Source organism: Edwardsiella piscicida (assembly GCF_001896205.1).
GTDB classification, from domain to species: Bacteria; Pseudomonadota; Gammaproteobacteria; order Enterobacterales; family Enterobacteriaceae; genus Edwardsiella; species Edwardsiella piscicida.
This window is the reverse complement of sequence record NZ_MPNU01000001.1, coordinates 2,930,857-3,133,117: the sequence shown is the minus strand read 5'-3', so window position 1 is coordinate 3,133,117 and position 202,261 is coordinate 2,930,857. Positions and strand designations below refer to the sequence as shown.

The 202,261-nt window shown below is 60.4% G+C and carries 185 protein-coding genes, 8 tRNA genes, 1 other RNA gene and 2 pseudogenes (1 of these 196 cut by a window edge); 90 read left to right on the top strand and 106 right to left on the bottom strand.

Going from position 1 to position 202,261, the window contains the following annotated elements; genetic code table 11:
• Positions 1-335: 335 nt before the first annotated feature.
• Together BRD58_RS17990 and BRD58_RS14480 are read right to left on the bottom strand one after the other, a co-directional pair.
• A complete protein-coding gene (locus BRD58_RS17990) occupies positions 336-1,346 on the bottom strand; it encodes a hypothetical protein (protein ID WP_133176319.1) in 1,011 nt (336 codons plus the stop codon).
• 279 nt (positions 1,347-1,625) lie between these two features.
• Entirely contained in the window at positions 1,626-2,273 is a 648-nt protein-coding gene (locus BRD58_RS14480) for a hypothetical protein (protein ID WP_069579674.1), read from the bottom strand.
• 302 nt (positions 2,274-2,575) lie between these two features.
• On the opposite strand from BRD58_RS14480, the gene BRD58_RS14475 reads away from it, so the two are divergent.
• Both BRD58_RS14475 and BRD58_RS14470 read left to right on the top strand, forming a co-directional pair.
• The gene (locus tag BRD58_RS14475; protein ID WP_004853132.1) at positions 2,576-2,809 is read left to right on the top strand and encodes a type II toxin-antitoxin system Phd/YefM family antitoxin; all 234 of its coding nucleotides are present in this window, start codon (positions 2,576-2,578) and stop codon (positions 2,807-2,809) included.
• Between the two features lie 30 nt (positions 2,810-2,839).
• Positions 2,840-3,172, top strand: coding sequence for a type II toxin-antitoxin system RelE/ParE family toxin (locus tag BRD58_RS14470; RefSeq protein ID WP_069579231.1), 333 nt, complete (start codon positions 2,840-2,842; stop codon positions 3,170-3,172).
• Between the two features lie 786 nt (positions 3,173-3,958).
• Here the strand turns inward: BRD58_RS14470 and BRD58_RS14465 are convergent.
• Positions 3,959-4,750 (bottom strand): AraC family transcriptional regulator, encoded by a 792-nt coding sequence (locus BRD58_RS14465; protein ID WP_069579230.1) that lies wholly within the window; start codon positions 4,748-4,750, stop codon positions 3,959-3,961.
• Positions 4,751-4,849: 99 nt separating this feature from the next.
• Between BRD58_RS14465 and BRD58_RS14460 the strand changes: the two genes are divergently transcribed.
• Complete coding sequence (locus tag BRD58_RS14460) at positions 4,850-6,040, top strand: CynX/NimT family MFS transporter (protein ID WP_069579228.1); 1,191 nt, start codon at positions 4,850-4,852, stop codon at positions 6,038-6,040.
• Positions 6,041-6,186: 146 nt separating this feature from the next.
• The gene (locus tag BRD58_RS14455; protein ID WP_015462200.1) at positions 6,187-6,891 is read left to right on the top strand and encodes a GNAT family N-acetyltransferase; all 705 of its coding nucleotides are present in this window, start codon (positions 6,187-6,189) and stop codon (positions 6,889-6,891) included.
• Between the two features lie 97 nt (positions 6,892-6,988).
• Here the strand turns inward: BRD58_RS14455 and BRD58_RS14450 are convergent, their stop codons facing one another.
• The 4 genes from BRD58_RS14450 to hemL all read right to left on the bottom strand — a co-directional run bounded on the left by BRD58_RS14450 (position 6,989) and on the right by hemL (position 11,669).
• A complete protein-coding gene (locus tag BRD58_RS14450) occupies positions 6,989-7,921 on the bottom strand; it encodes a LysR family transcriptional regulator (protein ID WP_051065056.1) in 933 nt (310 codons plus the stop codon).
• Positions 7,922-7,944: 23 nt separating this feature from the next.
• Entirely contained in the window at positions 7,945-9,153 is a 1,209-nt protein-coding gene (tsgA, locus tag BRD58_RS14445; RefSeq protein WP_073383457.1) for an MFS transporter TsgA, read from the bottom strand.
• A 45-nt stretch (positions 9,154-9,198) separates the two neighbouring features.
• Positions 9,199-10,032, bottom strand: coding sequence for a xanthosine phosphorylase (gene xapA, locus BRD58_RS14440; RefSeq protein WP_012849604.1), 834 nt, complete (start codon positions 10,030-10,032; stop codon positions 9,199-9,201).
• Between the two features lie 353 nt (positions 10,033-10,385).
• The gene (gene hemL / locus BRD58_RS14435; RefSeq protein WP_012849603.1) at positions 10,386-11,669 is read right to left on the bottom strand and encodes a glutamate-1-semialdehyde 2,1-aminomutase; all 1,284 of its coding nucleotides are present in this window, start codon (positions 11,667-11,669) and stop codon (positions 10,386-10,388) included.
• Positions 11,670-11,897: 228 nt separating this feature from the next.
• On the opposite strand from hemL, the gene clcA reads away from it, so the two are divergent.
• The gene (gene clcA, locus BRD58_RS14430; protein ID WP_015462196.1) at positions 11,898-13,337 is read left to right on the top strand and encodes a H(+)/Cl(-) exchange transporter ClcA; all 1,440 of its coding nucleotides are present in this window, start codon (positions 11,898-11,900) and stop codon (positions 13,335-13,337) included.
• Positions 13,338-13,428: 91 nt separating this feature from the next.
• On the top strand, positions 13,429-13,773 hold the full coding sequence (gene erpA, locus BRD58_RS14425) for an iron-sulfur cluster insertion protein ErpA (protein WP_012849601.1): 345 nt from the start codon (positions 13,429-13,431) through the stop codon (positions 13,771-13,773).
• Between the two features lie 77 nt (positions 13,774-13,850).
• Here erpA and BRD58_RS14420 read toward each other — a convergent pair whose 3' ends face one another.
• From BRD58_RS14420 to mtnN, 3 genes are all read right to left on the bottom strand, one after another.
• Positions 13,851-14,462 carry a TRIC cation channel family protein gene (locus BRD58_RS14420; protein ID WP_012849600.1) on the bottom strand — a complete coding sequence of 204 codons (612 nt, stop codon included), beginning with the start codon at positions 14,460-14,462 and terminating at the stop codon, positions 13,851-13,853.
• A 277-nt stretch (positions 14,463-14,739) separates the two neighbouring features.
• The gene (btuF, locus tag BRD58_RS14415) at positions 14,740-15,603 is read right to left on the bottom strand and encodes a vitamin B12 ABC transporter substrate-binding protein BtuF (protein WP_015462195.1); all 864 of its coding nucleotides are present in this window, start codon (positions 15,601-15,603) and stop codon (positions 14,740-14,742) included.
• Between the two features lie 3 nt (positions 15,604-15,606).
• Positions 15,607-16,305, bottom strand: a complete 699-nt coding sequence (mtnN, locus tag BRD58_RS14410) for a 5'-methylthioadenosine/S-adenosylhomocysteine nucleosidase (RefSeq protein ID WP_012849598.1) — start codon at positions 16,303-16,305, stop codon at positions 15,607-15,609.
• A gap of 158 nt (positions 16,306-16,463) precedes the next feature.
• Between mtnN and dgt the strand changes: the two genes are divergently transcribed.
• The gene (dgt, locus tag BRD58_RS14405) at positions 16,464-17,987 is read left to right on the top strand and encodes a dGTPase (RefSeq protein ID WP_073383452.1); all 1,524 of its coding nucleotides are present in this window, start codon (positions 16,464-16,466) and stop codon (positions 17,985-17,987) included.
• Between the two features lie 222 nt (positions 17,988-18,209).
• A complete protein-coding gene (degP, locus tag BRD58_RS14400; protein ID WP_034165522.1) occupies positions 18,210-19,625 on the top strand; it encodes a serine endoprotease DegP in 1,416 nt (471 codons plus the stop codon).
• Positions 19,626-19,741: 116 nt separating this feature from the next.
• On the opposite strand, the gene BRD58_RS14395 is transcribed toward degP, so the two are convergent.
• The 9 genes from BRD58_RS14395 to BRD58_RS14355 form a co-directional block, all read right to left on the bottom strand.
• Positions 19,742-20,425, bottom strand: a complete 684-nt coding sequence (locus BRD58_RS14395; RefSeq protein WP_015462191.1) for an ABC transporter ATP-binding protein — start codon at positions 20,423-20,425, stop codon at positions 19,742-19,744.
• The gene (locus BRD58_RS14390) at positions 20,422-22,083 is read right to left on the bottom strand and encodes an ABC transporter permease (RefSeq protein WP_012849594.1); all 1,662 of its coding nucleotides are present in this window, start codon (positions 22,081-22,083) and stop codon (positions 20,422-20,424) included. The genes BRD58_RS14395 and BRD58_RS14390 overlap by 4 nt, the downstream gene beginning before the upstream one ends.
• 13 nt (positions 22,084-22,096) lie before the next feature.
• Positions 22,097-23,152 (bottom strand): extracellular solute-binding protein, encoded by a 1,056-nt coding sequence (locus tag BRD58_RS14385; RefSeq protein ID WP_078057755.1) that lies wholly within the window; start codon positions 23,150-23,152, stop codon positions 22,097-22,099.
• Positions 23,153-23,355: 203 nt separating this feature from the next.
• A complete protein-coding gene (emrB, locus tag BRD58_RS14380) occupies positions 23,356-24,891 on the bottom strand; it encodes a multidrug efflux MFS transporter permease subunit EmrB (RefSeq protein WP_073383957.1) in 1,536 nt (511 codons plus the stop codon).
• A gap of 17 nt (positions 24,892-24,908) precedes the next feature.
• Positions 24,909-26,084 carry a multidrug efflux MFS transporter periplasmic adaptor subunit EmrA gene (gene emrA, locus BRD58_RS14375; RefSeq protein ID WP_012849591.1) on the bottom strand — a complete coding sequence of 392 codons (1,176 nt, stop codon included), beginning with the start codon at positions 26,082-26,084 and terminating at the stop codon, positions 24,909-24,911.
• 345 nt (positions 26,085-26,429) lie between these two features.
• A complete protein-coding gene (gene mprA, locus BRD58_RS14370; protein ID WP_012849590.1) occupies positions 26,430-26,948 on the bottom strand; it encodes a transcriptional repressor MprA in 519 nt (172 codons plus the stop codon).
• A gap of 611 nt (positions 26,949-27,559) precedes the next feature.
• Entirely contained in the window at positions 27,560-28,045 is a 486-nt protein-coding gene (locus tag BRD58_RS14365) for a DUF1198 family protein (protein ID WP_012849588.1), read from the bottom strand.
• A 152-nt stretch (positions 28,046-28,197) separates the two neighbouring features.
• Positions 28,198-28,722, bottom strand: a complete 525-nt coding sequence (locus BRD58_RS14360) for a Dps family protein (protein ID WP_012849587.1) — start codon at positions 28,720-28,722, stop codon at positions 28,198-28,200.
• Positions 28,723-28,876: 154 nt separating this feature from the next.
• Positions 28,877-29,755, bottom strand: coding sequence for a LysR substrate-binding domain-containing protein (locus BRD58_RS14355; RefSeq protein ID WP_015462188.1), 879 nt, complete (start codon positions 29,753-29,755; stop codon positions 28,877-28,879).
• A gap of 107 nt (positions 29,756-29,862) precedes the next feature.
• On the opposite strand from BRD58_RS14355, the gene BRD58_RS14350 reads away from it, so the two are divergent.
• Positions 29,863-30,855, top strand: a complete 993-nt coding sequence (locus BRD58_RS14350; protein WP_012849585.1) for a TDT family transporter — start codon at positions 29,863-29,865, stop codon at positions 30,853-30,855.
• Between the two features lie 244 nt (positions 30,856-31,099).
• Positions 31,100-32,569: a sensor domain-containing diguanylate cyclase gene (locus BRD58_RS14345; protein ID WP_012849584.1), complete on the top strand. Its 1,470-nt coding sequence runs from the start codon at positions 31,100-31,102 to the stop codon at positions 32,567-32,569.
• 408 nt (positions 32,570-32,977) lie between these two features.
• Here BRD58_RS14345 and BRD58_RS14340 read toward each other — a convergent pair whose 3' ends face one another.
• The gene (locus BRD58_RS14340; RefSeq protein ID WP_069579224.1) at positions 32,978-33,703 is read right to left on the bottom strand and encodes a ribonuclease T2 family protein; all 726 of its coding nucleotides are present in this window, start codon (positions 33,701-33,703) and stop codon (positions 32,978-32,980) included.
• Positions 33,704-34,140: 437 nt separating this feature from the next.
• On the opposite strand from BRD58_RS14340, the gene uilS reads away from it, so the two are divergent.
• From uilS to BRD58_RS14315, 5 genes are all read left to right on the top strand, one after another.
• On the top strand, positions 34,141-35,001 hold the full coding sequence (uilS, locus tag BRD58_RS14335) for a UilS family quorum-quenching N-acyl-homoserine lactonase (RefSeq protein ID WP_015462185.1): 861 nt from the start codon (positions 34,141-34,143) through the stop codon (positions 34,999-35,001).
• Between the two features lie 527 nt (positions 35,002-35,528).
• Positions 35,529-36,812, top strand: a complete 1,284-nt coding sequence (locus BRD58_RS14330) for an L-cysteine desulfidase family protein (RefSeq protein ID WP_069579222.1) — start codon at positions 35,529-35,531, stop codon at positions 36,810-36,812.
• A gap of 33 nt (positions 36,813-36,845) precedes the next feature.
• Entirely contained in the window at positions 36,846-37,613 is a 768-nt protein-coding gene (locus tag BRD58_RS14325) for an AzlC family ABC transporter permease (RefSeq protein ID WP_069579220.1), read from the top strand.
• The gene (locus BRD58_RS14320) at positions 37,606-37,932 is read left to right on the top strand and encodes an AzlD domain-containing protein (RefSeq protein WP_012849578.1); all 327 of its coding nucleotides are present in this window, start codon (positions 37,606-37,608) and stop codon (positions 37,930-37,932) included. The genes BRD58_RS14325 and BRD58_RS14320 overlap by 8 nt, the downstream gene beginning before the upstream one ends.
• Positions 37,933-37,968: 36 nt before the next feature.
• The gene (locus tag BRD58_RS14315) at positions 37,969-38,355 is read left to right on the top strand and encodes a RidA family protein (RefSeq protein ID WP_015462182.1); all 387 of its coding nucleotides are present in this window, start codon (positions 37,969-37,971) and stop codon (positions 38,353-38,355) included.
• A 116-nt stretch (positions 38,356-38,471) separates the two neighbouring features.
• Here the strand turns inward: BRD58_RS14315 and BRD58_RS14310 are convergent, their stop codons facing one another.
• Complete coding sequence (locus BRD58_RS14310) at positions 38,472-38,768, bottom strand: YciI family protein (protein WP_012849576.1); 297 nt, start codon at positions 38,766-38,768, stop codon at positions 38,472-38,474.
• 189 nt (positions 38,769-38,957) lie between these two features.
• Between BRD58_RS14310 and BRD58_RS14305 the strand changes: the two genes are divergently transcribed.
• The 6 genes from BRD58_RS14305 (at position 38,958) to BRD58_RS14275 (ending at position 42,231) form a co-directional block, all read left to right on the top strand.
• The gene (locus BRD58_RS14305) at positions 38,958-39,161 is read left to right on the top strand and encodes a hypothetical protein (protein WP_069579218.1); all 204 of its coding nucleotides are present in this window, start codon (positions 38,958-38,960) and stop codon (positions 39,159-39,161) included.
• Positions 39,158-39,400 carry an ogr/Delta-like zinc finger family protein gene (locus tag BRD58_RS14300; protein ID WP_071881907.1) on the top strand — a complete coding sequence of 81 codons (243 nt, stop codon included), beginning with the start codon at positions 39,158-39,160 and terminating at the stop codon, positions 39,398-39,400. Before BRD58_RS14305 ends, BRD58_RS14300 begins: the two co-directional genes overlap by 4 nt.
• Before the next feature lie 14 nt (positions 39,401-39,414).
• A complete protein-coding gene (locus BRD58_RS14295) occupies positions 39,415-39,990 on the top strand; it encodes a phage polarity suppression protein (RefSeq protein WP_073383447.1) in 576 nt (191 codons plus the stop codon).
• A gap of 492 nt (positions 39,991-40,482) precedes the next feature.
• Positions 40,483-41,310 (top strand): pentapeptide repeat-containing protein, encoded by an 828-nt coding sequence (locus BRD58_RS14285; RefSeq protein ID WP_158024516.1) that lies wholly within the window; start codon positions 40,483-40,485, stop codon positions 41,308-41,310.
• Position 41,311: 1 nt separating this feature from the next.
• The gene (locus tag BRD58_RS14280) at positions 41,312-41,929 is read left to right on the top strand and encodes a nucleotidyltransferase domain-containing protein (protein ID WP_071890343.1); all 618 of its coding nucleotides are present in this window, start codon (positions 41,312-41,314) and stop codon (positions 41,927-41,929) included.
• The gene (locus tag BRD58_RS14275; RefSeq protein ID WP_069579214.1) at positions 41,929-42,231 is read left to right on the top strand and encodes a hypothetical protein; all 303 of its coding nucleotides are present in this window, start codon (positions 41,929-41,931) and stop codon (positions 42,229-42,231) included. The genes BRD58_RS14280 and BRD58_RS14275 overlap by 1 nt, the downstream gene beginning before the upstream one ends.
• A 32-nt stretch (positions 42,232-42,263) precedes the next feature.
• On the opposite strand, the pseudogene BRD58_RS14270 reads toward BRD58_RS14275, so the two are convergent.
• From BRD58_RS14270 to smpB, 3 genes and pseudogenes are all read right to left on the bottom strand, one after another.
• Positions 42,264-43,467: pseudogene (locus tag BRD58_RS14270) on the bottom strand (integrase domain-containing protein).
• Positions 43,468-43,650: 183 nt separating this feature from the next.
• Positions 43,651-44,014, bottom strand: a transfer-messenger RNA (tmRNA) gene (gene ssrA / locus BRD58_RS14265).
• 48 nt (positions 44,015-44,062) lie between these two features.
• Complete coding sequence (smpB, locus tag BRD58_RS14260; RefSeq protein WP_012849568.1) at positions 44,063-44,545, bottom strand: SsrA-binding protein SmpB; 483 nt, start codon at positions 44,543-44,545, stop codon at positions 44,063-44,065.
• A 153-nt stretch (positions 44,546-44,698) separates the two neighbouring features.
• Between smpB and BRD58_RS14255 the strand changes: the two genes are divergently transcribed.
• Together BRD58_RS14255 and BRD58_RS14250 are read left to right on the top strand one after the other, a co-directional pair.
• Entirely contained in the window at positions 44,699-45,133 is a 435-nt protein-coding gene (locus BRD58_RS14255) for a type II toxin-antitoxin system RatA family toxin (protein WP_012849567.1), read from the top strand.
• On the top strand, positions 45,126-45,410 hold the full coding sequence (locus BRD58_RS14250) for an RnfH family protein (protein WP_015462179.1): 285 nt from the start codon (positions 45,126-45,128) through the stop codon (positions 45,408-45,410). The genes BRD58_RS14255 and BRD58_RS14250 overlap by 8 nt, the downstream gene beginning before the upstream one ends.
• A 40-nt stretch (positions 45,411-45,450) precedes the next feature.
• On the opposite strand, the gene bamE is transcribed toward BRD58_RS14250, so the two are convergent.
• The 3 genes from bamE to nadK all read right to left on the bottom strand — a co-directional run bounded on the left by bamE (position 45,451) and on the right by nadK (position 48,620).
• A complete protein-coding gene (gene bamE / locus BRD58_RS14245) occupies positions 45,451-45,801 on the bottom strand; it encodes an outer membrane protein assembly factor BamE (RefSeq protein ID WP_012849565.1) in 351 nt (116 codons plus the stop codon).
• Between the two features lie 167 nt (positions 45,802-45,968).
• Positions 45,969-47,630 carry a DNA repair protein RecN gene (gene recN, locus BRD58_RS14240; RefSeq protein WP_015462178.1) on the bottom strand — a complete coding sequence of 554 codons (1,662 nt, stop codon included), beginning with the start codon at positions 47,628-47,630 and terminating at the stop codon, positions 45,969-45,971.
• Positions 47,631-47,741: 111 nt separating this feature from the next.
• Positions 47,742-48,620, bottom strand: a complete 879-nt coding sequence (gene nadK / locus BRD58_RS14235) for an NAD(+) kinase (RefSeq protein ID WP_012849563.1) — start codon at positions 48,618-48,620, stop codon at positions 47,742-47,744.
• Between the two features lie 181 nt (positions 48,621-48,801).
• Here nadK and grpE point away from each other — a divergent pair, with 181 nt between their 5' ends.
• Positions 48,802-49,380: a nucleotide exchange factor GrpE gene (grpE, locus tag BRD58_RS14230; protein ID WP_015462176.1), complete on the top strand. Its 579-nt coding sequence runs from the start codon at positions 48,802-48,804 to the stop codon at positions 49,378-49,380.
• A gap of 45 nt (positions 49,381-49,425) precedes the next feature.
• On the opposite strand, the gene ung is transcribed toward grpE, so the two are convergent.
• Entirely contained in the window at positions 49,426-50,121 is a 696-nt protein-coding gene (gene ung / locus BRD58_RS14225; RefSeq protein WP_012849561.1) for a uracil-DNA glycosylase, read from the bottom strand.
• A 409-nt stretch (positions 50,122-50,530) separates the two neighbouring features.
• On the opposite strand from ung, the gene grcA reads away from it, so the two are divergent.
• Complete coding sequence (grcA, locus tag BRD58_RS14220; protein WP_012849559.1) at positions 50,531-50,914, top strand: autonomous glycyl radical cofactor GrcA; 384 nt, start codon at positions 50,531-50,533, stop codon at positions 50,912-50,914.
• A 102-nt stretch (positions 50,915-51,016) separates the two neighbouring features.
• Here grcA and srmB read toward each other — a convergent pair whose 3' ends face one another.
• Positions 51,017-52,363 carry an ATP-dependent RNA helicase SrmB gene (gene srmB, locus BRD58_RS14215; protein ID WP_015462175.1) on the bottom strand — a complete coding sequence of 449 codons (1,347 nt, stop codon included), beginning with the start codon at positions 52,361-52,363 and terminating at the stop codon, positions 51,017-51,019.
• 226 nt (positions 52,364-52,589) lie between these two features.
• On the opposite strand from srmB, the gene BRD58_RS14210 reads away from it, so the two are divergent.
• The 13 genes from BRD58_RS14210 (at position 52,590) to acpS (ending at position 64,816) form a co-directional block, all read left to right on the top strand.
• Positions 52,590-53,333: a tRNA1(Val) (adenine(37)-N6)-methyltransferase gene (locus BRD58_RS14210; RefSeq protein ID WP_069579208.1), complete on the top strand. Its 744-nt coding sequence runs from the start codon at positions 52,590-52,592 to the stop codon at positions 53,331-53,333.
• A 240-nt stretch (positions 53,334-53,573) separates the two neighbouring features.
• Positions 53,574-54,941 carry a branched-chain amino acid transport system II carrier protein gene (gene brnQ, locus BRD58_RS14205; RefSeq protein ID WP_012849556.1) on the top strand — a complete coding sequence of 456 codons (1,368 nt, stop codon included), beginning with the start codon at positions 53,574-53,576 and terminating at the stop codon, positions 54,939-54,941.
• A 439-nt stretch (positions 54,942-55,380) separates the two neighbouring features.
• Positions 55,381-55,956: an RNA polymerase sigma factor RpoE gene (rpoE, locus tag BRD58_RS14200; RefSeq protein WP_012849555.1), complete on the top strand. Its 576-nt coding sequence runs from the start codon at positions 55,381-55,383 to the stop codon at positions 55,954-55,956.
• A 29-nt stretch (positions 55,957-55,985) separates the two neighbouring features.
• Positions 55,986-56,624 (top strand): anti-sigma-E factor RseA, encoded by a 639-nt coding sequence (rseA, locus tag BRD58_RS14195; protein WP_012849554.1) that lies wholly within the window; start codon positions 55,986-55,988, stop codon positions 56,622-56,624.
• Complete coding sequence (gene rseB, locus BRD58_RS14190) at positions 56,624-57,577, top strand: sigma-E factor regulatory protein RseB (RefSeq protein ID WP_012849553.1); 954 nt, start codon at positions 56,624-56,626, stop codon at positions 57,575-57,577. Before rseA ends, rseB begins: the two co-directional genes overlap by 1 nt.
• Before the next feature lie 7 nt (positions 57,578-57,584).
• Complete coding sequence (gene rseC / locus BRD58_RS14185; RefSeq protein WP_069579206.1) at positions 57,585-58,061, top strand: SoxR-reducing system protein RseC; 477 nt, start codon at positions 57,585-57,587, stop codon at positions 58,059-58,061.
• 139 nt (positions 58,062-58,200) lie between these two features.
• Positions 58,201-59,994: a translation elongation factor 4 gene (gene lepA, locus BRD58_RS14180; RefSeq protein ID WP_012849551.1), complete on the top strand. Its 1,794-nt coding sequence runs from the start codon at positions 58,201-58,203 to the stop codon at positions 59,992-59,994.
• A 73-nt stretch (positions 59,995-60,067) separates the two neighbouring features.
• Positions 60,068-61,042, top strand: a complete 975-nt coding sequence (lepB, locus tag BRD58_RS14175) for a signal peptidase I (RefSeq protein ID WP_069579204.1) — start codon at positions 60,068-60,070, stop codon at positions 61,040-61,042.
• A 177-nt stretch (positions 61,043-61,219) separates the two neighbouring features.
• Entirely contained in the window at positions 61,220-61,900 is a 681-nt protein-coding gene (gene rnc / locus BRD58_RS14170) for a ribonuclease III (RefSeq protein WP_012849549.1), read from the top strand.
• Positions 61,897-62,802 (top strand): GTPase Era, encoded by a 906-nt coding sequence (gene era, locus BRD58_RS14165; protein WP_012849548.1) that lies wholly within the window; start codon positions 61,897-61,899, stop codon positions 62,800-62,802. Before rnc ends, era begins: the two co-directional genes overlap by 4 nt.
• Before the next feature lie 8 nt (positions 62,803-62,810).
• Positions 62,811-63,539, top strand: a complete 729-nt coding sequence (gene recO / locus BRD58_RS14160) for a DNA repair protein RecO (RefSeq protein WP_012849547.1) — start codon at positions 62,811-62,813, stop codon at positions 63,537-63,539.
• 165 nt (positions 63,540-63,704) lie between these two features.
• A complete protein-coding gene (gene pdxJ / locus BRD58_RS14155; RefSeq protein ID WP_012849546.1) occupies positions 63,705-64,436 on the top strand; it encodes a pyridoxine 5'-phosphate synthase in 732 nt (243 codons plus the stop codon).
• The gene (gene acpS / locus BRD58_RS14150; protein WP_012849545.1) at positions 64,436-64,816 is read left to right on the top strand and encodes a holo-ACP synthase; all 381 of its coding nucleotides are present in this window, start codon (positions 64,436-64,438) and stop codon (positions 64,814-64,816) included. Before pdxJ ends, acpS begins: the two co-directional genes overlap by 1 nt.
• A gap of 175 nt (positions 64,817-64,991) precedes the next feature.
• Here acpS and barA read toward each other — a convergent pair whose 3' ends face one another.
• Complete coding sequence (gene barA, locus BRD58_RS14145; protein ID WP_012849544.1) at positions 64,992-67,751, bottom strand: two-component sensor histidine kinase BarA; 2,760 nt, start codon at positions 67,749-67,751, stop codon at positions 64,992-64,994.
• A gap of 83 nt (positions 67,752-67,834) precedes the next feature.
• On the opposite strand from barA, the gene rlmD reads away from it, so the two are divergent.
• The 5 genes from rlmD (at position 67,835) to eno (ending at position 75,596) form a co-directional block, all read left to right on the top strand.
• The gene (gene rlmD / locus BRD58_RS14140) at positions 67,835-69,151 is read left to right on the top strand and encodes a 23S rRNA (uracil(1939)-C(5))-methyltransferase RlmD (RefSeq protein ID WP_069579202.1); all 1,317 of its coding nucleotides are present in this window, start codon (positions 67,835-67,837) and stop codon (positions 69,149-69,151) included.
• Between the two features lie 35 nt (positions 69,152-69,186).
• Positions 69,187-71,433, top strand: coding sequence for a GTP diphosphokinase (gene relA, locus BRD58_RS14135; protein WP_012849541.1), 2,247 nt, complete (start codon positions 69,187-69,189; stop codon positions 71,431-71,433).
• Between the two features lie 88 nt (positions 71,434-71,521).
• On the top strand, positions 71,522-72,316 hold the full coding sequence (gene mazG / locus BRD58_RS14130) for a nucleoside triphosphate pyrophosphohydrolase (RefSeq protein ID WP_069579200.1): 795 nt from the start codon (positions 71,522-71,524) through the stop codon (positions 72,314-72,316).
• 260 nt (positions 72,317-72,576) lie between these two features.
• On the top strand, positions 72,577-74,214 hold the full coding sequence (gene pyrG, locus BRD58_RS14125) for a glutamine hydrolyzing CTP synthase (protein WP_012849539.1): 1,638 nt from the start codon (positions 72,577-72,579) through the stop codon (positions 74,212-74,214).
• 80 nt (positions 74,215-74,294) lie between these two features.
• Complete coding sequence (eno, locus tag BRD58_RS14120; RefSeq protein ID WP_069579198.1) at positions 74,295-75,596, top strand: phosphopyruvate hydratase; 1,302 nt, start codon at positions 74,295-74,297, stop codon at positions 75,594-75,596.
• 64 nt (positions 75,597-75,660) lie between these two features.
• On the opposite strand, the gene BRD58_RS14115 is transcribed toward eno, so the two are convergent.
• From BRD58_RS14115 to tesA, 7 genes are all read right to left on the bottom strand, one after another.
• Positions 75,661-75,882, bottom strand: a complete 222-nt coding sequence (locus BRD58_RS14115) for a YdcH family protein (RefSeq protein WP_015462166.1) — start codon at positions 75,880-75,882, stop codon at positions 75,661-75,663.
• Between the two features lie 164 nt (positions 75,883-76,046).
• A complete protein-coding gene (locus tag BRD58_RS14110) occupies positions 76,047-77,162 on the bottom strand; it encodes a M20 family metallopeptidase (protein ID WP_012849536.1) in 1,116 nt (371 codons plus the stop codon).
• A gap of 16 nt (positions 77,163-77,178) precedes the next feature.
• The gene (locus tag BRD58_RS14105; protein WP_015462165.1) at positions 77,179-77,655 is read right to left on the bottom strand and encodes a YjiG family protein; all 477 of its coding nucleotides are present in this window, start codon (positions 77,653-77,655) and stop codon (positions 77,179-77,181) included.
• Positions 77,655-78,395 carry a nucleoside recognition domain-containing protein gene (locus BRD58_RS14100; protein ID WP_012849534.1) on the bottom strand — a complete coding sequence of 247 codons (741 nt, stop codon included), beginning with the start codon at positions 78,393-78,395 and terminating at the stop codon, positions 77,655-77,657. Before BRD58_RS14100 ends, BRD58_RS14105 begins: the two co-directional genes overlap by 1 nt.
• A 278-nt stretch (positions 78,396-78,673) precedes the next feature.
• On the bottom strand, positions 78,674-79,528 hold the full coding sequence (locus tag BRD58_RS14095) for a co-chaperone YbbN (RefSeq protein WP_015462164.1): 855 nt from the start codon (positions 79,526-79,528) through the stop codon (positions 78,674-78,676).
• A 66-nt stretch (positions 79,529-79,594) separates the two neighbouring features.
• A complete protein-coding gene (locus tag BRD58_RS14090) occupies positions 79,595-80,380 on the bottom strand; it encodes an SDR family oxidoreductase (protein WP_069579195.1) in 786 nt (261 codons plus the stop codon).
• A 42-nt stretch (positions 80,381-80,422) separates the two neighbouring features.
• Entirely contained in the window at positions 80,423-81,085 is a 663-nt protein-coding gene (tesA, locus tag BRD58_RS14085; protein ID WP_073383442.1) for a multifunctional acyl-CoA thioesterase I/protease I/lysophospholipase L1, read from the bottom strand.
• Here tesA and ybbA point away from each other — a divergent pair.
• Positions 81,053-81,739: a putative ABC transporter ATP-binding protein YbbA gene (ybbA, locus tag BRD58_RS14080; RefSeq protein WP_012849530.1), complete on the top strand. Its 687-nt coding sequence runs from the start codon at positions 81,053-81,055 to the stop codon at positions 81,737-81,739. The two genes, tesA and ybbA, sit on opposite strands and share 33 nt — an antisense overlap.
• Entirely contained in the window at positions 81,736-84,138 is a 2,403-nt protein-coding gene (gene ybbP / locus BRD58_RS14075) for a putative ABC transporter permease subunit YbbP (protein ID WP_073383438.1), read from the top strand. Before ybbA ends, ybbP begins: the two co-directional genes overlap by 4 nt.
• A 3-nt stretch (positions 84,139-84,141) precedes the next feature.
• Here ybbP and purK read toward each other — a convergent pair whose 3' ends face one another.
• Positions 84,142-85,212 (bottom strand): 5-(carboxyamino)imidazole ribonucleotide synthase, encoded by a 1,071-nt coding sequence (gene purK / locus BRD58_RS14070; RefSeq protein ID WP_015462162.1) that lies wholly within the window; start codon positions 85,210-85,212, stop codon positions 84,142-84,144.
• Complete coding sequence (gene purE / locus BRD58_RS14065; protein WP_012849527.1) at positions 85,209-85,718, bottom strand: 5-(carboxyamino)imidazole ribonucleotide mutase; 510 nt, start codon at positions 85,716-85,718, stop codon at positions 85,209-85,211. The genes purK and purE overlap by 4 nt, the downstream gene beginning before the upstream one ends.
• 273 nt (positions 85,719-85,991) lie before the next feature.
• Between purE and BRD58_RS14060 the strand changes: the two genes are divergently transcribed.
• Entirely contained in the window at positions 85,992-87,362 is a 1,371-nt protein-coding gene (locus tag BRD58_RS14060) for a sensor domain-containing diguanylate cyclase (protein ID WP_073383433.1), read from the top strand.
• Here BRD58_RS14060 and lpxH read toward each other — a convergent pair.
• Together lpxH and ppiB are read right to left on the bottom strand one after the other, a co-directional pair.
• Positions 87,305-88,084 (bottom strand): UDP-2,3-diacylglucosamine diphosphatase, encoded by a 780-nt coding sequence (gene lpxH / locus BRD58_RS14055; protein ID WP_015462160.1) that lies wholly within the window; start codon positions 88,082-88,084, stop codon positions 87,305-87,307. The two genes, BRD58_RS14060 and lpxH, sit on opposite strands and share 58 nt — an antisense overlap.
• A gap of 8 nt (positions 88,085-88,092) precedes the next feature.
• Positions 88,093-88,587, bottom strand: a complete 495-nt coding sequence (gene ppiB, locus BRD58_RS14050; RefSeq protein WP_073383429.1) for a peptidylprolyl isomerase B — start codon at positions 88,585-88,587, stop codon at positions 88,093-88,095.
• A gap of 188 nt (positions 88,588-88,775) precedes the next feature.
• Here ppiB and cysS point away from each other — a divergent pair, with 188 nt between their 5' ends.
• Complete coding sequence (gene cysS, locus BRD58_RS14045) at positions 88,776-90,161, top strand: cysteine--tRNA ligase (protein ID WP_012849524.1); 1,386 nt, start codon at positions 88,776-88,778, stop codon at positions 90,159-90,161.
• Positions 90,162-90,224: 63 nt separating this feature from the next.
• Here the strand turns inward: cysS and ybcJ are convergent, their stop codons facing one another.
• Entirely contained in the window at positions 90,225-90,437 is a 213-nt protein-coding gene (ybcJ, locus tag BRD58_RS14040) for a ribosome-associated protein YbcJ (RefSeq protein ID WP_012849523.1), read from the bottom strand.
• A 120-nt stretch (positions 90,438-90,557) separates the two neighbouring features.
• A complete protein-coding gene (gene folD / locus BRD58_RS14035; protein ID WP_069579670.1) occupies positions 90,558-91,415 on the bottom strand; it encodes a bifunctional methylenetetrahydrofolate dehydrogenase/methenyltetrahydrofolate cyclohydrolase FolD in 858 nt (285 codons plus the stop codon).
• 198 nt (positions 91,416-91,613) lie between these two features.
• On the opposite strand from folD, the gene BRD58_RS14030 reads away from it, so the two are divergent.
• Positions 91,614-91,690: transfer RNA gene (locus BRD58_RS14030), tRNA-Arg, on the top strand.
• Between the two features lie 451 nt (positions 91,691-92,141).
• Here BRD58_RS14030 and BRD58_RS14025 read toward each other — a convergent pair.
• On the bottom strand, positions 92,142-92,435 hold the full coding sequence (locus tag BRD58_RS14025; protein WP_012849521.1) for a hypothetical protein: 294 nt from the start codon (positions 92,433-92,435) through the stop codon (positions 92,142-92,144).
• A 463-nt stretch (positions 92,436-92,898) separates the two neighbouring features.
• Here BRD58_RS14025 and BRD58_RS14020 point away from each other — a divergent pair, with 463 nt between their 5' ends.
• The gene (locus BRD58_RS14020) at positions 92,899-94,098 is read left to right on the top strand and encodes a chloride channel protein (RefSeq protein ID WP_309379566.1); all 1,200 of its coding nucleotides are present in this window, start codon (positions 92,899-92,901) and stop codon (positions 94,096-94,098) included.
• 356 nt (positions 94,099-94,454) lie between these two features.
• On the top strand, positions 94,455-94,787 hold the full coding sequence (locus tag BRD58_RS14015; RefSeq protein ID WP_012849518.1) for an HdeA/HdeB family chaperone: 333 nt from the start codon (positions 94,455-94,457) through the stop codon (positions 94,785-94,787).
• Between the two features lie 212 nt (positions 94,788-94,999).
• On the opposite strand, the gene gss is transcribed toward BRD58_RS14015, so the two are convergent.
• On the bottom strand, positions 95,000-96,874 hold the full coding sequence (gss, locus tag BRD58_RS14010; RefSeq protein WP_073383425.1) for a bifunctional glutathionylspermidine amidase/synthase: 1,875 nt from the start codon (positions 96,872-96,874) through the stop codon (positions 95,000-95,002).
• Between the two features lie 522 nt (positions 96,875-97,396).
• Here gss and pagP point away from each other — a divergent pair.
• The 5 genes from pagP (at position 97,397) to BRD58_RS13985 (ending at position 102,690) form a co-directional block, all read left to right on the top strand.
• On the top strand, positions 97,397-97,915 hold the full coding sequence (gene pagP / locus BRD58_RS14005) for a lipid IV(A) palmitoyltransferase PagP (RefSeq protein ID WP_225857756.1): 519 nt from the start codon (positions 97,397-97,399) through the stop codon (positions 97,913-97,915).
• A 159-nt stretch (positions 97,916-98,074) separates the two neighbouring features.
• Positions 98,075-99,340, top strand: a complete 1,266-nt coding sequence (locus BRD58_RS14000; protein ID WP_012849513.1) for a PP2C family protein-serine/threonine phosphatase — start codon at positions 98,075-98,077, stop codon at positions 99,338-99,340.
• On the top strand, positions 99,337-99,675 hold the full coding sequence (locus tag BRD58_RS13995) for an STAS domain-containing protein (protein WP_012849512.1): 339 nt from the start codon (positions 99,337-99,339) through the stop codon (positions 99,673-99,675). Before BRD58_RS14000 ends, BRD58_RS13995 begins: the two co-directional genes overlap by 4 nt.
• A gap of 11 nt (positions 99,676-99,686) precedes the next feature.
• A complete protein-coding gene (locus tag BRD58_RS13990; RefSeq protein ID WP_012849511.1) occupies positions 99,687-100,127 on the top strand; it encodes an ATP-binding protein in 441 nt (146 codons plus the stop codon).
• A 124-nt stretch (positions 100,128-100,251) separates the two neighbouring features.
• Positions 100,252-102,690 (top strand): glycogen/starch/alpha-glucan phosphorylase, encoded by a 2,439-nt coding sequence (locus BRD58_RS13985; RefSeq protein ID WP_069579151.1) that lies wholly within the window; start codon positions 100,252-100,254, stop codon positions 102,688-102,690.
• Positions 102,691-102,751: 61 nt separating this feature from the next.
• Here BRD58_RS13985 and BRD58_RS13980 read toward each other — a convergent pair whose 3' ends face one another.
• Positions 102,752-104,632 (bottom strand): potassium transporter Kup, encoded by a 1,881-nt coding sequence (locus BRD58_RS13980; RefSeq protein ID WP_012849508.1) that lies wholly within the window; start codon positions 104,630-104,632, stop codon positions 102,752-102,754.
• A gap of 348 nt (positions 104,633-104,980) precedes the next feature.
• On the opposite strand from BRD58_RS13980, the gene BRD58_RS13975 reads away from it, so the two are divergent.
• Complete coding sequence (locus BRD58_RS13975) at positions 104,981-106,192, top strand: phosphoadenosine phosphosulfate reductase (RefSeq protein ID WP_012849506.1); 1,212 nt, start codon at positions 104,981-104,983, stop codon at positions 106,190-106,192.
• Between the two features lies 1 nt (position 106,193).
• A complete protein-coding gene (locus BRD58_RS13970) occupies positions 106,194-106,823 on the top strand; it encodes a ParB N-terminal domain-containing protein (protein WP_069579148.1) in 630 nt (209 codons plus the stop codon).
• A gap of 20 nt (positions 106,824-106,843) precedes the next feature.
• On the opposite strand, the gene BRD58_RS13965 is transcribed toward BRD58_RS13970, so the two are convergent.
• The gene (locus BRD58_RS13965) at positions 106,844-107,290 is read right to left on the bottom strand and encodes a hypothetical protein (protein WP_069579145.1); all 447 of its coding nucleotides are present in this window, start codon (positions 107,288-107,290) and stop codon (positions 106,844-106,846) included.
• A 403-nt stretch (positions 107,291-107,693) separates the two neighbouring features.
• On the opposite strand from BRD58_RS13965, the gene BRD58_RS13960 reads away from it, so the two are divergent.
• Positions 107,694-108,266 (top strand): Ail/Lom family outer membrane beta-barrel protein, encoded by a 573-nt coding sequence (locus BRD58_RS13960; protein WP_012849502.1) that lies wholly within the window; start codon positions 107,694-107,696, stop codon positions 108,264-108,266.
• 35 nt (positions 108,267-108,301) lie between these two features.
• Here the strand turns inward: BRD58_RS13960 and modD are convergent.
• The 3 genes and pseudogenes from modD to caiF form a co-directional block, all read right to left on the bottom strand.
• A pseudogene (modD, locus tag BRD58_RS13955) lies at positions 108,302-109,149 on the bottom strand (ModD protein).
• Positions 109,146-109,967, bottom strand: coding sequence for a class I SAM-dependent methyltransferase (locus BRD58_RS13950; RefSeq protein ID WP_012849500.1), 822 nt, complete (start codon positions 109,965-109,967; stop codon positions 109,146-109,148). Before BRD58_RS13950 ends, modD begins: the two are co-directional and overlap by 4 nt.
• 532 nt (positions 109,968-110,499) lie before the next feature.
• Positions 110,500-110,931, bottom strand: a complete 432-nt coding sequence (gene caiF, locus BRD58_RS13945; RefSeq protein ID WP_034167980.1) for a carnitine metabolism transcriptional regulator CaiF — start codon at positions 110,929-110,931, stop codon at positions 110,500-110,502.
• 480 nt (positions 110,932-111,411) lie between these two features.
• Here caiF and aes point away from each other — a divergent pair, with 480 nt between their 5' ends.
• Positions 111,412-112,383, top strand: coding sequence for an acetyl esterase (gene aes / locus BRD58_RS13940; RefSeq protein WP_069579141.1), 972 nt, complete (start codon positions 111,412-111,414; stop codon positions 112,381-112,383).
• Positions 112,384-112,454: 71 nt separating this feature from the next.
• Here aes and BRD58_RS13935 read toward each other — a convergent pair whose 3' ends face one another.
• The 5 genes from BRD58_RS13935 to BRD58_RS13915 form a co-directional block, all read right to left on the bottom strand.
• The gene (locus BRD58_RS13935; RefSeq protein ID WP_012849497.1) at positions 112,455-113,771 is read right to left on the bottom strand and encodes an MFS transporter; all 1,317 of its coding nucleotides are present in this window, start codon (positions 113,769-113,771) and stop codon (positions 112,455-112,457) included.
• Positions 113,772-113,881: 110 nt separating this feature from the next.
• Positions 113,882-114,169 (bottom strand): 4Fe-4S dicluster domain-containing protein, encoded by a 288-nt coding sequence (locus BRD58_RS13930; protein WP_015462126.1) that lies wholly within the window; start codon positions 114,167-114,169, stop codon positions 113,882-113,884.
• On the bottom strand, positions 114,166-115,458 hold the full coding sequence (gene fixC, locus BRD58_RS13925; RefSeq protein WP_069579138.1) for an FAD-dependent oxidoreductase FixC: 1,293 nt from the start codon (positions 115,456-115,458) through the stop codon (positions 114,166-114,168). Before fixC ends, BRD58_RS13930 begins: the two co-directional genes overlap by 4 nt.
• A gap of 58 nt (positions 115,459-115,516) precedes the next feature.
• Entirely contained in the window at positions 115,517-116,458 is a 942-nt protein-coding gene (locus BRD58_RS13920; protein WP_015462124.1) for an FAD-binding protein, read from the bottom strand.
• 11 nt (positions 116,459-116,469) lie between these two features.
• Positions 116,470-117,243 carry an electron transfer flavoprotein FixA gene (locus BRD58_RS13915; RefSeq protein ID WP_012849493.1) on the bottom strand — a complete coding sequence of 258 codons (774 nt, stop codon included), beginning with the start codon at positions 117,241-117,243 and terminating at the stop codon, positions 116,470-116,472.
• 667 nt (positions 117,244-117,910) lie between these two features.
• On the opposite strand from BRD58_RS13915, the gene caiT reads away from it, so the two are divergent.
• The 7 genes from caiT (at position 117,911) to BRD58_RS13880 (ending at position 126,952) form a co-directional block, all read left to right on the top strand.
• The gene (caiT, locus tag BRD58_RS13910) at positions 117,911-119,434 is read left to right on the top strand and encodes an L-carnitine/gamma-butyrobetaine antiporter (RefSeq protein ID WP_012849491.1); all 1,524 of its coding nucleotides are present in this window, start codon (positions 117,911-117,913) and stop codon (positions 119,432-119,434) included.
• Between the two features lie 32 nt (positions 119,435-119,466).
• Positions 119,467-120,609 (top strand): crotonobetainyl-CoA dehydrogenase, encoded by a 1,143-nt coding sequence (caiA, locus tag BRD58_RS13905; protein WP_012849490.1) that lies wholly within the window; start codon positions 119,467-119,469, stop codon positions 120,607-120,609.
• 105 nt (positions 120,610-120,714) lie between these two features.
• Positions 120,715-121,935, top strand: coding sequence for an L-carnitine CoA-transferase (gene caiB, locus BRD58_RS13900; protein WP_015462121.1), 1,221 nt, complete (start codon positions 120,715-120,717; stop codon positions 121,933-121,935).
• Between the two features lie 63 nt (positions 121,936-121,998).
• The gene (gene caiC / locus BRD58_RS13895; protein WP_015462120.1) at positions 121,999-123,561 is read left to right on the top strand and encodes a crotonobetaine/carnitine-CoA ligase; all 1,563 of its coding nucleotides are present in this window, start codon (positions 121,999-122,001) and stop codon (positions 123,559-123,561) included.
• An 85-nt stretch (positions 123,562-123,646) separates the two neighbouring features.
• Positions 123,647-124,432, top strand: a complete 786-nt coding sequence (gene caiD / locus BRD58_RS13890) for a crotonobetainyl-CoA hydratase (protein ID WP_015462119.1) — start codon at positions 123,647-123,649, stop codon at positions 124,430-124,432.
• A gap of 713 nt (positions 124,433-125,145) precedes the next feature.
• Positions 125,146-126,711 carry a crotonobetaine/carnitine-CoA ligase gene (caiC, locus tag BRD58_RS13885; protein WP_015462118.1) on the top strand — a complete coding sequence of 522 codons (1,566 nt, stop codon included), beginning with the start codon at positions 125,146-125,148 and terminating at the stop codon, positions 126,709-126,711.
• A 25-nt stretch (positions 126,712-126,736) separates the two neighbouring features.
• Positions 126,737-126,952 (top strand): hypothetical protein, encoded by a 216-nt coding sequence (locus BRD58_RS13880; protein WP_012849484.1) that lies wholly within the window; start codon positions 126,737-126,739, stop codon positions 126,950-126,952.
• Positions 126,953-126,957: 5 nt separating this feature from the next.
• Here BRD58_RS13880 and BRD58_RS13875 read toward each other — a convergent pair whose 3' ends face one another.
• Both BRD58_RS13875 and BRD58_RS13870 read right to left on the bottom strand, forming a co-directional pair.
• Positions 126,958-127,569: a transglycosylase SLT domain-containing protein gene (locus BRD58_RS13875; protein WP_015462116.1), complete on the bottom strand. Its 612-nt coding sequence runs from the start codon at positions 127,567-127,569 to the stop codon at positions 126,958-126,960.
• A gap of 257 nt (positions 127,570-127,826) precedes the next feature.
• Positions 127,827-128,855, bottom strand: a complete 1,029-nt coding sequence (locus BRD58_RS13870) for a HoxN/HupN/NixA family nickel/cobalt transporter (protein ID WP_012849481.1) — start codon at positions 128,853-128,855, stop codon at positions 127,827-127,829.
• A gap of 268 nt (positions 128,856-129,123) precedes the next feature.
• On the opposite strand from BRD58_RS13870, the gene BRD58_RS13865 reads away from it, so the two are divergent.
• From BRD58_RS13865 to tatE, 3 genes are all read left to right on the top strand, one after another.
• Complete coding sequence (locus tag BRD58_RS13865) at positions 129,124-130,041, top strand: aldo/keto reductase (protein WP_015462115.1); 918 nt, start codon at positions 129,124-129,126, stop codon at positions 130,039-130,041.
• A gap of 242 nt (positions 130,042-130,283) precedes the next feature.
• Complete coding sequence (locus BRD58_RS13860) at positions 130,284-130,613, top strand: hypothetical protein (RefSeq protein WP_015462114.1); 330 nt, start codon at positions 130,284-130,286, stop codon at positions 130,611-130,613.
• 225 nt (positions 130,614-130,838) lie between these two features.
• Positions 130,839-131,039, top strand: a complete 201-nt coding sequence (gene tatE / locus BRD58_RS13855; protein WP_012849478.1) for a twin-arginine translocase subunit TatE — start codon at positions 130,839-130,841, stop codon at positions 131,037-131,039.
• Positions 131,040-131,178: 139 nt separating this feature from the next.
• Here the strand turns inward: tatE and lipA are convergent, their stop codons facing one another.
• From lipA to leuS, 13 genes are all read right to left on the bottom strand, one after another.
• Positions 131,179-132,144 (bottom strand): lipoyl synthase, encoded by a 966-nt coding sequence (gene lipA / locus BRD58_RS13850; RefSeq protein WP_015462113.1) that lies wholly within the window; start codon positions 132,142-132,144, stop codon positions 131,179-131,181.
• Positions 132,137-132,805, bottom strand: a complete 669-nt coding sequence (gene lipB / locus BRD58_RS13845) for a lipoyl(octanoyl) transferase LipB (RefSeq protein ID WP_071818530.1) — start codon at positions 132,803-132,805, stop codon at positions 132,137-132,139. Before lipB ends, lipA begins: the two co-directional genes overlap by 8 nt.
• A 144-nt stretch (positions 132,806-132,949) precedes the next feature.
• Positions 132,950-133,213: a DUF493 family protein YbeD gene (gene ybeD / locus BRD58_RS13840; RefSeq protein WP_012849475.1), complete on the bottom strand. Its 264-nt coding sequence runs from the start codon at positions 133,211-133,213 to the stop codon at positions 132,950-132,952.
• Between the two features lie 112 nt (positions 133,214-133,325).
• On the bottom strand, positions 133,326-134,537 hold the full coding sequence (dacA, locus tag BRD58_RS13835) for a D-alanyl-D-alanine carboxypeptidase DacA (RefSeq protein WP_012849474.1): 1,212 nt from the start codon (positions 134,535-134,537) through the stop codon (positions 133,326-133,328).
• A gap of 155 nt (positions 134,538-134,692) precedes the next feature.
• Positions 134,693-135,814: an endolytic peptidoglycan transglycosylase RlpA gene (gene rlpA, locus BRD58_RS13830; protein ID WP_041692793.1), complete on the bottom strand. Its 1,122-nt coding sequence runs from the start codon at positions 135,812-135,814 to the stop codon at positions 134,693-134,695.
• A gap of 8 nt (positions 135,815-135,822) precedes the next feature.
• The gene (gene mrdB, locus BRD58_RS13825) at positions 135,823-136,935 is read right to left on the bottom strand and encodes a peptidoglycan glycosyltransferase MrdB (RefSeq protein WP_012849472.1); all 1,113 of its coding nucleotides are present in this window, start codon (positions 136,933-136,935) and stop codon (positions 135,823-135,825) included.
• An 18-nt stretch (positions 136,936-136,953) separates the two neighbouring features.
• Positions 136,954-138,849, bottom strand: coding sequence for a peptidoglycan DD-transpeptidase MrdA (gene mrdA, locus BRD58_RS13820; protein WP_015462110.1), 1,896 nt, complete (start codon positions 138,847-138,849; stop codon positions 136,954-136,956).
• A 65-nt stretch (positions 138,850-138,914) separates the two neighbouring features.
• On the bottom strand, positions 138,915-139,385 hold the full coding sequence (gene rlmH, locus BRD58_RS13815) for a 23S rRNA (pseudouridine(1915)-N(3))-methyltransferase RlmH (protein WP_012849470.1): 471 nt from the start codon (positions 139,383-139,385) through the stop codon (positions 138,915-138,917).
• A 4-nt stretch (positions 139,386-139,389) separates the two neighbouring features.
• Positions 139,390-139,707, bottom strand: coding sequence for a ribosome silencing factor (gene rsfS / locus BRD58_RS13810; RefSeq protein ID WP_012849469.1), 318 nt, complete (start codon positions 139,705-139,707; stop codon positions 139,390-139,392).
• A gap of 179 nt (positions 139,708-139,886) precedes the next feature.
• Positions 139,887-140,552, bottom strand: a complete 666-nt coding sequence (gene nadD / locus BRD58_RS13805; RefSeq protein ID WP_012849468.1) for a nicotinate-nucleotide adenylyltransferase — start codon at positions 140,550-140,552, stop codon at positions 139,887-139,889.
• A complete protein-coding gene (gene holA / locus BRD58_RS13800) occupies positions 140,542-141,576 on the bottom strand; it encodes a DNA polymerase III subunit delta (RefSeq protein ID WP_069579126.1) in 1,035 nt (344 codons plus the stop codon). The genes nadD and holA overlap by 11 nt, the downstream gene beginning before the upstream one ends.
• The gene (lptE, locus tag BRD58_RS13795; RefSeq protein WP_012849466.1) at positions 141,573-142,241 is read right to left on the bottom strand and encodes an LPS assembly lipoprotein LptE; all 669 of its coding nucleotides are present in this window, start codon (positions 142,239-142,241) and stop codon (positions 141,573-141,575) included. The genes holA and lptE overlap by 4 nt, the downstream gene beginning before the upstream one ends.
• Positions 142,242-142,255: 14 nt before the next feature.
• Positions 142,256-144,838: a leucine--tRNA ligase gene (gene leuS, locus BRD58_RS13790; RefSeq protein ID WP_012849465.1), complete on the bottom strand. Its 2,583-nt coding sequence runs from the start codon at positions 144,836-144,838 to the stop codon at positions 142,256-142,258.
• Positions 144,839-145,187: 349 nt separating this feature from the next.
• Between leuS and BRD58_RS13785 the strand changes: the two genes are divergently transcribed.
• Positions 145,188-145,670, top strand: a complete 483-nt coding sequence (locus tag BRD58_RS13785) for a zinc ribbon-containing protein (protein ID WP_012849464.1) — start codon at positions 145,188-145,190, stop codon at positions 145,668-145,670.
• 49 nt (positions 145,671-145,719) lie between these two features.
• Here BRD58_RS13785 and rihA read toward each other — a convergent pair whose 3' ends face one another.
• From rihA to BRD58_RS13740, 9 genes are all read right to left on the bottom strand, one after another.
• Entirely contained in the window at positions 145,720-146,685 is a 966-nt protein-coding gene (gene rihA, locus BRD58_RS13780; RefSeq protein ID WP_012849463.1) for a pyrimidine-specific ribonucleoside hydrolase RihA, read from the bottom strand.
• A gap of 126 nt (positions 146,686-146,811) precedes the next feature.
• Positions 146,812-147,537, bottom strand: coding sequence for an amino acid ABC transporter ATP-binding protein (locus tag BRD58_RS13775; RefSeq protein ID WP_012849462.1), 726 nt, complete (start codon positions 147,535-147,537; stop codon positions 146,812-146,814).
• Positions 147,534-148,211, bottom strand: coding sequence for a glutamate/aspartate ABC transporter permease GltK (gltK, locus tag BRD58_RS13770; protein ID WP_069579123.1), 678 nt, complete (start codon positions 148,209-148,211; stop codon positions 147,534-147,536). Before gltK ends, BRD58_RS13775 begins: the two co-directional genes overlap by 4 nt.
• Positions 148,211-148,951, bottom strand: a complete 741-nt coding sequence (locus BRD58_RS13765; protein ID WP_015462105.1) for an amino acid ABC transporter permease — start codon at positions 148,949-148,951, stop codon at positions 148,211-148,213. The genes gltK and BRD58_RS13765 overlap by 1 nt, the downstream gene beginning before the upstream one ends.
• Positions 148,952-149,036: 85 nt before the next feature.
• The gene (locus BRD58_RS13760; protein WP_015462104.1) at positions 149,037-149,939 is read right to left on the bottom strand and encodes a glutamate/aspartate ABC transporter substrate-binding protein; all 903 of its coding nucleotides are present in this window, start codon (positions 149,937-149,939) and stop codon (positions 149,037-149,039) included.
• Between the two features lie 347 nt (positions 149,940-150,286).
• Complete coding sequence (lnt, locus tag BRD58_RS13755; protein ID WP_012849458.1) at positions 150,287-151,816, bottom strand: apolipoprotein N-acyltransferase; 1,530 nt, start codon at positions 151,814-151,816, stop codon at positions 150,287-150,289.
• 7 nt (positions 151,817-151,823) lie between these two features.
• Entirely contained in the window at positions 151,824-152,711 is an 888-nt protein-coding gene (gene corC / locus BRD58_RS13750) for a CNNM family magnesium/cobalt transport protein CorC (protein ID WP_012849457.1), read from the bottom strand.
• Between the two features lie 86 nt (positions 152,712-152,797).
• Positions 152,798-153,271 carry an rRNA maturation RNase YbeY gene (gene ybeY, locus BRD58_RS13745; protein ID WP_012849456.1) on the bottom strand — a complete coding sequence of 158 codons (474 nt, stop codon included), beginning with the start codon at positions 153,269-153,271 and terminating at the stop codon, positions 152,798-152,800.
• A 2-nt stretch (positions 153,272-153,273) separates the two neighbouring features.
• Positions 153,274-154,323: a PhoH family protein gene (locus tag BRD58_RS13740; RefSeq protein ID WP_012849454.1), complete on the bottom strand. Its 1,050-nt coding sequence runs from the start codon at positions 154,321-154,323 to the stop codon at positions 153,274-153,276.
• Between the two features lie 329 nt (positions 154,324-154,652).
• On the opposite strand from BRD58_RS13740, the gene BRD58_RS13735 reads away from it, so the two are divergent.
• On the top strand, positions 154,653-156,215 hold the full coding sequence (locus BRD58_RS13735) for an AbgT family transporter (protein ID WP_073383420.1): 1,563 nt from the start codon (positions 154,653-154,655) through the stop codon (positions 156,213-156,215).
• A 62-nt stretch (positions 156,216-156,277) separates the two neighbouring features.
• Here BRD58_RS13735 and miaB read toward each other — a convergent pair whose 3' ends face one another.
• A complete protein-coding gene (gene miaB, locus BRD58_RS13730; protein ID WP_015462101.1) occupies positions 156,278-157,702 on the bottom strand; it encodes a tRNA (N6-isopentenyl adenosine(37)-C2)-methylthiotransferase MiaB in 1,425 nt (474 codons plus the stop codon).
• Between the two features lie 197 nt (positions 157,703-157,899).
• Here miaB and ubiF point away from each other — a divergent pair, with 197 nt between their 5' ends.
• Positions 157,900-159,075, top strand: a complete 1,176-nt coding sequence (gene ubiF, locus BRD58_RS13725) for a 3-demethoxyubiquinol 3-hydroxylase (RefSeq protein ID WP_073383415.1) — start codon at positions 157,900-157,902, stop codon at positions 159,073-159,075.
• A gap of 101 nt (positions 159,076-159,176) precedes the next feature.
• On the opposite strand, the gene BRD58_RS13720 is transcribed toward ubiF, so the two are convergent.
• The 9 genes from BRD58_RS13720 to BRD58_RS13680 form a co-directional block, all read right to left on the bottom strand.
• Positions 159,177-159,251 (bottom strand) — tRNA-Gln (locus tag BRD58_RS13720).
• Positions 159,252-159,305: 54 nt separating this feature from the next.
• A tRNA-Gln gene (locus BRD58_RS13715) sits at positions 159,306-159,380 on the bottom strand.
• Positions 159,381-159,384: 4 nt separating this feature from the next.
• Positions 159,385-159,461, bottom strand: a tRNA-Met gene (locus tag BRD58_RS13710).
• 56 nt (positions 159,462-159,517) lie between these two features.
• Positions 159,518-159,592, bottom strand: a tRNA-Gln gene (locus BRD58_RS13705).
• A gap of 38 nt (positions 159,593-159,630) precedes the next feature.
• A tRNA-Gln gene (locus BRD58_RS13700) sits at positions 159,631-159,705 on the bottom strand.
• Positions 159,706-159,727: 22 nt separating this feature from the next.
• A tRNA-Leu gene (locus BRD58_RS13695) sits at positions 159,728-159,812 on the bottom strand.
• A gap of 19 nt (positions 159,813-159,831) precedes the next feature.
• Positions 159,832-159,908 (bottom strand) — tRNA-Met (locus BRD58_RS13690).
• A 228-nt stretch (positions 159,909-160,136) separates the two neighbouring features.
• Positions 160,137-161,798: an asparagine synthase B gene (gene asnB / locus BRD58_RS13685; RefSeq protein WP_073383411.1), complete on the bottom strand. Its 1,662-nt coding sequence runs from the start codon at positions 161,796-161,798 to the stop codon at positions 160,137-160,139.
• Positions 161,799-162,017: 219 nt separating this feature from the next.
• Complete coding sequence (locus BRD58_RS13680; protein WP_012849448.1) at positions 162,018-162,770, bottom strand: HAD-IIA family hydrolase; 753 nt, start codon at positions 162,768-162,770, stop codon at positions 162,018-162,020.
• 187 nt (positions 162,771-162,957) lie between these two features.
• Between BRD58_RS13680 and BRD58_RS13675 the strand changes: the two genes are divergently transcribed.
• Positions 162,958-163,725, top strand: coding sequence for an alanyl-tRNA editing protein (locus BRD58_RS13675; protein WP_012849447.1), 768 nt, complete (start codon positions 162,958-162,960; stop codon positions 163,723-163,725).
• A gap of 19 nt (positions 163,726-163,744) precedes the next feature.
• Here BRD58_RS13675 and nagC read toward each other — a convergent pair whose 3' ends face one another.
• From nagC to nagB, 3 genes are read right to left on the bottom strand one after another with little or no spacing between them, the layout of a single operon-like run.
• Positions 163,745-164,971: a DNA-binding transcriptional regulator NagC gene (gene nagC / locus BRD58_RS13670; RefSeq protein WP_012849446.1), complete on the bottom strand. Its 1,227-nt coding sequence runs from the start codon at positions 164,969-164,971 to the stop codon at positions 163,745-163,747.
• A gap of 25 nt (positions 164,972-164,996) precedes the next feature.
• Positions 164,997-166,151 (bottom strand): N-acetylglucosamine-6-phosphate deacetylase, encoded by a 1,155-nt coding sequence (nagA, locus tag BRD58_RS13665; protein ID WP_012849445.1) that lies wholly within the window; start codon positions 166,149-166,151, stop codon positions 164,997-164,999.
• Positions 166,152-166,173: 22 nt separating this feature from the next.
• Positions 166,174-166,974 (bottom strand): glucosamine-6-phosphate deaminase, encoded by an 801-nt coding sequence (nagB, locus tag BRD58_RS13660; protein ID WP_015462098.1) that lies wholly within the window; start codon positions 166,972-166,974, stop codon positions 166,174-166,176.
• Positions 166,975-167,299: 325 nt separating this feature from the next.
• On the opposite strand from nagB, the gene nagE reads away from it, so the two are divergent.
• From nagE to BRD58_RS13635, 5 genes are all read left to right on the top strand, one after another.
• Positions 167,300-169,324 carry an N-acetylglucosamine-specific PTS transporter subunit IIBC gene (gene nagE / locus BRD58_RS13655; RefSeq protein WP_015462097.1) on the top strand — a complete coding sequence of 675 codons (2,025 nt, stop codon included), beginning with the start codon at positions 167,300-167,302 and terminating at the stop codon, positions 169,322-169,324.
• 218 nt (positions 169,325-169,542) lie between these two features.
• Entirely contained in the window at positions 169,543-171,210 is a 1,668-nt protein-coding gene (gene glnS, locus BRD58_RS13650; RefSeq protein WP_012849442.1) for a glutamine--tRNA ligase, read from the top strand.
• Positions 171,211-171,773: 563 nt separating this feature from the next.
• Positions 171,774-173,171 carry a chitoporin ChiP gene (gene chiP / locus BRD58_RS13645; protein WP_015462095.1) on the top strand — a complete coding sequence of 466 codons (1,398 nt, stop codon included), beginning with the start codon at positions 171,774-171,776 and terminating at the stop codon, positions 173,169-173,171.
• 57 nt (positions 173,172-173,228) lie between these two features.
• Positions 173,229-173,561, top strand: a complete 333-nt coding sequence (chiQ, locus tag BRD58_RS13640; protein WP_012849439.1) for a ChiQ/YbfN family lipoprotein — start codon at positions 173,229-173,231, stop codon at positions 173,559-173,561.
• Between the two features lie 18 nt (positions 173,562-173,579).
• Positions 173,580-176,246, top strand: a complete 2,667-nt coding sequence (locus tag BRD58_RS13635) for a beta-N-acetylhexosaminidase (RefSeq protein WP_015462094.1) — start codon at positions 173,580-173,582, stop codon at positions 176,244-176,246.
• A gap of 213 nt (positions 176,247-176,459) precedes the next feature.
• On the opposite strand, the gene fur is transcribed toward BRD58_RS13635, so the two are convergent.
• The 4 genes from fur to BRD58_RS13615 all read right to left on the bottom strand — a co-directional run bounded on the left by fur (position 176,460) and on the right by BRD58_RS13615 (position 179,176).
• Positions 176,460-176,909: a ferric iron uptake transcriptional regulator gene (fur, locus tag BRD58_RS13630; protein WP_073383406.1), complete on the bottom strand. Its 450-nt coding sequence runs from the start codon at positions 176,907-176,909 to the stop codon at positions 176,460-176,462.
• A gap of 275 nt (positions 176,910-177,184) precedes the next feature.
• The gene (fldA, locus tag BRD58_RS13625) at positions 177,185-177,712 is read right to left on the bottom strand and encodes a flavodoxin FldA (protein ID WP_012849436.1); all 528 of its coding nucleotides are present in this window, start codon (positions 177,710-177,712) and stop codon (positions 177,185-177,187) included.
• 183 nt (positions 177,713-177,895) lie between these two features.
• On the bottom strand, positions 177,896-178,174 hold the full coding sequence (ybfE, locus tag BRD58_RS13620; protein ID WP_015462092.1) for a LexA regulated protein: 279 nt from the start codon (positions 178,172-178,174) through the stop codon (positions 177,896-177,898).
• 213 nt (positions 178,175-178,387) lie between these two features.
• Positions 178,388-179,176: an alpha/beta fold hydrolase gene (locus BRD58_RS13615; RefSeq protein ID WP_015462091.1), complete on the bottom strand. Its 789-nt coding sequence runs from the start codon at positions 179,174-179,176 to the stop codon at positions 178,388-178,390.
• 273 nt (positions 179,177-179,449) lie between these two features.
• On the opposite strand from BRD58_RS13615, the gene seqA reads away from it, so the two are divergent.
• Positions 179,450-179,989, top strand: coding sequence for a replication initiation negative regulator SeqA (gene seqA / locus BRD58_RS13610; RefSeq protein WP_012849433.1), 540 nt, complete (start codon positions 179,450-179,452; stop codon positions 179,987-179,989).
• A 29-nt stretch (positions 179,990-180,018) separates the two neighbouring features.
• Positions 180,019-181,659 (top strand): phosphoglucomutase (alpha-D-glucose-1,6-bisphosphate-dependent), encoded by a 1,641-nt coding sequence (pgm, locus tag BRD58_RS13605; RefSeq protein ID WP_015462090.1) that lies wholly within the window; start codon positions 180,019-180,021, stop codon positions 181,657-181,659.
• A gap of 80 nt (positions 181,660-181,739) precedes the next feature.
• Here the strand turns inward: pgm and kdpE are convergent, their stop codons facing one another.
• The 6 genes from kdpE to BRD58_RS13575 are packed head-to-tail and all read right to left on the bottom strand — an operon-like array spanning position 181,740 to position 189,657.
• Positions 181,740-182,429 carry a two-component system response regulator KdpE gene (gene kdpE / locus BRD58_RS13600; protein WP_012849431.1) on the bottom strand — a complete coding sequence of 230 codons (690 nt, stop codon included), beginning with the start codon at positions 182,427-182,429 and terminating at the stop codon, positions 181,740-181,742.
• Positions 182,426-185,134: a two-component system sensor histidine kinase KdpD gene (gene kdpD / locus BRD58_RS13595; protein ID WP_073383402.1), complete on the bottom strand. Its 2,709-nt coding sequence runs from the start codon at positions 185,132-185,134 to the stop codon at positions 182,426-182,428. Before kdpD ends, kdpE begins: the two co-directional genes overlap by 4 nt.
• Before the next feature lie 9 nt (positions 185,135-185,143).
• A complete protein-coding gene (gene kdpC / locus BRD58_RS13590) occupies positions 185,144-185,764 on the bottom strand; it encodes a potassium-transporting ATPase subunit KdpC (protein WP_069579116.1) in 621 nt (206 codons plus the stop codon).
• A 22-nt stretch (positions 185,765-185,786) separates the two neighbouring features.
• Positions 185,787-187,853 (bottom strand): potassium-transporting ATPase subunit KdpB, encoded by a 2,067-nt coding sequence (kdpB, locus tag BRD58_RS13585; protein ID WP_073383398.1) that lies wholly within the window; start codon positions 187,851-187,853, stop codon positions 185,787-185,789.
• 17 nt (positions 187,854-187,870) lie between these two features.
• A complete protein-coding gene (kdpA, locus tag BRD58_RS13580) occupies positions 187,871-189,568 on the bottom strand; it encodes a potassium-transporting ATPase subunit KdpA (RefSeq protein ID WP_015462086.1) in 1,698 nt (565 codons plus the stop codon).
• Entirely contained in the window at positions 189,568-189,657 is a 90-nt protein-coding gene (locus BRD58_RS13575; RefSeq protein WP_034164201.1) for an ATPase, read from the bottom strand. Before BRD58_RS13575 ends, kdpA begins: the two co-directional genes overlap by 1 nt.
• Before the next feature lie 399 nt (positions 189,658-190,056).
• On the opposite strand from BRD58_RS13575, the gene BRD58_RS13570 reads away from it, so the two are divergent.
• The 6 genes from BRD58_RS13570 (at position 190,057) to BRD58_RS13545 (ending at position 195,882) form a co-directional block, all read left to right on the top strand.
• Positions 190,057-190,257 carry a YbfA family protein gene (locus BRD58_RS13570; protein WP_012849426.1) on the top strand — a complete coding sequence of 67 codons (201 nt, stop codon included), beginning with the start codon at positions 190,057-190,059 and terminating at the stop codon, positions 190,255-190,257.
• A gap of 100 nt (positions 190,258-190,357) precedes the next feature.
• Positions 190,358-191,311 (top strand): YbgA family protein, encoded by a 954-nt coding sequence (locus BRD58_RS13565; protein ID WP_073383394.1) that lies wholly within the window; start codon positions 190,358-190,360, stop codon positions 191,309-191,311.
• A gap of 8 nt (positions 191,312-191,319) precedes the next feature.
• Complete coding sequence (gene phrB / locus BRD58_RS13560) at positions 191,320-192,750, top strand: deoxyribodipyrimidine photo-lyase (protein ID WP_073383389.1); 1,431 nt, start codon at positions 191,320-191,322, stop codon at positions 192,748-192,750.
• Between the two features lie 43 nt (positions 192,751-192,793).
• Positions 192,794-193,810, top strand: a complete 1,017-nt coding sequence (locus tag BRD58_RS13555) for an MBL fold metallo-hydrolase (protein WP_226079101.1) — start codon at positions 192,794-192,796, stop codon at positions 193,808-193,810.
• A 56-nt stretch (positions 193,811-193,866) separates the two neighbouring features.
• Positions 193,867-194,610 (top strand): type 2 GTP cyclohydrolase I, encoded by a 744-nt coding sequence (locus BRD58_RS13550; protein WP_012849422.1) that lies wholly within the window; start codon positions 193,867-193,869, stop codon positions 194,608-194,610.
• A gap of 609 nt (positions 194,611-195,219) precedes the next feature.
• A complete protein-coding gene (locus BRD58_RS13545; RefSeq protein WP_069579107.1) occupies positions 195,220-195,882 on the top strand; it encodes an acyl-homoserine-lactone synthase in 663 nt (220 codons plus the stop codon).
• On the opposite strand, the gene BRD58_RS13540 is transcribed toward BRD58_RS13545, so the two are convergent.
• From BRD58_RS13540 to BRD58_RS13530, 3 genes are all read right to left on the bottom strand, one after another.
• Positions 195,863-196,582, bottom strand: coding sequence for a LuxR family transcriptional regulator (locus BRD58_RS13540; RefSeq protein ID WP_012849420.1), 720 nt, complete (start codon positions 196,580-196,582; stop codon positions 195,863-195,865). The genes BRD58_RS13545 and BRD58_RS13540 overlap by 20 nt on opposite strands.
• Positions 196,583-197,345: 763 nt before the next feature.
• The gene (locus BRD58_RS13535; RefSeq protein ID WP_012849419.1) at positions 197,346-197,684 is read right to left on the bottom strand and encodes a zinc ribbon domain-containing protein YjdM; all 339 of its coding nucleotides are present in this window, start codon (positions 197,682-197,684) and stop codon (positions 197,346-197,348) included.
• 290 nt (positions 197,685-197,974) lie between these two features.
• Positions 197,975-198,511, bottom strand: coding sequence for a GNAT family N-acetyltransferase (locus tag BRD58_RS13530; RefSeq protein WP_012849418.1), 537 nt, complete (start codon positions 198,509-198,511; stop codon positions 197,975-197,977).
• 242 nt (positions 198,512-198,753) lie between these two features.
• Here BRD58_RS13530 and nei point away from each other — a divergent pair, with 242 nt between their 5' ends.
• Positions 198,754-199,596 (top strand): endonuclease VIII, encoded by an 843-nt coding sequence (gene nei, locus BRD58_RS13525; protein WP_012849417.1) that lies wholly within the window; start codon positions 198,754-198,756, stop codon positions 199,594-199,596.
• Here nei and BRD58_RS13520 read toward each other — a convergent pair.
• A complete protein-coding gene (locus tag BRD58_RS13520; protein WP_012849416.1) occupies positions 199,593-200,876 on the bottom strand; it encodes a citrate synthase in 1,284 nt (427 codons plus the stop codon). The genes nei and BRD58_RS13520 overlap by 4 nt on opposite strands.
• Before the next feature lie 631 nt (positions 200,877-201,507).
• Between BRD58_RS13520 and sdhC the strand changes: the two genes are divergently transcribed.
• The 3 genes in view from sdhC to sdhA are tightly spaced (each overlapping or abutting the next) and all read left to right on the top strand, a layout consistent with a single transcriptional unit that may run on beyond the window.
• The gene (gene sdhC / locus BRD58_RS13515; protein WP_012849415.1) at positions 201,508-201,897 is read left to right on the top strand and encodes a succinate dehydrogenase cytochrome b556 subunit; all 390 of its coding nucleotides are present in this window, start codon (positions 201,508-201,510) and stop codon (positions 201,895-201,897) included.
• Positions 201,891-202,238 (top strand): succinate dehydrogenase membrane anchor subunit, encoded by a 348-nt coding sequence (gene sdhD / locus BRD58_RS13510; protein WP_012849414.1) that lies wholly within the window; start codon positions 201,891-201,893, stop codon positions 202,236-202,238. Before sdhC ends, sdhD begins: the two co-directional genes overlap by 7 nt.
• On the top strand, positions 202,239-202,261 hold the 5' portion of the coding sequence (gene sdhA, locus BRD58_RS13505; protein WP_012849413.1) for a succinate dehydrogenase flavoprotein subunit. Its footprint extends 1,744 nt past the window's final position; the window shows 23 of its 1,767 coding nt (coding positions 1-23); the start codon lies at positions 202,239-202,241; its stop codon lies beyond the right edge, outside the window.

Here is a 202,261-nt window from a genome sequence, read left to right as displayed (position 1 = left end):
TGGCACAACTACTGAACTAACTATAATAATTTTATTTAGAACCCATAAAACTAGTTACGTTTCAGATACCGAAGAGACCTGCTTTCATTAATTGAAATAAATGAAAGCAGGGTCCGCTTCTGGCACTGAGTGAACCAGACATGGTGTTCAAGAAGCTTGCTGTGAACGATGAGCGCACATGTTTTCTCGGGTGGGACCTGGAATATATCCAAAAGGGGGGCTTTTCTATCAAGATATTTTTTTTGTTTTGGAGTGACATGTTTATATTGAAGCGCAACTGCTGGGTGGGATATTTTATTATGATATCCCTTCAATATTTAAATAGGTAAGAATAACTAATTCTGATTTTTAAACACATTAACTGAACTATCCCAGTTAACTCCTGAATAATTGTTTATAATATTTCCTTGACTAAATGAAGGGAATAGCTTAAACCCTTGAAATGTGTATTTTTTCATATTAAATAAAGGATGTTTCCCTGAAAGATTGACAGCGCTGAATAAAGATTCTGAGAGGGTTATATATTTTCTCAGCCACATTTTTAACTCTTCTTCTGTGCTTATGCAAATCTGAAAGTTGTTATCTTTACCTTTTATATAAAAATAAGGAACTTGACAGGTAGGGACTGATAATAAATCTAATGTTCTACATAATGCTCTGACTATTACAAACAAACGAGATAGTTCATCATCAATACCCATACTATCTTTTTTTTCAATGCATTCATAATGGAGTCTTAGATTTTCTTCTATAGTTGAAAACTCTACAAGAAAGCTACCATTGACGAAACCAGTTAACTCATATGTAATATCACCATTATTAGGAGTTGTATTGTATATCTTATGAAATAAAACATGTGGCGCAGAAATGCTAAACTTAAAAGTACTAACAGTATCTTTGAGTTTAATGTCGATATCTCCAACCTGTTTTTCAATATAGACACATTTGTCGACAAAATTTTTCTCTCTTGAAAATAATTCATCTAAGGAGTTTTTCTTTTTTATTAATTCAATTTGAGTATTGGTAGATGATATTTGTGTGGCTGTTTGAATTGATCTATGTAAACTCGTTATAATGGCAACGAATGGTATTGATAATGACAGTAACCCCAAAGGAAGTTTGCTTATCATAATAAAAGTATTTAATCCTTCCGATGACATATCAACCGAATGACCTTTCCACGCAAAAAAGCCAAAATATAGAAATGATAAAAATGGAACGAAAATAGCTCCCCAAAACAACCCTTGAGATGTTAGAGAATTATAAGTTAATTTATACCAACCCATGAAATAATAAATTAGTGCAATTGAAAAAATTGATATCCCGTATACAATAAGCCAAATCATCCCCACATCACCTTATGAAATATTTATAAATCCATCCTTTGAGATTTTATTTAAGATAAAATCTCATTGCTTAAATTACACTTAACTATAGGGAATAGTTATTCTTAAAATTTTAATCGATTATACAGTTTGATGCTGCGTGAAACCAAGTATTTTGGTAAAGATTACTTGATGTAGCGGAGTCTCCTAGACTCTCATGTTTACTTCTGGAATCAAGTCGACTATACACTTGGAAGCTTCAGAGCTCAATCGGTTCGCTACATAGGAGCCAGGCAACAACTACTTACGCTCCCCTTTTCTTCCCATCTTCAGCACTTCATAAAAGGTTCCTCGCCCAAGCCCATCCAACGGCAACTCCTGTTCCTGAGCCAGAGACTTCAGCTTCCGAAGTATTCGATCCGAAGCCGGTTTATCAGACGTCCCATAACGCCCGTCAGTCTCCTCAACCAGAAGTTGAACCAGTAACCAGCAGAGCCTGGCAGTATTCTCCCGAGCCTTGTCGCGTTTATGCATCCCACGCTGGGAAGGTTGTGTGGAAGCAGTGAGATCCGGCAGCGCGTCGTCGCCGAGTGTTTTCAGCCATTTGCGGCCACGGCTGTTACGCGACAGCCTCATAACCGCCTTAAGGCTCCGGCCTTTCACTTCTGGCGGTGTCAGCTCGTCATCAATAAGCCGCCAGGCCAGGGCGAACATCTCATCGGCATAGAACATGCGTTTGTTCGCCGGGGCGCTGACCATGCCCGTTGCTTTGATGGTGCGGCTGATGGCGTCGTGCAGAATACGATAATTCTCCTGATGTTCATCAGGCAGGGTGTTTGCTGGTTGGGAAGCGTCGAGGCCGAGAAGCAGAAGGGCGAGTTGCCGCGCTTCCAGCAGCGGCATATCACATTCCCGTTCAAACAGATTCTGACGAATGGGGCTGGTCACATTATTCTCCTCCCTCAATGGTTCTATTCCCTCTTTCACACCGATTCTGGCGGATAGGGTTTTACTCTGTCGTTGCTCATTAAATAAACAAAAAGAAGATTATCACCAGAGCGTTGGTAATTTTGTTCTGGCATGTAGGATCTGTGGAGTGCATAAAGGAAATCAGCTTCCGGCAGGAACAAACTGATCTCTGTACTTAATCTGGACCTATTTCTCAGAAGAGCAGGGGGGCATGAGACCTTGTTGGTGGTCTAAATATAGTCTATATTAAAACCGAGACATGACCATTAGGCGGACCAATCATGAAAGTAGAGACAATCAGCTACGTCAAAAAGAACGCAGCAACGCTTGATCTGTCAGAACCCATCCTGGTCACACAAAATGGTGTGCCTGCTTATGTTATAGAGTCCTATGACCAGCAGCAGGAACGGGAGAACGCCATTGCTTTGCTGAAGCTGCTTACCCTGTCAGAGAAAGATAAAGCGGAAGGGCGCGTGTTCTCGAAAGACCAGTTGCTGGATGGCCTTGCGGATTAAACGCAGCACGCTCAACGTTAAGGGATTTCCATGGAACAGCAGGTGACCTTTGAGTACACGCTTACGGTGAAGCACTGCATCGACACAATAGCCGGTTTCCTGAAGCGCGTTGATGTTGAGCCGCGTCCGGTTATCGCAGATATTCTCACACAGTTCGAGAGTACCGTAGGCCAGTTCCCGCTGGGATGCCAGATTTGCCCTGAATTGCTGAAAATTGGCTGCGCCAAATACCGGGAGTTTAACCACGCTGAAGGCTACCGGGTTTTGTATTCCGTAGACGGAACCTTAGTGACCGCGCATGCGATCCTGGCACATCGGCAGGACATGCAGCAGCTGCTGTTTAAACGTCTGATCATGGCCTGATAGCCCTAATGCGTTTTGTACGGTAATAATACGAATTTAAAGAGCGTGTTTGTAAACTATCATAACAACATGATTAATATCACAAATTTCATCATTTTGACGGTATTTATTACAGTATCGTCTGGAAGTGGTTGTCATAAAACTCCGTGATAACAAGATGTTGGATGGTTCCTAAACCATTGAGTGGGAATAAGCCGATAGCCCTTCCTGTGTTTTTATGCGCGGGTAAGTTTGAAATCAACCCTCTGTGTTTACAGAGGGTTTTTCTTTATGTACCGAGGATTTTCTCGCTTGTCGCTCGGCGCCAGCAGGGATGTCTGGGGGCCGTATGGGAGAAAATCAGTATGTTGGGCGATCTCTAACAGGAATGGGGGCGTTTTAGAACGGGACTGAGACCTATCCAGCATTAGCGTAAATCATATGGGATAATCGGTGCTAACGCGTTGATGTGATCCCATGCCATTTCATCTACGTCGGTAGTGATTTTTGTTATTGGATAAACCATTTCATCAAAGTGATGGATGACGAGTTGATCTGTGAGCGGATCATCAGCGCTCAATAACAGGGTATCGCCTGGCTTCCCTTATCGCCTGGCTTCCCTTATCGCCTGGCTTCCCTTATCGCCTGGTCTCCCTTGCTTACCGGCCTCAAGGTATTTACCCCGCGCATTGACCCCGGCGGATAGATTATCCCGAGTGCTGTTCACTCGGGCTTCTCCCTATTTGCATCTGATGATGCCACGTTCGTATAAAAATATCGTGTTCACATATGCGTCGGTAGCCGCACTTACGGGGTATTGGCTGCCAGTGTGCTGAGGTAGCGCCCGGGTGTTTGCCCTAATCCCTTGCGAAACATCGTGATAAAAGCGGTGGTGGATTCATAGCCCAGCGCATGGGCTACCTGGTTAACGGCTTGGCCGCAGACGAGCATTTGTAGCGCCAGTATCAGCTGCAGTTGATGCCGCCAGTGGCGAAAGCTGAGCCCAGTCTCTTTTGTAATCAGACGCGCTAAATTGCGCTCACTCATGGCAAAGCGTGTCGCCCACTGCTTTAACGTCTGCCACTGCGCAGGCTCAGCGGCCATCGTATCGACCATCAGGCGGATCTTAGGGTGGTTAGACACGGGCAGGTGTAGCTGTTCCTGCGGCTGCTGTGGTAACTCATCGAAGAGCACATGAATGAGGCGTTGCGTCGCAGGGTGCTCCCGCGCCACACGATCACGCTGCGCCAGCGTTAAAATGAGCTCCTGCACCAGGGGAGAGATTTTGAGCGTACAGCAGTGAGTGGGCATCGCCGCCGCGCTCGGTTCAATAAACAAAAAGCACAGGGTGGCATTGGGGGTGGCGTGGTTACTGTGTCGCGTCTGCCCAGGAACCCATACCGCATACTGCGGTGGCACCATCCACATGGCATCCTCTACCTCGCAGGTAATCGCGCCGTGCAGCGCCAAAATCAGCTGCCCCTTACGGTGTTGGTGCTCAGGCGTAAACTGCTCATCAGCGGTGACCTGGATACGGAACGCCACCGCGGCGTCATGGTGAAGGTCGGGTTCGTAGCCATCAAGCCCAAGGCCTATCATGTTTTGTCCGATATTAGCGATAAATTGTCATTTTAGCTTGATTGAAACAGGTATGAAAAACGTTATTGTGGCGGCCTCCCCTGATGACCAGAGAAGATCATGTTAAAAACCCCCCCGTTATATCAGCGCAATATTCTCCTGATCATCGGCATTATGCTCATCGCGTCCACTCTGCGCGTGACGTTTACCGGCGCTGCGCCGTTGTTGGATGTTATCCGCACGGGCTACGATTTGACGACGTCCGAGGTAGGGCTGTTGACGACGCTGCCATTGCTGGCCTTTGGTCTGATCTCCCCCTTGGCGGCCGGTATTGCGCGACGTTTCAGCATTGAGCGCAGCCTGTTTGCCGCACTGATCTTAATTTGCCTGGGGATTGTTCTACGCGCCCTCCCTTCGCCTGCTTGGCTGTTTATCGGTACAGCCGTTATTGGTAGCGGCATTGCGCTCGGTAATGTTCTGCTACCGGGGCTGATTAAGCGTGACTTCTCTGATCATGTTGCCAAGATGACCGGAGCCTATTCCGTGGCCATGGGCGGGGCTGCCGCGCTCGGCTCCGCGCTGGTTGTGCCATTGGCGCTGTATGGTTTGGGGTGGCGAGGCGCGTTGCTGGCGCTGATGCTATTTCCGCTGTTGGCGCTGATCGTGTGGTTACCACAGTGGCGTAATCAGCACCCAACGCAGATGACCGGGGCACGGAGTTTGCATGATAAAGCCATCTGGCGCTCAGCCTTAGCCTGGCAGGTGACGCTCTTTCTTGGGCTTAATTCGTTGGTTTATTATGTGATTATCGGCTGGCTTCCCGCCATTCTGATCAGCCTTGGCTATAGCGATGCACAGGCAGGATCGCTGCATGGCATGTTACAGCTGGCTACCGCGCTACCGGGCCTTTTGATTCCCCTCATTTTGCATACGTTAAGAGATCAGCGCGGTATCGCTATTCTGGTGGCGCTGCTGTGTGGTCTCAGTGCGATCGGTTATTGGCTGCTGCCCGCGCTGGCGGTGCTGTGGACGCTGATGTTCGGTTTTGGCTCTGGGGCGACGATGATCCTCGGTCTCACCTTTATCGGGCTACGGGCCGGCTCGGCGCATCAGGCCGCGGCACTCTCGGGGATGGCGCAGTCGGTAGGCTATCTCCTGGCCGCTTGTGGGCCACCGTTGATAGGTAAAATTCATGATATCAGCGGTAATTGGCATATTCCCCTGGCGGCTCTCGCCGTTATTTCGCTGCTGATGGCTATCTTCGGTGGCCTTGCCGGACGGGCTCGGGAGATAACGCATCGTGCTATGTGATGGCCCTCTGTTCAGGATGACATAGTCTATTGCCCCCCGGTCCCGGTCACCGCCGCGGTGAATACGCTACTTTCTGCGGGAGTGCCAAGATCTTGGGGGCCAAGGGGGGATATACTCGGCGGATAACAAGAGCGAGGGGATGCCATATGAATGAGATCAATGAATATGGGCAACGTGTTGGAGAGGCGCTTCCTGACTGGGTAGGGGCCGGCGTTTTGGCGGGGAGCGCGCTTAGCGGACGCACCTGCCGGCTGGTTCCCATGGATGCCCGCCGCGATGCCGCCGATCTGTTCGCCGCCTTTGCCGAGGCCGAGGGCGATCGCGACTGGACATGGCTGAGCAGCGTGCGTCCTTCATCGGTGGTCGCGATGCAGACGTGGATGCAGAAAAAGGTGGATGACGCGTCGCTGATCCCCTTCGTGGTGGTCGATTTGCACACCGGGCAGGCGGTTGGCGTGGTGTGCCTGATGGCGATCGATGCGGCGAATGGCTCGCTAGAGATCGGCCACGTTAGTTGGTCGCCGCGTATGCAGCGCACGACGCTGAGCACGGAGGCCATCTGGCTGCTGCTGCGCGAGGCGTTTAGCGCTGGCTACCGTCGCGTGGAGTGGAAGTGTGATGCGCTGAATACGGCGTCGCGTCGGGCGGCGGAGCGTATTGGCTTTACGTTTGAGGGGCGTTTCCGTCAGCATATGGTACGCAAGGGGCGCAGCCGTGACACCGATTGGCTCTCGGTTATTGATAGGGAGTGGCCCGAGGTGGATGCGGCGCTGCAGGCGTGGCTGGCGGAGGACAATTTTGATGCGATGGGGCGGCAGCGACGTACGCTGACGCAGTGTCGTGAACGATGAGTCGGCGCCCTCGACGGGCCTGCCCCGGGCGGGATGCGCCGCGCTGCGGGTTCACGGCAGCAGGGCGCCGCGGATCGGCACGGCGCTCACCCACGCTCTAGCCACGTAGCGCGCTCAGCAGCTGGTTGAGTATCTCCGGCTGCGGTTCGTCATTCCACAGGGCGTAGAGGTCGGCGGGGATCGTCTCCTCCAGCGCGACGAAGGCGACGCCTGGCCAGTCGATCATCGCGCAGGTCTCCGGCAGCAGCGCGACGCCGTTGCCGGCGCTCACCAGCGCCAGCACGGTTTGTGGCTCGGACGCCTGCTGGACGATCAGCGGGTGAAAGCCGTGCTCTACGCAGGCGTCATGCACCTGGCGCGCAAAATCCCCCTGATTAAACGACAGCGAGATAAACGGCCGCGCGACCAGTTCGTGGAGCGAAACCCGGCGGCGGCGCGCCAGCGGGTCATCCTCATGAACCGCGAGGCGTATCGTCTCGCGGGCGATGAGCTGGCAGCGAATATTCGCCTCCGCGCAGGGGATGACATTGCGGTTGATCGCGACATCGATCGTTCGGGCGCGTAGGGCGGCGATTTGCTGCTGCTGGGCGAGTTCGCTAAGGATCCAGTCGACGTCTGGGTGGTGCTCCCGAAACGTTTTGAGCCGGGTGAGCAAGACCCCCCAGATCGCGCTGCCGATGATACCGATATTGAGATGCTGCTTTTCGCGTCGGCCGATTTGACGCACGTAGCTCAGCGATTGCTCTGCTGCGCTGAACAGGCGATCGACCTCGGTTTTCAGCACCTTTCCGGCGTGCGTTAATGCGACGCGTCGGCTGGATCGCTCAAAGAGCTCGACCTCCAGGATCGTCTCAAGCTCCTTGATCTGCATACTGAGCGGCGGCTGGGAGATATTGAGCCGGGCGGCGGCCCGACCAAAGTGAAGCTCGTCGGCGAGCACTTGGAAGTAGCGCAGCATGCGCAGGCGGATACGGCTGAGGAGCGCGGGCTCGGTCATGAGAGTCGTCACGTAGGGAGAGGGAGCGCCCATTCTTGCCCTCCCTCTCACGCCTGTCAAACGGCGGGGGCGCTCGCCTGCAGGCGTTCGGCCTTACTGAAAAACGCGGCGCTCAGCAGCGTCAGCAGCAGCAGACCGTAGGCAACGGTGGCGCTATTGAGCGCGCCGTGCAGACCGAAGCGGCTATTGATCAGCGAGGAGACGCTGGCGAACAGCAGGGTGCCGACGGTACCGCAGGTGAGCAGCGCAGAGATCAGCGTCGGTGAGCTGCGGCGGACCTGCAGCGAGCCGTAGCTCATCAGCCCCGAGAATAGGCCGGAGTTAAAGAACCCGAAGGTGCCACAGGCGATCAGGATCAGGCTGGCGCTGGCGCCGTTGCTAATCAGCGCGATCGACCCCATGCCGATAACGGTACAGATCAGCAGAAAGGTGCGTAGTCTCATCCATTTGACGGTGAACTGATTCAGGAAGAGGCCGATAGCCTTACTCACCCAGTATACGGTGGTGTAGAGCGCGGCCTGCTCGGGCTGCATGGCAAAGCGTAGCTGCAGGTATCCCGGAGTCCACAGGGTAAAAATCGGCTCCGCCAGCAGGAATAGAAACAGCGCCAGGCAGATAAGCCATACCGATATGCCCCATGGCTCTGCGGCGACCGCGGCGGGGGCCTCTGCCTGCGGCTGCGCCGCTGTCTCCTCGCCAGGAAAGCGAGTGCGCAGGACGAAGAGCAGCATCAGCACGCCAAGCGCGCCCATGATGGCATACATTGCGATCCAGCTAGCGCCGAGTGTAAACATCCACGCCAGAAGGAAGGAGAGCGTTGCGCCGGCGAGGCTAAAGAAAAAGTCAGTGAAAATCAGGCTCGAGGAGCGACTTTTTTCATCGGGATTGATGCGGACGACCAGGTAGCTTCCTATCGTCATAAAGATACCGCCGCAGGCGCCGATTACCGCGACCGCCACGCTGAACAGCGTGAGCGTGGGAGTCGTGAACAGGACGATGCTGATGATGATAGTGAATAGCGCCGCCGCCGCCAGCGGCTTTTGTAGCCCCCACTTTTTGATCAGTAGGCCGCCGAACATAATCGGTATAAACATGCCGATATTCATTAAGGTAAAGATCTGACCGATAAAGCTCGGATCTTTCTGGAAGGCGACGCACAGAGGGCCGAGGACAATGCCCAGGGTCGAAACCAGCGCACCGACAAAATAGTAGCTCAGGTAGGAAATGGCATTCAGTCTGCCGCGGGAGTGGTCATGATGTTGCATCTGCGGTTCTCCTGGCAGGCGAACGGCCTGCCGGTGGCAGGGGGATCAGCGAGAGTTCTTTACGAACTGGCTTATTAAACGGATAAAGTCGTCGGTGACCATCGCCGCGCATTTCAGCGTCTGCTCATGGGAGAGCTCAACGTCACCCAGCCCCTCTGCCATATTGGTAATGGCGGAGACGGCCAGCACCTTTAGCCCGCAGTGGCGGGCGGCGATGACCTCGGGCACGACCGACATTCCCACAACGTCACCGCCCATGCGCTGCATCATGCGGATCTCTGCGGCGGTTTCGAAGTTGGGGCCCGGATAGGACACATAGATGCCCTCGTGCAGCGTCAGGCTGAGATCGCGGGCCGAGGCGTGCAGTCGCTGGCGCAGCGCGGCGTCGTAGGCATTGGCCAGGCTGAAGAAGCGTGGGCCGAATCGCTCGTCGTTCGCTCCCACCAGCGGCGTTGACGGCATGGTGTTGATGTGATCGCTCAGCGCGACCAGTGAACCGGCCGGAATGGCCGGATTGAGTGAGCCGGCGGCGTTGGTACAGAGCATCAGCTCGCAGCCAAGCAGCTTAACGGTGCGTACCGCCTGGGTCATGATCCCCATGCCGGCGCCCTCATAGAAGTGGCCGCGGCCTTTCATGCACAGCAGAGGAATGCCGTGCAGCGTACCCATGACCACCTCACCGGCGTGCCCGCTGACGCTGCTGACGGGAAAGCCCGGCAGAGCGTTATAGGCGACGCAGGTTTTGTCGTCCAGGTGGTCGGCCAAGGGACCCAGGCCGGAGCCGAGGATCATCGCAATGCGCGGCGTGAAATCCGGCTTTGCCGCGCGCAGGATCTCGGCGGCGTGATAGGGGGAATCGTTGAAAATATCGCGGGACATAAATCACTCCTGAATTGAATCATATTATTGGCTCCATTCTCAAAGTGATTTGATTTGCTTTCCAATATGATTAACGCGCGTATTGATTCAATTTTTAGTATTGATTGGCTAGAGATATACAAAGTTTCAATGGGATAGCGCGGAAGGGGCGCGGAATAGAATGCGAAAACGCGAGGGGAAGTGTGATGGCGATCATAAGGGGGCGTCAGGCTGAGGCGCAGGCGCGATGGACAGAATCTCCTTCCTCGCGCCATCATGCCTCAGCCTCGCACGCCCTGTGCGAGGCTGACCACGCGCTTGACGGGGCGCGTGGTCAGCCCCATCAACGCCCCCCGCAGGGGGCGAGACGGGGGTTACTTCAGCTTGGCGAAGCTGCGACGGGCGGCGTCGATGGTTTTCTGGATGTCCTCCTGGCTGTGGGCCAGGGACATAAAGCCTGCCTCGAACGCGGACGGCGCTAGGTAGATGCCCTGTTCCAGCATCAGGTGGAAGAAGCGCTTGAAGCGTTCGGCGTCGCAGCGCAGCACGTCCTGATAGCCGGTGACAGCGGATTGGTCGGTGAAGAAGATACCGAACATGCCGCCGACGTGGTTCACCACCAGCGGGATCCCCTCTTCACGTGCGGCCGCCAGCAGTCCCTTGGCCAGGTTATCGGTCAGCTCCGCCAGCTGTGGGTAGATCCCCGGCTGGTTGATCTCATTCAGGCAGGCGTAGCCGGCGGCCATGGCGACCGGGTTACCGGACAGCGTCCCGGCCTGGTAGACCGGCCCGGTCGGCGCCAGCGCCTCCATCACCTCACGGCGACCGCCGAAGGCGCCCACCGGCATGCCGCCGCCGATGATCTTGCCCAGGCAGGTCAGATCCGGGGTGACGTCGTAATACTCTTGGGCGCCGCCCAGGGCGACGCGGAAGCCGGTCATCACCTCGTCGATGATCAGCAGGGCGCCGTACTGATCGCACAGTTCACGCAGCCCCTGCAGGAAGCCCGGCTGGGGCGGAATGCAGTTCATGTTGCCCGCCACCGGTTCGACGATGATGCAGGCGATCTCCTGCGGATAGCGGGCGAAGGCGGCGCGCACCGAGTCCAGATCGTTGTAGCTGCAGGTCAGGGTATGTTTGGCGAAGTCGGCCGGTACCCCCGGGGAGTTGGGCTGACCCAGGGTGAGGGCGCCGGAGCCCGCCTTGACCAGCAGGTGGTCGGCGTGGCCGTGGTAGCAGCCCTCGAATTTGATGATCTTGTCGCGGCCGGTAAAGCCGCGCGCCAGACGGATGGCGCTCATGGTGGCTTCGGTACCGGAGTTCACCATGCGTACCATGTCCATGCTGTCGATAAGCGAGGTGACCAGCTCGGCCATGCGCACTTCCATCTCGGTCGGCGCGCCGAAGCTCAGCCCGCGCTCGACGGCGGCGATCACCGCATCGCGGATCGCCGGGTGGTTATGACCCAGGATCATGGGCCCCCAGGAGCCTACGTAGTCGATGTAGGCCTTGCCATCGGCATCATACAGGTAGGCGCCGTCGGCCCGCTCGATAAACAGCGGCGTACCGCCAACGCCGGTAAAGGCGCGCACCGGGGAGTTAACGCCGCCGGGGATCAGCGTTTTGGCCTGCTCGTACAGTCGTTCGGACTTGTTCATTATCGGCTCCAGACGTGTAGAAAATAAGGTAATAAGCCTGTGCTATTCTAGAGAAGTCTGGCGCCAGATGAAATGCGTCGTGGTGCGCCGCGCGTTAGCGTCGATTTTTGCCCTCTAGAGACATTGCCTAACACTTTACAAAGACGGCGTCCGTCAGAGAGAGTAAAATGCCGACTCTATTTGTACTATTTATCCATTCTTTGACCAACTTCACTGACTGAACTGACTATGACTACGCAACAAGACCCGATCTCTCCGCCGTTGACGCCCCGTCTGCGGCACAGCGACGTTCTTCGGCGGGTAATTCGCCGGGATAAGACTCCGCTTGCCACGCTGATCCTGGCGGCGATCGTGGGTACCCTGGCCGGATTTATCGGGGTCGCCTTTGAGCGCTGTGTGGACTGGGTGCAGCAGCAGCGCCTGGCCGGTCTGGCGGAGGTCGCTAACTACTGGTTTATCGTCTGGCCTGCGGCGATCCTGGGGTCAGCGCTGCTGGCCATGTGCGGCTACTATCTGGTGCGTCGCTTTGCGCCAGAGGCCGGTGGCTCCGGTATCCCGGAGATCGAGGGGGCGCTGGAGGATCTGCGCCCTGCCCGCTGGTGGCGAGTGATCCCGGTGAAATTCATCGGCGGTCTGGGCACCCTGGGGGCCGGCATGGTACTGGGACGTGAGGGGCCAACGGTGCAGATGGGCGGCAACCTGGGGCAGATGGTGTATGACCTGTTCCGCTTGCCCAAGCGCGACAATGAGACGCGTCATACCCTACTGGCCACCGGTGCGGCGGCGGGCCTGACGGCGGCGTTCAACGCGCCGCTGGCCGGGATCCTGTTTATCATTGAAGAGATGCGCCCGCAGTTTCACTACAGCCTGGTCTCCATCAAGGCGGTGTTCATCGGGGTGATCATGTCCTGCGTGGTGTTCCGCGTCTTTAACGGCGAACACTCGGTGATTGAGGTTGGGCGTCTGGGCGTTGCGGAGCTCAATACTCTGTGGCTCTATCTGGTGCTGGGGATGGTGTTTGGTATCGTCGGCGTGCTGTTTAACATGGGGGTTTTTCGCACCCAGGACATGTTCCAACGCATGCACGGCGGCAATTGGCGTAAGCTGATGCTGATCGGCGCGGCGCTCGGCGGCCTGTGCGGCGCGCTGGGACTGATTCAGCAGGAGGCGGCGGGCGGCGGCTTTGCTCTGATCCCCATCGCCGCCGAAGGCAACTACACCGTCGGCATGCTGCTGTTTATCTTCATCGCCCGCGTGGTGACGACGCTGCTGTGCTTTGGCTCCGGCGCGCCGGGCGGGATCTTTGCCCCGATGCTGGCGCTCGGCACCCTGCTGGGGACGGCGTTTGGCATGGCGGCCGCCTATCTGTTTCCGCACTATGGCATCGATCCGGGAACCTTCGCTATCGCCGGAATGGGGGCGCTGTTTGCCGCCACGGTGCGCGCGCCGCTGACCGGTATTGTGCTGGTGCTGGAGATGACCGATAACTATCAGCTTATTTTGCCCATGATCATTACCTGCCTTGGCGCTACACTACTGGCGCAGTTCCTGGGTGGCAAACCGCTGTACTCTCGCATTCTGGAGCGTACGCTGCATCGCCAGATGCAGGAGCAGGAGGCCGCGCAGAAACGGGCGGAGCAGAGTGGGCAGCAAACCACCAATACTTGAATGGATTACTCGGGTATTAGATAATCGCCCGATGAGTCAGTATGCCCTGGGCCAAGCGGCATTCTGATATGTACACTGGCTGGAGCAATCAATGAGTGATGAAATGGCAGTGCCGCTGCAGTTTACCGATGCGGCGGCAAACAAGGTGAAATCCCTGATCGCAGACGAAGATAACCCGAACCTGAAGCTGCGCGTGTACATTACCGGCGGCGGCTGCAGCGGTTTTCAGTATGGCTTTACCTTCGATGATAAAGTCAACGACGGCGATATGACGATTGAGAACCAGGGCGCTGCGCTGGTGGTGGATGCGATGAGCCTGCAGTATCTGGTCGGCGGTGCGGTGGACTATACCGAAGGGCTGGAAGGGTCGCGCTTTATCGTCAATAACCCCAACGCGAAGACGACCTGCGGCTGCGGATCGTCGTTCAGTATCTAAGCGTAAGCCGGAGCGCGGGATCTCTCGTGGCGCCTTCCTGTGGAAGGCGCCATTTTTGTATCGGCGGCGCTTAAGGGTCAGTCCAGCGTGAAGGTCGGTAGCTTGAGATGCCAGCGGATAGCCGCCAGACGAATGCCCAGCGTGATCGCCATGCCCAGCATCATGGCATGCTGTAGCGCCATGCCAAAGGTGACATAGGCGGTGACGTGAACGATGCCCCCGATGATGCAGGCGGTGGCGTAAATTTCGGTGCGCAGGATCATCGGGATCTCCCGCGCCAGCACATCGCGAATAATGCCGCCGCCCACGCCGGTGATCACCCCCATACAGACGGCGATCATGGGACCGGCGCCGGCGGCGAAAGCCTTATTGACCCCGATACCGACGAAGACGGCCAGACCCACGGCGTCCAGCACCGGCAGCACCCAGCCGGGCAGGCGGCGCGGCTGACGCACCAGGACAATGGTCAGCAGGCAGGTCACCATCGCCACCACCAGATCGGTGGGATCGCGCACCCAAAAGGCCGGGCCGTTGTCCAGCGCCATATCGCGGATAGTGCCGCCGCCGACGGCGGTGACGACCCCCAGTACCAGGACGCCAAAGGGGTCCATGCGCAGCTTGCCCGCCAGCAGCACGCCAGAGATGGCAAAGACCGCCGTCCCCAAAATATCTAACCAGTAAACCAGCATAACCCTTACCTCTTCAACGCCACCGGACTCCGGTAGGATTAGTTGTAATGACAATTATTTGTGATCTTATTGTTTTAATTGGGAATCACCTTCCAGCGGCGGCGCATAAGATAGCGTGAAAACGGGGATTACGCCACGCTGTCGGGCGGGGAAAGGTTCGGCTTTTGGCTATTCTGTGCGTCGGCTCGCGCCAACGGCGGATCCCACCGAATCCAGCGGCGTTTTGTCTGACAAGCGCGGGGGAGGAAAAGCGGGCACAGAGCGCGCCCGCCGGGGTTCAGCGGGGCGTCGCCGCGGTGCTCAGCGTATGCAGCTGTGCGCAGAGGGACTCGGCGGCCAGCAGAATGCGCGGCCCACTGCGGTTGAGCCAGTCCTGATTGACGGCGATCACCGGCACCCTGAGCTGGGGGCGCCAATAGTCGGTGACGATGGCCGCCTGCGCGGCGTCGCCGCCGATGACGATCGCCTGCGGACGACGCACAATCACCTGTTCGCGGCTGACCTGCGGCCAGGGCACCGGGCTGTCGGCAAAGATATTCTGTGCGCCGCACAGCGCCAGCAGATCGCTCTGCAGCGTTTTAGCGGAGGTCGAAAACAGCGGTTGGTTGCCAAACTGCATCATCACCCGCAGCGGTGCGCCCTGGGCGTAGCGCTGGCGCAGCTGCTGCAGGCGCTGGCGAAACTGGGCGGCGGCGCGGTGCGCCTGCTCGGGATGAGGGCTATAGGCCGCCAGCCTGTCGAGATCGTCGGCCACCTGACTCACGCGCTGGGGATCGGAGTAGAAGAGGGGGATCCCCAGCGCGCTCAGCTGATCGAGCACGCGGCGGGGGTTGCCGCCGTGCCAGGCGAGGATCAGATCGGGCTTAAGGGCCAGGATGCGCTCCAGGTTGATCCCGTTCCAGGAGGCTACCTTTTCTAGCGTTGCCGCCTGCGGCGGGTAGTCGGAGTAGGCGCTGGCGGCGACCAGGCTATCGCCGAGGCCGGCGGCGTAGGCCAGCTCGGTAGTGTGCGGCGACAGGCTGATGACGCGCAGCGCCGCCGCCTGCAGCGAGGTCAGGCTCAGGCCGAGGCCCAGCAGCAGCGCAGCCAGCGACAGCCGGCCGCCCGATCCGCGGCGACGTTTGGCGCGTCGTAGGGTCATGGATTACTGGGCAGCCAGGGCGCGCAGCATCGCTTCCACCATCAGGGTGGACTGCTCGGCGGCGACCTTGAGGAACTCATCAAAGCTGATGTGAGATTCCTGATCGGCGACGTCGGAGATGGCGCGCACCACCACGAACGGGGTCTGGAAGGCGTGGCAAACGTGGCCGATAGCCGCCGCTTCCATCTCTACCGCGGCGACCTGCGGGAAGGTGCGGCGAATGCGAGCCAACGGCTCGGCGCCGTTGATGAAGGCGTCGCCGCTGCAGATCAGGCCGCGCACGGCGTTCAGCTGCAGCGCAGAGATGCAGCGTTCGGCCAGGGCGATCAGCGCCGCGTCGGCGCTAAAGGCCGCCGGACAACCGGCCATCTGTCCCGGCTGATAGCCAAAGGCGGTGACGTCGGCGTCGTGGTAGCGCACCTCGTCGGAGATAACGATGTCACCGACCCGCAGGGTGCTGGCCAGGCCGCCGGCGGAGCCGGTATTGATCACCACGTCCGGGCGGCAGTGATCCAGCAGCAGGGTGGTTCCCATCGCCGCAGAGACTTTGCCGATGCCGGACTTCAGCAGCGCAACCTCAACGCCGTGCAGGCGGCCAGTATAGATTTCACAGCCGGCCAGGCTGAGGGTCTGACGATTTTCGATGCGGTCGCGCAGCAGGGTAACCTCCTGCTCCATGGCGCCAATGATGCCTACTTTCATATCAATACCTGTAATTGGGAGTAATAACGGGAATCCGGTTGTGCAGTTTACCATAGCTCCGTCCCGGACCGCTGCGCGGGGCGGCAATGGTAGAAATTATCTGGTAGGCTGTGGAGATCGGGCGTGTCCGCGACGCCCTCCACGGTGGGAGATTCGCTATGAGCATCGATTTTGCGTCCAAACTCAGTTACCAGCGTCCCCTACGCTCGGCGGAGGAGGCGCTGTTCCTGAACGGCGCTTACGAGATCGGGCGCCAGTTTGAGAGCGATCGTGGACGTATCATCAATTCGGCGGCCATCCGCCGTCTGCAGCAGAAGACCCAGGTATTTCCGCTGGAGCGCAACGCGGCGGTGCGCTCGCGTTTGACGCACTCCATGGAGGTTCAGCAGGTGGGGCGGCATATCGCCCGGGAGATCCTGCACTGCCTCTCTAGCAAGGGGCGCATCGCGGCGCTGGGCCTTGCGGACTACACCGACGCCTTTGAAAGCTGCGTCGAGATGGCCTGCCTGATGCATGACATGGGCAATCCACCCTTCGGCCACTTTGGCGAGGCGGCTATTAAGGCCTGGTTCAGCCGCGAGCTGGGGGTCAGCGCCGATGGCCATAACCGGTTGGACGACGCGGCCTGTCAGGTGGCGTTCCTGCGCCGCGATGGGCGGGATGCCGAACTGGATACCCTGCGCGCCCGCCTGCGTATCGACCTGAGCAACTTTGAGGGGAACGCCCAGTCTATCCGTCTGATCCATACCCTGCTCAAGCTGAATTTGACCTATGCCCAGACCGCCTGCGTCTTAAAGTACACTCGCCCGGCCTACTGGCAGGGGCCGCTGCCGGCGGGCTTTGACTACCTGATGAAAAAGCCCGGCTACTACTGGGCAGAAGAGGCCTTTGTCGAGCAGCTGCGCCAGCAGGTCGATCTGCTGCCGCATCATCGCTTTCCGCTGACCTATATCATGGAGGCGGCGGATGATATTTCGTATTGCGTGGCCGATCTTGAGGATACGGTCGAAAAGCACCTGCTCAGCGTGGAGCAGCTGTACGCCCTGCTGAAGGACGAATGGGGGGCGGTGACCAGCGGCGATCTGTTCAGCGTCACCGTACAGGATGCCTTCGATCGCTGTAATAAAAAATACGGTCATCGCAGCGCTGACGATATCTTTTTTATGTATTTGCGGGTGAACGTGGTGAAACGTCTGGTTCCCTACGCCGCCGACTGTTTTTTAAATAACCTGCAACACATTTTTATTGGCGCATTTAATGAGCCGCTGCTGTCCGCCGGGGCCGAAGAGTATCGGTTGCTGAATATATTTAAACAGGTCGCGCTGAAGCACGTATTCAATCATTTCGAGGTCGAACAGCTGGAGCTGCAGGGGTATCGGGTGATTAAGGGGCTACTGGATATTTATAGCCCGCTGTTGGCCATGCCGCAGTCGGACTTTCTGCGCCTGCTGCGCGATGATCGCCACCCCGACTACCTGATCGAGACGCGGCTGTTTCACAAGCTCTCCGTGAAGCACCGCCTGGCCTACCGGGAGGCGGTGGATGGTCTGGCGGCGTTTGACGGTGCCGAGCTGCAGGCGCGGGAGTATTATTATCGGGCGCGACTGATACAGGACTATATCAGTGGAATGACGGATTTATATGCCTATGATGAGTATCGTCGGCTGATGGCGGCGGAATAATCATCTGCTGGATATATCGTGTTCACGCGTAGGCTTTGTAAAGTCGGGCGCATAAATATTTACGCTTCCTTGACTTTATTGCGGTGAACTTCATTTCAGTTTACTACTCTTAGTAAACATAATATCACCGTCACGGTGATAGCGGCGCCGTCTGGCGCAACGCCGTTCAGCGCCGCTGAATGAATCCGTTTTATCGTTGCTATTACGAGAGAAAATCGTGCTATGAAAAAAACCACTTTAGTATTGAGTGCCGTTGCATTGAGTCTGGGTATGGCGTTGAGTCCGATGTCGGCCAGCGCGGCAGAGACCTCTTCCGCCACCACAGCCCAGGCGCTGCCGAGCCTGGCACCAATGCTGGAGAAAGTGATGCCGTCCGTGGTCAGCATCAACGTCGAGGGCAGCGCGACCGTCAATAACAGCCGCGTGCCGCCGCAGTTCCAGCAGTTTTTTGGCGAAGACTCCCCGCTGTGCCAGCCGGGTTCGCCGTTCGGCGGTTCGCCGATGTGCCAGGGCGGCGGCAATGCGCCGTCCAAAGAGCGCTTTAAGGCGCTGGGCTCCGGGGTCATTATCGACGCGGGTAAAGGCTATGTCGTGACCAACAACCACGTGGTGGCCAACGCCGACAGCATTAAAGTGCAGCTGAGCGACGGTCGCCGCTTCGACGCCAAGGTGATCGGCACCGATCCGCGTACCGATATCGCGCTGATCCAGCTGAAGGATGCCAAGAACCTGACCGCCATTAAAATGGCGGACTCTGACAATTTGCGCGTGGGCGACTATGCGGTGGCGATCGGCAACCCCTACGGGCTGGGTGAGACCGTCACCTCCGGGATCGTTTCCGCGCTGGGCCGCAGCGGCCTGAACGTGGAAAACTACGAAAACTTTATTCAGACTGACGCGGCGATTAACCGCGGTAACTCCGGCGGTGCGCTGGTGAACCTGAACGGCGATCTCATCGGGATCAACACCGCCATTCTGGCGCCGGACGGCGGCAACATCGGCATCGGCTTCGCCATTCCGAGCAACATGGTGAAAAACTTGACCGGTCAGATGGTGGAGTACGGCCAGGTGAAACGCGGTGAGCTGGGGATCATGGGGACCGAGCTGAACTCCGAGCTGGCGAAGGCGATGAAGATCGACGCCCAGCGCGGCGCCTTTATCAGCCAGGTGCTGCCGAAGTCAGCCGCCGCGAAGGCCGGGCTGAAAGCCGGTGATGTCATCGTCTCCCTGAACGGGAAGAACATCTCCAGCTTCGCCTCCTTCCGCGCTGAAATCGGCACCATGCCGGTCGGCAGCAAGCTGGCGCTGGGGATCATCCGCGACGGTAAGCCGATGAACGTGGAGGTAACCCTGGAGCAGAGCGCGCAGAGCCAGGTGGCCTCTGACAACATCTTCAGCGGTATCGAAGGGGCCGAGCTGAGCAATGCCGCCGGTGGCAAGGGCGTGAAGGTGGACAACGTGAAGAAAGGCTCCACCGCCGCGCGTATCGGTCTGCAGAAGGGCGACGTGATCCTGGGCGTGAACCAGCAGGCGATCGCTAACATCGGTGAGCTGCGTAAAATTCTGGATGCCAAGCCGCCGGTGCTGGCGCTGAACATCCAGCGTGGCGACAACACCCTGTATCTGCTGATGCAGTAATCCCTCCGCGCGTCGCCTGGATATCGGGTGACGCCCCCGGAAAGACGAATACCCCGTGAGCGTATTGCCCACGGGGTATTTTTTTATCCGCATCTCACCGCGGTGGCGCGTACGGGTTAGGCCGCGTCGGCGCAGCTCAGCGCCTGACCGTGGGCGATATGCAGGATCGGGCCGCCCATCGTGCGCGCCTCCTGGGCGCTGTGGGTTACCAGCAGCGCGGTCTGCCCGGCGGCGGCGAGGATCGCCCGCACCTCTTGGCCTAAACGTTCGCGGGTGCCTTCATCCAGGCTGGAGAAGGGCTCATCCAGCAGCAGGATATCCGGCTGGGGGGCCAGGGCTCGCGCCAGGGCGACGCGCTGCTGCTGGCCGCCGGAGAGGGCGTGCGGGTAGCGTTCGCCGATCCCCGACAGCTCGATCAGCTGCAGCAGATCGGCGACGCGCGCCCGCTGGACGGCGCGCGGCTGGCGGCGCAGACCAAAGGCGATGTTCTGCGCCACGGTCAGGTGAGGGAACAGCGCATAGTCCTGAAACACCATGCCGACGCGGCGCAGCTCCGGCGCCAGATGCTGCTGCGGCGATGCTACGCAGCGCCCGGCGATGCGGATGCTGCCGCGGTCGAGGCGTTCAAACCCGGCGATCGCGCGCAGCACGGTGGTCTTACCGCTGCCGGAGGCGCCGAGCAGGCAGGCCAGCGTCCCCTGACGCAGGGACAGGGAGAAACCGTTCAGCACCGGCTGGGCGCTGGCGCCCGCGCCATAGCTGACGTGCAGATTATCCAGGCATAAGGCCATTTCGTTCATCGCGACTCTCCCGCGTGTTTTAACTGGTTGCGAACCAACAGCGTCATGGGCAGGGTACCGGCCAGTACGATCAGCAGCGCCGCGATGGCGCCATCTTCATAGGTGCCGCGTGCGGCCTCGGCGTACAGCAGGGTCGCCAGCGTCTCCACGTTGACCGGGCGCAGCAGCAGGGTAATGGGCAGCTCTTTCATGACGTCGGCGAAGACCAGCAGCGCGCTGCCGATCAGCGCCGGACGCAGCAGCGGCAGGTGTACGCGCCAAAAGGTCGCCCCCTCACGCTCACCCAGCGAACGGGCCGCCTGCTCTAGCGATGGGGCGATACGCGCCAGCCCGGCGTCCAGCGCGCCGAGGGTAATGGTCTGAAAGCGCAGGGTGCAGCACAGGATCAGCAGCAGGCCGCAGGAGAACAGCGGCAGACCGCGTATCTCCAGCGCCGTCGCCAGCCAAGCATCGGCGCGCAGCGCCGGCGGCATAAAGCCAATGGCCAGAATGGTGCCCGGTACGGCATAGCCCAGCGAGGCGAGGCGCAGGGTGATCCGGCGCAGCGGCGGCGTGGGCGGCGCCAGCGCCCGAATGCGGGCATACCAGCTGAGCGCCAGGCTGATCGCCACCGCCAGCAGCGTGACCCCCAGCGACAGCAGCAGGGTATTGCGCAGCGCCGCCAGCAGCTCGGCGGAGAGCAGGGTCTGGCTGTCCAGTCGCTTCAGGCTCTGCCAGATCAGGTGCAGCAGCGGAATGATAAAGCCGAGCAGCAGCGGCAGCGCCGTCGCGGCGCTGAGCAGCCAGGCGCGCAGGCCGCGCAGAGGCTGCGGTTGCAGGGTACGCAGACCGCGCCCCGCGTAGCGTTGGCGCCGGCGTCCGTATAGCTCCAGCGTCAGCAGCAGGAAGATAAATCCCAGCATCATGCAGGCGATCTGGGCGGCGGCGGCGATGTCTGAGCGGGTGATCCAGGTGGTATAGACGGCGACGGTCAGGGTCTGCACCCCCAGGAACTCCGAGGCGCCGAGATCGTTCAGGGTCTCCAGCAGCGCTAGGCTGATACCGACCGCCAGCGCCGGTCTGGCCATGGGCAGCACAACGCGCAGAAAGGTGCCGCGCCCGTTTTCGCCGAGGGTGCGTGCCGCCTCGAGCAGGTGTGCGGGCTGGCTGATGAACATCGCCCGCATCGTCAGATAGATATAGGGGTAGAGCACCAGGCTAAACAGCACGATAGCCCCGGCGACGCCGCGAATATCCGGCAGGCGGAACTGGCGCGGGCTGTCATAGCCGAGCAGCAGGCGCAGCGCACTCTGTAGCGGGCCAATCGGGTGCAGCAGATCCAGCCAAGAGAAGGCGACGATGTAGGTTGGCATCGCCAGTGGCAGCAGCAGTCCCCAGCTCAGCAGACGCCGCCCGGGGAACTGAAAGGCGCTCACCGCCCAGGCGCAGCCGACGCCGATGGCGCCGGCCAGCAGCGCCACCCCGACCAGCAGCAGCAGGGTATTCAGCGCGGCCTGCGGTAGGACATAGCGCCACAGATCGCGCCAGTGCTGAACCCCGCCGTCGGCGGCTAGCCACAGCAGCGAGAGCAGCGGGGTAATTGCCAGCAGGGCGACGGCCATCGCGCCCAGCGCCAGCGGCGTCGGGTGCGGCAGGGCGCCGCGTATCCGGCGGCTCATCGGGGGGAATCGCTTACTGATCGAAGCCAACTTTATCCACCAGCAGGCTGGCCTGTTTACGGTGTTTGACGATCTCGGTCAGCGGCAGCGGATCCGGGGTAATGGTGCCAATGGCGTCGGCGATGGTTGGATCCAGCGCTACGCCCTGGCGTACCGGGTATTCATAGTTGGCGCGTGCATAGCGCTGCTGGGCCTCAGGGGAGACCAGATACTCCATCAGCTGTACCGCGGCCTGACGGTTGGGCGCATGGCGGGCCACGGCGGCGCCGCTGATGTTGACGTGGGTGCCGCCGCTGGCGAAGGTCGGTCTGATCACCTCGATCGCCTCGCCCCACTGGCGGGCATCACTGCCCGGCTTGGCGTTTTTCAGGTGTCCGACATAGTAGGAGTTGGCGATACCGATATCGCAGATGCCGCCCAGAATATCGCGCGCCACGTCGCGATCGCCGCCGGTCGGCTTACGCGCCAGATTGGCCTTCAGCGCGCGCAGCCACTGCTCGGTCTTGGCTTCGCCCTGATGGGCGATCATCGCCGCCACCAGCGCGGTGTTGTAGGGGTGCTGGCCTGAGCGCATGCAGATGCGGTTGTGCCACTCCGGCTTGGCCAGATCCTGATACTGCAGCGTGCGCGTGCGGTCGGGTAGATCCTTGGCGATGTAGAGTACGCGGGCGCGCATCGATAGCGCGAACCACTGGTTGTCGGCGCCGCGCAGGTTGGCGGGGATGGCCTGGGTCAGCGTCGCGGAGTCGACGGGCTGGGTGACGCCCGCCTCGACCAGATCCAGCAGGTTACCGGCGTCGACGGTCATCAGCAGATCGGCCGGTGAGTTGGCGCCTTCGGCCTTCAGTCGCTCCAGCATCCCGTCTTTGATATAGACGGTGTTGACCTGCACACCGCTCTGCTGTGTCCATCCCTCCAGCAGCGGTTTGATCAGCCCCGGTTCCCGGGTGGTGTACAGCGTCAGGGCGCCGTCGTCGGCGGCGGCGGGCAGAGCGCTAAGGCCAAACAGCAGGCCAGCGGCACCGAGCCGCAGCCAGGCGGTAACGGCGGTGGATAAGCTACGCATCATCGATTTTTCTCCTGGTCAGCGGGCCTGCGCACGACGTCCGGCGCCGCCCTGGGGGATGAAATAGTAAATGATAATTACTTTTAATTTCAATTTAATTCTGTTTATCGTTATGGGAGGCCTCTGGGCGGGGTGACGGCGGGGAAAAAACGGTGAAAAAAAAACCGCCCGGGATGGGCGGTTGAGCGCGTGCGCGGCGCGAGGGATCAGTGGGCGCCGCCGCTGTCGCCTGCGCTGGAGAAGGGGGGCTTGGCGAACCAAATCAGTATCAGCAGCACCAGGAAGACGCCGGCCGAGGCCCAGAAGATCTCGTTTGCCGAGATGATCAGGCCCTGGGCGGTGATGTCCTGGGCTATCAGGGCGGAGGCCTGGTGGCTGCTCAGCCCCAGCTTTTCCATCTCGCCATAGGCCTGCTGGGCGATGGGGTTATACGGGGTGATCGACTCGGCCAGGTGGGTATGGTGCAGCGCTTCGCGCCGCGTCCACAGCGTGGTGGTGATCGAGACCCCGATCGAGCCGGCCAGGGTACGGCAGAAGTTGCTCAGGCTGGAGGCCGCGGCGATACGCTCCGGCGGCAGACCGGACAGGCTGATGGTGGTCAGCGGCATAAAGAAGCAGGCCACGGCAAACCCTTGGACAAACTGCGGCCAGGCCGAGGCGCCAAAGTCCATACCCGGTTCAAAGCTGTAGGCACGCCAATAGAAGCAGACGGCATACATGATGAAGCTGAAGGTGACCAGTCGTCGCATGTCGAGTCGGGCGCCGAAGCGGCCGATGATCGGGGAGAGCAGCACCGGAATTAACCCTACCGGCGCCGAGGCCAGTCCGGCCCAGGTGGCGGTATAGCCATACACTTCCTGCAGCAGCTGTGGCAGCAGTACGATGGCGCCAAAGTAGAGCATATAGGCCAGGCTGATGCACAGGACGCCGATGGTAAAGTTGCGGATCTTAAACAGCGAAAGGTCCACCACCGGGTGATCGTCCGTCAGCTCCCAGATCAGCAGGAAGATCAGCGACACGACGGCGACCACCGTCAGCAGGATGATCTCCGACGAGTTAAACCAGTCCAGCTCCTTGCCTTTGTCCAGCATCACCTGCAGGCAGCCGACCCCCAGCGCCAGCAGGATCAGGCCGACGGTATCGATAGGCTTATGCTCGATGCGCGTCTCTCGCCTTTTCAGGGTCGACATACTCACCAGCACCACGCCGATCCCCAGCGGCACGTTGATAAAGAAGATCCAGCCCCAGTGGTAGTTATCGCTGATATAGCCGCCGAGTATTGGCCCACAGATCGGGGCGACGATCACCGTCATCGACCAGAGGGCCAGCGCCATATTGCGTTTGGCGGGGGGATAGTTCCCGAGCAGCAGGCTCTGGGAGAGCGGGATCAGCGGCCCGGCGACCAGCCCCTGCAGCACGCGGAACAGGATCAGCATCTCCAGGCTTTGGGAGATCCCGCACAGCCAAGAGGTCAGGGCGAAGAGCCCGGTTGACCACAGAAACAGCCGCACCTCGCCAAAGCGCTTGGCCAGCCATCCGGTGATGGGGATCGAGATGGCGTTGGCCACCCCAAACGAGGTGATCACCCAGGTTCCTTGGGAGTTGGAGGCGCCCAGGTTCCCGGAGATCGTCGGGATGGCCACGTTGGCGATCGTGGAGTCCAGCACCTGCATGAAGGTGGCCATCGACAGCGCGATGGTCATCCAGGCAAGCTTGGCTCCCTCAAGCGGTTTTTGTTGCACAGTCACCTCGGCGCAGATTAAGCGGCATTGGCCTGGATGATCCCGGCGATCTCGCGATTCACCGGCGCCAGATCCAGCGTCAGCACATTGCTCTGGTAGGCCGGCGTCTTACGTACCTGCTGGGCCAGCACCTCGCCGCGGGTATTGGCGGTGTCGACGGTGACCAGCGTGGAGAGCCCGATGCGCAGCGGATGCTGCGCCAGCTGCTGAGGATCCAGCTCAATGCGTACCGGCAGGCGCTGCACGACCTTGATCCAGTTGCCGGTGGCGTTCTGCGCCGGCAGCAGAGAGAAGGCGCTGCCGGTGCCCATATCCAAACCGGCCACTTTCCCTTTAAACACCACGTCGTCGCCGTACATATCGCTGACGACGGTAGCCGGCTGGCCGATACGCATATTGGCCAGCTGAGTCTCTTTAAAGTTGGCGTCTATCCACATCTGGCTGGCCGGAACAATGGCCATCAGCGGCGTGTTGGGGCTGATTTGAGCGCCAACCTGTACGCTGCGCTGGGAGACATAGCCGGTCACCGGGCTGCGGATCTGGGTGCGCTCCAGCGCCAGCCAGGCGTCGCGCACCTGGGCGGCGGCCTGCAGTACCGCCGGCTGTTTTTCCAGCGGGGTATTCAGGATCAGCGCCTGATTAGCGTTGTACTGCTGGATAGCGACGTCCAGCGCGGCGCGGGCGCTCTCCATGGCGTCCTGCGCATGCTGCAGCTCTTCGCGGCCAATGGCGCCGGAGCGGCTCAGCGCCAGACGACGCTGGTAGTCGCTGCTGGCCTTGCTCAGCGCCACCTGATTCATGGCGATGTTGGCCTGATACTGTTTGGCGTTGACCATCAGCTGGTGGGTTTGGCGTACGCTGTTGGCCAGCGCGGTTTTCGCCCGCTCATAGGCCTGCTGGGCATCGGTTTTATCCAGCGTGACCAAGATGTCGCCCGCCTTCACCAGATCGGTGCCCTCAAAGTTCACCCGGGTCACGCTGCCGGAGACCTGAGCATTGATCTGTACCAGGTTGCCGGTGACATAGGCATCGTCGGTCTCCTGGTGGTGACGCAGAACGATAAACCAATAGACCAGGTAGGCAGCGGCGATCAGGATGAACACGCCGGTCATCCCTAGCATCCAGGTTTTACGCTGTTTCTTTTTATTGGGTGCAGGCTGCTGGGTTGCCTGTGTCGCCAGGTTTTCACTCATGGTGTTTCTCCGCATTTCCTCTTGGAACCATAGTCATATGATGGGTATTGCATGTCGTCTTTTCCCCCGCAGCCGCACGCTGGCAATCACCGTCGCCGTGCCGCCGGCGTTGGGCAGCATAGGAGAGTGGGCGGAGGAATGAAAAGAGATATCGTCTTAGCCGCGCATTGAAACAGACACTGATACACATCGTCTGGTGGATACGTGCGCTGTACGGTCAGAGAAAGAGCGGTTGTACGTTCTGGATGGCGGGTCAGACCGCGCGTCGTTTGGCGCTGCCCTGGGGCTGGCGATACAAACGCGCGATCTTCTACGTAACGGTAAGCATAATTTCAGGTGAATGGCTTACTGTGGCAATCCGGACTGTTCCATCTCTTCAATGCGCGATAACAGCTTACGTGTCAACACTTCCAGCTGCTGCTGCTCCTCCTGAGTCAGCGTTGACCATAAGAAGTGTAGACACTTATGCTGTGGCGGAATAATCTCGGCCAGAAATGCCTTGCCAGCCTCCGTCAGGTGCAGATGCAGGCAGCGGCGATCGTTGTCACTTTCGCGGCGCTCGATCCAGCCGCGCTTCTCCAGCTCATCGGCGATACGGGTCGCGTTGGTACGCGATGATCCCAGCGCCGCGCTCAGCTCGGAGGGTTGAATACTATAGTCTTCCTGCGCATCCAGCGTAATCAGCGCCATGAACAGCGTTTCATTAATCCCTTGTTCTTTCAGCATCTTGTTGCGATTTTCCAGCAACTTATTCTGCATATGCATGCACAGGCGGGTCAGCAGGATCTCCTGATAGGGAAAATCCAGCTGCCGCTTAGCGCGCTGCTTTAGCATCTCTTCGATTTGAGCGATAGAACGTGGCATTGGATCATGACCTCATTAGTTTCATTGGGTATAGTAACTTTGGTTATCAGTCTTGTAAACGATGTTTCTGAGAAAAAAGTTAAGCCGCGTGCTAATAAATTTAATGACGAAATCATAACGGAATTAATGAATTTTTTTAATGCTCTCTTACGCAAAGGCGCACGGAGATTGCCGTGGGCGCGGGAGCGCTGCGGATACCACAGCGCAGCCAGGCGACGGTCGTCTGCCGAGCGGAGTGGGAGGTGTGCGAGTGAGCTATACATTTTTTCACTGTTATTGAGTTAGGCCAGTAACTCTTTATTTTTATAAAAAATGTCCTTACTGAGGGCGCCGGGGGCGATCGACCGGCACAGGCATCCGCCGTGGACGCCTGGGTACTGCACCGTCGTCATGGCCATGACAACGGTGTCGGTTCAGGGAGCCATGCCAACGGGAAGCGGGTGCGCCGCAGTATGACGCGACTGCCCCGTCCGAGGGAGAAAACGCACGGATTGAACCATATCGTTAATTAGTTAGTGTGAAAATGGAAAGTTCATGCTTTTAATATGCAACAGATTGCATGTCAGATTTGTGACATGTGCCGCAAGAAACGTTAACGGCCCTTATTATAGTCAACGGAAATGGTCAAGGATGTAGACATTATCACCATTTTCTTCTGCTTCTTGGACCTGCGGTGCAAAAAATTGCTGATAGTGCAGGCGGAATGCCAACATTTCATCTGTATCTGGCTCCAGATCGCGTAAAAAATCGAGCGCCAGACGCACCTGATGCGGGTTGATATCGGCGTTAAAACCGGCTTTGCGCAGCAGTGAGCGCCAGTACCGCAGGTTGTCGTCGTCACCGTTAACGATAAAGGTTTGATAGATGAGTAACACAATCGCGCCATTATTGAGGTGCGACTCACCGCCGCACTGCAGATAGCGAACAAACGCCTCCCCCTGCGTCTTCCCCATTTGGCTGAGCAGCGACTCGACGTGCACGGGCTCGATATTCAGGCGCTGGGTCAGGCGCTGACAGGCGCGTCGGGTGGGGGTATTGAGTACGCGGAAGCCGGCGATAAACACCAGTGCCAGCGTGGCGAGCATTAACCAAATCATGCCGGTCTCCGGGAGTGACAGTCGCTCCATCATACGGATAAAGGCGCGGTTCAGCCAGCGCAGGGGGGAGTCGGGGCACGCAGCGCCCTACGAAAGCGCTACGCAGAAAAACGGCGCCGCAGAGGGCGCCGTGACAGCGACAATAAACGATCTTAGGCGCGGCGGCAGGCTTCAAACAGGAACCAGACGCGGCGTTCAGTTTCGTCGATCCAGTTTTCGATCAGGCTGGCGCTGGAGATGTCGTGATACTCATCGCAGACCGCATGGGCGGCGCGCAGCTCAGCGGCGACCTGTTTGTTGTCTTCACACAGCTCAGCCAGCATGTCGATGGGATCGACGTACTCGGCATCGTTGTCTTTAATCCGCTGCATCCGGGAGATTTCGCCGATGGAGTGCAGGGTATTGCCGCCAACTTTACGTACGCGTTCAGCAATATCATCGGTCATGGCAAACAGCTGTGCGCTTTGCTCGTCCAGCAGCAGATGGTAGTCGCGGAAATGCGGGCCACTCATATGCCAGTGGAAATTCTTGGTTTTCAGGTAAAGGGCAAAAATGTCGGCCAGCAGTGCATTCATTGCTGCGCTGATTGCTTTGGTTGCCTCATGGCCCAGATCGGTTGGCGTGGCCAGGGGAAGACGTTGGCGTGCTTGGACGTCGCTTTTTTTAACCGTGCTCATCTTGATCTCCTTAGAATTAGATAATCAAAGCAGCAGTAGTGCTCAGTACCCAAGCAGTATAGATCATTCAACGTCAGTGTGGATTTATTTGTAATACAAAGAGTTTCAAGTAGATGCGGCCAGTAATCGTTACACGGATGTACGAGGCGCCCGCCTACGCTGACCAATGGCGACAAAATTCTAGCCATAGATTCAGGGTGGGGGAGATATACTTGCTGCGCTGCAGGCACAGGGAGAAACGGCGGCTAAAGCGCAGTTCGCAGGGGAGGATACAGAACTGTCCGGCGTACAGCGGCTGCTCCAGCATGCGGCGGGAAATAAAGGTAATGCCCAGATTGTTTTTGACGCAGGCGAGGATCGCGTCAAAGGCATCCAGCGACAGCACCACCTGCGGATTGTCCAGGCGGGGTGCCAGCTGGTGGTCAAAGAAGGCCCGGCTGGCTGACCCCGCCTCGCGCAGTAGCCAGCGCTCCCGGCTGAGCTGCGCATAGCTCAGCGGGCCCCGTCCGGCCAGCGGGTGTTCAAGGCTTGCGACCACCACCATCTCATCCTCCAGCCACGGCTGGCAGATTAGCGCCGGGTCGGTGACCGGTCCCTCCAGCAGCGCCACATCCAGCTCAAATCCGGCCACCATGCCGGCAATGCCCTGGGTATTGGCGATGATCGGCAGGGGGAGCCAGCCGTAGCGCAGCTGGAATGCGCTGAGCAGCTCCGGCAGTAGATAGCTGCCGATGGTCTTGGTGCAGCCGACCATCAGCCGGGTATCGCCGTTGCCGTTGTTGAACAGGCTCTCCACCCCCTGCATCCGGGTCAGCAGCTCGTCGGCCACCGGCAATAGGCGCTGTCCCTCATGGTTCAGCAGTAGGCGGGCGTGCTGACGCTCAAACAGTCGCACTCCAAGCTGGTTTTCCAGTTCGCTTAGGGTTTGCGACAGGGCTCCCTTGGTCATAAACAGCTGTGATGCCGCCTGGGTCAGGGTGCCGCTGCGGGCAATGGCGACAAAGACGCGCAGCTGTTTGAAGGTGATATTCATTGTTTAGTTTTCCTAAACCAATGGTAAGAAATTTATTGATTTTTTAAATAATATCCTGTGGCTATAGTATGCGCCATAGAAACAATGAAAAACGTAGAGGTGTTCAGGTGTTAAGATTAATTCATCGCAAGGTTCGCAGCATGCCGACGCCGGCGGCTGGATTGGCTCTGGGTATTGCCAGCATTGGCTGGGGGCTGGAAAATGCGCTGCCGCTGCACGGGATCGGACAGAATATCGGCGCGCTGATCGCCGCCGCGATCCTGCTGGCGTTGACCGTTCGCTTTATTTTTCACCCCGACACCCTGATGCAGGATATTAAGCATCCGGTGGTGGGCAGTATCGTGCCGACCTTCGCCATGGCGACGATGGTGGTATCCGTGGCCGTAGGCCACTATTTTCCCCGCGTAGGGCAGGGGCTGTGGCTGGCTGCGGTCGCGGTACACCTGATTGCGCTGGCGCTGTTTTTCTTCCACCGCGCCCGTGAGCCGCGTATGCACCATATGGTGCCGAGCTGGTTCGTGCCGCCGGTCGGTATCATCGTTGCCGATGTTTGCTGTCCTGGCGCCGCCTTTATTCCGTTCGCACAGATTCTGCTGGTGATCGGGATGGTCAGCTACCTGATCATGCTGCCGCTGATGATTTACCGCTTCATGTTCTGCAATGAGGTGCCGGATGCCGCGAAGCCGACGATCGCCATCATGGCTGCTCCGGCAAGCCTCTCTCTGGCTGGCTATCTGACCGTGGTTCAGAATCCGTCATTGCTGCTTTGCGCCATTCTGCTGGGGATCGCCCTGCTGATGACGGTCGTGATTTACTGCTCCTTCTTCCGTCTGCTGCAGCTGCCGTTCAGCCCGGGTTATGCGGCCTTTACCTTCCCGATGGCCATCGGTGCCACCGCGCTGTACAAGATGTCCCATCTGGTTGCTCAGTATCCGGGAGCAGCGGACTACGCGGCGCAGCTTCACCTGATGGCGACGGTAGAGGTCGCGGTGGCCACGGTGATCATCGCCTATGTCGCGCTGCGCTATGCCCACAACTACTGGCTGCCGGGTCTGCGTCTGGCGGGCAAGAACGATACAACGTTTAACAACGTGGCGTAAGGTGAGGGATATCGCATGAAGAGCAACTGCATTAACGTCGTCCCCTTAATGGCTATCGTCCTCTTTATCAGCTGTACAGCTTGGGCTCTGTTTCTTTAAAACTGTGATGACTCTGTAAGTGTTCTGTCATATTCCCCGGCCTATTGCGCCGGGGTTTTTTTTATCTCCCTCCCGTCCACTGCGCCGCCCCGGCTGTTCTATAGTAATAAAGCGATATCCCCCGATGTTCTGAAGGAGAGAGGCCGTGAACGACAGCGATCCGCAGCTGGCGCGTTACTACCCCGAGCTGGTATCCCTTACCACGCTGCCGCATGACGCGGGCGATGAGGTGTACCACCATATCCTGGGGCTGGGGCTGAAGATCCTTAACATGCAGGTCGGGGTGATCAGCCGGGTGAACCATCGGATCGCCAGCGTCGTCTTTCAGTATCCCGCGCTCGCGGGGCTGCAGGCGGGACACCACCTCGCGCTCGCAGCGGACTTCAGCGCCAGCGTGGTGGCCCAGGGAGCGCTGGTGGTACAGACCACGGTTTCCGATGCGCAGCGTCAGCGCCTGCCGCCGCCCTACCGCGCGCTGCCCGTCGCCAGCTATATCGGGATTCCGCTGACGGTGGGCGGTGAGTTTTATGGCCTGCTGGAGCTGCTGTCGCGCAATGGGCGTAACCGCCCCTTCAGCAGCGGACAGATTGCCTGCGTGCGCTTTATGGCCAGCAGCATCGGCCATATGCTGTATCAGTCGACGCTGCTCCAGCGTAACGCGCAGCTGCTGCGGGAAAACCAGCGCATCAATGAGATCATCGATAAGGCGTTTAAATACGCGGCGATTGGGATGGCGCTGACCTCACCGGAGGGCTACTACCGACGAGCCAACCGTACCTTTTGTAAGATGCTGGGATACAGCGAGGCGGAGATGCTGAATACCAGCTTTCAGTCGATAACTCATCCCGACGATCTGGCGCTGGATCTGCAATACCTGCAGGATCTGGCGCAGCGTCGCATTGAGTTTTACTCGGTGGAGAAGCGCTACCTGAAGCGAGATGGCGCCTACCTGTGGGTACGTTTGAGCGTATCGGCCATTTTTGAGCAGGATGCGGTGCTGCTTTATATTTCACAGATCCAGGATATTGGCGCAGATAAAGTCGTGCTGCAGGCGCTGGCCGCCCAGCGTGAGCAGCTGGAGCAGCTGAATCAGGCGCTGACCCTGCAGGCCAGCATCGACTATCTGACCGGGATCCGTAACCGGCGCAGCTTTGTTCAGCATTTTGCGCCGCTGCTGCAGCATGCCAGGTCGCTGGTAGCGCTAGCGCTGTTCGATCTGGACTACTTTAAGCATTACAACGATACCTATGGTCATCAGGCTGGAGATGAAGCGCTGATCTACTTTTCCAATGAAATGCGTCGTCATTTTAAGGAGCCGGATAGTCTGATCGGCCGCTTCGGCGGCGAGGAGTTTATTGCGCTGTGCAGCGCTGACGGTCAGTGCAATATTTTAGAACGGCTGGATAAGCTGCGTGAGTCTCTGGATTACGGTAGCGATGAGGCCTTACCGGGCCATCTCACGGTCAGCATCGGCTGCGTGCTGGTGCCGCGGGAGTGCGTAACCCCCCAGTCATTCGATGCGCTGGTGCGCTATGCCGATGAAATGCTGTATCAGGCCAAAAATACCGGACGTAATCGGCTGAAGTACCGCGAGCTAGCGTCGCTTAAAATATAGAGCGCGGCGATATAGGGCGTGTATTACCTCAGTGCCGATGTGGCTATATATGGCGATGTGGATAGCGAATGGCCCGTCTTGCTGTATCCGATTATCTGTATAGACCCGTCGGCGCGTTTTGACGCGGGATGATTATTTTGCCGTTCTGCGTTGCTCCAGCTTTCGTCTTTATCTCCGGCTCGCGGCCCCGGCTGGCCTGAGCGTCGCCGCGGGGGGCATGGCGTATTTTGGGCGACCGAACGGTCATCGCGTGAAGATACGCGACTGATCTGCGTTCGTTAATCGTCGGCTATGGATAATGTTTATTATCCCTGATTTATCGCGTCAGCGCTGTTTTACCGCGTGGAGGGGGAGGGCGCCGGGATACGCAGCGATGGCGCTCCGGCGCGGTGTTATGGGATTTACGGATTAGCGTGCATCGAGCGACGGCGGCGCGGGGATCCAGATAGCTTCTAACGGGCAGGGTTCACCTATCTGCAGCTTGGCGTCGCGGCCATCGGGGGCGCCCTGCCGGTCTATCAGGTAAAACGCTTCAAAGAAATAGTGCTTGCCGCCGTGGGTTGCACAGCGAAAGCGAACGTTATCGGGGAACCAGGCGCGCAGGGTGTCGAGAGAGACGGACTGCCCCATATGCTTTTTGAATTCATCGTCATATTTCACCGCCGATTTCAGCTGCGTAAAGCGAGTAAAATATCCCCGCTGATCGCTGCCGAGGCAGGTACCGTGCTTACTCCATTCGTGCTTCATCAGCCCTTCGGGCTGGGCGCTGACGATTTTTCGAAACGCCGTATCTTTCAGCAGGGCGTCGATCACGCCCGGTAACAGCGCGCAGCTGCTGCCCGCGGGGCAGCCGGGTGACTGGATACAGTTGGAGGGATGGCGGTTGGCGCTCTGCTCGGTAGAGAGAAAGTAGGGCCAGATCCCATGGGTATAAAAGTCGGCGCGATAGGCTTTACACCCCGGAGCAGCCGGATTCAGCAGACAAAACGTAGGCTGCCAGGTGACGGCGTAAACCAGGTAGTCGTAGGCGCCGCTGGGCAGGCCGGGCAGATCCTGCTCATCTTTATCCAGGGCATACAGGGGGCCGGAAACGCAAAGCAGGAGCAGTAACAGAAAATATTTAATTCGTAGCACGGTCGTCTCTCTCAGTCAGGTTGCCGTATAGCTTATTTCGGGTTCAGAGAAGCTCGGGTCATCACGCGATCGTATCCTCCGCGCATCGATGAATATCGAGGTACAGACTAACACTAAAAATAAAACCCAGTCTCAACGGAGGGGGCAAGAATTGGGATGAATTTGGCGTATTGTGTAAAAATGAAAAGTTGCTGCGGCAATACTAAAGTGCCGCGCACCTATGAATAAACCACCTAGCGCATCGCTACCTAAAAATAAGTATATCGGGATGGCGCCATCGCCGTGATTCTGGTCGCATTCAGATGTTATCTTACTGTTTTAATGTGATTGTCAACGAGAGCTAAACGGTGTCCTAGCGCTGATTTGATTTTTCTTGAATGCCTATCGTATTTTGGCTGATAGTAACGATCCTAATAAAAAATGGATCGTTCCTGATAATGCAAATATCAACTCATACCTTGCCTAACGGTATTGCGCTGACCTGGTATCACCCCGCAGAGATTAGCGCTTCTCCGGCGATTATTTTATGTCATGGATTTTGTGGTATTCAGCAGGCGCTATTACCTGCCTTTGCGGAAGCCTTCGCGCAGGCGGGATTCTCTGCGTTGACCTTTGATTATCGCGGATTTGGCGCCAGCGCGGGAGAGCGCGGTCGCCTGGTTCCCGCTATGCAGACGGCGGATATTACCAGCGTGATTGATTGGGCTGCGGCCCAGCCGGCTATCGATGCCGAGCGCATTGGCCTGTGGGGTACCTCATTTGGCGGCTGCCATGTCTTTGCCGCTGCCGCTGGCGACGCCCGGGTGAGGTGTATTGTGAGTCAGCTGGCCTTTGCCGACGGCGAGGCCATGGTCACCGGACAGATGACGGAAGAGGAGAAGAACGCCTTTATTGCCTCGCTGCTGCGGATGGAGGAGAAAAAGAACGCCAGCGGTAAAGAGATGATGGTGGCCGTTACGCGGGTGCTGAGTGACGAGGAGTCCAAGGCCTTCTTTGCCGACTATCGGCTGCGTTATCCCGCGATGGATATCAAAATCCCTTTTCTGACGGTGCTGGAAACCGTTCGCTATCAGCCGGCGCGCTTTGCGGCGCAGGTACAGTGTCCCACGCTGGTGGTGGTGGCGGAACAGGATACGGTCAATCCTCCGCAGCAGGGGATCGCTCTGTTTGCCGCCGCGGGTGCCGCGACCAAGCGGCTGTATGTCGAGGAGGGAGCGCACCACTACGATATGTATGACGGCGAGCACTTCTGCCGCTCTCTCGCCGAGCAGTTGGCGTGGTTTAACGCGCACCTGTAATCGGTCCCGCGCCTTATCGCCGTGTCCGGCGGTAAGGCGTTCGCATCGCTGACATTATCGACACGCCTACCTCTGGCCATATTATTGGCAACCTCTTTCCACCTCGCCTTTTTATTATCGCCGCAGACTGACTTTGCTTTTTAAAATAATATTCCATATTTTTATAAATATATTTGAATTGTGATATTTACAGAAACAATTAGAAATGAGTTTCTAGGGTTTCTTGCTGCAAGATAGCCTATTGATGAAATTTTTTTGCTGAGTTTTAAGTGGAATAAGAAAATTATTCTCTTTGCAAAGTGTGATGCAATGCACTAAAAATTGCCTTTTGATAATTGATATCATTATTAATCCAATGGAAATCAATCAATTAACATTGTTGTAATTTATTTTTTTCCTATTTTTAAAAATAGAGTGTTTTTTCTTTTTGTCGCCAATAAGACGAGTGATTATAGAAAGTTATTTCCTGCGGATTCCCATAGAGTATTTATCAGAGCATTTGTTTTTTAATCTTGAGGAAAATAACAATGACTACGCCAATTACCGCGACACCGTTATTCGTGCAATGGCTGAAAAAAGAGGTCGCGCCGGCGCTGGGCTGCACTGAGCCGGTCGCCATCGCCTATGCGGCGGCCTATGCCCAGCGATGCCTAGGGGAGCCGGTTGAGACCATTAGCGGCGCCATCTCTGAAAATCTGTATAAAAATGCCATGGGGGTAACCATCCCCGGCACCGCCTGCTGCGGCGTTAATCTGGCGGCGGCCATCGGCGCCCTCGGGGGGGATGCCAGCCGCGGCCTGGAAACCTTAAAAGGGATCGGCGATGCGTGCGTTGAACAGGCAAAAACGATGGTTGCCTGCGGTAGAGTGAATATCGGCGCTGCCGATACCGAGGACTTTATCCATCTGGATCTGACCCTGCGCAGTCAGCACAGCGAATGCCGTATCGTGGTGAACGGCAGCCATACTAACGTGACTGAACTGTACCTGAACGGTGAGGCCGTCGCCGTGGCGCAACCGCGTGGTCAGGAGGATGCGGCGGGTGAGCTTCCGCCGTTTACGCTGCGCGAGGCTTTTGATTATGTGAATCAGGCGCCGTTTGATGAGCTGGCGTTTATCCTGCAGGCCGCCGAGATTAACGGCACCCTATCGACGGTCGGTAAGGCTCAGCCCTATGGCCTGAATATTAACCAGACCCTCTCCGCCGCCATTGATGAGGGGATGATGAGCGATTCGCTGATGACCCGGGTGCTGATCGACACGGTGGCCGCCTCTGATGCCCGCATGGGCGGCGCGCCGGTTCCAGCCATGTCTAACTTTGGCTCAGGTAATCAAGGGATTGCCGCAACGCTGCCGGTCGTTGCGGTGGCTCGTCACCTCAAGGTTAACGATGACCAGCTGGCCCGTGCGCTAGCACTCTCCCATCTGGTGGCGATCTCGATCCATGCGCGCTATACCCGCCTGTCCGCGATGTGCGCCGCCTCGACGGCCGCCATGGGCTCGGCCGCCGGCATGGCCTGGCTGTTTACCCACAGCTTCCAGGCGATCGGCCAGGCGATTACCAACATGATCAGCGACGTCAGCGGCATCATCTGCGACGGCGCCTCCAACAGCTGCGCGATGAAAGTCTCCACGACCACCATGAGCGCCTTTAAATCGGTGCTGATGGCGCGCCAAAACCACTGCGCCGGTGAAAATGACGGTATCGTGGCCCATGACGTGGAAGACTCGATTCAGAATCTGTGCCGTCTGGTGATCAAACCGATGCGCTTCACCGATAAAGAAATTATTAGCATCATGACTCAAAAATAATTGAAAGATTAGCGCCGCAGGATGGAGGCTAATATGAAAAGAAAACAAGCAATACTCAGCGGAATGAAGATGATTTTTCCGCTGTGCGTCGGGGACTTTCCCTTCTCATTTATCGTCGGTGCGCTGAGCGTCGGAGCGGGCATGAGCATATGGCAGAGCACCGCCTGGTCCTGCATTGTTATCGCCGGATCGGCGCAGATGCTGGCGCTGAATATGATAAAAACTGGCGCCTCGATAGGGGTTGTCGTATTAACTACGCTGATCATTAACCTGCGCCATGTACTGTATAGCGCATCGATGTCGGATAAAATGCGCCACTACGCACTCTGGAAAAAATGCCTGATGGCATATGGACTGACGGACGAGGTGTATGCGGTCACGGTTAAACCGATGCAGGAAAATAAGCATGAGAAAGTCTATTTCTATATGTCCGCGATGCTGACCTTCTGGTTTATTTGGGTGGTGGCCGACTTTCTCGGCGCATTGCTGGGGGCGGCGTTTCCTAACATTGAAAAATACGGGCTGGATTTCGCGATGATCGCCGCCTTTATCGCCATCGTGATCCCGCAGGTGAAAAGCCGCGCCTGTATCATTGCCGCGGTGGTGGCCAGCGTCTCCGGCGTGCTGCTGGTGATCCTACCTTATTCCCTGGGGATCGTCGTGGCCTCGGTGCTGGGCGTTGCCGCCGGTCTGGCGGTCGATCTGGCGGATGAAAGAGAGAAGGCCCTGCGTGAAACCGAAGAGTCGCATAAGATATTTAACGAACTTAATACGATGCGCGAGGTGAGCGTCAATGACTAATGCTTTTTTTGCCATGCTTACGCTCGGCATGGCGGCGGTCACCTTTGCGATCCGCTTCTCCCTGATCGGGCTGGGCAGCCGCATCAACATGTCGCCCCGGGTAAAAAAGACGCTGCGCTTTGTGCCGGTCACCGTACTGCCGGCCATCATTGCGATCCAGATCCTCAGCGTTGACTCCCACATGGAGTTTGATCTGCGCAACCCGAAGGTGATCGCAGCGGTGATCTGTACTCTGGTCAGCCTGCGCTTTGGTCTGATCTGGGTGGTTATCAGCGGCGTGGTCTCGCTGATCCTGCTGAACCAGTTTGTCTTTGTGTAATCCCCGCCCGCGCTGAAAGCGCATTTAGGAGTCATTATGTCTAACGTTATCAACACACCGCACGCCCCGGCCGCCATTGGCCCCTATGTTCAGGGCATCGATTTGGGCAACATGGTGCTGACCTCCGGCCAGCTTCCGCTGGATCCCGTCAGCGGCACCATGCCGCAGGGCGTCGCGGAGCAGACCCGCCAGTCGCTGGAGAATGTCAAGGCTATCGTCGACGCCGCCGGGCTCAGCGTGGCCTCCATCGTGAAAACGACGGTATTTGTTAAGGATCTCAATGCGTTCACCGCCGTCAACGCCGCCTATGAAGCGTTCTTTAGCGCGCACGGAGCCCCGTTCCCGGCGCGCTCCTGCGTTGAGGTCGCTCGTCTGCCGAAGGATGCCCTGATCGAGATCGAGGCCATCGCCGTGCGGCGCTAATCTGCTGGAGATCAACTCGCGGGGTATATCTCCGTGTCGCTAAAACGCCACCTGTCGGTGGCGTTGTCTATGGACACCCAGAAGCTGTCCCGTTAGTACTGCCGATGGCGGTCGCCTTACGCCAACAGCCCTTGGATCGTATCGGCGCAGCGGCTGGCCTCAAAGGGGATGATCTCGGTAGCGACCAGCCCATGCTGCTGAAACGGATCGCGCTGCAGTCTGGCCTGCAGGGCCTCCAGCGTGTCGCTGCGCGCCAGGATCACTCCGCCGCTGCGCGGAATACGCCGCCCAGAGGTCAGGAAAACCCCCTCGTCATAGCCCTGATTAAGCCACTCAATATGCGCCGCCATCTGCGCATCGATTTCAGACAGGGGTTTACTATAGGTCAACACCACAACGTAAATGACGCTCATCGGATTATCCCGTTTAACAAAGAGTGCGTATCGCTCGGCCCGCGACGGTGTGTGTGTCTACCGCCACGGCCGCGCCTATCCGGCGATGCTGCGCCGTAAGCGAAAACGTTATCATGTCATGGTGCGGGGAGCGAACGTGGATTGTGTTTTCCGAGACAGTATGGCTTTAGAGACGAGCGGCGCGGTTATATGGGGTACTTACAGAAAGCACAAGTAGACCAATATGAGATCCGTTTAAACGATGAGCCGGTACTGTACAAAATAGGGTTATCGCCCAGCCCGCTCCCCCATATGGACTATGAGCTCGCCGCAACACCGGCACAGAGCATGCGTTTTTACGAAGAAATGCAGCAGCGTAAAGCCCAGCTTCAGGCGCGGGGGCTGATCGCATGATGCATTGTCCTTTTTGCGGTAAATCCGCCCATACCCGCAGCAGCCGATACTTATCGGATAACGTCAAGCAACGCTATCACCAGTGCACCAATGTTCACTGCTCGGCGACGTTCCGCACACTGGAATCCATCGATGAAATTATCCATCAACCAGCCAAGCCGGTAACAGCAGAACGGCCAGCGCCACAGGCGGAGCCGCGCCGGGTATCCGGTTGCTATCGCTCTCCCTTTTCACATTAACCGAGAACACCAACATGACGACAACCCCATTACAAAAAGCGGCAATGGCGTGCCAAGCGGCCAAAACACGTTGGCAGGATAGCCGTCAGGCATGGACCAAGGCGACGCTAGAGATAGCTAGCCTACAGGCCGATAGCAGCGGCAAGTCTGGCGATCGCCTGGCCTATCTGCGTGAATTGATCGCCGTGAAACAGTGGGAGATGAATCAACACGCCGATCGATACCTACATGCTCATGATGAACTGTTGCGTGTCAGTGTGCGTACGGAGCTGCGCAGCTTCATGCAACGTCACGGCACCGAGCTGCTCAGTGCGCTGGCACCGGAGTTAATGGGGCTGAATCATCAGCCGGAACTGTTACGCACACGGGCCGCCGATCGGGCACTGGAATACCTGCGGGAAGCGCTGGCCGTCAGTATGACCATCAGCCCGGCCATTGAGTACGCCGAGGCCAGTCGGGATATTTTAAACAGTGCGGGACTACGGCCAGAAACAGCGGCCCGGCAGGATGCCATCAGCCGCACGACGCCTGCCGAAAACCTGAAATTTATGCACCGAAAAATTGCACTGGAACAGCAGCGCCCGGCATAAAAAAATCGCCATAAATCCCCGCATTTTTCTCTAAAAAGCCATGCATGCATAGCGTGCATGGTTTTGCATGCGCCTTACGATATTTTCTAGCCCTCGTCGCGCCAGTCCTGGCGCGCTCTGCGCCCTCTCATGCACCTGCATTAAAAGCGCCCCATGAAGCGGGCAGGCGAGGCGGGGATAGCATTGCGCGCCAGCGGGAAAGTGTTTATTTAATTTCGCGACCTGTGAGCGTCGCAGAGATGTAAGGGGGCGCGGATGTGCAAACGATGTTTGGGGGGGAGGTGAGCCTCTGACGCGGTCAGGTCGGGCGAGGATAGAATGGTATGTCAGTAATTTTTGATTCGTTATTGAGTATTTGATTGATACATGCAAAATGTACGAATGGTTGGAGGCTTGTAATCGGATAAACTTGCGGCAGACAAAAACATAAAAAGTGAAGTATATAATGTGAATGATTGTCGTTGACAAATATTACATTTGAAAGGTATGAGCATGGGAATGGAAGAGAAGTTATTTGCATCAAATGGGCGAACTAAAGAGGAAGATGTTTCATTTTGTCGAAACATGAGTTATGAGCAAGTTGATAATAGAGTTTTCATAAGAGGAGTCGCAAAAGGGAAAAAATTTGAACACGTAAATTTTAATTATTGTATTTTTGATGTTTGTTATTTTAGGAATTGTGTTTTTTCATACTGTGAATTCGTTGGCTGTCGATTTACAGGCACTTCATTTAATGGTTCGAAATTTATTTGTTGTGACTTAAGATATGCAGTTTTTGAACGAACTCAAGTTGATATAAATTCGTTGACTGAAAGTGCTCCAAATGAGGAAAATTTGAGGGCGAAGTTTTTCAGAAACCTTCGTGTTAACTATCAACAGCAGGGGGATACTGAGTCGGTAAATTTTGCTATTAGACAAGAATTAATAGCAACTAGGAGTCATTTATCAAAGGCATGGCGTTCTGAAGAAGACTACTATAGAAACAAATACCAATCTTTGAGTCGCGTTGGAAAGTTTTTTGAATGGTTGTTATTTGTTATTTTAGATTGGATATGGGGAAATGGAGAAAGCTTAAAGAGACTACTCTTAACAGTTTTTATTATCTTTGCGTGTATATTGTGTTACCTGACCTTAAATGTATCAGGGGATGTGACCCTGAAAGTATTTGGTGAAAAAGCGAAAGAAACTCCGTTGATTTTTTTCGGCATACAAAAAATCACAGGTGATAATGATGGTATTTCAGCCTTGATATATTTTATTAGATTGGTTGTTTTTGGATTGTTCATGTCATTATTAGTAAAAAAAATTAGCAGGAGGTAAGATGCACATATATGCTTTTGGATCTCTGTGTAGAGGTGAGGTATCTAAAGATTCAGATATCGATTTGTTGGCAATAGTGAATGATAAAGATGAACGATTTAATATTGATGAATATTCAATTTATTCTTATGTACGAATAAGAGAGTTATGGAGTGAAGGGAATCCTTTTGCATGGCATTTGTATTTAGAATCCAGATTAATTTTTTCTGATGATAATGTTGATTTTTTGAGAGCTATGGGGTGCCCTAGTGTATACAAGAAATATAATGATGATTTTTTTAAGTTCAGCTCGTTATTAAATACATCACTAGATGAATTACTAAATGAAACTGACTCATATGTATTTGAAATGTCTAATATTTTTCTTTCTATTAGAAATATAGCTATTTGTTTTTCCTTAGCTTTCATGGATAAGCCTGTGTTCTCGCGAGATGCTGCTCTGATGATTGGGGATAAGAGCATACTTTTACCATTAGATGTCTATTCCACCCTGAATAGAGCGAGAATTATGAGTACAAGAGGCATCGGTGAATATATTTCAAGATCTGAAGTTTTAAAAATAAAAAAACATGCTACGGCAATAAAAAAATGGGTTGAGTTTATGAGGGAGGGAAAGTAATGAGTGATTTTCTGAATAGAATGCAAGCTCAGCGAGTAATATTGAAAATAGTTAATGGTTGTAAGTTTCAAGTTGAATCATTAAATAGCTTAACGAAAAAAAGCATTGAGCGTTGGGCGTTAAGAAACGAGCTAAAAAAAGAAGATGGCTTGGTAATGCTTTTGTTTAAAGTAGCGGATAAAGTATTTTTTCTAGCAAATAAAAGCCAGGAGCAAATTACGGATAGCTATAAAAAACTTTCACATGAAGTTGAGTTTTTGACTAGTGAAATAAAAAAAGAGGTTGATAAGAGGAAAGCCTAAATTATGAGTCTCCAATTTGGAGACTCAAATATTTATGCTTGACGTACATTTTTTATAGCGTATGACCCCCACCAATTCATAAGTTCTATGCGTTGTTCAAGATATATTGAGCGATTGTAAGCCCTCCTTATTTCATTTTTATCGGAGTGTGCTAAGGCTGCCTCAATTGCATCTGCGTTGAAATTTGCCTCATTCAGAGCTGTACTTGCTATAGATCTTAATCCATGAGCGACCAGCTTCCCCCCATAACCAATTCTTTTTAACGCGGCATTAGCCGTCTGGCTGTTCATCGGTTGTGTAGGATTATTTCTACTAGGGAATACATATTCGCGATAAGCACTAATAGGCCTCATCACCTCTAAAATCTCTAATGCTTGAGGGGATAAAGGAACAATATGTTCCCGCTTGGCTTTCATCCGTTCGGCTGGAATTGTCCAGAGCTTAGCGTCGAGGTCGATCTCTTCCCATCGAGTGCCTGAGGCCTCAGAAGGGCGCACAAGGGTCAGGAGTTGCCACTCAATTAGACATCGAGTCGAAACAGAGAGGTTCGACATCATCAAAGAACGCATGAGTTTTGGTAGTTCTTCTGGTCGTAGTGTCGGCATGCTTTGCTTTTTTGGTTTTTCAAAAGCCATTCTTACGCCGGATGATGGGTTAGCATCAATTAGCCCAGTGTTGACCGCATAGATCATTATTTCATTGATACGCTGCACTGAAGCGCCTAACAGTTTCCAGAGCTCCACGTGCTTTGATTGGCTCAAGTGCTTCAATAATCGTTCTGGCTTTTATCTCCTGAACAGGTATCGCCCCAATGGCAGGGAACACATCTTTATCTAAAGAACGCCAGATATCCTTCGCATAATCCCCTGTAACGCTTTTACTTTTAATCTGAAACCAGTTAGCGGCTACTGTTGAGAAAATGCTATCTAACTCAATCTGGCGTTGTTCTGACGCTTGCTCCTGCTGTTGTTGAGGATCTATGCCTTGTGCGAGGGTTGTTAAATGCTGGTCGCGTATCTGGCGAGCTGCTGCGAGCGTAAGGGCTGGGTATGAGCCGAGGCTTAAGTTTGTTCGGCTTCCACTTATTGGACGTTGGTAACGGAAACGCCACAGTTTTTTACCAGAGGTTTTGACGAGTAAGAACAATCCATCGCCATCATGCAGGGTAAAGTCTTTCTCGCGGGGTTTAGCTTTGAGTATCTCGTTGTTAGTGAGGGGGCGAGTGATGCGCGCCATGTCTGGATCCCATCCATAATTGGTACACGTTTAATGGACCACAGTATAGCGTGTACCTAAACGTGTACCAATTTTCTCTGGATTGAGCCGGATGTACTCGGACAACGACAGACGCAAAAAAGCCCGCAGGGCTTGTGCCATGCGGGCTTTCTAGACTTTCCCGGACGTCTCCGGAAGCGTATGTGGTGGACCTGGCGGGAGTTGAACCCGCGTCCGAAATTACTACGCTGTCGGTACTACATGCTTAGTCTGGTCTTTACATTCGCTTGCCAGCTGCGGACAGACACGCCACTAACAAACTAGCCTGATTGGATTTAACGCTTCACCCCCAGGCAGGAGCTCCACGCGATCTCTTTTGGGTTTGACCTCTCTTGATCCCCGTCCTAAGAGCGGAGGCTAGGGAGAGAGGGCTCTGCGCAGGTTATTAAGCTGCGAGTGCGTAGTTTTCGTCGTTTGCGACTATTTTTTTGCGGCTTTTTACGAGGCAAACCGCCCCTCGGCATGCACCTTGAGTTTCGCAAATCCCGTCGAATCCAGAATCAGGCCCAAGTGTGTAATCGGCAGTATACCAGAGTTTACCGCCGCTGCGCTAGCGTTAGCGGCCGGCGTTTTTCATAATTCGCGCTTTATCCTGCTGCCATTCACGCGCCTTGATATCATCGCGTTTATCGTGTTCTTTCTTGCCCTTAGCCACGCCGATCTTCAGCTTAGCCCAGGCGTTCTTCCAGTACAGCGACAGCGGGACGATGGTGTAACCGTCGCGGTTGGCGCTGCCGAACAGGGTCGCCAGCTCGCGCTCCTTGAGCAGCAGCTTACGGGTGCGCGTCGGATCGCACACCACGTGGCTAGAGGCCACGCTCAGCGGAGTAAAGGTGGCGCCAAACAGAAACGCCTCGCCGTTTTGCAGCAGAATATAGCTTTCGCTGATGTTGGCCTTGCCGGCCCGCAGGGACTTTACTTCCCAGCCTTGCAGCGACAGCCCGGCCTCGAACTCATCCTCGATGAAGTATTCGTGGCGCGCGCGCTTGTTCATGGCAATGGTTGCCGAACCCGGTTTATGTGCTTTTTTCTTTGTCATAGTAGCGTCATTATACTGTTACGACCGGCGCATGAATACCTTTTGCCGGGGCTGGCCGCGGATTTATGGTCGGCATTCAGTGTGCGTAAGCCAATTCTCTCTGTCTAGCAATAAATGGTATTATGCCTCGGTTTATGTTGTCCGGGAATTGATATGCCGCAGATTAGCCGTTCCGCGCTGGTGCCGTTTAGCGCGCAGCAGATGTACCAGTTGGTCAATGACGTTGACGCCTATCCGGCCTTTTTGCCGGGCTGTGTCGGCAGTCGGGTGCTGGAGAGTTCACCGCAGAGCATGACCGCCTCGGTCGATGTCTGTAAGGCGGGGATCAGTAAAACCTTTACCACTCGCAATACGCTGTCGGACAACCGTAATATTAAGATGCAGCTGATCGAGGGGCCGTTTCGCCGCCTGATGGGGGATTGGCGCTTTACTCCCTTGGGTGAAGACGCCTGTAAGGTAGAGCTGCATTTGGATTTTGAGTTTACCAATAAGCTGGTTGAGCTGGCCTTTGGCAAGGTGTTTAAGGAGTTGGCCGGCAGCATGGTGCAGGCATTTACCCTGCGGGCCAAAGAGGTTTACCGTGTCTGAGATGAGCATTGAGGTCGTGTACGCACTGCCGGAAAAACAGTATCTGCGTCGTTTGACTCTGCCGCAGGGCAGCAGCGTGGGGCAGGCTATTGAGCACTCCGGGCTGCTGGCGCAGCGCAGCGAGATCGATCTGGGTAAGAATAAGGTGGGCATTTTCAGTCGCCCGGTGCGCCTGGACGATCCGCTGCACGACGGTGATCGGGTGGAGATCTATCGCCCGCTGATCGCCGATCCGCGTGAGCTGCGGCGCCAGCGCGCCGAGCGAGCCAAAAAATAAGGCGCCGTGGGCGCCTTATTTTTTAACTGCCGGAGAACGCCTATGCGTCGCTGTCGTTCGGCAGCTTTTTGGTATTTTCAACGTTGGTCAGCACGCCGCTAGCGTTAAAGGTCAGGGTCAGGGTCTGCTGGGTAATGCCCTCGTGGCTCGGCTCCTGGCGGAATACGTAGTACCACGTGCTGCTGCCGAAGGGATCCTGCAGCAGCGGGGTGCCCAGGGTATAGGCGACCTGCTGCTGCGTCATGCCACGGTGGATTTTGGCGACGTCGGCCGCCGTCAGATAGTTGCCCTGGTTGATGTCAGGGCGGTAAACCACTTTTTCCACGGTGGCGCAGCCTGCGGTCAGCATAACCAGGACCACGGCGGCGGCAGTCAGCATTTTACAACGCATAGTTAATTCATTCCTTTTGGACACAAAGCCAGGATAGCTGCGGCGCGACTCTGCATCTTGGTGCAGGATCTACTGGGCGTCGAGATTACCACGTCGACGGGAGTATAGGCAACGGCGCGGGGAATTGGTTCCCCGATTATGCGCTTTTCCCACGCCGTCGGCGGATCTCAGGCGGCCAGCAGTTCGCGGGCGTTGGCCAGGGTGTTGCGGGTGACCTCGCTGCCGCCCAGCAGACGCGCCAGCTCCTGTAGCCGCGCCTTTTTATTCAGCGCCCGCATGCGGGTTTCGGTCTCTTCGCCATCGGTCTCTTTGCTGACGTAGTAGTGCTGGTGTCCACAGCCGGCCACCTGCGGCAGATGGGTCACGCACATTACCTGGGTCGATTCACCCAGCTGGCGCAGCAGGCGCCCGACGATGGCGGCGGTCGGTCCGCTGATGCCGACGTCCACTTCATCAAAGATCAGCGCCGGGGTATCCATCTTCTGGGCAGTGATCACCTGGATGGCCAGCGCGATGCGCGACAGTTCGCCGCCGGAGGCTACTTTACCCAGCGGCTGCAGCGGCTGGCCGGGGTTGGTGGTGACGCGGAATTCGATACGATCGGCGCCGTCGGCGGTCAGCGCATCGGGGGTAAAGGTCACATCGATGGCAAAGCGGCCGTGGGGCATGGCCAGCTCCTGCATGCGGGCGCTGATCTGGCCGCACAGCTCTGCCGCACAGGCGCTGCGCTGCTGGTGCAGGCGCTGTGCCAGGCTGAGCGCCTGCTGATGGTGTTGGCGCACGGTGTCCGCCAGCTGGGCTTCATCATCCTGCTGGCGATCCAGCGCGTGCAGCTCTTCCAGCAGCTGCTGGTAGAGCTGCGGCAGCTGCTCCGGCGCCACCTGGTGCTTGCGCGCCAGCGCGATCTGGCGCGACAGGCGCTGCTCCAGCTGCTGCAGGCGAGCGGGATCCATTTCAATGCTATCGCCGTAGTGGCGCAGCTCGTTGCCGGCTTCGTCGATTTGGATCGCCGCCTCCTCCAGCATCTCCAGCAGCGGGGCAAAGCGCGCGTCGTAGCTGATAAGCTCGCTCAGGCTGTGGCGCGCGCTGTGTACCAGACTCAGGGCGTTGCCGTCGTCGCCGTCGCAGAGCGCCGCCAGGATCTGCTGGCTCAGACTGAGCAGCTGGCCGCTGTTGGCCTGGCGCTTGTACTCCTCGTCGATCTGTTCGTACTCGCCGGGCTGCGGCGCAAACTCATTCAGCTCTTTGAGCTGGTACTGCAGCAGCTCGCGGCGCGCCTCGCGATCGCTGATCTGGCGGCGGTGGTCGGCCAGCAGGCGCACGCTGTGGTGCCATTGACGGTAGGCGGCCTGCATTTCGCCCCGCAGGGCGTGCTGCTGCCCGTAGGCGTCCAGCAGGTGGCGCTGGTGCTCTGGCTTCAGCAGCAGCTGGTGCGCGTGTTGACCGTGGATTTGGATCAGCAGCTGCCCCAGATCGCGCAGCTGAGACAGGGGAACCGCGGTGCCGTTGATAAAGCCGCGCGAGCGCCCGTCGGCGCTGATCACCCGGCGCAGCAGGCATTCGTTGCTGTCGTCCAGCTGGTTGGACTCGAGCCAGGCGCGGGCAGATGGGGTATCGGCCAGCGAGAAGCGGGCGCAGATATCGGCGCGCGGCATATTCATGCGCACCATGGCGGCCTCGCTGCGCCCCCCCAGACACAGGGTCAGGGCGTCGATGGCGATGGATTTACCGGCGCCGGTTTCGCCGGTAATGGCGGTCATTCCGCGTTGGAAGTCGACTTCCAGTTCACGGACGATGGCAAAGTTGGAGACGGTCAGCTGCGTCAGCATGGGTATTCCCCTGTACGGAATCACACTACTGTATTTAATGCCAGTATAAACTGGTTTTTTATACAGTAAAGTGCCCGGCGCAAATATTTGCGCGCCGCGTTGTATGCGCGACTAAAACAGTTTCTTTGACCAGCCCAGCTTGCTGCTGAGTGTATTGAAGTAGCTGTAATCTTTAGGGTGGATCAGACTCAGATAAAACGGGCTGCGCTGCACGATGACCTCTTCGCCCTGCTGAATAGGCAGCGCAATTTGGCTGTCGCAGCTGATCTCCAGCTCATTGCTGAAGTGGGAGAAGCGCAGGTGAATTTTGCTATTGCTGTCGATCACCAGCGGGCGCGCCGAGAGGGTGTGGGGGAACATCGGCACCAGGGCGATGGCGTCCAGGGTCGGTGCCAGGATAGGGCCGCCGGCGGAGAGCGAATAGGCGGTAGAGCCGGTTGGCGTGGAGATGATCAGTCCGTCGGAGCGTTGGGAAAAGGCGAAGGTGTCGTTGATGTACACCTCAAACTCGATCATGTGCGCCACTTTGCCCGGGTGCAGCACTACTTCGTTGATGGCGGTACTGCGTCGGTGCATCTGCCCGTCGCGGCAGACCTTGACCTCCAGCAGAAAGCGGCGTTCGCGGCTATATTCCCCCTCTAGCACGCAGGAGAGCTGCTGCTTGGCGTTATCCGGGTCGAGATCGGTCAAAAAGCCCAGGTTGCCCCGGTTGACGCCGATGACGTCGATGTCATAGCGCGCCAAAATGCGCGCCGCCCCCAGCATATTGCCGTCGCCGCCGACCACCACCGCCAGATCGGCCTTTTGGCCGATGTCGGCCAGGGTGCCGGTCTGCGCATGCTGTAGCTTTAAATCGTGGGCGATCTGCCGCTCCACGATCACCGGATAGCCTTTCCCCGTCAGCCAGTGAAACAGCATTTCGTGGGTCGCCAGCGCGGCGGGGTGGCGCGGGTGACCGACCAACCCAATGGATTCAAAGCGTTTGTTCATGTTCCGGTTTTCCTTGGCGGCGCGTCGTCGCCCGGGCCGCGTCGGCGCCCCCGCAGGCGGATCTCAGCCTGATGCGGGCGACAGAATGACACCCATTATGCCCGGCTCTCTTGAATCGCCGGCTTTCATCCCCATAATAAGCCAAGTAGCGAGATAAATGCCAAAAACCGCGGAGAATTCCATGAGCAGTGAACAACAAAACATGACGCAAGAGCCGGCTAACGTAGAACAGGTTGAAAACGAAGCGCTTCAGGCTGAGACTCAGGGCGCCGGTGCGGAGCCGGACGCGCGTGATGCCCGCATTGCAGAGCTGGAGGCCCAGCTGAAGGCCATGGGGGACCAGGAGCGTGAAATTATGCTGCGCGCCCGTGCCGAGGTGGACAACATCCGTCGTCGCGCAGAGCAGGATGTCGAAAAGGCGCATAAGTTCGCGCTGGAGAAGTTTTCCGGGGAGCTGCTGCCGGTGATCGACAACCTGGAGCGCGCGCTGGAGCTTGCTGACAAGTCCAATACCGAGCTGGTGTCGATGATCGAAGGGGTGGAGCTGACCCTGAAATCCCTGCTGGACGTCGTGCGTAAGTTCGGCGTGGAGCAGGTGGCGGAGGTGAACGTACCGTTCAACCCCGAAGTCCACCAGGCGATGACCATGATGGCGTCACCGGACCATGCGCCGAACCAAGTGATGATGGTGATGCAGAAGGGCTATACCTTGAACGGTCGCCTGATCCGCCCGGCGATGGTCGCCGTCTCTAAAGGCTAATTCGGCCCAGAATAGGCGTAGAAACCAGCCCGCGGGCTGGTTTTTTTATGCCTGCGCGTCATCCTGCGGCAGGCGCGGCTGCCAGTCGATGGGCGCGATTCCCTGCTCCTGCAGCAGCTGGTTGGTCATGGAGAAGTGCCTGCAGCCCAAAAAGCCGCGGTGAGCCGACAGCGGGGAGGGGTGCGGTGCCTTCAGCACGCGGTGGCGCTGGGTATCGATGATGCGCCCCTTCTTCTGGGCATGGGCGCCCCACAGCAGAAAGACAATGCCGCTGCGCTGGCTGTTCAGCGCCTCAACCACCCGATCGGTAAACTGCTCCCAACCTAGCTGGGCATGGGAGTGCGCTTGGCCGCGCTCGACGGTCAGTACGGTGTTGAGCAGCAGCACCCCCTGATCGGCCCAGCTTTTCAGATAGCCATGGCTGGGGATCTCAAAGCCGGGAATGTCGCTCTTCAGCTCTTTGTACATATTCTGCAGGGAGGGCGGGGTCGGCACCCCGGGCAGTACCGAAAAGGAGAGGCCGTGCGCCTGATTCGGGCCGTGATAGGGATCCTGTCCCAGGATCACCACCTTCACGTCGTTGAACTCGGTAAAGCGGAACGCGTTGAACACATCCTGCTGTGGAGGATAAATGGTCTTACCATTACTGCGCTCTGTGGCAACAAAGGTCAGTGTGTCGCGGAAATAGGGCTGATCTTTCTCGGCACCGATTACGTCATGCCAGGTGAGTGACGTGGTCATCTGCACTTCCTTTGTCTTTATTTGTTGATTCTCATGTGGTTGCAGCGCCGATATGCGCCGGGTTTCCGGTGCGTCGCGGCGGTGGACTGCGCTAAGGGTAGCTTACCCTGTCCCCGGTAGCAGGGGAACCATCCCACCGCGCATTTCACGCCGCCCCCGCGCGTGGCCTGAGAAAAATCGCCCTTTCTTGTTCTTCAGCTATTTTTGTCAAAATTGATGTAAAACATAAATTTGCTGTTGTGGTAAAAATGCCATGCCAAATAAAATTGACTTAGATCAAAGAATGCGGGGTGTTTAACTGGTATATAACACATCAAGACAACATTGGTTTTACCAAATGGCCCGCCGACGGGGCTGGCACCATGACCGAATTGGCCGATTTTTGCTCTATCTCAATTGGAGGCAACAAATGATTAAAGGTATTCAGATCACCAAGGCTGACAACGCTGACCTGCTGAACTCTTTCTGGCTGCTGGACACAGAGAAAGGCGCCGCGCGCTGCCTGTGCGCCAAGGGCGGCTACGCTGAAGATCAGATGGTATCGCTGGACGAGCTGGGCGCATTCGAATCCCGTGACGTCGAGCTGGACGTCGCGCCGAGCGTGCGCGTGGAAGGCGGTCAGCACCTGAACGTTAACGTGCTGCGTCGTGAGACGCTGGAAGACGCCGTGAAGCATCCGGAAAAGTACCCGCAGCTGACCATCCGTGTGTCCGGCTACGCGGTGCGCTTTAACTCCCTGACCCCGGAGCAGCAGCGCGACGTGATCACCCGTACCTTCACCCAGAGCCTGTAAGGGGCGGCGGCGCGAGCCGCACGGTGGCGTCAATCAAATAAAAAGGAGCCGAAAGGCTCCTTTTTTTATCGTCCGCCTAGTGCGGGCGGCGGTGTGCGGGGCTTATTCGCCGCTATCCTCAGTGCCTGCGCTGGCGGGAGTGCTCTGAGCGTTGGGCTGACGGCGTTTACCGACGTTTTTACTGTCGCGGTGGCGCACTTTGGTCTTGACCTTTTTCTTCTGCTCGTCGGCTTTTTTCTGCGCTCGCTTGGCCTGTACCTTCTTCGACGGCTTACCCTTGTTCTTCAGGCTCGGCGCCTTGGTCTCCGGACGCAGCTCATCGACGACGCGTGACTTCAGCGGCTCTTGCACATAGCGGCTCACCTTGCCGAGCAGCAGCTGGTCGTGCGCCTCGATCAGGGAGATCGCGGTCCCCTTACGCCCGGCGCGGGCGGTACGCCCGATGCGGTGCAGGTAGACATCGGCGCTGCGCGGCATGTCAAAGTTGAACACGTGGCTGATATCCGGAATATCCAGGCCGCGGGCGGCGACGTCGGTGGCGACCAGCACGTTGACCCGGCCATCCAGCATGCGCTTAATGGCCTCGTTACGCTTGGCCTGCACCATTTCACCCTCAAGGAAGCAGGCCTGGATACCGGCCTGATGCAGCCAGGTGACCAGCTCATGCACGCGCTCACGCTTGCGCACAAAGATAACGGACTTGGTGACGTCCGGCTGGCGCAGCAGGCTACACAGCAGGGCGGTCTTGTGTTTCAGGCTATCGGCGCGATAGTACCACTGCTGGATCTTCTTACGCTCACGGCGCGGCGGCTCGGCGCTGACGTCAACGGGGTCGTTGAGCAGGCGATCGGCAAAGTCGTGAACCGCGTCGGACTCCAGGGTGGCGGAGAACAGCAGGGTCTGCCGGCGCCAGCGGGTTTCGGCGGAGACGGTTTCGATGTCGCTGGCGAAGCCCATGTCCAGCATGCGGTCGGCTTCATCGAGGATCAGGGTCTCTACCGCCCGGCAGTCAAAGTTCTCTTCTTTGATGTACTGCAGCAGGCGCCCCGGCGTTGCGACCACCATATCCTGGTTGGTGTTAAAGATCTCGGCGTGGTTAATATAGGAAACGCCGCCGGTAATGGTGGTGATGTCCAGGCTGGTGTGACGCGCCAGCTCCCGGGCCTGATCGGCCACCTGCATGGCCAGTTCGCGGGTCGGCGTGAGGATCAGAACGCGCGGCGGGCCGGACTTCTTACGCGGGAAGTCGAGCAGGTGCTGCAGCGCGGGCAGCAGGAAGGCGGCGGTCTTGCCGGTTCCCGTCGGTGCGGAACCCAAAACGTCCCGTCCGTCCATGGCGGGCGGGATGGCGGCGATCTGGATGGCGGTCGGGCGCTCATAGCCTTTGTCGCGCAGGGCGTCGAGCAGGCGCTCGTCGAGTTCGAGTTCGGAAAAGTTGGTTGCTGTCATGGTCTACCTCTGCTTGGGGCGCAGATTATAGACGGGTTGGCGACGATCTTCACCCATTAAAGCGCGCGGTGCGCCTTTGCCATGACCGGTAACGCGGTCGCGGCGCCGTCGGCCGGGTCGTGCGGGCCTGCCGTTACCCCGCCGCGCTCGCGCCGACGGGCATTCCTTTTTTACGGCGGCGCAGGTATGTTATGCGCGTTACTCTCTCAGTTCCAAGGAGCCCGCTGTGCCGCACCCGTCCTCCGCCGCGCTGCCCCTGCCGCGCAACGGATTTACCCTCAAACGTTTCTTTGTCGCCCACGATCGCTGTGAAATGAAGGTCGGCACCGACAGTATTCTGCTCGGCGCCTGGCTGCCCCTGCGCGGCGATGAGCGGCATATTCTGGATATCGGCAGCGGCAGCGGGGTGTTGGCGCTGATGATGGCGCAGCGCAGCGCGGCGCAGGTTGACGGTGTGGAGATCGAGCCCGGCGCGGCGACGCAGGGGCTGGAGAATTTTCTGGCTTCGCCTTGGCCGACGCGGCTGACCATGCATACGCGCTCTCTGCAGGCGTTTAGCGCCGAGTGCGGACGCCGCTATGATCTGCTCGTCAGCAATCCACCCTATTTTGCGCCGGGCGTGGCCTGTCGCACGGCGGCTCGGGCGACGGCGCGCTATACGGACTCGCTGGATCACGCGGCGCTGCTGCAACACGCCGCCGAGCTGAGCAGCGCAGACGGGCGTCTGGCGCTGGTGCTGCCCGTCGAGGCCGCCGAGTCGGTGGTCCGCGCGGGGACGGCGCACGGCTGGCACCTGCTGCGCCGGACATGGGTGCGCGATCGCGCCGATAAACCGGTGCGCCGGGCGCTGCTGTTGTTCGGACGCCTCCCTGCGAGCGTACAGTCGAATACACTGGATATTCGAGATGATTCCAGCGAATACTCCTGCATTTTTCGCAACATGACGAAAGATTTCTACCTTTTCTTCTAGTGCTGTTGCTTTAATCAGCACGATATTCCAATATTCCTCTTGGGGCAGGCGTATCCTGCCCATAATATCCCGGTTCGAGGGCAGGGGTATTTAAGGGATTCAGGGACAAATCCAATACATCGCACCCGCTTTATTGCCACATACCTGAGTTTACTTCTGGACAGACAGCGTTTTGATGCGATACCCCCCGTGCGTTTCTGCGGCGTAGACGGTGGGGTAAGAGAGATAAGAGGGCAGAATATGCAACAACGTTTATCGATGGCTGACACTCTGGGGCTGGGGTTAATGACCTTTGCCTTTTTTCTGGGCGCCGGCAACATTATTTTTCCGCCGCTGGAAGGCCAAATGGCCGGTGAGAATGTGCTGTATGCCATGGGCGGTTTCCTACTGACCGCTGTCGGCCTGCCGCTGGTTTCCATTATCGCCGTCGCCAGCGCCGGCGGCGGCCTGCCGGCGATGACCCGCGATTTACCGCGCGGCACCGGCACCTTTGCCGCCGTGCTGCTGTTTATCATCATCGGGCCGGCCTTTGCCGCACCGCGTACCGGCCTGGTAGCCTTTGAGATGGCGATCCGCCCGCTGCTGGGTAGCCAGAGCGACAGCGCGCTGCAGGTCGGCGGTGTGACCCTGGACGGGGCGCAGATGGCCGTGACAGCGCTGTTCTTTGTGGTGACGTTGGCGCTGGCCTGGAGCCGCGGCAAGCTGATCGACAGCGTGGGCAAGCTGCTGACGCCGATGCTGTTTCTGCTGCTGGTGGTGCTGGCGCTCGGCGTGCTGCTGCGCCCGCAGGGCGAGATCGTCGCGCCGGTCGAGGCCTATCAAACCATGGCCTTCAGCAAGGGTTTTATCGGTGGCTATAACACCATGGATACTTTCGCAGCCCTGATGTTTGGCATGCTGCTGGTGGACGTGCTGCGCGGCAAGGGTGTCACGGCGCCGCGCGCCTGCTTCCGCTACCTGAGCATTGCCGGGGTGATCGCCGCGATCGGACTGGCCTTTGTCTACGTTTCCCTGTTCTGGCTGGGGGCGACCTCGTCCAGCGTCGCGCCGGGCGCGAGCAACGGCGGGGTGGTGCTGGCGGCCTATGTGCAGGCGCTGTTCGGTCAGCCGGGGCAGTGGATCCTGTCGCTGGTGGTGCTGCTGGCCTGTTTGACCACGGCGGTGGGGCTGGTGAGCGCCTGCGCCGACTACTTCTCAACCCTGACGCCGCTGCGCTACCGTCAGTGGGTGGTGCTGCTGTGCGTGATCTGTGCGGTGGTGGCCAACGTGGGGCTGAGCCGTCTGATCGCTCTGTCTGTGCCGGTGCTGATGGCGCTCTATCCGCTGGCGATCGCGCTGGTGGTGCTGACCTTCATCCGCCGCTGGCTGCGTAATCCGCTGGTGGGCTATCGCCTGGTGATGCTGGTCGCCCTGCTGTGCAGCCTGATGGATGGCGCCCGCGCCGCCGGCGCCGAGAGCGGCTGGCTGGGCGAGCTGCTGGCGTGGCAGATGCGTACCATGCCGCTGGCCGCCGACGGTATGGCCTGGGTGCTGCCGTCTGCGCTGGCGCTGCTGGTAGCGCTGCTGCTGCCGGGAGCCCGCGACGCCGGTGCGCCGCAGGCTGCCTGAGTCAGGCCACCGTTTCTGAAGAATCGTCGGGCGCCCTTGGGGCGCCCGATTTTTTTTGTCTCAAGGCCCTTCGCCAGGCAGGCAGCGGGCGGTTGGTCGCGCGGCAAGGCGCCGCGCCGGGGGAGGTAACCCGGTGTCTATACTCTGAATTTTGTCGCCGCCGTGGTCAGGGTGCAGCCGAATCAGAAAAATCGTGTTAGGCTGTTGTGTCCGGTCATTCATCGCAAGGTGTATCGATTCTGCATCGGGTGACGGAGTACCGCTAGGCGGAGGCCGGCGCCCCTGATGTGGGGCGGTCGATCGCGTGCCCGCAGGATAAAAATAACGGGCAGGGAACTTTTGGGCGCGTATGAACTCTAATTTAATGCTTGCTCAGTTTTTTTGACGACTGGCGATATATTTCATACGTGGAGACAGATTTGGGGAGACATTACCTCGGATGAGCGAGCAGTTAACGGATCAGGTATTGGTCGAACGCGTCCAGAAGGGGGACAAGAAGGCGTTTAACCTGCTGGTAGCGCGCTACCAGAATAAGGTCGCGAGCCTGGTGTCCCGCTATGTTCCGCCCGGCGATGTGCCGGATGTGGCGCAGGAGTCGTTCATCAAGGCCTATCGCGCGCTGGAGTCGTTCCGCGGTGACAGTGCGTTTTATACCTGGCTCTATCGTATTGCCGTGAATACGGCCAAAAATTATCTGGTTGCTCAGGGGCGCCGCCCACCGTCCAGCGACGTGGACGCGGTCGAGGCCGAAAACTTTGAAGGCGCCAGCGCGCTGAAAGAAATTTCGAACCCTGAGAACTTAATGTTGTCAGATGAGCTAAAGAAGATCGTTTTTCGCACCATTGAGTCATTGCCAGAGGATTTGCGCCTGGCGATTACGCTCAGGGAGCTAGATGGCCTCAGCTATGAAGAGATAGCGGCTATCATGGACTGTCCGGTCGGTACGGTACGCTCACGTATCTTCCGCGCCAGGGAAGCGATCGACAGTAAAGTTCAGCCGCTGATTCAGCGTTAGTCATGCGGACACAGCAAAGGGTATAAGGCATGCAGAAAGAAAAACTTTCGGCTCTAATGGATGGTGAATTGCTGGATAGCGAGCTGATCGGCTCACTGAGCAAGGAGCCTGAACTGCAGCAGACCTGGCAGCGTTACCACCTGATCCGCGACACCCTGCGCGGTGACGTGGGTGAGACGCTGCAGATCGACCTCACCGACCGTATCGCCGCCGCGCTGGAAGACGAGCCGGTGCGTCTGGTGCCCAACGCCATTCCAGAGTCTCAGCCACAGCCGTCCGCCTGGCAGCGCATGCCGTTTTGGAACCGGGTGCGTCCGTGGGTGGGGCAGATCTCCCAGATGGGGATCGCCGCCGGTGTTTCCCTGGCGGTGCTGCTGGGCGTCCAGCATTACAACAAGCCTCTTGAGGGCGTCTCCGAACCCGAGTCTCCGGTATTCAATACCCTGCCGCTGGGCGGACAGGCGTCGCCGGTGAGCTTTGGGGTGCCGAGCGAGGGCAACAACGCGCAGCAGCAGATCCAGCAGCAGCGCAAGCGCATCAATGCGATCCTGCAGGACTATGAGCTGCAGCGCCGTCTCCACGCTGAACAGCTGCAGACCGAGGATAGCAACGCGCAGGCGTCTATCCAGGTGCCCGGTACGCTGTCATTAGGAACTCAGCAGCAGTAATGAAGCACATTTGGTTTGCCCTTAGTCTGTTGACCGGCAGCCTGTTTATCTCCTCTTCCGCCCTGGCCCAGGATACTGCGCCGGGGCTGATGCTGCAGCAGATGAACAAGGCCAGCCAGTCACTCAATTACGAACTGGCGTTCATCAATATCACCAAGCAGGGCGTCGAGTCGCTGCGCTATCGTCATGCGCTGGAAAACCAGCAGGCCTTGGCGCAGCTGCTGCAGATGGATGGCCCGCGGCGCGAGGTGGTGCTGCGCGGCAATGAGGTCAGCTACTTTGAGCCGGGTCTGGAGCCCTTTACCCTGACCGGCGATCACATTGTCGACGCGCTGCCGTCGGTGATCTTTGCCGATATTAACCAGCTGGCCCCCTACTACAACTTTATCTCCGTTGGACGCACCCGCGTCGCCGATCGCCCCTGTGAGGTGATCCGGGTGGTGTCGCGCGACGGTATGCGCTTTAGCTATATCGTCTGGATCGATGAGGACTCCAAGCTGCCGCTGCGAGTGGATCTGCTCGATCGCGACGGTGAGACGCTGGAGCAGTTCCGGGTCATCGCCTTTGACGTGGGACAGCAGGTGGCCAACGAGATGCGCAGCTTTAGCCGTCTGACCCTGCCGCCGCTGCTGCGCCTACCGCCGGCCGAGCACGTCAGCTTCAGCTGGCGTACCGCCTGGGTGCCCGACGGTTTCAAAGAGGTTTCCCGCAGTCGTCGAACCCTGCCTTCGCTGTCCGAACCGGTCGAGTCTCGCCTGTACAGCGACGGGCTGTTCAGCTTCTCCGTCAACGTCAGTCCGACGACCGGCGATAGCCGCGACGATCAGTTTTTGCGTCAGGGGCGGCGTACCATTCATACCGAAACCCGCAACAACGCCGAAATCAGCGTGGTGGGAGAGCTGCCGCCGATGACCGCCAAGCGCATCGCCGCGTCCATTCGTTTCAGCCGGTAATGCCGCGATGATGCGAGAGTGGGCAACGGTGATCAGCTGGCGGCAAGGGGAGGCTCTGCTGCAGTGCGAGGCGCACGCCGGGTGCAGCGGCTGTCGAGCCCGTCAGGGGTGCGGCAGCGCGGCGCTGGCCGAACTGGGGCCGCAGACCCGTCATCAGCTACGGCTGGCCGTCAGCCAGCCGCTGCAGCCGGGGCAGCGGGTCGAAATCGGTCTGCAGGAGGCCAGCGTGCTGCGCTCTGCGCTGCTGGTCTATATTACGCCGTTGGTCGGGCTGCTGGGCGGCGGCAGCGCCGGTCAGCTGTGGCTGGGGTCGGATGGCGCCAGCGCGCTCTGCGCCCTGGCCGGCGGCGTCCTCGGTTTTACCCTGGCACGCCGTTGGGCGCGCCGTATGGCGCAGGGCGAGGCCTATCAACCGGTACTGCTGCAGGTGGCGCTGCCGTCCTCCCAGCTGCGTAGCATAACGAATCCACCCAATCGCGAGTGAAGCGCTAGGTTTTGGCCGATGGGCTGTGTAAAATGCAGCGATTCGGCGCCCGGCGCCACTTAACCCAAATCATCGCTTTGAGCCCGTCCGCGTGTCCTTAGGCGAGTAATTCAGAAATCATCAGGCATATATATTAATAATGAAGAACATACGCAATTTCTCCATTATCGCGCACATTGACCACGGTAAGTCGACGCTGTCTGACCGTATCATTCAGCTCTGCGGCGGTCTGTCCGACCGTGAGATGGAGGCCCAGGTTCTGGACTCCATGGATCTGGAGCGCGAACGCGGTATCACCATCAAGGCGCAGAGCGTCACGCTCGACTATAAGGCGCAGAATGGGCAGGTGTATCAGCTCAACTTTATCGACACGCCGGGACACGTGGATTTCTCTTATGAGGTTTCCCGCTCGCTGGCCGCCTGTGAAGGGGCGCTGCTGGTGGTCGACGCCGGGCAGGGGGTTGAAGCCCAGACCCTGGCCAACTGCTATACCGCCATTGAGATGGATCTGGAGGTGGTGCCGGTGCTGAACAAGATCGACCTGCCCGCCGCCGATCCGGATCGCGTGTCGCAGGAGATCGAAGACATCGTCGGCATCGATGCCACCGATGCGGTGCGCTGCTCGGCCAAGACCGGCGTTGGCGTCGGCGATGTGCTGGAGCGCCTGGTGCGCGATATTCCGGCGCCGGAGGGTGACCCAGAGGCACCGCTGCAGGCGCTGATCATCGACTCCTGGTTCGATAACTACCTGGGCGTGGTGTCGCTGATCCGGATTAAGAACGGGACGCTGCGTAAGGGCGATAAGGTCAAGGTGATGACCACCGGGCAGACCTATAACGCCGATCGTCTGGGGATCTTTACCCCGAAACAGGTCGATCGCGACGTGCTGAACTGCGGCGAGGTCGGCTGGCTGGTCTGCGCCATCAAGGATATCCACGGCGCCCCGGTGGGCGATACCCTGACCCTGGCCCGCAACCCGGCGACCGTTGCCCTGCCGGGCTTTAAGAAGGTGAAGCCGCAGGTTTACGCCGGGCTGTTCCCGGTCAGCTCCGACGACTACGATGCTTTCCGTGATGCGCTGGGCAAGCTGAGCCTGAACGACGCCTCGCTGTTCTATGAACCGGAAACCTCGACGGCGCTGGGCTTCGGCTTCCGCTGCGGCTTCCTGGGTCTGCTGCACATGGAGATCATCCAGGAGCGCCTGGAGCGTGAGTACGATCTGGATCTGATCACGACCGCCCCGACGGTGGTGTATGAGGTGGAGACCACCCGTAACGAGGTGATCTATGTAGACAGCCCCTCCAAGCTGCCGGCGGTGAACAATATTGAGGAGCTGCGCGAGCCGATCGCCGAGTGCCACATGCTGCTGCCGCAGGAGTTCTTGGGTAACGTCATTACGCTCTGTATCGAGAAGCGCGGCGTGCAGACCAACATGGTCTACCACGGCAATCAGGTGGCGCTGACCTATGAGATCCCGATGGCCGAGGTGGTGCTGGACTTCTTTGACCGCCTGAAGTCCACCTCGCGTGGCTATGCGTCGCTGGATTACGGCTTCAAGCGCTTCCAGGCCTCGGATATGGTGCGGGTCGACGTGATGGTCAACAGCGAGCGCGTCGATGCGCTGGCGCTGATCACCCACCGCGCTAACGCCAACGTGCGTGGGCGTGAGCTGGTCGAGAAGATGAAAGAGCTGATCCCGCGTCAGCAGTTCGACATCGCCATTCAGGCGGCGATCGGTAACCAGATCATCGCCCGAGCCACGGTGAAGCAGCTGCGTAAGAACGTACTGGCCAAGTGCTATGGCGGCGACGTCAGCCGTAAGAAGAAGCTGCTGCAGAAGCAGAAAGAGGGTAAGAAACGCATGAAGCAGATCGGCAACGTCGAGCTGCCGCAGGAAGCGTTCCTGGCCATTCTGCACGTCGGCAAAGACTGATCGTTAGCCCGGCGGGCGCGGTGAATACCGCGCCCGCTGCGTTTATAAGCATTGATTTTAAGGAGTGATGGACATGGCAAATATGTTTGCCTTGATCCTGGTTATCGCCACGCTGGTAACCGGTATCGTGTGGTGTATCGACCGTTTCAAACTGGCGCCGGCGCGGCGCGCTCGTCTGGCGCAGATTAACAGCCAGACCGAGCAGGGGCTGGATACGCAGAGCGCCCGCCAGGCCGTCAAGGCGCCGGGCTGGATCGAGTCCTGCGTATCGGTGTTCCCGGTGCTGGCCTTGGTATTGGTGATCCGTTCCTTTATCTACGAACCGTTCCAGATTCCCTCCGGTTCGATGATGCCGACGCTGCTGATCGGCGACTTCATTCTGGTGGAGAAGTTTGCCTACGGGCTGAAGGATCCGGTGACCCAGACCACCCTGATCCCGACCGGGCACCCCAAGCGCGGCGATATCGTGGTGTTCAAGTATCCGCTCGATCCGCGTCTGGACTATATTAAGCGCGCTATCGGTCTGCCGGGTGACAAGGTGGTGTACGACCCCTACAGCAAGGAGTTGACGGTGTATCCGGCCTGCCAGCAAGGCGAGCAGTGCGATCGGCTGCTGCCTATCACCTACAGTCCGTCGCGCCCGAGCGAGTGGGTGCAGACCTTTAATCAGATGAGCGCCGACGAGCCGAGCAGCGGTTTTTATCAGTATCCCATCGATCAGAGCGTGCCGAACGGCTACCGCATGTATCAGCGTCAGGAGACGCTGGGGACGGTGAGCCACAGCATCCTGACCGTGCCGCAGGCGCAGGATATGGTCTCCCGCTACTACCAGCAGCCGGGGCAGCCCCAGGGCACCTGGATCGTTCCGCCGGGCCACTACTTTATGATGGGCGATAACCGCGACAACAGCGCCGATAGCCGTTACTGGGGCTTCGTGCCGGAGAAAAATCTGGTGGGTAAAGCTACGGCGATCTGGATGAGCTTTAAGAAACAGGAAGGCCAGTGGCCAACCGGCGTTCGACTGGAGCGGATCGGTGGAATTCATTAAATAACCCCCGTAATTACGCAGCAATCTCCCGTCAGTCGTTGTAGAATATTCCCGTGACACGTTTGGCCCCCCGCGCGGGGGCCACTGCAAACGAAACAGCTTTGGATTGGCTTATGGCAAGGCAGGCCTGTTCCGTATGCTGCGGTTTTTGACGCATTCTGAATTTATTGGTATCTCATGAACCCCATCGTAATAAACCGGCTTCAGCGTAAGCTGGGCTACACTTTTAGACAGCAGGATCTGCTGATGCAGGCGCTGACCCATCGCAGCGCCAGCAGTAAACATAATGAACGGCTTGAGTTTTTGGGCGACTCGATCCTGAGCTTTGTGATCGCCAATGCGCTCTATCACCGCTTCCCGCGGGTGGATGAAGGCGATATGAGCCGGATGCGCGCCACGCTGGTGCGCGGTAACACCCTGGCCGAAATGGCGCGCGAGTTCGATCTGGGCGAGTGCCTGCGCCTGGGGCCTGGCGAGCTGAAGAGCGGGGGCTTCCGCCGTGAGTCGATCCTGGCGGATACCGTAGAGGCGCTGATCGGCGGCATTTTCCTCGACAGCGATATTCAGACCATCGAGCGTCTGATCCTTGACTGGTATCACTCCCGTCTGGAGGAGATAAGCCCGGGCGACAAGCAGAAGGATCCCAAGACGCGCTTGCAGGAGTTTCTGCAGGGGCGCCACCTGCCGCTGCCCTCCTATCTGGTGGTGCAGGTGCGCGGTGAGGCGCACGACCAAGAGTTTACCATTCACTGCCAGGTCAGCGGGCTGTCCGCGCCGGTAGTCGGCGTCGGCTCCAGCCGGCGCAAGGCCGAGCAGGCCGCCGCCGAGCAGGCGTTAAAACAGTTGGAGCTTGAATGAGCGAAGAAAAAACCTACTGCGGCTTTATTGCCATCGTTGGCCGTCCCAATGTCGGTAAGTCAACGCTGCTGAACCAGTTGCTGGGGCAAAAAATCTCCATCACCTCGCGTAAGCCGCAGACCACCCGTCACCGCATTATGGGTATTCATACGGAAGGCCCGTACCAGGCTATCTATGTCGATACCCCGGGGCTGCACATTGAGGAGAAACGGGCGATTAACCGCCTGATGAACCGTGCGGCCAGCAGCTCCATCGGCGATGTCGAGCTGGTGATCTTTGTGGTGGAAGGCACCCACTGGACGCCGGATGACGAGATGGTGCTCAACAAGCTGCGCGATCTGAAGTGCCCGGTGATCCTGGCGATCAACAAGGTAGACAACGTGGTCGATAAGACCGCGCTGCTGCCGCACATTCAGTTCCTGAGCCAGCAGATGAACTTTTTGGACGTGGTGCCGATCTCGGCGGAGAAGGGCACCAACGTGGACGCGATCGCCCGCATCGTGCGCCAGCGCCTGCCGCAGGCGGAGCACCATTTCCCTGAAGAGTACATCACCGATCGCTCCCAGCGCTTTATGGCCTCTGAGATCATCCGTGAAAAACTGATGCGTTTCCTCGGTGAGGAGCTGCCCTACTCGGTCACCGTGGAGATCGAACGCTTTGCGCCGAACGAGCGCGGCGGCTATGACATCCACGGTTTGATCCTGGTCGAGCGCGATGGCCAGAAGAAGATGGTCATCGGCAACAAAGGCAGCAAGATCAAAACCATTGGTATCGAAGCGCGCCAAGACATGGAGGCGATGTTTGACGCCAAGGTGCATCTTGAGCTGTGGGTTAAGGTGAAATCCGGCTGGGCGGACGACGAACGTGCGCTGCGTAGCCTGGGTTACGTCGACGATCTGTAAACCGCACGATGGACGGCTGGCAACGCGCCTTCGTGCTGCACGCACGGCCCTACAGTGAAACCAGCCTGATGCTGGACACGTTCACCGAGGGGCATGGCCGGGTGCGTCTGCTGGCTAAGGGCGCGCGCAGCCGCCGCTCTTTGCTGAAGGGGGCGCTGCAGCCCTTTACACCGCTGCTGATCCGCTGGGGCGGACGGGGCGAGGTAAAGACCCTGCGCAGCGCCGAGGCCGTCTCTTTGGCGCTGCCGCTCAGCGGCATCACCCTTTACAGCGGCCTGTACGTCAACGAGCTGCTGGCGCGGGTGCTGGAGCAGGAGACCTGCTACAGCGCGCTGTTCTTCGATTACCTGCACTGCATTCAACATTTGGCCGCCCACGCGGGCTCACCGGAGCCGGCGCTGCGCCGCTTTGAGCTGGCGCTGCTGACTCAGCTGGGCTATGGCGTCGACTTTCTGCACTGTGCGGGCTCCGGCGAGCCGGTAGCCGATACGATGACCTACCGCTACCGTGAAGAGAAGGGCTTTATCGCCAGTCTGGTGGTGGATCAGTTGAGCTTCACCGGACGCGATCTGAAGGCGCTGGCCAGCCGCGAATTCCCCGACGGCGCCACCCTGCGCGCCGCCAAGCGTTTTACCCGCATGGCGTTAAAGCCCTACCTGGGCGGTAAGCCGCTGAAAAGCCGTGAGCTGTTCCGCCAGTTCTCCCCGCGTCGTCCGGCCTCGCCGGGTCTCTCCTGACGCCGACTGTCCCCCTGTTTTCCCCGCCGCTGTCCTGCGCGCGGTGACGCGCCCGGCGTTACACTGCATCAGGCCAGCCCGGCGGCGCTTGTCAGCCGCCCGTTGGCGGGTAATATGATGTCTGATAACCGGGTTATCCCGACCGATCATCCTTGAGGAGCTGTCATGGCCGATATTCTGCTGGGCGTTAACATCGATCACATTGCGACCCTGCGCAACGCGCGCGGGACTCAGTATCCCGATCCGGTACAGGCGGCCTTTGTCGCCGAGCAGGCCGGGGCGGACGGCATCACCGTACACCTGCGCGAGGATCGGCGGCATATCACCGATCGCGATGTGCGGCTGCTGCGCCAGACCATCCAGACCCGGATGAATCTGGAGATGGCCGTAACGGATGAGATGGTGGCGATCGCCTGTGAGCTGCGGCCGCACTTTTGCTGCCTGGTGCCGGAAAAGCGCCAGGAGGTCACTACCGAAGGGGGGCTGGACGTAGCCGGTCAGCGCGACAAGATCGCGGCGGCGGTGGCGCGTCTGAGCGCCGCCGGTATCCAGGTGTCGCTGTTTATCGATCCCGATGAACGCCAGATCGAGGCCGCGGTGGCCGTCGGTGCGCCCTACATTGAGATCCACACCGGCGCCTATGCCGATGCGCCCAGTGCGCTGGCGCAGGCGGCGGAGCTGGAGCGGATTGCCGCGGCGGCGCGCTTTGCGCACGCGCGTGGCCTGAAGGTCAACGCCGGGCACGGCCTGACCTACCACAATGTGCAGGCGGTCGCCGCTCTGCCGCAGATGCATGAGCTGAACATCGGCCACAGCATCATTGGCCGCGCGGCCCTCGACGGGCTGAATTTGGCGGTGCGCGACATGAAGCAGCTGCTGCTGGACGCGCGTCGCTAATGGCTATTGTGGGGCTGGGTACCGATATCGTCGAGATCGCCCGCATTGCGGCGGTGGTTGAGCGCAGCGGCGATCAGCTGGCGCGGCGCGTGCTGGCGCCGGCGGAGTGGCAGCAGTATCTGACGCATGCCCAGCGGGTGCGCTATCTGGCCAAGCGCTTCGCTGTCAAAGAGGCGGCGGCCAAGGCGTTGGGGACCGGTATCCGCCACGGCTTGGCCTTTGCCCAGTTTGAGGTAGCCAACGATGCGCTGGGCAAGCCGCGACTGATCCTACACGGGCGCGCGGCCGAGCTGGCCGCCGAGCTCGGGATCGCCTCGCTGCACGTGTCGCTGGCCGATGAACGGCGCTATGCCTGTGCGACGGTGATCGCGGAGGGGTGATTCCCACGGCGCCGGGCGACGACGGCGGAGAATAGACGGTGGGCCGCGGCTCGCCGTTTTTTTTTGTCTCTTGCCCCTCATGCGATCCACGGCCCGACGGTGCCTGGCGCCTCCGTGGCGATGCGGACAGCCTTATCGGCGCAGAGGCCATCTCCCCGGCGATGCCGGGGGATATTTACTGTTCGTCGCCCGGCGCCGGCGTGAGGTAGCCCTGCGCGGCGCGGGTCACGTTGTCCAGTTCATCCAGCAGCTCCAGCCACTCCGGCTCCAGATCGCTGGCCGGGGTGCCGTGGCGCAGCTGCTGCTCCAGATAGTGGCACAGCCTGCGCAGGCGCGGCACCCCGCTGTAGCTGCTGCTGCCGTGCAGCTTGTGGATCAGGCTGCACAGGTCGCCGTCCTGTTCGCCCGCCAGCTGGCGGGTGATTCGCTCGCGGACCTGGGGTAGGAATTCGATCAGCATCTGCAGCATGTCGCGCGCCAGATCCGCTTTATTGGCCGCCTGGCGCAGCGCCAGCCCCCAGTCGAGGGAGACGTCGGCGCTATCCGGCTCTGCCGGGGCGGGGGCGCTGGTCGGTGCGCTGGGACGCTCGCCGCTGTAGCGGTTGAGCAGCTGGCGCAGCATGTTTTCGTCGATCGGCTTAGCCAGATAGTCATCCATGCCGGCGCGCAGTAAACGCTCACGCTCGCCGTTAATCGCATGGGCGGTGACGGCGATGATCGGCGTGGTGGCGTGGCGCGGCTGTTGGCGCAGCAGCTCCGTGGTGCGGATGCCGTCCATCTCCGGCATCTGAATGTCCATCAGAATGATATCCAGATGGCGTTCGCGCGCCGCCGCCAGCGCCTCTTCACCGCTGTGGCACAGCAGGGTGTGCTGCACCAGTTCGCCGAGCAGGGCGCCGATGAGTTTTAGGTTGGCCGGGTTATCGTCTACCGCCATCACCGTCAGCGGCAGACGGGCGCCGTGCGGAGAGATCACCTGCGGTGCCCGCAGCGGCAGGGCGTTATCCATCAGCGCGGGCAGCAGTCGACTGCTGGCGAGCGGTTTGAACAGGCAGCTGCGGATGCCGCGGGCCTTCAGGGTATCGCTGTCGTGCAGCGTGTGGCTGGGCAGCGCCAGGATCACCCGGTCGGCCAGGCGCAGCGCCAGGCTCAGCTTCTCCTGCATCGACTCCGTCGTGAGAGAGGTCTTGACCGGCAGACCGAACAGCAGGATATCGTAGTGGCTGTCCGGGATCACCTGGGCGAACTGCGGGCAGTAGGTGACCTGCAGCGGGGTGACCTTCAGCATATCGAGGGTGCACTGCGCCGCCACCGGATTGCTTTCGATGTACAGCAGGGTTTGGCCCTGCAGCCGCTCCAGCGGCAGGCTGGAGGGGGGCGCGTTATGGTTGAGCTCCAGGCGGATATGGAACCAGAAGGTCGACCCTTTGTGGGGCTGACTGTGGAAGGCGATGTCGCCGCCCATTTCGTTGATCAGCTTCTGGGTGATCACCAGTCCTAGGCCGGTGCCGCCGTGGCGGCGGGTGATGCTGGCATCCGCCTGGCGGAAGGCCTGAAACAGCTGGGACTGCTGACGCTCGGAGATACCGATGCCGGTGTCGTGCACCTGCACCTCCAGCTCTACGGCCTGGGCGGTCTGGCTACGCAGCTCGATGCGGATGTCGATGTTGCCCTTTTCGGTAAATTTAATCGCGTTGCCCAACAGGTTAGTCAGCACTTGCTGCAGGCGCATCGGATCCCCCAGCACGTGCTCCGGAACGTCGTTGCGTACGTTGAGCGTCAGCTCCAGCCCCTTGTCATGGGCGCTGGGCGCCAGCAGGGTCGCCACCTCGTCAATGGTTTCACGCAGCATGAACGGGATGTGCTCCAGCACCAGCTTACCGGCCTCCAGCTTGGAGAAGTCCAGCACGTCGTTGATGATGGTCAGCAGGTTGTTGGCCGATCGTTCAATGGTGTGCAGGTAGTCTATCTGGGTGGCGCTCAGCGGCGTTTTCATGACCTGGCGGGTGAAGCCGATCACGCCGTTGAGCGGGGTTCGCAGCTCGTGGGACATGTTGGCCAAGAACTCGGACTTGATGCGCGCCGCCTCCTGGGCGCGCTTCTTGGCCAGATCCAGCTCGACGTTCTGGATCTCCATCTGCTCCAGGGTTTCACGCAGATCGGAGGTGGCCTGATCGATGTTCTGCTGCATCTCCTCATGGTAGGCGGTCAGCGACATGGCCATCGAGTTGATGCCGTTTTTCAGCATATCCAGCTCGCCCAGCATGTGGCCTTCCACGCGGCTATCGAGCTGGCCGCGGCGGATGCGATCGACGGTGTTGACCATGTTGCGGATGGGGCCGGTGACGTCGCGCATCAGACGGTAGGAGAACAGCAGCGCAATGCACATGCTGATCAGCAGCAGCAGCGTGGCGACAAAGACCTCTTTATACTGCTGCAGGCGCACCGAGCGCAGATCCAGCTCAATGGCGATATAGCCCAGCGGCGCGCTGACGGCGCTTTTATCTTCCGCCAGGCGGTTTTCGGCGATGATCGGGGTACGCAGGATCAGCGCGTCGCCGCGTTTGCTCAGCATCAGATCGGTCGGCGGCGGGCTGCCGTCCGGCAGCTGCAGCATGGCGTAGTTATGGTGATAGTTCGAGGTAACGAACAGATTATTCTGGCTGTCAAAGACCGCGATGGCGCGCACAATGTCCGAGTGACGCCGATGCAGCAGGCCGATCAGTTGGCGCACCGCCTCGCGGCTGCGGAAGGTCATGCCATATTCGCTGGCGACGGCCAGCGGCTCGATGATGCTGGCGCCGGCGTCGACCAGCTGATCCTGCAGTTCATTGTAGCGGTGCACGACGAAGAAGGTGCTGAGCAGCAGCCCGATCAGCAGCGTCGGGGCCAGAGTCAGGATCATCATGCGCGCCCGCAGGCTGTATTTGGTCATGGCGTTCCGATGTGGGAGAATTGGCGGCAAACTATTATTGGGGTAAGCCCCGGCTTAACCCACCGCACAGATAAGCAATCGACATGGCTCAATTTTACACACCGGGGCGCCGTACCGCGACCCGGAAAAACCTGATTGTGACCGCAACCGATCTGGACGCCTTTGGCCAGGGGGTGGCGCGCGATAAGGGCAAGACGCTGTTTATCAGCGGACTGCTGCCCGGCGAAGAGGCCGAGGTCATCCTGAGCGAAGAGAAGCGCCAGTTTGCCCGCGGGCGGGTTACGCGTTTAATCAGCCACAGCCCGCAGCGGGTGGCGCCGCGCTGCCCCCACGCCGGCGTCTGCGGCGGCTGTCAGCAGCAGCATGCGGCGATCGCCCTGCAGCAGCAGAGCAAGTCGCAGGCGCTGCAGCGCCTGATGGCCCGTGAGACCGGGGTGGAGATTGCGCCGCAGGTCATCGCCGGAGAGCCCTATGGCTACCGGCGGCGCGCCCGCTTTGGGCTACAGTTTAACGCGAAGACGCAGCGGGTGGTGCTGGGGTTCCGTCAGGCGGCCTCTAACGATCTGGTGGCCCTGAAGGCCTGTCCGGTGCTGGCGCCCGCGCTGGAGGCGCTGCTGCTGCCGCTGGGCGAGTGTCTGTCGGCGCTGCGCGCGCGTCGCCGTCTGGGACACCTGGAGCTGGCGCTGGCCGACAATGGGCCGCTGATGGTGCTGCGCCATCTGGATCCGCTCGCGCTGTCGGATCGGGAGGCCCTGAGCGCCTTTGCCCGCCAGCGCGGGCTCTCGCTTTACCTGAGCGACGGCGGCGCGCCGCAGCGCCTGCTCGGCGAGGCGCCCTATTACCAGATTGACGGGATCCGCCTGGATTTTAATCCGCAGGACTTTATCCAGGTGAACGCCGCGGTAAATGCGCAGATGGTCGAGCAGGCCTTGGCCTGGCTGGACGTCAGGGCCGATGAGCGCGTGCTGGATCTGTTCTGCGGCATGGGTAACTTTACCCTGCCGTTGGCGCGCCGCGCCCAGTGGGTGGTGGGGGTCGAAGGGGTTCCCGAGCTGGTGGCGACGGCGCAGAATAATGCACGTAACAACGGGCTGAGTAATGTAGAATTCTTCCATCAGAATTTGGAGGAGGACGTGACGCGTCAGGCCTGGGCGGCTCAGGGATTTGACAAGATTTTGCTCGATCCGGCGCGCGCCGGCGCCCCCGGGGTGATGCAGCATATCGTTCGCCTGGCGCCGCGTCGGGTAGTCTATGTCTCTTGTAACCCGACCACGCTGGCCCGGGACAGTAAGACGCTGCTGCAGGGCGGCTATCGGTTGACGCGTTTATGTATGCTGGACATGTTTCCCCACACGGGGCATTTGGAGTCGATGGCGCTGTTTGAATCGGCGGCGCAATAGGCATTTGATAGGCAGTAGTCGAGAGGGAGAGAACCATGGTCGCGGTAAGAAGTGCTCATTTGAATACGGCTGGTGAATTTGTCCCCGAGCAGTGGGTGGCAAGCCTGAACCTGTCCAATTCTGAGTCGTGTGAGCGTCTCACCGCCACCTGGCGCTATTGTCAGGAGAAGACCGCCGGTAACGCCGCGGCGCCGCTGCTGCTGTGGCGCGGCGTTGAAATGGTCGAGATTCTCTCCACACTGAGCATGGATAATGACAGCATGCGCGCCGCGCTGCTGTTCCCGCTGGTAGACGGCGGGGTGATCGATGACGCCCGGGTGCGCGAGGACTTTGGCCATGCCATCGCCGAGCTGGTGCGCGGGGTGCTGGAGATGGACGCCATCCGTCAGCTGAAGGCTACCCAAGATGGCGCCGTCGGCTCGGAGCAGGTGGACAATATCCGCCGGATGCTGCTAGCCATCGTAGAGGACTTCCGCTGCGTGGTGATCAAGCTGGCGGAGCGTATCGCCCACCTGCGCGAGGTGAAGGATGCGCCGGAAGAGGAGCGCGTGCTGGCGGCCAAGGAGAGCTTCAACATCTATGCCCCGCTGGCCAACCGCCTGGGGATCGGCCAGCTGAAGTGGGAGCTAGAGGACTTTTGCTTCCGCTACCTGCATCCGGATGAGTACAAGCGCATCGCCAAGCTGCTGCATGAGCGGCGCATCGATCGCGAGCAGTTTATCGACGACTTTGTGCGTGACCTGCGCGGGGCGATGGCCGAGGAGGGGATCAAGGCGGATATCTACGGTCGCCCCAAGCATATTTACAGCATCTGGCGCAAGATGCAGAAGAAATCCCTGGCCTTTGACGAGTTGTTCGACGTGCGCGCGGTGCGGGTGGTGGTCGAGCGTCTGCAGGACTGCTACGCGGCGCTGGGGATAGTGCATACGCACTACCGTCATCTGCCCAGCGAGTTCGATGACTACGTCGCTAACCCCAAGCCCAACGGCTATCAGTCGATCCATACGGTCGTGCTCGGGCCGCACGGCAAGACGCTGGAGATCCAGATCCGTACCCGTCAGATGCACGAAGACGCCGAGCTCGGCGTGGCGGCGCACTGGAAGTACAAAGAGGGGCCGCAGGCGGGCGGACGCTCCGGCTACGATAACCGCATCGCCTGGCTGCGCAAGCTGCTGGCCTGGCAGGAGGAGATGGCCGACACCGGCGAGATGATCGACGAGGTGAGAAGCCAGGTGCTGGACGATCGGGTGTATGTCTTTACCCCCAAGGGCGACGTTGTCGATCTGCCCGCCGGCTCCACGCCCCTCGACTTTGCCTACCATATTCACAGCGACGTCGGCCACCGCTGCATCGGCGCCAAGATCGGCGGGCGGATCGTTCCCTTTACCTATCAGCTGCAGATGGGCGATCAGGTGGAGATCATCACCCAGAAGCAGCCTAACCCGAGCCGCGACTGGCTGAACCCTAACCTGGGGTATGTCACCACCAGCCGCGGGCGCGCCAAGATCCACAACTGGTTCCGTAAGCTCGATCGCGATAAGAACATCCTGGCCGGGCGTCAGATTCTGGATGACGAGCTGGCCCGTCTGGGGATCAGCCTGAAAGAGGCGGAAAAGCTGCTGCTGCCGCGCTACAACGTGCATACCCTGGACGAGGTGCTGGCCGCCATCGGCGGCGGCGATATCCGCCTGAACCAGATGGTTAACTTCCTGCAGGGCAAGATCAACAAGCCCAGCGCGGAGGAGGCCGATCGCGAGGCGCTGAAGCAGCTGACCCAGAAGGGGCAGTCCAGCGTCCGCAGCGACAAGAGCAGCGGACGGGTGGTGGTCGAAGGGGTCGGTAACCTGATGCACCACATCGCCCGCTGCTGTCAGCCGATCCCCGGCGATGAGATCGTCGGCTTCATTACCCAGGGGCGCGGGATCTCCATTCACCGCGTCGACTGCGACCAGCTGGATGAACTGCGCCGGCACGCGCCGGAGCGGATTATCGACGCGGTATGGGGCGAGAGCTACTCCAGCGGCTATTCGCTGGTGGTGCGGGTGACCGCCAACGATCGCAGCGGGCTGCTGCGCGACATCACTACCATCTTGGCCAACGAAAAGGTCAATGTGCTGGGGGTTGCCAGCCGCAGCGATACCAAGCAGCAGATGGCGACCATCGATATGGAGATAGAGATCTATAACCTGCAGGTGCTGGGCCGGGTGCTGGCCAAGCTGAATCAGCTGCCGGACGTGCTGGACGCGCGTCGTCTGAACGGCGGACGCGGCGGCGCGGAGTAAGCCCGGGGCCGCCTCCCCACGATCTGACGCGCCGGCCCGGGTAGGGTCGGCAGGCGTCCCCCTCTTTTTTACCGCGGGAATAACACCGATGACCACACCAGCCATGCAACGATTGTTGACGATAATGCGCACGCTGCGTGATCCGCAGCGGGGCTGTCCTTGGGATCTACGTCAAACTTTTGCCACAATCGCCCCCTATACGCTGGAAGAAACCTATGAAGTGCTTGACACGATTCAGCGCAGCGATTTCAATGGACTTCAAGAAGAGCTAGGCGACCTGTTGTTTCAGGTGGTGTTCCATGCGCAGATGGCGCAAGAGCAGGGGCTGTTCGACTTTGACGACGTGTGTCAAAGCATCTGCGACAAGCTGGAGCGCCGCCATCCCCACGTGTTCGACGCGGAGTATGACGGGACGGCGCAGGCGTCCGTAGCGCGCTGGGAGCAGCGCAAGCAGCGGGAGCGGGCGCAAAAGGCGATGGACTCTGTGCTGGATGATATTCCGCAGGCGCTGCCGGCGCTGATGCGCGCCGACAAGATCCAGCGGCGCTGCGCCTCGGTGGGATTTGACTGGGACACCCTGGGGCCGGTGCTGGACAAGGTTTACGAAGAAATAGACGAAGTGATGGATGAGGCGCAGCAGGCGGTGGTGGATCAGGCCCGTCTGAGTGAAGAGGTGGGGGATCTGCTGTTCGCCACGGTCAATCTGGCGCGTCATCTCGGCTGCCGTGCAGAAACCACGCTGCAGGAGGCCAACCGTAAGTTTGAGCGCCGTTTCCGCGCGGTCGAGCAGGCGATAAGCGCCGGTGGACAGTCGCTGGAGAGCGCCTCGCTAGAGGAGATGGAGGCGGCGTGGCAGCAGGTAAAACAGCAAGAAAAACAGTAGGGTGGAGCGCCGCGTCGGCGGTGGTTTTCCGTTTTGTTTTGGCTGTTTGATGCGCTGCGACAGAGATTAATGGGATTTTTTAGCGTTTTTTCTCTGTATCCTTTTGTTTCAGAAGTAAAAGAAGATTATTGCAGGCGGTGTTTGGGCGCAGAAAATGGCGCGGACGGGATCAGATCGTTTGTGGCAAATAAAACCTTCGGGTATACTACTGTCCCGTCCTGGTTCTTCCATCGTCTTTAAACCTAACTCTCAGGTTCAGCATGACAACGAATTATATTTTTGTGACCGGCGGGGTCGTATCCTCTCTGGGTAAAGGCATTGCCGCAGCCTCCCTGGCGGCCATTCTTGAAGCCCGTGGCCTCAATGTATCCATGATGAAGCTCGATCCGTACATCAACGTCGATCCGGGTACCATGAGCCCGATCCAGCACGGGGAAGTTTTCGTTACCGAAGACGGCGCGGAAACCGATCTGGACCTGGGTCACTACGAGCGCTTCATTCGCACCAAAATGTCCCGTCGCAATAACTTTACCACCGGGCGCATCTACTCCGATGTGCTGCGTAAAGAGCGTCGCGGCGACTATCTGGGCGCCACCGTTCAGGTGATCCCGCATATCACCAACGCCATCAAAGAGCGCATCCTGGAAGGGGGCGAGGGCCACGACGTGGTTCTGGTTGAGATCGGTGGCACCGTCGGTGATATCGAATCGCTGCCGTTCCTGGAGGCGATTCGCCAGCTGGCGGTCGACGTCGGTCGTGAACACACCATGTTCATGCACTTGACTCTGGTACCATATATGGCGGCCGCCGGTGAGGTGAAGACCAAGCCGACCCAGCACTCCGTGAAAGAGCTGCTCTCTATCGGTATCCAGCCTGACGTGCTGATCTGCCGCTCCGATCGCGCTATTCCGGCCAACGAACGCGCGAAGATCGCGCTGTTCTGTAACGTGCCGGAGAAAGCGGTTATCTCCCTGAAAGACGTGGATTCCATCTACAAGATCCCGGGGCTGCTCAAGTCGCAGGGGCTGGATGAGTTTATCTGCAAACGCTTCAATCTGGCCTGTCAGGCGGCGGATCTGTCCGAGTGGGAACAGGTTATCTTTGAAGAGGCCAACCCGGCCGGTGAAGTGACCATCGGTATGGTCGGCAAGTACGTCGAGCTGCCGGACGCCTATAAGTCGGTGATCGAAGCGCTGAAGCACGGTGGACTGAAAAACCGCGTCAGCGTTAATATCAAGCTGATCGACTCGCAGGATGTCGAAACGAAAGGCACCGAGATCCTCAAAGATCTGGATGCTATCCTGGTACCGGGCGGCTTCGGCTATCGCGGCATTGAAGGAAAGATCGCCACCGCACGCTATGCGCGTGAAAACAATATCCCGTATCTGGGCATCTGCCTGGGTATGCAGGTTGCCCTGATGGAGTTTGCCCGCAACGTCGTGGGCATGGAAGGCGCCAACTCAACGGAGTTCATGCCGGACTGCAAATACCCGGTCGTGGCGTTGATCACCGAGTGGCGTGATGAAGAAGGTAACGTTGAAATGCGCAGCGAAGACAGTGATCTGGGCGGCACCATGCGCCTGGGCGGTCAGCAGTGCAATCTGGTGGACGGTACGTTGGCGCGCCAGCTGTACGGTGCGCCGAGCATTGTGGAGCGTCACCGTCATCGCTACGAAGTGAACAACATGCTGCTGAAGCCGATCGAAGCCGCGGGTCTGCGCGTCTCCGGCCGTTCAGCGGACAATAGCCTGGTGGAGATCATCGAGCTGCCTAACCACCCGTGGTTCGTGGCCTCGCAGTTCCATCCGGAGTTCACCTCCACCCCGCGTGATGGGCACCCGCTGTTCTCCGGCTTTGTTAAAGCGGCGGCGGAATACCAGAAACGTCAGGTGAAATAAGTGATTATGGGCAGGCGCGGGACTTTGGTTCCGCGTCTGTCGTCTGGAGTTTTAGTTTAACTTGTATCGAGGAAAACCTAATGTCCAAAATCGTTAAAGTCATCGGTCGCGAAATCATCGACTCCCGCGGTAACCCGACTGTAGAAGCCGAAGTTCATCTGGAAGGCGGTTTCGTCGGTATGGCTGCTGCGCCGTCAGGTGCTTCTACCGGCTCCCGCGAAGCGCTGGAGCTGCGCGACGGTGACAAGTCACGTTTCCTGGGTAAAGGCGTTCTGAAAGCGGTTGCCGCCGTTAACGGCCCGATCGCTGAAGCCATCATCGGCAAAGACGCCAAAGATCAGGCAAACATCGACCAGATCATGATCGAGCTGGACGGCACTGAAAACAAATCCAAGTTCGGTGCTAACGCCATTCTGGCGGTTTCCCTGGCTAACGCTAAAGCAGCCGCTGCCGCTAAAGGCCTGCCGCTGTACGCTCACATCGCCGAGCTGAACGGTACTCCGGGCAAATACTCCATGCCGCTGCCGATGATGAACATCATCAACGGCGGTGAGCACGCCGACAACAACGTCGACATCCAGGAGTTCATGATCCAGCCGGTTGGCGCTAAGACCCTGAAAGAAGCGGTACGCATCGGTTCTGAAGTGTTCCATAACCTGGCTAAAGTGCTGAAGTCTAAAGGCATGAACACCGCCGTGGGCGACGAAGGCGGCTACGCGCCGAACCTGGAGTCCAACGCGGCTGCGCTGGCTGCTATCAAAGAAGCCGTTGAGAAAGCCGGTTACGTGCTGGGTAAAGACGTTACCCTGGCCATGGACTGCGCCGCCTCTGAGTTCTACAACAAAGAAACCGGTATGTATGAACTGAAAGGCGAAGGCAAATCCTTCACCTCCAACGAGTTCACCCACTACCTGGAAGGCCTGACCAAAGAGTATCCGATCGTCTCTATCGAAGACGGTCTGGACGAGTCTGACTGGGATGGCTTCGCTTATCAGACCAAAGTGATGGGCGACAAGCTGCAGCTGGTGGGCGACGACCTGTTCGTGACCAACACCAAGATCCTGAAAGAAGGCATCGAGAAAGGCATTGCTAACTCCATCCTGATCAAGTTCAACCAGATCGGTTCTCTGACCGAAACCCTGGCCGCTATCAAGATGGCGAAAGACGCTGGCTACACCGCCGTGATCTCTCACCGTTCAGGCGAGACCGAAGACGCGACCATCGCCGATCTGGCGGTAGGTACTGCGGCTGGCCAGATCAAGACCGGTTCCATGAGCCGTTCTGATCGCGTTGCTAAGTACAACCAGCTGATCCGTATCGAAGAAGCGCTGGGCGTGGCTGCACCGTTCAACGGTCTGAAAGAAGTGAAAGGCCAGCATTAATCCGCTGCTTTTCTGATGTAAAAAACCCGCCGCCGGCGGGTTTTTTTATGTCCGGGTGTAACGGTTAGCTGATCGCCTCTTCCGAGCGCAGGATCTGATACAGCTCATCCTTGATCCGCAGCTTTTCGCGCTTCATCTCTGCAATTTGCTCGTTGAAGGCCGCGCCGGGTCTGTTTTCAGCCCTTCTGATCTCATGGTCCAGCTGGTTATGCTCATGGAACAGGGTGGCAAATCGGATGTCTTCGGTTTTCAGACGGGAGATCAGATCACGATACTCTGGGAACATAAGCCCTCCTTTTGGTCAGAACCCATGTCTACTATGGCACAGAAACGGCGTCTAGTTTGTAACCAGCGTCGCAGGTTGTCGGTGAAGTTTGTCGGGGGCATTCGCGGTGATAAAAAGAAGGGGCCGCAGCGTGCGGCCCCTTGGGGGAGGGGGCTATGTGAAGATTACAGACCGGCGATCACCCGGCGCAGCAGACGAATGCGCGGGGCAATGCTCTCCAGCTCCAGGTATTCGGCCGCGCTGTGGAAGCCGGCGCCGATCGGGCCAAAGCCATCCAGCGACGGGATCCCCAGCGCGGCGGTGTGGTTGGCGTCAGAGCCGCCGCCCACCGCCTGCCAGGTGATGGCGATCCCCTCTTCGCGTCCGGCCTGCTCGACGCGGGCCATCAGCGCTTCGGTGTCGCCCGACGGCGCCATGGCCGGGGTGTGGGCATCCTGCTGCAGCGTGCAGCTGACGCCGTCCAGGAACGGCTGCTGGCAGCGGGCCTGCAGCGCCTGATTGACGCGCTGATACTCATCGTTGCACCAGAAGCGCAGATCGACCACGGCTTGTGCGTGGTCGGGCACGATGTTGGCCGCGTCGCCGCCGCTGATCACGCCGACGTTGAGGGTGGTGCCCTTGTCGCTGTCGCCCAGCTGGTTGACGGCGATGATGGCGTGGGCCAGAGCGGTGATCGCCGAGCGGCCTTTCTCCGGATCGTTACCGGCGTGGGCGGCGACGCCCTGGAAGCTGAGGCGATAGCGGGCCATGCCTTTCCGCGCCTTGACCAGGGAGCCGTCGGCACGCGCCGCTTCGCACACCAGCACGCAGCCGCTGCGCTTGGCCAGTTCGCCAATCCAGGCGTGGGAGTGGACGGAGCCGGTCTCTTCATCCGGGTTCATGGCGACGGCGATGCGCAGGCGCTGACGATCGTGCGCCTCCAGGCCACGCAGGGCCCACAGAATATTGAGCAGGCCGCTCTTCATATCCGAGACGCCCGGCCCGTAGGCGCGGCCATCGCGCACGCTCAGCGGACGCTCGGCGGCGGTACCCGGCGGGAAGACGGTGTCCAGATGGCCGACCAGCAGCACATCGTAGCGATCGGCCTGCGGCTGGTTGGTGACAAAGACCCCTGGCCCGACCTGGTCGCCCAGATCGACCTGCTCCGCGTGCCAGCCAGCGTCGCGGTACAGGCCGGTAAAGATATCGGCAACCCGGGCGACCCCGTCGCGGGTCTGGGTGCCGCAGTCGACGTTGACCACGCTGCGCAGTTCGTCCAGATACTGTTCCAGTTGTATCATCCGATCTCTCCTTGAGTTACAGAATTACGCGCATGAGCAGCATGGCGATGAAGGCGTTGATGACGGAGATACCGATCATCACCGGAATACGTTTGGCGGCGGTGCCGATAACGCCGAGGATACGCCCGGCATACTGGATCTGAGAGCCCATCAGGTAGATGGCCGGTGCCAGGATCGCCAGATGGGTCCCGGTGAGGATACCCTGGTCGAACAGCGCTACGGCAACGCCTACGCCGCCGCCCATGGACATCCAACCGCCGATCAGTACGGCGGCGGCCTCGCCCGGCAGGCCAAACAGCCCCATCAGCGGGCCAAACACCAGCGCCATTCCTTTCAGGGCGCCGGTGATCTCCAGCGCCTTGATCAGCACAAAGGCCATCAAGACGTTGGGCAGGGTGCTGGTGGTGGCAATGTTCCAGCCTTTGCGCGCGCCGGCGACAAAGACGTCGGTGATCATAGGCTTCGACGCGGAGGTAGAAATAGGTGCAGACATTAGGCTTCTCCCTGTGCCGGATGGGTTGCAGTTTTTGCGCTGTTACGTGTCGTCAGGCGCAGGTACAGGCGCATCAGGTTGGCGCCGAAAATTTTCATCACGAACATCACCGCCACACACAGGCCGATGGAGGCCGGTACCGCCGGGGTGCCATCGAGGGTCATCAGGGTGAACAGCACCGCGCCGGAGGAGAAGAAGTTGGTGATCATGGCACCGGCGGAGAACTGGAACATGGTGAAGACGTCACGCTCGTGTTCGGCTATCTGTCCTTCGTCGGAGAGGTTGCGGGTCAGCGAGGCACCGACGTCGGTGCTCTGCAGTGAGCCGATCATCGCCAGGCCGGCGGCGCCGGGGATCCCCAGCAGCGGGCGCAGCAGCGGCGTCAGCAGCTTACGGGCCGCGTTGAGCGCGCCGTAGTGCTCCAGCACGTTAATCATCCCCAGAGCGAACATCACCGCCGGGATCAGGCCAAAGGCGAACAGGAACCCGTCCATGGCACCGGAGCCGCCCTTACCGCGGAAGGTGCTGGTGGCGGCGTTTACCGCGTCGCCGGCGCTGCTGACGCCGCTTACGACCTTACCAAATGCGCCGTTGAGGGTGGTGAAGTCGAAGACGCCGTACCATTCTTTTCCGCCCAGCAGGCCGGAGAAGAACACCATTGCGAAGATCAGCGCGACATAGGCACCGAAGCCGACGCGCTGTTCCGCGGGCGGGGCGCTGGGTGGGATTGGACTACTCATGGATCATTTCCTTATGCCAGGTGTGAAGTGTTACAAAATACAAGAATACGAATATTCAGTAATAGTTTTTTAGAATATATGACCTGGCGCAAGAAAAATATTGGTTATTTATACGACTAATTAATAATTTGAGATATCGCACGTGGAAAAATCGGAATTCCGTGCTAACAGTTCGGAATAGCAGAAATGTTACCGGGAACCGGTCGGTGCGACGGCCATAAAAAAATCCCCGCCGGCGTCAGCGGGCAGGGAGTGAGGGGGGGCGCAGAGAGCGGCGATCAGTACATCAGGGAGTAGAGCTGGCGGCGGAACTTAGAGGCCAGCGCATCGCCGGTGCCCAGCGCGGCCAGAATGTCCATCAGCGTCTTGCGGGCCGCGCCGTCACCGGCGGCCAGATCGCGGCGCAGGTGATCCATCAGCAGGGTCAGCGCCTCCTCGTTGCGCCCGACCTGATGCAGCTGCAGGGCCAGCTGGACGGCCAGCGCCACGTTCTGCGGCTGTTCGGCGACCTGCTGCTGCAGCTGCTGGATCTCCGGGGAGTCGGCGGCCTGCTTCATTAGCTCGATCTGGGCGATCAGGCTCTGATAGTGGGTGTCCTGATCCTGCAGCGGCACGGTCGCCAGCAGGGCGCTGGCCTCATCGCTGCGGTTGAGGGCGATCAGGGTTTCCGCCAGCGCCAGCGTAATATCACTGCGGGTCGGCGCCAGGGTATGGGCCTCTTTCAGCAGCGGCAGGGCCTCCGCCATCTTGCCGTCGGCCATCAGCTCCGCCGCCTGGGCGGCCTTTAGCTCCTCTGGCTTGGGCAGAACCCGGGCCAGCAGATCGCGGATCTGCTCTTCCGGCTGCGGTCCCTGAAAACCGTCGAGCGGCTGACCATCCTTAAACAGATAGACCGTCGGAATGGCGCGCAGCCCGAACTGGGATGCCAGCATCTGTTCGGCGTCGCAGTCGACCTTGGCCAGGATGAACTGCCCGGCGTACTCGGCGGCCAGCTTTTCCAGCACCGGCGTGAGCTGTTCGCAGTGTTGGCTACGGGCAGACCAAAAGTAAAACAGCACCGGCACCGACATGGATTGCTCCAGCGTCTGGTGTAGGTTGGCTTCGGTAATATTGACTACGGTGGCGTTGATCATGGTGGTTTCTCTCGATCCCTTCGGCTAGATAAAACGGATATGGGGGCGGCGGCGGCAATTACAAGCTTAGCGCGCCGTCGAATGGCCACTCAGGATGCGATCCAGCGCGCGGCCCGGCAGGATCCGTCGCAGCAGGCTGAGCGCGTGAGCGATAACGGTGACGGGATAGCGCAGCCGTGGACGCGGACTCTCCAGCGCGTGGCGCAGCTTGGGCAGCACCGCCTCCGGCGTCAGGGTGAAGCGGGCGGCGATGCCGGGGTTAGTCACCGGCTTGGCGCTGTCGCACTGGTGCACGTTGTGGGTAAAGCGCGAGCGAATGGGGCCGGGCTCGATCAGGGAGACGTGTACGCCGCTGCCGCGCAGCTCCATGCGCAGCGCATCCGACCAGCCCTCCAGCGCATATTTGCTGGCGGCATAGGCGCCACGCCCGGGGGTGGCAACCACCCCCATGATGGAGCTGGTCTGGATGATGCGTCCCTCGCCCTGGGCCAGCATCGCCGGCAGCAGCAGTTGAGTCAGCTGATGGGTGCCGAACAGGTTGGTGGCAAACTGGCGCTCCAGCTCCTCGCGGCTGATCTGGCTGAGGGGCCCATAGAGACCGAAGCCGCCGTTATTGAACAGGGCGTACAGACGCCCGTCGGTCAGCGCCAGCACCTGACGGGCGGCCTGCTCTACGCTCTCGGCGTTGTCGAGATCCAGCGTGATGCCCTCCATCCCCATGGCCTCCATCGCCGCGACGTCCTCCGCTTTACGGCAGGCGGCCAGCACCCGGTAGCCCCGCTGGTGCAGATCCTTGGCCGCCGCCAGTCCGATGCCGCTGGAACAGCCGGTGATTAAGATGGCTTTTTGCATAAGTTTACCTAAGTTGCTCTGTTGGTCGCTGAATATTCATGTTTAATTAATAGACGGCGCGCCGTTCTCCGCGCGCGTTAGCTGCGGCAGCAGGCGCTGCGCCATCCAGTCGGCGATAAACGGCTGGGCCAGTGCGTTGGGGTGCAGGCCGTCATCCTGGATCCAGTCGGGGTGGCCGACCACCGCTTCCATATAAAACGGCAGCAGCGCGACGCCAAAGCGCGCGGCCAGCTGAGGGTAGATCGCCGCAAAGGCGTCGCCGTAGCGCCGACCGTAGTTGGGCGGTAGGCGGATCTGCATCAGCAGCGGGGTGGCGCCGGCCCGCTGCACCCGCTCGATGATCGCGGACAGCGCAGCGGCGATGGCGTCGGGCGCAATGCCGTGCAGCCCATCGTTGGCCCCCAGTTCAATCAGCACCCAGCGCGGCCGGTGCTGCTGCAACAGCTCCGGCAGGCGCAGCAGCCCCTGCTCGGCGGTATCGCCGCTGATGCTGGCGTTGATCACCGTCAGCGGCGGGGTGCGCAGCTGCCATTGCTGGGCCAGGCGGGCAACCCAGCCCTGCTGCTCCGGCAGGCGATAGGCGGCGCTCAGGCTGTCTCCCAGCACCAGCAGTGTATCGGCACGGGCCGCCGTCAGGCCACACAGGATCATGACCACCATCAGGAGTATCCGATGCCAGCGCAAAACGTAATTGAAGTTCATCATGTCGCCAAACGGGTTGGTGAGGGTGAAAACCAGATCTCCATCCTTACTGCTGTCGACCTGGTTGTCAAACGCGGACAGAGTCTGGCGCTGATCGGCGAGTCGGGATCGGGAAAATCGACGCTGCTGGGGATCTTGGCCGGGCTGGACGATGCCAGTGCCGGCGAGGTGCGTCTGCTGGGGCAGCCTCTGTCACAGCTGGATGAGGAGGGGCGCGCCGCCCTGCGCGCCCGCGATATTGGCTTTGTGTTTCAATCTTTTATGCTGGTGCCGACCCTGACGGCGCTGGAGAACGTACAGCTGCCCGCGCTGCTGCGCGGCGAGCGCGAGCACGACAGCCGCCAGCGCGCCGCGGCGCTGCTGACGCAGCTGGGGCTGGGGCAGCGTCTGCGCCACCTGCCGGCCCAGCTCTCCGGCGGTGAGCAGCAGCGGGTCGCGCTGGCGCGCGCCTTTAGCGCCCGGCCGCAGATCCTGTTTGCCGATGAACCGACCGGCAACCTGGATCGCCAGACCGGCGATCGCATCGCCGATCTGCTGTTTGAGCTGAACCAGCGCCAGGCGACGACGCTGGTGATGGTGACCCACGATGTTCAGCTGGCTGCGCGTTGCCAGCGGCGGCTGCGCCTGGTGGACGGAACGCTGCGGGAGGTCGCGTGATCCGGCGCTGGTTCTGGCGCGAATGGCGCACTCCGTCGCTGCTGATCGTCTGGCTGGCGCTGGCGCTGGCGGTGGCCTGCGTGCTGGCGTTGGGGCGGATTGGCGATCGTCTGGATCAGGGGCTGCAGCGACAGGGACGTGAGGCGATCGCCGCCGATCGGGTGCTGCGCAGCTATACGCCGGTGCCCGAGGCGTGGCTGGCGCAGGCCCGGCGGGAGGGGATCCGGGTCAGCCGGCAGTGGGTATTTTCAACCATGGCGTTTGCCGGCGGTCGGCTGCAGCTGGCGGAGGTGAAGGCGGTGGACGACGCCTACCCGCTGTACGGTCGGCTGGAGACGCGCCCGCCGCGCCAGGTGCCGCGCCCCGGCGAGGCGCTGGTCGCTCCGCGGCTGATGGCGCAGCTCGCCCTGCGCCCCGGCGATGCCGTGGAGGTGGGGGATATGACGCTGCGGGTCGTCGGCGAGGTCGAACGGGAGCCGGACGGTGGGTTCAGCCTGCTGAGCAGCGCCCCCAGGATGCTGATTGCGCTGGCGGACGCCGAGCGCAGCGGGATCGTACAACCGGGCAGCCGGGTGAGCTATCGCTATGGCTTGGCCGGCAGCCGCGAGGCGCTGGCGCGCTACGACGCCTATCTGACGCCGCGTCTGCAGGCGGATCAGCGTCTGACTCAGGCCGCTCAGGGCGCGAACGTGCTGGCGCGTACCCTGCAGCGGGCGCAGCAGTTTCTGCTGCTGTCGGCGCTGTTGACGCTGCTGCTGGCCATGGCCGCCGTCAGCGTGGCGATGGGGCACTACTGCCGTAGCCGCCATACGCTGGTGGCGCTCTTGAAGACGCTGGGCGCCGGGCGGCGTCTGCTGCTGAAGTGGGTGGTCGGACAGTGGCTATGGCTGCTGGGATCGGCGCTGCTGGTGGGGGCGGGGCTGGGGCTGCTGGTCGAGCGGGGGCTGCTGTGGCTATTGACGCCGCTGCTGCCCGCCGCGCTGCCGTCGCCCGGCCTCTGGCCCTGGCTGTGGGCGCTGGGGGGGATCCCGCTGATGGCGCTGCTGGCCGCCCTGCGACCCTATCGTCAGCTGTTGGCGATGCGGCCCCTGCGGGTGCTGCGCGCCGACGCGCCGAGCCCGATCTGGCCCCTGCGCTATTACCTGCCGCTGATGGCGCTGCTGCTGGGCGGCGGGCTGCTGTGGCTGGTCGGCGCCAGCGCGCTGATGTGGTCGCTGCTGCTGGGGATGGCCCTGCTGGCCCTGCTGCTGGCGCTGTGCGGCTGGCTGGGGCTGTGGAGCCTGCGCCGACTGGCGCCGGGCAGCCTGACGCTGCGTCTGGCGCTGGGGCGTCTGCTGCGCCAGCCGGGGGCAACCCTGAGTCAGCTGGCGGCCTTTTCGCTCTCCTTTATGCTGTTGGCGCTGCTGCTGATGCTGCGCGGCGATCTGCTCGATCGCTGGCGTCAGCAGCTGCCGCCCGACAGCCCCAACTACTTTCTGTTCAACATCAGCGCGGCGCAGCGCGAGCCGCTGCAGGCGTTCCTGCACGCCCACGGCGTCACTCCACAGCGGTTTTATCCCATTGCGCTGGCGCGTCTGACGGCGATCAACGGGCGTCCGCCGGTCATGCAGGGGGGCGATGAGTCCCTAAACCGTGAGCTGAATCTCACCTGGCTGGCGTCGCTGCCGCCGGGAAACCCGCTGCTGGCCGGTGAATGGCCGCCGGGCGCGGGGGGCGTCTCGGTGGAGCAAGGGGTGGCTGAACGCCTGGGGCTGACGCTGGGCGATCGCCTGACGTTTAGCGGCGACAGTCGGCAGTTCAGCGCCCGAGTGACCAGCCTGCGGCGGGTAGACTGGGAGAGCCTGCGCCCCAATTTCTACTTTATTTTCCCGCCCGGTGGGCTGGAGGGGCAGCCGCAAAGCTGGCTCACCAGCCTACGTTATGACGGCGATACGCGGCTCTTGGCTGAGCTTAACCGCCGCTTTCCGACCCTGACGCTGGTGGATATGGGCGCCCTGCTGCTGCAAGCGCGTCAGATACTGGATCAGGTGGGGCGAGCGCTGGAGGTGATGGTGCTGCTGGTGGTGCTGTGCGGGGTACTGCTGCTGTTGGCTCAGGTGCAGGTGGGGATGGAGCAGCGCCGCCAGGAGCTGCAGATCTACCGGATCTTGGGCGCATCGCGACGGGTGCTGCGTCGCACCTTGTATGCCGAATTCATGCTGCTGGGACTGGCGGCGGGCACGGTGGCCGCCGCTGCCGCCGAGGCAGCGCTGTGGCTGCTGCAGCGGCAGGTGTTTGACTTTCCCTGGCAGCCCGCCTGGCCGATGTGGCTACTGCTGCCGCCGGGCGCCGCGCTGCTGCTGGGGATCTGCGGCGCCGGACTGGGAAGAGGGCTGCTGCGTCGTCCCTCGGCGCGCTGATGCTCAGCTCAGCCGCGCGCCGGCCCATGCCAGGGCGTCCTGGTACTCCGCCGGCAGCTGGCCGCGCAGGGTATCCAGGGCGCTGACCAGCCGCTGGGACTGGAAGTGGTTCAGGTTGAGGTGGCCCACCTTGCGTCCCGGACGGACCGCCTTATCGTACCAGTGCAGGTGCACCAGCGGGCCGCTTAGCCATGCGGTGTCCAGCGCGGTGCCGATCAGGTTGATCATTACGGAGGGGGTGGAGACATCCGGGTGCGGCAGAGGCAGGCCGAGCAGCGCGCGCAGGTGCAGCTCGAACTGACTTATCGAGGCGCCGTTCTGGGTCCAGTGCCCGCTGTTGTGTACGCGTGGCGCCAGCTCGTTAATCAGCAGGGTGTCGTCATCCACCACGAAACACTCCATCGCCATGACGCCGACATACTCCAGGCGCTGCATGATGCGCTGCAGCATCGCCTGCGCCTTCTCCTGCAGAAAGCTCTCCGGCTGCGGAAAGACCAGGCTGGCGCGCAGAATGCCGTCCTGATGCAGGTTATGGGTGAGGGGATAGAAAACGCAGCGGCCATCCTGAGCGCGGGCGCCGATCAGCGAGACCTCGCCGATGAAGTTGATCCCTTGCTCGACAATACACTGCCCGTAGATCTCGGCATCAAGCTGGGGTTCGTGACCGGGGCGGATACGCCACTGACCGCGCCCGTCATAGCCGCCGGTGCGGCGCTTGACGATGGCCAGCGGGCCGAGGCGTTCAAACAGGGCGGGCCACTGTTCTGGCGCGGCCAGCAGCGCCCAGGGCGCCGTCGGCAGCGCCAGTTCGTCCAGCAGCTGCTTTTGGCTGTAGCGATCGGCCAGCAGCGGGAAGATATCGCGGTTGATGAAGGCCGGGTGGCTGGCCAGCTCGCGGGTCAGCGGCGTGTCGGGCCAGCGTTCGATTTCGGCGGTGATCACCGCCTGTTGCCAGGGGACGCTGTGCGGATCGGCCTCGATACCCACCGGATAGACCGGGATCCCCAGCGGTTCTCCGGCCTGACGCAGCATGCGCCCCAGCTGGCCATCGCCCAGTACGCAAACCGGCTTCATGCGTCCTCCCGCGGATCGGGATGGCTGAGCACCTCGTCGCTCTGCGCCTGGCGCCAGGCGGCCAGGCGGCGGCTCAGCGCTTCGTCATGCAGCGCCAGGATCTGGGCCGCCAGCAGGGCGGCATTGGCGGCGCCCGCCTTGCCGATGGCCAGGGTGCCGACCGGGATGCCGCGCGGCATCTGTACTATCGAGTAGAGGCTGTCGACCCCATTCAGCGCGGCGCTCTGTACCGGTACGCCCAGCACCGGCAGCAGGGTTTTGGCCGCCAGCATGCCGGGCAGGTGAGCCGCGCCGCCGGCGCCGGCGATGATGACCTGCAGCCCGCGCGCCGCCGCCTGCTCGGCAAAGTGAAACAGCTTATCCGGAGTACGGTGCGCTGATACCACCTCCACGTGGCAGGGCAGCTCAAGCTGCGTCAGGATTTCGGCGGCGAACTGCAGGGTGGCCCAATCGCTTTTGGACCCCATGACGATGGCGATCCTGGCCGGTGCGGCGCTGGCGGACATGAATGGCGTGCTCCTCTAACTCGGTGGCGGTGAATGGCCGCCCGATCCCGGCGGCCCTACAGATAAGAGGGGCAAAGCATAGCATAGCTTTTCAGGTGAGGAAAACGTTTGCGTGGCCGCCGCGCCGGGGAAAGTCAGCGCCGTTACGCTATCGGTTAGCGTAATGCGAGGGAAACATCTACTATAAAAGTAGTAGTCCATGAAGGGCTATTTGGGGACCTCTACCGCTCAACGCCAGAGATAGTCTGACGCTATATTGTTTAAGGACTGTCCATGAAATGGATCACGACGCTATTGTCCCGCGGCGGCGGTCCGCTGGGAATATTATTATTATTTCTGACGCTGGTGTGCTATTGCCTGATCTTCCTGACGGCGGCGCAGCCTATGGTACTACTGCGCGGCTTTATCGCCGTATGTAACGCTATTTTGCTGATCATGCATATATTTATTGCGTTATTTATTTTTATGCAATTTAACTGCGAGCGCCAGCAAATATATAAGATCCCGTTAATCGTATCCTACCTACTTTCGGCCTCGCTCCTTCTCTGTAGTTTATTATTTTGCCAAGATATCTTTTTTCCGGAATATAAAAATGCGTTAACGCTGAATGACTTTGTTTTATTTTATTTAATCCGCTATAGCGGAATGGCAATGCTGTTTCTGTATGCGCTGTACCTTTACCGCCGGCAGGAGAAAGGCGCCATCGCGCTCTGCCCGGTGGTGGCGCTGAGCCTGACCATGAGCGTCGCGGTCGCGCTGGGCGCACTGCTGCTCTCCAACCACTCGCTGCATTCGCTGTGGCTCGAGCCACGGCTGCTGCAGGTGTCGCAGAATTATCAGGCAGGGTATCGACAGGTGGTGCTGCCGTTTATGTGTACGCTGTGGGGGGCGCTGGCGCTGCTGCTGATCTGGCAAACCCGTCTGGCGACGCGCTTTTGGCTGGCGGTGACGCTGGCCAGCCTGATCATCCTGGGCGGGTTTGTGCTGCAGTGGCGCTCTCCCCAGGTGAGCAGCGTAGGGTGGTATGGATCTCTGCTGTTTGGGCTGGTGGCCAATTTTTACGTCATGGAGATCTTCTTATATGACATTTTTCAGCGCTACCGTCGTATACAGATCGAATATGCCATCAGCTACAACAATGCGATCCGCGATGGCCTGACGCAGACCTTTAACCGCGCTTACTACTATGGGTGTCTGCAGCGGGCGCTGCCGCAGTGCGGCGCGACATACCCGCTGGGCGTGCTGATGATGGATATCGATCGCTTTAAGCTGATCAACGATCGCTATGGCCACCTGAGCGGCGATCGGGTGCTGTGCGAGGTGGCTCGGGCTATCGGTCGGGGAGCCCGTCCAGAGGACGTGGTGGCGCGCGTCGGCGGCGATGAGTTTTGCGTATTACTGTACCACGCGGACGCGGCGCAGACGCGCGCGATAGCCGAGCGGATCTGTCGCGACGTGGCGGCGCTACCGCTCACAGCGCTGGACGGCACCCCACTGAGCGTGACCCTCAGCATCGGCGGCGTTGTCTGCGAGGAGAGTCGACAGAGCGCCCAGGCGTGCGTGGCGCAGGCCGATATGGCGCTGTATCAGGCCAAGCTGGCGGGGCGTAACCGCGTCGTGATGGGCTCGCTCTCGGCGGGGTGAGCGGGCAGCTCGATCAGATGTATCCCCTGTGCGTCGACCCGGATCATCGAGCCGTGGGTATGCCAGGCACCCAGCACCGCGCGCAGGGCGCAGCGGCCATCGTCCAGGCTAAAGTGATGTAGGGCCGGGCGATGGGTATGGCCGTGGATCATGCGCTGAACGCCGCGGCGTTGCAGAGTGGCGCAGACCGTCTCCTGGTTGACATCCATGATGGTCATCGCCTTGGCGCTGTTGCTGCGCTGGCTCTGTCGGCGCATACCGGCGGCGATCTTCAGGCGCAGGCGCAGGGGAAGGCGGCGGAACAGCCACTGTAGCAAGGGGTTGTGAACCCGGCGTCGGTAGCGCTGGTAGTCGCGATCGTCGCTGCACAGGGTATCGCCGTGCAGCAGCAGAATCGGCTGACCGTATAGCGTAATGATCTGTTCATCAGGCAGCAGGGTCATGCCGCAGCGCTTGGCATAGGACTTACCCAGTAAAAAATCGCGGTTACCGCAAATGAAGTAGCAGGGCACGCCACTGTCGCTCAGACGGCGCAGCGCCTCGGCGACGTGCTGGTGCAGCGGCTGGGGGTCATCATCCCCTATCCAGTAGTCGAAAAAGTCGCCCAGAATGTATAGGGCTTCTGCCTGAGGGGCTTCTTCGGCAAGAAAGCGCAGAAAACCGGCGGTGATCGCCGGTTCCTGTTGGCTGAGGTGTAAATCAGCGATGAACAGCGTTGCCATTCGGGCGATTATTCGCTCACGGTAACGCGTTGGATGATCACGTCTTCACGCGGAACATCCTGGTGCATGCCGTTACGGCCGGTGGAGACACCCTTGATCTTGTCGACCACGTCCATGCCTTCTACCACTTCGGCGAATACGGCATAGCCCCAGCCGTCCGGGCGCTCGGAGCGGAAGTTGAGGAAGTCGTTATCAACGACGTTGATGAAGAACTGGGCGGTCGCCGAGTGCGGATCGTTGGTGCGCGCCATGGACAGCGTGCCGCGGGTATTCTTCAGGCCATTGTTGGCTTCATTCTTGATCGGTGCCTTGGTGGCTTTCTGTTTCATGCCCGGCTCGAAACCGCCGCCCTGGATCATGAAGCCATCGATCACGCGGTGAAAGATGGTGTTGTCGTAGAAGCCGTCACGGCAGTATTCCAGGAAGTTGGCAACGGTAGCCGGCGCTTTGTCGTCAAAGGTTTTGATGACGATGTCACCATGATTGGTGTGGAAAGTAACCATAACAATAATCCTGTTTTATGATGATTGAAGCAAGCGGGATGATTGTAGCCGATGCCCCTGCCGCTGGCACCTCTTTCTCCGGGAATATTCGCAGGGCGCTGCTCCCGGGCTTCATTCTCTCCGGGCGCTGCGTTAGTATAACCTTTACGTTTCTATCCCGTTATCAGCAACTATCACGGATACCCCCGATGCTTAAAATCTTTAATACACTCAGTCGCCAGAAAGAGGAATTTAAACCCATCCATGCCGGTGAAGTCGGTATGTATGTGTGTGGGGTAACCATTTACGACCTGTGTCACATCGGTCACGGCCGAACCTTTGTCTGTTTCGACGTGGTGGCCCGCTACCTGCGCTACCTGGGCTACAGGCTGAAGTATGTGCGTAACGTGACCGACGTGGACGATAAAATCATCAAGCGTGCGCTGGAGAACAAGGAGAGCTGCGAGCAGCTGACCGAGCGTATGCTGGCGGAGATGCATCGCGACTTTGATGCCCTGAATATCGCCCGTCCCGACGTGGAGCCGCGCGCGACCCACCATATCGCCGAGATCATCGCGCTGGTGGAGCAGCTGATCGCCCGCGATCATGCCTATGTGGCCAGCAACGGCGACGTGATGTTCGCCGTCGATACCGATCCGGACTACGGCGTGCTGTCGCGCCAGGATCTGGAGCAGCTGCAGGCCGGTGCGCGGGTGGAGGTGGCCGACGTGAAGCGCAACCCGATGGACTTTGTGCTGTGGAAGATGTCCAAGCCGGGCGAGCCGAGCTGGCCGTCACCGTGGGGCGAAGGGCGCCCCGGCTGGCACATCGAGTGCTCGGCGATGAACTGCAAGCAGCTGGGCGCGCACTTTGATATTCACGGCGGCGGTTCGGACCTGATGTTCCCGCACCATGAGAACGAGATTGCCCAGTCGACCTGCGCCCACGACGGCGCCTACGTCAACTACTGGATGCACTCCGGCATGGTGATGATCGATCGCGAGAAGATGTCCAAGTCGCTGGGCAACTTCTTCACCATCCGCGACGTGCTGGCGCACTATGACGCGGAGACGGTGCGTTACTTCCTGATGTCCGGCCACTACCGCAGCCAGCTGAACTACAGCGAAGAGAACCTGAAGCAGGCGCGTGCGGCGCTGGAGCGTCTGTATACCGCGCTGCGCGGCACCGACGCCGCGGCGCAGCCGGCGGCGGATGAGACCTTTACCGCGCGCTTCCGGGCGGCGATGGATGATGACTTCAACACGCCGGAGGCCTACTCCGTACTGTTCGACATGGCGCGTGAGATCAACCGTCTGAAAGGGGAGGACATGGCGCAGGCGAGTGCGCTGGCGGCGCAGATGCGCGGTCTGGCCCACGTCCTGGGGCTGCTGGAGCAGACGCCGGAGCACTTCCTGCAGAGCGGCGCCGCGGCAGGCGATGACGAGGTTGCGCAGATCGAGGCGCTGATTAAGCAGCGCAACGATGCCCGCGCCGCCAAAGCATGGGCGCTTGCCGATGAGGCGCGTGACAGCCTGAATGCGATGGGGATCGTGCTGGAGGATGGGCCGCAGGGCACCACCTGGCGGCGTAAGTAAGGCCGAGCGATAACGCGCAAAAAGCCGGACCTGGGTCCGGCTTTTTGACGTCTGGTGCTCAGCTTAGGCGATGACGCGCGCCTGCTGCCCGGCGAAGTCGACCACCTGGCCCGCGACAATCTTCGCGCGCTTGCGCGTTTCGACCGCGCCGTCGACCTTGACCTGGCCCTCGGCGATCAGGTTTTTGGCCTGGGCGCCGCTGTCGCACCAGCCCTGCAGCTTCAGCAGATCGCACAGCTCGACGTGCGGATGATTGTCCAGATGGAAAGTTTGCATGGTCTTTTCTCTTGCCTTAAAAATTAACCGCCGCGCGGGCGGACACGCCGCTATTGTGCCAGCCTGCAGCGCCCGGCGCACGGGAAAGCTGCGTCTGGGACACGATGGCGCGCCGAAGGCTTAGTCGTCGTGAAACGCCTCACAGGCCTGCAGGGTATTCTGCATCAGGGTGGCGACGGTCATCGGCCCGACGCCGCCGGGAACCGGGGTAATCCAGCTGGCGCGCTGGGCGGCGCCGGCAAAGTCGACGTCGCCGACCACCTTACCGCTTTCCAACCGATTGATGCCGACATCGATCACCACCGCGCCGGGCTTGACCCATTCGCCGGGGATAAAGCCGGGTTTACCGACGGCGGCGACGATCAGATCGGCGCGCTCGACGTGCTGCTGCAGGTTACGGGTGCGGCTGTGGGTGATGGTGGTGGTGCAGCCGGCCAGCAGCAGCTCCAGCGCCATCGGTCTCCCCACGATGTTGGAGGCGCCGACCATCACGGCATCCATCCCCTGGGTTTCGATGCCGCAGCGCTCCAGCAGGGTAATGATACCGCGCGGGGTGCAGGGGCGGAGCTTGGGGGTGCGCTGGCACAGGCGGCCCAGGTTATAGGGGTGAAAACCATCCACGTCTTTGTCCGGATGGATGCGTTCCAGCACGCGGCTGTTATCGATGCCGACGGGCAGCGGCAGCTGTACCAGAATACCGTCGATGGCCGCGTCGGCGTTGAGCGTATCGATCAGCGTCAGCAGCTGGGCCTCATCGGTGCTGTCCGGCAGCGCATAGGAGCGGGAGAGAAAGCCGACCTCTTCACAGGCGCGCTGCTTGCTGCCGACGTAGATGCGAGAGGCCGGATCGTCACCGACCATAATGACCGCCAGTCCCGGCGCCCGTTTGCCGTCCGCCAGGCGCTGTCGCACCCGTGCCGCCACTTCATTTCTGACCTGCTGCGCAATCGTTTTCCCATCAATAATTTTTGCTGTCATGGTGAGCTGATCCATCCTGGTTATGTTGCGGGGATGTCGCCATTGTCGCAAATGGCTGGCCCGCTGTCAGGTGAATATTGATCTCCATCAATACCCGCTAGGCGCGTTTTACGGTGAAAGGCATTGACTCACCTGAGTTGGGCCGTATAATCCCATTCCGCCTGAAACATCAGGCAGATGCACCGGTGATTTTCCGATGCGCCCTTAGCTCAGTCGGATAGAGCAACGGCCTTCTAAGCCGTGGGTCGCAGGTTCGAATCCTGCAGGGCGCACCAATAACACGTCCAGTCAGTTCTCCCTCTTTCTATAAAAACCAATAAAATCAATATCATCATCGCCATTGCAGCCGCCTTACGTCACGCGTAGGCGAGCGATATCTCGTCCGCGTTGGGGGCGTCTCGCGCTGCGATCAAGGCGATAGTGCCCTGTGGTGTCACGTCTGTCGCCGTCGACCTGGCATCCGTAGGGCAACGGCAGAGACGCGCCATCGCTCGGTAAGCGAGATCGCTGAGCGTGGACACATGGGGGATGGGATTCGCGTCTTCCGGCTGCGCTATCGCGGCGGCGCTGGATGATGAGAGCGTTCAGGCGGCCACCGTATTATGGTGAGACAGCGTTTAGTCGCGACGCGCGACGAATCGTCAGAGGCGCCCTGCTGCGTGGATGGAGGAAACATCTGATATTCGCGTAATACCCCATCGCGTGCGGCGATGGGGTGATTCCAGGTTAGGCTACCTTTTCAAAGTTTCCGATAGCATAGCTGGCCGATCCCTCTTTTTTCTTCAGCACGCCGGGATGGCTGGCATCAATATAGCAGGTGCCCTTTGCGCCAAACCCTTTGCTATCAGGAAGATCGGCCCAGTTTAATACAACGGATTTATCCTGTGGGTCAATAATACCAAAACCCACGTTATGGCAGCCGTTGCCTGATCCGGAAACAAATACGGAATTTCCATCTTGCGTAATATGATAGGTCATTCCATCACCATGACACAGCCACTTTCCAGTTAAATTCTGCATATGAATTTCCTTTGGGGATAGAGAAGTTGTCCTACTCAATTAACGTTGCCGTGCACACAGCAATATAAGGAATAGCATAGGCAAGGGTAACTCGCAGTGGCTTTATCCTGTTAAAAGTTGTCATGGGTCAAACTTATCGGCTTGCAATGTTTTATATATGGTTCACCCAATCGTGCTAGCGCGATATATACAGCATGGCTGAAAGTCATTATTTATAGGAGTCGGCGTATTTATTCTTCTCTTGAGCGCTGAATAACCCGGTTTTTTATTATAAGCGCGTGGATGGTGGCGTCCGGTTTCCGGCGTGTAAGAAAAGATAACAATATTGACGCGGCGGCGGCAGGATAGCCTGGCGCAGGCTGTGCTATGGTCACTGACAGTGATGATGGGGCGATGGGCGGTGACGGTGCGTAAGCGGGGTGATGTATTTGGTTGGCGGCGCTGGGGTCGCTTTACGCTGGCGATGCTGCTGACGGGGGGGACCGCCGGGGTGGCCGGGTGGCTGGTCGCCCTGCTGCTGCACAGCGTGCAGCATCTTGCCTATGGCTATAGCCTGGATGCGATCATCAGCCGTGAGTCTTTTCTACAGGGGGTTAGCGATGCGGCGCCGTGGCGCCGCTTTACGGCGTTGATGGCGGCGGGCGGCGTAGCCGGCGTGGGGTGGTACGCGCTGTACCGCTATGGGCGTGGTCTGGTCAGCGTGCGCGATGCGCTACGCACTCCGGCGTCGCGGATGCCGACGTGGGAAAGCATGCTGCATGCCGCGCTGCAGGTGATGACGGTCGGTATGGGATCGCCGCTGGGGCGGGAGTCTGCGCCGCGGGAGATGGGGGCCCTGGGCGCGGAGCGTCTGGCCTTTGCGCTGGGGATTACGCCACCGCAGACGCGTACGCTGATTGCCTGCGGCGCCGGGGCCGGTTTGGCGGCGGTGTACAATGTGCCGGTGGCCGGCGCTCTGTTTACGCTGGAGGTGCTGCTGAAGAGTTGGCGAGCGAGGGCGGTGATCCCGGCGCTGGTCTGCTGCACAGTGGCGACGCTGGTCGCCCGGATCGGACTGGGGGATGAGTACCAATACTCTATGCCGGGGTACCGGGTGACGGAGGGGCTGCTCCTCTGGTCGCTGCTGTTTGGTCCGCTGTTTGGCGGCGCAGGGGTGCTGTTTGCTCGCCTGGGGCGTTTGGCTGAATCCCACTCTACGCGTGATGTTCGACTGATCCGGGATAATCTGTTGGCCTTTCTGCTGCTGGCGCTGCTCAGCCTGTGGCTACCGCAGTTGCCCGGCAACGGAAAAGGGGCGACCTGGCTCAGCTTTAATAGCGACGTGGGCATTGGGTTGGCCGGACTTTTGCTGTGTGCGAAGGTGGCGGTGCAGATGGCGGCTCTGCGGGCGGGGGCGCGCGGAGGGCTGATGACGCCAGCGTTGGCCAACGGCGCGCTGTTGGCCTGCATCGTGGGGAGCCTGTGGCTAAAGCTGTGGCCGGGCACCGCGCTGGGGGCGTTCGCCGTCGTCGGCGCCGGGGCGTTTTTATCCGCCTCAATGGGAATGCCGCTGACCGCGCTGCTGCTGGTGTTCGAGCTAACCCATATCAGCCCAGACTTTCTGCTGCCGATGCTGTTGGCGATCGTCGGCGCTACGGCGGCACGCCGTCTGCTGGGACCCTAGGGGCGCGGCGTGAAAATGCGGCGGCGCATGATATTCTGCGGCGTGCGCTGTGATATCGACGCGCTATGTATCTCGTCGCTTAAAAATAAATTTATACAGTACGTGCGGAAGAAGAGTTTATTTTGATTTATTGTCGATAAGTGCGCTGCTTTATTATTTTTTAAATAAAAAATAGATTATATCTACCCCCTTCCTTTCTAATCTATTTGTGGCACTGGACGCCTGTCCGAAAAGATGTACAGAGTGCCGGTGTTTTTTTACTGCTTTTTATTATGCAAACAGAATAAAAATGATATTTATAAAAGAAGCAGTATCGAGTGCGTCTAGCGAGAATATTACTTAATAAGGAGTTTGCAATGAAAAGTAAAACAACATTTATGGGTGGTTCCGTACTGGCGCTGACTCTGGCACTGGCTGGCAACGCCTGCGCTCAGGAGCTGACGATGGCCACGGTAACCACGCCGGAAACCATGACTTGCCATGAGTTTACCCAGATGAACCCGAAGGCGATGACGCCGGTGATGGTCTGGGTGGTCAATAAGGATCGCGACTATAAAAACGGCGACTATGTTGATTGGCAGAAGGTACAGACGGTCATGGTGCCGAAGGTGATTAAAGTCTGTAAAAAAGAGCCGGGTAAGAAAATTGTCGAATTCCGTAATCAGGTCCAGGAGCTGGTTTCAGAATAACGCCGGGCGCGCACGCCCTTTGCGCTGAGCGGATGGCGGTCAATGCCCATGATGTCACGGAGATAGAGCCTATCCCATCAGTCAGCGTAGGCGTCTGACGAGCGGGAACGCGTAGGGGATCTGCGCGGTCCGGCGCGTGTCAACGCCAGCCTCTGCTGGAATAGGCTCTCCGTCGCACCTAAGCCCGCCGCTTGACGGGCTTAGGTCGGCACCTACTTCAGAAACTCACTGTCTTTGAGCACGATAAGCGGCTCGATATCACTCTCTTTCTTGATCACCAATGCGCTGTCTGCGCGCAGGCAGGCGCCGCCGTAGCTACCGCCCACGGTAAAGGTACAGACCTGGATATGCTTGTCCGCCACCCGCGGTAGGCACCATAGCTGCTGATAAATATTCTTCTGGTCGCGGAATTTCCCGCTGGTGGTATCGAGCACCTCCTCATGGCGGCTGACCAGATCGATATTACTGCCACAGCGCCCGGCGATCGGCTTAACGGCGTAGCCGCTGCGGATCAGCGCCGGCGTCGGCTCAAAGTCGGTATCCAGGAGATAGCGGTGGTGGGGGAACAGCGACCACAGGATCGGGAGGATCGCCTTGTTTCCGGGGATGACGGTCCACAGCGGTTCGAACACCATGATTTCCGGACGCAGCAGAACGTCGATCAGCCGCACCTGGTTTTCCGGCTGGCCGGTGCGGATGGGCACCGCGGCATATTCAGCATCGCTGACCTCCCGTACCTGCTCCAGGGCGGTCTCCCATGCCCAGGTTTTCCAAACGCAGTTCACCTGGCGCTCCTCGTCGTCGATCAGCTGACCGGTGGCGTCCCAGCGCAGCGCCGCCAGCCCTTTGACTATCTTGCTATCGAAGCCGGCCTGCGACAGCGCCCGCTGCATAAAGAGCGCGTGATAGCTCTCCTCGACGTCGTTATCCTGCATGATGTGGACAAACGGGCGGGCGTGGCTGTGGCGCCAGGCACCGGCCAGCTCGTTGAGCAGATCCTCGCCCGGGTTGTAGCCCGGTACGCCGTCGCCCTGCTTCGCCCAGCGCTGCAGGATCAGCGCGGCCTCCGTATGGCAGGAGGCCGAGTCTGCGTTGTATTCGTAGACCTTCAGCCCTCGCTCATCCATACAGAAGTCCATGCGCCCGGTGATCATGCAGTGACGGCGCTGCTGCCAGGAGAGGCGCAGGCGCGGCCAGAGGATCTTGGGAATATCGAACAGCGCCAGCAGACTGTCGTCGCGCAGCACCTTATCGGTGGCGTGCAGGTACATCAGGTGCAGCTCATTGGTGGCCTTGATCAGCTCCTGTTCGGCGCTTTCGCTGATGGTGACATATTGATACGGGTTTTGGTTGATGACGTGCCCATTAGCCTGTACATAGGCGTTTTCGAGGGGATCGCTTTCATTCAGCCAGCGGCCGTCAAAGGTCCCCTTATCGCTGCGTCGGGCGTCGTGCAGCGCCATCATCGGCGGCGCCAGGGTGGGCTGGGGTAAGCTGTCGCGGGCGTCGTCGGTATGGATCATCCAGCCGAGGATTTCGGTGTCGTCAAACGAGTCCCGAATGGTATAGCGGCCCTGGTGTCGCTGCAGCGTGAGCTCCCGCGTCCACTGCTGTCCCGGCGGCAGCGGGGCGTGGATAACGTTTTGTTCGGCGATGCGTACCCGGTCGCCCAGCAGCTGGGTGATGACGGCAACGTGGCCGGTATCCTTGAATTCACCGCCTTTCTGCCAGATCAGCAGCGCGCCGGCGACCGGCGCCCGCGCCGAACCGTTGGCGAAGGCCTGCAGCGGTAGCAGGCTATCGTTAACGACCTGACGCAGAAAACGCAGAGAGAAAATTTCATAGGCCATGCCGACGTCGGTAAATACGACGCCGTAGTTCAGAAATAGAAAGCGACGGGCAAATTCGACGCACTGCCACTTGTGGCCCATATATTCGTCGTCGATGTAGCTGCGCAGGGAGGCTTCATCGGGATAAACCCGGGGATCCAGCGTGCTATAGTCGGAGGAGTAAATTGCGACGCCGCCCGGCGCATAGCCAAGCAAAGTACCAAAAGGGGCGTCATTGTGGGTGATATCTACGCTCATGATCCTGACCTCAGTATAACGCTGCTGGAGCTGGCTGGCAGGGTGAAAAGGGTGCCGTCATGGCAAGTCGCTGGCGCCAGCCAGACAGAGGTGGATTCATCATAGCACTAACTTACGGGGCGGCAACGGCGCGGGCAGAAAGGGCGGGCGGTCGCGCTGCGGCTACGCAGTCAATAAAAGTGAAATATGCCTATTGTGTGAGAAAACTCTTATTTTATAGCGCATGGATTATCCTTTTCAGGGATAGCACCACGGTGCTTCGTTCATCAAATAAATCGTAATTTGAATACGTTAGCGCATATTAATCGCATTCTCTGCGGCGAGTTTAACACCGTGTTTTTATTTGTATCTAATTGATAATAAACTGATTGTTATCGGCGGTGTCGTTCTGTTGGCGCGATGCTGTTTGTTTATAGAAGGTTTGTGTTTGTATTGTTATGCTATGAGCGCCTGCATTAAATAAAATAGAGTGAACCCGTTTTAGTGAAAACGCATAATGATATTCTGGCCGCGTTGGCGGCATTGCCCCTCTTTTTGACTGGGGCGGCCTTTGCCGCTGAGCCCGGGATGCTGGACACGTTACGCAACAATATTGTTCAGACCTGGGAACAGCCGCAGCATTACGATCTGTACCTGCCGGCGATTACGTGGCACGCCCGCTTTGCCTATAGCCAGGAGAAGATCGATAGCTACAACGAGCGTCCGTGGGGCGCCGGTTTTGGGCAGTCCCGCTGGGATGAGAAGGGTAACTGGCACGGCCTGTACCTGATGGCGTTTAAAGACTCGTTTAATAAGTGGGAGCCGATCGGCGGCTATGGTTGGGAGGCAACCTGGCGCCCGCTGGAGGGCTCGGACTTTCATTGGGGCGCCGGCTATACCGTGGGGGTGACCATGCGTGATAACTGGCGCTATATCCCGATCCCGGTGATCTTGCCGATGGCCTCCGTCGGCTATGGTCCGCTGACGCTGCAAATGACGTATATTCCAGGCACCTATGATAACGGTAACGTCTATTTTGCCTGGCTGAGGCTGCAGTTTTAACGCGGCGCAGGGGGCATGATTCACGGTGCGGACGGCGCCGTTTAGCGCGCGCCCGACGATAAAATACGGCGGAAAAATTGGTGAGCCGCCGGGTTGTTATCTATCTTTGCTACAGGGTACTCGGTTATTACGTCAGCGGGCGCGTCCCGGGGGATGACCATGGTAGCGGAGAGCGTCTTGCTTGCCGATACGGTATTGATTGTGGATGACTCACCGGGCTATCGCCGCCTGCTGGCGACGATCCTGGCGCGTTGGCAATACCGGGTTATCGAGGCGCAGGACGGTGAGCAGGCGCTGGCGTGTCTGGCGAGCCACCGGGTGCATATTGTGATCAGCGACTGGGAGATGCCGCTGATGGACGGCGCCGCGCTGTGCCGGGCGATCCGCGCCGGAGACTACGGTCACTATATCTATCTGATCCTGTTGACTATCCGCCAGTCGACTGAGGATATGCTGGCCGGAATGGCGGCCGGTGCCGACGATTTTTTGACGAAACCCCTCAATCAGGGGCAGCTGCGCAGTCGCCTGCATGCCGCCCAGCGCATCATCTCTCTGGAGGCCACGCTGGCGGCGCGCAACGCCACGCTGGCCCATGCCTACCAGCAGATCGAATCCGATCTGCAGGCCGCCGCCGCGATGCAGCGCAACCTGCTGCCCTCTCACGACCAAACCATTAACGGCTTCCATGCCGACTGGCTGTTTTTGCCCTCGGCCTATGTGTCCGGCGATCTGCTGAACTACGTTCTGCTGGATACGCATCATCTGGCGTTCTACTGCGTGGATGTGGCCGGACACGGCGTAAGCGCCGCCATGCTGGCGCAGTCGGTGGCGCAGGAGTTTAACAGCGCGCTGTTGACCCACAGCCTGCTGTTCTCCCCGTCGGCCCAGGCGCCTGCGCCGCCGCACCAGGTGGTGGGCGAGCTTAATCGTCGCTTTTGCCTGGAGCCGCAGGAGGATGGCGTCATGCGCTACTTCACCCTGGTGTATGGGGTGCTGGATACCCGTAACGGTCAGATAGCCCTGTGCCAGGCCGGGCATCCTACGCCGCTGTGGATCCGGGCGGACGGCAGCCTGAGCGGCGTTGGCGACGGCGGGCTGCCGATAGGTCTGTTTGAGTGGGCTGCGTATGAGGATCATACGCTGACGCTGGCGCCCGGCGATCGGCTGTGTCTGTACAGCGATGGCGTCAGCGAGTGCGACAGCCCGCAGGGCGAACTGTTCGGCGAGCTCCGCCTGCGCCGTGAGCTGCAGGCGCAGAGCCACGCGGCGGCGCCGCAGCTGCTGCAGACGCTGGCCGCCGCTCTCTCGCGCTGGCACAGCCCCGATGAGGGAACCCCGCATCAGCGCTTTTCCGATGATATTTCACTGTTGATGATCACCCGCTGTGCCGATGACCTGCAGGGACGGGTAGAGGAGAATATATGAATCTTGCCGTAGAGGAAGTGGATGGCCTGACGATTGTCTCACCGCTGATCCGCCGCCTGGATGCGTCGGTTGCCGGGGTATTTCGTCAGAACGTCGTTACGCTGATCGAGCAGGGGCACTATCGGCTGCTACTGGACTTCAGCCAGGTGGACTTCATCGACAGTAGCTGCCTGGGGGCCTTGGTCTCGCTGCTGAAGCTATTAAACAATCGGGGCGATCTGCTGCTATGCGGGCTGAATGAAAATATTCAGGGCATGTTCCGCATCACCCGGATGGATCGCGTTTTTCATATCGGTACGGATCGCCAGCAGATGTTGGCGCAGCACGGCGCCTGAGGCGGTAGGCGATGAAGCTGCGCACCTATTCATTTCCGCTGGCGGCGACGCTGGATAGCCTGGCCCCGCTGGGGGCCGCGCTGCAGGAGTTTTTTAGCGGCGCGCCGCCTGATGTGCTGTTCCAGCTGGAGCTGGCTGCCAATGAGTCCTTCAGCAATATCGTGCGCCACGGCCAGGCGGGGGCGTATCCGGTGGCGATAACCCTGACGCGTCACCCCCGACATCTGGAGGTGGTGCTGCGCGATCGCGGGCAGCCGATCCCCGCCGAGGCGCTGCGGCCGACGGCACCGGATCCCCAGATGGACGATCCGTGCAGCTGGCCGGAGCATGGCATGGGCATGCTATTGATCCGCCAAATGACCGATGAGTACCACTACCGCTACAGCGCGGGAGGAAATGAGCAGCGGCTGATCAAGTATCTGCCGCTGGGCGGCGGTACGTGCGCGCCATAGCGCATGACGGGGATCGCGGGCCGGGCGCATAGCGCGTCGGCGATGGCGAAGGGAACGACGGCTCAGGGCGCAGCGCGCCGCAGAGCCCACGGCGTATCACGCCGAGATAACAGGGGTAGCAGCTATGTCCTATAGCGCGGAAAGCGAGAGCAGTGAAAGCCGTATGCAGCGTCAGATTGTCTGTGCGCTGCGCCATCGCGTCGGTATGGAGCCGGCGGCGGCGGGCCAGCGGGACTGGTTCAACGCCCTGGCGCTGGTGGTGCGCGATCGCCTGTATGATGCCTACTGCCAAACCCGGCAGCGTCACGCGCATCAGCAGCGTAAGCGGGTGTACTACCTGTCGATGGAGTTTCTGATCGGCCAATCGCTGCGTTTTAACCTGCAGAATCTGGGGCTGTACGCAACGGCGCAGGCGGCCCTGGCGGCCGAGGGGCAGGCGCTGGAGGCGCTGTTCGATAGCGAGCCGGACGCCGCGCTGGGCAACGGCGGCCTGGGGCGACTGGCCGCCTGCTTTATGGATTCGCTGGCGACCCTGGACGTCGCCGCCAGCGGTCACGGCATCAAGTATGAGTACGGTCTGTTCCGGCAGCTGATCATCAATGATCAGCAGATCGAAAAACCGGACGAGTGGCACTCGGCCGCCTCGCCCTGGATTATCCAGCATCCGAGCCAGAGCATGATCATTCCGATCTACGGGCGCATAGAGCATGGCTTCGACGCGCAGGGAAACTATAACCCGATGTGGTTGGAGTGGAAGGTGCTGCTGGGCGTCCCCAACGACTATTACGTCAGCGGCGGTGAGGATAAAGGGGTTAACCGCCTGCGTCTGTACCATGCGGCGGCCTCCGACTCCTTCGATATTCTCATCTTTAACCAGGGGGACTACCTGCAGGCGGTCGGCGAGAAGATTGGCAGCGAGAATATCTCCAAGATCCTCTACCCCTCCGACGAAATTCTCTCCGGTAAAGAGCTGCGTCTGACTCAGGAGTACTTTCTGGTCGCCTGCACCGTGCGCGACCTGCTGCGTGATTTCTTCGCCGAGCACCAGGATATTCGCCGACTGCCGGAGTGGGCGGCCGTGCACATTAACGATACGCATCCGGCGCTGATCGTGGTGGAGCTGATGCGGGTGCTGGTGGACGAGTACCGTATCGGCTGGGATGAGGCCTGGTCGATGACCTGCCGCACCTGTTCGTTTACCAACCATACCCTGATGCCGGAGGCGCTGGAGTGCTGGTCGCTGCCGCTGGTGGAGCGTCTGTTGCCCCGCCATCTGCAGCTGATTTATGAGATTAACCACCGTTTCCTGACCACGGTCAGCCGTCGCTATCCCGATGATGCCGCGCCGCTGCTGCCATCGCTGTCGCTGATCGATGAGAGCGGAGAGAAGCGCCTGCGGATGGTGAATCTGGCGACGCTGGGTAGCCATAAGGTCAACGGCGTCTCGGCCATCCACTCCGAGCTGGTGCGCGATATGCTGCTGCCGCAGTTCAGTCGCCTGACCCCTGACAAGTTCGTCAACCAGACCAACGGGATCTCCCATCGCCGCTGGCTGCAGCTGGCCAACCCCGCGCTGGCGCAGTTTTTTACCGAGCTTATCGGTCCGGCGTGGCTGGACGATCCCCATCGTTTGGCGCAGCTATCGGACTATTGCGATGACGCTCAGGTCGTGGATCGGGTGCGGCGGATTAAAACCGACAATAAGCTGGCGCTCAGTAACTATGTCTACAGCCGCTACCGGATCGCCCTGGATCCGATGGCCATGTTTGATGTTCACGCCAAGCGTTTCCATGAATATAAGCGCCAGCTGCTCAACGTGCTGCACATCATCTACCAGTATCAGCGTCTGCAGGAGGGCGTGGAGCTGGCGACGCCGAAGATCTACTTCTTCTCCGGCAAGGCGGCGCCGCGCTATACCCTGGCCAAGCTGATCCTGCAGCTGGTGAACTGCGTGGCGCGGCGCATCAGCCAGCTGCCGCGGGTGAACGGGGTTATTCGCGTGGTGTTTCTGGAGGACTACAGCGTCTCGCTGGCGGAGCGGCTGATCCCCGCCTGCGATCTGTCAGAGCAGATATCGATGGCCGGTACGGAGGCTTCCGGCACCAGCAACATGAAGTTTGCGATGAACGGCGCGCTGCTGATCGGGACGCTGGACGGCGCCAATATCGAAATCCGTCAGGCGGTCGGCGAGCAGAACTTTTACCTGTTTGGCCACACGACGCTGCAGATAGCCCAGAAGAAGGCGCAGGGCTACCGACCCTATGAGGTGCTGAGCCAGCAGCCGTCGCTGCAGATGGCGCTGGACGCGCTGGTGTCCGGCGAGCTGTGCGCCGATCGCGAACTGTTCCGCCCGCTGTATGAGATGCTGACCGCGTCGGATTACTACATGCACCTGGCCGACTTTGATGGCTATCGTCACGCTCACCAGCAGGCGCAGCTGGACTTTAGCCGGCATACCGAGTGGTATCGCCGTACCCTGCGGGGGATGAGCCGAATGGGGAGCTTCTCCAGCGATTACACCATCCGCGGCTACTGCCGCGATATCTGGAATACCGACGTATAGCGCTGCACAGCGCGACAAAGGGCGGCCTGTGGGCCGCCCTTTTTTTAGGGTATCGAGGGGGTTACAGCGCCACCACGCGGTTGATTTCGACGACCTGATCGCTGGGCAGATAATAGTAGTCTGTGACATGAGCACTATTTCGCATCATGACGCGGAATATCTTACGCTGCCAGGTAGGAAACGCCTTGTTTCGATCCTTCATCATCAGGGATTCATGGCCGATATAGTAGGTCATCTCCTTGGGATCGCTCTGGCAGTGCTCAAAGTCGGCCCCGCTCAGCAGCTGGGGAATGTTGGGGTGCTCCATAAAGCCGTAGTGTGCGCTACAGCGCCACAGATTCGGCGCTATCTGGGTCAGGGTCACGCGCTCCGCGGGCGCGACGTAGGGAATATTGTCGACCAGGATAGTCAGCAGCAGTACGTTACGGTGCAGCGAGCCGTTGCGCTGCACGTGCAGGCGCATCACCGACGGCACGCCGGCGGAGGAGCGGGTCAGGAATACGGCGGTGCCGGGCACCCGCGGGATATTCTGCGCCTCAATGGTGTGCAGGAAGCTGGTCAGCGGGATCATGCGCTCCTGGGTCTTGCGCAGCACCATCCGGCTGCCCTTATGCCAGACCAGCATCAGGGTGAAGATGGCCAGCGCCAGCAGCAGCGGGATATAGCCCCCCTCCATCAGCTTGGTCAGGTTGGCGCACAGGAACAGCAGATCCACGCACATGAAGAACCCGGCGGCGCACAGGCTGGCGGGCAGGGACCAGCGCCAGATCTCCCGCATGGCGATAAACAGCAGCGACGAGGTCAGGGTCATGGTCAGCGAGACGGCGATGCCGTAGGCCGCGGCCAGGTTTTCCGAGGTCTTGAAGAAGATGGCCAGCAGCAGCGTGACGATCATCAGCATCAGGTTGATGCTGCCGATGTAGATCTGGCCGTAGCTCTCCTCGGTGGTCTGCTTGATCTGCAGGCGCGGCAGCCAGCCGAGCTGGATAGCCTGGCGCGTCATGGAGAAGGCACCGCTGATAATCGCTTGGCTGGCGATGATGGTGGCCAGGGTCGCCAGGATCACCAGCGGGACCACCAGCGGCGTCGGACAGAGCAGATAGAAGATGTTCTGGCTGAGATCGGCGCCGGAGAGCACCAGGGCGGCCTGCCCGGCGTAGTTCAACAGCAGGCTGGGAAAAACGATGCCGAACCAGGCGCCCCAGATCGGCTTACGGCCAAAGTGGCCCATATCGGCGTACAGCGCCTCGGCGCCGGTCACGCACAGAAAGACGCCGCCGAGCACGACAAAGCTCAGCGTGCCGTGCGTCAGCATAAAGTGGATGGCGTAGTAGGGATTTATCGCCAGCAGTACGCTGGGATGAAGGCTGATACCCCAGATGCCCAGCGCGGCGATAGAGAGAAACCACAGCGTCATGATCGGGGCAAACAGCTTGCTGATCCGCGCGGTGCCCAGATGCTGCAGTGCAAACAGCAGCACCAGAATAACGACCGTCGCCGGCAGAATATAGGGATCCAGCTGCGGCATGACCAGATTGAGCCCCTCCAGCGCGGAAAGGACTGAAATGGCCGGGGTGATCGCCCCATCGCCATAGATCAGCGCCGCGCCGAACAGGGCCGCCATGACGATGGCCGGGCGCGAATGTTTGTGGCGCACCAGCAGGGACATCAGCGCCAGAATACCGCCCTCGCCGTGGTTGTCGATGCGCATTACGCACAGGGCATATTTAAGCGAGGTAATAATGACCAGCGTCCAAAATACCAGCGAAAGCAGCCCCAGCACATCCGCGGGGGCATGGGGGTTTCCGGCCAGAGAGAGTACCGTTTTCAGGGTATAGAGCGGACTGGTGCCAATATCGCCAAAGACGATGCCCAATGCGCCAAATACCAGGATAGGTAGACGCTTGCCGGTGGATGCGTCGTTATCCGTACGCTCGGGCATGACATATCTCCTGATAATTACTTGATTTTCATAGTATAGCATAGACAATTTCTATGATGAATTGCCCAGCGGGCGATATTGTTATTCCTTGGCGACGGCGCGGCGTTGCCATTGATGCTACTCGGCGGCGGCGTAATTACTGTCGGTCCGATGCTAAATTATTTTCTGTATTTATTTGTCACTAGAAGTTTATTTCAAATATTTATTTATAAGAATAAAAGTGTGATCGCCAAAATAGTTGGATGAAAAAACGTTGGCGTCGCGCTGGTATTTAAATTTAATATTCAAATTACGCTAAGCCTGCTATCTATTTTAATGATGTTTAAATATTAATTATATAGGGAAGTTATGAAAAAGATCCCGCTAAAGGAGAACGTCTTCGTTGCCGCCTATGCCCGGATGAACTGGGTATTTGAAACTTTTCCTCGGGTGTGCGTTTCATTTTCCGGCGGAAAGGATTCTACCGTTCTATTGCATATCGCTGCCGAGGTCGCGCGTCGGAAAAAGCGCCGTCTCTTCGTCCTGTTTGTCGATTGGGAGGTGCAGTTCAGCCATACCATCCAGCATATCGAGAGTATGCGTCAGCGCTATCAGGATGTGATTGAGCGTTTCTTTTGGGTGGCGCTGCCGCTGACGACGGCCAGCGGGGTGTCGCAGTATGAAACGGAGTGGACCTGCTGGCAGCCGGGGGTGACGTGGGTGCGCCAGCCGCCGCCGGATGCCATCACCGATCCGGACTTCTTTCCGTTCTATACGTCGGGTATTAGCTTCGAAGCCTTTGTGGTGGCCTTTTCCCTCTGGCTATCGGGGCGTAAGAGTATGGCGACGCTGGTGGGGATCCGCGCCGATGAGTCCCTGAACCGCTTTATGGCGGTGGCGTCGCAAAGCAAGCTGCGCTACGACGACGACAAGCCCTGGACGACCGCCTCTCAGGATGGCTTTTACTATACCGCCTATCCGCTGTATGACTGGAAGGTCAGCGATATCTGGCATTTTAACGCGCAGCAGCGTCTGCCCTATAACCCGCTGTATGATCTGATGTATCGCGCCGGGGTGCCGCTGCGTCAGATGCGTATCTGCGAGCCTTTCGGCCCAGAGCAGCGTAAGGGGCTGTGGCTGTACCACGTGCTGGAGCCGACGACCTGGGGACGCGCCTGCTCGCGGGTCGCCGGCGCCAACGGCGGCGCTATCTACGCCAATCAGAGCGGGGCGTTTTATGCCCTTAATCGGCAGATCGACAAGCCGCCCCAGCACACCTGGAAAAGCTATGTCCACTATCTGTTGGCCAGCATGCCGCAGAAAACGGCGGAGCATTACCGCAATAAGATCGCCATTTACCTGCGTTGGTATCAGCGCCACGGCTACCCGCAGGATATTCCCGACAGCCAGGAGAGCGATCTGGGAGCCCGCGATATTCCCTCGTGGCGTCGGATTTGTAAGACCCTGATCAAAAATGATTTCTGGTGCCGTTCGCTGTCCTTTAGCCCCAATCGGCCGCAGGCCTACGCGCGCTATGTTAAGCGCATACAGCAGAAGCGCCATCAATGGGAGATTATCTGAGATGACCCTAGAAGCCCTAGAGCAGGCGCTGATCGACCTGCTGGAGTCCCAGTCGACGACGGCGCAGCGCATCGCGCTGCTTAATCGGCTGCGGACGCTGCTGCATCGCTACAGTCCCTTTGCCGATGAGCCGGTGGACTGCGTGCTGTGGATCGCCAACGAACGGATTGAGGCCAATGACTATAACCCCAACGTGATGGCGCCGGTGGAAAAACGGCTGCTGCAGCGTTCGCTGGCTTCGGACGGCTATACCCAGCCGGTGGTGGCGGTGGCGCAGGGAGAGCGCTACGTGGTGATCGACGGTTTTCACCGTTACCTTCTGGGCCGTAAGAACGTGACGCTACGCCAGCGACTGCAGGGCTATCTGCCGGTGACGCTGCTGGTCAGCGCGAGTGAGGATGCGGCGGCGCGCATTGCGGCCACGATCCGCCATAACCGCGCGCGCGGCAAGCACCAGATCGCGCCGATGTCCGATATCGTCCGCGATCTGCACCGCCTGGGCTGGGATGAGGGGCGCATCGGCGAAGAGCTGGGCATGGACGCCGATGAGGTGCTGCGGCTCAAGCAGATCAGCGGACTGGCGGAGCTGTTTGCTGACGAGGGCTACAGCCAGGGATGGACGGTGGATTAGCGGCGAGCCGCGCCGACGGCTTAAAAGCCGACGTCGCGGAACATGTCGCTCCCTATGCCGCCGTCGCGCGGGCGATTCATCTCTTCCATCTGCTTAATCAGCCCCAGACTGGCCCCGATGGGGCCACCCACGCTGAAGCCGACGCTGCTGGAGCGGCTGTTGGTACGGCTGCTACTGTGGGTTTGGCTGCTGTTGTTACAGTTGCTTTGGCGGGTGCGGGTGACGCCGTCATCGCTGAACACGCTGTCCTCACTTTGGGTGCAGCTTCCCTGAGACTGCGTATGGCTATCGCCGGTCGTATGGCTGCTGCTGTCGGTGTGCCACTCGCTATATTGTCCGGCGGGGGCGATGACGTTGACCGGAGTGCCGTAGGCGGCATAGTGCTGGAGCGGTACCCCGCCGCAGGCGCTTAATAACAGTGAGGCGCCTGCGATAAAAAGGAACTTACCCAGAGTTATTTTCTTCATTATATATACCTATTTTTGGTTAGTTATTTTTGATGCTGTGTTGAATCAGGCTGGCTATTATTCATTCTTATCCCCCGAGATCAAGCTGTTTTAAATAAATTGGTATTATTCCTAGTGATGTTTTTTGGCGTGAAGATTCATTTGCAATACAATTAAATGAACGCCGAAGTGACCATTCGGTAAAATCGATGTGATTTTTTCCGCTATTCCTATTTGTCCGCTGCCGTGCGCAGAAATGCGCGTTCGTTTATGTTTGGTGTATTTTCGCAAGGGTATTTTACGCCGGTCGCAGCGGCGCTCATGCGGCGCCGAAATAAGACTCTCATGACATTTTGGCGCCGCGCCGCTGGCGTGCCTGACGGTTTCTTAATTTAAATATTGTCTATTTTTAGGAATAATCATAATGAAAAAAAGTTTTTGCGCAGTATCTCTGTTGATTTCCCTGGGTGCCGCTGCGCCGGTAATGGCCGAGGGCCAGACGGTTTCTCTGGGCTATGCTCAGGCCAAGGTGGCTGATTTTAAAAATATTGCCGGGGTTAACCTGAAATATCGCTATGAGTGGGACTCTCCCCTTAGCCTGATGACCTCCTTTACCTATATGAGCGGCAGCAAGGCGTTCAGTGAAAGCACGGGGCTGGAGTATTCTCGCGGTAATGGGGATCTGAAATATTACTCTCTGGCGGCGGGCCCGGCCTGGCGGATTAATGATAGCGTCAGCGTTTATGGGCTGCTGGGGGTTAACGTGAATAAGACCACGGTCTCCGCCGCCTGGCGCGACGTGTGGGTCGGCGGCTATGAAGAGGGCAGTCTGCAGCAAACGCGCAGTAAGGGGTCGCTGATGTACGGCGCCGGTCTGCAGATCAACCCGCTGGCCAACTGGAGCATCGATGTGGGCTATGAGGGATCGCGCGTCGATCTGGGCGGCAGCAAGCACAGCATCAACGGCTTTAACCTGGGTGTCGGCTACCGCTTCTAAGCCAGCGGCGGGGGCCGGGTGCCCCCGCGACGGGGTTAGGGGCAGGGCATCAGGCGGACTTTAATGTCCGCCGGCGCCGCGTGATAAGGTGCTGAGGTGATCAGCAGCCCGACGCCCGTCTGAGCGATGGTCTCAATGCTGTTCAGGTTGATCCCACCGGCCAGCGACAGGCGGCAGCGGGGGGCCAGCGTGGCCGCCTGCGTCTGGATCTGCGCTATCTGCGCCAGGGTGAACTTATCCAGCTGCAGAATATCGGGCTGCGCGGCCAGCGCCGCCGCGGCCTCCTGCGGGGTGTCCGCTTCGACGATCAGGGTCTTTTCCGGCGCCTGACGACGCAGGCGCGCCACCATTCCCCGCCAGTCATCGGGCTGCGGCCAGAAACGCCGGTGGTTGGTGAACAGCAGAACGGTTTCAGCGCAGCCGGCGCGGTGCAGAATGGCGCCGCCGTCGAGCACCGCCTGCATGGCGGCTAGCCGGGTGCCGGGAATCGACTTGCGGGTACAGGCTATCTGCCCCTCGGGCTGGTAGCGGCGCAGGATATCCACCATGCGGGCGGCGTAGTCGCTGACCCCGCAGCTCCACTCCAGCAGATTCTGGCTGGCTTTCCAGCCCTGGTGCAGCGCGGCGGCGCTGCCGCGGGCCTGCAGCAGCAGGGCGCCGGGCTCGACCCGATCGCCGTCGCGCACGGCGGCGATGCTCTCCAGCCCCAGTCGGGCCAGCATGCGGCAGGTGAGGGCGATGGCGCTGACGCAGCCCCCCTGACGGTGGTAAAAATGCATCTCACCGCGTCGTTCGCCGATCCCCAGCGCGCGGGTGGTGATATCCCCCCCTGGATATCCTCCTGCAGCCAGGCGTCCAGCTGGCTGTCGCTGATAAAAATCATTCCCGATCCTCCGTTAATGGCTGCGGCTGCCAGGCGATCAGCGCCCAGTCACGTCGCGCTCCGGCCGGCGCGCGTCCCCGCTGCCGGCAGTGATGATAATAGGCCTCCAGCGCCTGACGCTCCTGCGGGCTGATCTCGCCCAGCGCCAACGCGATGGCATCGGCAAACTGCGCCGCCGTCGCGGCGTGCTGCTGGCAGGCGGGCGCGCCGATAAAGCTCACGCTGGCGTGGATCCCCATCTGGTAGAGAATATTGACGGCATAGATATAGTTGGGTAGCTCGCGGATCGGGCGGCCGATGGCCTGTAGGATGTGCGGATCAACGAAGCTGCCGCTGACCGGATGAGTGGTGTAGACCCACTGGCGAGCGTGGCGATTAAGCTTGGCCAGCGCCGGGCGCAGATCGTCGACCAGGGTCGAGCGCGAGGCGACGACGACGTCGCAGCGGGGAATATCGTCCCAGGGCTCCTCCCAGGCGCGCTGTATCAGCGTGACGTTGTCCAGGCGCAGGTGTTCGGCGCGCTGGGCCGCGACCGCCAGCATACCCTGGCTGTAGTCCAGGCCATAGGTCTGACGCAGGCGCGGCGCCGTCGCCAGACAGACGCTGCCGGGGCCGCACCCGACGTCCAGCAGGGTCTGCGCCCGGCTGAGATCCATCGCCGCCACCAGCTGCTGCAGGTAGGGATCCTGCGGCGCGGCGCAGGTGACTGACATGGCCTGCGCCCGGCGATCCCAGTGCGCCGGCGGTTTGGTGGAACGCTGCGCCTGCTTCAGCTGCTGGCGGTACAGCGCGGCGAAGTCTATTTCATCGATCAGCATAACCCTTCTCCTTGGCGGGGCGTCCGCGCCAGCGCGGTTGGCTGGCGCAGATATCGCCATCGCTATATATTTGTTTATATAATGAAAAGCGGCGAGCGTGACGTCAAGCGCCGCGTGATACCGACGCCGGTGGTCTCACGAAGATATTACGCGCTTTTTATCCGACGTCGACAGCCCATGCGGACAGGCGAGCGTTCGACGCCGGGGCGCGGCGACCTGCGGCAGAATAAAACGGGGCGGAGGGGATGGCGGAGAGCCAATAATGCGTCATGCGGCACGGAAAATTTAGCAATCAGCCAAATCGGACGTTAGCTAATAAATAAATATATCGCTGAATGCGTTATTTATTGTATAACGGAAAGGTAAGGCTTATGTCGCAGGAGTCGATACGCAGGCGGTATTTTGCGTTATATTCTCCTATGACATCTTGAATGATTACCCGTCCGCACCGGACTGATTCTGCCACCCTCTGGGCGTCGGTGGCCGGGTGGAATGGTGCGGATGGGTAAACTTTCTCGGTATGATCCTACCCTTATTTACGCTGTGCCTTAGAGAGCATCCACTGCCATTTTTGTTCGCGGTTGAGCTCATCGGGGGGGACGCGAATGGCCATGCGCGCGACGGCCTCGGCCTCCGCTGCCTTCTGCTCTGCATCGGCGGGGGTGCCTTCGCTCTCCGTGTTGATGGCGTTGCGGATCCGCGCGGCGATCAGCTCATCGATGTGGCTGACCTGAATCAGGCGTTGGCACTGGCAGCCGCGGCCCTCCAGCTGATTGGGGACCGTCTTGGTCTGACAGGTAATCTCCTCCACGCCGGATAAAATATAGGATACGGTGTTGATGGCTTTGCAGGGAGAAAGGTCGAACTGTTGGGCTATCTCGCGGGCGCTGACCCAACGCTGCTGTTGCATCACCCAGCGTGCAACGGACAGATATAAAGGTTCCTGAGCATACTCTCTACACATATTCCCACCCATTTAACCAGAATGATTAATCCAATTAACAGTATTCTGTAACCTGTCATGCAATATTCGTGAGGCATCCTGACAGCATCGCTGACGTCTGTGCACACAGGCTATGGATATATTTGAATATACCCAACGGCTGCCGCTAATCACAATGAATTTTTATATCTTTTTGATAAAAATGTCGCCGCGACACTGTTGTTAAAACAATGTTTTGCTTAGGTATGTAATACGTGATTGTTCGTATTTCTTATCGCGCGGTGCATTAACATGATGCTCTCGCAGAGGGGATGATGGTGATCATGAATATTATTGTCGATGTTATTTTATTACATTTTTTGATGCTCGGTGCTGGGCGTATTTCGCGTGAAATACTCTGGTAATTCTATTATTTATAATGGTTTTTTCTGCTTATGGCGTAGCTCACAGAACCCATTTCTGTATGTCATAAAATATCAGTTAGTCGATTGGGAGAACGGTATGCAACAAAAGAATAAAGTAAATGTCCCTGAGCGCATTTCTGATGAAATGAAGCGGGTTCTGCAATTTCAGCAGCAGAATACAACGGATGAACAGAATTGTTCAGATTATTCGTCGATGCGTCAGGCCTATATTCAGGAGCGGCAGTATTGGAATCAGGGCGGCGCCGAAATGGCCCGCTGTGAGCAGGTCAACGTGGAGACGCCCCATGGCCCGGTTGCGACGCGTATCTACTTTCCGCGTCACCCGGCGCAGGCGGTGCTGTTTTATCTGCACGGCGGCGGATTTATTGTGGGCAATCTGGATACCCACGATCGCATTATGCGCCTGCTGGCCGACTACAGTCGCTGCGCGGTGATCGGTATCGATTACAGCCTGTCGCCGGAGGCGCGCTTCCCGCAGTCCATCGAGGAGAGCGTCGCCGTCTGTGAGTTCTTTCATCGCCGCGCCGATGAGTTCGGGCTACCGATGGCGCGGATTGGCTTTGCCGGTGATTCCGCCGGGGCCATGCTGGCGATGGCGACGGTGCTGTGGATGCGCGATCGCGGGATCGACTGCGGCGAGGTGCGCGGGGTGCTGCTCTACTACGGTCTGTATGGTCTGCAGGATTCAGCCAGCCGTCGCCTGTACGGCGGCGTTTGGGATGGACTTACCCAGGCGGATCTGCAGAGCTATGAGCAGGCCTACCTGCCGGATGCGGCGTCGCGGGAGTCGCCCTATTACTGCCTGTTTAACAACGATCTCACCTATGGCATTCCCCCCTGCTTTATCGCCGGGGCACAGTTCGATCCGCTGCTGGACGACAGCGTGGCGCTGTACCAGACGCTGCGCGAACACCGCCAGCCCTGCAGCTACCACATGTATCCCGGCGTGATGCACGCCTTTCTGCACTACTCCCGCATGATGGAGAGCGCCGACCGCGCCCTGCGCGACGGCGCCGACTATTTTTACCGTCAGCTTCAGATTGCCTGATGCGCAGCGGGTAGCCTTAGGGCTACCCGCCGATTCGCGGCCGATGCTCCCGCCCATGGGGCGGAGTGGCGTTAAAACAGCTTCATCCGGCTGGTTTGCTCCAGCGACAGCCCGCGAGTCTCCGGCGCCATCATCACCGAGATCAGCAGACCGAACAGCGAAATGCCGGCGCCGACCAGCATGGTGGCGGAGATCCCGTGCTGCTGCATGAATAGCGGCAGGGCATAGGTTGAGACCACGGTGCCGATGCGGCTCAGCGACATGGCGGCGCCGACCGCCGAGGCGCGGATCGCCGTGGGAAACAGCTCATTAGGATAGAGCCACTGTAGGATCCCCGGGCCGCCGGAGAAGAAGGCGTACAGGGCGAAGGCGCTGACGATCAGCAGGATGCCGGGCTGATCGACCAACCCCAGCATCAGCAGCGACAGGGTCATGATGGCGAAGCTGCCGATCAGCAGCGGACGACGGCCAACGCTGTTGAGCCAGTACATGGCCGGCAGGCAGCCGAGCATGAAGAACAGGCTGATCACCACGTTGCCCAGCACCGCCTCTCGCCCCTGCTCCAGCCCCAACAGGGTGACGATCTGCGGGCCAAAGGTGTAGATGGCGAACATGGGGATCACCTGGCAGGTCCAGATGGCGGCGACGAACAGGATCGAGGAGAGATGACGGCGGCTGAAGATATCGCGGTAGCGGGTCTCCTGGGGGGCTTCGTCGTCAAAGGTCACCGGCTGGCCGAACAGCTTGATCATCAGCGCGCGGCATTCGGCGTGGCGCCCCTTGCGGATCAGCCAGCGCGGCGACTCCGGCAGCTCGACCCGGCCCAGTAAGATGATGATACAGGGGACGATCGCGCTGCCCAGCATCCAGCGCCAGCCGTTTTCCACATCGTACAGCAGATAGCCCACCAGATCGGCGGCGGTAGCGCCGATATACCACATGGCGGCGATAAACCCCATGGTGAAGGCGCGCTGTTTGGTGGAGGAAAATTCGGCGATCATCGAGGTGGCGATGGGGTAGTCGGCGCCGATAACGATGCCGATTAGAAAGCGCAGGATCACCAGCTCCAGCGGCGAGGTGACAAACATGGTGGCGGCAGAGATCACGCCGATGGCGATGATGTCGATCAGAAACATCAGGCGGCGCCCGACCCGATCCGCCACATAGCCGAACAGCGAGGTGCCGATGAACAGCCCGACCAGCGTGGCGGCGCCGACCATCCCTATCCAATTGGCGTCCAGCTGCAGCAGGGGGGTCAGCTGCTCAAGGGCGATGCCGATAATCACCAGAACGTAGCCATCGAGGAACGGGCCACCGCTCCCCCACAGCATGATCTTGCGGTGCACCGGTGTAAAACGGATGTCATCGAATCTTTTATGCTGTTCCATAATCCTGGTATCTGTAAAAGTGGCGATGCAAGCCCCGCGACAGGCGGGGCGCCGGCAGGCGGCTTATTATTGTGATACGGCGGAAACGGTGTGCCGTCTCCGCCGGAGGGTCAGCCGTAGCGGTATTCGACGCCGAAGGTGCCGCGTGGGTAGTTCCACTGCTCCAGGACGTCATCGACGCCCAGGATGCGGCAGGTGCCGCACTCCAGACAGCCGGCGTAGTCGAACTGAATCGTGCCGTCGTCCTGTAGCTTGTACAGCCCCGCCGGACAGGCCAGGGTCAAGGTATGGAACGCCGCCATGTTCGGGTGTTCGCGGATGATGATATGCGGGTGTCCCTCATCGACATGGAACTTATTGATGCCCAGTTTGACATCGACGTTAACCGGTTCGCTCATAGTGCTGTCACTCCTTTAATGCCGTCTTTGAGCAGATTCAGGTAGCCGACCTGTTTGCAGTGCTGCAGCAGGGTCTTACGCAGCGGCTGCGGCGGGCGCCCGTCGACGGTGAACAGCGCAGACATGATGTCGGCGGCCAGCTGTGGGTATTGGGTGAACATGCGCGGGTTATCCATCATCTGCGGTACCTTGCGGTAGTGGCGCAGCTCTTTCATCACCGGCAGGCTCTCCAGCAGACGCGGATACTCGGCCAGTCCGGCGGCGCTGAAGTCGTTCTTTTCTCGGGCGGCCAGTACGGCGCGCGCCGCGGCTTCACCGGAGGCGATGGCCAGATCCATTCCGCGAATGGTAAAGCCCAGGTTAAGGCACATGCCTGCCGCATCGCCGGCCAGCAGGACGCCGTCGGCCACCAGCTTCGGCTGCATGTTGATGCCGGCTTCCGGCACCACGTGGGCGGCGTACTCGACGGTTTTGCCGCCTTCGATCAGCGGGCGCACCGTCGGGTGCTGTTTAAAGTCTTCCAGCATCTGGGGGATGGATTTCCCCGCCTGCTCAATGTGGTGCAGACCGCAGACGATCCCCAGCGACAGAGAGTCGCCGTTGGTGTAGAGGAAACCGCCGCCCATCAGGCCGTCGGAGGGGGTGCCGGCGAACAGCCAGGCGGTGCCGTCGTTCCCCTGCAGGGCAAAACGCGCCTCCAGCAGCTCGCGCGGCAGTTCGATCAGCTCTTTGACCCCCACGGCGACGTTTTTGGCCTCGACCCGCGGCTGTACCATGCCGATCTGCTCGGCCAGCAGGGCGTTGACCCCTTCCGCCAGGATCACGACGTTGGCCTCCAGCTCGTCGCCGTCGGCCTCTACGCCGACGACCCGGCCATCGCGTTGGATCAGACGATCGACGCGGATGCCGGGGATAAACTGGGCGCCGGCCGCTTCGGCCTGCTCCATCAGCCAGGTATCAAATTTACCGCGCAGCACCGAATAGGAGGCCGCCTCGGCCGCCCCGTTGCGGGCGTTGTGGTAGTCCAGGGTGACGGCGCTGTCGGCGGTGAGGAAGGAGATCTTCTCGTGGGTAATGCGGCGCTCAACCGGCGCCTGCTCGGCGAATCCGGGAATGATACGCTCCAGAGTGTGGGCATACAGTCGGCCGCCGGTGACGTTTTTGGCGCCGGCGTAGTTGCCGCGCTCAATCACCAGCACGTTGGCTCCGGCGCGCGCCAGAACCAGCGCGGCTACGCAACCGGCCAGACCGGCGCCGACGATAATCGCGTCAAATGCATCTTCAGACATGGTGTCTCCAGTGGCAGATAATGCGGCCGGCGCCGGGGTGACGGCGCCGGCCATACGGCTAGCGTTTCAGGGCTTCGGTCAGGGCGGGGACGATTTTCACCAGATCGCCGACGATACCGTAGTCGGCATACTGGAAGATCGGGGCATTCTTATCTTTGTTGATCGCCATGATGGTCTGTGCGCCGTTGGCGCCGACCATGTGCTGGATCTGCCCGGAGATCCCCAGGGCCAGATACAGATCCGGCTTGATCATGATGCCGGAGATACCGACGTAGCGTTCGCGCTCCATCCACTTCTCGTTTTCTGCCACCGGGCGTGAGCAGCCCAGCTCGGCGCCGATGGCGTCGCTGAAGGCCTGCGCCAGCGCGATGTTCTGCTGGCTGCCGATGCCGCGCCCGACGCTGACGACCCAGCGCGCCTTGCCCAGATCGACGTTTTCGCCCTGCTTGGCGCGACGGGAGAGACAGGTGATAGGCTGCGCCGGTGCCACAAAGGCCAGCGCGGCGGCGCTGCCGCTGCGGGCGGCGTCTTCGGCGGCGGCGGCAAAGGCGCCGCTGGCCAGGGTGATGACCGCGTAGGGGGTATCGATGCGCTCTTTACCCAGCGCCAGACCGCCGTACACCATGTGGGTGGCGATGGGCTGACCCGCTTCCAGGGTCACTTCGCTGGCGTCGTTGACCACGCCGCCCTGCAGTCGGGCACCGAGGCGGGCGGCCAGCGCTTTGCCGCGGCGACTGGCCGGCATCAGCACCAGCGCTCGTTCGCCGTGGGCGCGGATGGCCTGCACCAGGGTATCCGCGTAGTCTTCGACGATGCGGTCGCTCGGCAGGGCGCCGAGATCGTGAACGGCGTCGGCGCCGAGACGGAAGGCCAGCGCCGCCTGGGCATCGCCCTGAACCACGGCCTGTACGTTGTCACCCAGCGCGCGTGCGCCGCCCATCAGCTCTGCCAGACGCGATTCGCTGTCGCTGAATACCCATACGGTTGCATATTTGCTCATGTTGTTCCCCATTAACGCACGATTTTGCGCAGATGTTCTGCAAACTCGGCGATTTGTTCTTCGCCGTCCCCTTCGATGATCACCCGCGCACGTGCCTTCTGCTGCGGCGCCTGAACGCTGAGCAGGGTGGTGTAGGCGTGGGCGTCACCGGCGTCCAGATCGTCACAAGACCAGGTCTGCGCCGGTTTTTTGGCGGCGCCGAGGATGGCCTTCATGGACGGGATCTGCGGGGCATTGATGTCGGTGGAGACGGCAATGACCGCCGGCAGGGACAGGGTGAGGGTTTCGACTTCATCTTCCAGGGTGCGTTCGATCTCGATCTGGCCATCGGAGAGGCTAAGAATACGGCTGACGCCGTTGATCGCCGGGACGGAGAGCGCATCGCCCAGCAGCAGACCAACCTGCTGTGCATACAGATCCGCCGAGCCATCGCCGCACAGGATCAGGTCAAAGCCATTTTTGCGCGCGGCGGCGGCCAGCAGAGAGGCCGTCTGGTGCGGCAGGCTGTTTTCCAGCCCCGCCGCCGAGACGGCGATCAGCTCATCCGGGCCGCGAGACAGCACATCCTTGCGCGCCTTGGCGTTGGTCAGGGCGTCGCCGCCCACGCTCATGGCGACGATATGAATATCGCTGTTCTGCTGTTTTAAGGCATTCGCCGCTTCGATCGCATTCAGATCGAACTGGCTGATTTTGGCATCCGCCTTACTGAGGTTCAGGGAGCCATCACTGTTGACCGTGATATCCTGCTCCTCGGGGATGAGTTTATAACATGCGATAATTTTCATCACTTCTCCGATAGGCAATATAAAATTTAGGTGTAGCGAAACTGTCCTGAATCAGGCTATACACAAGGAAGAAAAATTAAATTGTGTTTTTGGTAATACGCTTGTTAAAATTGATTCACCTGGTCTATAAATAAATTAACCGCCAATCAAACCGCGTAATTTAATATTTCCTCATCTCGCATCCTTGCGCTGAAATCATTCTGACGCCAATAGAAATACCATGATTCACAATGCCAAAATAATACATAGATCACCAATATTGAAGGTGTTACATCGCTTTTGCATAGCGAGATATATCGCCTTTTTGTTTGTATCTTATTGTTTTTGAATTTATTTTTTTGATTGGTTGTCGCGATGAATGCGACGACGGCAGCGGCGGCGGCGCGAGACCTGAGAAATTGTTTGATTAAGATCACGGATTATTGAACGGTCAAATTTCATTATAATCACACATTAATCATGCGTCCTTGCTTATCCCACGGGATAAGGCATGTGGATAAATGTCATTATTGTAGTTTTGTTATTAATTGCTTTTTTTATTTCAAATGATATAGAGACTCATGTCGCGCCAACGTGTTTTTTATATACGCTAACGTGGCTTATTCAGAACCTTTACACTTAACGTGATCATGGCGAGGTATGCCTTTCCATGAGGGAAGATACGTAAATGAAGACTGAAAATAGCAGCAGGAAAACAGGGATAGAGCCCAAAGTCTTTTTCCCGTCATTGATTATTGTTGCGTTACTTTGCTACCTGACCATTCGCGATTTGGATGCTTCCAACGCGGTGATCAACTCGGTATTTAACTACATCACCTACTCATGGGGCTGGGCCTTCGAGTGGTACATGGTGGTGATGCTGGGCGGGTGGTTTTGGCTGATCTTTGGCCCCTTTGCACAACGCCGTCTGGGGGATGAGGCGCCGGAGTTCAGCACCGTCAGCTGGATCTTCATGATGTTCGCCTCCTGTACCTCTGCGGCGGTCCTGTTCTGGGGCTCCATCGAAATTTATTACTATGTCGCCACGCCGCCGTTTGGCCTGACGCCGTTCTCCAACGCCGCCAAAGAGATGGGGCTGGCCTATAGCCTGTTCCACTGGGGACCGCTGCCGTGGGCGACCTACAGCTTCTTGGCCGTGGCCTTTGGTTACTTCCTGTTCGTGCGCAAAATCAGCGTAGTCCGCCCCAGCGGCACCCTGGTCGCGCTGATGGGCGAGAAGCGCTGCAACGGCCTGTTCGGCGTGGTGGTCGATAACCTGTACCTGGTTGCGCTGATCCTGGCGATGGGGACCAGCCTGGGGCTGGCGACGCCGCTGGTGACCGAATGTATCCAGTACCTGTTCGGCGTGCCGCATACGCTGGAGCTGGATGCGCTGATCATCTGCTGCTGGATCGTCTTTAACGCCGTATGCGTCGCCTTTGGCCTGCAGAAAGGGGTCAAGATGGCCAGTGACGTGCGTAACTACCTGAGCATCATCGTTCTGGCCTGGGTACTGATCATCGGCGCCACCAGCTTCACCGTGAACTACTTCACCGACTCCGTCGGGGTGCTGCTGATGAACGTCGGCCGCATGCTGTTCTACACCGACGCCGTCGGCAAGAGCGGCTTCCCGCAGGCCTGGACCGTGTTCTACTGGGCATGGTGGATCGTGTACGGCATCCAGATGTGTATCTTCCTGGCCCGTATCTCTAAAGGCCGTACCGTGCGCCAGCTGTGCCTGGGGATGGTTGGCGGTCTGACGGCGTCGACCTGGCTGCTGTGGACCATTCTGGGCAGCAACACCCTCTCTCTGATGACTAACAGCGTGGTCGATCTGCCGAAGACCATCGAGACCCACGGCGTTGCCCGCGCCATCATCGAAACCTGGGCCGCGCTACCGATGAGTACGGCGACCATGTGGGCGTTCTTCATCCTGTGCTTCATCGCCACCGTGACCCTGATAAACGCCTGCTCCTACACCCTGGCGATGTCGACCTGTAAAGAGGCCAGCGGCTATCAGGAGCCGCCGATCTGGGTTCGCGTCGGCTGGTCCGTACTGGTGGGGATCATCGGCATCATCCTGTTGGCCCTGGGCGGACTGAAGCCGATTCAGACGGCGATCATCGCCGGCGGCTGCCCACTGTTCTTTGTCAACATATTGATAACTATATCGTTCTTGAAAGATGCCAAGTCCACGTACTGGAAATATTAAACCGTTAATTTGCCAAACAAGAGGTCTGACACATGGATTTTACACTGACTGACGAGCAGGAGCTGTTCGTTGCCGGGATTCGCGATCTGATGGCGCAGGAAAACTGGGAAGCCTACTTTGCCGAGTGCGATCGCAACAGCGAATACCCTGAACGTTTTGTTAAGGCACTGGCGGATATGGGCATCGACTCGCTGCTGCTGCCGGAGGATCAGGGTGGGCTGGACGCCGGGTTCGTCACCCTGGCCGCGGTCTGGATGGAACTGGGCCGCCTGGGGGCGCCGACCTATGTGCTGTACCAGCTGCCGGGCGGGTTTAACACCGTCCTGCGCGAGGGGACCGCGGAGCAGATCGACCGCATCATGGCCTTCCGCGGCACCGGCAAGCAAATGTGGAACTCTGCGATCACCGAGCCGGGCGCCGGCTCCGACGTGGGCAGCCTGCAGACCACCTATACGCGCAAAAACGGCAAGGTCTACCTCAACGGCAGCAAGTGCTTCATCACCAGCAGCGCCTACACCCCGTATCTGGTGGTGATGGCGCGCGACGGCGCCTCGCCGGAGAAAGCGGTCTACTCCGAGTGGTTTGTCGATATGAGCCTGCCGGGTATCAAGGTCAACAAGCTGGAGAAGCTGGGCCTGCGTATGGACAGCTGCTGTGAGGTGGTGTTCGACAACGTCGAGCTGGAGGAGAAGGATCTGTTCGGTCGCGAAGGCAACGGCTTCAACCGGGTGAAAGAAGAGTTCGATCATGAACGCTTCCTGGTGGCGCTGACTAACTATGGCACCGCGCTGTGCGCCTTTGAGGACGCCGCGCGCTACGCCAACCAGCGCGTGCAGTTCGGTGAAACCATCGGCCGCTTCCAGCTGATCCAGGAGAAGTTCGCCCACATGGCGATCAAGCTGAACTCCATGAAGAACATGCTGCTGGAGTCTGCCTGGAAGAGCGACAACGGTCTGATGACCTCCGGCGATGCGGCGATGTGTAAATACTTCTGCGCCAACGCCGCCTTCGAGGTCGTGGACACCGCCATGCAGGTGCTGGGTGGGGTCGGGATCGCCGGCGATCACCGCATCACCCGCTTCTGGCGCGACCTGCGCGTGGACCGCGTTTCCGGCGGCTCCGACGAGATGCAGATCCTGACCCTGGGCCGCGCGGTGCTGAAGCAGTACCGCTAAGGGCCGCAGACGGCCGCCGCGGCGACCGTCTGTCTGCCATGACACCCGGGGTCAGCCTGTGCGCCCGGCCCCGGGTCCGCTGATTTTGTTAAGAAGGATCACGTTATGTCTGACCGTCTGTCCATGCCCAAGTTTGGCCCGCTCTCCGGCCTGCGCGTCGTGTTTTCCGGCATCGAGATCGCCGGTCCCTTTGCCGGGCAAATGTTTGCTGAATGGGGCGCCGAAGTTATCTGGATCGAAAACGTCGCCTACGGGGATACGATTCGGGTACAGCCCAACTACCCCCAGCTGTCGCGCCGCAACCTGCACGCGCTGTCGCTGAATATTTTTAAGGATGAGGGACGCGACGCCTTCCTACGCCTGATGGAAACCACCGATATTTTCATCGAGGCCAGCAAGGGCCCGGCCTTCGCCCGCCGCGGCATCACCGACGAGGTGCTGTGGGAGCGCAATAAAAAACTGGTGATCGCTCACCTGTCCGGCTTTGGCCAGTACGGCACGCCGGAGTACACCAACCTGGCCGCCTATAACACCATCGCCCAGGCGTTCAGCGGCTATCTGATCCAGAACGGCGATAAAGATCAGCCGATGCCGGCCTTCCCGTATACCGCCGACTACTTCTCCGGTATGACGGTGACCACCGCCGCCCTGGCCGCCCTGCACAAGGCACAGCAGACCGGCGTGGGCGAGAGCATCGACGTCGCCATGTATGAAGTCATGCTGCGCATGGGGCAGTACTTCATGATGGACTACTTCAACGGCGGCGAAATGTGCCCGCGCATGACCAAAGGCAAGGATCCCTACTACGCCGGCTGCGGTCTGTACCGGTGCAGCGACGGCTATATCGTGATGGAGCTGGTGGGGATCACCCAGATCCGCGAGATGTTCAACGATATCGGCCTGGCGCATCTGCTGGATACGCCGGAGGTGCCGGAGGGCACCCAGCTTATCCACCGCATCGAATGCCCGCACGGCGAGCTGGTAGAGGAGAAGCTGGACGCCTGGCTGGCGCAGCACACCATCGCCGAGGTGCAGGCCCGCTTTGCCGAGCTGAAGATCGCCTGCGCCAAGGTGCTGAACGTGGATGAGCTGGAAAGCAACCCGCAGTACGTGGCGCGCGAATCGATCACCACCTGGAAGGCCGTTGACGGGCACACCTGCAAAGGCCCCAACGTGATGCCGAAGTTTAAACATCACCCGGGGCAGATTTGGCGCGGCATGCCGGAGCACGGCATGGATACCGCTGCCATCCTGAACAGCATCGGCTATGACCAGACGGCGATCGACGCCCTGGTGGCGAAAGGGCTGGCCAAGACCGGTCAGTAAGGCCGTACCGCCGTTGTCCGCGTCGACGGACAACGGCATGGCACCATTACACGGCGGTAGAGCATGGACATGATAGGGGAACGCCATCTGCGCCAGGCGTGGGACGATCTGGCGGCGATGCACGGTGAGAAAACGGCGCTGATCGTCGAAAATCTGCGGGGCGAGGCCAGCAGCTATAGCTACGCCCGGCTGAACGAGGAGATCAACCGCACGGCCAACCTGTTTCTGACCCTGGGGATCGAAAAGGGCGATCGGGTGGCGCTGCACCTGAACAACTGCGCCGAGTTCATCTTCTGCTGGTTTGGCCTGGCCAAGATCGGTGCCGTCGTGGTGCCGGTCAACGCCAACCTGCTGCATGACGAATGCGCGTTTATCATTCGTCAGTGCGCGGCCCGACTGGTGGTGACCACGGCCGCCGCGGCGCTCGCCTATGCGTCGCTGCGCCGCGAGGCGGACGCGCCGCTGCAGGGGATTCTGCTGATCGATGTCGGGGCGTCCCCCGCGGCCGACGTCGACGGTATAAAGGATTTTCAGCGCCTGAAGGCGCAGCAGCCGGCGCAGCTGTTACATGCGCCGGCGCTCAGCGCGCTGGATACCGCCGAGATCCTGTTTACCTCCGGCACCACCTCGGCGCCGAAGGGGGTGGTGATCACCCACTACAACCTGCTGTTCGCCGGCTACTACACCGCTTGGCAGTGTGCGCTGCGCGCCGATGATGTCTACCTGACGCCGATGCCCGCCTACCACATTGACTGTCAGTGCACCGTCGCCATGGCCGCCTTTAGCGTCGGGGCGACGCTGGTGCTGCTGGAAAAGTACAGCGCCCGCGCCTTCTGGGGGCAGGTTTGCAGGTACCGCGCCACGCTGACGGAGTGTATCCCGCTGATGATCAAAACCCTGATGATGCAGCCGGTGATGCCGTGGGAGCGCAGCCACTGCCTGCGCGAGGTGCTGTTTTATCTCAACCTCTCGACGGAGGAGAAAGAGGCCTTTCTGCAGCGCTTCGGCGTCCGTCTGCTGACCTCCTACGGCATGACGGAGACCATCGTCGGCCTGATTGGCGACCGGCCGGGCGACAAGCGGCGCTGGCCCTCTATTGGCCGAGTGGGCATCGGCTATGAGGCGGAGATCCGCAGCGTCGACGGCCATCCGCTGAGCGTCGGCGAGACCGGCGAGCTGTGGGTGCGCGGGATCCCCGGCAAAACGCTGTTTAAGGAGTATTACGGTCTGCCGCAGGAGACGGCGCGCGTGCTGACGCCCGACGGCTGGCTGCGCACCGGCGACTACGCCTACTGCGATGACGAGGGCTACTTCTACTTTGTCGAACGCAGCTGCAACATGATCAAACGCTGCGGAGAGAATATCTCCTGCGTGGAGATTGAAAATATTCTGGCGACCCACCCCAAAATTATGGATGTGGCGGTGGTTGGCCTGAAAGACTCTATCCGCGATGAAGCGATCAAGGCGGTCGTGGTGCTGAACCCCGGGGAACAGCTGAGCGAAGAGGCGTTCTTCGCCTTTTGCAGCGCTCGGATGGCCAAGTTTAAAGTGCCCTCTTTTTTGGAGATCCGCGACAGTCTGCCGCGCAGCTGTTCGGGGAAAGTGATCAAAAAAAGTTTATGTTAAGCCGCACCGGGGGCCGGCGTACGCCGCCAGCCCTGTGGCTATGCGCCGGTGCGATCACCCTGTTGAATCGGAATGGAGTATGAGGATGAGCGAGTCATTACAGATAGCGCGCAACGGTGGAATTCTGGAAATTACGCTGAATCGCCCTAAGGCCAATGCCATCGATGCCAAGACCAGTTTGGCCATGGGGGAGGCGTTTATCGCTTTCCGCGACGATCCGACGCTGCGGGTCGCCATCATTACCGGCGCCGGCGAACGCTTTTTCTCCGCCGGCTGGGATCTGAAGGCGGCGGCAGAGGGCGAAGCGCCGGACGCCGATTTTGGCCCGGGCGGTTTTGCCGGTTTGACGGAGCTGTTCAACCTGGATAAGCCGGTGATTGCCGCGGTCAACGGCTACGCCTTTGGCGGCGGCTTTGAGCTGGCGCTGGCGGCAGACATGATCGTCTGCGCCGACAATGCCTGTTTCGCCCTGCCGGAGGCCAAGCTGGGCATCGTACCGGACAGCGGCGGCATGCTGCGTCTGCCCAAGTGCATCCCGCCGGCGATCGCCAACGAGATGATGATGAGCGGGCGTCGCATGGAGGCCGAGGAGGCGCTGCGCTGGGGGATCGTCAATCAGGTGGTGCCGGGCGATCGGCTGATGGAGACGGCGCGGGCGCTGGCCCAGCAGGTGGCGGAAAGTGCGCCGCTGGCGCTGGCGGCGCTGAAGGAGATCGTCCGCGCTACCGCCACGCTGTCCGTCGAGGAGGGCTATCGCCTGATCCGCAGCGGCGCCCTGAAGCACTACCCGGCCGTGCTGCACTCGGAAGATGCGCTGGAGGGGCCGCAGGCCTTTGCCGAAAAACGTGAGCCGGTCTGGAAGGGGCGCTAAGCCCCGCGCGCCGGCGCGCGACGCAACGGCGTGATCGAGACCGTGGACGGAGGGTTTCCCCCCTCCGTCTTTTTTTGTTGTTAATCCCCTGCGCCGCAGGCGCGCCGGCGATGCGCGGACGTCGAGGGCGCCGAGGGCGCCGGTGGGGAATGGCGTATCGCGGTTCACGCCTTTCTATGACGAAATAGCGCGGGATTTTATTGTTCCCCTATTTATTGAATTAAAATATTCTCTGCTGAAATAGCCCAAGCCAAAAAATAACCTTTATCGGTTTTTCTAATTTCGCCGGCAATGCTCCCAAGGAACATTATATTCCATAATATGTTTCCTCCTTTAATCCTGCCTTATTGAACAGAAAAAGAGCGCTGGGGCGGCGGGATGCCCGATGACGCCGCGTTGCGCCATATAAGCGCGGCTGATGGGTCTTCGCGCGCGGGCTGTACAGGGCGGATGCGGCCGGCGGCGGCGCCGTGTTATGGCAATGTTTGCTATTTGTATCGTCTGGGCGCTTTTTTCGGCGATTCGGCTCGCATCTCGGTGGAGACCTTTACATCTTTATTTTTGGTAATGTGACTAAGTCCAAAATTTGCGCTTTTACTTGGCACAAGCACACATAATTATAAGAAATTAAAACTACGTGAGCATTATATTCGCCAGTATGGAACTGCGGCCTGACGGCATGGCCAAGGATGACAATTGCACGATGAGGGGCTATGGATATGATCGGCAATGCCACGCTGAGGGACGTGTGGCAGGCGCGGGCGCGCCATCAGGGTGCGCAGTGCGCGCTGGTGTATGAGGATCTGGCCGGTGATACGCGGGAGTATAGCTACCGCCAGATGCACGATGAAATCATTAAAGCGGCTAACCTGTTTCTTTCGCTGGAGGTACGCAAGGGCGATCGGGTCGCGCTGCAGATGCGTAACTGCCCTGAGTTTCTGTTCTGCTGGTTTGGTCTGGCCTGCATTGGCGCCATCGCCGTCCCGGTCAATACCGGCTATACCGAACAGGAGTGCGACTATCTGCTCGGCCGCTGCGGCGTCAGCCTGCTGGTCTGTCAGGCGGCGTTTTTACCGCTGTACCGGCGCCTGTCCCACCCCCTGCGCCATCGGGTTATCCTGCGCGAGGGCGAGGGCGAGGGCGAGGACGAGGCGACGGGAACGATCGATTTTCAGCGCGCCTGCGCCGTCCAGCCGTGCCAGCTGCGGGAGCAGGTGCCGCTCAGCGCGGACGACGTGGCGGAGATCCTGTTTACCTCTGGTACCACCGCCTGTCCCAAGGGGGTCGAGCTGACCCACGCCAACCTGCTGTTCGGCGGCCACTATACCGCCTGGCAGGGGCAGATGACGGCCAGCGATCGTTACCTGAGCTGCATGCCCAACTTTCATATCGACTTTCAGTGCAGCGCGGCGATGCCGATGCTGATGACCGGCGGTACGCTTATCCTGCTGGAGAAGTACAGCGCGCGCCGTTTCTGGCGCCAGGTTTGCCTGCACCGCGCCACCCTTAGCCACGCCATGCCGCTGATCGTGCGCACCCTGATGCTGCAGCCGCCGCGCGCCTGGGAGCGCAACCACTGTCTGCGCGATCTGTTTTTCTACCTCAATATTACCGACGCCGAGAAGCAGACCTTTGAGCGGCGCTTTGGCGTGCGTCTGTTTAACTCCTACGGCATGACGGAGACGGTGGTGGGGGCGATCGGCGATACGCCGGGGCAGGCGCGGCGCTACCCCTCGATTGGGCGTCCCGGCATGGGATACCAGGCGCGGATCGTCGACGCGCAGGGCAATCCGCTGCCGCCGGGGCAGGTAGGGGAGATCTGTATCCGCGGCGTCGCCGGGCGAACCCTGTTTAAAGGCTATTATGACGATCCGGCGGCAACCGCCCGCCTGCTGCGCGGAGATGGCTGGCTGCACAGCGGCGATACCGGCTATTGCGACGAGGAGGGGTGGTTCTACTTTGTCGATCGGGCGGTCAATCTGATCAAGCGGTCGGGGGAGAATGTGGCCTCCAGCGAGGTGGAGGGGGTACTGGAGACCCACCCGGCGGTGTCAGAGGCGGCGGTTATCGGCGTGGCCGATCCGCTGCGCGATCAGGCGGTGAAGGCGATAGTGCAGCTGACGCCGGGCGCCGAGGTGCGCCCCGAGACGCTGATCGCCCACTGCGCGGCGCATCTGGCCGCCTTTAAGGTTCCCACGCTGCTGGAGTTTGTGGCGGAGTTTCCGCGCACCTGCTCCGGCAAGGTGGATAAGAAGCGGCTGCGGCTGTGCTGCGGCTGAGGACGACGGTGCAGGAGGAGGATCTATGCCACAGGGAATGCAGAGCGCCCGCCGTCAGGCGGACGATGATGACGAGGAGCGCGTTGCGGACGGTGCGGTACAGGGGCTGCTGGACATGCGCTATGCCACCTGTCCGGCGTGTCAGCGGCGGATCCGCGTCCGGCTACACAGCGTGCTGAGCCGCTGTCATACCTGGTGCCCGTTTTGCCGTAAAAACGTACCGCTGTGCAACGGAGGCTGAGCCTCCTACAGATGGTTATAGGCGGTTTCGACCTTGAGCATGTAGCGCGGCGCCTGCGGTGCCGGGTGATGACGGCGGACGTGCCAGTGAAAGGCCGCCGGCGTCAGGCTGTTGATCATGGCGATGGCGGTCTGGCGGTTGGCGGAGAAGGTGCGCAGCAGGGCTCCGGCGCCGTTGGCGTAGGCCACCTCGGTGGCGTAGCGGCGGGTCAGGGGATCGTTGATCCAGTAGAGCTGCTGGTTTTGCAGCGCGCTGAGGTAGGCGGCGCCCAGCCGGATATTGGTGACCGGATCGTACAGGTCGTCGCTGTCCGGACAGCCGCGCTTGCCCTGATAGCGATAGGCGTCGCAGCCGGCGCCGTCCGCCTTGATCTGCATAAGGCCGATGGCGTTGGAGGGGCTGACGGCGCGGGGATTGTAGCTGGATTCGACCTGGATTATCGCCTTGATAAGCTTGGGATCCAGATTGTACTGGGTCGCCGCCGTCTGGATGATGCCGTCGTAGGCCTGGGGATTATAGCTGGCCGCCGGGCGGTGGTGACGGCTGGAGCAGCCGGCCATCAGCAGCAATAGCAGGCTGCCGCAAAGAAGATAAATGCGCTGTGAGGTCTGAGTCATGAGGCTGTGTTCCGCAAGTGTACGCGTCACGCGGGGTCGACGCCCGCCGCGCTGACCGTGCGTCGCCGGCGCCGCCTGATGACGGCTCGCGCGCAGCGTGAACGGTGGCGGGATCGCCTGGCGTTTTCACGTATCGTCCGCCGCCGCCGCGGCCTGTTCTCCCTGTGACCGGGCGCCGGGCGGGGAGCTCGGCGGGCCGGATGGGACGATCATAGCGTTAACGCCGCAGCAGATCACGGTGCGAATTGTAACTTTACTCAACCGACGCGCAGGGCGATGCGGTCGTAGCCGCGCCAGCGGTAGTTGAGCAGCGACAGCAGCCAGAACAGGATGAAGCCGCCGATGACCCAGAAGCCGGCGTTGCCCATCCGATCGTTGAGCTGGCCGATGAACTGCCAGAACGCCCCCTGCAGCTGCAGCCCGTCGGCGATCAGCCCCAGCGCCTCCAGGCCACCGATGATCAGCGCGACGGCGACCGAGGCGGCGGTGATGGTCAGGTTGTAGTACAGCTTGCGGATCGGGTGGGAAAAGGCCCAGCCGTAGGCGCCGACCATCACAAAGTTGTCCAGCGAGTCCACCAGCGCCATGCCGGCGGTGAACAGCGCCGGAAAGACCATCAGCGACCACAGGGAGAGGCCGTGGCTGGCCGCCGAGGCGGAGATGCCCAACAGGCCGACCTCGGTGGCGGTATCAAAGCCGAGGCCGAACAGAAATCCCACCAGGTACATATGCCAGCTGCGGGTGACCAGACGAAAGGTGCGGCGGAATAGACGGGTCATTAGGCCACCGGGCAGCTCATCGTCCCACGGCGCCTCGTTTGCCGCGGCGCCGGGGCGGGTGAGGCGGCGAAACTGGCGCCAGACACCCAGCAGGATCAGCAGGTTGAGCAGGGCCATCGCCAGCAGGAACAGCGCCGAGACGGCGGTGCCGATCAGCCCGCCGTACTGGTGCAGGGCATCGATGCGATCGCGAAACGCCATCGACGTCAGCACGATGGCCAGGCAGGCCAGAATCACAATGGTGGAGTGGCCCAGGGAGAAGAAGGCGCCGACGCCGAGCGGTTTTTTCCCCTGCTGCATCAGCTTGCGGGTGACGGCATCGATGGCGGCGATATGGTCGGCGTCCACCGCGTGGCGCAGGCCAAAACCGTAGGCCAGCAGCGCTGCGCTCATCATGACGGCGTGCTGGCGAAAGACGCAAAAGGCCCAGATCCAGGCGGCGAGATTGGCCGCGATCAGCAGGGCCAGCAGCGCCAGCCCCCGTTGTTTGTCCGAGTACCCTGTCATGTGCTGTGTTCTCCCGTGGCGCCGACGGCGTCGATCTGATGAGGGGCAGGCGGTGGGGAATATTCGCAGACCGTCCGTTACGGAAGGGGAATGTATGATCTTTTTATGAAATTGTCATACCCATAAACGTATAAGTTTGTTACAGCCGGCGTGATAAATGTTACGCCGCCGACGGCCTGCGGTCAGCCGCCTATGGCATAGTGAGCGTCATACTCGGGGACACCCACCGACGCCCGCCGCCGCGGGTTTAGCACAGAGAGGAGTGAAGATGAAACAGATGACACTGGGCGCCGACGGCCCGCAGGTCTCGGCCATCGCGCTGGGCTGCATGCGCCTGACCGAACTGGACGACCGCCAGGCCGCCAGCCTGATCGACCACGCGCTGGCGCTGGGGATCAGCGCGTTCGATCACGCCGATATCTACGGCGGCGGGGAGTGCGAGCGTCGCTTTGCCCGCGCGGCCCGCCTGAGCGGCGCGCGGCGAGAGGGGGTCTTTATTCAGTCCAAGTGCGGGATCCGCCGCGGCTACTATGATTTCTCCTTCCGCCATATTATGGCGTCGGTGGACGATATCCTGCAGCGCCTGCAGTGTGACTATCTGGATATGCTGCTGCTGCACCGCCCCGATGCGCTGGTGGAGCCGCAGGAGGTGGCCGAGGCGTTCGACCGCCTACAGGTGAGCGGCAAGGTCAGGGCCTTTGGGGTATCCAACCACGCGCCGCTGCAGATGGCGCTGCTGCAGAAGTTTCTGACGCAGCCGCTGCGGGTGAACCAGATGCAGTTTGGCATCGCCCACTGCGGCATGGTGCGCAGCGGGATCAACGTCAATGTGCAGAGCGACGCCGCCGTCGATCGCGACGGCGATACGCTGAACTACTGCCGCCTGCATGATATTACCCTGCAGGCCTGGTCGCCGTTCCAGTTCGGCATGTTCAGCGGGGTGTTCCTGGATCATCCGGACTTTGCGCCGCTGAATCAGGCGCTGGAGACGATCGCCGCCCGCCACGGTGTCAGTAAGACCACGCTGGCGACGGCCTGGATCCTGCGCCATCCGGCGCAGATGCAGGTGGTGGCCGGCAGCATGAATGCGGAGCGGCTGGCGCAGATTGCGCAGGCGTGCGAGGTGAGCCTGAGCCGCGAGGAGTGGTATCAGATTTATCTGGCGGCGGGCAACCCGCTGCCGTAAGCGTGCGACCCACCGCCGCGCGGTGGGTCTGCACAGGCGTGGATGCCGTACGACGGCTGACGGACGTATAGGATTTTGCTTGAATTCTTGGGTAACCCCCGGCAAAGGGTCGCATTTATCCAGCAAGCTAATTATGATGACTGGCGTAAGAAGAAAAGGCCGGTGTATCGGGTGTCATGTGACGTAGTTAATGTATCGGCGATGTGCGGCGCGCTGCGCCGTACCGTCCGGGGGAAGGTGCAATGTCTGACTTGGAAGTACAGCTGCGGAATTCGTTGGCAGCGCTGGACGATCTGAAATCAAGCTTTGAACAGCAGCGCCTGGCGTGGCAGCAGGAGTGTGAAGGCATGCAGCTGCAGCTGGCGCAGGCGCGTCAGCGCGAGGCGGCCCTGCTGCAGCAGAATGAGCAGCTGACCCGTAAGCTGGTCGATCTGGGCTCGCTGCCGGAGAACAACGGCCTGCTGCGCCAGTTCAAGATCGTGGGCGGACATATCGAGGCGCTGGCGCGCGATGCGGCGGCGTTTAATGCGTATCTGGCCACGCTGGGCGCGCAGAGCAGCGACCGTCCCTGAGCGACGGGTCACCATGCCGGGCCGCGTCTGCGGTCGGCCCCTTTCCCCCGTTTCTTTCCTCTCTCCTCGCCTGCCGCGGTTCGCGGACTGAGAACAGTTCGTTTAACTCTGTTACATCTTGTTTTTGCGCCGTTAGCCGTTTTTACGGTTAATAACCCTTGCTTACTGCAAGCGATGTTTCTTCGGCCGCCTGGGCGGTGCGGTATACAACATAAGAAGGTATTTATGGAAGGTATTAGTATTACCAAGCTTCTGGTCATTGCTGTGCTGATCGTATTGCTGTTTGGTACCAATAAGCTGCGTACGCTGGGGTCCGATCTCGGGGCGGCGCTGAAGGGGTTCAAAAAAGCGATGAACGACGAGACGCCGGCGGCCAAAAAAAGTGACGGCGCAGAGGCGGCGCCCCGGGTAGAGAATAAAGAATAATCCGGATATTCGGGGAGCGGGCCGAGGGGGCGCACTCCGGAATCGGGGGAAGAAGGAACATCCCTAAGTTGTAACCAGTTTTGTCAACGGCGGTAGCGCAGGGCTGATCCGATCGGCCCTGCGCTGCGTTTGTACGCGCTTACTTGACCTCCATGCCCTGAGCCTGTAGGTCGGCATGGTAAGAGGAGCGGACAAAGGGGCCGCAGGCGGCGTGGGTAAAGCCCATGGCCATCGCCTCGGCCTTCATTTCGGCAAACTCCTCTGGGCTGACGTAGCGCTGCACCGGCAGATGGTGGCGGCTCGGCTGCAGGTATTGCCCCAGGGTCAGCATCGTGACGCCGTGCGCGCGTAGATCGCGCATCACTTCAATAATTTCCTGATTGGTCTCGCCGAGCCCTACCATCAGCCCTGACTTGGTCGGGATCTGCGGATGCTGTTGCTTGAACTGCTGCAGCAGGCGCAGAGACCACTCATAGTTGGCGCCGGGGCGCACCTGGCGGTACAGCCGCGGAATGTTTTCCAGGTTGTGGTTGAACACGTCCGGCGGATTGTCCTGCAGCAGCGCCAGGGCGCGATCCATGCGGCCGCGGAAGTCCGGCACCAGGGTTTCGATGCGGATCTGCGGGCTTTTGGCGCGAATGGCGCGGATACAGTCGGCAAAGTGCTGGGCGCCGCCGTCGCGCAGATCGTCGCGGTCAACGGAGGTGACCACCACGTAGCGCAGTCCCATGTCGGCGATGGTCTGCGCCAGCTTTTCCGGTTCGTTGGCGTCGGGCGCCAGCGGACGACCGTGGGCCACGTCACAGAACGGACAGCGGCGGGTGCAGATGGCGCCCAGGATCATAAAGGTGGCGGTGCCGTGGTTGAAACATTCGGCCAGGTTGGGGCAGGAGGCCTCTTCGCACACGGAGTGCAGGCCATTCTTGCGCATCGCCGCCTTGATACCCTGAATTCGGCTGGAATCGGCCGGCAGCTTGATCTTCATCCACTCCGGCTTGCGCAGCATCTGCTCACGCTCAACGGCGACGGATTTCACCGGGATCAGGGCCATCTTGTCTGCGTCGCGGTATTTCACGCCGCGTTCCATCTGAATTGGTTTACTCATAGTCTTGCGGATTCCACTGGCTGTGCTCAAGCCGGGTATAGCCGAGCAGTTGGGTAAAATGGTGCACCAGGCGGGGCTGAACCTGCGTTAGGGTCGCCCCCGGGCACAGCGCGCTGACCTGGGTCATCTGCAGGCCGGCGTAGCCACAGGGATTAATACGCTGGAAAGGGGAGAGATCCATGGCGATATTCAGCGCCAGGCCGTGGAACGAACACCCCTTGCGGATGCGCAGGCCGAGGGAGCAGATTTTCTGCCCGTCAACGTAGACGCCCGGCGCATCGGGACGCGGATAGGCCTGAATATCCAGCTCTGACAGGGTACGTACTACGCTCTCTTCAAGCCAACTGACCAGCTCGCGCACGCCGTGGTGGCCGCGGCGCAGATCGAGCAGAACGTACATCACCTGCTGTCCGGGGCCGTGATAGGTGACCTGGCCACCGCGATCGCTCTGGATAACCGGAATGTCGCCGGGATTGAGCAGATGCTCAGCCTTACCGGCCTGCCCCTGGGTAAATACGGCGGGGTGCTCTACCAGCCACAGCTCGTCAGGCGTCTCGGCGTCACGACGATCGGTGAATCGATGCATAGCCTGCGAGACGGGGAGGTAGGGCTGCAACCCCAGCTGACGCAGTATGAGGCTATCTTGTTGCAATGGCGTCATCTTCAGGTTAAAAAATTGGTAAGGCCATTATACCGACTGTCGCCCCTCCTCACCAGTGCCGAATCGGCAAAAAAGCGCGGCCCGGTAGGCTGTGATGCCATACCGGGCCGCGATAAATGCTGTATTTTAGTTAATTAACTGTGATTACAGAACCATGCGAACGATTTCAATGTTGCCCAGCTCTTCATACAGCGTCTCAACCTGCTCAATGTGCGTCGCATTGATGGTGATGGAAACGGAGTGGTAGTTTCCTTTGCTGCTCGGCTTAACCTGCGGGGTGTAGTCACCCGGCGCATGGCGCTGTACCACTTCGACAACCTGATCAACTAGCTCAGGCTGTGCCAGTCCCATGACTTTATAGGTAAACTCGCACGGGAATTCGAGCAGTTCATTCAGTTTGGTTTTCATGTGAGCTCCAGCGTATTGCACTATCTACAAATTATAACTCCCGCCGTAGCGGGAGTCTTGCTTACTGATTAAATGGGGCCGATGACCCTCTTTTCAAGGGGCTGGCCACAGATTAACCAAACCAGCGATGAAACAGCAGCTTGATATGATCGATCATCCGGCTGAAGAAGCCACCCTCTTTCACTTCGTTCAGCACCACCAGCGGGCGCTGTTCGATAGTCTTGCCGTCCAGCTGGAAGTTGATCGTGCCGACCACCTGATCTTTGGCCAGCGGGGCATCCAGTTCGTTGCTGTTCAGCACGTAGCTGGCCTTGAGATCTTTCATCCGTCCGCGCGGAATGGTCAGGTAGACGTCTTTATCCACCCCCAGCTGGGCGCGGTCGGTGTCACCGAACCAGACCGGCTCAGAGGCGAACTCACGCCCGGCCTTCAGCGGCGAGACGGTTTCAAAGAAGCGGAAGCCCCAGGTCAACAGCTTCTTGCTCTCGGTCTCGCGCCCCTTAAAGGTACGGCCGCCCATGACGGCGGAGATCAGGCGCATGTTGCCCTCGGTCGCCGAGGCCACCAGGTTATAGCCGGCAGAGGCGGTATGGCCGGTTTTGATGCCGTCCACGTTCATGCTGGTATCCCACAGCAGACCGTTACGGTTGGTCTGGCGGATGTTGTTATAGGTGAACTCTTTCTCTTTGTAGATGGCGTACTCATGGGGAACGTCGCGGATCAGCGCCTGGCCGATCAGCGCCATGTCGCGGGCGGAGCTGAACTGCCCCGACGCGTCCAGGCCGTGTACCGTCTCAAAGTGGGTGTTCTGCAGACCCAGCGCCTTCACGTAGCTGTTCATCAGGCCGACGAAGGCGTCCTGGCTACCGGCGACATAGTCGGCCATGGCGACGCAGGCATCGTTACCGGAGACCAGGTTGATCCCGCGGATCAGGTTCCCCACGGAGACCTGATCGCCCGGCTTGAGGAACATCAGCGAAGAGCCCTGGAACACCGGGTTTCCGGTCGCCCAGGCGTCTTTACCGACGGTGACGACGTCGTTCTCACCGAACTTGCCCGCGCGCATCGCCTGCCCGATGACATAGCTGGTCATCATCTTGGTCAGCGAAGCCGGGTTGCGTCGCTCGTCGGCGTTGTGCTCCGCCAGCACCTTGCCGGAGTTGTAGTCGATCAGAATATAGGCTTCGGCATCGATTTGCGGCACGCCTGGGATCATGGTCTTCAGGTTAACGTCGTCGGCGCGGGCCGCACCGGTGAGCGCCACGGCCAGCAGACCGCCGGCGACAGCGTATTTCAGTGTTTGGGAAGCAACTTTGCGTTTCATGATGGGGACTACAACATCCGTGAATTAAACAGTGACAAACGAGCCACACTATAGCAGATGGTACGCTAAGGCATAGCGTGGCAATGATTTTTTACACAATCAATATGTGTATAAGTGTTGCATGGCCCGCGACGGGCGGGCCCGCGTCAACGGGCTCAGGGCGCCGTGGTAATGAACGACTGTTGCCCGGCCTCGCTGCTCAGCCGCTGCTGCAGCGCGCTGGCCTGCGCCCGGTGGGTAAACGGCCCCAGCTGGACGCGATAGAGGGCGCCGTTTGCCTCGACTTTGCCGGGGACGCCGAAGCGCTGGCTCAGCTGCTGCTGCCACTGGGCGGCGCGCGAGCTGCTGCTGACGGCGCCGACCTGCACCAGATAGTGGCCGCTGGCCACGGCGTGGCTGGCGACGACTGCCGGAGCTGCCGCTGCGCTGGCGGGGGCCGGGGGGGCGACCGGTGCGACCGGGGCGCTCTCTTCCAGCACGCCGCTGCGCAACGGCTGAGGCGCGCCGAGGAAGCTGCCGCTATGGCTGGCGGGGGCGCTGACCGGCATGCTCTGTCCCTGCGCGGCCTCTGCCGTCGGCGCCAGGCTTGCCGGCGTCGGGTTCTCGATGGCGCGGACCGCCGGCTGGCTTGGCGCGGCGGAGGGACTTACGGTGAGCTGCGGGCTCTCCATGCCGATCTCCGGGCGGGCGGGCAGGGCATAGCTCTGCTTGGCGACCCGGGTGCCGATGGTGCCCGGCCCGGACAGGCTGCCGTCCGGCGCAACGTTGATAAAGTCGACGCGCACCTTGGTATGCTGAGTGATGTTCAGACGGTTGGCGGCGGCGCTGGAGAGATCGATGATGCGTCCCGGGGTATAGGGGCCGCGGTCGTTAATCCGCACCACGATGCGGCGCCCGTTAGCCAGGTTGGTGACCCGCACGTAGCTGGGGATCGGCAGCGTCGGATGGGCGGCGCTCATCGCCTCCGGGTTGAACTGTTCGCCGCTGGCGGTGACGTTGCCGCGGTTTTCTTCGCCGTAGCTGGCCGCTAGGCCTATCTGGGAGAAGTTGGACGGATCCTTGACGATGGTGTAGCGCTGGCCGTTACGGCTGTAATCCTGATTGGCGCTGGGAATGGCGGGCTCATAGCGCGGTTCAACGCCGGGGATCTCTTCGATCGGGCCGCTGTAGGCCGGCTGCGGCGGCGCCTGGGTCTCGCCGCTGTCGTTGGTGGAACAGCCTGCCAGGATCAGACAGGCCAGGCTCAGGCTGAGCCAGGATTTGTGCGCCATTCTCATCGCGACCTCTATAGATTCTTGGATAACATTTTGCGATGGGTATGGATCGACATCACGATGCCAAACCCGGCCATCAGTACGATCAGCGCCGAGCCACCGTAGCTGACCAGAGGCAAAGGTACGCCAACCACCGGTAAAATGCCACTAACCATACCGATATTAACGAAAACATAAACGAATAGAATCAACATTAAACCGCCGACCATCACCCGGCCAAAGGTGGTCTGGGCGCGGGCGGCGATATACAGTCCGCGCATGATGATCAGCAGGTACAGCGCCAGCAGCAGCAGTACGCCGAACAGCCCCAGCTCCTCGGCCAGCACGGCGAAGATAAAGTCGGTGTGGCGCTCCGGCAGAAACTCCAGCTGCGACTGGGTGCCGTGTAGCCACCCCTTGCCGCTCAGGCCGCCGGAGCCGATGGCGATTTTTGACTGGATGATGTGGTAGCCGGCGCCCAGCGGGTCGCTTTCCGGATCGAGCAGCATCATCACCCGGTCGCGCTGATAGTCGTGCATCAGGAAGAACCACAGCACCGGAATAAAGGCGGCCACCAGCAGCACCGCCAGCCCGATCAGGCGCCAGCTCATGCCCGCCAGGAACAGAATGAACAGCCCGGAGGCGGCGACCAGGATCGAGGTGCCCAGGTCCGGCTGGGCGGCGACCAGCAGGGTCGGCAGGAAGATCAGGATCAGCGCGATGCCGGTGTGCTTGAGCGACGGCGGGCAGACGTCGCGGTTGATAAAGCGCGCCACCATCAGCGGCACGGCGATCTTGGCGATCTCCGAGGGCTGAAAGCGCACGAAGCCCAGGTCAAGCCAGCGCTGGGCCCCTTTACTGATCTGGCCGAAGGCGTCCACCAGGATCAGCAGGATGACGCAGAGGATGTACAGATAGGGCGCCCAGTGTTCGTAGACGCGCGGCGGGATCTGCGCCATGACGATCATGACCAGCAGGCCCATGACGATTTGGCCGATCTTGCGCTCCATCATGCCGACATCTTGGCCGCTGGCGCTCCACATAACGACGGCGCTGTAGACCAGCACCGCCAGAATGCAGAGCAGGAAGGGCAGGTCGATGTGCATCTTGGCCCAGATTGAGCGTTTTTGTTGATTCTCAGTCATGGTGAATCCGTATGCCTGTCAGTCGCCCTCCACGCCGGGCGGCGTGGGGGCTGCATTGGGAAGCTGGGTATTGTTGTCGCCCAGCATGATGTGATCCAGGATCTGGCGCATGATGGTGCCCACCGCCGGACCGGCGCCGCCGTTCTCCAGAATGATGGCCACCGACACCTGTGGGTCGTCATAGGGGGCGAAGGCGGTCATCAGCTTATGGTCGCGCAGATGTTCGGCGATGGTATGCGCGTTGTAGGTCTCATAGCCGAAGACCTGGGCGGTACCGGACTTGGCGGCGATTTTATACGGGGCGTTGCCAAAATACTTGTAGCCGGTGCCATTGGGACGGTTGGCCACGCCGAGCATGCCATCTTTGGCGATCTCCCAGTAGCCGGAGTGAATATCCCCTATCTGCTGGCTTTCCTGCTGACGAAACGGCACCTGCTGACCGTTGATGCGGGTGCTCATCAGCAGATGCGGCACCTTGACATTGCCGTCGTTGATCAGGGTGTTGAGCGCCTTGGCCATCTGGATCGGCGTCGCGGTCCAGTAGCCTTGGCCGATGCCGACCGGAATGGTGTCGCCCTGATACCAGGGTTTCTTGTAGCGCTTGAGCTTCCATTCGCGGGTCGGCATCAGGCCGGAGCGCTCCTCGGACAGATCGATACCGGTATACTGGCCATAGCCGAACTTGGACAGCCACTCGCTCAGGCGGTCGATCCCCATGTCATAGGCCACCTGGTAGAAGAAGGTGTCCGCCGACTCCTCCAGCGCCTTGGTGACGTTCAGCCGCCCATGGCCCCACTTCTTCCAGTCGCGGAAGCGCTTCTCTGACCCGGGCAGCTGCCACCAGCCGGGGTCGAAGAGGGTGGTATTGCGGGAGATAACGCCAGCGCTGAGCGCCGAGACCGCGACGTAGGGTTTTACCGTCGAAGCGGGGGGATAGACCCCCTGGGTGGCGCGGTTGATCAGTGGCCGGTTGGGGTCGTTGAGCAGGCCGCGGTAATCCTTGCCGGAGATGCCGTCGACGAACAGGTTGGGGTCGTAGCTGGGGGTGGAGACCAGCGCCAGGATCCCGCCGCTGCGCGGATCGCTGACCACCACGGCGGCGCGGCTGCCGACCAGCAACTGTTCGATATAGCGCTGCAGGTTGAGATCCAGCGTCAGGTAGATATCTTTGCCCGCCTGGGGCGGCTGTTCGTGCAGCTGGCGGATCACCCGCCCGCGGTTGTTGACCTCGACCTCTTCATAGCCGGTTTTGCCGTGCAGCACGTCCTCATAGTAGCGTTCGATGCCCAGCTTGCCGATATCGTGGGTGGCGGCGTAGTTGGCCAGCTTCCCCTCTTTGTCCAGACGCTCGACGTCTTTGTCGTTGATCTTGGAGACATAGCCGATGACGTGGGTCAGGGCGGAGCCGTAGGGGTAGTAGCGGCGCTGGTAGCCCTTGACCTCAAAGCCGGGGAAGCGGAACTGGTTGACGGCGAAGCGGGCCACCTGCACCTCGTTGAGGGCGGTCTTCAGCGGAATCGAGGTGAAGCGGCGCGAGCGCTTACGCTCCTTCTGGAAGCTGTCGAGATCCTCGTCGCTCAGATCGACGATCGGGCGCAGCGCATCGAGCTGCTCTTTCATCCCGTCGACCTTTTCGGGGATCACCTCTAGCTGGTAGATGGTGCGGTTAAACGCCAGCGGCGTGCCGTTGCGATCGTAGATCATGCCGCGGCTGGGGGCGATGGGCACCAGCTTGATGCGGTTTTCGTTAGAGCGCGTCTTGTAGTCTTCAAAACGCAGAATTTGCAGGTGGTACAGATTGGCGAGCAGCACGCCGGTCAGCAGCAGTACGCCGACGAAAGCGAACAGCGCACGACGGATGAACAGGGCGGACTCTGCCGAATAGTCACGAAAGGGGTTACGATCTAGTTTCATTCCGTTCCGTCATGCTCAGGCGTACTGCCGGGATTAACATCATTGCCGGCGTGGCCGGCAGGCGATTACTCACGATGATAAGGGTGATTGGCCGTAATGCTCCAGGCCCGGTAGAGGCTTTCGGCCACCAGCACGCGCACCAGCGGGTGCGGCAGGGTCAGGGGCGACAGAGACCAGCTCTGCTCGGCGGCGGCCTTGCAGGCGGGCGCCAGCCCCTCGGGACCGCCGATCAGCAGGCTGACGTCGCGCCCGTCCTGCTTCCAGCGCTCTAGCTGACCGGCCAGCGTCGGGGTATCCCAGGGTTTGCCGGGAATATCCAGGGTGACTATACGGTTGCCTTTGCCGACCGCGGCCAGCATCAGCTCGCCTTCTCGCTCCAGAATGCGGCGAATATCGGCATTCTTACCGCGTTTCCCGGCCGGAACCTCGGTCAGTTCAAACGGCATATCCTTGGGAAAGCGCTTAATATAGTCGAGAAAACCGGTTTGTACCCAGTCGGGCATTTTGGTGCCGACCGCCACCAGCTGCAGTTTCACCGCATCAGCTCCACAGCTTTTCCAGTTCGTACAGACGACGGCTCTCTTCCTGCATCACGTGCACGATGACGTCGCCGAGATCGACCACCACCCATTCGGCGCCGTTCTGGCCTTCTACGCCCAGCGGCAGCAGGCCGGCGGCGCGAGACGACTGTACTACGTGGTCGGCGATGGCGATCACGTGACGGCTGGAGGTGCCGGTGCAGATGATCATGCAGTCAGTAATGCTGGATTTGCCGCAGACGTCGATGGCGACGATATCCTGGCCTTTCAGATCATCGATCTTATCAATAACGAAATCTTGGAGTGCTTTACCTTGCAAAGGTTCCCCCTAATCAATAGGTCTTAAATTTATGCTGTTATATCAAGCATGATTCCCCACGCGGCGCCCGATGCGTTCCGCGAGGGACGCACGCCGGCGAGCGGGGCGAGAATACGTTGCTGCGGAGGATATCAGTCTGCAAATCCCTGTCAATCACCGAAGGGGCGAAAGGGGCCGCTTCAGCGGTAGAGCCCCTGTAGCTCAATGTAGCGCTGTACCGCGCGCGGCAGCAGATCGTCGCAGCTGATCCCCAGGTGGCGGCGCTGACGGATGTCGGTGGCAGAGACCGACAGCAGCGGCGTGTCGGCCAGATAGATAAAGCCGTGGGGCTGGCGGTGTAGACGCTGAACGTCGCGGGTGCGGTGCTGCTCCAGCCAGGCCTGCAGCGCCGGGGTGTCCAGCCGATCGGGATAGCCGGGGCGGGCGCAGACCAGCAGGTGGCAGCAGCGCAGAATGTCCTGCCAGCGCTGCCATTTGTGCAGGGTCAGCAGGGAGTCCTGGCCGATGATAAAGGCCAGCGGTCGCTGTGGGCCCAGCTCGGCGCGCAGCGCCTCCAGGGTATCGATGGTGTAGGAGGGGCTGTCGCGGCGCAGCTCGCGATCGTCGACGGAGAACAGCGGATCGTCGGCGATGGCCAGACGCACCATCTCCAGGCGCTGGGCGGCGCAGGCCTCTGGCTGTGGTCGGTGCGGGGGAACGTGGTTGGGCAGCAGGGTGATGTGGCCGAGCCCCACCTCCTGCGCCAGCGCCGTGACCGGCTTGAGATGGCCATAATGAATAGGATCGAAGGTGCCTCCGAACAGCGCCAGTAGGGACGGCGCCGCCGGTTGGGATTCACTCGGCATGCAGCATACTCTCCGGCAGCGTCTTGCCGCACAGTAGTAGGGTCAGGGACTCCAGCTGAGGCCATACGGATTGGCCGAAATCCTGTTTGATTATCTGTTCGCACTGGCTCAGCAGTGCCACGGCCTGATGCAGTTGGGTCAGCGATTGGGTTTGCAGCGCCTGGGTCAGCAGCGGGCGGCGGTTTTGCCACACCTTATGCTTATCGAACAGCGTGCGCAGGGGCGTCTGCGTCGCGCCGCTCTTGAGCTGCAGCAGCAGCAGCAGCTCGCGCTGTACGGTGCGCACCAGCACCACCGGTTCGCAGCCCTCCTGGCGCAGCTGGTTCAGAATGTGCCAGGCACGCTTGCCGCGCGCCGCCAGCATGGCGTCCAGCCAGTGGAACGGCGAGAAGTGGGCGGCATCGTTGACCGCCTGCTCGACGCGCGGCAGGGTCAGCCGTCCGTCGGGGTAGAGCAGGGAGAGTCGCCCCAGCGCCTGGGAGAGCGCCAGCAGGTTGCCCTCGTAGCAGTAACAGAGCAGCTGTAGCGCCGCCTCGTCGAGCTGCAGCTGCATTTGGCGCGCGCGGTTAGCGACCCAGCGCGGTAGCTGGGTCTGCTCCGGCGTCTGGCAGCTGACCAGGGTGGCCTGTGGGCTGAGCAGTTTATACCAGGCCGCGTTTTCCTGCGTACGGGTCAGGCGTGGACCGCGCAGCAGCAGCAGCAGATCCGGGTGGAGCAGGGCGGCAAGCTGGCTCAGGCGTTCGCCCATCGCCGCATTGACACCGTTGTCCGGCAGGGTCAGGGTCAGGATTTGGCGGCTGGCGAACAGGCTCATCGACTGGGACTGACTGAACAGCGCATCCCAGTCGGTGTGGGGATCGAGGGTGACGCTGAACTGCTCGTCAAATCCGTGGGCGCGGGCGCGCTGGCGGATCAGGTCCAGGCTCTCCTGGATCAGCAGCGGCTCGTTACCCAGAATGAAGTAGCAGGCGCGCAGCCCATCCTGCAGCTGTGCGCCGAGCTGTTCGGGGTAAATCCGGCTCATTTCACCGGCTGTCCGGCCTGAGCGGCCGGCGTAGCGATAACGCCGGTGTTGACCCGGTCAAAGTCGTTGCTGCCCTGTACCTTGGGTGCGCTGACCGCTTCGCGCATTTTGCGGTCGTTATTTTGCAGTTCGGCGGCCTGAACGCTCATCAGCTTACGCACCAGCTGCTGCGCCGCCTGTTGGTACATCTCCTGCACCAGCATCGCCTGTTCGGCATCCTTGGCCAGCGCGGCCAGCGGGTTGTCGAAGAAGCTGCGGTAGACGCGCACCGTCAGCGGGTAGAGGTCGTGGCCGCGCACCAGCACCTGGGCGCTGACGGTCATCACCATCTGGTACTCCGCCGTGACCCCGTCCTTAAAGATAGAGACGGTGTCCTGGCTCTGGCTGACGCCGAGCAGCCGCAGAGAGGGCAGCGGCGTGGCCGCCGGGTCCGCCTTGGCGGCGCTGTCCTGCGGCGGCAGGCTCTGTGCCTCGACGATGGTGACGTCGTTCAGGCGCAGCTGCTCGCGCACCGCGCGGGTGAAGGGGCCATACGGGTCGTTGCTGTCGAGGATCAGCTGATGAAACTCGCTGGGAACCTGCGCGCTGCCGCGCAGGTGGTATCCACATCCGGCGGTGACCAGCACCGCCAATCCCAGCAACAGCGCAGTAATACGGTGTTGCACACGTCCTCCTAGGCTCACCCGACAACCAGGTTGAGCAGTTTGCCCGGCACAAAGATCACCTTGCGTACGGTGACCCCGTCGAGGTACTTAGCGACCAGCGGCTCCTGCGCCGCCAGCGCGCGCACCTGCTCCTCGCTGGCGTCGGCGGCAACGGTGATCTTACCGCGCACCTTGCCGTTGACCTGTACCACGATCAGCTTGCTATCTTCGACCATCGCCGCGTCATCGGCGACCGGCCACGGCGCGACGTCGATGTCGCCCACGCCGCCCAGCGCGCTCCACAGGGTGAAGCAGACGTGCGGGGTAAACGGATACAGCATGCGCACCACGGCCAGCAGGGCTTCCTGCATCAGGGCGCGATCCTGCTCGCTCTCCTGCGGGGCGCGGGTCAGCTTGTTCATCAGCTCCATCACGGCGGCGATGGCGGTGTTGAAGGTCTGACGGCGACCGATGTCGTCGCTCACCTTGGCGATGGTCTTGTGCAGATCGCGGCGCAGGGCTTTCTGGTCATCGTTCAGCGCCGTCAGGTCGAGCGCGACGGTCGGCCCTTTCTGCTGGTGATCGAACGCCAGTTTCCAGACGCGCTTCAGGAAGCGGTTGGCCCCCTCAACGCCGGACTCCTGCCACTCCAGGGTCATTTCCGCCGGGGAGGCGAACATCATGAACAGGCGTACGGTGTCGGCGCCGTAGCGCTCTACCATCACCTGCGGGTCGATGCCGTTGTTCTTCGACTTGGACATCTTACTCATGCCGGCGTAGACCAGCTCGCGGCCGTCGCGGTCGGTCGCCTTGGTGATGCGGCCCTTGTCGTCGCGCTCTACGATGACATCCACCGGAGAGACCCAGTTACGCTCGCCGTTGGCGCCGGTGTAGTAGAAGGCGTCCGCCAGCACCATGCCCTGGCACAGCAGGCGCTTGGCCGGCTCGTCGGAGTCCACCAGGCCCGCGTCACGCATCAGCTTGTGGAAGAAGCGGAAGTACATCAGGTGCATGATGGCGTGCTCGATACCGCCGACGTACTGATCGACCGGCAGCCAGTAGTTGGCGGCCTGCGGATCCAGCATCCCCTGATCGTACTGCGGGCAGGTGTAGCGCGCATAGTACCAGGAGGACTCCATAAAGGTGTCGAAGGTGTCGGTTTCGCGCAGCGCCGGCTGACCGTTAACGGTGGTCTTCGCCCAGGCCGGATCGGCCTTGAGCGGGCTGGTGATGCCGTTCATGACCACGTCCTCCGGCAGGATCACCGGCAGCTGGTCTTCCGGCGTCGGGATCACGCTGCCGTCTTCCAGGGTCACCATCGGGATCGGTGCGCCCCAGTAACGCTGGCGGGAAACCCCCCAGTCGCGCAGGCGGTAGTTTACCTTGCGTTCGCCGACGCCGGCGGCGATCAGGCGGTTGGCGACGGCGTCGAAGGCGGCGCTGAAGTCCAGACCGTCAAATTCGCCGGAGTTGAACAGCACGCCCTTGTCGGTCATGGCGGCGGCGCTGATGTCCGGCGCCTGGCCGTCGGCGGCCAGGATCACCGGCTTCATCGGCAGGTGGTACTTGGCGGCGAACTCCCAGTCGCGCTGGTCGTGGGCCGGAACGGACATCACCGCACCGGTGCCGTAGTCCATCAGCACAAAGTTGGCGACCCAGATAGGCAGGCGTTCGCCGCTCAGCGGGTGGATGGCGTACAGGCCGGTGGCCATGCCTTTCTTCTCCATGGTCGCCATGTCGGCCTCGGCAACCTTGGTGTTCTTGCACTCGTCGATGAACTGCGCCAGCGCCGGGTTGTTGGCGGCGGCCTGCTGGGCCAGCGGGTGCGCGGCGGCGATCGCCAGGTAGCTGACGCCCATGAAGGTGTCCGGGCGGGTGGTGTAGACGGCGAAGGTGTCGTCGCGATCGGCGACGCGGAAGGTGATCTCTACCCCTTCAGAGCGGCCGATCCAGTTGCGCTGCATGGTCTTAACCTGCTCTGGCCAGTCTTCCAGCTTGTCGAGGTCGTTGAGCAGCTGATCGGCGTAGTCGGTGATCTTGATAAACCACTGCGGGATCTCTTTGCGCTCGACCTTGGAGTCGCAGCGCCAGCAGCAGCCGTCGATGACCTGCTCGTTGGCCAGCACGGTCTGATCGTTCGGGCACCAGTTGACCGCAGAGGTCTTCTTATAGACCAGCCCCTTTTCATACAGCTTGGTGAAGAACCACTGTTCCCAGCGGTAGTAATCCGGCTTACAGGTGGCGATTTCGCGGCTCCAGTCGTAGCCGAAGCCCAGCAGCTTCAGCTGGTTCTTCATGTAATCGATGTTGGCATAGGTCCAGGGGGCCGGCGCGGTGTTGTTCTTCACCGCCGCGCCCTCTGCCGGCAGGCCGAAGGCGTCCCAGCCGATGGGTTGTAGCACGTTTTTGCCCAGCATGCGCTGGTAACGGGAAATCACATCACCGATGGTGTAGTTACGGACGTGGCCCATATGCAGTCGGCCGGAGGGATACGGCAGCATGGAGAGGCAATAGTATTTCTCTTTGCTGTCATCTTCGGTGACCTGGAAGGTTTTCTGTTCATCCCAATGGCGCTGGACGTGGGATTCAATGTCCTCTGGACGATATTGCTCTTGCATGGCAGCTGGAAGTCCTGTTAGTAAAACAGCTACACCTGTAGCCTGATATGTGATGGTGATCGGCATAGGATAGCCGATAAGCGTCGCGGGCAACAACCGCCGAGCGCGCCGGCGGTGAATTCTTTCCCCCCGTCGGCTTACCCTTGGTGCCGTTTTGTTACATACGCTACGTGAAGATCACAGTCTGTCAATGAATTACGGCTAAAATATAACGGGGATAGCGCTTGTCCGCGCACGGTAAGCGGGATCCCAGATCGTCCTGATATACGCTATAGAGGCAGTTTTCACGCGGGCCACCGCAGGGGGCCGGCCAGAGATGTTCTGACGCGGTGCTGAACGGAGGTAGGAGATGAGCAAAGTAACGCACTATTATCAGCAGTGGCTGGCGGCGTTGACTAAACGCCTGGAGAAGGGGGAGCGCGATATCGATGCGCTGCTGGAGAGCGCGGAGCAGCAGCTCCGCCACGCCAGCGATCTGAGCGAGGCCGATATTGAACAGATCCGTCAGGCGATGCGCCGCGATCTGGAAGAGTTTGCCCGCGCCTATCAGGATAGCCGCGATGAGATGGAAGACAGCGTGTTTATGCGCGTCATCAAGGAGAGCCTGTGGCAGGAGCTGGCCGATATTACCGACAAAACCCAGCTGGAGTGGCGCGAGGTGCTGCAGGATGTGAACCACCACGGCGTTTATCACAGCGGCGAGGTGGTTGGCCTGGGACACCTGGTGTGCGAGAAGTGCCACTTTAACCTGGATGTGTATACCCCAGAGATCCTGCCGCGCTGTCCGCGCTGCGGTCACGATCAGTTTCACCGCCGTCCCTTCCGCCCCTGAGGGCTTGCCCGCCGCGTGCGGCGGGCACCTTTCCCCGCGGGGCGGCTCATCAGCCGACGCCGGGGGTCTCCTGCGCCATGTCGCCATAGGCGGCGATCCGTTCAGCCAGCAGATCGACAAAGGCCTGGCGATCGACGTCCAGCAGCACGGTGGCATTGGGAGCGTTGCCGCTCAGGGCGTAGTCATCCACCACCGTCATCCCGGTGGTGTAGCGCCCGCGGGTCTCCACCCCCACCCAGCGTTCGGCGCAGGTAAAGATCTGCGGACGCAGCAGCCAGGCGATGGTGCAGGGGTCGTGCAGCGGTGCCCCTTGAAAGCCCCATCGCTCCTGACGGTGATAGCGCATGAAAAAGTCGAGCAGCTCGGCGACGGTGCGCGCCACCGGATTGCCGATGTCGCGCAGGCGCTCGATATCGGCGTCGAGGATCTGCGCCCGGTGGGTCACGTCCAGGCCAGCCATGACGATGGGCAGCCCGCTCTGGAACACCATTTCGGCGGCCTCGGGGTCGACGTAGATGTTGAATTCGGCGGCGGGGGTCCAGTTCCCCGCGCCGGCGCTGCCGCCCATGATGACGATGCGTTCAATGCGCGGCTTCAGCTCCGGGTGGGCGGCCAGCAGCAGCGCCACGTTGGTCAGCGGGCCGGTGGCCACCAGGGTGACCGGCTGCGCCGCGTCGCGCAGCACCTGGGCCATCAGCGCCAGCGCGCCGCAGGGCTGAGGGGCAAAGTCCGGCTCCGGCAGACGGGGGCCGTCGAGGCCGCTTTCGCCGTGAACGCTGTCGGCGATGATCAGGTCGCGCATCAGCGGCTTGGCGGCACCGCCGGCCACCGGGATATCGCCGCGGCGCAGCAGGGTGAGAATGCGCAGGGCGTTGCGCAGGGTTTTTTCCGGGGTCTGGTTGCCGGCGCTGGTGGTGACGGCGCGCACCTCCAGCTCCGGGCTGGCCAGCGCTAGGATCAGGGCGATGGCATCGTCGTGGCCGGGGTCGCAGTCGATAATCAGGGGTAACGCCATGAAACGCTCCAGGTAATTGACGGATTCGTTCTGGCACCATACCCCTGCGATGGGCGGACGAACAGCCGCCGGACGGCAAAGCGTGAGGCGGGGCGCACTCCGGCCATCGGCGGGCGAGGCGCTCGCCTAGTGGATGATCTTGGCCAGAAAATCGCGCGCCCGCGCCGAGTGGGGCTGGCTGAAGAAGGCATCTTTCTCGCGATCTTCGACGATGTGTCCCTCATCCATAAAGATCACCCGGTTGGCCACCTTGCGGGCGAATCCCATCTCATGGGTGACCACCATCATGGTCATCCCCTCTCTTGCCAGGGAGACCATCACGTCCAGCACCTCGTTGATCATCTCCGGATCGAGGGCCGATGTCGGCTCGTCGAACAGCATCGCCACCGGATCCATGCACAGCGCCCGGGCAATGGCGACGCGCTGCTGCTGGCCGCCGGAGAGCTGAGCGGGAAACTTGGCGGCGTGCGCCGCCAGGCCGACGCGATCCAGCAGCGCTTGCCCCTTGCTGACCGCCAGCGGCGCGGCGCGTCCCAGCACCTTGACCTGGGCCAGGGTCAGGTTATCGATGATCGACAGGTGCGGAAACAGCTCGAAGTGCTGAAAGACCATGCCTACCCGCGAGCGCAGACGCGCCAGATCGGTGCGGCGATCGTGCACCGCGGTGCCGTTGACGCAGATCTGCCCCTGCTGGATCGGCTCCAGCCCGTTGACGGTTTTGATCAGGGTCGATTTGCCGGATCCCGAGGGGCCGCAGACCACCACCACCTCGCCCTTGTCGACGTGGGTGCTGCAGTCGCTCAGCACCTGAAACTGTCCATACCATTTACTGACCTGTTGCAGGGAGATCATAGGGCGCTCCTTTTCTTGAGATGGCTGACCAGCAGCGAGGCGCTGAGGCTGATGATAAAGTAGACGGCGCCGGCAAACAGGATCATCTCCAGCTGGGTGCCGTCGCGCTCGCCGATGGTGGAGGCGGTGCGGAAGAAGTCCGCCAGGCTCAGCACGTACACCAGCGAGGTATCCTGAAACAGGACGATGCCCTGGGTGAGCAGCAGCGGCACCATGGCGCGGAACGCCTGCGGCAGCACCACCAGGTACAGGGACTGCCACGGGGTCATTCCCAGGGCCAGCGCGGCGGCGTTCTGCCCGCGGGCGACGCTTTTGATGCCGGCGCGGATGATCTCGGAGTAGTAGGCGGCCTCGAACAGCGCAAAGGCCACCATCGCCGAGATCAGGCGGATATCGCTCTGGGGCGACAGGCCGAGAAAGCGCTGCAGCAGGCTGGGCACCACCAGATAGAACCACAGCAGCACCATCACCAGCGGTACCGAGCGGAACAGATTGACATACAGGGCGGCCAGCCAGGCGAGGGGCTTCCAGCGCGATAGCCGCATCACCGCCAGCAGGGTGCCCCACAGAATGCCGACCACCACCGCCGTCAGCGTTATTTTTAGCGTGATCACCATGCCGTCCAGCAGATAGGGCAGGCTGGGGGTGATGGAGCTCCAGTCGAATGCGTACATTAGCGGCTCCCCATGCTGCCCGGCAGCTGCAGTCGCCGCTCCAGCAGGTGCATGGCCAGCATCAGCAGGCCGTTGATGGCGATATAGGCCAGAGTGATGGCGGTGAAGGATTCATAGGCATGCGCCGAGTAGTCCAGCAGCTTGCCGGCCTGGGCGGCCATCTCCATCAGCCCGATCGTGGAGGCGATGGCCGAATTCTTGACCAGATTGAGCATCTCAGAGGTCAGCGGCGGTACGATCACCCGATAGGCGTTGGGCAGCAGGACATAGCGGTAGGTCTGCGGCAGGGTGAAGCCCATGGCCAGTCCGGCGCTCTTCTGCCCGGCCGGCAGAGACTGAATGGCGGCGCGCACCTGCTCGCAGACCCGGGCGGCGGTAAACAGCCCCAGGCACAGCAGCGAGGAGACAAAAAACTGGATCGACGGGTCCAGTTCGCCTTTGAACCAGTTGCCCCAGTCGGTCGGCAGCAGCTCCGGCACCACCAGATACCAGGTAAAAAACTGGACGATCAGCGGGACGTTGCGGAACAGCTCGACATAGATAGCGCCAATCATGGCCAGCGGACGGCTGGGCAGGGTGCGCAGGATCCCCAGCAGCGAGCCGAGGAGAAAGGCGATGACCCAGGCCGCCAGCGACAGAGCGACGGTGACCTGCATGCCGGACCAAATCCAGCCCAAGTAGGTGGTGCCGCCGAAGGGGGCCGGCTGCAGAAAGATGCCCCAGTTCCAATCGATAGACATAGGTGACTCCGGTTAGCCGGCGCTCCGCCGTGCGGGGCGCGCCGCAGACGCGCACCCCCGCGCGCAGGGGGTGGCGCCGGGCTGATTATTCGGCGATGCGATCGTTGGGGGTGGCGAACAGCGTCTTCATCTCATCGGAGAGGGCGAACTGCAGGTTCATGTTCTTCGGCGGAATGGGTTGTTCGAACCAGCGCCGATAGCCGTCGGCGGCCTGGCCGGAGGTCTGCACGTGGGCGATGGTGTCGTCGACCAGCTTTTTGAAGGCCGGATCGTCCCGGCGCAGCATACAGCCGTAGGCCTCATAGGACTGCGGGGTGCCGACAATCACCCAGCGCTCAGGCTGCTTGGCCTTGGCGCGCTCCCCCGCCAGCAGCGCGTCGTCCATCATGAAGGCCACCGCCCGCCCGCTCTCCAGGGTGCGGAAGGCGTCGCCGTGATCCTTGGCGCTGATGATGCGCATCTTCATGCCATCCTTTTCGTTCATGCGGTTGAGCATGATTTCCGAGGTGGTGCCGGAGGTGACCACCACCGGCTTACCGGCCAGGTCGCGGAAGTCATGTACTCCGCTCTCCTTGGCCGTCAGCAGGCGGGTGCCGACGATAAACAGGGTGTTGGAGAAGGCGACCTGCTGCTGGCGTTCGGCGTTGTGGGTGGTGGAGCCGCACTCGACGTCATAGGTGCCGTTTTGCAGCAGCGGGATGCGGTTCTGTGAGGTGATTGGCAGCAGTTTGACCTGCAGCGCGGGCAGGTTGAGCTGTTTCTTCACCGCGTCGACGATGGCGTTGGCGTAGTCCTGGGAGTAGCCGACCACCCGCTGCTGATTGTCATAGTAGGAGAAGGGGACCGAGGATTCGCGGTGGCCGACCACGATCACGCCGCTGTCTTTGATTTTTTGCAGGGTCGGCGAGCCGTCGGTAGCGTCCTGCGCGGCGGCAAACAGGGGGAAAGACAGGCCCAGAAGAACTAGTGATAACACAGACTTACGCATGCATTGCTCCTTCCATTGTGGGGGGTGTTGTGTTTATCTATATGTTTTATCTATTATTTTTATCATACGCGCACCGAACGAAGGCGCGCGGCGTCATGGAGAAAACATAGCTTAATGTAAATAAAATGATATCAATATGTTTTCAAAATGAGATCAAAAGCGCACCGTTTTATGGCAAAACAGGGGGTTTGCACAGCCTGTGTGCGTGAAGATGCGCTATCAGGGTGCAACACCCGGGATCGCGGGGGAGAAAACCCGGCGGCGAGGCGTCGCAGGGGAAAGGATTGCAAACGCTGTGCCAACGGTGAGCGAGTGCAGCCCGAAGGCTGCACTCGGGGAGGCGAGCCTTAGCGGCGGCGCAGGGCGTAGATCAGCGCCAGCGCACCCATTACGGCGCTCAGCAGCCACAGCGGTGTGCTGCCCAGGCGGGCATAGGGGGTCTCGCCGCGGGTCGGCGTGACGTTCACCTCCAGCACGCCGCGGGTAAACTGCGGCAGGCGGGCGATGACGTTGCCGGAGGCGTCCACGGCGGCGGTGATGCCGTTATTGGTGGCGCGCAGCAGCGGTCGGCCCAGCTCCAAGGCCCGCATGCGCGCCATTTGGAAGTGCTGCCACGGACCGATAGAGTGGCCGAACCAGGCGTCGTTAGAGACGGTGAGCAGGAAGTCGGTATCCGGGCGAAAGTTGGCCCGCACCTGTTCGCCCAGCACGATCTCATAGCAGATAGCGGTGGTCAGATTGTATCCCTGCACCCGCAGCGCCGGCTGCACATAGTCGCCGCGGCTGAAGGCGGACATCGGCAGGTTGAAGAACGGCGCCAGCGGACGCAGCAGATCCTCCATCGGGACAAATTCGCCAAACGGCACCAGGTGGTGCTTGCTGTAGCGCTGGTGCGCCGGGTACTGGTAGGGACTCTCGCCCCCCAGCACGATCACGGAGTTGTAGAAATCCATGCCGCGTGCTCCCGGGCGCTCGTCCACCAGCCCGGTGATCAGGCTGCTGTGGTGGGCGCGCAGCAGGCGATCCATCATGGTCAGGAACGGCTGCTCGTTGGCTTCGGTATCGGCGATGGCCGATTCGGGCCAGATGATGATGGGCGCCTTACCCAGGTAGGGGCGAGTCGCTTCCAGGTAGGTCTGCAGCGAGGCGATCAGCGCGTTGGGATCCCACTTCATCGACTGGGCGATATCGCCCTGTACCATGGCCACGTTGACCGCTTTCTGCGGCAGGCTCTGATACCAGTGCATCTGGCGCAGCGGCCAGGGGGCGCACAGCAGCACCAGCGCCAGCGCCAGCGTCAGGGGACGGCGCTGGACGGCGGCCAGCACCAGCAGGCCGCTGATGATAACCAGCAGATAGGTGATGGTGTCCACGCCGGCCAGCGGGGCGATGCCCTTCAGCGGACCGTTGAGCTGGCTGTAGCCGAACTGCAGCCAGGGAAAGCCGGTCAGCACCCAGCCGCGCAGGAACTCCGTCGCCTGCCACAGCGCCGGGGCGGCGATCGCCAGGCGCCAGACGGTGGTTTTTGGCCACAGGCGGTTAAGCACGGCGCAGAACAGCAGCGGGTAGAGCGCCAGGTAGGCCGCCAGCAGCACAACCAGCGACACGCTGACCGGCGTCGGCATACCGCCGAACTGTTCAATGCTGACGTAGACCCAGTTGACGCCGCTGCCGAACAGTCCGAGCCCCCACAGGAAGCCCAGCAGCATGGCCTGACGGGTGGTGCGATTGAGGGTGACGGCCAGCAGGCCGCACAGAGAGAGAAGCGCGGCGGGCCAAAAGTCGTAGGGCGAAAAGGCCAGGGTGCCACAGGCACCGGTTATCAGCGCCAGCGGGGCGCGTACCCGCTGGCGTTGCAGTAAAGCGGCGATGGTCATCGGTTATTCAGGGTTCCAGGTCCAGTTGCGGTTGAGGTGATGCATCCGGAATTTTGACATGAACCTGTATGATACGTCGACTGTCGGCCATAGCGACTTTAAACTGGTAACCGTCGATGTCGATGCTCTCTCCGCGCGACGGCAGATGGCCGAACGCCTGCATCACCAGGCCGCCGACGGTATCGACCTCGTCGTCGCTGAAGCGGGTGCCGAAGATGTCGTTGAAATCCTCGATCTGGGTCAGCGCACGAACGGTGTAAAGATGGCGGCTGATCTGGCGCACGTCGCGATCTTCCACCTCATCGTACTCATCGTCGATCTCGCCGACGATCAGCTCCAGAATATCTTCAATGGTGACCAGCCCGGAGACGCCGCCGAACTCGTCGATGACGATGGCCATATGATAGCGCTGGGAGCGGAACTCCTTGAGCATGCGGTCAACGCGCTTGCTTTCCGGTACGACCACGGCCTGGCGCAGCACGTTATCGATGCGGAACGGCTCGGCGTCGCTGCGCATAAAGGGCAGCAGATCCTTGGCCATCAGCAGCCCTTCAATATGATCTTTGTCTTCGCTGATCACCGGAAAACGCGAGTGGGCCGACTCAATGATGACGTCCAGGCACTCGTCCAGGGTCTGGTTGCGTTTCAGGGTCACCATCTGGCTGCGCGGGATCATGATGTCACGCACGCGCTGCTCGGCGATGTCCATCACCCCTTCCAGCATGTCGCGGGTATCGGGATCGATCAGATCGTTCTGCTCGGAGTCGCGGATAAGCTCCACCAGATCGCTGCGGTTCTTGGGTTCACCGTGAAACAGCTGGTTGAGCAAAAGGGAAAAGAAGCCTTTCTTATGGGGACTGGGGCTGTCGCTATTCTGAGAATGGTCGTCGCTCATAGCGTGTATGTATGGTTACTCTTTGTCTGGTCAATCTTAACGGCGGGCGTCATCGCCCACCGCAAACGTGACCCCGAGGGGGTCGTTCAGTCGGACTCTTTTTCCGCCGCGTAGGGGTCGGGATATCCCAGCGCCTGCATGATGTCGGCTTCCAGAGACTCCATTTCCTCAGCCTCTTCGTCGCTGATGTGGTCATACCCTAGCAGATGAAGCGAGCCGTGCACAACCATATGCGCCCAATGTGAGAGCGGAGCAATGTTCTGCTCCTGCGCCTCGCGCTCTACCACCTGGCGACAGATCACCATGTCGCCGAGCAGCGGCAGCTCGATGCCCGGCGGGGCTTCGAACGGGAAGGAGAGGACGTTAGTCGGGCGATCCTTGCCGCGGTAGGTGAGGTTAAGCTCGTGGCTTTCGGCCTCGTCCACCAGGCGGATGGTCACCTCGGCCTCATCGCGAAAGCGCGGCAGCACCGCCTCTAGCCAGCGCAGAAAGTCGCCTTCGGCGGGCAGCCCCGGGGTCTCTACGCAGGCGATCTGCAGATCGAGAATGATATTGCTCATGGTTATTCCTGTGTTTGCGCGGCCTGCGCCTCGCGTTTACGCTCGGCGGCCAGGGCCTCTTTACGTTGTTGTTCCGCGGCGTCCCAGGCCTCATAGGCCATCACCACGCGGGCGACCACCGGGTGGCGCACCACGTCTTCGCTGTGGAAAAAGTTAAAGCTGATCTCCTGCACCGGCGACAGCACCTCAATGGCGTGGCGCAGGCCGGACTTCTGGCTGCGCGGCAGATCCACCTGAGTGATGTCACCGGTGATCACCGCCTTGGAGTTAAAGCCGATGCGGGTGAGGAACATCTTCATCTGCTCGATGGTGGTGTTCTGGCTCTCATCCAGAATGATAAAGGCATCGTTCAGGGTGCGTCCGCGCATATAGGCCAGCGGCGCCACTTCGATGACGTTGCGCTCCATCAACTTCTCGACCCGTTCGAAGCCGAGCATTTCAAACAGCGCATCGTACAGCGGACGCAGGTACGGGTCGACCTTTTGGCTGAGATCGCCCGGCAGGAAGCCCAGCTTTTCACCGGCTTCCACCGCCGGGCGGGTCAGCAGAATGCGGCGGATCTCCTGACGCTCCAGGGCATCCACCGCCGCCGCTACCGCCAGATAGGTCTTGCCGGTACCGGCCGGGCCGATGCCGAAGGTGATATCGTGGTCGAGAATATTGGCGATGTACTGCGCCTGATTCGGGGTACGCGGCTTGATCAGCCCGCGCTTGGTCTTGATGTGGATCGCTTTGCCGTAGTCCGGCACGTGCTCGGCGGCCTGCTCCAGCACCCGGCTCTCCTTGAGGGCCAGATGGATCTGCTCGGGGTCGATATCGCCCGTCTGGCCGCGCACCGGCGCGGTATCCACATACAGGCGCTTGAGAATGTCCACGGCGGCGCGCACGCAGGGCGTCCGTCCGACCAGCGTAAAGTGATTGTCACGGTGATTGATTTCGATCCCCAGGCGGCGTTCGAGCAGCTTAATGTTGCCATCAAACGGGCCGCACAGACTGTTCAACCGCTGATTGTCAGCGGGCTCAAGCAAGAGTTCTTCGGTTGTGACGTTCAAATCAATCCTCTGGATTCGTGTGTGCATTGCGCCGCCCGCGGCGCGGGGGACGCAGGGATGCGGGCCATGCGATGGCCACGCGGTATACAGCGGTTATGCACATCATACATGCCACGGGGTAGCAATTGCCAATCTTCGCGCGCGGCGGCGGCGCGCCAGGGGAATAGCTCCCGTTATTTTAATACTATGTAATCATTATATTTTATTTTATTAATATATCACTGTTATGTCTGATTTAACGTTTTTTTAACTGAGGAGCGGCGCAAAAAAAACGGCGCAGGTGACTGATACCATGGCCCGCGGTGACGCAGACATGGAGGGCTCAGACAATGGCTTCACCTCAGAACACGCCCGCCCCGGCAGGGGCGGCTCACGGAGGCATGGCGCGCTTTCTCGGCGCCGTCGAGCGCCTGGGGAACCGGGTACCGGATCCGGCGCTGCTGTTTATCTATCTGATGGCCCTGCTGCTACTGCTGTCGGCGGCGCTGTCGCAGGTCTCCTTTGACCTTATCAATCCCCGCAGCGGCGAGGCAGTACAGGTGGTCAATATGATGACCCTGACGGCGCTGGTGGATTTCCTTAGCAAGATGACCTCATCCTTTACCGCGTTTCCGCCGCTGGGCATCGTGCTGGTGGCGCTGCTCGGGGTCGGGGTCGCCGATCGCGCCGGCTTTATCGATGCGGCGGTGAAAAAGCTGGTGCGGATCACCCCCGCGCGCCTGCTGACGCCGATGGTGGTATTGGTGGCGCTGATCAGCCATGTGGCGGCCGACGTGGGCTACGTGCTGGTGATCCCGCTGGCGGGCGTGGTGTTCCAGCGCGTGGGGCGCCATCCGCTGGCGGGGATCTGCGCCGCCTTCGCCGGGGTGTCTGGTGGCTACTCCGCCAGCTTCATTCCCTCTGGCAACGATGCGCTGCTGGCCGGGTTCAGCGAGGCGGCGGCGCGCCTTTTGGCGCCGGACTACACGGTGAATGTGCTGTGCAATTTCGTGTTTACCTCCCTCTCTTCGCTGATGGTGATCTTGCTGGTGTGGCTGGTGACGGATCGCATCATCGAGCCGCGCCTGCGCCAGCAGGCGGTGGACATGCCCGTCGAGGCGGCGGAGGAGGCTATCGACGGCTTTACCCCGCGGGAGAACCGGGCGTTTCGTCGGGCGCTGACGGTGATGCTGCTGATGCTGGCGGGGCTGGGCGTGCTGATGTACCCCGACGCCTCGCCCTTTCGCAGCCCGGCGGGGACGCTGAGCGCCTCGTCGGCGCCAGCGATCCAGGCCATCGTGCCGCTGATCTTCATCCTGTTTGTTATCCCGGGGACGGTGTATGGCGTTGTCAGCGGGCGCTTTACCCAGGGGAAGGATGTCATCGAGGCGATGAGCCACAACATGCGCGCGATGGGCTACTATCTGGTCATCGTGTTCTTTGCCGCCCAGTTTATCGCGATTTTTAACACCTCCAATCTGGGCACGCTGCTGGCGCTGGCCGGCGCCGCCGGGCTCAAGGCCCTGAGCGTCCCTGGCGCGGGAACGGTGATCGGGGTGGTGCTGCTGGTGTTTCTGATCAACCTGCTGGTGGGCTCGGCGTCGGCCAAGTGGGCGCTGCTCAGTCCGATCCTGGTGCCGATGCTGATGGCGGTGCAGCTGTCGCCGGAGCTGGCGCAGGCGGCCTATCGCATCGGTGACTCCACCTCGAATATTATTACTCCGCTGCTGGGGTATTTCCCGCTGGTGGTGGTCTACTGCCGTAAATATGTCTCATCGACGGGGATCGGGTCGCTGGCGGCGCTGATGCTGCCCTATTCGCTGCTGCTGGCGGTGTGCTGGTGCGCGCTGCTGTTGACGATGTGGTGGGCGGGCGTGCCGCTGGGGATCCAGGGAGGGTATCACTACCCGTAGGGCGTCGGTGGGGCGCTACCCGCACGCCCGGCGCGGGGCCGGGCGTTGAGGGGGCGAGGGGGTTACGGCTGGTAGCTGCCGACGCCCAGATCGTCCTCTTTGCGGGTGCGGGCGATCACCGACTGCGGTGACTCGCTGATGCGCAGCCCCATCTCCTCTTCACTGCGAACCACGACGCCACGCAGGGAGTTGGGCAGCACCTCGGTGATCTCGACGTCAACAAAGCGCCCGATCATCTCCGGCTGACCGGCAAAGTTGACCACCCGGTTGTTTTCGGTGCGTCCGGACAGCTCCATCACGTTTTTGCGCGAGGTACCCTCGACCAGAATGCGCTGTACCGTGCCCAGCATGCGGCGGCTGTAGCGCATGGCCTGCTGGTTGATGCGCTCCTGCAGAATGTACAGACGCTGCTTTTTCTCCTCTTCCGCTACGTCGTCCACCATATCGGCGGCCGGGGTGCCCGGACGGGCGGAAAAGATAAAGCTGTAGCTCATGTCGAAGTCCACCTCGGCGATCAGCTGCATGGTCTGTTCGAAGTCCTGCTGAGTCTCGCCGGGGAAGCCGACGATAAAGTCGGAGCTTATCTGAATATCCGGGCGCGCTCTGCGCAGCTTACGGATAATCGCCTTGTACTCCAGCGCGGTATGGGTGCGCTTCATCAGGTTGAGGACGCGATCGGAGCCGCTCTGCACCGGCAGGTGCAGGAAGCTGACCAGCTCCGGCGTATCCTCATAAACGGCGATGATGTCGTCGCTGAACTCTATTGGGTGGCTGGTGGTGAAGCGGATACGGTCGATGCCATCAATGGCGGCCACCAGGCGCAGCAGCTCGGCAAAGGAGCAGAGGCCGCCGTCGAAGGTGGCACCGCGGTAGGCGTTGACGTTCTGCCCCAGCAGGTTGACCTCGCGCACGCCTTGGGCGGCCAGCTGGGCGATTTCAAACAGCACGTCGTCGCACGGGCGACTGACTTCGGCGCCGCGGGTATAGGGCACCACGCAGTAGGTACAGTATTTGTTGCAGCCTTCCATGATGGAGACAAAGGCGGTGGCACCGTCGGCGCGCGGCTCCGGCAGACGGTCGAACTTTTCGATCTCCGGGAAGCTGACGTCAACCACCGGGCCGTGGCTGCTGCGCGCGCTGTCGATCATCTCCGGCAGACGGTGCAGCGTCTGCGGGCCAAAGATGATGTCGACGCAGCTGGCGCGCTCGCGGATATGCTCACCTTCCTGGGAGGCGACGCAGCCGCCGACGCCGATGATCAGATCCGGCTTGGCCTCTTTGAGCATCTTCCAGCGGCCAAGCTGATGGAACACTTTTTCCTGCGCCTTTTCACGGATCGAACAGGTATTCAGCAGCAGGACATCGGCGTCCTCGGCATTATCCGTCAGCTCAAGGCCATGCGTGCTGCCCAGCAGATCGGCTATCTTGGATGAGTCATACTCATTCATCTGACAGCCCCAGGTTTTAATATGCAGTTTTTTTGTCATCGACTTGCCATTGCTCAGTGCAGGTGGATCAGGGACGCGCAGACGCCCTCAGGCGCCGTGCCGGCGGTGACCGTTGCGTCCGCGGCAGGGCGGCTATTGTAATCGCTTGGCGCTGTCGTGACCAGTCAGATAGCGGGGGGCAAGGGGGCTGAAATCCGCTACACTAGCGCAAAACGTGCGGCGACAGGGGAGTGGAGATGGTTCAGGACGCGGGCGGTATTGTGGTGGTCGGCGGTGGGATGGTGGGCGCCGCAGCGGCTCTGGGGCTAGCGCAGGCCGGTCTGCGGGTGACGGTGCTGGAAAACAGCCCGCCGCCGCCGTTTGTCGCGGACAGCGATCCCGATCTGCGCATCTCTGCCATCAGTATGGCTAGCGTGCGCCTGCTGGAGCAGCTCGGGGTGTGGTCGGCGGTATGCGCGATGCGCGCGGTGCCCTACCGCGGGCTGGAGACCTGGGAGTGGGCGTCGTCAACGGTTTCGTTTCGCGCCGAGACGCTCGGTCTGCCGTGCCTGGGCTTTATGCTGGAGAACCGGGTGCTGCAGCGCGCGCTGTGGCAGGCGCTGGAGGCCTGCGAGGGCGTCACGCTGTATACCGGGGCGGCGCTGCAGCAGTTACAGCGCGAAGGGCAGGGGTGGCGGCTGGCGCTGGATAACGGCGAACGGCTTTATGCCGGATTGGTCATTGCGGCGGACGGCGCCGAGTCCCGGGTGCGCAGCCAGGCCGGCATCGGCGTTCACGGCTGGCAGTATCGCCACGACTGCATGCTGATCAGCGTGAAGACGTCGCCGGTGCCGCAGGATGTCACCTGGCAGCAGTTTACCCCGGATGGCCCGCGGGCCTTTCTTCCGCTGTGGCCCGGCTGGGGCTCGCTGGTGTGGTATGACAGCCCGGCGCGTATCCGTCAGCTGCTGGCGATGCCGCTGGCGCAGCTGAATGAGGCGATCCTGCGTACGTTTCCCGCCCGTCTGGGGCCGGTGCAGGCGGTGGCCGCGGCGGCGTTTCCGCTGATTCGGCGCCACGCGCTGCGCTACGTGGACCAGGGACTGCTGCTGCTGGGCGATGCGGCGCACACCATTAACCCGCTCGCCGGGCAGGGGGTTAATCTGGGCTATCGCGACGTGTCGGCGCTGCTGGAGGTGGTGCCGGCGGCTGCGGCGCGCGGTGAGGCGTGGCAGACGCAGGCGGTGCTGCAGCGCTATCAGCGCCGTCGCCTGGGTGACAACCTGCTGATGCAGATCGGGATGGATCTCTTTTACGGCGCCTTCAGCAACCGTCTGCCGCCGCTGACGCTGCTGCGTAATCTGGGGCTGATGGCGGCGGAGCGCGCCGGAGGGCTCAAGGCGCGCGCGCTGCGCTACGCTATCGGGCTGTAGGCGATGGTGACGGGCGGTGCGTCGTATGGCGCGCCGCGGGGCCAAAGGCGCGGGCACACGACAGGCAAAAAAAAAGCTCACCCGAAGGTGAGCTCTCTTATTGGCTGGGGTACGAGGATTCGAACCTCGGGATGGCGGAATCAGAATCCGCTGCCTTACCGCTTGGCGATACCCCAATTGTTGGGTGGCATCTTTCGATGCGCGGCCCGCCGTGGCGAACCGAATAAATTTGGCTGGGGTACGAGGATTCGAACCTCGGGATGGCGGAATCAGAATCCGCTGCCTTACCGCTTGGCGATACCCCAAAAGTGGTGGCTACGACGGGATTCGAACCTGTGACCCCATCATTATGAGTGATGTGCTCTAACCAACTGAGCTACGTAGCCATCAATGTGTTACTAGTAAATCATACAACTTATTGAATTGCAAACGTTATTTTCTGTGGCTGGGGTACCAGGATTCGAACCTGGGGATGGCGGGATCAAAACCCGCTGCCTTACCGCTTGGCGATACCCCATCAGGGACTGTATCCAGTCTCCATCGAGACAGAAAATATGGCTGGGGTACCAGGATTCGAACCTGGGGATGGCGGGATCAAAACCCGCTGCCTTACCGCTTGGCGATACCCCATCCGACGCAAGCCGGGTTGAAATGGTGCGGGAGACGAGACTTGAACTCGTACACCTTGCGGCGCCAGAACCTAAATCTGGTGCGTCTACCAATTTCGCCACTCCCGCCCACTTGCGTAATAAAGAGTGGTGGCTACGACGGGATTCGAACCTGTGACCCCATCATTATGAGTGATGTGCTCTAACCAACTGAGCTACGTAGCCGTTCTTTATTCGCTAGCCTTCATCGGCGTTGCGGGGCGCATTATGCGGATATGGGGGGGAAGCGTCAACCCCTTTTTTAGCAGAAACGCCATCGCCGCGCACGTTTGCCGATTGATTATACAGGTCGGCGCGAAAAGCAGCAAAAGTCGGTGAAAAGTAGGCTAACGCCGGTCTGGCAGGGGGAGTCGGCGCGGCGCGCTCGCCGGGAAACGGGCGCGCCGCGGGGGGTTAGTAGGCGGACTGGTGTACGCCGACGGCGCGCCCAGAGGGGTCGTCCATTTTACGCAGGGACGCATCCCACTCGATGGCCTTGGCGGAGGAGCACGCGACGGAGGGGCCGCCGGGCACGCACTCCGCGGCGCTCGGCAGCGGGAACAGCTGCTCAAAGATATCGCGGTACAGGTAGGCCTCTTTGCTGGTCGGCGTGTTGTAGGGAAAGCGGAAGCGGGCGTTGGCCAGCGCCTGGTCGCTGACCTGGACGGCGGCGGCCGCTTTCAGCGAGTCTATCCAGCTGTAGCCGACGCCGTCGGAGAACTGCTCCTTCTGACGCCAGGCGACGCTGGCCGGCAGGTCGGACTCGAAGCATTCGCGCAGCAGCTGCTTTTCGATGCGCCCGCTGCCGCACATCTTGTCGCGCGGGTTGAGGCGCATGGCCACGTCTAAAAACGCCTTGTCGAGGAACGGTACTCGGGCCTCGACGCCCCAGGCGGCCATCGCCTTGTTGGCGCGCGCGCAGTCGTACATATGCAGCGCCAGCAGCTTGCGCACCGTCTCATCGTGGAACTCTTTGGCGTTGGGGGCCTTATGGAAATAGAGGTAGCCGCCGAACACCTCGTCGGCGCCTTCGCCGGAGAGCACCATTTTGATCCCCATCGCTTTAATTTTACGGGCCATCAGGTACATCGGCGTCGAGGCGCGGATGGTGGTGACGTCGTAGGTTTCGATGTGGTAAATCACGTCGCGAATGGCGTCCATGCCCTCTTGGACGGTGAAGTGGATCTCGTGATGTACCGTGCCGAGGTGGTCGGCGACCTCTCGGGCGGCCTTCAGATCCGGCGCTCCCGACAGGCCGACGGCAAAGGAGTGCAGCTGCGGCCACCAGGCGGCGCTGCGCTCGTCGTCTTCGACGCGGCGGGCGGCAAATTTTTTGGTGATGGCGGAGATAATGGACGAATCCAGTCCGCCGGAGAGCAGTACCCCGTAGGGGACGTCGGACATCAGGTGGCTCTTGACCGACTCCTCCAGCGCACCGCGCAGCGCGGCGGCGTCGCTAGGGTTGTGCTCTACGGCGGCGTAGTCGAACCAGTCGCGCTGGTAGTAGCGGCGGATCTCGCCGTCGCGGCTCCACAGGGCGCTGCCGGCGGGGAATTCGCGCAGCGTCCGGCATACCGGCACCAGCGCCTTCATCTCGGAGGCGACAAACAGGTTACCGTGTTCATCGTGCCCCATGTACAGCGGGATGATCCCCAGGTGATCGCGGCCGATCAGATAGGCGTCCCGCTCGGCGTCATACAGAATAAAGGCAAACATACCGCGCAGCTGGTCGAGGAAGTCCTGGCCGTACTCCTGGTACAGCGCCAGGATCACCTCACAGTCGGATCCGGTCTGAAACGCATAGCGATCGCCCAGGCGCTCGCGCAGCGCCTGGTGGTTATAAATTTCACCGTTGACCGCCAGAACGTGGGTGCGCTGCGCGTTGTACAGCGGCTGGGCGCCGGTGTTGACATCGACGATAGACAGGCGCTCATGGGCCAGAATGGCGCGTTCACCGGCATAGATGCCGGACCAGTCCGGGCCGCGGTGGCGCATTAGACGGGACATCTCCAGCGCTGTCTTGCGCAGCGCCTGCGGATCGGTTTTTAGGTCGAGCACTCCAAAGATCGAACACATAGCGTTTCCCCTACGACATTGACGGTATCAGGTGGCGCGGCGCCCTGCGGCGCGGCGGATGACATCAACATGCGTCATCCGTTGAATGGAAATCAAGCATTTTGCTCTGGCGGGGTAAAAAAGTTTTGTACGCGCGCTTATTTTTAGATGGACGATAAAAAAAATGCGCTTTTATTGAAAAATATCTAAAAAAGGCGGCCGCAGCCGCCGGAGGGGCGATTACAGAATGTCGATGTCGGCCACCGACGGGTAGATATAGCTGGGGCGGAAGGGCATGGTGTCCACGTCTTCCAGAGTGGAGACGCCGGAGAGCACCAGGATCGTCTCCAGCCCGGCCTGGAAGCCGGCCAGAATATCGGTTTTCAGGTTATCGCCGATGATGACGGTGCTTTCCGAATGGGCCTGCATCTTGTTCAGCGCGGCGCGGATAATCCACGGACTGGGTTTGCCGACGTAAAACGGCGCGCGGCCGGCGATCAGTTCGATGGGCGCGCACAGGGCGCCGCAGGCGGGAAAGAAGCCGCGGCCGTGGGAGTCGGGGTTGGTGGCGATAAAGCGCGCGCCGTGGGCGACGAAGTAGGCCGCCTTGTGGATCATTTCCCAGTTATAGGAGCGGGTCTCGCCGACGATCACGAAGTCCGGGTTGATGTCGGTAATGGTGAAGCCGGCTTTGTACAGCTCGTGGATCAGCGCCCCCTCGCCGATGACGTAGGCCTTCTTGCCCTCCTGCCGCTTGAGGAAGTCGGCGGTCGCCATGGCGGAGGTATAGAACACCTGCTCAGGAACGTCGATGCCGGCGGAGGCAAAACGGTTGGCCAGATCCTGCCCGGTCTGCGAGGGGTAGTTGGTCAGGATCACCAGCGGCATCTCCTGCTGCTGCAGTCGCTGTAAAAACTCACGGGCGCCGGGAACCGGGGTATTGTCGTGCATCAGGACGCCGTCAATATCGCAAATAACGCTTTTTATTGTCATAGCTGAGAGCTTCTCGTTGATAATGCAGTTAATGCAGCTAAAGACTATACCACGGCTGAGCGCATTATCGCCTGCTTCACGCTGGGCCGGATGGCGGCAATCAGGGGGTGCAGTCGCCGGTCCACTGGGGTAGAGTCAGAGGGAGGTACGTGCGGGGATACCCTGATCAGGATAAATGAGGACGAATATGGAATTTCACTATGACCGTGACCGCGTCTATGCGCAGCCGGCGACGCAGCGGGTATATAACCAGGAGCCCTACCTGACCCGCCTGGAAGCCACGCTGCTGTACCTTGAAAACGATCTGGCGGTGTTCGATAGGACCATCTTCTATGCCGAGTCGGGGGGACAGGTGTGCGACGTTGGGGCGATCGTCTCCGCCGCGGGCGGGACGCCTTGCCCGGTGGTCGATGTGCAGCACAAGCTGGGGCATAAGCTGTATATCAAGCGTGAGGGGGTCAACGTTCCGCTGGTGGCCGTGGAGACGCGGATCGTCCACCGCCTGGCCTATGCGCCGGATCTGCAGCCCGGCGACCGCGTTATCATGCAGATCGACTGGCCGCGGCGCTACGCCATCATGCGTCACCATACGCTGGCGCACTTTCTGTTCTCCGCCGTTAACCGCTACTTCAGCGCCGGCATCGGCATTAAGGGGTGCACCATCGATGCGCAGAAGGCGGTGTTCTCGCTGGATAAAAAGCTGAGCGAGGATGACTTCTGCGCTATTCAGGCCCATACCCGCGACCTGCTGGCGCAGGCGCACCCTCTGGCGGTAGAGTCGGCGCCGGAGACGGACAGCCTTTTCTATTGGCGCTATGGTGAGACGCTGATCCCCTGCGGCGGCACACACGTGCAGGCGCTGTCCGAGGTCAGCGACGCGGCGATCTTTTTCCATAAAAAGAGCACCGGCCGCGAGCGTAGCCGGATCGCTATCGCGCTGCAGCCCCTGGTATAACCGACGCGTCGTACGCGGCTCAGTGGTGATGCTCCAGCAGACGCTGCAGCAGCACGCCGTTCAGCATGGCGCGCTTGACCAGCGCAAAGGCGCCGATGGCGGAGCGGTGGTCGAGCTCGGAGGTGACCACCGGCAGATTATGGCGAAAGTTTTTCAGCGTCTGGGTTTGAATGCAGCGCGCGATGGCCGGCAGCAGGATCTTGCTCGCGTCGGTTATCTCACCGGCGATGACGATCTTCTGGGGATTGAACAGGTTGATGGTGATGGCGATAGCGCGCCCCAGGTAGCGTCCGACCCGTTCAATCACCTCGACGGCTAAGCTATCGCCGCGGTTGGCGGCCCGACAAATGGCGTTGATGGTGCAGCCGTCGACCGTCAGGCTGCTGGGGTAGCCCTGCTCCAGCAGGCGGCGGGTATGCTGTTCGATAGCCGCATTGGCCGCCACGGTCTCCAGACAGCCAAAGTTGCCGCAGTGGCAGCGCTCTCCCAGCGGATCTATCTGGATATGCCCGATCTCCCCGACGTTGCCGTTGCTGCCGAGAAAGATGTTCTCATCGACGATGATCCCGGCGCCGGTGCCGCGGTGCAGTCGCACCAGGATCGAGTCCCGGCAGTCGCGGCTGGCGCCGAAGTAGTGTTCGGCCAGCGCCAGGCTGCGAATATCGTGACCGATAAAGCAGGCCAGGCGGAAGCGCGCCTCTAGGCGTTCAACCAGTGGCCAGTCGCTGACCGTGATGTGCGGCATGTAGCGGACGATACCGAGATCTGGATCGACCAGGCCGGGCAGCATCAGGGCGATGGCGATAAGCTCGCGGATTTTGCGCTGGTAATCGTTAATGAAGTGGTCGATGGCCTGAAACAGGGCGTGCTCGACGGTCTCCTGGGTGCGCTGCGGCAGCGGGTAGTGGGTCTCCGCCAGCGCCTTGCCGCTGAGGTCATACAGGGTGATGGTGGCGTCATAGCGGCCCAGGCGAATAGCGATCGCCTGGAAGCGGCGCGTCTCGGTGACGATGGAGATGGCACGCCGCCCGCCGGTGGAGGCCTGCTGATCGACCTCTTTGATCAGCCCGCGCTCCAGCAGCTGGCGGGTGATCTTGGTGACGCTGGCGGGGGCCAGCTGGCTGTATTCAGCAATCTGAATTCGAGAGATCGGCCCCTGCTGATCGATCAGGCGGTAGACCGCCGCGCTGTTCAGCTGCTTTACCAGATCGACGTTACCAATTTGTCCCTGTCCGCCAGTGGCCATCACTCTCTCACCTGTGTGTTGTCATTCAACCGCCGCGTTGGTAGACGGTTTCGCCGTTAACGATGGTCGTGGTTACCTGGAAGTCGCGGGTAAACGCCGTCAGGTTGGCGACCTTACCCGGTTCGATGCTGCCCAGTCGCTGCGCGACGCCGATGGCGCGCGCCGGATAGAGGGTGGCCATGCGCAGGGCTTCATCCAGCGCAATGCCGACGTGCTCAACGCTGTTTTGCACCGCCTCTATCATGGTCAGCGCCGATCCGCTCAGCGTACCATTTTCATCTACTACCAGCCCATTGCGGTAATATACTGTTTTCCCCGCGAAAATGAAGCTGTCAATGTCTGAACCCGCCGGCGCGGTGGCGTCGGTGACCAGCACCAGGTGGTCGCCCTTGAGCTTTTTCGCCATGCGGATGTTCGGCCAGGCCACGTGGTGGCCGTCGGCGATGATGCCGGTATACACCTCTGGGGTGTCGAAGATGGCGCCCATCAGCCCCGGCGCGCGGCCGCTGATCGCCGGCATCGCATTGTAGAGGTGGGTGGCAAAGCGCATTCCGGCGGCGAAGCCGCGGCGCGCCTCTTCGTAGCTGGCGTTGGAGTGGCCGGCGGAGACCACGATCCCGGCGGCGCGCAGCTGTTGAATGGCCGCGTCGTCGCTCATCTCCGGCGCCATGGTCACCTTGACGACGGCCTCGGCGTGGCTGCAGATAAAGTCGAGCATGGCGCTATCCGGGCGGCGGATATAGCGCGGGTTATGGGTGCCCTTTTTCTCCAGGCTGATATAGGGCCCTTCAATATGCAGCCCCAGCGCCTGGTTACGGTGGCGACGCAGGTAGGACTGCATCACCGTAATACCGCGCTGCATCATGGCGTCGCTGCAGGTGATCAGCGTCGGCAGGTAGCTGGTGCAGCCGGCGCGTTCGTTGGCGCGCTGCATGATCTCCAGCGTCTGCTCGCTGACGGCCTCTTCGCTGTCGTTAAACTGCACGCCGCCGCAGCCGTTGAGCTGAACGTCGATAAAGCCGGGGGCCAGGATGGCGCCGCCCAGATCGCGGGTGGCGATATCCGGTGCGAGCGCAGCCTCGGGACAGATTTTTTCAATTAAACCATTGGCGATCACCACAGCATGGTCGTCAAGAATATCGTGGCCGGTATAAATCCGACAGTGAGTTAAGGCGTACATCACATTCCCCCGGACGTAATTATCAGAGATCTTTCATATTTTCCGCTTCGAGCTCGCGGAAATAGTTAACGGTTTTAACCTTCAGCTCCATGGTCGCCGGCTGATCGCAGACCACCACGGACTTGGGATGCAGCTGCAGGGCGCTGATGGTCCACATATGGTTGACGCTGCCCTCGACCGCGGCCTGCAGCGCCAGGGATTTGGCGTGACCGGTTACCAGGATCATCACCTCTTCCGCGTCCAGCAGGGTGCCCACGCCGACGGTCAGCGCATACTTCGGTACCAGACTGATGTCGCCGTTGAAGAAGCGGGAGTTGGCGATGCGGGTATCTTCGGTCAGGGTCTTGATCCGGGTGCGCGAAGCCAGCGAAGAGGCCGGTTCGTTGAAGGCGATATGTCCGTCGTTGCCAACGCCGCCCATGAACAGATTGATCTTGCCATAGGCGCGGATCTTCTCTTCGTAGCGGCGGCACTCGGCGTCCACGTCCGGCGCGTTACCATTTAACAAATTGATATTTTCTTTCTGAATATCAATGTGGTTGAAGAAGTTATTATACATAAAGCTGTGATAGCTTTCCGGGTGTGATTCTGCCAGACCAACGTATTCATCCATATTAAAGGTGACGACGTGGCGGAAGCTCACTTCACCGGCCTGATAGAGTTCGATCAGGCGCTTATAGGTTTGCAGGGGGGTGCTACCGGTCGGCAGACCCAGAACAAACGGGCGCTCGGCGGTAGGCTTGAACGCGTTGATGCGCTTAACGATATGGCGGGCAGACCACAGGCCAACGTCGGTCGCGTTATGCAGCGGAATAAGTCTCATAGGGCACCTTTTACAAAACGGGAAACTGAACGAAAAGCGGGTTCGGCGCCGGTGATGACCCATTGGCTCCCGGCTCTCCTGCGAAGGAGCCTACCGCGCCGATCGATTTTTCGAATGATAAAATAAGTTTTCAGGGATAGCCAGCATACAGACAACTTTTCACCAGTTATTGGTGATAGTTATCACAAATCAGGAGGTTTTAATTTGCGGAGAAAAATAATTTTTTTACACTCCAAACTGTAGTCCATACAGTTAACAATATAGCCAAATCAGTGATGATGAGACCGGCAGTGCCCTTTGCATTGTAGGTCCAATAGGGGGAAATGTGAGTATTCTCGGTTATTTGCAAAAGGTAGGCCGCGCGCTGATGGTGCCGGTAGCGACGCTACCGGCCGCAGCAATACTAATGGGCGTCGGTTATTGGATCGACCCGGTCGGCTGGGGGGGAGACAACGCACTGGCGGCGTTCTTCATCAAGTCGGGCTCAGCCATCATCGATAATATGTCGGTGCTGTTTGCCATTGGTGTCGCTTACGGTATGTCCAAAGATAAAGACGGCGCGGCGGCGCTGGCCGGCTTTGTCGGTTTCTTGGTGGTGACCACCCTGTGTTCACCCGCCGCGGTGGCGATGATCCAGAAGATTCCTGTGGATCAGGTTCCTGCCGCCTTCGGTAAGATCAATAACCAGTTTATCGGTATCCTGGTCGGTATCATCTCGGCCGAACTGTATAACCGCTATAGCAGCGTTGAGCTGCCCAAGGCGCTCTCCTTCTTCAGCGGCCGCCGTCTGGTGCCGATCCTGACCTCGTTCCTGATGATCATTCTGGCCTTTATCCTGATGTATATCTGGCCGGTAATCTTTAACGGTCTGGTGAACTTCGGTGAGCATATCCAGAAGCTGGGCTCCGTGGGGGCCGGCGTGTATGCCTTCTTTAACCGTCTGCTGATCCCGGTCGGTCTGCACCATGCCCTGAACTCCGTGTTCTGGTTTGACGTCGCCGGCATTAACGATATTCCGAACTTCCTGGGCGGCGCCCAGTCCATCGAGAGCGGCAAGGCGGTGGTCGGTATCACCGGTCGCTATCAGGCTGGCTTCTTCCCGATCATGATGTTCGGTCTGCCGGGTGCGGCGCTGGCCATCTATCACTGCGCCCGTCCGGAGAACAAGGCGAAGGTCGCCGGTATCATGCTGGCCGCCGCGTTTGCCGCCTTCTTTACCGGGATCACCGAGCCGCTGGAGTTCTCCTTCATGTTCGTGGCGCCGGTGCTGTACGTGCTGCACGCCATCCTGACCGGTATCTCCGTCTTTATCGCGGCCAGCATGCACTGGATCTCCGGCTTCGGCTTCAGCGCCGGCCTGGTGGATATGGCGCTGCAGTCCCGTAACCCGCTGGCGACGCACTGGTATATGCTGATCCCGCAGGGGCTGGTCTTCTTCGTTATCTACTACGTGGTGTTCCGTTTCACCATCACCAAATTCAACCTGATGACGCCGGGGCGTGAGCTGAGCGGCGCGGGTGAAGAGGCCGATGGCAACGATGAAGATCTGGATCTGACCAAAGATGCGGACGTCAGCGAGCTGGCTCGCCAGTATATCGCCTGCGTCGGCGGCTCCGCCAACCTGACCGGTATCGATGCCTGTATCACCCGTCTGCGTCTGACGGTGAAGGACTCCTCGCTGGTCAACGAAGCGATGGCGAAGAAGCTGGGCGCCTCCGGCGTGATCCGCCTGAACAAGACCAGCGTACAGATCATCGTCGGCTTCGTGGCCGAGAAGATCGCCAACGCGATGCGCACGGTGGGCACGGTGCCTGCCGCCGCGGCAAGCGCCGCCGCCCCGACCGCGCCCGCGGCGAAGGCCCAGGCGACGCCAAACGCCGCCGCCGGTGTCCACTCGACGCTGGTATCACCGATCACCGGTGAGGTGGTGGCCCTGAGCGAGGTGCCGGACGAGGCGTTTGCCAGTAAAGCCGTCGGCGACGGTCTGGCGGTGCGCCCGACGGATAAGATGGTCGTGGCGCCGGCGAGCGGCACCGTGGTGAAGATTTTCAACACCAACCACGCCTTCTGCCTGGAGAGCGATGACGGTGTGGAAGTGGTGGTGCACATGGGGATCGATACCGTGGCGCTGAACGGGCAGGGCTTTAAGCGCCTGGTGGAAGAGGGGGATGTGGTGAAGGTCGGCCAGCCGGTGCTGGAGATGGATCTGGACTACCTGAACGCCCATGCGCGCTCCATGATAAGCCCGGTGGTGGTCAGCAATATCGATGACTTTGGCGGCGTGGGGGCCTTGGCCTCCGGGCAGGTGGTCGCCGGTCAGAGCAAGCTGTATACCATTCTGAACAAGTAACGCGCCGTCACACGGCAGCGTCATACGGCGGGGGGCCCGAAAGGGCTCCCCGTTTTTTATCGCCCGGAGAAGGGGGTGGCGCGGTGCGGTTATCCGCCACGTCAGCGGAGATCACAAAAAAAACGTCGGTATTTTACCGATAGAACGGTTGTTTCCGCCCGAGGGTTGTTAGATCATGGAACAATGAGAACGCGTTTTTTGGCATAGAGGAACAGAAGATGAGTGAGGCTGAAGCCCGCCCAACCAACTTTATCCGTCAGATCATCGATGAAGATCTGGCGTCCGGTAAACACACCAGCGTGCATACCCGTTTCCCGCCGGAGCCAAACGGCTACCTGCACATTGGCCACGCCAAGTCCATCTGTCTGAATTTCGGCATCGCCAGAGACTATCAAGGGCTGTGCAACCTGCGCTTCGATGATACCAACCCGGTCAAAGAAGACATCGAATACGTTGAGTCCATCAAGCGCGACGTACAGTGGCTGGGCTTTGAGTGGAGCGGCGCGGTGCGTTACTCCTCTGACTACTTTGACCAGCTGCATCAGTACGCCCTGGAGCTGATCGGCAAAGGGCTGGCCTATGTGGATGAGCTGAGCGCCGAGCAGATCCGCGAATACCGCGGCACCCTGACCTCGCCCGGGAAAAATAGCCCGTTCCGCGATCGCAGCGTTGAAGAGAACCTGGCGCTGTTCGAAAAAATGCGTCTGGGCGAGTTCGCCGAAGGCAGCGCCTGCCTGCGCGCCAAGATCGATATGGCGTCGCCGTTTATCGTGATGCGCGATCCGGTGCTGTACCGGATTAAGTTTGCCGATCACCACCAGACCGGCAACAAGTGGTGCATCTACCCGATGTACGACTTTACCCACTGCATCTCCGATGCGCTGGAGGGCATCACGCACTCCCTGTGCACCCTGGAGTTCCAGGACAACCGTCGCCTGTACGACTGGGTGTTGGATAATATCTCGATTCCGTGCCATCCGCGTCAGTATGAGTTTTCGCGCCTGAACCTGGAATACGCCATCATGTCCAAGCGTAAGCTGAACCTGCTGGTGAGCGAGAAGATTGTCGAGGGCTGGGACGATCCGCGTATGCCGACCATTTCGGGTCTGCGTCGCCGCGGCTATAGCGCCGCCGCCGTGCGCGAGTTCTGCCGCCGTATCGGGGTGACCAAGCAGGACAACAACGTGGAGATGGCGGCGCTGGAGTCCTGTATCCGCGACGATCTCAATGAAAACGCCCCGCGCGCGATGGCGGTGCTGGATCCGGTGCGCCTGGTGATCGAAAACCTGCCGGCCGACAGCGTACAGCTGCTGACCATGCCGAATCATCCGAGCAATCCGGAGATGGGCAGCCGTGAGGTGCCGTTTGCCCGCGAACTGTACATCGATCGCGCCGACTTCCGTGAAGAGGCCAACAAACAGTACAAGCGTCTGGTGCTGGGCAAAGAGGTGCGTCTGCGCAACGCCTACGTGATCCGCGCCGAGCGCGTAGAGAAAGACGCCGACGGCGAGATCACCACCATTTACTGCAGCTACGATGCGGATACCCTGAGCAAGGATCCGGCGGATGGCCGCAAGGTGAAAGGGGTGATCCACTGGGTGTCCGCCAGCCATGCGCTGCCGGCGGAGTTCCGCCTGTACGATCGCCTGTTCAGCGTGGCGAACCCGGGGGCGGCGGAGGATTTCCTCTCCACCATTAACCCTGAGTCTCTGGTTATTCGTCGCGGTTTCGTCGAGCCGACGCTGGCCGCAGCGGTGCCGGGGGTGACCTACCAGTTTGAGCGTGAAGGCTACTTCTGCGCCGACAGTCGCTACTCCTCCGCCGAACATCTGGTGTTTAACCGCACCGTTGGCCTGCGCGATACCTGGGCCAAAGCGGCGCTCTGAACGATAGGGCGCGCGGCGTAGTACGCCGATAGCTTGTCAATATCAACGCCACGGGCCGCGGGTCCGTGGCGTTTTTTTGTCTGCGTTGACGGGACGCTTCCCGCGCTAGCGCGTCGTCTTCGGCGGCGGCGTACGCCCGCGCCGGCGCCGTGCGCTTAAGGGTATAGTAAATGATGATTTCGCGTTGCAAATTAATAAGGTGTTGTAATGTAATAATTATTCATTAATGAAGTAAGTCGCCTCGTACTCCCCGCCATAAACATCCCCAGCATCACTAATGGTATTACAAATATATCTCTGTTTTTTAATGGTATTTTTCATTAATAATGCCAACTATACCGCAATGTAACTAAATATAAGAATATGTGCACTCGGTCAAAAATTGATACATCTTTTTTACTTTTCATTTGATAATTCGCGTCGCGAAAAATAGTCTAGTAGTGCAGTAAGTGAACGGGTTTTTTACCCAGACACCCAATAACTTTTACCCCAATGGGGATATTGGCGACCTGGTCGGGCGCTGTTCCGCCAGCCGCATTTTTCAGTCAAAGAGGAATTTTTCTATGGTTACGCATCGTGCTAAGCGCAGCGTGCTGGCGCTCGCTGTTGCCGCAGCAACGCTAGGCAGCGGCTTCATGGCGCCTTCACAGGCGCAGGCTGAAGGGTTCATCGACGATTCAACCATGACCGGTGGGATCTACTACTGGCAGCGCGAGCGCGATCGCAAGGACGTGGAGACCGGTCAGTATAAGACCAACCTGTCTCACTCCACCTGGAATGCCAGCCTTGACTTCTCCTCCGGCTACGCCGCCGACTTTATCGGTCTGGACGTCGGCGCCTTCACCGCCATTGAGATGGCCGAATCGGCGGAGAGCAGCCACCCGAACGAAATCGCCTTCTCCTCCATCAACAAGGGCTACGACGAAAACTACAGCGGCGATAAGAGCGGCATCAGCCTGTACAAGGCGGCGGCCAAGCTGAAAATGGGGCCGATGTGGGCGCGTGTCGGCTGGATCCAGCCGACCGGCCAGACCCTGATTGCCCCGCACTGGAGCTTCATGCCGGGGACCTATCAGGGGGTCGAGACCGGCGCCAACTTTGACTTTGATACCGCCGGTGCGCTGAGCTTCTCCTATATGTGGACCGACCGTTATAAGGCGCCGTGGCATCTGGAGATGGACAAGTTCTACCAGGGCGGCCTGGGCGATAACCGCGGGGAGGAGGTCTCCTACCTGCACTCCCTGGGCGGGAAGTATGACTTCAAGAACGGCCTGGTGCTGGAAGCGGCCTTTGGTCAGGCCCAGGGCTTTATGAATCAGTACTTCGCCAAGGGGACCTACAAGTTTGACGTCGCCGGCAGCCCGCTGACCACCAGCTACCAGTTCTACGGCGCGCACGATCGCGTCTCCGACGCCAACAGCAGCGCCAATATCTATGACGGCACCGCCTGGCTGCAGGCGCTGACCTTCGGCTACAAGGCCGGTCAGTTCGATCTGCGTCTGGAAGGCACCTGGGTGAAGGCGGAAGGCAAGCAGGGCTACTTCCTGCAGCGTATGACGCCGGCCTACGCCTCCTCTAACGGTCGCCTGGATATCTGGTGGGATAACCGCTCCGACTTCAACGCCAACGGTGAAAAGGCCGTCTTTGCCGGCGTGATGTATGACCTGAGCAAGTGGAACATGCCGGGCTGGGGCGTCGGTGCCTCCTATGTCTATGCCTGGGATGCCAAGCCGAACAGCACCTGGGCTGACCAGAGCGAGCGGGTTAAAGAGAGCGCCTACAGTCTGGATGCGATGTACGTGATTCAGGACGGCCGTGCCAAGGGCACCCTGTTTAAGCTGCACTACACCCAGTATGACAACCACTCCGACAACCCGAGCTGGGGCGGCGGCTACAACAACATGTTCCAGGATGAGCGCGACGTGAAGTTTATCGTTATCGCCCCGTTCACCGTGTTCTGAGTTATCGCCCCCTCCGCACGCGCGGAGGGGCGCTAAGCGAATCAAGGGAGAGAGAATATGAAAGCGATTCTGGGTGTGGCCATGGCCGCCATCGTACTGACCGGCTGTGCGCAGCCGAGCGCGCCGTCTCAGGAAGGTCAGCTGCTGAAGCAGGCCTACAGCAAGTGTATTCAGGATGCCGACGGCAAACATGACAAGGTGGCGTCCTGCCAGACCATTCTAGAGGTAATGAAGCAGAGCAAGGCTCACGCCGCGTTCGCGCAGAAAGAGAGCGTGAGCGTGCTGAATTACCAGCAGTGTATTGAGGCGGCGATGAGCGGCGCCGGTGACAACTATACGGCCCGCTGCGGCAAACTGTGGCAGGAAATCCGCGCCAGTAACGCGAACTGAGAAAAGGGAAGCGAGATGATGAAAGGATATAAACTGAGCGTAGTCGCCACGGCACTGGGTATGCTGGGCGTTTCCGGCGTAGCGCAGGCCGATCAGCAGCTGGTGGACAGCATCAGCAGCCAGGTGAAGGTGAACTACGCCGTCACCGACAACCGCGGCGCGGAGAACGGCGTCAACTGTGCGGCGCTGGGCGCCGACTGGGCCTCCTGCAACCAGGCGGTGATCAGCCTGACCAACGATGGCAGCGCCATCGAGGGGAAAGACTGGGCCATCTACTTCCATAACATCCGTCAGATCCTGAAGAGCGGCAACGATCAGTTCAAGATCACCTTTGTGACCGGCGATCTGCACAAGATTGAGCCGACGGATAAGTTCAAGGGCTTTGCCGCGGGTGAGCGCATCGAGATCCCCATCGTCGGCGAATACTGGCAGCTGTTTGAAAGCGACGTGATGCCGCGCTGGTACGTGACCTCGCCGGACGCTAAGCCGAAGGTGATCGCCAACACCGATACCGAAGATCTGCGTCAGTTCGTGACGCCGTTTGCGGGCGACCTGTGGAAGCGTATCAAGGACGATAAAAACGTTCTGATGACGCCGGAGAACCGCTTTGCCAAGAACGCCGATGTGAAGACCCTGTCGGCGGCCAGCCTGCGCGGCCAGATCATGCCGACGCCGCTGAAGCTGAAAGTGCATCAGCAGGACGCCGATCTGGCGCGCGGCGTTAGCCTGGATCTGACGGTGCTGAACACCGCCAGCGCCGATGTTATCAAGCAGCGTCTGGGCCAGTTGGGCGTGAAGCAGGCCCAGAAGGGCTACCCGATCAAGACGCAGATCGCCACTAAAGCCTTTAAAGGCGATATGGCGGTACCGGGCGCGTACCAGCTGAAGATCGGCACCAAGGGCGCGGAGGTTACCGGTTACGATCAGGCCGGGGTGTTCTACGGTCTGCAGTCTATCCTGTCGCTGCTGCCGGCTAACGGCAGCGCTAAGATAGCCACGCTGGACGCCGAAGATGCGCCGCGCTTCCAGTACCGCGGCATTGAGCTGGACGTGGGCCGTAACTTCCACTCTCTGGCCGCTGTCGAGCGCCTGCTGGATCAGATGGCGGCGTACAAGCTGAACAAGTTCCACTTCCATCTGACCGACGATGAGGGCTGGCGTATTGAGATCCCGGGCCTGCCGGAGCTGACCGAAGTCGGCGGCAAGCGCTGTCATGACCTGAGCGAGCAGCAGTGCCTGCTGCCGCAGCTGGGCTCTGGGCCGGACAGCAATAACAACGGCAGCGGCTACTTTACCCGCGCCGACTATATCAAGCTGCTGAAGTATGCCCAGGCGCGCCACATTGAGGTGATCCCCGAGATCGACATGCCGGCCCACGCCCGTGCGGCGGTGGTGGCGATGGAGGCGCGTTACAACAAGCTGAAGGCCGCCGGTAACGAGAAGGGCGCCAACGAGTACCGCCTGCTGGATCCGACCGATGACTCTAACACCACCTCGGTGCAGTTCTACGATCGTCACAGCTACCTCAACCCGTGCCTGGACTCCTCCAAGCGCTTTGTCGACAAAGTGATTGGCGAGATGGCCCAGATGCACCGCGAAGCCGGTCAGCCGCTCACCACCTGGCACTTTGGCGGCGATGAGGCGAAGAACATCCGCTTAGGGCCGGGCTATACCGACGTGAACAAGCCGGAGCCGGGCAAGGGGATGATCGACCTGAGCAAAGAGGACAAGCCGTGGGCGAAGTCTCAGATGTGCCAGGCGATGATCAAAGAGGGCAAGGTTGCCGACATGGAGCACCTGCCGAGCTACTTCGCGGTCGAAGTCAGCAAGATGGTCAAGGACCACGGCATCGGCAAGATGCAGGCCTGGCAGGATGGCCTGAAGGATGCCAAGGATGCCAAGGCATTTGCGACGCCGCGCGTCGGGGTTAACTTCTGGGATACCCTGTACTGGGGTGGCTTTGACTCGGCCAACGACTGGGCCAATAAAGGCTATGAGGTGGTGATCTCCAACCCGGATTACGTCTATATGGACTTCCCGTACGAGGTCAATCCGCAGGAGAACGGCTACTACTGGGGCACCCGCTTCAGCGATGAGCGCAAGATCTTTGCCTTCGCGCCGGACAACCTGCCGCAGAACGCCGAAACGTCGGTCGATCGCGACGGTAACTACTTCAGCGCCAAGAGCGACAAGCCGTGGCCGGGCGCCTATGGCCTCTCTGCTCAGCTGTGGAGCGAAGTGGTGCGTACCGATGAGATGATGGAGTACAAGATCTATCCGCGCATCATGGCCGTCGCCGAGCGTGCGTGGCATCAGGCGGGCTGGGAACAGCCGTATCAGGCCGGACGTGAATACAAGGGCGGCGAAACCCACCTGGTCGATCAGCAGGCCCTGCTGCAGGACTGGCAGCGCTTTGCCAACCTGATGGGGCAGCGTGAGCTGGCCAAGATGGACAAGTCTGGCGTGGCCTACCGCGTACCGCAGCCGGGTGCCCGCGTCGTGAACGGCACGCTGGAGACCAACGTTGCGATGCCGGGCCTGATCGTGGAGTACTCCGTCGACGGCGGTAAGCAGTGGCAGCGCTATGATGCCAAGGCGAAGCCGAGCGTGAGCGGTGAGGTACAGGTGCGTACCGCATCGCCGGACGGCAAGCGCTTTAGCCGCGTGGAGTCCGTCAAGTCCTGACGGGGCATTACCCTCATTTTCCCCCGCCCCGCGCGGGGGCCTTAGGATGAGCGTCCGCGGCGCGGCCTCATCCTCTCTCTCTTCCGGTTTCGATCTGAGTAGTAGTGAGCAGTAATTGCCCTCGGTCTCTGAGGGCTTTTTTTTGTTCGTCGGCGCGCGGGTAAAAAAAACGGCCCCGATGGGCCGCTTCGCTGACGCTGGAGGTCGGGCTGCTTAGGCCTTTTCGTCGTGCAGGGCCTCATCGCTGCGGCAGTCGCCCTCGGCGCACTGGCCGTAGAGATACAGGCTGTGGTTGGTCAGCTGGATGCCGTGTTTTTTGGCGATTTCACGCTGACGCTTCTCGATGGACTCATCGCTGAACTCGATGACCTTGCCGCAGTCCAGGCAGATCAGGTGATCGTGGTGGTGCTGTTGGGTCAGCTCAAAGACCGATTTACCGCCCTCAAAGTTATGGCGGGTAACGATGCCGGCATCGTCAAACTGGTTGAGCACGCGGTATACGGTCGCCAGACCGATCTCCTCGCCCATGTCGATCAGCTTCTTGTACAAGTCTTCAGCACTGACGTGATGGCACGTAGGATCTTGCAGTACTTCCAGAATCTTGAGACGGGGAAGCGTGACTTTCAGGCCAGCTTTCTTTAACGCGGTGTTGTTGTCAGTCATTCGGATTCTGTCCTGTCACAGCGCCCGGCAGCGCCCTGGGGCCGTTACCGAACGGAAAATAATAGTGAGATTCATTATAAGGCCGATATCCCTAAATGGGAACCGTGGCGCGGCGTGGTCAGCGCGGGGTGCCTGCGGCGCAGATCTGATATAACTCGCGAATAATGAGGAAGATAGAAACAAATGACGCAGCGAACTGCGCACTATCGTTTTTATTGATGGCTGAAATACCTGCCGGCTATTAAACGGGGATCCGCGCCGGCAGGCGATAGGCATTAGCCCAGGATATCGGCCAGATGCATCTCTGCGCTGAGCTGCTTGACCCAGGCGTCCACGCGCTCGGCGGTCAGCTCTGGCTGGCGATCCTCATCGATGGCCAGGCCGACGAAGGTGTTGCTATCGACCAGCGCCTTGGAGGCTTCAAAGTGGTATCCGGCGGTCGGCCAGTGGCCGACGATGGTCGCGCCGCGCGCTTCAACCAGCTCGCGGATGGTGCCCATTGCATCGCAGAAGTACTCGGCATAGTCTTCCTGATCGCCGCAGCCGAACAGCGCTACCAGCTTACCGGAGAAGTCGATCTCCTCCAGGGAGGGGAAGAAGTCATCCCAGTCGCACTGCGCTTCGCCGTAGTACCAGGTGGGGATACCCAGCAGAAGAATATCAAACGCCTCAAGGTCTTCCTTGCTGCTCTTGGCAATGTCATGAACTTCAGCAACGTCTTTACCCAGTTGCTTCTGGATCATCTTAGCAATGTTTTCCGTGTTGCCGGTGTCGCTGCCAAAGAAAATACCTACGATTGCCATATCGCGAATTTACCTTTTATCTCAGAAATTAAATCAGGCTGTGCCCCGACCGCCGCGGGCGACGGACGGGATAGGCGCTGAGCCCAACGGGGCGCGGTCACACACCCAGCCTACCTACCAGTCGAATACTATAACATCTTTGGCGTCGCGGCTTTATCGTCATTGTGCGCTGCGCCAGGCGGGTCAGGTATCCAGCGGTAGCTGACTGAGCAGCATCTGCTCGATCAGCTCGCTGCGGCTGATGTTGCGCTCCTGCGCCAGACGGTTGAGGAGATCGACCGCCTCTTCATTCATCTTCAGCTCGACGCGACGCAGCCCTTTAACCCGATCGCGCCGCAGCTGGTTACGCTTGTTAATCCGCAGCTGCTCTTCCCGGGAAAGCGGGTTGGTTTTGGGACGACCTGGGCGACGTTCTTCCGCGAACAGATCGAGCGTCGTGCGGTCCGTTTGTTCTTTGGCCATATTCAGGTAGCGGTACTGCAAGGAGAAGGGAGCACGGGAACCCCGGACTCCGATTAACATATATACGGGATTTCCCCCGACGGCACCGTACGGGGACGCGCCGCCCATTTTAGCGCGCCATCATACCCCAGGGAGTGGAGCAGCGACAATCCCTTATCGGCGTCGGCGCGCGTTCCCGCACCGACGCGGGTTCGATCCGCGGCGCTCGGATCTTTATGCCGCGGCGCCGGAGGGGGTATCGAGAAAGCGGCGCACCGCGCGCAGGACGTTATCTGGCTGTTCAGCGTGCAGCCAGTGGCCGCTGCCGCTGACCACGTGGGCGCGGGCGCGGGGAAACTGGCGGGCGATCGCCTCTCGATAGTCATCGAGAATATAGGGCGAGTTCGCGCCCTTGATGAACAGCGTCTCCCCCAGATGAGGCGCCTGCGGCTGCCAGCCGAGGATCTGCGGGTAATGCTGCTGCAGGGCCGCGAGATTAAAGCGCCAGCGTCCCTGGTGAAAGGACTTGAGCAGAAATTGCACCACCCCCTCCTGCTGCAGAAAGCGGCGCAGGATCTGCGCGGCCTGCGGGCGCGTCGGCACCGCCGCCGTCTGCACCGCGTTCAGGGCGGCAAAGACCGCGTCGTGACGGCGGGTGGGATAGGCCACCGGCGCCATATCCAGCACCACCAGGCGGCGTAGACGCTGCGGAGCGAGCGCCGCCAGACGCATCGCCGCTTTGCCGCCCATGGAGTGGCCCATGATGTCCAGCGGCGCCAGGTCGTAGGCGTCGATCAGCGCGATGAGATCCCCGGCGAGCAGATCATAGTCCATCTCGGGGGTATGGGGGGATTGGCCGTGGTTGCGCAGATCGACCAGCAGCACGTCACGCTGGGCGTTGAGCGCACGGGCGAGCTGGCCCAGGTTGTCCAGCGAACCGAACAGGCCGTGGATCAGCAGCAGCGGTGGCTGGCTCGGCGGCTGCGGCGCCCGCAGCAGCAGATGATTCAGGGTCAGGATCATGGTGAGATAAATTGTTCAGCTAATGTTGCGTACAGGTTACCACGGCGGCGGCGACGTGTCCGCCGGCCGAGCGCCTGCGCAGGGGCCGGCGAGGGTGACCCCCTCGGGCTGGCCGTCAGCGCCGACGCTTAAGCGCCCGCGCCGCGTTGGCGCCGCACCGACGGAGGCGCCAAAATGGACGTTAATCACCCCACCGTGGCGCTAAACGCTATCCGCTCAGGGCGTTTAACCTTATAATCCAATCTGACCAAGTAGCAAAAGTACTGGATAACGATGAAAACGATTGAAGTCGACGAGGAGCTCTACCGCTATATTGCCAGCCACACTCAGCGGATTGGCGAGAGTGCTTCCGACATTCTGCGCCGGCTGCTGAAAGTCGGTATGGAGAGCAAGACGGCCGCCGTCGCTGGCGCGGCGCTTCCTGCGCTGGTAACCCCTCCCGCCGCGGCGGTATCCCGGCCGCAGGATCGCGTGCGCACCATGCGCGAACTGCTGCTGTCGGATGAGTATGCTGAACAGAACAGGGCGGTCAGTCGCTTTATGCTGATTCTGACCACGCTGTACGCCATTGACGCCGATGGGTTTGCGGCGGCAACGGATGCCCTGCACGGGCGCACCCGCGTCTACTTTGCCGGCGATCGCAATACGCTGCTGCAGAGTGGCAATCACACCAAGCCCAAGCAGGTACCCGGCACCCCTTATTGGGTGATCACCAATACCAACTCAGGCCGCAAGCGCGCGATGATCGAACACATCATGCTGGCGATGCAGTTCCCCGTGGAGCTGATCGAGAAGGTTTGCGGCACCATTTGATAAATAACAAGCGTTAGGGAGAAGCGCAGATGGCAAATCACCCGCGCGCCGGGCAGCCTGCCCGGCAGAGCGATTTGATCAATGTGGCTCAGCTGGTTGCACAGTATTACAGCCTGCGTCCGCAGGCGGATAATCCGTCCCACGCCGTGAAGTTCGGCACCTCCGGTCACCGCGGCAGCGCGCAGCGCCAAAGCTTCAATGAGGCGCACATTCTGGCGATCGCCCAGGCGATCGCCGAGGTGCGCAAGGCCAACGGCGTCGAGGGGCCCTGCTTTGTCGGTAAAGATACCCATGCGCTCTCTGAGCCGGCCTTCGTCAGCGTGCTGGAGGTGCTGAGCGCCAACGGCGTTGAGGTGGTGGTGCAGGAGAACAATGGCTTTACCCCGACGCCGGCGGTGTCACACGCCATTCTGACCCATAACCGTCGCGGCGGCGCGCTGGCCGACGGTATCGTGATTACGCCCTCCCATAACCCGCCCGAAGACGGCGGCATCAAATACAACCCGACCAACGGCGGCCCGGCGGATACCAATCTGACCTGCGTTATCGAGCAGCGTGCCAACCAGCTGCTGGCGCAGGATCTGGCCGGCGTGAAGCGTCTGACGCTGGACGCGGCCTGGCGCAGCGGCCATATCCACGCGCGCGACCTGGTGCAGCCCTACGTTGAAGATCTGCGCGATATCGTCGATATGCCGGCGATTCAGCGCGCCGGTCTGAAGCTCGGCGTGGATCCGCTCGGCGGCTCCGGTATCGAATACTGGCAGCGCATCGGTGAGCATTACGGCCTGGATCTGACGCTGGTCAACGACCATATCGATCAGACCTTCCGCTTTATGCATCTGGACCACGACGGCGTGATCCGCATGGATTGCTCCTCGGAGAGCGCCATGGCGGGGCTGCTGGCGCTGCGCGATCGCTTCGACCTGGCCTTTGCCAATGACCCGGACTATGACCGTCACGGCATCGTAACGCCGGCCGGGCTGATGAACCCGAACCACTATCTGGCCGTGGCCATCGACTATCTGTTCCGCCACCGCCCGCAGTGGGGGGCCGAGGTGGCCGTGGGTAAGACGTTGGTCTCCAGCGCGATGATCGATCGGGTGGTTAAGGCGCTGGATCGCCGCCTGGTGGAGGTGCCGGTCGGCTTCAAGTGGTTTGTCGACGGTCTGTTTGACGGCAGCCTTGGCTTTGGCGGCGAAGAGAGCGCCGGGGCATCGTTCCTGCGCTTCAACGGCACGCCGTGGTCTACCGATAAGGATGGCATCATCCTGTGCCTGCTGGCGGCAGAGATCACCGCCCAGACCGGTAAGAACCCGCAGCAGCATTACGATGCGCTGGCGGCGCGCTTTGGCTCCCCGAGCTATAACCGTCTGCAGGCGCCGGCGACCCATGCCCAGAAGGCGGCGCTTTCCCGTCTCTCTCCGGAGATGGTGCAGGCGGACCGGCTGGCGGGGGATCCGATCACCGCCCGTCTGACCCGCGCCCCGGGTAACGACGCGCCGATCGGCGGGCTGAAGATCATGACCGACAACGGCTGGTTCGCCGCGCGTCCGTCCGGCACCGAGGAGGCCTACAAGATCTACTGTGAAAGCTTCCTGGGTGCGGAGCATCGCCAGCGTATCGAGAAAGAGGCGGTTGATATCGTGAGCGCCGTACTGGCTAACGCGTAAACGCGCCATTCCCCTCCGCAACGCCGCGCACTGCGCGGCGTTTTTTATGGGGGAACGCCGGGGAGAAGCGAACTCGTCCTCTACGGCATAAAGCGGTAGCCGACGCCGGTTTCGGTCAGTAGATGGCGCGGACGGGCCGGTTCGGCCTCCAGCTTCTGGCGCAGGTGTCCCATATAGATGCGCAGGTAGTGGCTGTGCTCGACGTAGTTGGGTCCCCAGACGCTGCTGAGCAGCTGGCGCTGGGTCAGCACCTTACCGCTGTTGGCGATAAGCTCGGCCAGCAGGCGAAACTCGATCGGCGTGAGGTGCAGCCGCTCGCCGCGCCGGGTGACGCTGCGCGCCAGCAGATCCACCTGGACGTCGGCGAAGCAGACCAGCGGGCTCTCCTGCTGCTGGCGGGTATGGCGCCGCAGCGCCACCCGCACTCGCGCCAGCAGCTCCGCGACGCCGAAGGGTTTGCTCAGAAAATCCTCGGCGCCGGCGTCGAGGGCCTCAACTTTGTCGGCCTCATCGCAGCGCGCCGAGAGCACGATCACCGGAATGGCGCTCCAGCGGCGCAGATCGCGGATAAACTCCACGCCGTCGCCGTCCGGCAGCCCCAGATCGAGGATGATCAGATCCGGCTGGCGGGTTGCGGCCTCGATCAGGCCACGCTGCAGGCCATCGGCGTCCGCGACGCGCCAGCCTTCGTTTTCCAGGGCGGCGCGCACAAAGCGGCGAATAGCCTGTTCGTCTTCGACGATCAGAATAGTGATGGGGGCGGCTGTCACGGGTTGTCTGTCATCTCCTCATCGGTTTCCGGGTCGATCTCCGGCACGGTTTCCAGCGGCAGGGTGAAGTGAAAATGGGCGCCGCCCTGCGGTGGGCTTTCGACCCAGATTCTACCACCGTGTATATCAATAATGGCACGGCAAATCGCTAACCCCAAGCCGACGCCGGGAATGGCGGACTCTTTATCGCCGCGGGTAAACTTGTTGAAGATATGCGGCAGTTGGTCGGCGGGAATCCCCGGCCCGCTGTCGCTGATCTCCACCTCGAGCCCGTCGGCGCCGACCCGCGCGCCGATGGCGATGCGGGCCGCGCTGCCGGCGTATTTCCCCGCGTTCTCCAGCAGATTCTGCAGGACGCGCTCGATGAGCGCCCCGTCGCAGTTCACCAGCGGCAGATCCGCCGGCAGGCTGAGGGCGAGGGGATGGCCGGCCAGCATCGGCTCCAGCGTATGGATGGCGCTGCCGACGATCTCCTCCAGCGACTGCCATGCCTTGCGCAGACGGAAGCCGCCGGACTGGATGCGGGCCATGTCCAGCAGGTTGTTGACCAGGCGGGAGGTGTTGAGGATCTGCTGACGGATCTCCTCTGCCTGCGGGGCGTGGGCCGAGCGTTCGCTGGCCAGATCCAGCGTCAGTATCTCCGCCTGCCCGAACAGCACCGTCAGCGGAGTGCGCAGATCGTGAGAGAGGGCGGCCAGCAGCGAGTTGCGCAGCTGCTCTCGCTCGGCCTCCAGACGGGCCGCCGCCGCGCTGTGGGCCAGGTGCAGGCGCTCCAGCGCGTTGGCGATCATGACGGTATAGGTTTGCAGCAGGCGCTGCTGCTCCGGCACCATCAGCTGGCGCAGGTTGGTCGGCTCAATGGCCAGTACGCCAAAGGTGTTCTGGGCGCTGGAGAGCGGCAGCAGCTGATAGGGAACGCCGGGCAGGGTATCGGTGCCGGCGCCGGCGGGCTGGCGGCGATCCAGACACCACTGGGCGATGGCCAGATCGACGTTGGTGACCCCGGCCTCATCGCCGTGGCGGGGACGCAGTAGGCCGTCGCCGTCCGGCAGCAGCAGCGTGGTGCGGGCGCCAAAGCTGTGATTCAGGGAGGCGCAGGCGCTGTGTACCACCGCGTCGTGATTCAACGCGTTGCCCAGCGCCTTGGACATTTCATACATGTGGCGGGCGCGCTGTTCGCGGTAGCGCGCCACCCGCGCCTGATAGCGCATGCCGGCGGTGAGGTTACCGATCAGAATACCGACGATCAGCATCACGCCAAAGGTGACCAGGTACTGAACATCGCTGACGGCGAAAGACCACTGCGGCTGCACGAAGAACAGATCGAAGCTGGCGACGCTGATGCAGGCGGAGAAAACCGACGGCCAGCGGCCAAAGAACAGCGCCACCACCACCACGCCGAGCAGGTAGACCATCACCAGATTGACCTGATCGAAGGTGGGCAGCATCAGCTTGCCGCACAGCGAGATCAGCGCGCACAGCGCCGCGGCCACCAGGAACCCCTGGATCTGCACCCGCCACTTCTCGCCGAACGGGCGCGGATCGTTTTCCCGCGGGCCGCTGGGGCGATCCTCGACGGCGACGATCAGCAGGTCGAGGTCGGGGCCCAGGCGGGCCAGACGGTCGACGAAGCTGGCGCCGGGCCAGCGTAGACGCCGGGACTCGCGCTGGCGGCGACCCAGCAGAATTTTGCCCAGATTGTGTTCGCGGGCGTAGCGTAGGATGGCGCGCTCCGGGGTGGGATCGGAGAGGGTGGCCGTCTCCGCCCCCAGCTCCTGCGCCAGGCGCATGCTGCGCAGGATGGTGCGCCGCTCGTTTTCCGGCAGGCGGTGCAGATGCGGCGTCTCCACGTAGACGGCGTGCCAGACGCAGCCCAGCCGACCGGCCAGGCGGGCGGCGGTGCGCACCAGCTTATCATTGTCGGCGTACTGGCCGATGCACAGCAGCAGGGCATCGCGGGTGTGCCAGACCCGGCTGCCGCCGGGGCCGCTGCGAAAGGCGCGCATCTGATCATCGACCCGATCGGCGGTGCGGCGCAGGGCCAGCTCACGCAGGGCGATCAGGTTTCCCTTGCGGAAAAAGTGCTCGATGGCGCGCTCGGCCTGACCCGGAATATAGACCTTGCCCTCCTTGAGACGCTGGCGCAGGTCGTCCGGCGGCAGGTCGACCAGCACGACCTCGCTGGCGGCGTCAAACAGCCGGTCCGGCACCGTTTCGCGCACCTGTACGCCGGTCACGCTGCCAACGATATCGTTCAGGCTCTCCAGATGCTGTACGTTGACGGTGGTCAGCACGTCGATGCCGGCCGACAGCAGCTCCTCGACGTCCTGCCAGCGCTTGGGGTGGCGCGAGCCGGGGGCATTGGTATGCGCCAGCTCATCCATCAGGATCAGCGCCGGGGCGCGCGCCAGCGCCCGGTCGAGGTCGAATTCGCGGATCTGGCGTCCCCGGTGGTGGATCCGCTTTTGCGCCAGCAGCTCCAGCCCGTCGAGCAGGGCGGCGGTTTCGCTGCGGCCATGGGTTTCCACGACGCCGACCGCCACGTCCAGCCCCTGAGCGCGCAGGCGCTGCGCCTCCTGCAGCATGGCGTAGGTTTTACCGACGCCGGCGCAGGCGCCGAAGAAGACCTTGAGCCTGCCGCGCGCGGGTTCGTTGACCTGGGCCAGCAGGGCGTCCGGATCCGGGCGTTGTTCGTCGTCGACCATGACGTATCCTTATTCAGAGGGCGATGAGGGGTGGCGTAGCGCCGGATCCGATGATAGCCGATCCAGCGCCAGATTCAGCCTCAATACGTTCACCGTCGGCTGGCCGATAAAGGCCGGCCAGCGCGGCTCGGTGTTCTGGGCTATCAGGGCATCGATCAGCGCCGGGGGCACGCCGCGCGCCGTGGCGATCCGCGCCGCCTGATAATGGGCGGCCTGCGGCGAGATATCCGGGTCGAGGCCGCTGGCGGAGCTGGTGAGCAGATCGACCGGTATCGGCTCGCCGACGGGCTCCTGCGCGTCGCGCTGGCGTAGTCGTTCGGCGCGCGCGGCCAGCGTCTGGGTCAGCAGCGGGTTGCTGACCGCCAGATTGCTACCGCCCGACGCCATGGCGTTGTAGGGACGCTCGGCGGTGGCCGACGGGCGCGGCCAAAAGTAGTCGTCGCGCTGGAATGATTGACCGATCAGCGCAGAGCCCACCGGATGGCCATCGCGCAGCAGCAGGGAGCCGTTGGCCTGCTGGGGGAACATCAGCTGCGCCAGCGCCGTACTCAGCAGCGGGTAGGCGACGCCGGTGATCAGCGTCAGGATCAGCATCATCATCAGGGTGGGGCGTAACAGCGATAGCGCCATCATCTTCTCCTTGGAGCGGCGTTTAGACCAGGCCGCACAGCGTTAAAAACAGATCGATAATCTTGATCCCGGCGAAGGGGACCAGCAGGCCGCCGGCGCCGTAGATCCACAGGTTACGCCGCAGCAGCGCGCCGGCGCTCAGCGGGCGGTAGCTGACGCCGCGCAGGGCCAGCGGGATCAGGAAGACGATGATCAGCGCGTTGAAGATCACCGCCGACAGGATGGCCGATGCCGGTGAGCTCAGGTGCATCACGTTGAGCTGGTTGAGCTGCGGGTAGGTGGCGGCAAAGGCGGCCGGGATGATGGCGAAGTACTTGGCCACGTCGTTGGCGATGCTGAAGGTGGTCAGCGAACCGCGCGTCATCAGCATCTGCTTGCCGATGTGCACCACCTCGATCAGCTTGGTCGGGTTGGAGTCCAAATCGACCATGTTGCCGGCCTCTTTGGCCGCCTGGGTACCGGAGTTCATCGCCACCGCCACGTCGGCCTGGGCCAGCGCCGGGGCGTCGTTGGTGCCGTCTCCGGTCATGGCGACCAGACGCCCTTCGGCCTGATACTGGCGGATCAGCGCCAGCTTGGCCTCCGGCGTCGCCTCGGCCAGGAAGTCGTCTACCCCCGCCTCGGCGGCGATGGCGGCGGCGGTCAGGCGGTTATCGCCGGTGATCATCACCGTTTTGATCCCCATGCGCCGCAGCTCGGCGAAGCGCTCTTTGATCCCCCCCTTGACGATATCCTTCAGCGCGACGACGCCGAGGATGCGGGCGTCCTCCGCCACCACCAGCGGGGTGGCGCCGCTGCGCGCCACGCGCTCGACGGCCTCCTCCACCGAGCGGGGGAAGTGGCCGCTGGCGGACTCGACGTAGCGGCGGATAGCGTCGACGGAGCCTTTGCGGATCATGCGGCCCTGGATGTTGACCCCGCTCATGCGGGTCTGGGCGGAGAAGGGGACGAAGGTGGCGTTCAGGCTGTTCAGGTCGCGCTCGCGCAGGTTAAAACGCTGCTTGGCCAGCACTACGATGCTGCGTCCCTCCGGGGTTTCGTCCGCCAGGGAGGCCAGCTGCGCGGCGCTGGCCAGCGCCTGCTCGCTGACGCCGCTGACCGGCAGAAACTCGGAGGCCTGGCGGTTGCCCAAGGTGATGGTGCCGGTCTTGTCCAGCAGCAGGACGTCGACATCCCCGGCGGCCTCGACCGCCCGGCCGCTGGTGGCGATCACGTTAGCGCCCAGCATTCGGCTCATGCCGGCGACGCCGATGGCGGACAGCAGGCCGCCGATGGTGGTGGGGATCAGGCAGACTAACAGCGCCACCAGCACGGTCACGGTCACCGGGCTTCCCATCTGGCTGACCTGTGCGCTGAACAGCGAAAAGGGGTACAGAGTGGCGCAGGCCAGTAAAAAGATTATCGTCAGGGCGATCAGCAGGATGGTTAGCGCAATTTCGTTGGGCGTCTTGCGCCGCTTGGCGCTTTCAACCATGGCGATCATCCGGTCAAGGAAGGTTTCTCCGGGGTTGACGCTGCACTGCACCACCAGCCAGTCGGAGAGCACTCGCGTGCCGCCGGTGACTGAGGAGAAGTCGCCGCCGGACTCGCGGATCACCGGCGCCGACTCCCCGGTGATGGCGCTTTCGTCCACCGATGCACCGCCCTCCAGCACCTCGCCGTCGCAGGGCAGGGTATCGCCCGCCTCGACCAGAACCAGGTCGCCTTTGCGCAGGCTTTCGGCGGCCACCTTCTGCCACGGGGCGCCGTACTGCGCCTGCGACAGCTGTTTGGCCCAGCCGCTCTTCTTCACCCCTTTCAGGCTCTCGGCCTGCGCCTTGCTGCGTCCTTCGGCCAGCGCCTCGGCCAGGTTGGCAAACAGCACGGTAAACCACAGCCACAGGGCCAGGCTGCCGGTGAAGATGGCGCTGCCGTCGGTCTGGCCGCACAGGATCATCAGCCAGATAAAGCTGGTCAGCAGGCTGCCCAGGTAGACCACGAACATCACCGGGTTGTGCCACTGGACGCGGGGATCCAGCTTGCGCAGCGCATCGCGCAGCGCCGTTTTCAGCAGGGCCGGTTCGAATAGTGCACGCTGTTTATGACTCATGATAACTCTCTCTTCCCTTATGGCCGTACGCCGCTCAGCGTCATCTGTAACTGTTCCGCCAGCGGGCCGAGGGCCAGCGCCGGAATAAAGGTCAGGGCGCCCACCAGCAAAATGGTGCCCACCAGCAGGCCGACGAACAGCGCGCCGTGGGTGTGCAGCGTGCCGTTGCCCGCCGGCTGACGTTTTTTCAGCGCCAGCGCGCCGGCGATCGCCATGACCGGCACGATCACCCCGAAGCGTCCCAGCAGCATGGCCAGCGCCAGCAGCAGGTTGTAAAACGGCGTATTGACGCTCAGGCCACCGAAAGCGCTGCCGTTGTTGTTGGCGGCGGAGGAGAAGGCGTACAGCACCTCGCTGAAGCCGTGGGCGCCCGGGTTGAGGATCGCGCTGCGTCCGGCGTCGCACAGCAGCGCGATGGCGCTGCCGGTGAGCACCAGGGCCGGCGGGATCAGAATGGCCAGGGCGGTCATTTTCATTTCATAGACGCCGATCTTTTTCCCCAGGTACTCCGGGGTGCGACCGATCATCAGCCCGGCGATGAAGACGGTCAGCAGCACGAACAGCAGCATGCCGTACAGGCCGCTGCCTACGCCGCCGAAGACCACCTCGCCTATCTGCATCAGCCACATCGGCACCATGCCGCCCAGGGCGGTGAAGGAGTCGTGCATGGCGTTCACCGCGCCGCAGGAGGCCGCCGTCGTGACCACGGCATACAGGGCGGAGGAGAGGATGCCGAAGCGGCTCTCCTTACCCTCCATGTTGGCGCTGTCGTCGGCGCCCAGCGCCATCAGGTGCGGGTTACCCTGCAGCTCGGCGTACATCACCGAGCCCGCGGCAACGATAAAGATCAGCGACATGGTCCACAGCAGGGCGTGGCCCTGACGGCTGTCGCCGACGCTGCGACCAAAGGCGAAGCACAGGGCGGTCGGCAGCAGAAGGATCGCCACCATCTGCAGCAGGTTGCTCAGCGCGGTCGGGTTTTCAAACGGGTGAGCGGAGTTCGCGCCGAAAAAGCCGCCGCCGTTGGTGCCGAGCAGCTTGATGGCCTCCTGGGAGGCGACCGGTCCCATCGGCAGCAGCTGTGTGCCCCCCTCCAGCGGTGCCACGCTGACATAGGCGCTAAAATTCTGCAGCACGCCCTGACTGACAAAAAATAGGCTCAGCAGCAGCGACAGCGGCAGCAGGACATACAGGGTGATGCGCCACAGATCGACCCAGGCATTGCCCAGCATCGGATCGGCGTGGCGGGCGAAGGCGCGGATCAGGGCAAACAAAACGGCGATGCCGCTGGCCGCCGACAGAAAGTTTTGTACGCCGAGTCCGGCCATCTGGCTGAGGTAGCTCAGGCTGCTCTCGCCGCTGTAGGCCTGCCAGTTGGTATTGGTGACAAAGCTGACGGCGGTATTGAGGGCCAGATCCCAGCGCAGGCCGGGGAATCCCTGAGGGTTGAGGGGCAGTAGCCCCTGCGCCATCAGCAGCGCGAACAGCAGCACGATCCCCAACAGGTTAAAGGCGAGGATGGCCAGCAGGTAGTGACGCCAGTCCATTTCATGGGGCGTCACGCCGCACAGGCGCCACAGGGCGTTCTCCGTACGCGCCATGGCGCGGTACGGCTCGCCGTCGATCAGGCGGCTCAGCAGGCTGCCCAGCGGTGGGGCCAGGATCAGCAGCGGCAGCATCAGCAGACCGATTAGCATCAAGGCATGGGTAAACATCAGAAGTCCTCCGCATGCCACAGTGCATACACCAGATAAACCAACAGGAGTAGCACCAGTACGGCACAGGCGATCAGTCCCAGCGTCATTTTTTATCTCCTTTAGCGCGATGACAGTATCAAGATAGGCGCTCTCGGGTATAAATGAGGCAAAAAGCGGCGTCATCGCCGTAAAAAAAGTATAAAAATGGCGGGGCTGGCGTGGGGCGCGCCGTGCGTTAGATGTGCGGCGGGAAAGGGGAGGATAGCCAGGAGACTCTCGCCCATGTCGTGAACGCTCGTCACGCCTGACGATGCGCCAGCGCGATCGGCATTATCGTTGCTGTCCTCTATCGCATTGCGGCGTACGCTGACGCAACAAGTGGTCGGAGGTGTGCTTGATCTTTGTGCGCTCAGGGGCTATGTTGGGGCTGTTTCGGCCACCGTTTTCGGCCGTTTTTTGACGCTCCCGGCGCCGGCGCCAGCGGACGTATTTGCAAGGAGGTCACGATGTATCAGCGCTATTCCTGGCCGCGTATCTGGCTGCGCCGCAGCGGCGTGATTCTGGTGGGTACCCTGGCCTTTCCCGTGATGCTGCTGCGTCACGATCGGGCACGCTTCTATAGCTATCTGCACCGGGTCTGGTCGAAAACCAGCGACAAGCCGGTGTGGCTGGCGGAGTCAGAAAAGGTTCGGCCCGACTTCTTCTGAGCCCGTGCGCGTCACGATACCTGGCAAACCCCATTCGGCAATCTACACTTGGCGTACCGACTCCTCGTGGTCACGGGGATAGAACAACGGAGGGTACGCCATGTCTTCTGCCATTCCTGTCGGGATCAGCGCCTGCCTGCTCGGTCAGACGGTGCGCTTTGACGGCGGTCACCGGCGCTTTGCCTTCGCCGCCGATACCCTGGCGCCGTTTTTCCACTTCCTGCCGCTGTGCCCCGAGATGGGCATCGGCCTGCCGTCGCCGCGCCCAGCGCTGCGCCTGATTCGCCACGATGCGTCGTCGTCGGTGGCGCTGGTCAACAGCCGGGATCCGACGCTGGACTATACGGCGGCGATGGAGGATTTCGCCGCGCGTCAGCTGCCGCAGCTGCAGTCGCTGTGTGGGTTTATCCTCTGCGCCCGCTCGCCCAGCTGCGGCATGGAGCGGGTGAAGGTGTATACGCCGCACGAGGCGCGTAAAAACGGAGTGGGATTGTTCGCCGCCGCCCTGATGACGGCGATGCCCTGGCTGCCGGTCGAGGAGGATGGGCGCCTGAGCGACGGCGCGCTGCGGGAGAACTTTATTGCCCGAGTATACGCGCTGCACGAGTTTAACCAACTGTGGCCGTCGGGGCTGAGCCGCGGGGCGCTGGTGGCGTTCCACAGCCGCTATAAGCTGCTGTTGCTGGCCCACTCTCAGCCCGCCTACCGCGCGCTGGGGCGGATGGTGGCGGAGATAGGCCAGTGGCCTTCGACGACGGCGTTTGCCACAGAATACCGTCATCGGCTGATGGCGCTGATGCGACAGCCCGCCTCACGCCGTAACCATACCAATGTGCTGCAGCACGTACAGGGCTACTTCAGCCCACGCCTCAATCCTGCTCAGCGTGCCGAGCTGAGCCAGCTGATCCTACAGTATCGCCAGGGGGTACAGCCCCTGCTGGCGCCGCTGACGCTGATCAACCACTACCTGCGGGAGTACCCGGACGATTACCTGGCGTCGCAGCGCTATTTTTCCCCCTATCCGGACGCTCTGCGTCTGCGCTATGGCCATTAGGGGGCGCGATGAGGACGCACGTGGTGTGGCTGCGCAGCGATCTGCGCATGACGGATAACCGAGCGCTGCACGCGGCCTGTGCCGATGCCCGAGCGCGGGTGGTGGCGCTGTATGTGGCGACGCCGCGTCAGTGGCTGGCGCAGGAGATGGCGCCGCGTCAGGCGCAGTTTATCTGGCAGAATCTGTCGGCGCTGCAGGAGGCGCTGGGGCAGCGCCAGATCCCGCTGTACTGCCTGAGCGTGGACGACTATGCGGCCCAGGCGCGGACGGTGCGCGAGGTGTGCCTGCGCGAGCGCGCCGATGCGCTGTTTGCTAACCGTCAGTATGAGCTGAATGAGCGCCGCCGCGACGATGCGCTGGCCGCCGCGCTGCCCTTTCCCTGCCATTTTTTTGACGACGCGCTGCTGCTGGCGCCGGGGGCGGTGCTGACCGGCGCGGGCGCGATGTTTAAGGTTTTTACGCCGTTTAAGCGCGCCTTTCTGCGCGGTCTGGCCTCGGCCGATCTGCGCGTGCTACCCGCGCCGTCGCCGCGTCAGCCGATCGCGGCGGCCCCGACGCCGGTCGCGCGCGTCGATTATCCGGACGCCGCGGTGGATAGCGCGCTGTTTCCCGCCGGTGAGACGGCGGCCCAGGCGCGCCTGGCGCAGTTTTGTCACGGGGCGCTGGCGACGTATGCGGCGCGGCGCGATTTTCCGGCGCAGGCGGGAACCAGTCAGCTCTCCCCCTACCTGACGCTGGGAGTGCTATCGCCGCGCCAGTGTCTGGCGGCGCTGCAGGCGCAGGCGTTGGCCTCCCCCAGCCCCTCCAGCGGCGCCGAGGCCTGGTTAAATGAGCTGATCTGGCGTGAGTTTTACCGCCATCTGCTGGTGGCCTGGCCGGATCTCTGTCGCCATCGTCCCTTTATTCCCTGGACGGCGCGGCTCCGCTGGCGGGACGATCCGGCGGGACTGCAGCGTTGGCAGCAGGGGATGACCGGCTTTCCGCTGGTGGATGCCGCCATGCGCCAGCTGAACCGCTGCGGTTGGATGCATAATCGGCTGCGCATGCTGACGGCCAGCTTTCTGGTCAAGGATCTGCTGATCGACTGGCGTCTGGGCGAGCGTTATTTTCTGCGTCAGCTGATCGACGGCGATCTGGCCGCGAACAACGGCGGCTGGCAGTGGGCCGCCTCTACGGGCAGCGATGCCGCGCCCTATTTCCGCATCTTTAATCCGCGTGTACAGGGGCAGCGCTATGATCCGCAGGGGCAGTTTATCCGCCGCTGGCTCCCTGAACTGCGAGAGGTTCCGGACAGTGACATTCATCACCCTCAGCGCTGGGCGCTGCGGCAGCGTCGCGTGCTAGACTATCCCGACCCGCTGGTCGATCACGCCCGCGCGCGGCAGGACACGCTGTTGGCCTTTGCCCGCGCCCGCGCAGGGGACGACGGCGCGGCATAAGGCGCTGGCGCCGAAAACATGGCAAAGACAGGGAGAGTGGTACATGACGCAGAGGATGTGGCGTAGATGGGTGGCCGGCGGCGCGCTGCTGTGCGGGCTGGCGATGTGTCCCGCGCAGGCCGCGTTTGAGCTGGTGGCGCTGGGCAGCGGCGGTGGGCTGAGCGGCGATAATCTGAACGCCTATCTTATCCGCCATGAGCGCGATACGCGCTATGTTGCGCTGGACGCCGGTACCACCCTGCCGGGGATCGCTCGAGCGCTTGAGCAGGGAGCGTTTCCTACGGTGAGCGCGGAGCGCGCCGCGCCCTGGACGCCACAGGGCTATGTGCTGAGAGAGCTCATCGCCGCCTATTTCATCAGCCATCCCCATCTGGATCACGTCGCCGGCCTGCTGCTGGCGGCGCCGGAGGATAGCCGTAAGCCGATCTACACCCTGGCGGACAGCGCCGACACCCTGCGCAATCACTATTTTAACTGGAAGAGCTGGCCTAACTTCAGCGATGCCGGGCAAGGGCAGCGGCTGGGCACCTACCGCATCCACAGCGTCCGCCCGGGGCAGCGCTTTACGCTGGGCGTCAGCGGTCTGAGCGGGGTTGTCTACCCGCTCAGCCACGGCGGAGAGACGTCGTCGATGATCCTGCTGGAGCGAGAGGGCGAATACGTGGCGTACTTTGGCGATACCGGCGCCGATCGGGTAGAGAACAGCCAGCGCTTGGACAGCGTCTGGCGCCGACTGGGGCCGCTGGTGGCCAGTAGGGCGCTAAAGGGGATCATCATAGAGACCTCCTTCAGCGATGAGGTGCCCGAGACGCAGCTGTTTGGGCACCTGACCCCGGCGCTGCTGAACCAGGAGATGATCAATCTGTCCCGCTACAGCGGCGGTACGGCGGCGCTGGCGGGACTGCCGGTGGTGATATCGCATATCAAGCCGTCGCTGCGGGCCGGCGTCGCGGCGGAGCAGCAGATCATGGCACAGCTGGCGGCCGGGAACCGCAGCGGCGTGGCGTTTCGCCATCTGCGTCAGGGGGAGCGGACGCTGTTTGCCGGAGGAGACGAGTAGCGTATTATCCGCAGCACGATCGATGACGGCGGCAGGTGACCTGCCCGGGAGACCCCATGGATAATTTGGTTTTGGAGCAGCGGATTAACCGATTGCTTGACGTAGACAGTATGCAGGATTACGCCCCCAACGGCCTGCAGGTGGAGGGGCGTCGTGAGGTGCGGCGCATCGTTACCGGCGTGACCGCCTGCCAAGCGCTGCTGGATGCCGCCGTGGCGGCCGAGGCCGACGCGGTGCTGGTTCACCACGGATACTTTTGGAAGAGCGAGGCACCGACGGTGCGCGGGATGCGGCGGCAGCGTCTGAAAACGCTGCTGGCTAACGACATCAATTTATACGCCTACCATCTACCGCTGGACGCCCATCCCGAGCTGGGCAATAACGCCCAGCTGGCGCAGAGGCTAAAGATCACTCCGCATGGGCTGATTGCGCCGCTGTTGCCCTATGGCGAGCTCCAAACGCCCTGCAGCGCCGGAGAGCTGGCGGGGCGTCTGGAGCGTAAGCTGCACCACGGCGTTTTGCACTGCGGCGATAGCGGGCCCGCGCTGATCCGGCGGGTGGCCTGGTGCAGCGGCGGTGGGCAGGGCTTTATTGAGCAGGCGGCGACCTTTGGCGTGGATGCGTTTATCAGCGGTGAGGTGTCGGAGCAGACGATCCACGTTGCCCGCGAGATGGGGATTCACTTCTTTGCCGCCGGCCATCACGCCACCGAGCGCGACGGCGTTCGGGCGCTAGGGGAGTGGCTGGCCCGAGAGCATGATCTGGACGTCACCTTTATCGATATTGCCAATCCCGCCTAGCGGGGCTGCGCGGCGGGGGTCTCTCGCCGCGCGATCGCCGCCATAATACCAAACCAATACCATAGCGCCGTGCCCTAATATAATCGGCCGCGCTATTCCGTCATTAGCGTAAACGGTGCTAGCCGATCGCCCGATGCAGGCAGCGACGGCGCCTGAGAGTATCGTCAGGATGATAAAAATAACATTATGAGAGTTATTATTTTCCCAATGATTACGCGTATGACGTTAGGTTATTCCTAGAGCCTCATCGTTGCATTTTCGCTGACGCTGAAGCATAATCCAAAGAATCCATGTCCCGCTTAACCTTCTGTCGATAAACAAAAAAGTGTTTATTTTCCCCGTCAGACGAACGCACTGCCGCCGCGCTTTCAGCCTTACTTACCGTCGCAGATGATAAAATCTCAGTATATTGGGCGGGGTTATTATGTTATGGTCAATAACATGGATTCGCAGCGGAGTTAATCTCTCCGCTGGACTGTATTCGGATATTTTCTTAGTAAATGAAATATAGGATTATAGTGGCACGCGTCAGCGTAGGGTAAGGCACCGTTTGGCTTACGCTGGGTTACGTGGTGGTGTGTACACAGGCGGGGCGTTAAAGGACAGAAAATGTTTGAGATTTTTGATGTTGACTACCAGTCTCTGTCAAGAACGACATCAACAGAGCTATTTTCCCTGCGCAAGGGGACGTTTAAGGATCGGCTCAATTGGGCGGTAACCTGCAGCGATGGGATGGAGTTCGATGAGTATGACAGCGAGCATACAACCTATCTGTTGGGGGTGAAGGATAACGATGTGGTGTGCAGCGTACGCTTAATTGAAACCTGTCATCACAACATGATTGTCGGCACGTTTTTCCGCTACTTTGAGAAAGGCGAGATCCCGGCCAGCAGCCAGTTTTTTGAATCCAGCCGCTTCTTTGTTGATAAGCGCCGCGCCCGAACTCTGCTGGGCAATCAATATCCGCTGTGTCATCTCCTGTTTCTCGCCATGATTAACTATACGATGGCCTCTGGTCACCGCGGTATTTATACGATTGTCAGCCATTCGATGCTGCGGATTTTGACCCGCTCCGGCTGGAATATTACCGTGGTGGAGCGCGGCGTCTCGGAGAAAGCGCAGGATATCTATCTAGTCTATTTACCGACGGATGCGGCGAACCAGCGTCTGCTGATAGAGCGTATTAATCAGGATCAGCCTTTTGCTGAGGAGGCCCTGCAGAGTTGGCCTCTGGTACTGAAGGCCGATACGCTCAGCCCTCAATCGGCTTAATCAACTGCAGCTCAACGCCAAGCCGGATCGCGTGCTTGGCGTTTAATACCCCCAGCTTTTTGACAACGTTGCCAATGTGAAACTTGACGGTGCCGGTTTTAATACCGAGGATCAGCGCAATTTCTTGGTACGTTTTCCCCATACTGGCCCAGTAAAGAATTTCATTTTCACGCGTGGAGAAAATATTCTCTATTGGCTCTTTTTTGCTGCAGTAGTGCTGTGCGGTAATGTGGCGCTGGCCATTCATAAAGCGCTCATGGGCATCGATCAGCAGCATTTGTAGGACGCCTCTGCTGCGCTCAATCTCCGCCAGTCCGCGATCGTCGACCATCAGAGACAGCATCGCCAGCTGATTATCCGCATCATGCAGCACAAAGGTGTAGCCTCGGCTCACCTGGTATTTCTTGGAAAGATTAAAAATTTTCGAGAGGTTCAGCTTCGAGTTGACGGTGATCTTCTCATCCCACAGGAAGGGCGATACCCGGCGCAGGGCAGAGATCACGACCGGATCGATGTGCTGATAATGGTGTTCTTTATACAGCGTTACCCATTCATCTGGGTAATTGGAGATGATAATAATGTCCGATGGGTTTTTCTTATTGAGCAATAAATAGGCAAACTGAGTGTGGCCGTAAGCGACCAGTGACCGATCGATAAATTGCTTGATCTCTCTTGTCAGGCTCTCATTATCAGCAAACACGCTCGTTCCTTCTCCCAATCACCTTATCGCGAAAGATATACAGTAATACGTTCCGCGGCTAATTACATCCTCTATCTTGCGTGTCAACGGGAATTTTACATAGGTAACTGAACGGTATCCGCATGATAGCTATACCTTAGTCTAACTAGACGCTATCGGCAGATGTCAATAGAATTAGAACCAGGCCGAAAAGGTAAAAAAAACCTGATTCATCGCTGAATCAGGTTGCCAATTTCGGCCAACACCAGGGAAAACGATACAATCAGGCTGATACTTTCCGTGTCATATAAAGAGAGAAGGTACACCTGATTGACTCACTGCATATCGCAATCAGCGCTACGCATATATATTCAGTTACGTGAAATATATCCTCATTCTGTTTCTGCTCTGCACTGTCACAGATAGCTTACATAAAAACCGCTGCGGAATATAGACCCCTCGCTATCTTTTTTTCTGTAATTTACAAAGTAACAGAAATAAAGCCTACGATTATCCCCCTTTCCACTGACGATTTTTAGAACATAGTTATTATTACTATTTGATATTAAAAGACTTTAATAATAAAAGCGTCAGCTTTCGTCATCAAAATCAGCGAATGATTTGCATGTTATTCACCATGAAATATTGCATCTTTGATGTAAAGATATAGTAAAAAATCATGATTTTTATTAATTAAGTACAAAAAAAGATCACCCATTTACGGATGATCTTATTTAATTGTCTACTAATGGTATTATCGCCCGCTATTCACCACGGGACTGACTTAGTTCTTTTTGACGAATTCTGACTTGAGCTTCATCGGGCCAAAGCCGTCGATTTTGCAATCGATGTTATGATCGCCTTCGACCAAGCGAATGTTTTTGACCTTCGTGCCGATCTTCAGCATTGAGGAGCTGCCCTTGACCTTCAGATCTTTGATCACGGTGACGCTGTCGCCGTCCGCCAGCAGGTTGCCGTTGGCGTCTTTGACGATCAGGGTCTCTTCTTCCGCGCTTTCGGCGGTGGCGTCATTCCATTCATAGGCGCACTCCGGGCAGACATACATATCATTGTCCTGATAGGTGTATTCAGAGTGGCACTTCGGGCAGTGTGGCAGTTGCATGTTATGGCCTCGCAAAAGTAAAAACCGCCGGGAATAGTGCCTGAGTGACAGGAGCGCCGGGCGGTAAAAAGAAGTGAAAATAAACGATACGACCGTATTATAACCCATTTATCATTATTTTTGTTGGGAAATCTTTTCATCCAGCCTATATGCGTTGGATGAAAGCCTGTTTCCATGGCGATGGTTTATATTTTTTGATATTAAAATCAATATGTTGTTTTTATTAATTGCAAATTACCGTGTAAATATTCGCTTTACACTTCATTACGCCGAAATACGCTGCTTCCTGATCAGTCAAAGCGTCGCAGGTAGATATTTTGATCGTAGCGTACGCCATCAAGCTCCTCGCCGCGGCGGCGCGTCTCGACCAGCGTGAAGCCGTTGCGCAGGGCGACGGCGTTGCTGCGCTGGTTGATGACCATGCACTGAATGACAAAGCGAGTAACCAGTCCCTGCGCTACGCAGTGGTACATCAGGGCCTGCAGGGCGGCGGACATGAGCCCTTTTCCCTGATGGGTCCGATCGATCCAGTAGCCGATCGGCGCACAGCGGCGCTCGCGATCGATGCTGTTAAGGGAGATGAGCCCGATGCAGCGCTGGCGGTAAACCAGGACATAGTGGCGCGCGCTGCCCGCTCGGTGGGCATCGGCCTGGGCACGCAGGGTCTGCAGCGTGTTATCGATATGCACCATACTGTGGGGCCAGGGCATAAAGCGAGTGAGGTGATCGCGGTTGGTATCGACCAGCGCGAAGAGGGCGCGGGCAAAGCGCGGATGCGCCGGGATCAGCGCCAGATCGGGCCCGGCCTGCAGGACGGTGTGATACATGGGAGCTCCTGTATGGGGCGCGGCCAGAGCGCGGCGCGCCGTCGGCCTGTCAGTATAGCGCTTGCCGACGGCATCGGGGCAACCAAAAGGCGCCGCCGTGCGGCGGGGTTGAAAACGACCGCCGCGCCGCCACTTAGGTAGATCCGACTCCGCGGCGTGGCGATATGACGCTCACGCCTGCGCAGGAAGGGGAGATCCATTTTCGGCCTCGCGGTCAAGCATACGCTATTAGGGGGGCATCTATGCCGGAAGGACCAGAAATTCGCCGGGCGGCAGATGGACTGCGCGCTGCGGTCGGGGGTGGGACGCTGACCCGGGTCTGGTTTGGCGCACCGTCGCTGCAGCGCTACGCCGCCGGGCTGGTTGGCTGCCAGATTACGGCGATCGAGACGCGGGGCAAAGCGCTGCTGATCCACTTTTCCAACGGCATGAGCATGTACAGCCATAATCAGCTGTACGGCGTCTGGCGCGTGGCCGCCGCCGGCGAGACGCCGCCGACGTCGCGCTCGCTGCGCGTGCGTCTGGAGACCGCCGAGCGGGCTATCCTGCTCTACAGCGCCTCCGATATTCAGCTGGCGCCGCGGGCGCAGATCCTCCGCCACCCCTTTTTACTGCGCATCGGCCCCGACGTGCTGGATCCTGCCCTGACGGAGGCGCAGGTGCGCGAGCGTCTGTGCTCGCCGGCGTTTTGCCGTCGTCAGCTGGGGGCCCTGCTGCTGGATCAGCGCTTTCTGGCCGGACTGGGGAACTACCTGCGGGTGGAGATCCTGTGGCAGGCGGGCGTGTCGCCGCAGCGGCGGGCGACGGAGCTGAGTCCGGCGCAGCTGACATCGCTCTGCCATGCGCTGCTGGCGCTGCCGCGCCTCTCCTATGCAACGCGTGGTCAGGTCGATGAGGGGCGCCACCACGGGGCGCTGTTCCGCTTTCGGGTATTTCACCGCGCGGGGGAGGCGTGTGAGCGCTGCGGGACGACGCTCGTCCGCGCGCAGGCGGCGTCGCGTCCGTTTTACGGCTGTCCGCGCTGCCAGGAGGGGCTGGACGCGGGGGAAACCGGCGGGAGTGACTCCCGCCGGGGAGGCGATTAACGCTGGTCCAGCCGTGAGCTGAAGTCGCGGCGCGTATAGCCGGTATACAGCTGGCGCGGGCGGGCGATCTTCAGGCCGTCCTCGTGCATTTCATTCCAGTGGGCTATCCAGCCGACGGTGCGCGCGATGGCGAAGATGACGGTGAACATGCTGGAGGGGATCCCCATGGCCTTCAGTATGATGCCGGAGTAGAAGTCGACGTTGGGGTAGAGCTTTTTCTCGATGAAGTAGGGATCGTTCAGCGCGATGTGCTCCAGTTCCAGGGCTACCTCCAGCAGATCGTCATTCATACCCAGCTCATTGAGCACTTCATGGCAGGTTTCGCGCATCACGGTGGCGCGCGGATCGTAGTTTTTATAGACCCGGTGGCCAAAGCCCATCAGGCGGAACGCATCATTCTTATCCTTGGCGCGCTTGATGAAGGCTGGAATGTGTTCCACGCTGCGGATCTCTTCCAGCATCTTCAGGCAGGCCTCGTTGGCGCCACCGTGGGCGGGTCCCCACAGCGAGGCGATACCGGCGGCGATACAGGCGAAGGGGTTGGCGCCGGAGGAGCCGGCGGTGCGCACGGTCGAGGTGGAGGCGTTCTGCTCGTGGTCGGCGTGCAGGATCAGGATGCGATCCATGGCGCGCTCCAGCACCGGGTTGACCACATACTCTTCGCACGGCGTCGCGAACATCATGCGCAGGAAGTTGCCGGCGTAGGAGAGGTTATTCTGCGGGTAGATAAAGGGCTGCCCCAGCGAGTATTTGTAGCACATGGCCGCGACGGTCGGCATCTTGGAGAGCAGGCGGAACGCGGCGATCTCACGGTGGCGCTCGTTGCTGATGTCCAGCGAGTCATGGTAAAACGCGGCCAGCGCGCCGGTAACGCCGCACATGACGGCCATCGGGTGGGAGTCGCGGCGGAACCCCTGCAGCAGACGGGTGATCTGCTCATGGATCATGGTGTGCCGGGTGACGGTGCTCTTGAAGACATCGTATTCCGCCTGCTCAGGCGCCTCGCCGTACAGCAGAATGTAGCACACCTCGAGGAAAGAGGAGTTTTTGGCCAACTGATCGATGGGATAGCCGCGGTGCAGCAGGATCCCCTCATCGCCGTCAATATAGGTAATTTTGGATTCGCAGGAGGCCGTGGAGGTAAATCCCGGGTCAAAGGTGAAGTAGCCCTGGCTACCCAGTTTGCGAATATCGATCTCCTCATTTCCTAACGTCCCCGCGAGGACATCGAGCTCTATATGCTCTGCGCCCACCGTCAGCGTTGCTTTCTTCTCTGCCATACAGCCTCCTTGGGTACTGCTATTTTTAGACTCATTAACGATGCACAGGGTGCAGCGCGGTAAGCTTTCCTGGCATGTGATGATCGGCATCCGGCCCTACGGCGTCAGACCCTGCGGGGTCAGCCTCTGTCACGATAGCCACGCTGTTGCCGTTACTCGTTGTTAAAAATATGCTTCCAAAACTGCGTGCTGATTATGATTATTATGTTGACGGTATGGAAAAGGGTTTCCAGATCGACCGCCTAACGTTTTCTCATAGGAACGCCGCGTGGGCAACATCTAATCATAGTGCACAGTTTTAATCCTTTCATTGTTGCTAAAATGTTACGGTTTTGTCTATAAATCCAGTTTATTTATTAACCTCTGGTGAATGCGTGACCGTTGTCACTGTTCTAGTTAAATGTTATTCATCATTTTGTGTTGTAATTGTAATCAATTTGTATCGACCCTATACTGCCGCCAGGTCTCCGGGACTTACCCTCGGGTAAGCGTACCTGCAGTGGAGCACCCAGCAGCCAACCCCCGTTGCAGTGAGGCCCGTTCGCCGTCGGTCCGCTGCGTTAGTTCCGTGGGATTGGCATCGCTGCTTGATACCGCCCCAGGTCCGGAGGAGGAAAATAATAAGAGCTATGTGGGCAAAATTGTGAAAAAACAAAGACCTGTCAATCTGGATTTGCCAACAATCCGCTTTCCTGTCACCGCGATTGCGTCGATCTTGCACCGCGTCAGCGGCGTCGCCGTCTTCATCGCTATCGGTATTCTACTGTGGCTGCTCGGGCTCTCCCTCTCCTCCGCCGACGGATTTGCACAGGCCGCGGCGCTGCTGGATAGCGCGCTGGCCAGGCTGGTGCTGTGGGGTATCCTGACGGCGCTGGCCTATCACATCTGCGGCGGGATCCGTCACCTGCTGATGGACTTTGGTTATCTCGAGGAGAGCTTTAGCGTGGGCTGCCGCTCGGCGCAGCTGACGTTTGCCGCGACCGTGCTGCTCTCCGTTTGCGCGGGGGTATTGGTATGGTAAGCAACGCATCGGCGCTGGGGCGCAACGGTATTCAGGACTGGCTGCTGCTGCGCGCATCCGCCATCATCATCACGCTGTACGTTATCTATCTGCTGGCCTTCGTGGTCGGCGCAGGCCCGCTCACCTATACGCTGTGGCTTGATTTCTTCTCTTCGCGGATCACCCAGGTGTTTACCCTGCTGACCCTGCTGTGCATCCTGATCCATGCCTGGATCGGGATGTGGCAGGTCTTGACCGACTACGTCAAGCCGCTGGCGCTGCGTCTGGTGCTACAGCTGGCGATCGTGGTGGTCCTGGTGGTCTATCTGGTTTACGGAACATTGGTTGTGTGGGGGATATAGATGAAGCTGCCAGTCAGAGAGTT

Excerpts from the sequence above, each read along its gene's own strand:
- BRD58_RS17990 (WP_133176319.1), bottom strand. The coding sequence starts at position 1,346 with ATGATTTGGCTTATTGTATACGGGATATCAATTTTTTCAATTGCACTA.
- BRD58_RS14475 (WP_004853132.1), top strand. The coding sequence starts at position 2,576 with ATGAAAGTAGAGACAATCAGCTACGTCAAAAAGAACGCAGCAACGCTT.
- BRD58_RS14470 (WP_069579231.1), top strand. The coding sequence starts at position 2,840 with ATGGAACAGCAGGTGACCTTTGAGTACACGCTTACGGTGAAGCACTGC.
- BRD58_RS14465 (WP_069579230.1), bottom strand. The coding sequence starts at position 4,750 with ATGATAGGCCTTGGGCTTGATGGCTACGAACCCGACCTTCACCATGAC.
- BRD58_RS14460 (WP_069579228.1), top strand. The coding sequence starts at position 4,850 with ATGTTAAAAACCCCCCCGTTATATCAGCGCAATATTCTCCTGATCATC.
- BRD58_RS14455 (WP_015462200.1), top strand. The coding sequence starts at position 6,187 with ATGAATGAGATCAATGAATATGGGCAACGTGTTGGAGAGGCGCTTCCT.
- BRD58_RS14450 (WP_051065056.1), bottom strand. The coding sequence starts at position 7,921 with ATGGGCGCTCCCTCTCCCTACGTGACGACTCTCATGACCGAGCCCGCG.
- tsgA (WP_073383457.1), bottom strand. The coding sequence starts at position 9,153 with ATGCAACATCATGACCACTCCCGCGGCAGACTGAATGCCATTTCCTAC.
- xapA (WP_012849604.1), bottom strand. The coding sequence starts at position 10,032 with ATGTCCCGCGATATTTTCAACGATTCCCCCTATCACGCCGCCGAGATC.
- hemL (WP_012849603.1), bottom strand. The coding sequence starts at position 11,669 with ATGAACAAGTCCGAACGACTGTACGAGCAGGCCAAAACGCTGATCCCC.
- clcA (WP_015462196.1), top strand. The coding sequence starts at position 11,898 with ATGACTACGCAACAAGACCCGATCTCTCCGCCGTTGACGCCCCGTCTG.
- erpA (WP_012849601.1), top strand. The coding sequence starts at position 13,429 with ATGAGTGATGAAATGGCAGTGCCGCTGCAGTTTACCGATGCGGCGGCA.
- BRD58_RS14420 (WP_012849600.1), bottom strand. The coding sequence starts at position 14,462 with ATGCTGGTTTACTGGTTAGATATTTTGGGGACGGCGGTCTTTGCCATC.
- btuF (WP_015462195.1), bottom strand. The coding sequence starts at position 15,603 with ATGACCCTACGACGCGCCAAACGTCGCCGCGGATCGGGCGGCCGGCTG.
- mtnN (WP_012849598.1), bottom strand. The coding sequence starts at position 16,305 with ATGAAAGTAGGCATCATTGGCGCCATGGAGCAGGAGGTTACCCTGCTG.
- dgt (WP_073383452.1), top strand. The coding sequence starts at position 16,464 with ATGAGCATCGATTTTGCGTCCAAACTCAGTTACCAGCGTCCCCTACGC.
- degP (WP_034165522.1), top strand. The coding sequence starts at position 18,210 with ATGAAAAAAACCACTTTAGTATTGAGTGCCGTTGCATTGAGTCTGGGT.
- BRD58_RS14395 (WP_015462191.1), bottom strand. The coding sequence starts at position 20,425 with ATGAACGAAATGGCCTTATGCCTGGATAATCTGCACGTCAGCTATGGC.
- BRD58_RS14390 (WP_012849594.1), bottom strand. The coding sequence starts at position 22,083 with ATGAGCCGCCGGATACGCGGCGCCCTGCCGCACCCGACGCCGCTGGCG.
- BRD58_RS14385 (WP_078057755.1), bottom strand. The coding sequence starts at position 23,152 with ATGATGCGTAGCTTATCCACCGCCGTTACCGCCTGGCTGCGGCTCGGT.
- emrA (WP_012849591.1), bottom strand. The coding sequence starts at position 26,084 with ATGAGTGAAAACCTGGCGACACAGGCAACCCAGCAGCCTGCACCCAAT.
- mprA (WP_012849590.1), bottom strand. The coding sequence starts at position 26,948 with ATGCCACGTTCTATCGCTCAAATCGAAGAGATGCTAAAGCAGCGCGCT.
- BRD58_RS14365 (WP_012849588.1), bottom strand. The coding sequence starts at position 28,045 with ATGATTTGGTTAATGCTCGCCACGCTGGCACTGGTGTTTATCGCCGGC.
- BRD58_RS14360 (WP_012849587.1), bottom strand. The coding sequence starts at position 28,722 with ATGAGCACGGTTAAAAAAAGCGACGTCCAAGCACGCCAACGTCTTCCC.
- BRD58_RS14355 (WP_015462188.1), bottom strand. The coding sequence starts at position 29,755 with ATGAATATCACCTTCAAACAGCTGCGCGTCTTTGTCGCCATTGCCCGC.
- uilS (WP_015462185.1), top strand. The coding sequence starts at position 34,141 with ATGCAAATATCAACTCATACCTTGCCTAACGGTATTGCGCTGACCTGG.
- BRD58_RS14330 (WP_069579222.1), top strand. The coding sequence starts at position 35,529 with ATGACTACGCCAATTACCGCGACACCGTTATTCGTGCAATGGCTGAAA.
- BRD58_RS14325 (WP_069579220.1), top strand. The coding sequence starts at position 36,846 with ATGAAAAGAAAACAAGCAATACTCAGCGGAATGAAGATGATTTTTCCG.
- BRD58_RS14320 (WP_012849578.1), top strand. The coding sequence starts at position 37,606 with ATGACTAATGCTTTTTTTGCCATGCTTACGCTCGGCATGGCGGCGGTC.
- BRD58_RS14315 (WP_015462182.1), top strand. The coding sequence starts at position 37,969 with ATGTCTAACGTTATCAACACACCGCACGCCCCGGCCGCCATTGGCCCC.
- BRD58_RS14310 (WP_012849576.1), bottom strand. The coding sequence starts at position 38,768 with ATGAGCGTCATTTACGTTGTGGTGTTGACCTATAGTAAACCCCTGTCT.
- BRD58_RS14305 (WP_069579218.1), top strand. The coding sequence starts at position 38,958 with ATGGGGTACTTACAGAAAGCACAAGTAGACCAATATGAGATCCGTTTA.
- BRD58_RS14300 (WP_071881907.1), top strand. The coding sequence starts at position 39,158 with ATGATGCATTGTCCTTTTTGCGGTAAATCCGCCCATACCCGCAGCAGC.
- BRD58_RS14295 (WP_073383447.1), top strand. The coding sequence starts at position 39,415 with ATGACGACAACCCCATTACAAAAAGCGGCAATGGCGTGCCAAGCGGCC.
- BRD58_RS14285 (WP_158024516.1), top strand. The coding sequence starts at position 40,483 with ATGGGAATGGAAGAGAAGTTATTTGCATCAAATGGGCGAACTAAAGAG.
- BRD58_RS14280 (WP_071890343.1), top strand. The coding sequence starts at position 41,312 with ATGCACATATATGCTTTTGGATCTCTGTGTAGAGGTGAGGTATCTAAA.
- BRD58_RS14275 (WP_069579214.1), top strand. The coding sequence starts at position 41,929 with ATGAGTGATTTTCTGAATAGAATGCAAGCTCAGCGAGTAATATTGAAA.
- smpB (WP_012849568.1), bottom strand. The coding sequence starts at position 44,545 with ATGACAAAGAAAAAAGCACATAAACCGGGTTCGGCAACCATTGCCATG.
- BRD58_RS14255 (WP_012849567.1), top strand. The coding sequence starts at position 44,699 with ATGCCGCAGATTAGCCGTTCCGCGCTGGTGCCGTTTAGCGCGCAGCAG.
- bamE (WP_012849565.1), bottom strand. The coding sequence starts at position 45,801 with ATGCGTTGTAAAATGCTGACTGCCGCCGCCGTGGTCCTGGTTATGCTG.
- recN (WP_015462178.1), bottom strand. The coding sequence starts at position 47,630 with ATGCTGACGCAGCTGACCGTCTCCAACTTTGCCATCGTCCGTGAACTG.
- nadK (WP_012849563.1), bottom strand. The coding sequence starts at position 48,620 with ATGAACAAACGCTTTGAATCCATTGGGTTGGTCGGTCACCCGCGCCAC.
- grpE (WP_015462176.1), top strand. The coding sequence starts at position 48,802 with ATGAGCAGTGAACAACAAAACATGACGCAAGAGCCGGCTAACGTAGAA.
- ung (WP_012849561.1), bottom strand. The coding sequence starts at position 50,121 with ATGACCACGTCACTCACCTGGCATGACGTAATCGGTGCCGAGAAAGAT.
- grcA (WP_012849559.1), top strand. The coding sequence starts at position 50,531 with ATGATTAAAGGTATTCAGATCACCAAGGCTGACAACGCTGACCTGCTG.
- srmB (WP_015462175.1), bottom strand. The coding sequence starts at position 52,363 with ATGACAGCAACCAACTTTTCCGAACTCGAACTCGACGAGCGCCTGCTC.
- brnQ (WP_012849556.1), top strand. The coding sequence starts at position 53,574 with ATGCAACAACGTTTATCGATGGCTGACACTCTGGGGCTGGGGTTAATG.
- rpoE (WP_012849555.1), top strand. The coding sequence starts at position 55,381 with ATGAGCGAGCAGTTAACGGATCAGGTATTGGTCGAACGCGTCCAGAAG.
- rseA (WP_012849554.1), top strand. The coding sequence starts at position 55,986 with ATGCAGAAAGAAAAACTTTCGGCTCTAATGGATGGTGAATTGCTGGAT.
- rseB (WP_012849553.1), top strand. The coding sequence starts at position 56,624 with ATGAAGCACATTTGGTTTGCCCTTAGTCTGTTGACCGGCAGCCTGTTT.
- rseC (WP_069579206.1), top strand. The coding sequence starts at position 57,585 with ATGATGCGAGAGTGGGCAACGGTGATCAGCTGGCGGCAAGGGGAGGCT.
- lepA (WP_012849551.1), top strand. The coding sequence starts at position 58,201 with ATGAAGAACATACGCAATTTCTCCATTATCGCGCACATTGACCACGGT.
- lepB (WP_069579204.1), top strand. The coding sequence starts at position 60,068 with ATGGCAAATATGTTTGCCTTGATCCTGGTTATCGCCACGCTGGTAACC.
- rnc (WP_012849549.1), top strand. The coding sequence starts at position 61,220 with ATGAACCCCATCGTAATAAACCGGCTTCAGCGTAAGCTGGGCTACACT.
- era (WP_012849548.1), top strand. The coding sequence starts at position 61,897 with ATGAGCGAAGAAAAAACCTACTGCGGCTTTATTGCCATCGTTGGCCGT.
- recO (WP_012849547.1), top strand. The coding sequence starts at position 62,811 with ATGGACGGCTGGCAACGCGCCTTCGTGCTGCACGCACGGCCCTACAGT.
- pdxJ (WP_012849546.1), top strand. The coding sequence starts at position 63,705 with ATGGCCGATATTCTGCTGGGCGTTAACATCGATCACATTGCGACCCTG.
- acpS (WP_012849545.1), top strand. The coding sequence starts at position 64,436 with ATGGCTATTGTGGGGCTGGGTACCGATATCGTCGAGATCGCCCGCATT.
- barA (WP_012849544.1), bottom strand. The coding sequence starts at position 67,751 with ATGACCAAATACAGCCTGCGGGCGCGCATGATGATCCTGACTCTGGCC.
- rlmD (WP_069579202.1), top strand. The coding sequence starts at position 67,835 with ATGGCTCAATTTTACACACCGGGGCGCCGTACCGCGACCCGGAAAAAC.
- relA (WP_012849541.1), top strand. The coding sequence starts at position 69,187 with ATGGTCGCGGTAAGAAGTGCTCATTTGAATACGGCTGGTGAATTTGTC.
- mazG (WP_069579200.1), top strand. The coding sequence starts at position 71,522 with ATGACCACACCAGCCATGCAACGATTGTTGACGATAATGCGCACGCTG.
- pyrG (WP_012849539.1), top strand. The coding sequence starts at position 72,577 with ATGACAACGAATTATATTTTTGTGACCGGCGGGGTCGTATCCTCTCTG.
- eno (WP_069579198.1), top strand. The coding sequence starts at position 74,295 with ATGTCCAAAATCGTTAAAGTCATCGGTCGCGAAATCATCGACTCCCGC.
- BRD58_RS14115 (WP_015462166.1), bottom strand. The coding sequence starts at position 75,882 with ATGTTCCCAGAGTATCGTGATCTGATCTCCCGTCTGAAAACCGAAGAC.
- BRD58_RS14110 (WP_012849536.1), bottom strand. The coding sequence starts at position 77,162 with ATGATACAACTGGAACAGTATCTGGACGAACTGCGCAGCGTGGTCAAC.
- BRD58_RS14105 (WP_015462165.1), bottom strand. The coding sequence starts at position 77,655 with ATGTCTGCACCTATTTCTACCTCCGCGTCGAAGCCTATGATCACCGAC.
- BRD58_RS14100 (WP_012849534.1), bottom strand. The coding sequence starts at position 78,395 with ATGAGTAGTCCAATCCCACCCAGCGCCCCGCCCGCGGAACAGCGCGTC.
- BRD58_RS14095 (WP_015462164.1), bottom strand. The coding sequence starts at position 79,528 with ATGATCAACGCCACCGTAGTCAATATTACCGAAGCCAACCTACACCAG.
- BRD58_RS14090 (WP_069579195.1), bottom strand. The coding sequence starts at position 80,380 with ATGCAAAAAGCCATCTTAATCACCGGCTGTTCCAGCGGCATCGGACTG.
- ybbA (WP_012849530.1), top strand. The coding sequence starts at position 81,053 with ATGCCAGCGCAAAACGTAATTGAAGTTCATCATGTCGCCAAACGGGTT.
- tesA (WP_073383442.1), bottom strand. The coding sequence starts at position 81,085 with ATGATGAACTTCAATTACGTTTTGCGCTGGCATCGGATACTCCTGATG.
- purK (WP_015462162.1), bottom strand. The coding sequence starts at position 85,212 with ATGAAGCCGGTTTGCGTACTGGGCGATGGCCAGCTGGGGCGCATGCTG.
- purE (WP_012849527.1), bottom strand. The coding sequence starts at position 85,718 with ATGTCCGCCAGCGCCGCACCGGCCAGGATCGCCATCGTCATGGGGTCC.
- BRD58_RS14060 (WP_073383433.1), top strand. The coding sequence starts at position 85,992 with ATGAAATGGATCACGACGCTATTGTCCCGCGGCGGCGGTCCGCTGGGA.
- lpxH (WP_015462160.1), bottom strand. The coding sequence starts at position 88,084 with ATGGCAACGCTGTTCATCGCTGATTTACACCTCAGCCAACAGGAACCG.
- ppiB (WP_073383429.1), bottom strand. The coding sequence starts at position 88,587 with ATGGTTACTTTCCACACCAATCATGGTGACATCGTCATCAAAACCTTT.
- cysS (WP_012849524.1), top strand. The coding sequence starts at position 88,776 with ATGCTTAAAATCTTTAATACACTCAGTCGCCAGAAAGAGGAATTTAAA.
- ybcJ (WP_012849523.1), bottom strand. The coding sequence starts at position 90,437 with ATGCAAACTTTCCATCTGGACAATCATCCGCACGTCGAGCTGTGCGAT.
- folD (WP_069579670.1), bottom strand. The coding sequence starts at position 91,415 with ATGACAGCAAAAATTATTGATGGGAAAACGATTGCGCAGCAGGTCAGA.
- BRD58_RS14025 (WP_012849521.1), bottom strand. The coding sequence starts at position 92,435 with ATGCAGAATTTAACTGGAAAGTGGCTGTGTCATGGTGATGGAATGACC.
- BRD58_RS14020 (WP_309379566.1), top strand. The coding sequence starts at position 92,899 with ATGCTGCTGACGGGGGGGACCGCCGGGGTGGCCGGGTGGCTGGTCGCC.
- BRD58_RS14015 (WP_012849518.1), top strand. The coding sequence starts at position 94,455 with ATGAAAAGTAAAACAACATTTATGGGTGGTTCCGTACTGGCGCTGACT.
- gss (WP_073383425.1), bottom strand. The coding sequence starts at position 96,874 with ATGAGCGTAGATATCACCCACAATGACGCCCCTTTTGGTACTTTGCTT.
- BRD58_RS14000 (WP_012849513.1), top strand. The coding sequence starts at position 98,075 with ATGGTAGCGGAGAGCGTCTTGCTTGCCGATACGGTATTGATTGTGGAT.
- BRD58_RS13995 (WP_012849512.1), top strand. The coding sequence starts at position 99,337 with ATGAATCTTGCCGTAGAGGAAGTGGATGGCCTGACGATTGTCTCACCG.
- BRD58_RS13990 (WP_012849511.1), top strand. The coding sequence starts at position 99,687 with ATGAAGCTGCGCACCTATTCATTTCCGCTGGCGGCGACGCTGGATAGC.
- BRD58_RS13985 (WP_069579151.1), top strand. The coding sequence starts at position 100,252 with ATGTCCTATAGCGCGGAAAGCGAGAGCAGTGAAAGCCGTATGCAGCGT.
- BRD58_RS13980 (WP_012849508.1), bottom strand. The coding sequence starts at position 104,632 with ATGCCCGAGCGTACGGATAACGACGCATCCACCGGCAAGCGTCTACCT.
- BRD58_RS13975 (WP_012849506.1), top strand. The coding sequence starts at position 104,981 with ATGAAAAAGATCCCGCTAAAGGAGAACGTCTTCGTTGCCGCCTATGCC.
- BRD58_RS13970 (WP_069579148.1), top strand. The coding sequence starts at position 106,194 with ATGACCCTAGAAGCCCTAGAGCAGGCGCTGATCGACCTGCTGGAGTCC.
- BRD58_RS13965 (WP_069579145.1), bottom strand. The coding sequence starts at position 107,290 with ATGAAGAAAATAACTCTGGGTAAGTTCCTTTTTATCGCAGGCGCCTCA.
- BRD58_RS13960 (WP_012849502.1), top strand. The coding sequence starts at position 107,694 with ATGAAAAAAAGTTTTTGCGCAGTATCTCTGTTGATTTCCCTGGGTGCC.
- BRD58_RS13950 (WP_012849500.1), bottom strand. The coding sequence starts at position 109,967 with ATGCTGATCGATGAAATAGACTTCGCCGCGCTGTACCGCCAGCAGCTG.
- caiF (WP_034167980.1), bottom strand. The coding sequence starts at position 110,931 with ATGTGTAGAGAGTATGCTCAGGAACCTTTATATCTGTCCGTTGCACGC.
- aes (WP_069579141.1), top strand. The coding sequence starts at position 111,412 with ATGCAACAAAAGAATAAAGTAAATGTCCCTGAGCGCATTTCTGATGAA.
- BRD58_RS13935 (WP_012849497.1), bottom strand. The coding sequence starts at position 113,771 with ATGGAACAGCATAAAAGATTCGATGACATCCGTTTTACACCGGTGCAC.
- BRD58_RS13930 (WP_015462126.1), bottom strand. The coding sequence starts at position 114,169 with ATGAGCGAACCGGTTAACGTCGATGTCAAACTGGGCATCAATAAGTTC.
- fixC (WP_069579138.1), bottom strand. The coding sequence starts at position 115,458 with ATGTCTGAAGATGCATTTGACGCGATTATCGTCGGCGCCGGTCTGGCC.
- BRD58_RS13920 (WP_015462124.1), bottom strand. The coding sequence starts at position 116,458 with ATGAGCAAATATGCAACCGTATGGGTATTCAGCGACAGCGAATCGCGT.
- BRD58_RS13915 (WP_012849493.1), bottom strand. The coding sequence starts at position 117,243 with ATGAAAATTATCGCATGTTATAAACTCATCCCCGAGGAGCAGGATATC.
- caiT (WP_012849491.1), top strand. The coding sequence starts at position 117,911 with ATGAAGACTGAAAATAGCAGCAGGAAAACAGGGATAGAGCCCAAAGTC.
- caiA (WP_012849490.1), top strand. The coding sequence starts at position 119,467 with ATGGATTTTACACTGACTGACGAGCAGGAGCTGTTCGTTGCCGGGATT.
- caiB (WP_015462121.1), top strand. The coding sequence starts at position 120,715 with ATGTCTGACCGTCTGTCCATGCCCAAGTTTGGCCCGCTCTCCGGCCTG.
- caiC (WP_015462120.1), top strand. The coding sequence starts at position 121,999 with ATGGACATGATAGGGGAACGCCATCTGCGCCAGGCGTGGGACGATCTG.
- caiD (WP_015462119.1), top strand. The coding sequence starts at position 123,647 with ATGAGCGAGTCATTACAGATAGCGCGCAACGGTGGAATTCTGGAAATT.
- caiC (WP_015462118.1), top strand. The coding sequence starts at position 125,146 with ATGGATATGATCGGCAATGCCACGCTGAGGGACGTGTGGCAGGCGCGG.
- BRD58_RS13880 (WP_012849484.1), top strand. The coding sequence starts at position 126,737 with ATGCCACAGGGAATGCAGAGCGCCCGCCGTCAGGCGGACGATGATGAC.
- BRD58_RS13875 (WP_015462116.1), bottom strand. The coding sequence starts at position 127,569 with ATGACTCAGACCTCACAGCGCATTTATCTTCTTTGCGGCAGCCTGCTA.
- BRD58_RS13870 (WP_012849481.1), bottom strand. The coding sequence starts at position 128,855 with ATGACAGGGTACTCGGACAAACAACGGGGGCTGGCGCTGCTGGCCCTG.
- BRD58_RS13865 (WP_015462115.1), top strand. The coding sequence starts at position 129,124 with ATGAAACAGATGACACTGGGCGCCGACGGCCCGCAGGTCTCGGCCATC.
- BRD58_RS13860 (WP_015462114.1), top strand. The coding sequence starts at position 130,284 with ATGTCTGACTTGGAAGTACAGCTGCGGAATTCGTTGGCAGCGCTGGAC.
- tatE (WP_012849478.1), top strand. The coding sequence starts at position 130,839 with ATGGAAGGTATTAGTATTACCAAGCTTCTGGTCATTGCTGTGCTGATC.
- lipA (WP_015462113.1), bottom strand. The coding sequence starts at position 132,144 with ATGAGTAAACCAATTCAGATGGAACGCGGCGTGAAATACCGCGACGCA.
- lipB (WP_071818530.1), bottom strand. The coding sequence starts at position 132,805 with ATGACGCCATTGCAACAAGATAGCCTCATACTGCGTCAGCTGGGGTTG.
- ybeD (WP_012849475.1), bottom strand. The coding sequence starts at position 133,213 with ATGAAAACCAAACTGAATGAACTGCTCGAATTCCCGTGCGAGTTTACC.
- dacA (WP_012849474.1), bottom strand. The coding sequence starts at position 134,537 with ATGAAACGCAAAGTTGCTTCCCAAACACTGAAATACGCTGTCGCCGGC.
- rlpA (WP_041692793.1), bottom strand. The coding sequence starts at position 135,814 with ATGAGAATGGCGCACAAATCCTGGCTCAGCCTGAGCCTGGCCTGTCTG.
- mrdB (WP_012849472.1), bottom strand. The coding sequence starts at position 136,935 with ATGACTGAGAATCAACAAAAACGCTCAATCTGGGCCAAGATGCACATC.
- mrdA (WP_015462110.1), bottom strand. The coding sequence starts at position 138,849 with ATGAAACTAGATCGTAACCCCTTTCGTGACTATTCGGCAGAGTCCGCC.
- nadD (WP_012849468.1), bottom strand. The coding sequence starts at position 140,552 with ATGCCGAGTGAATCCCAACCGGCGGCGCCGTCCCTACTGGCGCTGTTC.
- holA (WP_069579126.1), bottom strand. The coding sequence starts at position 141,576 with ATGAGCCGGATTTACCCCGAACAGCTCGGCGCACAGCTGCAGGATGGG.
- leuS (WP_012849465.1), bottom strand. The coding sequence starts at position 144,838 with ATGCAAGAGCAATATCGTCCAGAGGACATTGAATCCCACGTCCAGCGC.
- BRD58_RS13785 (WP_012849464.1), top strand. The coding sequence starts at position 145,188 with ATGAGCAAAGTAACGCACTATTATCAGCAGTGGCTGGCGGCGTTGACT.
- rihA (WP_012849463.1), bottom strand. The coding sequence starts at position 146,685 with ATGGCGTTACCCCTGATTATCGACTGCGACCCCGGCCACGACGATGCC.
- BRD58_RS13775 (WP_012849462.1), bottom strand. The coding sequence starts at position 147,537 with ATGATCTCCCTGCAACAGGTCAGTAAATGGTATGGACAGTTTCAGGTG.
- gltK (WP_069579123.1), bottom strand. The coding sequence starts at position 148,211 with ATGTACGCATTCGACTGGAGCTCCATCACCCCCAGCCTGCCCTATCTG.
- BRD58_RS13765 (WP_015462105.1), bottom strand. The coding sequence starts at position 148,951 with ATGTCTATCGATTGGAACTGGGGCATCTTTCTGCAGCCGGCCCCCTTC.
- BRD58_RS13760 (WP_015462104.1), bottom strand. The coding sequence starts at position 149,939 with ATGCGTAAGTCTGTGTTATCACTAGTTCTTCTGGGCCTGTCTTTCCCC.
- lnt (WP_012849458.1), bottom strand. The coding sequence starts at position 151,816 with ATGACCATCGCCGCTTTACTGCAACGCCAGCGGGTACGCGCCCCGCTG.
- corC (WP_012849457.1), bottom strand. The coding sequence starts at position 152,711 with ATGAGCGACGACCATTCTCAGAATAGCGACAGCCCCAGTCCCCATAAG.
- ybeY (WP_012849456.1), bottom strand. The coding sequence starts at position 153,271 with ATGAGCAATATCATTCTCGATCTGCAGATCGCCTGCGTAGAGACCCCG.
- BRD58_RS13735 (WP_073383420.1), top strand. The coding sequence starts at position 154,653 with ATGGCTTCACCTCAGAACACGCCCGCCCCGGCAGGGGCGGCTCACGGA.
- miaB (WP_015462101.1), bottom strand. The coding sequence starts at position 157,702 with ATGACAAAAAAACTGCATATTAAAACCTGGGGCTGTCAGATGAATGAG.
- ubiF (WP_073383415.1), top strand. The coding sequence starts at position 157,900 with ATGGTTCAGGACGCGGGCGGTATTGTGGTGGTCGGCGGTGGGATGGTG.
- asnB (WP_073383411.1), bottom strand. The coding sequence starts at position 161,798 with ATGTGTTCGATCTTTGGAGTGCTCGACCTAAAAACCGATCCGCAGGCG.
- BRD58_RS13680 (WP_012849448.1), bottom strand. The coding sequence starts at position 162,770 with ATGACAATAAAAAGCGTTATTTGCGATATTGACGGCGTCCTGATGCAC.
- BRD58_RS13675 (WP_012849447.1), top strand. The coding sequence starts at position 162,958 with ATGGAATTTCACTATGACCGTGACCGCGTCTATGCGCAGCCGGCGACG.
- nagC (WP_012849446.1), bottom strand. The coding sequence starts at position 164,971 with ATGGCCACTGGCGGACAGGGACAAATTGGTAACGTCGATCTGGTAAAG.
- nagA (WP_012849445.1), bottom strand. The coding sequence starts at position 166,151 with ATGTACGCCTTAACTCACTGTCGGATTTATACCGGCCACGATATTCTT.
- nagB (WP_015462098.1), bottom strand. The coding sequence starts at position 166,974 with ATGAGACTTATTCCGCTGCATAACGCGACCGACGTTGGCCTGTGGTCT.
- glnS (WP_012849442.1), top strand. The coding sequence starts at position 169,543 with ATGAGTGAGGCTGAAGCCCGCCCAACCAACTTTATCCGTCAGATCATC.
- chiP (WP_015462095.1), top strand. The coding sequence starts at position 171,774 with ATGGTTACGCATCGTGCTAAGCGCAGCGTGCTGGCGCTCGCTGTTGCC.
- chiQ (WP_012849439.1), top strand. The coding sequence starts at position 173,229 with ATGAAAGCGATTCTGGGTGTGGCCATGGCCGCCATCGTACTGACCGGC.
- BRD58_RS13635 (WP_015462094.1), top strand. The coding sequence starts at position 173,580 with ATGAAAGGATATAAACTGAGCGTAGTCGCCACGGCACTGGGTATGCTG.
- fur (WP_073383406.1), bottom strand. The coding sequence starts at position 176,909 with ATGACTGACAACAACACCGCGTTAAAGAAAGCTGGCCTGAAAGTCACG.
- fldA (WP_012849436.1), bottom strand. The coding sequence starts at position 177,712 with ATGGCAATCGTAGGTATTTTCTTTGGCAGCGACACCGGCAACACGGAA.
- ybfE (WP_015462092.1), bottom strand. The coding sequence starts at position 178,174 with ATGGCCAAAGAACAAACGGACCGCACGACGCTCGATCTGTTCGCGGAA.
- BRD58_RS13615 (WP_015462091.1), bottom strand. The coding sequence starts at position 179,176 with ATGATCCTGACCCTGAATCATCTGCTGCTGCGGGCGCCGCAGCCGCCG.
- seqA (WP_012849433.1), top strand. The coding sequence starts at position 179,450 with ATGAAAACGATTGAAGTCGACGAGGAGCTCTACCGCTATATTGCCAGC.
- pgm (WP_015462090.1), top strand. The coding sequence starts at position 180,019 with ATGGCAAATCACCCGCGCGCCGGGCAGCCTGCCCGGCAGAGCGATTTG.
- kdpD (WP_073383402.1), bottom strand. The coding sequence starts at position 185,134 with ATGGTCGACGACGAACAACGCCCGGATCCGGACGCCCTGCTGGCCCAG.
- kdpC (WP_069579116.1), bottom strand. The coding sequence starts at position 185,764 with ATGGCGCTATCGCTGTTACGCCCCACCCTGATGATGATGCTGATCCTG.
- kdpB (WP_073383398.1), bottom strand. The coding sequence starts at position 187,853 with ATGAGTCATAAACAGCGTGCACTATTCGAACCGGCCCTGCTGAAAACG.
- kdpA (WP_015462086.1), bottom strand. The coding sequence starts at position 189,568 with ATGTTTACCCATGCCTTGATGCTAATCGGTCTGCTGATGCTGCCGCTG.
- BRD58_RS13575 (WP_034164201.1), bottom strand. The coding sequence starts at position 189,657 with ATGACGCTGGGACTGATCGCCTGTGCCGTACTGGTGCTACTCCTGTTG.
- BRD58_RS13570 (WP_012849426.1), top strand. The coding sequence starts at position 190,057 with ATGTATCAGCGCTATTCCTGGCCGCGTATCTGGCTGCGCCGCAGCGGC.
- BRD58_RS13565 (WP_073383394.1), top strand. The coding sequence starts at position 190,358 with ATGTCTTCTGCCATTCCTGTCGGGATCAGCGCCTGCCTGCTCGGTCAG.
- phrB (WP_073383389.1), top strand. The coding sequence starts at position 191,320 with ATGAGGACGCACGTGGTGTGGCTGCGCAGCGATCTGCGCATGACGGAT.
- BRD58_RS13555 (WP_226079101.1), top strand. The coding sequence starts at position 192,794 with ATGACGCAGAGGATGTGGCGTAGATGGGTGGCCGGCGGCGCGCTGCTG.
- BRD58_RS13550 (WP_012849422.1), top strand. The coding sequence starts at position 193,867 with ATGGATAATTTGGTTTTGGAGCAGCGGATTAACCGATTGCTTGACGTA.
- BRD58_RS13545 (WP_069579107.1), top strand. The coding sequence starts at position 195,220 with ATGTTTGAGATTTTTGATGTTGACTACCAGTCTCTGTCAAGAACGACA.
- BRD58_RS13535 (WP_012849419.1), bottom strand. The coding sequence starts at position 197,684 with ATGCAACTGCCACACTGCCCGAAGTGCCACTCTGAATACACCTATCAG.
- BRD58_RS13530 (WP_012849418.1), bottom strand. The coding sequence starts at position 198,511 with ATGTATCACACCGTCCTGCAGGCCGGGCCCGATCTGGCGCTGATCCCG.
- nei (WP_012849417.1), top strand. The coding sequence starts at position 198,754 with ATGCCGGAAGGACCAGAAATTCGCCGGGCGGCAGATGGACTGCGCGCT.
- BRD58_RS13520 (WP_012849416.1), bottom strand. The coding sequence starts at position 200,876 with ATGGCAGAGAAGAAAGCAACGCTGACGGTGGGCGCAGAGCATATAGAG.
- sdhD (WP_012849414.1), top strand. The coding sequence starts at position 201,891 with ATGGTAAGCAACGCATCGGCGCTGGGGCGCAACGGTATTCAGGACTGG.